At 64.8% G+C, this 219,165-nt stretch carries 214 protein-coding genes, 1 pseudogene and 1 riboswitch (1 of these 216 only partly in view); of the genes and pseudogenes, 118 read left to right on the top strand and 97 right to left on the bottom strand.

The window, feature by feature from the left end:
* Positions 1–35: 35 nt before the first annotated feature.
* Positions 36–2,702, top strand: coding sequence for a valine--tRNA ligase (locus BerOc1_RS07060; RefSeq protein WP_071545017.1), 2,667 nt, complete (start codon positions 36–38; stop codon positions 2,700–2,702).
* 141 nt (positions 2,703–2,843) lie between these two features.
* Positions 2,844–4,358: a uroporphyrinogen-III C-methyltransferase gene (gene cobA / locus BerOc1_RS07055; protein WP_071545016.1), complete on the top strand. Its 1,515-nt coding sequence runs from the start codon at positions 2,844–2,846 to the stop codon at positions 4,356–4,358.
* 75 nt (positions 4,359–4,433) lie between these two features.
* Here cobA and BerOc1_RS07050 read toward each other — a convergent pair whose 3' ends face one another.
* Positions 4,434–4,763: a YegP family protein gene (locus tag BerOc1_RS07050; protein WP_071545015.1), complete on the bottom strand. Its 330-nt coding sequence runs from the start codon at positions 4,761–4,763 to the stop codon at positions 4,434–4,436.
* A 157-nt stretch (positions 4,764–4,920) separates the two neighbouring features.
* Entirely contained in the window at positions 4,921–5,661 is a 741-nt protein-coding gene (locus BerOc1_RS07045) for a substrate-binding periplasmic protein (RefSeq protein ID WP_071545014.1), read from the bottom strand.
* 176 nt (positions 5,662–5,837) lie between these two features.
* Here BerOc1_RS07045 and purN point away from each other — a divergent pair, with 176 nt between their 5' ends.
* The 5 genes from purN (at position 5,838) to BerOc1_RS07020 (ending at position 9,702) form a co-directional block, all read left to right on the top strand.
* Positions 5,838–6,542 carry a phosphoribosylglycinamide formyltransferase gene (gene purN, locus BerOc1_RS07040; protein WP_071545013.1) on the top strand — a complete coding sequence of 235 codons (705 nt, stop codon included), beginning with the start codon at positions 5,838–5,840 and terminating at the stop codon, positions 6,540–6,542.
* 295 nt (positions 6,543–6,837) lie between these two features.
* Positions 6,838–7,374: a 3'-5' exonuclease gene (locus BerOc1_RS07035; protein ID WP_071545012.1), complete on the top strand. Its 537-nt coding sequence runs from the start codon at positions 6,838–6,840 to the stop codon at positions 7,372–7,374.
* Positions 7,374–8,135 carry a precorrin-4 C(11)-methyltransferase gene (gene cobM, locus BerOc1_RS07030; RefSeq protein WP_071545011.1) on the top strand — a complete coding sequence of 254 codons (762 nt, stop codon included), beginning with the start codon at positions 7,374–7,376 and terminating at the stop codon, positions 8,133–8,135. Before BerOc1_RS07035 ends, cobM begins: the two co-directional genes overlap by 1 nt.
* Before the next feature lie 96 nt (positions 8,136–8,231).
* Positions 8,232–9,242: an endonuclease/exonuclease/phosphatase family protein gene (locus tag BerOc1_RS07025; RefSeq protein WP_071545010.1), complete on the top strand. Its 1,011-nt coding sequence runs from the start codon at positions 8,232–8,234 to the stop codon at positions 9,240–9,242.
* 64 nt (positions 9,243–9,306) lie between these two features.
* Positions 9,307–9,702 carry a secondary thiamine-phosphate synthase enzyme YjbQ gene (locus tag BerOc1_RS07020; RefSeq protein WP_071545009.1) on the top strand — a complete coding sequence of 132 codons (396 nt, stop codon included), beginning with the start codon at positions 9,307–9,309 and terminating at the stop codon, positions 9,700–9,702.
* Positions 9,703–9,716: 14 nt separating this feature from the next.
* Here BerOc1_RS07020 and BerOc1_RS07015 read toward each other — a convergent pair whose 3' ends face one another.
* A complete protein-coding gene (locus BerOc1_RS07015) occupies positions 9,717–10,796 on the bottom strand; it encodes a GGDEF domain-containing protein (RefSeq protein ID WP_071545008.1) in 1,080 nt (359 codons plus the stop codon).
* Between the two features lie 109 nt (positions 10,797–10,905).
* On the opposite strand from BerOc1_RS07015, the pseudogene BerOc1_RS07010 reads away from it, so the two are divergent.
* Positions 10,906–11,166: pseudogene (locus tag BerOc1_RS07010) on the top strand (secondary thiamine-phosphate synthase enzyme YjbQ); the annotation flags it as partial.
* Between the two features lie 65 nt (positions 11,167–11,231).
* Here the strand turns inward: BerOc1_RS07010 and BerOc1_RS07005 are convergent.
* The 3 genes from BerOc1_RS07005 to BerOc1_RS06995 form a co-directional block, all read right to left on the bottom strand.
* The gene (locus BerOc1_RS07005; protein WP_071545007.1) at positions 11,232–13,346 is read right to left on the bottom strand and encodes a methyl-accepting chemotaxis protein; all 2,115 of its coding nucleotides are present in this window, start codon (positions 13,344–13,346) and stop codon (positions 11,232–11,234) included.
* A gap of 128 nt (positions 13,347–13,474) precedes the next feature.
* Positions 13,475–14,371 (bottom strand): mechanosensitive ion channel family protein, encoded by an 897-nt coding sequence (locus BerOc1_RS07000; RefSeq protein ID WP_071545006.1) that lies wholly within the window; start codon positions 14,369–14,371, stop codon positions 13,475–13,477.
* Between the two features lie 104 nt (positions 14,372–14,475).
* Positions 14,476–14,676 (bottom strand): hypothetical protein, encoded by a 201-nt coding sequence (locus BerOc1_RS06995; RefSeq protein WP_071545005.1) that lies wholly within the window; start codon positions 14,674–14,676, stop codon positions 14,476–14,478.
* A gap of 188 nt (positions 14,677–14,864) precedes the next feature.
* Here BerOc1_RS06995 and BerOc1_RS06990 point away from each other — a divergent pair, with 188 nt between their 5' ends.
* Together BerOc1_RS06990 and BerOc1_RS06985 are read left to right on the top strand one after the other, a co-directional pair.
* Positions 14,865–15,182 carry a DUF4389 domain-containing protein gene (locus BerOc1_RS06990; RefSeq protein ID WP_071545004.1) on the top strand — a complete coding sequence of 106 codons (318 nt, stop codon included), beginning with the start codon at positions 14,865–14,867 and terminating at the stop codon, positions 15,180–15,182.
* Position 15,183: 1 nt separating this feature from the next.
* Positions 15,184–15,456, top strand: a complete 273-nt coding sequence (locus BerOc1_RS06985; protein ID WP_071545003.1) for a cysteine-rich small domain-containing protein — start codon at positions 15,184–15,186, stop codon at positions 15,454–15,456.
* Positions 15,457–15,460: 4 nt separating this feature from the next.
* Here BerOc1_RS06985 and BerOc1_RS06980 read toward each other — a convergent pair whose 3' ends face one another.
* The 5 genes from BerOc1_RS06980 to BerOc1_RS06960 form a co-directional block, all read right to left on the bottom strand.
* Complete coding sequence (locus BerOc1_RS06980) at positions 15,461–15,904, bottom strand: hypothetical protein (RefSeq protein ID WP_071545002.1); 444 nt, start codon at positions 15,902–15,904, stop codon at positions 15,461–15,463.
* 22 nt (positions 15,905–15,926) lie between these two features.
* Complete coding sequence (locus tag BerOc1_RS06975; protein ID WP_071545001.1) at positions 15,927–17,129, bottom strand: HD-GYP domain-containing protein; 1,203 nt, start codon at positions 17,127–17,129, stop codon at positions 15,927–15,929.
* A gap of 17 nt (positions 17,130–17,146) precedes the next feature.
* Entirely contained in the window at positions 17,147–17,860 is a 714-nt protein-coding gene (locus BerOc1_RS06970; RefSeq protein WP_071545000.1) for a flagellar brake protein, read from the bottom strand.
* A 129-nt stretch (positions 17,861–17,989) separates the two neighbouring features.
* Positions 17,990–18,547, bottom strand: a complete 558-nt coding sequence (amrA, locus tag BerOc1_RS06965) for an AmmeMemoRadiSam system protein A (RefSeq protein ID WP_071544999.1) — start codon at positions 18,545–18,547, stop codon at positions 17,990–17,992.
* A gap of 3 nt (positions 18,548–18,550) precedes the next feature.
* Positions 18,551–19,831, bottom strand: a complete 1,281-nt coding sequence (locus BerOc1_RS06960; RefSeq protein ID WP_071544998.1) for an MFS transporter — start codon at positions 19,829–19,831, stop codon at positions 18,551–18,553.
* A 200-nt stretch (positions 19,832–20,031) separates the two neighbouring features.
* On the opposite strand from BerOc1_RS06960, the gene BerOc1_RS06955 reads away from it, so the two are divergent.
* Positions 20,032–20,733 (top strand): substrate-binding periplasmic protein, encoded by a 702-nt coding sequence (locus BerOc1_RS06955; protein WP_165610795.1) that lies wholly within the window; start codon positions 20,032–20,034, stop codon positions 20,731–20,733.
* An 8-nt stretch (positions 20,734–20,741) separates the two neighbouring features.
* Here BerOc1_RS06955 and BerOc1_RS06950 read toward each other — a convergent pair whose 3' ends face one another.
* Positions 20,742–21,986, bottom strand: coding sequence for a bifunctional cobalt-precorrin-7 (C(5))-methyltransferase/cobalt-precorrin-6B (C(15))-methyltransferase (locus BerOc1_RS06950; RefSeq protein ID WP_071544996.1), 1,245 nt, complete (start codon positions 21,984–21,986; stop codon positions 20,742–20,744).
* A 146-nt stretch (positions 21,987–22,132) separates the two neighbouring features.
* On the opposite strand from BerOc1_RS06950, the gene fsa reads away from it, so the two are divergent.
* Positions 22,133–22,783 carry a fructose-6-phosphate aldolase gene (gene fsa / locus BerOc1_RS06945; RefSeq protein ID WP_071544995.1) on the top strand — a complete coding sequence of 217 codons (651 nt, stop codon included), beginning with the start codon at positions 22,133–22,135 and terminating at the stop codon, positions 22,781–22,783.
* A gap of 82 nt (positions 22,784–22,865) precedes the next feature.
* On the opposite strand, the gene BerOc1_RS06940 is transcribed toward fsa, so the two are convergent.
* From BerOc1_RS06940 to BerOc1_RS06920, 6 genes are all read right to left on the bottom strand, one after another.
* The gene (locus BerOc1_RS06940) at positions 22,866–23,705 is read right to left on the bottom strand and encodes a glycosyltransferase family 2 protein (RefSeq protein ID WP_071544994.1); all 840 of its coding nucleotides are present in this window, start codon (positions 23,703–23,705) and stop codon (positions 22,866–22,868) included.
* A 62-nt stretch (positions 23,706–23,767) separates the two neighbouring features.
* Entirely contained in the window at positions 23,768–24,955 is a 1,188-nt protein-coding gene (cbiD, locus tag BerOc1_RS06935; protein ID WP_371912966.1) for a cobalt-precorrin-5B (C(1))-methyltransferase CbiD, read from the bottom strand.
* Entirely contained in the window at positions 24,847–26,343 is a 1,497-nt protein-coding gene (locus BerOc1_RS06930; RefSeq protein ID WP_071544992.1) for an SDR family oxidoreductase, read from the bottom strand. The genes cbiD and BerOc1_RS06930 overlap by 109 nt, the downstream gene beginning before the upstream one ends.
* A 12-nt stretch (positions 26,344–26,355) precedes the next feature.
* Positions 26,356–26,616, bottom strand: a complete 261-nt coding sequence (locus tag BerOc1_RS06925) for a hypothetical protein (protein WP_071544991.1) — start codon at positions 26,614–26,616, stop codon at positions 26,356–26,358.
* Positions 26,600–27,247: a hypothetical protein gene (locus tag BerOc1_RS18820; protein WP_129586497.1), complete on the bottom strand. Its 648-nt coding sequence runs from the start codon at positions 27,245–27,247 to the stop codon at positions 26,600–26,602. The genes BerOc1_RS06925 and BerOc1_RS18820 overlap by 17 nt, the downstream gene beginning before the upstream one ends.
* Positions 27,248–27,259: 12 nt before the next feature.
* Positions 27,260–28,252 carry an NAD(P)H-dependent glycerol-3-phosphate dehydrogenase gene (locus BerOc1_RS06920; protein ID WP_071544990.1) on the bottom strand — a complete coding sequence of 331 codons (993 nt, stop codon included), beginning with the start codon at positions 28,250–28,252 and terminating at the stop codon, positions 27,260–27,262.
* 187 nt (positions 28,253–28,439) lie between these two features.
* Between BerOc1_RS06920 and BerOc1_RS06915 the strand changes: the two genes are divergently transcribed.
* From BerOc1_RS06915 to BerOc1_RS06880, 8 genes are all read left to right on the top strand, one after another.
* Complete coding sequence (locus BerOc1_RS06915; RefSeq protein WP_071544989.1) at positions 28,440–30,482, top strand: methyl-accepting chemotaxis protein; 2,043 nt, start codon at positions 28,440–28,442, stop codon at positions 30,480–30,482.
* 75 nt (positions 30,483–30,557) lie between these two features.
* Complete coding sequence (ahbB, locus tag BerOc1_RS06910) at positions 30,558–31,034, top strand: siroheme decarboxylase subunit beta (RefSeq protein WP_071544988.1); 477 nt, start codon at positions 30,558–30,560, stop codon at positions 31,032–31,034.
* Between the two features lie 10 nt (positions 31,035–31,044).
* A complete protein-coding gene (hemL, locus tag BerOc1_RS06905; protein WP_071544987.1) occupies positions 31,045–32,304 on the top strand; it encodes a glutamate-1-semialdehyde 2,1-aminomutase in 1,260 nt (419 codons plus the stop codon).
* A 151-nt stretch (positions 32,305–32,455) separates the two neighbouring features.
* On the top strand, positions 32,456–33,484 hold the full coding sequence (locus tag BerOc1_RS06900) for a cobalt-precorrin 5A hydrolase (protein ID WP_071544986.1): 1,029 nt from the start codon (positions 32,456–32,458) through the stop codon (positions 33,482–33,484).
* Positions 33,477–34,223 carry a precorrin-3B C(17)-methyltransferase gene (gene cobJ / locus BerOc1_RS06895; protein WP_071544985.1) on the top strand — a complete coding sequence of 249 codons (747 nt, stop codon included), beginning with the start codon at positions 33,477–33,479 and terminating at the stop codon, positions 34,221–34,223. Before BerOc1_RS06900 ends, cobJ begins: the two co-directional genes overlap by 8 nt.
* 167 nt (positions 34,224–34,390) lie before the next feature.
* Positions 34,391–34,798: a cytochrome c3 family protein gene (locus BerOc1_RS06890; RefSeq protein ID WP_071544984.1), complete on the top strand. Its 408-nt coding sequence runs from the start codon at positions 34,391–34,393 to the stop codon at positions 34,796–34,798.
* 71 nt (positions 34,799–34,869) lie between these two features.
* The gene (locus BerOc1_RS06885) at positions 34,870–36,261 is read left to right on the top strand and encodes a midas domain-containing protein (RefSeq protein WP_129586496.1); all 1,392 of its coding nucleotides are present in this window, start codon (positions 34,870–34,872) and stop codon (positions 36,259–36,261) included.
* Between the two features lie 391 nt (positions 36,262–36,652).
* Complete coding sequence (locus BerOc1_RS06880; RefSeq protein WP_207503297.1) at positions 36,653–37,084, top strand: iron-sulfur cluster assembly scaffold protein; 432 nt, start codon at positions 36,653–36,655, stop codon at positions 37,082–37,084.
* 17 nt (positions 37,085–37,101) lie between these two features.
* Here the strand turns inward: BerOc1_RS06880 and BerOc1_RS06875 are convergent, their stop codons facing one another.
* The 4 genes from BerOc1_RS06875 to BerOc1_RS06860 all read right to left on the bottom strand — a co-directional run bounded on the left by BerOc1_RS06875 (position 37,102) and on the right by BerOc1_RS06860 (position 41,782).
* Positions 37,102–38,286, bottom strand: coding sequence for an arabinose transporter (locus tag BerOc1_RS06875; protein ID WP_071544982.1), 1,185 nt, complete (start codon positions 38,284–38,286; stop codon positions 37,102–37,104).
* Positions 38,287–38,439: 153 nt separating this feature from the next.
* On the bottom strand, positions 38,440–39,888 hold the full coding sequence (locus BerOc1_RS06870) for a protein adenylyltransferase SelO (RefSeq protein WP_242652901.1): 1,449 nt from the start codon (positions 39,886–39,888) through the stop codon (positions 38,440–38,442).
* A complete protein-coding gene (locus BerOc1_RS06865; protein ID WP_071544980.1) occupies positions 39,885–40,826 on the bottom strand; it encodes a phosphotransferase enzyme family protein in 942 nt (313 codons plus the stop codon). Before BerOc1_RS06865 ends, BerOc1_RS06870 begins: the two co-directional genes overlap by 4 nt.
* A 206-nt stretch (positions 40,827–41,032) precedes the next feature.
* Positions 41,033–41,782, bottom strand: a complete 750-nt coding sequence (locus BerOc1_RS06860; RefSeq protein ID WP_071544979.1) for an SDR family NAD(P)-dependent oxidoreductase — start codon at positions 41,780–41,782, stop codon at positions 41,033–41,035.
* Between the two features lie 54 nt (positions 41,783–41,836).
* Between BerOc1_RS06860 and BerOc1_RS06855 the strand changes: the two genes are divergently transcribed.
* Together BerOc1_RS06855 and BerOc1_RS06850 are read left to right on the top strand one after the other, a co-directional pair.
* Entirely contained in the window at positions 41,837–42,994 is a 1,158-nt protein-coding gene (locus BerOc1_RS06855) for a pyridoxal phosphate-dependent aminotransferase (RefSeq protein WP_071544978.1), read from the top strand.
* On the top strand, positions 42,991–43,326 hold the full coding sequence (locus BerOc1_RS06850) for a TraR/DksA family transcriptional regulator (protein WP_071544977.1): 336 nt from the start codon (positions 42,991–42,993) through the stop codon (positions 43,324–43,326). The genes BerOc1_RS06855 and BerOc1_RS06850 overlap by 4 nt, the downstream gene beginning before the upstream one ends.
* 3 nt (positions 43,327–43,329) lie before the next feature.
* Here BerOc1_RS06850 and BerOc1_RS06845 read toward each other — a convergent pair whose 3' ends face one another.
* Both BerOc1_RS06845 and BerOc1_RS06840 read right to left on the bottom strand, forming a co-directional pair.
* Positions 43,330–44,304, bottom strand: coding sequence for a 4Fe-4S binding protein (locus BerOc1_RS06845; RefSeq protein ID WP_071544976.1), 975 nt, complete (start codon positions 44,302–44,304; stop codon positions 43,330–43,332).
* A 111-nt stretch (positions 44,305–44,415) separates the two neighbouring features.
* Positions 44,416–45,174 (bottom strand): potassium channel family protein, encoded by a 759-nt coding sequence (locus tag BerOc1_RS06840; protein ID WP_071544975.1) that lies wholly within the window; start codon positions 45,172–45,174, stop codon positions 44,416–44,418.
* 339 nt (positions 45,175–45,513) lie between these two features.
* Between BerOc1_RS06840 and ffh the strand changes: the two genes are divergently transcribed.
* The 9 genes from ffh to BerOc1_RS06795 all read left to right on the top strand — a co-directional run bounded on the left by ffh (position 45,514) and on the right by BerOc1_RS06795 (position 52,391).
* Positions 45,514–47,043: a signal recognition particle protein gene (gene ffh, locus BerOc1_RS06835; protein ID WP_071544974.1), complete on the top strand. Its 1,530-nt coding sequence runs from the start codon at positions 45,514–45,516 to the stop codon at positions 47,041–47,043.
* 88 nt (positions 47,044–47,131) lie between these two features.
* Positions 47,132–47,371: a 30S ribosomal protein S16 gene (gene rpsP, locus BerOc1_RS06830; RefSeq protein WP_071544973.1), complete on the top strand. Its 240-nt coding sequence runs from the start codon at positions 47,132–47,134 to the stop codon at positions 47,369–47,371.
* Positions 47,372–47,481: 110 nt separating this feature from the next.
* Positions 47,482–47,715 carry a KH domain-containing protein gene (locus BerOc1_RS06825; protein ID WP_014323320.1) on the top strand — a complete coding sequence of 78 codons (234 nt, stop codon included), beginning with the start codon at positions 47,482–47,484 and terminating at the stop codon, positions 47,713–47,715.
* Positions 47,716–47,859: 144 nt separating this feature from the next.
* Positions 47,860–48,447, top strand: coding sequence for a ribosome maturation factor RimM (rimM, locus tag BerOc1_RS06820; protein WP_071544972.1), 588 nt, complete (start codon positions 47,860–47,862; stop codon positions 48,445–48,447).
* Positions 48,444–49,739, top strand: coding sequence for a tRNA (guanosine(37)-N1)-methyltransferase TrmD (trmD, locus tag BerOc1_RS06815; RefSeq protein WP_071544971.1), 1,296 nt, complete (start codon positions 48,444–48,446; stop codon positions 49,737–49,739). Before rimM ends, trmD begins: the two co-directional genes overlap by 4 nt.
* Before the next feature lie 59 nt (positions 49,740–49,798).
* Positions 49,799–50,149 carry a 50S ribosomal protein L19 gene (rplS, locus tag BerOc1_RS06810; protein WP_071544970.1) on the top strand — a complete coding sequence of 117 codons (351 nt, stop codon included), beginning with the start codon at positions 49,799–49,801 and terminating at the stop codon, positions 50,147–50,149.
* Positions 50,150–50,412: 263 nt separating this feature from the next.
* Entirely contained in the window at positions 50,413–51,009 is a 597-nt protein-coding gene (locus BerOc1_RS06805) for a hypothetical protein (RefSeq protein ID WP_071544969.1), read from the top strand.
* Between the two features lie 15 nt (positions 51,010–51,024).
* A complete protein-coding gene (rnhB, locus tag BerOc1_RS06800; protein ID WP_071547040.1) occupies positions 51,025–51,666 on the top strand; it encodes a ribonuclease HII in 642 nt (213 codons plus the stop codon).
* 107 nt (positions 51,667–51,773) lie between these two features.
* Positions 51,774–52,391, top strand: coding sequence for a hypothetical protein (locus BerOc1_RS06795; RefSeq protein WP_071544968.1), 618 nt, complete (start codon positions 51,774–51,776; stop codon positions 52,389–52,391).
* Between the two features lie 150 nt (positions 52,392–52,541).
* Here the strand turns inward: BerOc1_RS06795 and smpB are convergent, their stop codons facing one another.
* The 7 genes from smpB to bioB form a co-directional block, all read right to left on the bottom strand.
* Positions 52,542–53,021, bottom strand: a complete 480-nt coding sequence (smpB, locus tag BerOc1_RS06790; RefSeq protein ID WP_071544967.1) for an SsrA-binding protein SmpB — start codon at positions 53,019–53,021, stop codon at positions 52,542–52,544.
* Between the two features lie 4 nt (positions 53,022–53,025).
* Entirely contained in the window at positions 53,026–54,807 is a 1,782-nt protein-coding gene (gene ptsP, locus BerOc1_RS06785) for a phosphoenolpyruvate--protein phosphotransferase (protein WP_071544966.1), read from the bottom strand.
* Positions 54,808–55,113 carry an HPr family phosphocarrier protein gene (locus BerOc1_RS06780; protein WP_071544965.1) on the bottom strand — a complete coding sequence of 102 codons (306 nt, stop codon included), beginning with the start codon at positions 55,111–55,113 and terminating at the stop codon, positions 54,808–54,810. It lies immediately after the preceding gene.
* 48 nt (positions 55,114–55,161) lie between these two features.
* Positions 55,162–55,959, bottom strand: a complete 798-nt coding sequence (locus BerOc1_RS06775; RefSeq protein ID WP_242652899.1) for a PTS system mannose/fructose/sorbose family transporter subunit IID — start codon at positions 55,957–55,959, stop codon at positions 55,162–55,164.
* 6 nt (positions 55,960–55,965) lie between these two features.
* Positions 55,966–56,514 (bottom strand): biotin transporter BioY, encoded by a 549-nt coding sequence (locus BerOc1_RS06770; protein WP_071544964.1) that lies wholly within the window; start codon positions 56,512–56,514, stop codon positions 55,966–55,968.
* Between the two features lie 83 nt (positions 56,515–56,597).
* A complete protein-coding gene (locus tag BerOc1_RS06765) occupies positions 56,598–57,191 on the bottom strand; it encodes a biotin transporter BioY (protein ID WP_129586495.1) in 594 nt (197 codons plus the stop codon).
* 5 nt (positions 57,192–57,196) lie between these two features.
* Positions 57,197–58,171 (bottom strand): biotin synthase BioB, encoded by a 975-nt coding sequence (bioB, locus tag BerOc1_RS06760; protein ID WP_071544963.1) that lies wholly within the window; start codon positions 58,169–58,171, stop codon positions 57,197–57,199.
* Between the two features lie 153 nt (positions 58,172–58,324).
* Between bioB and BerOc1_RS06755 the strand changes: the two genes are divergently transcribed.
* Positions 58,325–58,540 (top strand): hypothetical protein, encoded by a 216-nt coding sequence (locus tag BerOc1_RS06755; protein ID WP_071544962.1) that lies wholly within the window; start codon positions 58,325–58,327, stop codon positions 58,538–58,540.
* Positions 58,541–58,770: 230 nt separating this feature from the next.
* Here the strand turns inward: BerOc1_RS06755 and rsmI are convergent, their stop codons facing one another.
* Together rsmI and BerOc1_RS06745 are read right to left on the bottom strand one after the other, a co-directional pair.
* Positions 58,771–59,598, bottom strand: coding sequence for a 16S rRNA (cytidine(1402)-2'-O)-methyltransferase (gene rsmI / locus BerOc1_RS06750; RefSeq protein WP_071544961.1), 828 nt, complete (start codon positions 59,596–59,598; stop codon positions 58,771–58,773).
* Positions 59,595–60,008 carry a YraN family protein gene (locus BerOc1_RS06745; RefSeq protein ID WP_071544960.1) on the bottom strand — a complete coding sequence of 138 codons (414 nt, stop codon included), beginning with the start codon at positions 60,006–60,008 and terminating at the stop codon, positions 59,595–59,597. The genes rsmI and BerOc1_RS06745 overlap by 4 nt, the downstream gene beginning before the upstream one ends.
* 107 nt (positions 60,009–60,115) lie before the next feature.
* On the opposite strand from BerOc1_RS06745, the gene BerOc1_RS06740 reads away from it, so the two are divergent.
* The 10 genes from BerOc1_RS06740 (at position 60,116) to BerOc1_RS06695 (ending at position 72,087) form a co-directional block, all read left to right on the top strand.
* Entirely contained in the window at positions 60,116–61,237 is a 1,122-nt protein-coding gene (locus tag BerOc1_RS06740) for a Gfo/Idh/MocA family protein (protein WP_084641193.1), read from the top strand.
* A gap of 129 nt (positions 61,238–61,366) precedes the next feature.
* Positions 61,367–62,752: an FAD-binding oxidoreductase gene (locus BerOc1_RS06735; RefSeq protein WP_071544958.1), complete on the top strand. Its 1,386-nt coding sequence runs from the start codon at positions 61,367–61,369 to the stop codon at positions 62,750–62,752.
* Positions 62,753–62,884: 132 nt separating this feature from the next.
* Entirely contained in the window at positions 62,885–63,343 is a 459-nt protein-coding gene (locus BerOc1_RS06730) for a MauE/DoxX family redox-associated membrane protein (protein ID WP_071544957.1), read from the top strand.
* 31 nt (positions 63,344–63,374) lie between these two features.
* Positions 63,375–63,905, top strand: a complete 531-nt coding sequence (locus BerOc1_RS06725) for a rhodanese-like domain-containing protein (RefSeq protein WP_071544956.1) — start codon at positions 63,375–63,377, stop codon at positions 63,903–63,905.
* Positions 63,906–63,951: 46 nt separating this feature from the next.
* On the top strand, positions 63,952–64,503 hold the full coding sequence (locus tag BerOc1_RS06720; protein ID WP_071544955.1) for a C-GCAxxG-C-C family protein: 552 nt from the start codon (positions 63,952–63,954) through the stop codon (positions 64,501–64,503).
* Between the two features lie 47 nt (positions 64,504–64,550).
* On the top strand, positions 64,551–65,693 hold the full coding sequence (locus BerOc1_RS06715; RefSeq protein WP_071544954.1) for a (Fe-S)-binding protein: 1,143 nt from the start codon (positions 64,551–64,553) through the stop codon (positions 65,691–65,693).
* Positions 65,694–65,700: 7 nt separating this feature from the next.
* Positions 65,701–67,416, top strand: coding sequence for a hypothetical protein (locus BerOc1_RS06710; RefSeq protein ID WP_071544953.1), 1,716 nt, complete (start codon positions 65,701–65,703; stop codon positions 67,414–67,416).
* 46 nt (positions 67,417–67,462) lie between these two features.
* A complete protein-coding gene (locus tag BerOc1_RS06705) occupies positions 67,463–68,266 on the top strand; it encodes a hypothetical protein (RefSeq protein WP_071544952.1) in 804 nt (267 codons plus the stop codon).
* 211 nt (positions 68,267–68,477) lie between these two features.
* Positions 68,478–71,024 carry a preprotein translocase subunit SecA gene (gene secA / locus BerOc1_RS06700; RefSeq protein ID WP_071544951.1) on the top strand — a complete coding sequence of 849 codons (2,547 nt, stop codon included), beginning with the start codon at positions 68,478–68,480 and terminating at the stop codon, positions 71,022–71,024.
* A gap of 118 nt (positions 71,025–71,142) precedes the next feature.
* Positions 71,143–72,087 (top strand): hypothetical protein, encoded by a 945-nt coding sequence (locus tag BerOc1_RS06695; RefSeq protein ID WP_071544950.1) that lies wholly within the window; start codon positions 71,143–71,145, stop codon positions 72,085–72,087.
* Positions 72,088–72,095: 8 nt separating this feature from the next.
* Here the strand turns inward: BerOc1_RS06695 and BerOc1_RS06690 are convergent, their stop codons facing one another.
* From BerOc1_RS06690 to BerOc1_RS06680, 3 genes are all read right to left on the bottom strand, one after another.
* Positions 72,096–72,341, bottom strand: a complete 246-nt coding sequence (locus BerOc1_RS06690) for a hypothetical protein (protein WP_071544949.1) — start codon at positions 72,339–72,341, stop codon at positions 72,096–72,098.
* A 31-nt stretch (positions 72,342–72,372) separates the two neighbouring features.
* On the bottom strand, positions 72,373–72,882 hold the full coding sequence (locus BerOc1_RS06685) for a CreA family protein (protein WP_071544948.1): 510 nt from the start codon (positions 72,880–72,882) through the stop codon (positions 72,373–72,375).
* Positions 72,883–72,976: 94 nt separating this feature from the next.
* Positions 72,977–73,318 (bottom strand): DMT family protein, encoded by a 342-nt coding sequence (locus tag BerOc1_RS06680; protein WP_071544947.1) that lies wholly within the window; start codon positions 73,316–73,318, stop codon positions 72,977–72,979.
* A 268-nt stretch (positions 73,319–73,586) separates the two neighbouring features.
* Here BerOc1_RS06680 and BerOc1_RS06675 point away from each other — a divergent pair, with 268 nt between their 5' ends.
* Both BerOc1_RS06675 and BerOc1_RS06670 read left to right on the top strand, forming a co-directional pair.
* The gene (locus BerOc1_RS06675) at positions 73,587–73,781 is read left to right on the top strand and encodes a hypothetical protein (protein ID WP_071544946.1); all 195 of its coding nucleotides are present in this window, start codon (positions 73,587–73,589) and stop codon (positions 73,779–73,781) included.
* Positions 73,781–74,647 carry a ubiquinone/menaquinone biosynthesis methyltransferase gene (locus tag BerOc1_RS06670; RefSeq protein WP_071544945.1) on the top strand — a complete coding sequence of 289 codons (867 nt, stop codon included), beginning with the start codon at positions 73,781–73,783 and terminating at the stop codon, positions 74,645–74,647. The genes BerOc1_RS06675 and BerOc1_RS06670 overlap by 1 nt, the downstream gene beginning before the upstream one ends.
* Positions 74,648–74,724: 77 nt before the next feature.
* On the opposite strand, the gene BerOc1_RS06665 is transcribed toward BerOc1_RS06670, so the two are convergent.
* On the bottom strand, positions 74,725–74,931 hold the full coding sequence (locus tag BerOc1_RS06665) for a DUF2065 domain-containing protein (protein ID WP_071544944.1): 207 nt from the start codon (positions 74,929–74,931) through the stop codon (positions 74,725–74,727).
* A gap of 64 nt (positions 74,932–74,995) precedes the next feature.
* Here BerOc1_RS06665 and BerOc1_RS06660 point away from each other — a divergent pair, with 64 nt between their 5' ends.
* The 13 genes from BerOc1_RS06660 to BerOc1_RS06605 all read left to right on the top strand — a co-directional run bounded on the left by BerOc1_RS06660 (position 74,996) and on the right by BerOc1_RS06605 (position 87,765).
* On the top strand, positions 74,996–76,312 hold the full coding sequence (locus tag BerOc1_RS06660; protein ID WP_371912964.1) for a nucleotide sugar dehydrogenase: 1,317 nt from the start codon (positions 74,996–74,998) through the stop codon (positions 76,310–76,312).
* Positions 76,313–76,324: 12 nt separating this feature from the next.
* Positions 76,325–77,014 (top strand): futalosine hydrolase, encoded by a 690-nt coding sequence (gene mqnB / locus BerOc1_RS06655; protein ID WP_071544942.1) that lies wholly within the window; start codon positions 76,325–76,327, stop codon positions 77,012–77,014.
* Positions 77,015–77,059: 45 nt separating this feature from the next.
* Complete coding sequence (locus BerOc1_RS06650; RefSeq protein ID WP_071544941.1) at positions 77,060–78,028, top strand: polyprenyl synthetase family protein; 969 nt, start codon at positions 77,060–77,062, stop codon at positions 78,026–78,028.
* 70 nt (positions 78,029–78,098) lie between these two features.
* Entirely contained in the window at positions 78,099–81,095 is a 2,997-nt protein-coding gene (locus BerOc1_RS06645; protein ID WP_071544940.1) for a phosphoribosylformylglycinamidine synthase subunit PurS, read from the top strand.
* Between the two features lie 143 nt (positions 81,096–81,238).
* Positions 81,239–81,724 carry a cytochrome c family protein gene (locus BerOc1_RS06640; RefSeq protein ID WP_071544939.1) on the top strand — a complete coding sequence of 162 codons (486 nt, stop codon included), beginning with the start codon at positions 81,239–81,241 and terminating at the stop codon, positions 81,722–81,724.
* A 9-nt stretch (positions 81,725–81,733) separates the two neighbouring features.
* Positions 81,734–83,755, top strand: a complete 2,022-nt coding sequence (locus tag BerOc1_RS06635) for a methyl-accepting chemotaxis protein (protein WP_071544938.1) — start codon at positions 81,734–81,736, stop codon at positions 83,753–83,755.
* A gap of 242 nt (positions 83,756–83,997) precedes the next feature.
* Complete coding sequence (locus BerOc1_RS06630; protein ID WP_071544937.1) at positions 83,998–84,396, top strand: Fur family transcriptional regulator; 399 nt, start codon at positions 83,998–84,000, stop codon at positions 84,394–84,396.
* Between the two features lie 280 nt (positions 84,397–84,676).
* On the top strand, positions 84,677–85,249 hold the full coding sequence (gene rbr, locus BerOc1_RS06625; RefSeq protein WP_071544936.1) for a rubrerythrin: 573 nt from the start codon (positions 84,677–84,679) through the stop codon (positions 85,247–85,249).
* 36 nt (positions 85,250–85,285) lie between these two features.
* A complete protein-coding gene (locus tag BerOc1_RS06620) occupies positions 85,286–85,675 on the top strand; it encodes a desulfoferrodoxin (RefSeq protein ID WP_071544935.1) in 390 nt (129 codons plus the stop codon).
* Positions 85,676–85,768: 93 nt separating this feature from the next.
* On the top strand, positions 85,769–86,005 hold the full coding sequence (locus tag BerOc1_RS19265; protein WP_084641191.1) for a rubredoxin: 237 nt from the start codon (positions 85,769–85,771) through the stop codon (positions 86,003–86,005).
* Positions 86,006–86,044: 39 nt separating this feature from the next.
* Positions 86,045–86,209 (top strand): rubredoxin, encoded by a 165-nt coding sequence (locus tag BerOc1_RS19260; RefSeq protein ID WP_084641188.1) that lies wholly within the window; start codon positions 86,045–86,047, stop codon positions 86,207–86,209.
* Positions 86,210–86,311: 102 nt separating this feature from the next.
* Positions 86,312–86,473, top strand: coding sequence for a rubredoxin (gene rd / locus BerOc1_RS06610; protein ID WP_071544934.1), 162 nt, complete (start codon positions 86,312–86,314; stop codon positions 86,471–86,473).
* 95 nt (positions 86,474–86,568) lie between these two features.
* Complete coding sequence (locus BerOc1_RS06605) at positions 86,569–87,765, top strand: FprA family A-type flavoprotein (RefSeq protein ID WP_071544933.1); 1,197 nt, start codon at positions 86,569–86,571, stop codon at positions 87,763–87,765.
* A gap of 451 nt (positions 87,766–88,216) precedes the next feature.
* Here BerOc1_RS06605 and BerOc1_RS06600 read toward each other — a convergent pair whose 3' ends face one another.
* The 5 genes from BerOc1_RS06600 to BerOc1_RS06580 all read right to left on the bottom strand — a co-directional run bounded on the left by BerOc1_RS06600 (position 88,217) and on the right by BerOc1_RS06580 (position 91,908).
* Positions 88,217–88,666: a YaiI/YqxD family protein gene (locus BerOc1_RS06600; RefSeq protein WP_071547037.1), complete on the bottom strand. Its 450-nt coding sequence runs from the start codon at positions 88,664–88,666 to the stop codon at positions 88,217–88,219.
* A gap of 8 nt (positions 88,667–88,674) precedes the next feature.
* On the bottom strand, positions 88,675–88,878 hold the full coding sequence (locus BerOc1_RS06595; protein ID WP_071544932.1) for a YwbE family protein: 204 nt from the start codon (positions 88,876–88,878) through the stop codon (positions 88,675–88,677).
* Positions 88,879–88,942: 64 nt separating this feature from the next.
* Positions 88,943–90,133, bottom strand: coding sequence for an endonuclease/exonuclease/phosphatase family protein (locus BerOc1_RS19045; RefSeq protein ID WP_071544931.1), 1,191 nt, complete (start codon positions 90,131–90,133; stop codon positions 88,943–88,945).
* A 186-nt stretch (positions 90,134–90,319) separates the two neighbouring features.
* Positions 90,320–90,823, bottom strand: a complete 504-nt coding sequence (locus tag BerOc1_RS06585; protein ID WP_071544930.1) for a hypothetical protein — start codon at positions 90,821–90,823, stop codon at positions 90,320–90,322.
* A 71-nt stretch (positions 90,824–90,894) separates the two neighbouring features.
* Positions 90,895–91,908, bottom strand: coding sequence for an OmpA family protein (locus BerOc1_RS06580; RefSeq protein WP_242652897.1), 1,014 nt, complete (start codon positions 91,906–91,908; stop codon positions 90,895–90,897).
* 276 nt (positions 91,909–92,184) lie between these two features.
* Between BerOc1_RS06580 and rfaD the strand changes: the two genes are divergently transcribed.
* The 8 genes from rfaD to BerOc1_RS06540 all read left to right on the top strand — a co-directional run bounded on the left by rfaD (position 92,185) and on the right by BerOc1_RS06540 (position 103,207).
* Positions 92,185–93,165, top strand: a complete 981-nt coding sequence (rfaD, locus tag BerOc1_RS06575) for an ADP-glyceromanno-heptose 6-epimerase (RefSeq protein WP_071544928.1) — start codon at positions 92,185–92,187, stop codon at positions 93,163–93,165.
* 15 nt (positions 93,166–93,180) lie between these two features.
* Positions 93,181–95,568, top strand: coding sequence for an LPS-assembly protein LptD (locus BerOc1_RS06570; protein WP_071544927.1), 2,388 nt, complete (start codon positions 93,181–93,183; stop codon positions 95,566–95,568).
* An 82-nt stretch (positions 95,569–95,650) separates the two neighbouring features.
* Positions 95,651–97,528, top strand: a complete 1,878-nt coding sequence (gene mutL / locus BerOc1_RS06565; RefSeq protein ID WP_071544926.1) for a DNA mismatch repair endonuclease MutL — start codon at positions 95,651–95,653, stop codon at positions 97,526–97,528.
* Positions 97,528–98,652, top strand: coding sequence for an alanine racemase (alr, locus tag BerOc1_RS06560; RefSeq protein WP_084641184.1), 1,125 nt, complete (start codon positions 97,528–97,530; stop codon positions 98,650–98,652). The genes mutL and alr overlap by 1 nt, the downstream gene beginning before the upstream one ends.
* Positions 98,653–98,723: 71 nt before the next feature.
* Positions 98,724–98,945: a hypothetical protein gene (locus BerOc1_RS06555; RefSeq protein ID WP_071544924.1), complete on the top strand. Its 222-nt coding sequence runs from the start codon at positions 98,724–98,726 to the stop codon at positions 98,943–98,945.
* A gap of 470 nt (positions 98,946–99,415) precedes the next feature.
* Complete coding sequence (locus tag BerOc1_RS06550; protein ID WP_071544923.1) at positions 99,416–101,209, top strand: HAMP domain-containing sensor histidine kinase; 1,794 nt, start codon at positions 99,416–99,418, stop codon at positions 101,207–101,209.
* A gap of 40 nt (positions 101,210–101,249) precedes the next feature.
* Positions 101,250–102,488, top strand: coding sequence for an inorganic phosphate transporter (locus BerOc1_RS06545; RefSeq protein WP_071544922.1), 1,239 nt, complete (start codon positions 101,250–101,252; stop codon positions 102,486–102,488).
* Between the two features lie 44 nt (positions 102,489–102,532).
* The gene (locus BerOc1_RS06540) at positions 102,533–103,207 is read left to right on the top strand and encodes a DUF47 domain-containing protein (protein WP_071544921.1); all 675 of its coding nucleotides are present in this window, start codon (positions 102,533–102,535) and stop codon (positions 103,205–103,207) included.
* Between the two features lie 90 nt (positions 103,208–103,297).
* Here the strand turns inward: BerOc1_RS06540 and BerOc1_RS06535 are convergent, their stop codons facing one another.
* Positions 103,298–103,753 carry a YbaY family lipoprotein gene (locus BerOc1_RS06535; protein WP_071544920.1) on the bottom strand — a complete coding sequence of 152 codons (456 nt, stop codon included), beginning with the start codon at positions 103,751–103,753 and terminating at the stop codon, positions 103,298–103,300.
* A gap of 255 nt (positions 103,754–104,008) precedes the next feature.
* On the opposite strand from BerOc1_RS06535, the gene BerOc1_RS06530 reads away from it, so the two are divergent.
* Together BerOc1_RS06530 and BerOc1_RS06525 are read left to right on the top strand one after the other, a co-directional pair.
* Positions 104,009–104,332, top strand: a complete 324-nt coding sequence (locus BerOc1_RS06530) for a hypothetical protein (RefSeq protein ID WP_071544919.1) — start codon at positions 104,009–104,011, stop codon at positions 104,330–104,332.
* 2 nt (positions 104,333–104,334) lie between these two features.
* The gene (locus tag BerOc1_RS06525; RefSeq protein ID WP_071544918.1) at positions 104,335–105,015 is read left to right on the top strand and encodes an HD-GYP domain-containing protein; all 681 of its coding nucleotides are present in this window, start codon (positions 104,335–104,337) and stop codon (positions 105,013–105,015) included.
* A gap of 52 nt (positions 105,016–105,067) precedes the next feature.
* Here BerOc1_RS06525 and BerOc1_RS06520 read toward each other — a convergent pair whose 3' ends face one another.
* The 7 genes from BerOc1_RS06520 to BerOc1_RS06490 all read right to left on the bottom strand — a co-directional run bounded on the left by BerOc1_RS06520 (position 105,068) and on the right by BerOc1_RS06490 (position 111,277).
* Positions 105,068–105,862, bottom strand: coding sequence for an SDR family NAD(P)-dependent oxidoreductase (locus BerOc1_RS06520; RefSeq protein ID WP_071544917.1), 795 nt, complete (start codon positions 105,860–105,862; stop codon positions 105,068–105,070).
* A gap of 347 nt (positions 105,863–106,209) precedes the next feature.
* On the bottom strand, positions 106,210–107,085 hold the full coding sequence (locus tag BerOc1_RS06515) for an Mrp/NBP35 family ATP-binding protein (RefSeq protein WP_071544916.1): 876 nt from the start codon (positions 107,083–107,085) through the stop codon (positions 106,210–106,212).
* Positions 107,086–107,196: 111 nt separating this feature from the next.
* On the bottom strand, positions 107,197–107,394 hold the full coding sequence (locus tag BerOc1_RS19255) for a hypothetical protein (protein WP_242652895.1): 198 nt from the start codon (positions 107,392–107,394) through the stop codon (positions 107,197–107,199).
* A gap of 311 nt (positions 107,395–107,705) precedes the next feature.
* Positions 107,706–109,037 (bottom strand): sigma-54 interaction domain-containing protein, encoded by a 1,332-nt coding sequence (locus tag BerOc1_RS06505; RefSeq protein WP_071544914.1) that lies wholly within the window; start codon positions 109,035–109,037, stop codon positions 107,706–107,708.
* A gap of 86 nt (positions 109,038–109,123) precedes the next feature.
* On the bottom strand, positions 109,124–110,131 hold the full coding sequence (locus BerOc1_RS06500) for an alpha/beta hydrolase family protein (protein ID WP_071544913.1): 1,008 nt from the start codon (positions 110,129–110,131) through the stop codon (positions 109,124–109,126).
* A 116-nt stretch (positions 110,132–110,247) separates the two neighbouring features.
* On the bottom strand, positions 110,248–110,907 hold the full coding sequence (gene hypB / locus BerOc1_RS06495) for a hydrogenase nickel incorporation protein HypB (protein WP_071544912.1): 660 nt from the start codon (positions 110,905–110,907) through the stop codon (positions 110,248–110,250).
* 13 nt (positions 110,908–110,920) lie between these two features.
* Entirely contained in the window at positions 110,921–111,277 is a 357-nt protein-coding gene (locus BerOc1_RS06490) for a hydrogenase maturation nickel metallochaperone HypA/HybF (RefSeq protein WP_071544911.1), read from the bottom strand.
* Positions 111,278–111,490: 213 nt separating this feature from the next.
* Positions 111,491–111,639: riboswitch (FMN riboswitch) on the top strand.
* Positions 111,640–111,764: 125 nt separating this feature from the next.
* On the opposite strand from BerOc1_RS06490, the gene ribB reads away from it, so the two are divergent.
* Together ribB and BerOc1_RS06480 are read left to right on the top strand one after the other, a co-directional pair.
* On the top strand, positions 111,765–112,511 hold the full coding sequence (gene ribB / locus BerOc1_RS06485; RefSeq protein WP_071547036.1) for a 3,4-dihydroxy-2-butanone-4-phosphate synthase: 747 nt from the start codon (positions 111,765–111,767) through the stop codon (positions 112,509–112,511).
* A 290-nt stretch (positions 112,512–112,801) separates the two neighbouring features.
* Positions 112,802–114,502, top strand: a complete 1,701-nt coding sequence (locus BerOc1_RS06480) for an FAD-dependent oxidoreductase (protein ID WP_071544910.1) — start codon at positions 112,802–112,804, stop codon at positions 114,500–114,502.
* Between the two features lie 148 nt (positions 114,503–114,650).
* Here the strand turns inward: BerOc1_RS06480 and BerOc1_RS06475 are convergent, their stop codons facing one another.
* The gene (locus tag BerOc1_RS06475; protein WP_071544909.1) at positions 114,651–115,322 is read right to left on the bottom strand and encodes a DUF6946 family protein; all 672 of its coding nucleotides are present in this window, start codon (positions 115,320–115,322) and stop codon (positions 114,651–114,653) included.
* A gap of 166 nt (positions 115,323–115,488) precedes the next feature.
* On the opposite strand from BerOc1_RS06475, the gene ilvD reads away from it, so the two are divergent.
* Positions 115,489–117,150 carry a dihydroxy-acid dehydratase gene (gene ilvD / locus BerOc1_RS06470; protein ID WP_071544908.1) on the top strand — a complete coding sequence of 554 codons (1,662 nt, stop codon included), beginning with the start codon at positions 115,489–115,491 and terminating at the stop codon, positions 117,148–117,150.
* 619 nt (positions 117,151–117,769) lie between these two features.
* Entirely contained in the window at positions 117,770–119,653 is a 1,884-nt protein-coding gene (locus tag BerOc1_RS06465; RefSeq protein WP_071544907.1) for a methyl-accepting chemotaxis protein, read from the top strand.
* A gap of 532 nt (positions 119,654–120,185) precedes the next feature.
* On the opposite strand, the gene BerOc1_RS06460 is transcribed toward BerOc1_RS06465, so the two are convergent.
* Positions 120,186–121,376, bottom strand: a complete 1,191-nt coding sequence (locus BerOc1_RS06460) for a pyridoxal phosphate-dependent aminotransferase (protein WP_071544906.1) — start codon at positions 121,374–121,376, stop codon at positions 120,186–120,188.
* A gap of 162 nt (positions 121,377–121,538) precedes the next feature.
* On the opposite strand from BerOc1_RS06460, the gene BerOc1_RS06455 reads away from it, so the two are divergent.
* Genes BerOc1_RS06455 through BerOc1_RS06435 form a run of 5 tightly spaced genes read left to right on the top strand, consistent with a single transcriptional unit; the run spans position 121,539 to position 127,122 of the window.
* Positions 121,539–122,036, top strand: a complete 498-nt coding sequence (locus BerOc1_RS06455) for a MarR family winged helix-turn-helix transcriptional regulator (RefSeq protein ID WP_071544905.1) — start codon at positions 121,539–121,541, stop codon at positions 122,034–122,036.
* Positions 122,037–122,095: 59 nt separating this feature from the next.
* Positions 122,096–123,118 (top strand): HlyD family secretion protein, encoded by a 1,023-nt coding sequence (locus tag BerOc1_RS06450; protein ID WP_071544904.1) that lies wholly within the window; start codon positions 122,096–122,098, stop codon positions 123,116–123,118.
* Positions 123,119–123,120: 2 nt separating this feature from the next.
* A complete protein-coding gene (locus BerOc1_RS06445; protein ID WP_242652893.1) occupies positions 123,121–124,863 on the top strand; it encodes an ATP-binding cassette domain-containing protein in 1,743 nt (580 codons plus the stop codon).
* Positions 124,864–124,865: 2 nt separating this feature from the next.
* Positions 124,866–126,005, top strand: coding sequence for an ABC transporter permease (locus BerOc1_RS06440; protein ID WP_207503296.1), 1,140 nt, complete (start codon positions 124,866–124,868; stop codon positions 126,003–126,005).
* Between the two features lie 4 nt (positions 126,006–126,009).
* The gene (locus BerOc1_RS06435; protein WP_071544903.1) at positions 126,010–127,122 is read left to right on the top strand and encodes an ABC transporter permease; all 1,113 of its coding nucleotides are present in this window, start codon (positions 126,010–126,012) and stop codon (positions 127,120–127,122) included.
* An 88-nt stretch (positions 127,123–127,210) separates the two neighbouring features.
* Here the strand turns inward: BerOc1_RS06435 and sppA are convergent, their stop codons facing one another.
* The 5 genes from sppA to BerOc1_RS06410 all read right to left on the bottom strand — a co-directional run bounded on the left by sppA (position 127,211) and on the right by BerOc1_RS06410 (position 131,411).
* The gene (gene sppA, locus BerOc1_RS06430) at positions 127,211–128,194 is read right to left on the bottom strand and encodes a signal peptide peptidase SppA (protein WP_071544902.1); all 984 of its coding nucleotides are present in this window, start codon (positions 128,192–128,194) and stop codon (positions 127,211–127,213) included.
* A gap of 120 nt (positions 128,195–128,314) precedes the next feature.
* On the bottom strand, positions 128,315–128,839 hold the full coding sequence (locus BerOc1_RS06425) for an EF-hand domain-containing protein (RefSeq protein WP_071544901.1): 525 nt from the start codon (positions 128,837–128,839) through the stop codon (positions 128,315–128,317).
* A gap of 141 nt (positions 128,840–128,980) precedes the next feature.
* Positions 128,981–129,712, bottom strand: coding sequence for an adenosylcobinamide-GDP ribazoletransferase (locus tag BerOc1_RS06420; RefSeq protein ID WP_207503295.1), 732 nt, complete (start codon positions 129,710–129,712; stop codon positions 128,981–128,983).
* Position 129,713: 1 nt separating this feature from the next.
* Positions 129,714–130,535 (bottom strand): SAM hydrolase/SAM-dependent halogenase family protein, encoded by an 822-nt coding sequence (locus BerOc1_RS06415; protein ID WP_071544900.1) that lies wholly within the window; start codon positions 130,533–130,535, stop codon positions 129,714–129,716.
* Entirely contained in the window at positions 130,536–131,411 is an 876-nt protein-coding gene (locus BerOc1_RS06410) for a YitT family protein (RefSeq protein ID WP_071544899.1), read from the bottom strand. It lies immediately after the preceding gene.
* A gap of 145 nt (positions 131,412–131,556) precedes the next feature.
* Between BerOc1_RS06410 and BerOc1_RS06405 the strand changes: the two genes are divergently transcribed.
* Together BerOc1_RS06405 and BerOc1_RS19410 are read left to right on the top strand one after the other, a co-directional pair.
* The gene (locus BerOc1_RS06405; RefSeq protein WP_071544898.1) at positions 131,557–132,045 is read left to right on the top strand and encodes a PocR ligand-binding domain-containing protein; all 489 of its coding nucleotides are present in this window, start codon (positions 131,557–131,559) and stop codon (positions 132,043–132,045) included.
* A 143-nt stretch (positions 132,046–132,188) separates the two neighbouring features.
* The gene (locus BerOc1_RS19410) at positions 132,189–134,933 is read left to right on the top strand and encodes an ATP-binding protein (RefSeq protein ID WP_071544897.1); all 2,745 of its coding nucleotides are present in this window, start codon (positions 132,189–132,191) and stop codon (positions 134,931–134,933) included.
* Positions 134,934–135,076: 143 nt separating this feature from the next.
* On the opposite strand, the gene BerOc1_RS06395 is transcribed toward BerOc1_RS19410, so the two are convergent.
* Both BerOc1_RS06395 and cfa read right to left on the bottom strand, forming a co-directional pair.
* Entirely contained in the window at positions 135,077–137,404 is a 2,328-nt protein-coding gene (locus tag BerOc1_RS06395) for an SIR2 family protein (RefSeq protein WP_084641178.1), read from the bottom strand.
* Between the two features lie 173 nt (positions 137,405–137,577).
* Positions 137,578–138,732 carry a cyclopropane fatty acyl phospholipid synthase gene (gene cfa, locus BerOc1_RS06390; RefSeq protein WP_071544895.1) on the bottom strand — a complete coding sequence of 385 codons (1,155 nt, stop codon included), beginning with the start codon at positions 138,730–138,732 and terminating at the stop codon, positions 137,578–137,580.
* A 397-nt stretch (positions 138,733–139,129) separates the two neighbouring features.
* Between cfa and lepA the strand changes: the two genes are divergently transcribed.
* Positions 139,130–140,935, top strand: a complete 1,806-nt coding sequence (lepA, locus tag BerOc1_RS06385; RefSeq protein ID WP_071547032.1) for a translation elongation factor 4 — start codon at positions 139,130–139,132, stop codon at positions 140,933–140,935.
* A 24-nt stretch (positions 140,936–140,959) separates the two neighbouring features.
* Entirely contained in the window at positions 140,960–141,580 is a 621-nt protein-coding gene (gene lepB, locus BerOc1_RS06380; RefSeq protein WP_071544894.1) for a signal peptidase I, read from the top strand.
* Positions 141,581–141,814: 234 nt separating this feature from the next.
* On the opposite strand, the gene BerOc1_RS06375 is transcribed toward lepB, so the two are convergent.
* Positions 141,815–143,743 carry an ATP-binding protein gene (locus BerOc1_RS06375; protein ID WP_071544893.1) on the bottom strand — a complete coding sequence of 643 codons (1,929 nt, stop codon included), beginning with the start codon at positions 143,741–143,743 and terminating at the stop codon, positions 141,815–141,817.
* Positions 143,744–144,357: 614 nt separating this feature from the next.
* Positions 144,358–145,170 carry a YkgJ family cysteine cluster protein gene (locus BerOc1_RS06365; RefSeq protein WP_071544891.1) on the bottom strand — a complete coding sequence of 271 codons (813 nt, stop codon included), beginning with the start codon at positions 145,168–145,170 and terminating at the stop codon, positions 144,358–144,360.
* A 197-nt stretch (positions 145,171–145,367) separates the two neighbouring features.
* On the opposite strand from BerOc1_RS06365, the gene BerOc1_RS06360 reads away from it, so the two are divergent.
* The 3 genes from BerOc1_RS06360 to BerOc1_RS06350 all read left to right on the top strand — a co-directional run bounded on the left by BerOc1_RS06360 (position 145,368) and on the right by BerOc1_RS06350 (position 149,414).
* Positions 145,368–146,147, top strand: a complete 780-nt coding sequence (locus tag BerOc1_RS06360) for a LytR/AlgR family response regulator transcription factor (protein ID WP_071544890.1) — start codon at positions 145,368–145,370, stop codon at positions 146,145–146,147.
* A 9-nt stretch (positions 146,148–146,156) separates the two neighbouring features.
* Positions 146,157–147,857, top strand: a complete 1,701-nt coding sequence (locus BerOc1_RS06355; RefSeq protein WP_071544889.1) for a LytS/YhcK type 5TM receptor domain-containing protein — start codon at positions 146,157–146,159, stop codon at positions 147,855–147,857.
* 135 nt (positions 147,858–147,992) lie between these two features.
* Positions 147,993–149,414: a carbon starvation CstA family protein gene (locus BerOc1_RS06350; protein WP_071544888.1), complete on the top strand. Its 1,422-nt coding sequence runs from the start codon at positions 147,993–147,995 to the stop codon at positions 149,412–149,414.
* A gap of 81 nt (positions 149,415–149,495) precedes the next feature.
* On the opposite strand, the gene BerOc1_RS06345 is transcribed toward BerOc1_RS06350, so the two are convergent.
* Positions 149,496–150,080, bottom strand: coding sequence for a flavodoxin family protein (locus tag BerOc1_RS06345; RefSeq protein WP_071544887.1), 585 nt, complete (start codon positions 150,078–150,080; stop codon positions 149,496–149,498).
* Between the two features lie 117 nt (positions 150,081–150,197).
* Between BerOc1_RS06345 and BerOc1_RS06340 the strand changes: the two genes are divergently transcribed.
* Entirely contained in the window at positions 150,198–151,049 is an 852-nt protein-coding gene (locus tag BerOc1_RS06340) for a LysR family transcriptional regulator (RefSeq protein ID WP_071544886.1), read from the top strand.
* Between the two features lie 40 nt (positions 151,050–151,089).
* On the opposite strand, the gene BerOc1_RS06335 is transcribed toward BerOc1_RS06340, so the two are convergent.
* Both BerOc1_RS06335 and BerOc1_RS06330 read right to left on the bottom strand, forming a co-directional pair.
* Entirely contained in the window at positions 151,090–151,884 is a 795-nt protein-coding gene (locus tag BerOc1_RS06335; protein WP_084641175.1) for an MlaA family lipoprotein, read from the bottom strand.
* On the bottom strand, positions 151,881–153,149 hold the full coding sequence (locus BerOc1_RS06330) for an alpha/beta fold hydrolase family protein (RefSeq protein WP_071544885.1): 1,269 nt from the start codon (positions 153,147–153,149) through the stop codon (positions 151,881–151,883). The genes BerOc1_RS06335 and BerOc1_RS06330 overlap by 4 nt, the downstream gene beginning before the upstream one ends.
* Before the next feature lie 251 nt (positions 153,150–153,400).
* On the opposite strand from BerOc1_RS06330, the gene BerOc1_RS06325 reads away from it, so the two are divergent.
* Complete coding sequence (locus BerOc1_RS06325; protein WP_071544884.1) at positions 153,401–153,865, top strand: (2Fe-2S)-binding protein; 465 nt, start codon at positions 153,401–153,403, stop codon at positions 153,863–153,865.
* A complete protein-coding gene (locus tag BerOc1_RS06320; protein ID WP_071544883.1) occupies positions 153,862–156,003 on the top strand; it encodes a xanthine dehydrogenase family protein molybdopterin-binding subunit in 2,142 nt (713 codons plus the stop codon). The genes BerOc1_RS06325 and BerOc1_RS06320 overlap by 4 nt, the downstream gene beginning before the upstream one ends.
* A gap of 417 nt (positions 156,004–156,420) precedes the next feature.
* On the opposite strand, the gene BerOc1_RS06315 is transcribed toward BerOc1_RS06320, so the two are convergent.
* From BerOc1_RS06315 to BerOc1_RS06305, 3 genes are all read right to left on the bottom strand, one after another.
* A complete protein-coding gene (locus BerOc1_RS06315; RefSeq protein WP_165610794.1) occupies positions 156,421–158,445 on the bottom strand; it encodes a molybdopterin-containing oxidoreductase family protein in 2,025 nt (674 codons plus the stop codon).
* Positions 158,446–158,573: 128 nt separating this feature from the next.
* Positions 158,574–159,041 (bottom strand): RES family NAD+ phosphorylase, encoded by a 468-nt coding sequence (locus BerOc1_RS06310; protein ID WP_071544882.1) that lies wholly within the window; start codon positions 159,039–159,041, stop codon positions 158,574–158,576.
* Positions 159,041–159,628 carry an Xre family toxin-antitoxin system antitoxin gene (locus tag BerOc1_RS06305; RefSeq protein WP_071544881.1) on the bottom strand — a complete coding sequence of 196 codons (588 nt, stop codon included), beginning with the start codon at positions 159,626–159,628 and terminating at the stop codon, positions 159,041–159,043. The genes BerOc1_RS06310 and BerOc1_RS06305 overlap by 1 nt, the downstream gene beginning before the upstream one ends.
* Positions 159,629–159,828: 200 nt before the next feature.
* Here BerOc1_RS06305 and BerOc1_RS06300 point away from each other — a divergent pair, with 200 nt between their 5' ends.
* Positions 159,829–162,504: a cobyric acid synthase gene (locus BerOc1_RS06300; RefSeq protein WP_071544880.1), complete on the top strand. Its 2,676-nt coding sequence runs from the start codon at positions 159,829–159,831 to the stop codon at positions 162,502–162,504.
* Here the strand turns inward: BerOc1_RS06300 and BerOc1_RS06295 are convergent.
* A complete protein-coding gene (locus BerOc1_RS06295; protein WP_071544879.1) occupies positions 162,501–163,451 on the bottom strand; it encodes a GGDEF domain-containing protein in 951 nt (316 codons plus the stop codon). The two genes, BerOc1_RS06300 and BerOc1_RS06295, sit on opposite strands and share 4 nt — an antisense overlap.
* A 351-nt stretch (positions 163,452–163,802) precedes the next feature.
* Between BerOc1_RS06295 and BerOc1_RS06290 the strand changes: the two genes are divergently transcribed.
* The 3 genes from BerOc1_RS06290 (at position 163,803) to BerOc1_RS19235 (ending at position 166,089) form a co-directional block, all read left to right on the top strand.
* Positions 163,803–164,459, top strand: coding sequence for a CBS domain-containing protein (locus BerOc1_RS06290; protein ID WP_071544878.1), 657 nt, complete (start codon positions 163,803–163,805; stop codon positions 164,457–164,459).
* 391 nt (positions 164,460–164,850) lie between these two features.
* Positions 164,851–165,822, top strand: a complete 972-nt coding sequence (locus tag BerOc1_RS06285; protein ID WP_242652891.1) for a phenylacetate--CoA ligase family protein — start codon at positions 164,851–164,853, stop codon at positions 165,820–165,822.
* Between the two features lie 111 nt (positions 165,823–165,933).
* Positions 165,934–166,089, top strand: coding sequence for a hypothetical protein (locus BerOc1_RS19235; RefSeq protein WP_242652889.1), 156 nt, complete (start codon positions 165,934–165,936; stop codon positions 166,087–166,089).
* Between the two features lie 450 nt (positions 166,090–166,539).
* On the opposite strand, the gene BerOc1_RS06280 is transcribed toward BerOc1_RS19235, so the two are convergent.
* Both BerOc1_RS06280 and BerOc1_RS19230 read right to left on the bottom strand, forming a co-directional pair.
* The gene (locus tag BerOc1_RS06280; protein ID WP_071544877.1) at positions 166,540–166,860 is read right to left on the bottom strand and encodes an IscA/HesB family protein; all 321 of its coding nucleotides are present in this window, start codon (positions 166,858–166,860) and stop codon (positions 166,540–166,542) included.
* 433 nt (positions 166,861–167,293) lie between these two features.
* Positions 167,294–167,638, bottom strand: a complete 345-nt coding sequence (locus BerOc1_RS19230; protein ID WP_084641167.1) for an IscA/HesB family protein — start codon at positions 167,636–167,638, stop codon at positions 167,294–167,296.
* A gap of 162 nt (positions 167,639–167,800) precedes the next feature.
* Between BerOc1_RS19230 and pyrR the strand changes: the two genes are divergently transcribed.
* The 4 genes from pyrR to BerOc1_RS06255 all read left to right on the top strand — a co-directional run bounded on the left by pyrR (position 167,801) and on the right by BerOc1_RS06255 (position 169,828).
* Positions 167,801–168,343, top strand: a complete 543-nt coding sequence (gene pyrR / locus BerOc1_RS06270; RefSeq protein ID WP_071547029.1) for a bifunctional pyr operon transcriptional regulator/uracil phosphoribosyltransferase PyrR — start codon at positions 167,801–167,803, stop codon at positions 168,341–168,343.
* Positions 168,344–168,345: 2 nt separating this feature from the next.
* Positions 168,346–168,882, top strand: a complete 537-nt coding sequence (thrB, locus tag BerOc1_RS06265) for a homoserine kinase (RefSeq protein ID WP_071544876.1) — start codon at positions 168,346–168,348, stop codon at positions 168,880–168,882.
* Positions 168,879–169,481, top strand: coding sequence for a hypothetical protein (locus BerOc1_RS06260; protein ID WP_071544875.1), 603 nt, complete (start codon positions 168,879–168,881; stop codon positions 169,479–169,481). Before thrB ends, BerOc1_RS06260 begins: the two co-directional genes overlap by 4 nt.
* A gap of 95 nt (positions 169,482–169,576) precedes the next feature.
* Entirely contained in the window at positions 169,577–169,828 is a 252-nt protein-coding gene (locus BerOc1_RS06255) for a sunset domain-containing protein (RefSeq protein ID WP_071544874.1), read from the top strand.
* Positions 169,829–169,831: 3 nt separating this feature from the next.
* On the opposite strand, the gene BerOc1_RS06250 is transcribed toward BerOc1_RS06255, so the two are convergent.
* Complete coding sequence (locus tag BerOc1_RS06250; protein WP_071544873.1) at positions 169,832–170,188, bottom strand: hypothetical protein; 357 nt, start codon at positions 170,186–170,188, stop codon at positions 169,832–169,834.
* Positions 170,189–170,507: 319 nt separating this feature from the next.
* A complete protein-coding gene (locus BerOc1_RS06245; RefSeq protein WP_071544872.1) occupies positions 170,508–171,335 on the bottom strand; it encodes a WcbI family polysaccharide biosynthesis putative acetyltransferase in 828 nt (275 codons plus the stop codon).
* Between the two features lie 149 nt (positions 171,336–171,484).
* On the opposite strand from BerOc1_RS06245, the gene cobT reads away from it, so the two are divergent.
* On the top strand, positions 171,485–172,552 hold the full coding sequence (gene cobT, locus BerOc1_RS06240) for a nicotinate-nucleotide--dimethylbenzimidazole phosphoribosyltransferase (protein ID WP_071544871.1): 1,068 nt from the start codon (positions 171,485–171,487) through the stop codon (positions 172,550–172,552).
* A gap of 320 nt (positions 172,553–172,872) precedes the next feature.
* On the opposite strand, the gene BerOc1_RS19225 is transcribed toward cobT, so the two are convergent.
* Genes BerOc1_RS19225 through BerOc1_RS06225 form a run of 3 tightly spaced genes read right to left on the bottom strand, consistent with a single transcriptional unit; the run spans position 172,873 to position 174,479 of the window.
* Positions 172,873–173,208, bottom strand: coding sequence for a hypothetical protein (locus tag BerOc1_RS19225; protein ID WP_242652887.1), 336 nt, complete (start codon positions 173,206–173,208; stop codon positions 172,873–172,875).
* Positions 173,209–173,251: 43 nt separating this feature from the next.
* Entirely contained in the window at positions 173,252–174,184 is a 933-nt protein-coding gene (gene hemC, locus BerOc1_RS06230; RefSeq protein ID WP_084641164.1) for a hydroxymethylbilane synthase, read from the bottom strand.
* 49 nt (positions 174,185–174,233) lie between these two features.
* Positions 174,234–174,479: an FmdB family zinc ribbon protein gene (locus BerOc1_RS06225; protein WP_071547028.1), complete on the bottom strand. Its 246-nt coding sequence runs from the start codon at positions 174,477–174,479 to the stop codon at positions 174,234–174,236.
* Between the two features lie 239 nt (positions 174,480–174,718).
* Here BerOc1_RS06225 and BerOc1_RS06220 point away from each other — a divergent pair, with 239 nt between their 5' ends.
* Both BerOc1_RS06220 and BerOc1_RS06215 read left to right on the top strand, forming a co-directional pair.
* Positions 174,719–175,663: a tetratricopeptide repeat protein gene (locus tag BerOc1_RS06220; protein WP_071544868.1), complete on the top strand. Its 945-nt coding sequence runs from the start codon at positions 174,719–174,721 to the stop codon at positions 175,661–175,663.
* Positions 175,664–175,960: 297 nt separating this feature from the next.
* Positions 175,961–177,025, top strand: coding sequence for a linear amide C-N hydrolase (locus tag BerOc1_RS06215; protein ID WP_165610793.1), 1,065 nt, complete (start codon positions 175,961–175,963; stop codon positions 177,023–177,025).
* Positions 177,026–177,102: 77 nt separating this feature from the next.
* Here BerOc1_RS06215 and lon read toward each other — a convergent pair whose 3' ends face one another.
* Entirely contained in the window at positions 177,103–179,619 is a 2,517-nt protein-coding gene (lon, locus tag BerOc1_RS06210) for an endopeptidase La (RefSeq protein ID WP_071544867.1), read from the bottom strand.
* 238 nt (positions 179,620–179,857) lie between these two features.
* Positions 179,858–180,625, bottom strand: coding sequence for a MipA/OmpV family protein (locus tag BerOc1_RS06205; protein WP_084641158.1), 768 nt, complete (start codon positions 180,623–180,625; stop codon positions 179,858–179,860).
* Between the two features lie 299 nt (positions 180,626–180,924).
* On the opposite strand from BerOc1_RS06205, the gene BerOc1_RS06200 reads away from it, so the two are divergent.
* Positions 180,925–181,497 (top strand): TetR/AcrR family transcriptional regulator, encoded by a 573-nt coding sequence (locus tag BerOc1_RS06200; RefSeq protein ID WP_071544866.1) that lies wholly within the window; start codon positions 180,925–180,927, stop codon positions 181,495–181,497.
* A 156-nt stretch (positions 181,498–181,653) separates the two neighbouring features.
* Here the strand turns inward: BerOc1_RS06200 and BerOc1_RS06195 are convergent, their stop codons facing one another.
* The 4 genes from BerOc1_RS06195 to lptE are packed head-to-tail and all read right to left on the bottom strand — an operon-like array spanning position 181,654 to position 184,115.
* A complete protein-coding gene (locus BerOc1_RS06195) occupies positions 181,654–181,926 on the bottom strand; it encodes an acylphosphatase (protein WP_071544865.1) in 273 nt (90 codons plus the stop codon).
* A complete protein-coding gene (gene radC / locus BerOc1_RS06190) occupies positions 181,927–182,607 on the bottom strand; it encodes a RadC family protein (protein WP_071544864.1) in 681 nt (226 codons plus the stop codon). It lies immediately after the preceding gene.
* Between the two features lies 1 nt (position 182,608).
* Positions 182,609–183,604, bottom strand: coding sequence for a DNA polymerase III subunit delta (locus tag BerOc1_RS06185; protein WP_071544863.1), 996 nt, complete (start codon positions 183,602–183,604; stop codon positions 182,609–182,611).
* Positions 183,605–183,617: 13 nt separating this feature from the next.
* Positions 183,618–184,115, bottom strand: a complete 498-nt coding sequence (gene lptE / locus BerOc1_RS06180) for an LPS assembly lipoprotein LptE (protein ID WP_071544862.1) — start codon at positions 184,113–184,115, stop codon at positions 183,618–183,620.
* Positions 184,116–184,268: 153 nt separating this feature from the next.
* On the opposite strand from lptE, the gene BerOc1_RS06175 reads away from it, so the two are divergent.
* Positions 184,269–184,811: a cysteine hydrolase family protein gene (locus BerOc1_RS06175; protein ID WP_071544861.1), complete on the top strand. Its 543-nt coding sequence runs from the start codon at positions 184,269–184,271 to the stop codon at positions 184,809–184,811.
* A 105-nt stretch (positions 184,812–184,916) separates the two neighbouring features.
* Here the strand turns inward: BerOc1_RS06175 and leuS are convergent, their stop codons facing one another.
* From leuS to BerOc1_RS06110, 13 genes are all read right to left on the bottom strand, one after another.
* Positions 184,917–187,430: a leucine--tRNA ligase gene (gene leuS / locus BerOc1_RS06170; protein WP_071544860.1), complete on the bottom strand. Its 2,514-nt coding sequence runs from the start codon at positions 187,428–187,430 to the stop codon at positions 184,917–184,919.
* 49 nt (positions 187,431–187,479) lie between these two features.
* A complete protein-coding gene (gene nusB, locus BerOc1_RS06165; protein WP_071544859.1) occupies positions 187,480–187,929 on the bottom strand; it encodes a transcription antitermination factor NusB in 450 nt (149 codons plus the stop codon).
* Positions 187,930–187,932: 3 nt separating this feature from the next.
* A complete protein-coding gene (gene ribH, locus BerOc1_RS06160; protein ID WP_071544858.1) occupies positions 187,933–188,400 on the bottom strand; it encodes a 6,7-dimethyl-8-ribityllumazine synthase in 468 nt (155 codons plus the stop codon).
* A 78-nt stretch (positions 188,401–188,478) separates the two neighbouring features.
* On the bottom strand, positions 188,479–189,690 hold the full coding sequence (locus BerOc1_RS06155; RefSeq protein ID WP_071544857.1) for a bifunctional 3,4-dihydroxy-2-butanone-4-phosphate synthase/GTP cyclohydrolase II: 1,212 nt from the start codon (positions 189,688–189,690) through the stop codon (positions 188,479–188,481).
* Between the two features lie 250 nt (positions 189,691–189,940).
* Entirely contained in the window at positions 189,941–190,714 is a 774-nt protein-coding gene (locus BerOc1_RS06150; protein WP_071544856.1) for a GGDEF domain-containing protein, read from the bottom strand.
* A 133-nt stretch (positions 190,715–190,847) separates the two neighbouring features.
* The gene (locus tag BerOc1_RS06145) at positions 190,848–191,573 is read right to left on the bottom strand and encodes a glycosyltransferase family A protein (RefSeq protein ID WP_165610792.1); all 726 of its coding nucleotides are present in this window, start codon (positions 191,571–191,573) and stop codon (positions 190,848–190,850) included.
* Positions 191,574–192,591: 1,018 nt separating this feature from the next.
* Positions 192,592–193,248, bottom strand: a complete 657-nt coding sequence (locus tag BerOc1_RS06140; protein ID WP_071544854.1) for a riboflavin synthase — start codon at positions 193,246–193,248, stop codon at positions 192,592–192,594.
* Between the two features lie 70 nt (positions 193,249–193,318).
* Positions 193,319–194,122: a substrate-binding periplasmic protein gene (locus BerOc1_RS06135; RefSeq protein WP_084641155.1), complete on the bottom strand. Its 804-nt coding sequence runs from the start codon at positions 194,120–194,122 to the stop codon at positions 193,319–193,321.
* Positions 194,123–194,165: 43 nt separating this feature from the next.
* Entirely contained in the window at positions 194,166–194,924 is a 759-nt protein-coding gene (locus BerOc1_RS06130; protein ID WP_165610791.1) for a substrate-binding periplasmic protein, read from the bottom strand.
* 64 nt (positions 194,925–194,988) lie between these two features.
* On the bottom strand, positions 194,989–195,750 hold the full coding sequence (locus BerOc1_RS06125; RefSeq protein WP_071544852.1) for a substrate-binding periplasmic protein: 762 nt from the start codon (positions 195,748–195,750) through the stop codon (positions 194,989–194,991).
* A gap of 101 nt (positions 195,751–195,851) precedes the next feature.
* A complete protein-coding gene (locus BerOc1_RS06120; protein WP_071544851.1) occupies positions 195,852–196,604 on the bottom strand; it encodes a substrate-binding periplasmic protein in 753 nt (250 codons plus the stop codon).
* A 61-nt stretch (positions 196,605–196,665) separates the two neighbouring features.
* A complete protein-coding gene (gene ribD / locus BerOc1_RS06115; protein ID WP_242652885.1) occupies positions 196,666–197,799 on the bottom strand; it encodes a bifunctional diaminohydroxyphosphoribosylaminopyrimidine deaminase/5-amino-6-(5-phosphoribosylamino)uracil reductase RibD in 1,134 nt (377 codons plus the stop codon).
* Positions 197,771–198,229 (bottom strand): deoxycytidylate deaminase, encoded by a 459-nt coding sequence (locus tag BerOc1_RS06110; protein ID WP_071544849.1) that lies wholly within the window; start codon positions 198,227–198,229, stop codon positions 197,771–197,773. The genes ribD and BerOc1_RS06110 overlap by 29 nt, the downstream gene beginning before the upstream one ends.
* A gap of 349 nt (positions 198,230–198,578) precedes the next feature.
* Here BerOc1_RS06110 and BerOc1_RS19040 point away from each other — a divergent pair, with 349 nt between their 5' ends.
* The 9 genes from BerOc1_RS19040 (at position 198,579) to BerOc1_RS06070 (ending at position 208,206) form a co-directional block, all read left to right on the top strand.
* Positions 198,579–199,103, top strand: coding sequence for a Spy/CpxP family protein refolding chaperone (locus BerOc1_RS19040; protein WP_071544848.1), 525 nt, complete (start codon positions 198,579–198,581; stop codon positions 199,101–199,103).
* Between the two features lie 157 nt (positions 199,104–199,260).
* Positions 199,261–200,079, top strand: coding sequence for a DUF4405 domain-containing protein (locus BerOc1_RS06100; protein WP_071544847.1), 819 nt, complete (start codon positions 199,261–199,263; stop codon positions 200,077–200,079).
* A 6-nt stretch (positions 200,080–200,085) separates the two neighbouring features.
* A complete protein-coding gene (locus BerOc1_RS06095; protein WP_071544846.1) occupies positions 200,086–201,966 on the top strand; it encodes a two-component system sensor histidine kinase NtrB in 1,881 nt (626 codons plus the stop codon).
* 5 nt (positions 201,967–201,971) lie between these two features.
* Positions 201,972–203,360, top strand: coding sequence for a sigma-54-dependent transcriptional regulator (locus BerOc1_RS06090; RefSeq protein WP_071544845.1), 1,389 nt, complete (start codon positions 201,972–201,974; stop codon positions 203,358–203,360).
* 479 nt (positions 203,361–203,839) lie between these two features.
* Positions 203,840–204,235, top strand: coding sequence for a hypothetical protein (locus BerOc1_RS19220; protein WP_242652883.1), 396 nt, complete (start codon positions 203,840–203,842; stop codon positions 204,233–204,235).
* Entirely contained in the window at positions 204,133–205,236 is a 1,104-nt protein-coding gene (locus tag BerOc1_RS19215) for an RHS repeat domain-containing protein (RefSeq protein WP_504109386.1), read from the top strand. The genes BerOc1_RS19220 and BerOc1_RS19215 overlap by 103 nt, the downstream gene beginning before the upstream one ends.
* Before the next feature lie 368 nt (positions 205,237–205,604).
* Entirely contained in the window at positions 205,605–206,249 is a 645-nt protein-coding gene (locus tag BerOc1_RS19210; RefSeq protein WP_242652881.1) for an RHS repeat domain-containing protein, read from the top strand.
* A gap of 51 nt (positions 206,250–206,300) precedes the next feature.
* Entirely contained in the window at positions 206,301–206,885 is a 585-nt protein-coding gene (locus BerOc1_RS06075; RefSeq protein WP_071544843.1) for a hypothetical protein, read from the top strand.
* Positions 206,886–207,372: 487 nt separating this feature from the next.
* Positions 207,373–208,206, top strand: a complete 834-nt coding sequence (locus BerOc1_RS06070; protein WP_071544842.1) for an alpha/beta fold hydrolase — start codon at positions 207,373–207,375, stop codon at positions 208,204–208,206.
* An 89-nt stretch (positions 208,207–208,295) separates the two neighbouring features.
* Here BerOc1_RS06070 and BerOc1_RS06065 read toward each other — a convergent pair whose 3' ends face one another.
* The gene (locus BerOc1_RS06065) at positions 208,296–209,468 is read right to left on the bottom strand and encodes an SGNH/GDSL hydrolase family protein (RefSeq protein WP_071544841.1); all 1,173 of its coding nucleotides are present in this window, start codon (positions 209,466–209,468) and stop codon (positions 208,296–208,298) included.
* A 65-nt stretch (positions 209,469–209,533) separates the two neighbouring features.
* Here BerOc1_RS06065 and BerOc1_RS06060 point away from each other — a divergent pair, with 65 nt between their 5' ends.
* The 5 genes from BerOc1_RS06060 (at position 209,534) to gltX (ending at position 214,727) form a co-directional block, all read left to right on the top strand.
* Positions 209,534–210,160, top strand: a complete 627-nt coding sequence (locus BerOc1_RS06060) for an MBL fold metallo-hydrolase (protein WP_084641148.1) — start codon at positions 209,534–209,536, stop codon at positions 210,158–210,160.
* A 112-nt stretch (positions 210,161–210,272) separates the two neighbouring features.
* A complete protein-coding gene (locus tag BerOc1_RS06055) occupies positions 210,273–211,532 on the top strand; it encodes an OprD family outer membrane porin (protein WP_071544840.1) in 1,260 nt (419 codons plus the stop codon).
* Between the two features lie 102 nt (positions 211,533–211,634).
* Positions 211,635–212,702 carry an HDOD domain-containing protein gene (locus BerOc1_RS06050; RefSeq protein ID WP_071544839.1) on the top strand — a complete coding sequence of 356 codons (1,068 nt, stop codon included), beginning with the start codon at positions 211,635–211,637 and terminating at the stop codon, positions 212,700–212,702.
* Positions 212,703–212,827: 125 nt separating this feature from the next.
* Positions 212,828–213,049, top strand: coding sequence for a NifU family protein (locus tag BerOc1_RS06045; RefSeq protein ID WP_071544838.1), 222 nt, complete (start codon positions 212,828–212,830; stop codon positions 213,047–213,049).
* Positions 213,050–213,329: 280 nt separating this feature from the next.
* Positions 213,330–214,727 (top strand): glutamate--tRNA ligase, encoded by a 1,398-nt coding sequence (gene gltX / locus BerOc1_RS06040; protein WP_071544837.1) that lies wholly within the window; start codon positions 213,330–213,332, stop codon positions 214,725–214,727.
* Between the two features lie 85 nt (positions 214,728–214,812).
* On the opposite strand, the gene BerOc1_RS06035 is transcribed toward gltX, so the two are convergent.
* Together BerOc1_RS06035 and rpmB are read right to left on the bottom strand one after the other, a co-directional pair.
* A complete protein-coding gene (locus BerOc1_RS06035; protein WP_071544836.1) occupies positions 214,813–215,106 on the bottom strand; it encodes an SHOCT domain-containing protein in 294 nt (97 codons plus the stop codon).
* Between the two features lie 289 nt (positions 215,107–215,395).
* The gene (gene rpmB, locus BerOc1_RS06030) at positions 215,396–215,611 is read right to left on the bottom strand and encodes a 50S ribosomal protein L28 (RefSeq protein ID WP_071544835.1); all 216 of its coding nucleotides are present in this window, start codon (positions 215,609–215,611) and stop codon (positions 215,396–215,398) included.
* A gap of 232 nt (positions 215,612–215,843) precedes the next feature.
* On the opposite strand from rpmB, the gene BerOc1_RS06025 reads away from it, so the two are divergent.
* From BerOc1_RS06025 to fabG, 5 genes are all read left to right on the top strand, one after another.
* Positions 215,844–216,365: a YceD family protein gene (locus BerOc1_RS06025; RefSeq protein WP_071544834.1), complete on the top strand. Its 522-nt coding sequence runs from the start codon at positions 215,844–215,846 to the stop codon at positions 216,363–216,365.
* 66 nt (positions 216,366–216,431) lie between these two features.
* Complete coding sequence (gene rpmF / locus BerOc1_RS06020) at positions 216,432–216,611, top strand: 50S ribosomal protein L32 (RefSeq protein ID WP_071544833.1); 180 nt, start codon at positions 216,432–216,434, stop codon at positions 216,609–216,611.
* Complete coding sequence (gene plsX, locus BerOc1_RS06015) at positions 216,604–217,653, top strand: phosphate acyltransferase PlsX (RefSeq protein ID WP_071544832.1); 1,050 nt, start codon at positions 216,604–216,606, stop codon at positions 217,651–217,653. The genes rpmF and plsX overlap by 8 nt, the downstream gene beginning before the upstream one ends.
* Positions 217,654–217,733: 80 nt before the next feature.
* Positions 217,734–218,720 carry a beta-ketoacyl-ACP synthase III gene (locus tag BerOc1_RS06010; protein WP_084641142.1) on the top strand — a complete coding sequence of 329 codons (987 nt, stop codon included), beginning with the start codon at positions 217,734–217,736 and terminating at the stop codon, positions 218,718–218,720.
* Positions 218,721–218,861: 141 nt separating this feature from the next.
* Positions 218,862–219,165, top strand: partial view of a 3-oxoacyl-[acyl-carrier-protein] reductase gene (fabG, locus tag BerOc1_RS06005; protein WP_071544830.1) — the beginning only. Its footprint extends 440 nt past the window's final position; the window shows 304 of its 744 coding nt (coding positions 1–304); the start codon lies at positions 218,862–218,864; its stop codon lies beyond the right edge, outside the window.

Here is a 219,165-nt window from a genome sequence, read left to right as displayed (position 1 = left end):
CCTCTCCCCTTCCCCCGGCCGCCGGAGGCACCGACATGGCGCGGAAAGAGTTAGCCAAAGCCTACGAACCGTGGGATGTGGAAGAGAAGTGGGAGACCCACTGGGAGCGGAGCGAGACCTTCACCCCGGACCCGGACGGTCCGGGCGACGCCTATTCCATCGTCATCCCGCCGCCCAACGTCACCGGCGTCCTGCACATGGGCCACGCCCTGAACCTGACGCTCCAGGACATCCTCTGCCGCTTCAGCCGCCAGCAGGGCAAGAACGTCCTGTGGGTGCCGGGCACGGACCACGCGGGCATCGCCACCCAGAACGTGGTCGAGCGCCAGCTCAAGGCCGAGGGCCTGACCCGCGACGACCTGGGCCGCGACAAGTTCATCGAGCGCGTCTGGGAGTGGAAGAAGGAGAAGGGCGACCACATCCTCGGCCAGATCCGGCGCATGGGCGCGTCGGTCGACTGGACCCGCGAGTGCTTCACCTTCGACGACCAGCGGGCCAAGGCCGTGCGCGAGGTCTTCGTCTCCCTGTTCGAGCAGGGGCTGATCTACAAGGGCGACTACATCATCAACTGGTGCAACCGCTGCCACACCGCCCTGGCCGACGACGAGGTCGAACACGAGGCCAAGCCCGGCAAGCTGCATCACGTCAAATACCCCCTGGCCGACGGCTCGGGCCACCTGGTCGTGGCCACCACCCGGCCCGAGACCATGCTGGCCGACTCGGCCATCGCCGTGAACCCGGACGACGAGCGGTTCAACAAGTACATCGGCAAGACCGCCATCCTGCCGTTGGTCGGCCGTGAACTGCCGATCATCGGCGACGCCTACGTGGACGTGGAGTTCGGCACCGGCTGCCTCAAGGTCACCCCGGCCCACGACATGAACGACTGGGAGATCGGCCGCAGGCACAACCTGGAGGTCATCTCCATCCTGGACGAGCAGGGGGTCGTCAACGAGAACGCGCCCGAAAAGTACCGTGGGTTGTCCGTGACCGAGGCGCGCAAGCTCGTGCTCGAGGACCTTCAGGCCGAAGGGCTGCTCGGCGAGATCGTGGACCACGACCACTCGGTGGGCGTGTGCTACCGCTGCAAGTCCACCATCGAGCCCCACGTCTCCACCCAGTGGTTCGTGTCCATGAAGCCGCTGGCCGAAAAGGCCCGCGCCGCCGTGCCGGACAAGACGCAGATTTTCCCGGAGCACTGGACCAAGACCTACTACCAGTGGCTGGACGAGATCCGCGACTGGTGCATCTCCCGGCAGATATGGTGGGGCCACCGCATCCCGGCCTGGACCTGCGAGGAGTGCGGCGAACTGATCGTCGCCAAGGAAGACCCGACGGTCTGCACCCAGTGCGGATCAAGCAAGCTGATCCAGGACGAGGACGTGCTGGACACCTGGTTCTCCTCGGCCCTGTGGCCGTTCTCGACCATGGGCTGGCCCGACGACACCAAGGAGCTGGCCAAGTACTACCCGACCTCCTGCCTGGTCACCGGCTTCGACATCCTGTTCTTCTGGGTGGCGCGCATGATGATGATGGGCCTCCAGTTCATGGAGCAGATTCCGTTCCACCACGTGTACATCCACGCCCTGGTGCGCGACGAGCAGGGCAAGAAGATGTCCAAGTCCACGGGCAACGTCATCGACCCCCTGGACATGATCGGGAAGTACGGTGCCGACGCCCTGCGCTTCACCCTGACCAGCTTCGCGGCCATGGGCCGGGACATCAAGCTTTCGGAGCAGCGCATCGAGGGGTACAAGCATTTCATGAACAAGGTCTGGAACGCCACGCGGTTCGCCATGATGAACCTGCCCGACGAGATTCCGGACGCGGACGTGCACGAGGCCTCCGACCTGGCCAACCGCTGGATTCTCCACCGGCTGGAGGAGGTCAAGGAATCCATCGCCAAGGCCACCGAAGAGTACCGCTTCAACGAGATCGCCCAGACCCTGTACAAGTTCATCTGGTCCGAGTTCTGCGACTGGTACCTGGAGATGATCAAGCCCGCGTTGTACGGCGAGGACGAGCGGGCCAAGGCCGCCACCCAGCGGGTGCTCTGGACCGTCCTGTCCGAGACCATGATCCTGCTCCACCCGGTGACCCCGTTCATCACCCAGGAAATCTGGAACGTGCTGCCGAGGCCCGCGGGCGACGACAGGAGCGAGGACATCGCCACCCTGCCGTTCCCGGAAAAGCGGCCCGACTGCCTGGACGCCGTGACCGTGGCCGAGATGGATCTGTTCATGGGCGTGGTCTCCGGCACCCGGAACATCCGCACCGAACTGCTCATCGAACCGGCCAAGAAACTCGACCTGCTGATCAGGACCGTGAGCGACGCGGACAAGGCGGTGCTGGAAGCCAACCTCGGCCTGATCCAGTCTTTAGCCCGCATCGACAACGTGACCATCGGCCCGGACGTCAAGGCTCCCAAAGCCTCGGGCGCGGCCGTGGTCCAGGGCAACGAACTGTCCGTGCCCCTGGAGGGCGTGGTCGACTTCGACGCCGAACTGGCCCGCCTGGACAAGAACCTGGCCAAGCTCGAAAAGACCATGAAGGGCGTTGCCGGCAAGCTCAAGAACCCCGGCTTCGTGAACAACGCGCCCGCCGAGGTGGTCGAGGGCGAGAAGAAGAAGCTCGCCGAAATGGAAGAGGAAAAGACCAAGCTGACCCAGCTCAAGGCGCGGCTTGAAAGCGTGATGGGCTAGGCTTTCAGGCAACAGGCTGATCCTGGCCCGGCGCATCCGGGCATGTGGATTCCGCACAACCGGCCTGCGCCGCGATAAAAAGTTTTGGAGGGTCCAGGGCACCTTTTTCAAAAGGTTCCCTGGCCGCCGGAGGCAAATCTTATGGCAAACGTGTTTCTCGTCGGAGCCGGGCCGGGCGATCCGGGCATGCTCACCCTGCGGGCCAAGGAGATCATCGAGTCGTGCGACGTGATGATCTACGACTATCTGGCCAACGCCGAATTTTTGAAGTGGTGCAAGCCGGACTGCGAAATCCTGTACGTGGGCAAGAAGGGCGGCGACCACACCCTGCCCCAGGACCAGATCAACGGGCTGATCGTCGAGAAGGCCAGGTCCGGCAAGGTCATCTGCCGACTCAAGGGCGGCGATCCGTACGTGTTCGGGCGCGGCGGCGAAGAGGGCGAGGAACTCGTGGAGGCGGGCATCGACTTCGAGGTGGTGCCCGGCATCACCGCGGGCGTGGCGGCTGCCGCGTACGCGGGCATCCCGGTGACCCACCGCGACTTCACCACGTCGGTCTGCTTCATCACCGGACACGAGGACCCGACCAAGTCCGAGTCCGGCCACAACTGGGCCGTGTACGGGCAGTCCACCTCCACGCTCGTTTTCTACATGGGCGTGGGCAACCTGCCCATGATCGCCAAGAATCTCATGGACAACGGCCGCGCCGCCGACACCCCGGTGGCGCTGGTGCGCTGGGGCACGCGCTGCAACCAGACCTCGTTCGTGTCCGACCTGGAGCACGTGGCCGAGGAGGCGCAGGCCCGCAACTGGCAGGCCCCGTCCATCATCATCGTGGGCGGCGTGTGCAGTCTTCACGACAAGCTCGGCTGGTTCGAGAAGAAGCCCATGCTCGGCCAGGGCGTGATCGTCACCCGGGCGCGCGAGCAGGCCTCGGGCCTGGTGGGCGTGCTGCGCGAGCAGGGCGCGTGCGTGCGCGAGTTCCCGACCATCTCGGTGGAGCCGCTGGACGACTACGCCGAGGTCGAGACCGCGATCCTGCAACTGGCCCGCTACCAGTGGGTGGTGTTCACCTCGGTCAACGGCGTCAAACATTTCTGGCAACAGCTGCGGGCCATCGGCCTGGACGCGCGCATCTTCGGCGGCATGCGGGTCGCGGCCATCGGCCCGGCCACGGCGGACGAGCTGCGGGCGCGCGGCATCGAGCCGGACTTCATCCCCGAGAAATACGTGGCCGAGCACGTGGTCAAGGGGCTGCTTGAGCGCGGTATCGCCGGTTCGGACGTGCTCATCCCCCGCGCCAAGGTGGCCCGCGAGGTTCTGCCCCGCGAGCTCAAGGCGGCTGGCTGCAACGTCACGGTCCTGCCGGTCTACGAGACCCGGCTGGGCCAGGCCTCGGGCGACGAGATCATGGAGGCGCTGGGCGCGGGCGACATCCGCTACGTGACCTTCACCTCGTCGAGCACGGTGGAGAACTTCTTCGAACTGGTCCCGGCCGACGCGTTCAGGAACTTCCCGGAGGTGCGGATCGCCTCCATCGGCCCCGTGACCTCGGATACGGTCCGCAAATTCGGCCTGACCCCGGCCATCGAGCCCGAGGACTACACCATCCCCGGCCTGGTGGATGCGCTCATTAAGGACGCGGCCGCGAAATAGCGTCCTCCCCATACGCTAAAAAAGAGGGCCCGGCGCGCAGTCTTGCGCACCGGGCCTTTTTCGTTGCCAAAGGGCCTAGGCGTCCACAATCACGGTGGTCCGGCCGTTGGCCTTCACCGAAGCGATGCCGGTCTCCATGGCGGATTTGGACGAGTACATCTCGCTCACGCCGATGACCTGGTGGTTGGCGGCCTTGAGCACGAAATAGGGCTGGCCGTTTTTGGCCACCTTGCGTTCAAAGCGTTCGTCCAGCGGGCTGTTGGCCTGCACGCTGGCGATGCCGTTGTCGCACCCGCTCTTGGCCGCGTAGCGTTCGCTGGTCAGGATGACCTCTCCGTTACCCGCCTTGAGGTTGAACATCCACTGTCCGTCCGATGCCTGCTTGCGTTCGAATTTGCCTGCCATGCCGTCCTCCTTGGCTATTGCGCTGAGCATCCGCTCCGGGCTGGAGCCGTCGGGGCGCCGCTCTCCGGTTGGTCTTGCCCAACCATAGCATATCCGGGGCGTCCGGGCCACGTGCGGGCAAACACGGCGCGCGGCCTGTCTCCGAAACCGGGGGTGTTTATCGATAGCTCTTGATGATCCGGGCCACGGTCCCGTCGGCCTTGAGCCCGTCCAGGGCCGATTGCAGGCGGCGGACCACGGCCGGGTCCATGTCCGGGCTGGCCGCGAAGTAGAGGTCGACGCTCATGAGCCGGTGGACGACCTCGAATTTGTCCGGGTCCAGCCCCATCTGGCGGATGGTGTAAAAGGTGGCCGGCTCGTTGCTCACCAGAATGTCTATGCGCCCCTGGACGAGCTTGCGGATGTTCATGGCGCGGTCGTGCACCGAGTCCATGCGTCCAGGAGGCAGGCCCCGCCGCACGAGTTCCTGCTCCGAGGCGCTGGCCCGCATGGTCCCGTACCGGTACTGCCCGGCGTCTTCCACCGGGTCCTTGATGACGATCTTCCTGTCCCTGAGGGCGAACAGGCCGCTGTGCAGAGGCATGATCGGGCCGATCCACTGGAACAACCCCTCGCGCCCGGGCGTCCGGGCCATGGCGTAGAGGATGACGTCCGGCTTTTCGAGTATCTCCTTGTACCCCCTGGCCCAGGGCCAGACGCGGATGTCCTTGCGTGCCATTTTAAGCCCGGCCCGGTCCGCCATGCGCAGGAACAGGTCGGTGGCGATGCCCGAAGCGCCGTCGCGGGTGTCGAAGTTGAAGGGCGGGTTGAACTCGGTAATGACGCGCACCCCCTCGGCCCCGGCCGCGACAGGGCCGAGCAGGAGGAAAAGTATGAGCAGGGGGCACAGGCGTCTCATGATCCGTCTCTGGTCTGAAAATCGATAGTATGTATCGGGCACAATAATACCGGGCGCATGGGGAAAAGGCAATGCGGCCCGGCGCACGGAAATACGCCCTTGAAAAAGGCCGCGCTTTGGGCCAAGTTCGGGGGCGGGGCCGACCCCGCCGTTTTCAACCATTCAAGGGAGCATCCATGGCAATGCCCATCGCCGTCCTCGTGTCCGGGGGCGGGTCCAACCTGCAGTCCATCATCGACCGCATAGAAGCGGGCATGCTCGACGCCGAGATCAAGGTGGTCGTGTCCAACAGGGGAGACTCCTTCGGCCTGACCCGGGCGCGCAACCACAACATTCCCACCCGCGTGCTGCTGCACACGGACTTCGATTCCCGCGAGACCTTTGACGAGGAGATGGTCCGGGCCATCCGCCAGTCGGGCGTGAACGAGACCGGCGCGGTGGTCATGGCCGGGTTCATGCGTATCGTCACCCCGGTCTTTCTCGAACCGTTCAGGGGCCGCGTGGTCAATATCCACCCGGCCCTGCTGCCGAGCTTCCCGGGCGTGCGCGGCCAGGGCGACGCGGCGGACTACGGGGTCAAGATCTCCGGCTGCACCGTGCACTTCGTGGACGAACAGATGGACCACGGCGCGGTCATCATGCAGGCCGCCGTGCCGTGCCAGCCGGGCGAGGGCGGCGACGCGCTGGCCGCGCGCATCCTCAAGCTGGAACACCGCATCCTCCCCCAGGCCCTGCAATGGCTGGCCGAAGGGCGGTTGGAGCTGCGCGGCCGGTTCGTGCACCTCAAACCGGCCAGCCGAAATCTGGCCATCCAACCCTCGGCCGGTGTTGACACCGACACCCAGGCCCTGGTCTGGCCGCCGCTGGAAGACGGATTTTAGAGGAGTGCCTCCGGCGGCCAGAAGGGAAACTTTTGAAAAAGTTTCCCCTCTGGACTCCCCTTCAAAACTTTTTGGTGCCGCTTCGCGGGGTGCGTAGGGCGCGGATGGGGAGTGGTTTGAATAATATTTTGTAGCAACCTGATAAGATTGAACCTATCCCCGTGACCTCCCCCGCCGAAGGCGGCATAAAAAAGTTTAGGAGAGGAGAGGGGATGGGGGTCCGGGGGAAGGGGAGAGGGGAAGCCCTTTACAAAGGGTTCCCCTCTCCCCTTCCCCCGGCCGCCGGAGGCTTCCTATGCCCACACTAGATGACGTGCGGTTTGTGGCGATTGATTTCGAGACGGCGGACCCGAAGCGGGATTCGGCGTGCGCCTTGGGCATCGTGGTGGTGGACCGGGGCGAGATCGTGGCCCGGGACTACCGACTGATCCGACCGCCCAGGGCCAAGTTCAACCCGTTCTGCGTGCGCGTGCACGGCATCCACTGGTCGGACGTGTGCGACGAGCCGTGCTTCGGTGACCTGTGGCCCGAGCTGGAGGTCCATTTCCGGGGCGCGGACTTTCTGGTGGCGCACAACGCGGCCTTTGACAAGTCCGTGCTGCACACCTGCTGCCGCGAATCGGGCCGGACCGCGCCGGAACAGCCGTTTCTGTGCACCGTGCAGCTGGCCCGCAAGACGTGGGAGCTGGCCTCGAACAAGCTGCCGAGCGTGTGCGCCCATCTGGGTATCGAACTGAACCACCACAACGCGGCCTCGGACGCCGAGGCGTGCGCGCTTATCGCGGTCAACGGGCTGCGCCTGAACCCGGATTTCATGAGCAAGGTGCTGTGATGGCGGACGTCTATTTCATCGGAGCCGGGCCGGGCGACCCGGAACTGCTGACCGTCAAGGGGCGGCGGCTGATCGGGGAGGCGGACCTGGTGCTCTACGCCGGGTCCCTGGTGCCCGCCGAGGTGGTGGCCGGGGCCAAGAAGGGCTCGCGGGTGGCCGACTCCGCGCCCATGAGCCTGGAGGAAACCCACGCGCTCATGGCCGAGACCGTGGCATCGGGCGGCATGGTCGCCCGGGTGCATACCGGCGATCCGTCGCTGTACGGGGCCATCCGAGAACAGATGGCCCTGCTGGACGCGGCCGGGATATCGTATGCGGTGGTGCCGGGCGTGACCGCCGGGTTCGCGGCGGCCGCTGCGGCGGGGCGGTCATACACCGTGCCCGAGGTGACCCAGACGCTGATTTTCACCCGGCTGGAAGGCAAGACCCCGGTGCCCGAGGGCGAGGGGCTGCGCAAGCTGGCGGCCCACGGCTCGGCCATGTGCATCTATCTTTCGGCCGGCGACCCCGAGGGCGTGCAGCGGGAGCTTCTGGCTGGCGGCCTGGCCGGGTCCACCTTGGTGGTCATGGCCTACCGGGTGGGCTGGCCCGAGGAGAAGGTTGTGGAGACCGAGCTGGCCTCGCTGGCCCGGGCGGCGCGCGACAACGGCTTCACCCGTCAGACCGTGTTCCTGGTCCTGCCCGGCCAGGGGCGCGAGGACGCGGGCAAGGCCCGGTCGTTGCTCTACGACAAGGATTTCCGGCACATGTACCGCGCCTGACGGGAAGGGGTTGTGCCCGGGATGAACGGTGCGGTATAGGTGTTGGCATGTCCCGAGAACATGTTGAAGGCTCATTCTGAACACACCACCGGACCGATGAAGACATCCAACCCCACCCTTACGGCCCTGGCCTGGCTCTATCTGGCCTGCATGGGCGCGGCCACGGCGCTGATGTACGCCCTGGGGGACCGCTGGTGGCCTGCCACGCTGCTGCTCTTCGGGCCCCGCTGGGTCCTGGGGCTGCCGCTGATTCCGCTCCTTCCCCTGGCCCTGTTCCGCAAACGGCTTCTGTTGATCCCCCTGGGGTTGTCCCTGGGGGTGTTTTTGTGGCCGCTGCTCGGCTGGAACGTGGTCTGGGATTCGCCCAAGTCCGCGTCCGGGGCGACCGTCCGGGTGTTGTCCCTGAACACCAAGGACGGCCACATCGACCGGGACGCGCTGGCCGGGCTGATCACGGGCCTGGGCGTCGACGTGGTGGCCCTGCAGGAGCTGCCCAAGTGGTACACCCTGCCCTTCATTCCGGGGTGGCACACCCTCAAGCAGGCCGGGGTCGCCATCTATTCCCGCTATCCCCTGGTTCCGGCCAAGAGCGTCTGGACCACCCATCCGCCGCACCTGAACAAGCAGTTGAGCGGACTGGGCGCGGTGGTCGACGCGCCCCAAGGGCGGTTCGCCTTTTTCGCGGTGCATCTGCCGAGCGCCCGGTATGGCCTGCAAAACGTCGTCAGCCGGGGCCTGGGCGTTGATCCCGGCAAGGCGGGCATGCTCCGGGGCGAGACCTCGGGGCGGGAACTCGCCTCCAGGCGGGTGGCGGACCTGGTAGGGGCCGCCTCCCTGCCCGTGATCGTGGCCGGGGACTTCAACATGCCCCGGCAGAGCCGCATCTTCAGGGATGTCTGGGGACGCTATCACGACGCCTTTGCGGAGACCGCCGGCGGCTACGGCTGGACCTTCTACGACGAATACCGGGGCATCCCGGTTCCGCTGTCCATCGACCACGTCGTGACCGGCAACGGCGCGCTGCCGCTGGATTTCTCGGTCGGCCCGGACATCTATTCGGACCACCGCCCGATCATCGCCGACGTGGCCCTGCCCCCGGCGAAGTAGGGCGCACCTTTATCCGTGCCGCGCCCGCCGGGCGAGGCCGTGAACAACCGCGAGGAGGCCATCCATGATACAGTTGCAGGTCGGCACCCATGCCCGCGAGGAAATGCTCGACATCACCCCGGCCGTGCGCCGGGCCGTGCGCGAGAACGGCTGGTCCGACGGCGCGCTGCTCCTTTATTGCCCGCACACCACCGGGGCCGTGACCGTCAACGAGGGCGCGGACCCGGACGTGGTCCGCGACATCGTCGTCAACCTGCGCAAGCTGGTCCCGCACTTCGGCGACTACCACCACGCCGAGGGCAACTCGGACGCGCACATCAAGTCCTCCATGTTCGGCTGCGACCAGCTGGTCATCGTCGAGGGTGGGGACCTTCTACTCGGCACCTGGCAGAAGATCTACTTCTGTGAGTTCGACGGCCCCCGCACACGCAAACTGTGGGTCAAGTGGCTGTCTTCCTAAGGCGCGATGGTGCCTCAGGCGAAGGTAATACAATCCCTGCCGTTCTGCTTGGAAGAATATAGGGCGTCGTCAGCCAGTTCGAGGAGTTGGTAAAAATCATTGGACCTATGACTGGAACTCAAGCCCACGCTGATTGAGACGCCAAGTTCTTCTTTTATGTCCACCATGATTTCTTCGAAAAGCTCCTTTGCCGAATCTTGATCGCATCCGGCCAGAATAAGGGTGAATTCTTCACCACCATAACGAACAAACAGGTCTCCAGATCGAATGCGTCTCTTGATGAGATGGGAGAGGTTGATCAGGAGCTCATCCCCTTTGATGTGACCGTGTGTGTCGTTGTATTTTTTAAAGTGATCGATATCTATCATGGAGACTTGGAATTCTTGATTTGACCGTTTGGATATCGGCAGGAGTTTTTCCATGAAGGCATCCATATATCTCCGGTTTGCAAGACCGGTCAGCGGGTCTGCCTGTGAAGCCCTTTCATATTGAATTCTGCGGGCAATATTCTCCACGTAGTCCGAAAATTGGGTCTTCAAAAGTTGGTGGATGAGCACCAGCATGATAAGCAGGGGGACTAAAAGAAGGTAGTATTGGTAGCTGCCCTCATACAGGCATCGTCCGATGAGGCACGCAAAAGAGACGTAGAAATACAGCCGGATGATTTTGAGTGAAGACCTATAGAGCAGTATGCCGCCGGTCAGCATTGATATCAAACTGAATGCCGCGATCATGACTCCTGTGAAAACGTAATCGTTATAGGGGAGCAATGCTATGGAGCTATAGGCCAAAAAAGGAAGAACGCTATGGAGCTGAACCCGTTTTTCCCATGATTCAATATTCTCTGGCGTGATGGCCCCTTTTCTCTTCTTTTTTGTATAGGCAACGGAAACAGCAAGTCGAGGGATGTATGTGAGGACAATTGCCAACATCCAGTAGATAACTACTGATGAGTCGGTGTAAGGGCGAATCAAGAAACCTGAGAAAATGATGCTGGTCAGCATTCCTGCATAGCCAATCCTGGATTGTTTGAAAAAAGCGTTGATTCTTTCGTATTCGATCCGGGCTTTGTCGTCTATTTCGGAGGGAGTCATTTCCGGTTTCTAAGGGGTCTGTTTCCCCATTGTCAATACTGGCAGAACAATACAGTGTTCACAGCCTGTTACCATGATTTTAGATTGTAGGGTCTTCGGGTTTTGAACGCTTACCCTCAACGATGTCGCGGACCCGGACGTGGTCCGCGACATCGTCGTCAACCTGCGCAAGCTGGTCCCGCACTCCGGCGACTACCACCACGCCGAGGGCAACTCGGACGCACACATCAAGTCCTCCATGTTCGGCTGCGACCAGCTGGTCATCGTCGAGGGTGGAGACCTCCGGCTCGGCACCTGGCAGAAGATCTACTTCTGCGAATTCGACGGGCCGAGGACGCGCAAGTTGTGGGTCAAGTGGCTGGAAGGATAGGAAAGAGGCCGAACGAATGACCGAAAGACGCCCCCGCCGCTTCGGCGGGGGCGTCTTCGTTCGCGCTAGGCGGCCATCTGCTGGATGAGGTCATCCAGTTCGATGACCATGCGTTGCAGGTCGCCCACGGCAGCGGCGGCCCTGGTCATGGACTGGCTGGTCTCGTTGGAGACGCGGTTGATGTCCTCGGTGGCCTGGTTGATCTCCTCGGCCGAGGCGGACTGCTGCTCCGAGGCGGCGGCGATGGACTGGACCTGTTCCGAGGAGTCGTCCGAGTAGGACACGATCTCGTCGAGCATGGCCAGGGCCTGGTCGGCCAGCCTGGTGCTCTCGGCCACGGCCGTGGCCGCGGTGTCCGTGGAGGCGATGTTCGTCCGGCTGGCCTGCTGGATGGCGCGAATCGCGCCGTTCACTTCGGTGGTGGCGGTCATGGTTTTCTCCGCCAGCTTGCGGACCTCGTCGGCCACCACCGCGAAACCGCGTCCCGCCTCGCCTGCGCGGGCCGCCTCGATGGCCGCGTTGAGCGCCAGCAGGTTGGTCTGGTCCGCGATGTCCGAGATGACTTCGATGATGGTCCCGATGGAATCCGCCTGTCGGCCCAGGTCGGTCATGTCCTCCTTGAGCCGGTCGGCGTGGGTCTGCACCTCGCGGATGGCCTTGACCACGCTGTTGACCACTTCCGCGCCCTCGCCTGCCTTGAGCCGGGTCTGGCTGGTGTTTTCGGCCGCGCGCCCGGCGTTGCGGGCCACTTCCAGGACCGTGGCGTTCATCTCCTCCATGGCCGTGGCCGTCTCGGTGGTCCGTTCGCTCTGGACCAGGGTGCCTCGGCTGGCCTGTTCCACCTGGGCCCCGAGGTCCGAAGAGGATTCGGCCAGGGTGCGGGAGATGTCCGCCGCCTGTCGGGCCAGACGGGCGTTCTTGCGCTGCAGGGTCATGACCTCGGTCTGGTCCACCACGATCTCCACGGCACCGACCACGCGGCCCTTGCCGTCGAGGATGGGCGTGCCCGTGTACCGGATGTCCAGGTCCTGGCCTCCGGGGTGGGCGTCGGTCTCCGAGGTCGTTGGTTCGCCCGTGCGCATGCAGATGGTGCAGGAGCAGTTCTCGGTGCGGCAGTCCGAGGTCCTGAAGATGTCGTGGCAGTGGAGCGCGCGGTAGGCGGCGTGGTCCTCGAATCCGCCCAGGGTGCGGCCGGACTCGTTCAGGAACAGGACGTTGAGGTCCGTGTCCACGGTCATGACCGGCAGGGGGATGGTGTCCAGGTAGCGGACGAGGCCCTCGGCTATCTCGTTGCTGCGGGTCAGGATGCGGGCGAATTCGCCCTCGAGCCCGTCGGCCGGGGCCGTGGTCCGCAGTTTGCCGACCGTGATGGCTTCGGCGGTTTCCTCGAACCGGCGGGTCATGTCCTTGAGCGCTTCGGTGATGCCTGCCAGGGACATGCACAGCTGTCCGACCTCATCCTTTTGCCGGACGTCGAGCTCGGCCTGGAAATTCCCCTTGGCGATTTCCCTGGCATAGATCAGGGCCTTTTTGGCCGGGCGCGAGATGCCGAGGGCGATGAACAGGGACAGGAGGATCGAGGCGAGCACGCACACGGCGATGATGACGGCCGTGGTCCGGAACAGGTCGCGCCGGGTCTGCTGGAACTCGGCCTGCTGCCGGGCGATCCGTTCGGCCAGGCTGGCCTGCAGGGCGTCCAGCTGTTCCATGGACGCCTGGAAATGCCTTTCCATGCGGTCGCTCATGGAGGCCAGGCGCAGCCGACTGGTGTCGTACCTGCCCAGCAGACCGAGCAGGTCCTTGGACATGAGGTCGAGGAGGGCGTTGTAGGACTTGGCGAACTGGGCCACGTTCTCCTCCATGCCCAGCTTTGCGCCCAGGGTTTCGACCAGCCCGAGGTCCTCCTCGGCACGGGCGCGGATTTCCGCCACCTTCTTTTCGGCCTCCGGGGCGTTCTGCCTGAGCAGGGCGCGGGAGAAGTAGCCGTTGATGGATTCCAGCCGGGAATCCATTTCTACCAGGGAGGTCATCTCGTTGGCCGCCTCGGCTTCGGTCTGTTGGAGTCTGGACAGGTTGTCCACCGCACGGTTCTGGAATAGGGCGAAACCGATGAAGATCAGGGCGGGGAGGGAAAAGCCGATGGAGAGCCGGGCTTTGACCGACAGGTCATTGAAACGCATGGCGGCTGTTATCCTTTTCGAGTTGCAGCGGGGAGGGAGTGTTCATCATCGAAGAACGCATGATTGATCATGTTTTTGACAACCAAATGTTGCCGGAGAGCGTGCGAAAAGTCCAGCGCGGGTTCCGCTCAGGCCGTGGCCGGGCGCTGGTTCAGGTGGACCTGGTTCATGTGCGTGGGGATGCCGCGTTCGCGGAATTCGCGGATGAGGCGCACGGCGATGTCGCTCTTGAGGTTCCAGGCCTCGGCCGGGGAATCGGCCCAGGCGGCCACCCAGCAGGTCACGCTTTCCTGGTCCATGCGCATGACCCAGAATTGCGGCGGCTCCTGGGCGTTGTGGTGCTGGCTCTGGCTGGCCACGCGCGTGGCGATGGCGCTGACTTCCTCCAGGTCCGCGTCGTAGGAGACCGAAAATTCCAGGTAGGCCCAGAGCAGGGAGTCGTTCAGGGTCAGGTTGACGAACTCCTTGTTGAGCATGCGGCTGTTGGGGATGACGTAGCGCTTCCAGTCCCAGGTCTTGATCTTGGTGTGGGTGATGGAGATGTCCTCCACCGTGCCGTACTGGGAGTCCATCATCAGGGTGTCGCCCACGCGCAGCTGCTTGGAGAAACTGATGACGATGCCGGAGATCATGTTCTCCACCAGGGGCCGGGCCGCGATGCCGACCACGGCCGTGGTCACGGCGATGAGGATGGACAGCATGGTGCTCGGCAGCTTGCCGATGAACGGGAAGGTCAGGGCCACGGCCCAGGCCGCGAACACGCACAGGATGAGCGTCCTGCGAATGATGGTGAACCGAGACCGCACTCCCTTGATGATCTCGCGCCGGTCCTGGAGCTCCTCTTTGTCGGACAGGACCTCGGTGGGCATGGCGGCCATGGTCTCCGGGTCCTTGAGCAGGTGTTTGATGCGCTTGACGCGGCTCTCCCTGTAGGAGGTCACTCTGACGTGCAGCCAGAGGTAGGCCACCAGGGCCAGCAGGGTGATGCCCGCGACGTACACGGCCAGGTTCGTGTTCTCGATCATGGGGCTCCTTTCTCGTTTCGTGGTGCGCATTCTAGCCTACGGACAAATCGCGGTTTTGAAAAGGGAGACGCCCGGACGGGCGGGGAAGACCCGCATGGCGGGCGTTACGGGCGGTCGGGCCCGACGACCAGGTCCGGGTCGTGGCCGAGGCTCGCGGCCCGGCGGCGCAGTTCGCGCTCGCGCTTGTCGCAGGACACGCACAGCCATGCGGCCGTGCGGGCGAAGCGGCAGCGCAGGCGGCTGGTGTAGCGGTGGTAGGTCCTGGACGCGCAGCGGGGGCAGTATCGGATTTGCAGTATGCTCATGGGGGCTCCGGCGGGCTGGCCGAAGCCAGCATAGCGCCCCGGGGGAACGGCCGCGTCACCGTGTCGTGACGGCCCTGTGAAGATGGCATGGCCCGCCCCGGGCCGACCCCGGCCCGGGGGGCGGTTGCGCGTGGCGGCCGGGATGGGATAGGCTGGGTGCGAGCGAACGACAACCAGGAGGAGAGCACATGTCCACGGAAACCCGCGCAACCACCGTGAACCGGGGCGAGATCCTCAAGCGGTTCATCGTCACCCTGGTCTGCCTGATCTTCTTCGAGGTCCTGACCCTGATCCTCGAGGTGGCCACCCTGTTCCAGTACGGATACCTGCTCGCGGCCAAAAAGCGCAGCGAGCCGCTGAGGCGAGCCTGCAACGCGCTGTCCCTGTATGGCTACCGGATCATGCGCTACGCCACCCTGAACGACAACCGGCGGCCCTTCCCCTTTGCCGAATTTCCGGGAGACGAGGATTGCGAGCCGCCCGCCAAGCAGGTACAGTTTCGCTGACATGCAAAACAGCCATCGGTTTTTCAGCAACACGGACTGCGAATACTTCCCCTGCCACAAGACCAAACGGCCGGAGCGGTTCAACTGCCTGTTCTGCTTCTGCCCGCTCTATTTCTTTGAGGAATGCGGCGGCAACTACGTGATCCTCGACTCCGGGGTCAAGGACTGCACCACCTGTCTGATCCCGCACACGCCGGAAGGATACGACCACATTCTGGGCCGGTTGAAGGCGCGCTTCGCCGAGATCCGCAAGTCGAAGCCGGAAGGGGAGTGACCGCCTAGCCGCTCCGACGGGCGCTGAAGGGCGCGTGGGTCATGTAGTAGTTGAGTTCGCGCTCAAGCTGGACGCGTTCGCGGGAGGCGCGGCGCTCCTGGGCTTCCAGGTCCAGCCCGATGTCCTGGAACCGGGCCAGGGACACGAAGCAGTTTTTGACCCGGGACAATTCGTCCTGGCGACGTTTTTTCCAGAAGTAATAGGCCATGATCTTGGCCGCGCTCTTGACGTCTTCCTTGGGATAGGCGAGCCGCCGTTCGTCCAGGGGAAAGGTCTCGCCGTCCTCCACCAGGGACAGGACGCGGACGACGACCTCCTTGGCCCGTTTCAGCGACTCGGGCGAGACCCGGTAGACCTTCACCTTGCGGATGCGGCCGAGCCACCATTTGAAGGTGTAGAGCAGGATCGTCAGCACGATCACGCCCATCCATATGTTCGTGTCAAGCATCAAGGGCCTCCGGCGGATCGGGTCAGTTCCTGGTCAGGTAGTTCATGAGGTTCTTGCGGTAGGCCGAAGGGTCGGCGCATTCCAGTATCTCGATGGTTCCGTCGCCCTCGGGCTGGGCGGTCAGGTCCACGTCGCGGGTGTGGATGGGGTTCATCTTCTCGTCCATGACGATCCGGATCTTGGGGTTCAGCGGCTCGCGTGAGTTGGTCTCGAAGACCAGGGCGTACTGGCCGGTGTTGAGCTTGACGAAGCTGCCCGCCGGGAAAATGCCCAGACATTTGATGAACAGCTGGACCTCGGTGGGGTCGAAGTCCTGGTCGCGCATGCCGTACATGATGCCCAGCGCCTTGTTGGGCAGGATGGCGTCCTTGTAACAGCGGTCCGAGGTCAGGGCGTCGTACACGTCGGCCAGGCAGAGGATGCGGGCGAACGCCGGGATGTCCTTGCGGCTCAGGCCCGCCGGATAGCCCGAGCCGTTGTATCGCTCGTGGTGGTGCATGACCGCCTTGATGACGCGTTCCGGGATGTCCCGGTTGTGGCGCAGGATGTCGCAGCCGAACTGGGGGTGGCGGCGGACCTCCTCGCGCTCGGGGCCGGTCAGCGGGCCGGGCTTGTTGATGATCCGGGCCGGGACCGTGGTCTTGCCCAGGTCGTGCATCATTCCGGCCACGCCGAGCAGGACCAGCTCGTCGCGGGACATGCCGATGAACTCGCCGAAGACCACGCTGATGGCGGCCACGTTGATGCAGTGGGTGTAGGTGTAGTCGTCGAATTCGGACAGCTTGGCCAGGCAGACCAGGGTGTCGGGGTTGGACACGGCCGACTCCACGATGGCGCTGGCCGTCTTGAGCGAGGTGGCGTAGTCCATCTTGCGCCCGAGCTTGGCGTCCTGGACGATCTGCATGGCGTGGACCATGGCGTCCTCGTAGGTGACCATGGTCGAGGCGATGGCCTGGCCGAACGGGGTGCGCTCCCTGGGCTCGCGGCCGATCTCGCTGCCGGAGATGAGCCGCTCCAGGTGGACCTCGTCGGACAGGTCCCCGGCCTCCTCGGTGGTCACGAAGGCCTCCCGGTAGCCCAGTTCCACGAGGCGGGCCACCTCGGTCTCGGATTCGATGATCCCGGGCTCGCAGTACAGATAGGGCAGGTGCTGCCAGAGTTCTCCGGGCACCTGGACCACTTCCATGCCCGGCTTCAGGGCTTCTATGGGGATTTTCTTTATCATGTCGGCGTTCGGGTGGGTTAGCGGGACAGTCTGCGCATTCTCTCCAGATACGTTCCGATACGTTCCTCTTCCACGTCGCTCAGGTCCAGGAACATGGCCCCGAGTATGTGCAGGCCCTGTTCCCGTTTGATGTTCCGGACCACGATGGGCAGCTTGAGCGTGCCTTCGGTCCCCAGGCTGATGGCGGCCACCATGGTTTCGCCCACCTCGAGCCGGGCGATGGGGTCGCGCACTCCGGCGCGGACCGTGGCCTTGCACCCCGTGGCGCTGATGTTGACGACCATGCATTCGTACTCGGCGTCCTCGGCCAGGAGCCGGGCGTCGATGTTGCATTTGGTCCGGGTGTCCCGGCGCAGTTCGACCTTTTCGATGACCGACGGGTAGGCGAAGAAGACCAGCGAGGTGGGCGAGGTGATCGCGTTGAACGCCGTGGTCTTGAACCCGTAGACCGTGCCCTGGTGGACGTACTTGACGATGATCTGCCCGCCCAGGGACAGCTGGTCGCGGATGCGGCCGGGCAGCCGGACCGAGGCGATGAGGTAGTCGTAGGGGTCGAAGCCCACGATGCGGCCCCGGTAGGAGCGGTCCGCGCCCGGGACCCGGATGATCACGTTCTTGCCCAGGGAAACGCGCAACTGCACGCCCGGCATCTTCAGCACCTTGGCATTGGCCGGGGCGATCGTGTTGTCGGCCCCTTCGGCGGTTTCGGTCTTGTCCGGCTTCACGTCCATGGAACACCTTGCCCGGGGGCGGGCTGCGCGGCGGCGCGGCGGGATATCCGGCCAGCCATTCTATGGAAGAAATCTATACACGAGATCAACTACCGATGTCGATAGGGGAATTTCCCGGTGTCCGGAACCTCAGAAGACCTCGGCCTCGAACCAGAAGACGGACGTGTCCGGATCCTTCCATGCGTCGCGCGGCAGTCCGGCCTTGCGGCAGGTCTGGCCCAGGAAGGTCTCGCGGTCCCAGTCCCACTCCACCGGCACCTGGGGCAGGAGCAGGCCCGAGCGGCCGTGGGCGCTCATGATCAGCCCGTGGCGGCCGACCTCGACCAGGGCCGGGTCCGGGCACGGTTCGATGGGGCTGAGGATGGATATCTCATATTCGATGCGCCGGAATTCCTCCTCGGAGAGCGGGGGGAATCGCGGGTCGCGGAAGGCGGCGGACAGGGCCATGTCCCAGACCGTGCGGTACAGCGGGCCCGATCCCTGGACGTTGCCGATGCAGCCGCGCAGGTTGCCGCCGAGCTTGAGGGTGACGAACGCCCCCAGGTGCTCGCGCAGCTTGTCCGTGGGCGGCTCGGGCGGCCGGGCATCGCCGTCGCCGAGGCCCAGGCCCGACGAGATGGACCGGACCACCAGGTCCTTGAGGTATTGTTTTTCCCGGTCGGTCAGCTCGAAACGGAAGTCGGACATGGTTCACTCCTGGTTGCGGTTTGCGGCGGGCACGAAGAGCATGCCGATCAGGCCCAGGACAAAGAGCCCGACCACGGCGGACATGCCCAGCCGCTGGCTGCCGGTGGCCAGGGTCAGCCAGCCCACCAGGAACGGTCCGATGAACGAGGTCAGCTTGCCGGACAGGGCCATCAGCCCGAACATCTCGGTGCGCACCTCGGCCGGGGCCGCGTGGGCCAGCCAGGACCGGCTCGAGGCCTGGACCGGCCCCACGAATATACCCAGGGCCAGCCCGAAAATCCAGAACAGGGGTTTGCTTTCGACCAGCAGGATGGCCGCGCCCGGCACGGTCAGCCCGACCAGGGAGAGGAGGATGGTCAGCCGGGGGCCCAGCCGATCGTCCAGCCAGGCGAAGGAGGCCGCGCCCAGCCCGGCGGTCACGTTCAGGCCGATGCCGAAGACGATGACCTCGCCGGGGTCCATGCCGAAGGCCCCGGCCGCGTAGATGCCGCCGAAGGCGAACATGGTCGTCAGCCCGTCGTTGTAGAACATGCGGGCCAGCAGGAACAGGGCGATGGCCCTGTGCTCGCGCAGGTCCTTGAGCGACCGGCGCAACTGGGCCGCTCCCTCGGCCACGGCGCGCCTGAACGGGACGCCCGCCGACGGCGTGTCCGGAGTGAACAGGAAAAGCGGCAGGCAGAAGGCCAGATACCACAGGGCGGTCAGGGGCATGACCGCGCGTACGTTCAGGGCGTCGGCGCGCGGCACGCCGAACCAGCCGGGGGGCTGGACCAGGCCGTAAAGGGCGACAAGCAGCAGGACCAGCCCGCCCGCGTAGCCCAGCCCCCAGCCCCAGCCCGACCAGCGGCCGATGCGCGTCTTGTCGGCCAGGTCCGGGAGCATGGCGTTGTAGAAGATCATGGCGTACTCGCTGCCGATGGTCCCGGCTCCGGCCAACAGCAGGGCGGGCCAGAGCCAGGCCGGGTCCGGCCGGACGAGCCAGAGCAGCCCGGTGGCCGCGATGCACAGGCCGGTGAAGGCCGCCAGCCACGGCTTGCGCCGCCCGGTGCGGTCGGCCACGGCTCCGAGCAGGGGGCCTCCCAGGCCGATGATCAGCCCGGCCGCGCCCATCATGTTGCCCCACCAGGCCGTGCCCAGGGTCTCGTTTTCAGCAACGGCCCGGGCGAAGTAGGCGGCGAAGACGAAGGTCTGGACCAGGGCCGCGAATCCGGAGTTGGCCCAGTCGTACAGGGCCCAGGAGAACAGGGCGCGGACCGGGCGCGGCGAAGGATTGGCGTCGGGCATGGTGCGCAGGGTAATACATGCGGATCGGGGGTGCCACACTTTGCTGTGGGGCAGGCAAAAAAAATAAGGGCGAACAGGGCCGGAGCGTGTTATCACAAGGCATGATTCGGCTATCCGTTCTTCTCCTGCCCGCCGTCCTGATTCCGCTCCTCGTTCTTCCGGGTGGTCTCCCGGCCCGGGCCGAGGGTCCGGTCGTCCTCGTGACCGACGAGTACCCGCCGTACGTTCTGAGCAAGGGGGAGCGTCCGGGCCTGCTCACCGAAATCGTCGTGGCCGCCTTTGCCGAGGCCGGGCTGGAAACCAAGGTCCTGTACCGCCCCTGGCGGCGCTGCGCCATGATGATCCGGGAGGGCGAGGCCTTCGGGGCCTACCCCTACGCCCGCACGGACAAGCGTGCCGAATACGCCTGGTTCAGCGAGTCCATCTGGGTCTGCCGCAACGTCTTCTTCTACCTCAAGGGGCGGATGGGCGAGTTCGACTACACCTCCCTGGACGCCCTGAGCGACTACACCATCGCCGGGACCTCGGGCCATTACTACGAGGAGATTTTCAAGCGGAAGGGGTTGAAGGTGGACTACGCCCCGGGGGAGGCCTCGGGCGTGCGCAGGCTGTGGGAGCTGCGGGCCGCCCTGTTCGCCGAGGACGAATTGGTGGGCTGGACCCTGATCAACCGCATCTTTCCCAGCCGCGCCCATCTCTTCCGGTCCACCCCCACGCCCTGGAACCTTAATCCGCAGCACCTCATGGTCTCCAAAAACTACCCCGGGGGGCGCGAGCTCCTGGACCGTTTCGACAAGGGCCTCGAGGCCATCCGCCGGAACGGGACCTACGAGCGGCTGGTGGACAGGTATTGCCGCCGGTCCGTCGTGCTCCCCAAGGGAGCGGGCATGGAGGTTCGCTGAGGCGTCCGCTAGGGCTTTTCGGCCCAGAGCACGAAGACCGGATTCTGCGCCTTGAAGCGCAGGTCACCGGCCAGGGAGTCCGTGGCCGAGGCCTGGAGCTGGGTCACGCCGAAGTGCCAGCCCAGGGACTGGAAATGATCCTTGGCCGCGTGCAGGGAGTCGAGCAGGATGCAGTGGACCACCACCCGTCCGCGCGGTTTGAGCTTGCGGCAGGCGGTCTCGAGCAGGGCGGTGTCCTGGTTGGATTCCCCGCCCAATCCCCCGCCGATGAAGATGCGGTCCGGCTCGGGCAGCCCTTCCAGGGCCCCGGGCATCTCGCCGAGGACCACGTCCACCAGCCACGCCCCGGTGCGCCGGATGTTCTCGCGGATCATGGCCGCGCGGGTCTTGTTGCGTTCCACGGCGAAGACCCGGCCGCGCCGGGCCAGATGCGAGGCCTCGATGGACACGGACCCGCAGCCCGCGCCCAGGTCCCAGACCGTGGAGTCCGGGGCCACGCCCAGGTGGGCCAGCCCGGCCGCGCGCACGGGCAGCTTGGTGATCAGGTTTTTCTGGTGCAGGTAGAAATGGTCCGGGATGCCCAGGGACAGGGCGATCTCCGGCGGATACTGGCGCTCCAGGACGATCAGGTTGAGCGGCGAGAACTCCATGCCCCAGGTTTCCCACAGGGCCAGGGGCCGGATCATCTCGTCCGCCGCGCCCAGGTTTTCGAGCACGGTCATGGAGAAGCAGTCCGCGCCGCGCTCCAGCAGGGCGCGGGCCACCTCGGCGGGCGAGTTCACCGCGTCGGTGAAGACCGCGATCAGGTCCGCGCGCACCAAGGCGGCGTACAGCGGGGAAAAGTCGTCGCGGCCGTGCAGGGAAACGAAGTCCATATGCTGCCACGGCAGGGCCAGCCGGGCCGCGGCCAGCTGCACGGTGGACAGGCTCGGCTCGATAAGCAGGTTCTCGCGGCCCAGCTCCTCGCCCAGCCGCTTGCCGATGCCGAAGAAAAGCGGGTCGCCGTCGGCCAGGACCACCACCTTGCGCCCCTTGCGGGCGTTCTTGCGCACGGCCTCGATGATCGGATTGAGCGGCCCGGCGATGGCCAGCCGGTGGGCGCTCTCCGGTATCAGCGAGTCCGGGCAGGCGGCCAGCAGCCGCTTGCCGCCGACCACGAGGTCGGCCCGGGCCAGGGCCTCTTTCGCGGAGCCGGAGGGGGTGAGGGAGCCGGGCGACAGCCCGATGATGCGGACGGGTTCCATCTTGGTCATTGTCCCTATGTAAACGAAACCGGGCCGGGGGGGAAGGGCAATGCGCGGGTGGTGAAAACGCTTGCGGAAGGTTTCCACTTTATTTTGTTTATGTTATCACACCCGGGCAAACCCGGCGCGTCCCGCCCGACCACTTAGGAGGAACCATGCAATTCTTTCTCGATACCGCCAACCTGGACCAGATCCGCGAAGTGGGTGAACTCGGCCTGCTCGACGGCGTGACCACCAACCCGACGCTCATGTCCCGCGAGGGCGGCGACTGGCGCAAGCAGGCCGCGCGCATCTGCGAGATGGTCGACGGCCCGGTCTCCCTGGAGGTCATCGGCACCAGCCACGAGCAGATGATCAAGGAAGCCAAGGACCTGGTCTCCTTCGGGACCAACGTGGTGGTCAAGATTCCGATGATCCCCGAGGGGCTCAAGGCCCTCCGGGAACTGACCGAGCGCGGCATCAGGACCAACGTGACCCTGGTCTTCTCGCCCACCCAGGCTTTGCTCGCGGCCAAGCTCGGGGCCACCTATGTCTCGCCTTTCGTGGGCAGGCTCGACGGGCTGAGCCAGTCCGGCATGGAGGGCGTGGACCAGATGCGGACCCTGTTCGACAACTACGGTTTCGACACCAAGATCCTGGTGGCCTCGGTACGCCACCCCCTGCACGTGCTCGATGCCGGGCTGATCGGCGCGGACGTCGTCACCCTGCCGTACGCCACGATCATGCAGCTCATGCACCACCCCCTGACCGACAAGGGGCTGGCGGCGTTTCTGGCCGACTGGGAGGCGTTTCAGAAAGGCGAGTAGAATCCATGACAAAGGCCGTCCCGATGGACGGCCTTTTGCTTTCCGCTGATCGGCACATGGCCGCTTTTCTCTCGTGCTCCCCTTAAAAGCCGGAAGCGGTCAGGACCGTTTCCTCGATGGCCTTGAACAGGGCCCTGATGTCGTTGGGGGAAGGGATGTGCCCCCGGGTGAAGGATTGGGAGTGGAGGCGGCCGCGATGCAGGTCCTCGGCCCACTGCGCGACCTCGGGGTGGAAGAATCCGGGGTTGTTGCGGACGATGGCCGCCTTGGCGGGACCGTCGTTCAGACGCGCCCTGTAGGAAAAGTTTTGGTCGTGGAAATGGTAGTCGTAGAGGGGCGCGGGAAGGTGCAGGAAGCGCGCCCCGGCCGCCACGCACTGTACCCAGAAGTCCCAATCCTCGTAATCGGTGTTGTCGCGGTAGCGCAGGCCCGCGTCCCACACTTCGCGGCGATACATGGCCGTGGGTGGCAGGATGTTCTGCACGCGCAGCAACCCCTGGTTGAAGTCGGGCAGCCGCGTCTCGCGGCAGGCCGTCGGGGTGTGTTCGTAATAGTCCGGGTAGACCCCGGTGATCCCGGGATTGGCCTCCAGGGCCTCGACGCACCGGGCCATGAAGTCCGGGCGCAGGGCGTCGTCCGGGTCCAGGCAGAACAGATAGCGGCCCCGGGCCATGGCCAGGCCGTGGTTGCGCACCGGACCGGGCCTGCCCACGCGTTCCAGCCGCTCCACGGCGAACCGCTCGCAGTCGAGCCGTCCGGCCCACTGCTCGGCCCTGGCCACGGAATCGTCGCCGCTCGCGTCGTCCACGAACAGGATTTCCACGTCGCGAAGCCCCATGGTCTGCGCGGCCAGCGAAGCGAAGAGCCTGTCGCTGAACCGGCCGTAGTCATGGTTCGGGATCACGAGGGAAAGAATCGGCATGTGCGCCCCTTCATCATCTTGTCGTTTCCGCCGGGCGCGTGCGTTGTTGTCGTGCGCCGGGCCTAGCCTCCCAGGGCGTGTCCGTCGAAGTCGAACACCGCGTAGGAAACATTGCTCTTGTTGCCTGCCCACTTATCGGCATGCCCGGCCGCTTTCTTTACCAGCAATTTAATAAAATTATTCCGGGCCGGATCGTCCCGGAGCATGTCGAGGACCTGGGCCGCTGTGTTGGCTTCGCGCACCGCCGGGACGCGCGCCGGGTCGATGCCCGCCTCCAGGCAGCGCTTAGCCAGCAGGACGAAGTCCACGGGGTGGGTTTTGGCGTGGGTGTACTCCAGCCCCTGGGCCTGCTTGACCAGCTTGCCGAAGAACACGGCCCAGACGACCTCGGTAAACCCGTGCTCCATTGCCGCGCGCATGGAAAAGGCGAAGAAGTCGGCGGCCTGGATCAGGGCGGTCTCCGGGGTATCCGGGCGGCTGTTCATATAGAACCGCTCGCTGCGCCTGCCCGTGGTGAAGACCACCCGGTCGAGGTTCTGGGCCCGGGCCACGCTCAGCCCTTCCGCGATGGTCGCCTTGAAGGATGCGTGGGAGTAGGGCTTGACGATGCCCTGGGTGCCGAGGATGGAGATGCCGCCGACGATGCCCAGGCGCGGATTCATGGTCGCCTTGGCGATGGTCTCGCCCTCCGGGACCTCCACGGTCACCAGGATGCGCCCGGCGAATCCTTTCGCGGCCAGTCGGACGGCGGCCTCTATCTGCTTGCGCGGCTCCGGGTTGATGGCCGGTTCCCCCACGGCCACGGGCAGTCCCGGCAGGGTCGCCCGGCCCACCCCCTTGCCGCCGTCCAGAAACACGGCGGGCGGCGAGGTCTCGCCCGGCTCCAGGCTCACCACGGCCTGGATGTCGTGGCCGTGGGTCACGTCCGGGTCGTCGCCGCCGTCCTTGACCACGGTCACGCGCACCCCGCCGTCCCCGGGCTCCATGCGTTCGATGGGCACGGCCAGGGTGCCGCCCGGCGGCAGGGGGACGTCCACGGTCTTTGGGCGTTCGCCCGTGAGCAGGAAGCGCACCCCGGCCATGGCCGCGGCCGAGGCGCAGGAGCCGGTGGTCCGGCCGTTCCGAAGGGTTTTCGCCACGGCTAGCGCACCCTCCGGGCGGGCTCGTACAGGATGGTCCCGGCCAGGTCGGAGATGTTCTCGATGATGTTCTTGAAGAGCACCACGTGGAAGGGATACATGGCGTACCAGTAGAGGATGCCGGTCAGGCCGCGCGGCAGGAACTTGGCGGTCATGGACAGGTCCACCGCGTTTTCCCACTGGGTGTCCATGCGGAATTCCAGCAGCGCTTCGCCGGGCAGGCGCATCTCGGCCAGGAGCAGAAGCCGCCGCCCCTTGTCCGAGGCGAGCACCCGCCAGAAGTCCAGGGCGTCGCCCACGCGCGGGGCCCGGTCGCCGTGGGGGCGGCCCCGCTTCATTCCCGGCCCGGCCATGAGCCGGTCGATGAAGCCGCGCAGCCGCCACAACGGGTCGCCGAAATACCAGCCCTGTTCCCCGCCGATGCGGGCCACCTGTTCCCAGACCTTGCCCGGGTCGCCCTGGAGCCGGGCCCGGTAGCCCATCTCGAACCGGGTGCCGCCCGCGTAGAGCGGGTCGTCGGCCGAGGCCCACTCGGGCATGCAGGCGGAGCCCACGTCGAACAGGCAGGTCTCCACGGCCTGCTGCTTGGTCTTTTCCAGGGCCAGGCGGATGGCCTCGCGGCAGGACAGCAGGTCCTGGGGCACGAGGTCGCGGATGCGCGTGTCCCGGCAGACCACCTCGTTGCGCAGCCCGTCGATGAGCGCCCGGGACAGGGCCATGGGCACCGGGGTGATCAGCGAGACCCAGAAGGAGGACAGCCGGGGAGAGACGAAGGGCAGGGGCAGCAGCCGCCGCCGGGGGATGCCGGCCACCTCGGCGTAGAGGTGGAACAACTCCGCGTAAGACAGGACGTCCGGCCCGCCGATGTCCAGCGTCAGCCCGGCCGTGGCCGCGTTCTCCAGGCACCCGGCGAGATAGCCGAGCACGTTGCGGATGGCGATGGGCTGGGTTCTGGTGCGCACCCAGGCCGGGGTGATCATGAACGGCAGCCGGTCGGCCAGGTAGCGGACCAGCTCGAAGGACGAGGAGCCCGAGCCGATGATCTGGGCCGCGCGCAGGGTGGTCACCCGGGCCGGGCCCAGCGTCAGGATGCGGCCCACCTCGGCCCTGGAGCGCAGATGCTTGGAAAGGGGATGGTCCTCGCGGTCCTCGCCCAGGCCGCCCAGGTAGATGATCCTTTTCAACTTCGCGTGTTCGGCGGCCCGGACCATGTTGTAGGCCGCGTCGCGCTCCTGTTCCGCGAAGTCGCGGCCCGGCCGGGTCATGGAGTGGACGAGGTAGAAGGCGGCGTCGCACCCCTCGGCCGCCCGTTTCAGGCTGTCGGGATCGTGCATGTCCGCGCGCACGGCCTCGACCTTGTCGCCCCAGGAGCGGCCCCGGATCTTCTCCACGCTGCGTCCGGCGGCGCGCACCCGGTGGCCGCGCGCGAGCAGCAGCGGCACCAGCCGCCCGCCCACGTAGCCCGTGGAGCCGAGTACGAGAACCGGACGTTCAGCCATGGCGGATCCCGCCTAGCGCGGCTTGGTCTGGAAGGTGATGCCCTGGCCGTCCGGGTGGTAGTTCCAGCCCTTGTCGGTCATGCACATGATGAATTCCTTGTTCTGCTTGTGCTTGTCCAGGGGGTACTTCTCCCCGGCCACGACCTCGCACTGGACCGAGTCGTTCTTGAACATGCGGTCCAGGGTCGCGCCCGAGTATTCCGGGTGGGTCCAGGGCTTGGAGCAGCCGCCGAGTAAAAAGAGGACCAGTGCCAACTTAAGAATTTTTTTCATCTGTTGTGTCCTCAGGTCCGTAGGGGAGCGAAAGATTGTTAGAAGGAGGTAGCCCTTCATGATTACTGGTCACCCTATCAAGAACGCGAAAGATTTTGCTCAGTGGTTCAAGCAGTGGCTTGGTATTATTACATAATTTTTCAATGGTAAGACCAATTTTGACAGCTTTCCCAAGAGCCATATCGAGATCTGATGTTGGTTTGTCCAATTCACTTTGAAGCTCATTTACTTTTACTAGTAGTCGGTGTTTGAAGTCGTCTTCAATTTCATCACATTCCTTAATTCTGTCCCTTAAGGTGTTTAAAATAGATTGTATTTCTTTTTTGTCTTTTGCTGTTATTTTCACAGGCTTTATTAGATAAGAGTCTATTTTTGCGGCTACCTCATATTCTTTAATTTGAGGTAAAATGCTTGTGTAAAACGCTGCTATCTTGGTCGTAATCTGAGCTTGGTCTCCAGTGATCATAGGGTATTGAAACTTGAGACCCATTTTTTCACAGTAAGATTTAAAAACGTAGAAACCCTCTAACGTCGCAGCATAAGTCCTTTTTCCTGAGATCTTTTCATAAAGGACGCCTATGGCAAGCATAGGATCTGGGGGTAAAGAAGAAAGCAACTCTTGATCTAACATGATGCCCTCCGGTTATTCGTCCTTCAAATCCCGGCTCATCAGGTCCGTGGTGGCCCTGGCCGGATCTTTGCCTTCATAAAGTATCTTATAGACCTGTTCGGTGATGGGCAACTCCACTTCGAGCTTGGCCGCCAGGTCGTGCAGGGACTGGGTGGTCTTGACGCCCTCGGCCACGGCCTTCATCTCGCCGATGATCTGGTCCAGGGTCTGGCCCCGGCCGAGCTTGAGCCCCACCTGGCGGTTGCGCGACAGGTCGCCGGTGCAGGTCAGGACCAGGTCGCCCATGCCGGACAACCCCATGAAGGTCCGTTCCTGGCCGCCCATGGCCTCGCCCAGCCGGCTCAGTTCGGCCAGGCCGCGCGTGATCAGGGCCGCCCGGGCGTCGTGGCCGAAGCCCAGGCCGTCGGCGATGCCCGCCGCGATGGCGATGACGTTCTTGACCGCGCCGCCCAGTTCCACGCCCCGGTAATCCGGGGTGTAGTAGACGCGGAAATACGGGGTGGAGAAGGCCTCCTGGAGTTCGCGGCCCAGGTCGTGGCTCTCGCAGCCCAGCGACACGGACGTGGGCATGTCCCTCGAGACCTCGGCCGCAAACGACGGGCCGGACAGGGCCGCGTAGCGCGGGGCCTTGCCCTCGAGCGCCTCGCCCACCACGCGGGAGATGGGGGCCAGGGAGGACAGCTCGATGCCCTTGGACGCGTTGACGATCACCGGCCTCTCCGGGAGCAGGTCGCGGAACCCGGCCAGCGCCGGGCGGATGAACTGGCTGGGGATGACCACCAGGAAGTAGTCGGCCCCGGCAAAGGCGATCGTCGGGTCGGACTCGACCATGAGGCGGTCGGACAGGGCCACGCCGGGCAGGAAGACCCGGTTCTCGCGGTGACTGCGGATGTCGGCGGCCACCTCGGGCTCGCGCGCCCACAGGGTGGTCTCCCGTCCGTTCTTGGCGAGCATGTCGGCCAGGGTGGTGCCCCAGGCGCCCGCGCCCAGTACGGCTATCTTCATGGAATGTCTCCTTTTGTGCAGTTGCGGCCAGCCAGCATACGTACGGCGGCGGCCTGTGGCAAGGCCCGGCGGCCTTGTTTCCGGAGACCGGAGGTCCGGTCCGGAGATGATAATAACGCCCGTTCGGGTGCCATCTCCCGCCGCATATGCTACGGTTGCGGCAAAGTAGCCTAACTGAGGGGGGAATATGTCGTTGAAGTTGAAAATGGCCCTGATGGGCTCGGGCATGACCTTGGCCCTGCTGCTCCTGGGCGGCGTCATCGTCTGGAACAACGTCTCGGTGAGCGACGGCGCGGACTACCTGATCCTGCGCCAGGAGCAGCTGGAGCTGGTCAAGTCCATGCGCATGGCCCAGACCGATCTGCTGCTGGCGGCCATGGATTCCATCGTGGACAAGGCCGAGGGGGCCATCGCCCCGGAACGGATGGCGGCCATCGACCAGACCGGCAAGTTCCTGCTGGACAACGCCGAGGCCCTGCGCCGGGCCGCGGACACGCCCGAGGAGGAGGCCGAGGCGGCCCGGGTAGTGCGGTCGGTGGCGGCCTTCGTGGACGGGGTCCGGGTGAAGCTCAAGGGGCTGATCGAGAATTCGGCGCGGCGCCTGGGAGAGATCGAGGCCGATTTCGCCAGGATGGATGACGAGATCGACGAGGCCGGGACGGTCATCGACGAGAACCTGACCGAGCTCGGGCGGGCCTTCGACGATCGCGGCGCGACTTACGCCTCGGCCGAGGTCGCGGCCATGCAACTGGCCCACTCCAGGCTCGTGCTGGCGGCCATGGATTCCATCATCGACCGGGGCGAGGGCCGCATCTCCGACGAGCGGACGGCGATCATGGCGAGCGCGTCCGAGGCGCTGGAGGCCCGCCTGCGGGCCATTGAGCCGTACCTCCAGGGTGACGCCGAGCGGGCCCTTCACGTCTCCATAGCCCGGGCCGTGCCCCGGATCGAGGAGGCCATCAGGGTGGATCTGCGGCGGCTGATCGAAGAGGGCGCGGTGGAGCAGGCCCGCATCGAAAAGGCCTTCGCCGAGATCGACGACGTCCTGGACGCGGACGGCGAGGCCATCTCGAAAGGGCTGCAGGTCATGGTCGAGTCCATCCGGGAGGAGACGGCCGAGGCCACGGCCGACATGCGCTCGGTGCTGTCCGAGGCCCTGTGGATGTCTCTGGCGGTCTTTGCGGCCGCCCTGCTGACTCTGCTGCCCTCCTTCATCCTCTGCGCCGGGAAGATCGTCACCAGCCTGTCCAAGGGCGTGGCCTTTGCCGAGCAGCTCGCCTCCGGGGAACTCGACGCCCACCTGCGGATCCACTCCAGGGACGAGATCGGGAAGCTGGCCGCACGGCTGATTTTCATGCGCGACAAGCTGCGAGAGGTGGTCGGCGGCATCCAGTCCGGTTCGGCCCAGGTGACTTCCGGCAGTTGCGAGCTTTCCTCCACGGCCGGGGACGTGTCCCGCGGGGCCTCGGTGCAGGCCGCTTCGGTGGAGGAAGTCTCGGCGTCCATCGAGGAGATGGCCGGGGCCATCAAGACCAACGCGCACAGCGCCAAACAGACCGAGGAGATAGCCATACGCACGGCGTCCAGGGCGGAAGAGGGCGGCAGCGCGGTGCAGCAGACGGTGGTCGCCATGAAGGACATCGCCGAGAAGATCGCCATCATCGAGGAAATCGCCCGGCAGACGAACCTGCTGGCGCTCAACGCGGCCATCGAGGCGGCCCGGGCAGGCGAGCACGGCAAGGGGTTCGCGGTGGTCGCCTCCGAGGTGCGCAAGCTGGCCGAGCGCAGCGGTTCGGCGGCCCAGGACATCTCCGTCCTGTCCGAGTCCTGCGTGGCCGTTGCCGAAAAGGCGGGCAGGCTGCTCGAAGAGATGGTGCCGGACATCAAGCGGACTTCGGAAATGATCGAGGAGATAAGCTCGTCCAACAGGGAACTTTCGGCCAGCGCGGACAACGTGTCCAAGGCCGTGGGCCAGTTGGACAAGATCATTCAGTCCAATGCCGCCTCGGCCGAGGAGATGTCCTCGACCTCGGAAGACCTGGCCGTTCAGGCCAGGCATTTGACCGACACCGTGAGCTATTTTCGAATTGGGGGGACGGATGCCGGGACGAGTGCCTTGCAGGCCATTTCGGAGCACGGGGGAGTCTCGCAGGGCCAGGCCGTGTGCAGGGCGCTGGCCGCTGAGCATGCCGGACCGGGCGAGGGGAGCGGCGAACTCTCAAGCTTCTAGGCCGGGCCGCGAGGCGGGGAGTTTTCCCCGGGGGGAGGTTGCATCCCGGTTCGGGCGAGGGTATAGACCCTACCCATGGCAATACAATTCAGCGACACCGAGGAAAGGATTCTCGCCCTGGCCGGCGGCGACCTGCCGGACACGGAGCGGCCGTTCAAGACCATAGCCGACCAGGCGGGCGTGACCGAGGACGCGGTCATCGGGCTCATCAAGGATCTCAAGGAACGCCGGATCATCCGCCGCTTCGGGGCCACCCTGCGCCACCAGAAGGCGGGCTACGGCCACAACGCCATGGTCGCCTGGCGGGTGCCGGGCGATCGTACCGACGAGGTCGGGCAGATCTTCGCGGACCGGCCCGAGATATCCCACTGCTACGTCCGGCGCACCTATCCGGAGTGGACCTACAACGTCTACACCATGATCCACGGCGAGCGCCCGGGCCAGACCGACGAGGTGGTGGCCGAGCTGGAACAGGCCGTGGGCATCGACGACAACTGCACGCTCAAATCCCTCAAGGAACTCAAGAAGACCTCCATGGTCTATTTCAAATAGGAAGCACGTCATGGATTCGAAATCCCTTTTCGCCAAGGCCCGGACCCTCATGCCCGGCGGGGTCAACTCGCCGCTGCGCGCCTGCAAGTACGTCAACGCGGAGCCGGTCTTCATCGAGAACGCCAAGGGGGCGCACCTCTTTGACGTGGAGGGCCGGGAGTACATCGACTACGTCTTTTCCTGGGGGCCCATGCTCCTGGGGCACCAGGACCCGGCCGTGAACGCGGCCGCCCACGCCGCCGTGGACCACGGGTCCAGCTACGGCGCGCCCTGCCTGGGCGAGGTCCTGCTGGCCGAGGAGATCCAAAAGCTCATCCCGTCCATGGAGATGATGCGCATGGTCTCGTCCGGCACCGAGGCGACCATGTCCGCGCTGCGCCTGGCGCGGGGCTATACCGGGCGGAACAAGTTCGTGAAGTTCATCGGCAACTACCATGGTCACGCCGACGCCTTCCTGGCCGCGGCCGGTTCGGCGGCGGGCACCGTGCCCGGCACCCCGGGCGTGCCCGAGGAGGTCATCAGCCACACCCTGCTGGCCCAGTACAACGACCTGGACGCCGTGAAAAAGCATTTCGAGGAGTCCGGCGACGAGATCGCCTGTGTCATCGTCGAGCCCTGCGCGGGCAACATGGGCCTGGTCCTGCCCGAGGAGGGCTTCCTCCAGGGACTGCGCGACCTGTGCACAAAGTACGGCGCGGTGCTCATCTTCGACGAGGTCATCACCGGCTTCAGGCTGGCCCCGGGCGGGGCCCAGGAGCGCTACGGGATCACCCCGGACCTGACCACGCTGGGCAAGATCATCGGCGGCGGGTTCCCGGTGGGCTGCTACGGAGGCAAGCGCGAGATCATGGAGCACATGGCCCCGGTGGGCGGCGTGTTCCAGGCGGGCACCCTGTCCGGCAACCCCGTGGCCATGGCCGCCGGGCTGGCCACCCTCAAGCGCCTCCAGGAGTGCGACTACGCGACCCTGGAGGCCAGGACCAGGGCGCTGACCGGCGAGTTGGCTTCCATTCTCGAAGGGAAGGGCAAGCCGGTCTACGTGGCCCAGGCGGGCTCGGCCTTCACCTTGTATTTCTCGGACAAACCCGTGACCAACATGATCGAGTCCGGCCGGTGCGACCAGGCGACCTTCGCGGTCTACTGGAAGCAGATGATGGCCAAAGGGGTCTACCTGGCCCCGGCGGGCTTCGAGTGCGCCTTCACCTCGTTCGCCCATTCGGACGAGGACTTCGAGAAGACGCTGGACGCGGCCCGGGCAGTGGCCTTCTAGGTCCGTCCCGCCCGCGCGCACTCCACCGGGCCGGGAATCCTTCGGGTTCCCGGCCCGTTTCCCGTGGAGCGTGCGGCAAGTCCGGAAAAAACAACCCTTTTCGTGCCGTTTTTTTCTTCCCCCAAAGGTCGGTTGCTGCTAAATGATAGCAATGCCAGCTAAGAAAATCGCCATATACACACTGACTTCCCAGGGACTGACCATGGGCAGGCGGTTGGCAGCCAGACTGCCGGGCACCCTCTACGCCTCCAAGAATCTGGAGGCCGAGGACGCCATCTCGTTCGAGTCCCTCAAGACGCTCATGTCCGCCACCTTCAACGCCTTTGACGGCCACATCTTCGTGGCCGCCGCGGGCATCGTGGTGCGCTGCATCGCCCCCCACCTGCAAAGCAAGGAGACCGACCCGGCCGTGGTCTGCATGGACCAGACCGGGCTGTTCGCCATCAGCCTGCTCTCGGGCCACCTGGGCGGGGCCAACGAACTGGCCGACCGCTGCGCCCGGATCATGGGCGGGCAGTCGGTCATCACCACGGCCACGGACGCGGCCGGGGTCCTGTCCATCGACAGCCTGGCCATGGCCAAGGGATTGGCCATCGGAACCATCGGCAAGGTCAAGGAAGTGAACATGGCCCTGCTCGAGGACCGCGTGGTCCAGCTCTACGACCCCGAGGACTGGCTCGGCCTGGCCTGGAACGCCAGCTTCGAGGGCAAGGTCGGGTACGGGGACTGGAACGACGCCAAGCCCGGCATCTGGGTCTCCTGGCACAACGACGCCCCGGAAGGGAGCCTGGCCCTGCACCCCCGGGTGCTGCACCTGGGCATCGGCTGCCGGAGGGACATCACCACCTATGAGATTCTCGACCACGTCTACATGGTCTTCAAAAAATACGGTTTTTCCATGGAATCCATCGCCTCGGTGGGCTCGGTGGAGGCCAAGCGCAACGAGGCCGGGCTGCTGGAAGCGGCCGAGGAGTTCGGCGTGGAGCCGGTCTTCTATTCCACGGCCCAGCTCGCGGCCGTGGACGCGCCCACGCCGTCCGACCGTGTCCAGGCGCACATGGGCGTGCCCAGCGTGGCCGAAGCCTCGGCCCTGCTCGCCTCCCACGGCGGGGAGCTGGTCGTGACCAAGGAGAAGACCAATACCGTGACCCTGGCCGTGGCCCGGAGCAACCGTGCTTAAGGCGGTCAGTCTCGGGCCGGGCGACCTGTCCCTGCTCACCCCGGCGGCCCGATGGGCCGTCGAGGAGGCCGAGGTGGTGGCCGGCTACAAGGGCTACATCGAGCTGATCCCGGATGAGGTTCTCGAGGGCAAGATCGTGGTCTCCACGGGTATGATGGGCGAGGTGGACCGCGCTCGGCAGGCCGTGGAACACGCCCGGGCCGGTCGCAAGACGGTCATGGTCTGCTCCGGCGACGCGGGCATCTACGCCATGGCCGGACTGCTCATGGAAGTGCTCGAAAGCGAGGGGCTGCTCAAGACCGTGCCGTTCGAGGTCGTCCCCGGCGTGGCCGCCTTCAACGCGGCCGCGGCCCTGCTCGGCGCGCCGCTCATGCACGATTTCGCCTCCATCTCCCTGAGCGACCTGCTGACTCCCTGGGAGCGCATCGAGCAGCGGCTCCAGGCGGCGGCCAGCGCGGATTTCGTCATCGCCCTCTACAATCCCCGTTCCCGGAAGCGTTCGGACCACCTGCGCGAGGCGCTGGGCATCATCGGCCGGTACCGCAGGCCGAGCACGCCGGTGGGCATGGTCCGCAAGGCGTACCGCGCGGGCCAGTTCGTCGAGGCCGTGCCGCTCAAGGCCGTGGACGTGGACAAGGTGGACATGCAGACCGTGCTCATCGTCGGCAACTCAGCCACCCGCCTGGTGGAAGGCCGCATGCTCACTCCGCGCGGCTATCACCGCAAATACGCCCTGTAAACCGTTGGATCAAAGTGTAATTCCCCCCTTGCGCTCAAGGGGGTTTATCGGGTAAAAGCAAGGGTCTACGATGGCAGCCCCCGCTTGACAGGGGGTGGATACTTATTTATCCCGCATAGTAGAGAGTGTGACTGTCTATCTTTTATGCAACAGGAGGAACTAGGTAAATGAAGAAATCTCTCATCATCAGCCTGATGGTGGCCGCCCTGGTGTGTGTCTTCTGCCTGCCCGTGGTCATTGCGGCCAACGCGCCTGCGGACACCATCACCATGGAAGTCCCCGCCGGCGCCAAAGCGACCAAGACGCCCGTGACCTTCCCGCACAAGAAACACGTGGACAGCGGACTGGACTGTCTGGTCTGTCACCACAAGGCCAAGACCCCGGACGAGGCCAAGAGCTGCGCCGCCGAAGGCTGCCACGCCGATGCCAGCAAGGCCGCGAAGAAGGAGCCCACCGGCTTCTACTCCGCCTTCCACAGCAAGAAGTCCCAGGCTTCCTGCCTCGGCTGCCACAAGGACCAGAAGAAGGCCGGCAAGGCCGTTCCGGTCAGCTGCAAGGAATGCCACCCCAAATAAGCCTTTAAGGTGAATGCAAGGGGGGCTGTGCGACACGGCCCCCCTTTTTTCCAACTCCTTTGGAGGTATCCATGACCCCGGCTCCACCGCCTCCTCCCAAAGACGACGCCGATGTGCGCGACGTGCTGAACGAACCCGTTGCGGACAGCGAGGGCTTTGATCCCGATACCGTGGACGCGGATTTCGAGCAGGAGCTCGAGGACCTGTTCGCGGACGATCTCGAGGACGCTCCCGTCGTGGACGAGAGCGGCGGCCCCATCGTGCTCGACGATCAGGTGGAGCCTGACGACGCCGACGAGGAACTCCTGGTCCTGGACGACATGGTGGAGGAGCCCGCTCCCGGCGGCGAAGCCGGGGACGAGGACGAAGACCTGCTGATCCTGGATGATCTGGTCGAGGAGCCCGCCGCACCGGATGCCGGTGAGGATGCCGGCGAAGACGATCTGATCGTGCTCGACGAAGTGGTCGACCTGGCCGAGGAGCCCGCCGCGCAGAGCGCCGACGAGGTCGAGGCCCTGGTGGACGACATCGCCGAGGAGGATGTGGCCGAGGCCGCCGGAGACGAGGATGAGGAGCTCATCGATCTCGACGACCTGGTGGAGGAGGCCGCCGAGGTTGGCGAAGCTCCCGAAGCAGTTGAAGACGAGGACGGGGAGCTCATCGATCTCGACGACCTGATCGGCGAGGATGCCGCCTTCGAGCCCGAAGAGGAAATTTCCCTTGATGCCGGTGAAACGGCCGAGGCCTCTGCCGAAGACCTGACCGAGGACCTTACCGAAGAACCGGCCGATGATCTGGCCGACGACATGCTGGCCGCCATGGCCGAAGAGCCCGCGCCCGAGGTGCCGGTGGACGAGGCGGTCGCTGCCGAGGACATCGAGGCCATCATGGACGAGCCGGAAGCCGGACTCGAAATGGAGCCGGAAATCGAGCCCGAGGCCGAGCCGGAACCCCTGGAGCTCGACGAGCCCGTAGTCGTCAAGGGCAACGTTTTTGACGAGGCGGTCCCGGAACCCGATGCGGTCCAAGCCCCGGTGGACGCGGAGCTGACCGGCCTGGACCAGCTCGATGACGACGACATCGAGGATGTGGACAGCCTGCTGGACAACGTCGAGGTGGACGTGTCCGGGGTGATGGACGCCGAGGAGACGGACGCGGACCTGGACGACGCCCTGGTCATGGACCTGGACGAAGACTCCCTGGATGACGCCCTGACCGCCGAAGCCATGCCGCCCGACGCGGGCATGAACGTGGACGCCGACGTGGACCAGCTACTGGCCGAGACCCATGTGGAGGGCGAGCCCACCCTGGAGGCGCTTCAGGCCACGGTCCGCCAGCTCGAAGGCCGCGTCGAGGAGTTGGAGCGCCGCCTGCGCGAGGAGATTGCCCAGCTCGTTCCCGCCGAGGCGGCCAAGATCATCCGCGAAGAGATCGCCGCCTTGGCCTCTGAGTTGGAGGATTAGCAGGGGCGGCTTGCGATAGCGGGCCATCTGCACATTTTTCGAGGGGCCGTTTCACCGCAGCGTAGTAAACCTACGTGAGGATGAAACGGCCCCTCGAAAAATGCACATCTGATCCACTCTCCCAAGTCTATTCCTGGTACGGGAGAAGAGAGCCGCTGTCGGGTGCGGGACGCACCCGAGTCGTTCCAGGGAGATGAAGAAATTTATGGAGACCTCACCTGTTGGTGGGGTCTTTTTTTGTGGCTTTCCACCGGATCGTTTTGGCTCGGGGTGGGGTTATCTGTTGCTGAACGGAATCCGGGCTGTTAACAACCTCCGCGAGGGTTCGGGACAGGAACGGCGGGCAACCATTCAGCAAATGGACGGGAAGATGCCCAGCTTGGACGATATCGTGCGTGAACTGCAGGACAAGATCAACGAAGAGACCATCGAGGCCTACGGGCAGGCCGGATTCGAGCGGTGGCGCAACCAGCCGTACCGGGGGGAGCCCTCGGGGGCCAACTACGAGGGCGCGTCAACCGGCGGGTGCGGCGATACCATCTGGATTTATTTGCAGATAGAGGACGACACGGTGGTGGACGCCGGTTTCGCCACCGATGGCTGCGGCTCCAGCGCCATCAGCGGCTCCATGGCTGCGGAATTGGCCGTGGGCAAACGCTGTGAGGACCTTGCCGCCATTACCGGAGAGACCGTCCTGGAGGGGCTGGGCGGCCCGGGCCTGCCCGAGGACGACCGGCACTGCGCATGGCTGGCCGCCAACGCCCTGCTCGAGGCCGTGGGCAGCTACTACAGACAGATGGCGGCGCGCCCCGAACAGGATTGAGCGCGCCGGGAGACGGTTCAGGCGGCTTCCCTGGCCAGGGAACGGCGGAAGAGCTCGATGACCCCGAGCCCGAGCGCCGCGCAGACGGCGGCGGCCAGGAAGACCGAGGGGTAGCCCGCCGTGGCGGCCAGGGCTCCGGTGGCCGGGCCGCCCACAGCGTAGGCGATGTCCTGGAAGGCCGCAAACCCGCCGATGGCCGTGCCCTTGACGTTGGGCGGGACGATCTTGACCACCTCCACGCCCAGGGCCGGGAAGAGCAGTGAGGTGCCCGCGCCGGTCAGGATCGCGCCCAGGAAGGCCACGGCCGGATGGGGGGCCAGCCACAGCAGGAACAGCCCCAGCCCCTCCACGGCAAAGGACGCCTGAGACACCTTGATGCCGCCCAGCGTGTCCGGCAGCTTGCCCCAAAACACGCGCACCAGGACAAAGGCCCCGCCGAAGCAGGTCAAGGCCAGACCGGCGTGGCCCCAGTGGTTGTCCGCGAAATAGAGGGCCGCGAAGGTGCCGATGACCGCGAACCCGATGCCCTGAAGGAAAAGGGCCGTGCACGGCAGCCAGACGCGGCCGATGACCTCCTTGAGGGGCGGCCTTTCCCCCGGGATCGGGTCGGTGGCGCGGATGGGCAGGATCAGAGGCAGGGCCAGGAAGGGCAGGATCAGGGTGGACACGCCCAGGGCGGCGAATCCGAACTGCCCGTAGAGCAGCAGCCCCAGTGGTGCGCCCGCGGCCAGAGCCCCGAAGATGGCCATGCCGTTCCAGGACATGACCACGCCCGCCCGGGCCGGGCTGAGCAGCCCGAATCCCCAGACCAGCACGCCGGTGAGCATCTGGCTCTCCCCGTATCCCAGCAGCAGGCGGCCGATGAGAAGAATGCCGTAGCGCGGCCAGACGGGCAGGGGCAGCAGCGCGGCCAGTAGATAGAAGATCCCGGCCCCGCCGCAGGAGAACATCCCTGCCAGGGTGGTCCGTTTGGCTCCGCGCGTATCGGCGGTGCGGCCCGCGTAGCTTCGCGTGGAAACCGTGGCCAGGAACTGGACGCCCACGGCTATGCCCACCAGGGTGGAGTTCAGGCCGAGCCGCTGGTGCACGTACAGGGAGATGACCGGCAGGGGCAGCCCCACGGTCAGGTAGCAGAGGAAGATGGATACCGGGAGCCTCCAGAAGCAGGCCTCGTCCGAGGCATGGGCGTGTTGTGATCGCATGGGGACCTCTTTTTGAAAGAATAAAAAAACCAACGCCCAGACCGGGACGGGCGATCCGTCCTGGTCTGGGCGTTGGTTTACGTTAACGCTTACGGTCCACGACTGTCGTGGACGAATGCAAACTATGCCCTCCGACCCCGGCTGTCAACCAGGCTAGGTGCCGCAGAAGGTGTGGGTGACGCGCTCTCCGGGGAGCGGCGGAGCGGCGTATTCGGCGTGCTCCGGCTGGTCCTCGAAGGGGCGCTCAAGGACCTCGATGAGCCGGTTCGCCGGGGCGAAATCCCCGTCTTCGGCCGCTCGGATGGCCGCCTCGATACGGTGGTTGCGCGGGATAAAGGCCGGGTTGGCCGCGCGCATGGTCTCGCGGGCGGCGTCCGCCGAGCCGGTCCGGTCCAGGCGCGCGAGCCAGTCGTCGAGCCAGGCGGCGATCTCCCCGGTGGCGGCGAACAGGCCGGTGAACGCGGCCGGAGCCTCCTGGGCGCCGCAAAGCGCGCGGAAGGTGTTGGTGAAGTCGGCCCGGGCGTCGCGCATGAGGTCGAGCAGCCGCCGGGCCAGGGAAAAGGAGTCGTCGTCGGCGGGCAGGCCGATCTTGCGGCACAGCCCCCGGCGGTAGTGTTCGGTGAAGGCCGGGATGAACCGTTCCAGGACCGCCTCGCCGGTCTTGCGGGCCGTTGCCTCGTCCGGCCCGAGCAGAGGCAGGAGGCAGCCGCCCAGGCAGGCCAGGTTCCAGGCCATGACGGTCGGCTGTTGGTTGAAGGCGTAGCGCCCCGCGTGGTCGATGGAGCTGAAGACCATGGCCGGGTCGTAGTGGTCCAGGAAGGCGCACGGGCCGTAGTCGATGGTCTCGCCGCTCACGGCGGTGTTGTCCGTGTTCATGACCCCGTGCACGAATCCCAGGCAGAGCCACTGAGCCATCAGCCGTGCCTGGGCCGCGCACACGGCTTCGAACAGGGCCAGGTACGGGTTGTCGGCCTTCCGCGCGGCCGGATGGTTGCGCTCGATGACGTGGTCGGCCAGCAGCCTGAGCTCGTCCTCCATGCGCCGGGCCGCGAAATACTCGAACGTGCCCACGCGCACGAATCCCGAGGCCACCCGGGTGATGACCGCGCCGGGCAGCTCCGCCTCGCGGAACACGGGCCGGCCCGTGGCGGCCATGGCCAGGGCGCGGGTGGTCGGCACGCCGAGCGCGTGCATGGCCTCGCTGACCACGTATTCGCGGATGACCGGCCCGAGCGGGGCGCGGCCGTCGCCCCCGCGCGAGAACCGGGTCCGGCCCGATCCCTTGAGCTGGATGTCGAACCGCTCGCCCGCCGCGTTTTCCACCTCGCCGAGCAGGTGCGCCCGGCCGTCTCCCAACTGCGGCACGAACTGGCCGAACTGATGGCCCGCGTAGGCCTGGGCGATGGGCTCGGAGCCGGGCAGGAGCCGGTTGCCGGTGAAGATTTCGGCCAATTCGGTCCGGTCCCCGGGCAGGTCCAGTTCCAGACGCGCGGCCAGGTCGCGGTTCAGACGGATCAGGGCCGGGGCGGCCACGGTTTCGGGATCGATCCGTTCAAAAAAGGACTCGGGCAGCCGGGCGTAGGTGTTGATGAAACGCATCATTCTCCAAGGAGTTTTTTCCAGGCCGGAAGCAGGGTGTCCAGGGAATTGGCCAGCAGGCGCATGTAGCTGATCTCGATCCCGGCCATTTCCTCGTCCTTGCGCCGCAGCCATTCGGACATCCAGGCGAAGCGCAGGCCGAGGATAAGCTCGGGCAGCAGGGACAGGGAGGTCTTGTCCAGGCACATGCCGTGGCGCAGGGTCCGCAACAGGGCCGGGGCCAGGCCGCGCACCAGGGCTGGCGGGTCCTCGATGCCCACGCAGCCCAGGCAGTTGGCCGCGTCGAACAGGCACGGGCGGACGCCCATGAACTCCCAGTCGATGACAGCCACGGCGGACCGGCCGTGCCAGATGACGTTCAGAGGGTGGAAGTCGCCGTGGCACAGGGAGGCGGGCAGGCCGTGCCAGGCCTCGAAGAGCGGAACCAGGGCGGGCAGGACCGGCCTCAGGGCCTGGTGCAGGTCCGGGCGGCGTCCGGCCATGGCGGCCATGAGTTCGTTGACGTATCCCTCCAGCAGGAAGGGCGGCTCGTCGTCGAACTCGCGGACCACGCCCGAGGCCTCGCGCAACCGGCACAGGAATTTGCCCAGGCTCTCGCCGCGCGCGTCGTCCTCGATGTATCCGGGCTGGGGCAGGGAGTCGCCTGGGATGTATGGAGAGAGTTGGTGGTACTGGTCCTCGCACTCGACCACGAATCGGCCGTCCGGACCGGCCAGGTAGGCGGGCGCGGGCAGCCCGGCGCGGGACATCCGGTCCAGGGCGCGGCCGATGCGCTCGCGCCGCCCGAACTGGCCCGGGCGCAGGGTCTCGAGCATCCAGACACGGCCCTGGGCATCCTCCACGGCGCGGCGGGACAGACAGCGCTCCGGGCTGCCGGGCAGGACGATGTCCGTGCGTCGTCGGCCCGTGGCCAGTCCCCAGAGAGAAAGCAGATCGGTCATGGCCGGCCTACCGCATGCCCATGGCGTGCATGAGCGCATCCATGTTGTCGCGAGCCACGGCCTTGACCGCTTTCCCGCCCCGGTCGGTCGGCGAGCGGGCCCGGCAGAGGCGGCAGTGTGGGAGCGGGGATTCTCATGGGATTCTCCTTGAAGGGGTTGCCGTCCTACAGGCTATAGGAAGCCTGATGCCCAGCGTCAACCCGCGTTCATATTTTGCGTATGTCCGCGACCTTGCCGTGGTAGGCGCGCGGGTCGGCGCGGAGAAATTCCACCAGGCCGCGCGCGGACTGCTTCGGGGTCAGCAGCAGGCCGTCCCGCAGCCAGGAGGCGAACAGCTCCCGCAGGGGCGCGGCGGCCGAGCCCACGGCCGTGCGGGCGTCGGCCTGCATGCGCGTCTCGACCACGCCCGGCCGCCAGATGACCGTGGTGATGGCCGGGGCCTCGTTGGCCAGCTGGCGGGCCAGGTGCTCCTCGCCCGCCTTGGCCGCGCAGTACGCTCCGATGCCGGTCTGGGCGCGTTGCGCCGCGCCGGAGCCGAAGAACACGGCCAGCCCCTCGCCGCGATCGAGCAGAGGCGGCACGGCGTGGCGCATGATCTGGTGGGCCGCCACCAGGGAGCCGTCCAGCACCCGGCGGAAGCTGTCGGCGGAGAGCTCCCACACGGCCGGGCCGGGCTCGAGCACCCCGGCGGCATGGATGAATCCGTAAAAGTCGCCCAGGTTCAGGGCCGCTTCGACGAGCTGGGACGCCACCGCGTCGTCGGCGGCGTCGCCGGCCACGCATTCCGCCCGCCCGCCCAGGGCGCGGCAGCGGTCTCGGACCGCCAGCAGTTTCTCTCTGGTGCGGGCGCCGAGGACGAGGTGCACGCCCTCCCCGGCCAGTTCCTCGGCCAAGGCCGCGCCGATGCCCATGGACGCGCCGGTCAGGATCAGGGTTTTATTCCTCAGTGAAGTCATATATGGTCTATCCTTATTGTGTATGGAATACCCGTTTCAGCCTGAGAGTACCCCATGTCCCCGAGAGTGAGCAAGCGCAGACCGCTTGTGGCCCAATCCGAGATCCGAAGCATGACCCTGGAATGCGCCCGCGTATCCGGCGTGAACCTGGCCCAGGGCGTGTGCGACCTGCCCGTTCCGGCCCCGGTCATCGAGGGCGCGGAGCAGGCCATGCGCGCGGGCGCCAACATCTACACCCGCTTCGACGGGCTGCCGAGGCTGCGCCGGGCCATCGCGGCCAAGCAGAAACACTGCACCGGCATGGACCTGGACCCGGACGGCCAGATAGTGGTATCCTGCGGGGCCACGGGAGCGTTCTACGCCGCCTGTCTGGCCCTGCTCGACGAGGGCGACGAGGTCCTGGTCTTCGAGCCGTACTACGGCTACCACGTTGTGACCCTGGCCTCGCTCGGCATCAAGCCTGTCTACGTCACCCTGGAGCCGCCCGGGTGGGGCTTCACCGCCCGGGACCTGGAGCGGGCCGTGACCGCGAAGACCCGGGCTCTGGTCCTGAACACCCCGTCCAACCCGGCGGGCAAGGTCTTCGACCGTGAGGAACTCGGGATCATCGCCGATTTCGCCGAATCCCACGACCTGTTCGTCTTCACCGACGAGATATACGAGCACTTCGTCTTTGACGGGAAAAAACACATCGCCCCGGCCACGCTGCCGGGCATGGCCGGGCGGACCATCACCATCTCGGGGGTGTCCAAGGTCTTTTCCGTGACCGGCTGGCGGCTGGGCTACGCCCTGTGCGATCCACAGTGGGCCCTGGCCATCGGCCACTTCAGCGATCTGGTATACGTCTGCGCGCCCGCGCCGTTGCAGATCGGCGCGGCCCGGGGGCTGGAGGAACTCGGCCCGGACTACTACCAGGGGGTGTCCGACGACCACCGGATCAAGCGCGACCGTTTCTGCGGCGCATTGCGCTCGGCTGGCCTGACCCCGTACGTGCCGGACGGGGCGTATTACACCCTGGCCGACGTGACCGGGCTGCCGGGGAAAACCGCCAGGGAACGTGCCCTGTACCTGCTGGAGAAGACCGGCGTGGCCTGCGTGCCGGGCTCGGCCTTCTATTCCGGCCCGGTGGGGGAAACCCTGGCCCGATTCTGTTTCGCCAAGGAGATGAACGTGCTCGAGGACGCCATGCAACGATTGGGGAGGATTTCGTGACCGAGGCGCAGAAAATGGAATTCAAGCGGTTCGCCGAAGAGGAGATGGACGCGCTGAAGGTAGAGATTCCCCGGCTCGCGGAACAGGTCAAGCCCGTGGCCCCGGACAACGCCATCGGGCGCATCTCGCGCATGGACACCATCGTCAACCAGTCCGTGGCCGAGGCCCAGCTGTCCAAGGCCCGGGTCCGCCTGGCCCGGCTGGAGGAGGCCCTCAAGCGGGTGGACGAGGACGAGGACTTCGGCCTGTGCCTGGACTGCGGCGAGCCCATCCCCATGGCCCGGCTCAAGGTCATGCCCGAGACGGCCTATTGCGTGGACTGCGCCGAGTAGGCCCTACATCAACCCCGCGCCCGCCTGGTAGACGCGCTTGAGCATCTCCGGGGGCAGGGGGTTGTCCCAGACCCCTGCGTATCCGGCCCAGACCCTGGCGACCAGCAGCACCAGCACGGCTCCCACGGCCACGGTCGGCCACGGGATGCGCCGTCCCAGCGCGTGAAAGCCGAGGCACCCGTCCACCGGGCAGGCCCCGACGCACTGGCCGCAGCCGATGCACTCCGGGGTGCGCACCGCTTCCTTTTGTTCCACCGCAATGCCCGAGGGGCAGCTGGCCGAGCATTTGCCGCAGTGGACGCAGGCGTCCTTGTCGCGGTGCACGCGGACCGGCCCGAACCAGGCGAAGAGCCCGAGCAGCGCGCCGTAGGGGCAGAGATACCGGCACCAGAAGTTGCGCACCATGACGCTGAGCAGGGCCAGGGCCGCGAGCACGGCCAGGGCCATGCCGGACGGGTGCAGGAAGAAGTCGAGCATGCGCGCGTCCGAGGTCATGTTGAACGGGCTGCGCAGGAAGGATTCGAGCGAGCGCGGGTCCATGGAAAAGATCAGGAACACGAATCCGCCCATGCCCAGGTATTTGAAGACGTGCAGGGGGAGGTCGATCCGCCGGGGCGGAATCCTGGCCATGCCGAAGCTGCGTCCGGCCCGTTCCAGCAGCCCGGACAGAAAGCCCACCGGGCAGACGTAGCCGCAGAATCCCTTGCGGAACAGGAAGGCCATGGCCAGGGCGGCCAAAAAGATGGTCAGCCCGGCCGGGTGGGCGCGGTCCCAGAATCCGGACGAAACCAGCCGCCGGAAGCCGAGCAGGGCGCTGATGGGCAGGAAGCCCTCCACCGCGCCGGGCTTGGCAACGAACGTTTCGGAACGGCCCGAGACCCAGCTCAGGAAAAGGATGAAGCGGTAGCCCGCATACAGGGAAAAGAGGGTGAAGGCCGCCTGGACGGCCAGCCGGAAACGGTCGGGAGTGATTTTCATGGGAACCTTTCTTGTCTGGCGGGTCCCCTATACCCATCGCGCGCGGCTGGCAACCGGCTGCACAGGGCTGCACAAGAGCGGCCCTTCGGGCCGGGCGGCGGAGTGGCCGGGTCAGCGGTCGCGGCCCGAGGTCACGCCCCGGGTGATGATGCCGATCATGAAGGCGAACATGAAGTAGCTGGTCAGGCTCTGGACGATCAGCAGGATCTTGCCGTCCCAGGTGCGGGGCACGATGTCCCCGAAGCCGAGCGTGGTCATGGTCACCACCGTGTAGTAGAGGGCGTTGAGGAAGAGTTCGCCGCCCGCGGACGCGAAGTCGAAGGGGGGCGTGATCCCGGCCAGGGCGTGCAGCCCGTCCACGGCCGCGTTGACCAGGGTGAAGCCGATCAGGGTGGCCAGGTAGACGCGCAGCAGTTCGTTCACGTCGGCCCAGGTGATCTCGCTGCCGGGCCTGAGCAGGGACACGCTGCGCCGGGTGAAGACGCGCAGGTTCCAGACGAGGACGGACAGGACGAGGAGCGCCAGGAAGAGGACGCCCCATTCACTCAGGGTCAGGAGGATGTCGGCGGCCCCGGCCAGAAAGCCGACCAGGGCGGAGCAGCGCAGCTTGGCTCCGGCGTAGACGGCCGAGGCGCTCGGCCACAGGTTGCGCATGCGTCGGTTCCGCCAGCGGTGAAAGAGCAGGACCGCCAGTGCCACGGCCGCGCCGTTGAGCACGGCCTTGACCAGGTCCCCGGCCCCGCCCACCGGGATGAGGCTGGGCGCGGGCAGGTCCTTGACGGTCAGCAGCAGCACGGCGCCGACAAAGAAGGCGGGCACGAAATGGGTCAGCCAGACCCGGACGAAGAGCGAATTCCTGAGATTTTCCATATGCCATGGATTGTTCGCACATTCCCGGTCCTTGCGCAACGTTCGCCACGCGATCCCGCAGGGTGGCGGAAGGCCGCGCAACCGGGTATGCTCGCCTCGGGCCGACGACACGACATGGGGGCCGGCCAACGCCCGCGCGAGACGGTCCGGAGGCTCGAACCGGCCCCGGCCGACGGACCGGAAACGGGGCCGGAACAGGGTTCCCTCCCGAGAGCCGTCCCCCGCCGCCCTTGACTATCCGGGGAATCTGGCTTAACAAACGTCCTCTTTGCCCGCGCTGGACGGTGGTCTTCGCGCAGGCGAAAAGAATAAATTTAGTAATTCCAGGGAGTTGATCCGTTGTTCGAGAGCCTGCAAGAAAGACTCGGCGCCACCTTCTCCAAGTTGGGCGGCAAAAAGACCCTTGACGAGAACAATATCAAGGAGGGTCTGAGGGAGGTGCGTCTCGCGCTCCTCGAGGCCGACGTCAACTTCAAGGTGGTCAAGCAGTTCGTCGACCAGGTCAGGGAACGCGCTCTCGGCGACGAGGTCCTCAAGGGGCTTGAGCCCGGCCAGCATTTCATCAAGATCGTCAACGAGGAACTCATCGAGCTGCTCGGCGGCGAACAGAAGGATCTGGACCTCAAGGCCAGGCCGCTCAAGCTGATGATGGTCGGCCTGCAGGGCTCGGGCAAGACCACTTCCTCGGGCAAGATCGCCATGTTCCTGCGCAAGCAGCACGGCAGGAAGCCGTACCTGGTGCCCGCCGACGTCTACCGCCCGGCGGCCATCGACCAGCTGAATACCCTGGCCCGGCAGCTCGACGTGCCGGTCTACCCATCCACCACGGACATGAACCCGGTGGATATCTGCAGGGACGCCCTGGGCAAGGCCGAGGAACTGGGCTGCGACCTGATCCTGTTCGACACCGCGGGCCGGTTGCACATCGACGAGACGTTGATGGACGAGCTTGAGAACATCAAGCGCGAGTGCGAGCCGCAGGAAATTTTGTTCGTGGCCGACGCCATGACCGGCCAGGACGCCGTGACCGTGGCCGAGAGCTTCAACGAGAAGCTCGGCATCACCGGCGTGGTCCTGACCAAGATGGACGGCGACGCAAGGGGCGGCGCGGCTCTGTCCATCAAGACCGTGACCGGCCGTTCGGTCAAGTTCGTGGGCGTGGGAGAGAAGCTGTCCGACCTGGAGCTCTTCCACCCGGACCGCATCGCCTCGCGCATCCTCGGCATGGGCGACATGATGACCCTCATCGAGAAGGCCCAGAGCCAGATCGACGAGGACGAGGCCAAGGCCATGGCCGAGAAGATGGCCAAGGCCGAGTTCGATTTCGAGGACTTCCTGGGCCACATGCGCAAGCTCAAGAAGCTCGGGTCCATGGAAGGGCTGCTCAAGATGATCCCCGGCATGGGCAACATCATGAAGCAACTGGGCGACAACGCCCTGCCCGAGGACGAGATGAAGCGCACCGAGGCGATCATCTCCGCCATGACCCTGAAGGAGCGCCGCCAGCCCGACCTGCTCAAGAACGCGAGCCGCAAGGACCGCATAGCCCGGGGCTCGGGCGTGAAGGTTGCGGACGTCAACGCGCTCATCAAGAATTTCAAGCAGATGAGCAAGGTCATGCAGTCCATGATGGGCGGCGGCAAAAAGAAGAAGGGCAAGTTCGGCCTGCCCAAGCTGCCCGGCCTGGGCGGGGGCGGCATGCCCGACATGAGCGCGCTCGGCGGCGGCATGCCCGGAATGCCTGGAATGCCCGGCATGCCCGGCATGGAGGAGGAAGGCGCCCAGCGCACCGTCTCCAAGAAGACGCTCAAGGAACGCAAGAAGAAAAAGCTGAACAAAAAGAAGAATAAGAAGAAAAAGAAAAAGTAAGTGGCCGGGACTTCCCGTCCTGCAAGTGATAAAACTTGCCATATAGTAGGCAAAAACGTATTAATCAACTATTGGGAGTATAAGAACCATGGCAATGAAAATCAGACTGACCCGGATGGGTTCCAAGAAGCGTCCCTTCTACCGCGTCGTGGCCCTCGACAGCGCCGTGCGCCGTGATGGACGCCCCGTCGAATTCCTCGGGCACTACAATCCCATGGTCGAGCCGAACGAGATCGCGCTGGACATGGAGAAGATCGAGAAGTGGTTGGAAAAGGGCGCGGAGCCCAGCAACACGGTTCGTTCTCTGCTGAAGAAAGCCGGCAAGTAGCTTGCGCTTTTTCACAGGCGGGCCCGCCGGCCCGGCCTGCAGGGTCCGGACCACGTTTGGCAGCTCATATTCATGGCGCGCGGCGACGCGCCTGCACCGGAGGTGACGTCATGTTGAAAGAGATGATTGAGTACATTGCCAAGTCCCTGGTGGACAACCCGGACGAAGTGCAAGTTTCCGAAGTCGAAGGCGAGCAGACCTCGGTTATCGAGCTGAAGGTGGCCAAGGAAGACCTGGGCAAGGTCATCGGCAAGCAGGGCCGCACGGCGAGAGCCATGCGCACGCTGCTTGGGGCCGCCTCCACCAAGGCGCGGAAACGCTCCGTCCTGGAGATCCTCGAGTAGCCTTCCCCTTAGGCAACGGCTTACATTTGCACGTCCGCGTGCGGGCCCAAGCGGCCCGAGGCGAGACGCGAACGACCCTGGACCGGCGTGCGGGCAAGCCCCGCGCGGCGGCCCCGGTCTTTTGCAGCAACCGCACGGTGGCCCATGAAAGAAGAGCCCGGTTTCATCCCCGTGGGCGGGGTGGTCAAGGCGCACGGAATTCGAGGGGAGTTCGGCATAAAAAGTTATGCGGACTCCCCGACCATTTTCGGAGACGTGCCGCTCTACCTGTCCGTTGCCAAAGGGCGGCCCAGGCCCCTCGAGGTGGCCTCCTGGCGCGAGCACAAGGACCTCGTCCTGCTGACCTCGCCCCGGATCACCGATCGGGACCAGGCCGAGGCCCTGCGCGGCCGTGAAATCCTGGTCCGCGAGGCCGACCTGCCCGAACCGGACGAGGGCGAGCACTACCTGTACCAGATGATCGGCTGCCGGGTGGTCCTCGAGGACGGCTCCGAGGTGGGCGAACTCAAAGGTTATTACGAGACCGGCGAGCAGGACACCTGGGTCATCGAGAACGGCGCGGGCACCGAGATTCTGCTGCCCGCCGTGCCCGAATTCGTCCTGGACGTGGATCTGGACGCGGAGACCATCGTCATCGAACCGCCCGAGGGGCTGCTGGACCTGTACCTCAACCCCGAGCCGCCCAAAAAGAAGAAGCGCCGTCCGCCGCGCTCCAGGAAGCAGGGTTCATGAATTTCCACCTGGTCTCCATTTTTCCGCATTTCTTCGAGTCCCCGCTGGACAGCGGGCTCATGTCCAAGGCCGTGGAGACCGGTCTGGTCGGTCTGGACTACGTGGACGTCCGCCAGTTCGCGGGCGGGGTGCACAAGTCCGTGGACGACCGCCCGTTCGGCGGCGGGCCCGGTATGCTCCTCAAGCTCGACCCCATGATCAAGGCCCTGGACTCCATCGGGTCCAAGGGGCGCATCCTGATGCTCTCCCCGCGCGGCAAGCCCCTCAACCAGGCCCTTTCCCGCGAGCTTTCCCTTGAAGAGGACGTGACCCTGATCTGCGGGCGCTACGAGGGCATCGACGAGCGGCTGCTCGACCTCTATCCCATCGAACTGGTCTCGGTGGGCGACTTCGTGCTCAACGGCGGCGAGGCGGCGGCCGTCTGCCTGGTGGAGTCGGTTGCCCGGCTGCTGCCCGGCTTCATGGGCCACGAGGACTCCGGGGACGAGGAATCGTTCACCGCCGGGCTGCTCGAATACCCGCACTACACGCGGCCCGAGGACTTCGACGGGCTGACCGTGCCCGAGGTCCTGCGTTCCGGCGACCACGGCAAGATCGAGGCCTGGCGGCGGGAGCAGTCCCTGACCGCCACCCTGCGCGACCGGCCGGACGTCCTGCCCACGGCCAGCCTGACCGTGGAGGACATCGATTTTCTGCGGACGCTTTCGCGCACCCGGTTGGGCCGCAACCTGTACATCGCCCTGTGCCACTATCCCGTGGTCAACAAGTTCGGCGAGAAAGTGGCCGTGTCCGTGACCAACCTGGACCTGCACGACATGGCCCGCGTGGCCCGCAGTTACGGGCTCGGCGGGTTCTACGCCACCACGCCCATCGAGGACCAGAAGGCGCTGGCCGAGAAGCTGCTCGGGCACTGGCGCGAGGGCGCGGGCGCCCAGGCCAATCCGGACCGGGCCGAGGCCTTTTCCAAGGTCAAGGTTTTTGACGATATCGAAAGCGCGGTCCTTGACATCGAGGCCCAAACAGGGCAATGTCCCCGCCTCGCGGCCACGTCAGCAAGACTGGATCGCCGCAAGCAAGCCCAGCCCGCCCTGACCTTTGGCGAAGTGCGAAGCTGGCTCGTCAACTCTCCGGTATTATTGATATTTGGTACCGGACACGGTCTGGCGGAAGAAGTCCTCTCCAAAACGGACGGCATTGTACGGCCGCTCAGGTATTTGGATGACTACAACCATCTCTCGGTCAGGAGCGCGGTCGCCATCATCGTCGACCGATTGATCGCGGATGAGTACTAGAGGCGGATGTCGGCCACGGGCCCATCGTCCAGCACTCTATAATTTTTAAGGAGCATACCATGGACATCATCAAGAAAATCGAAGCCGAACACATCCGCTTGGATATCCCCGAGTTCAAGGCCGGCGACACCGTCAAGGTGCACTACCGGATCATCGAGGGCGAGAAAGAGCGCATCCAGGTCTTCCAGGGCGCGGTCCTGCGCCGCCGCCGCGGCACCACCAACTCCACCTTCACCGTGCGCAAGATTTCCGACGGTATCGGCGTGGAGCGCGTGTTCCCCATGAACTCCCCCTACATCGACCGCGTGGAAGTGGTCTCCGAGGGCAAGGTTCGCCGGAGCCGCATCTACTACCTGCGCAATCTGCGCGGTAAGGCCGCCCGCATCAAGTCCAAGCAGATCTGGGAGTAAAAATTTCCGGATAAGCGGGCGTCTGCACCGCCGCTCGGCAAACCCGGACCCTCGCGTATTAAGATACGCTTCGGCCCCGGATTTGCCTCCCGTCGGCACAATCATCCACTTCTCCGCAAATTTTCCAGATATTACATGGAGATATATATGCCCGGAGTGTCTAACGACACTCCGGGCTTTTGTGGTTTGGGGGTAAGGGCTTGTGCGTCTTGGGGGTAGGTGGTAGCAAATTCGTTGTCCAAACATCCGATTGAGGAGGAACGGTGGCGCGTAGCGACATAATAAAGGCGGTCCTGACCGGTGCGGAGAAGGCGAATCGTACGTTTTCCGAGTGGTCCGGCGGGGCCTGGCTTTGCGATTACGGGGTGGAAGGGTTCATGGTCAGCGAGATCTGCCGTTCAATCCGCAAGGTACACACCACCGGCTACCTGACCATGGAAGAGCCGTTCAATCAGATGATGGAGTGTACGGGCAAGCTCTCACGCGGAAGAAAACCCGAGATCATGGGGGGCTCCAAGCGAGTGGACATCGCCTTGTGGAACAGCCGGGAGTATGTGACCCATGTGATCGAGGTAAAGCGTCAATGGAACCAGGAATCGCCCAGGGATCTGGAACGATTGGTCGAGTTGCAACGCAAGCTGACCACCGTTCAATGCGGTCTGTTCGTGTTGCTGGTCACTGCTTGGGGTGGCCGCAAGGCTCTAGATGAGAAGGTCGAACAGACCAGGGACGCCATGTGGGAGAACCTGCCCACCGACAAGTACCGGTTCCATTACGGCCGGGACTACGGCAGCCCGCATCATGAAGGCGATTGGCGGGCGACTTCCCTGTGCGTGGAAGTCTATGGCCGACAGGGTTAGCGCGTAAGATTGAAGATGACACGGAACAGTTTGTATCAAGCCGTTCACTACGACACGGTGGAGATCGCGGGCGTGGACGAGGCCGGGCGGGGGTGCCTGGCCGGGCCGGTGGTGGCCGGGGCGTGCATTTTGCCTGCGGAGTATGACCTGCCGGGGCTGAACGACTCCAAGAAGCTGACCGCCGGGAAGCGGGAGACGCTGTATCCGCTCATCCGGGAGCAGGCCGTGGCCTGGGGGCTGGGCGTGGCCTGGCCGTGGGAGATCGACGAGATCAACATTCTGCAGGCCACCTTCCGGGCCATGGGCCGGGCCGTACGGGCCATGAAGGCCGAGCCGCGCTTTCTGCGCATCGACGGCGACAAGCTCATTCCCCATCACGCGCTGGGGCGGGACATCCCCCAGGAATACGTCATCCAGGGCGACGGCAAGGTCCCGGCCATCTCCGCCGCCTCCATTCTGGCCAAGACCTTCCGCGACCACCTCATGGTCCGGTTGGCTGGGCGCTATCCGGGTTACGGCCTGTCCAAGCACATGGGCTACGGCACCAAGGTTCACGTGGAGGCCATCCAAAGGCTCGGCCCCTGCCGCATGCACCGCCTGACCTTCAAGAAGGTCAGGCCCGAGGACAAGCCGCAGGTCCAGGCCAGCCTGTTCTGATTTCCTCTGTCACCCGATTCGGCGAACCGGTTGTTTCGATTCCCTGTTCGTGGTAGCGGTGAGGCATATCCGTGCGCCGTTCGGCCTGGCGCGGGTGAGGAGGAATCATGGACGAGCGCAGACAGCATATCATGCTCATCTCAAGGCGATTGTTGATCTATTCCGGCATAGCCCTGGGATTGACCTCGTTGTTGTTCGTGGGAGGGCTGTGGTTCGGGAGAAGCGTGTTCATCACGGCCGTGGTCTTCGGCTGCGGGATCATGGGCGGCTTCGTGTCCATCCAGCAGCGGCTGGGGAGCATCGAGGACGACGAGCTGGACATCTTGTCCAAGTCCTGGGCCTCGGTACTGATCATCCCTCTGTTCGGCGGCATCTTCGCCCTGGTGCTCTATGTCATCTTCCTGACCGGCATACTCGACCTGCCGATCTTCCCCAAATTCTACATCCCGGCCTTCACCAACGACCGCGCCGTGGACCTGCCCGCCTTCCTGCAGCGGACCAGCCCGGTCAGCGGCCAGGATATGGCCAAGGTCATGTTCTGGAGCTTCGTGGCCGGATTCTCGGAGCGGTTCGTGCCCCAGGTCATCCGGTCCGTGACCAGTCAGACCGAGAGCGTGCGGGGCGATGCGTCCCAGGCCGCCGCGCGGACGCGCCGCAAGCGCCCGGCCAGAAGGACTGTCCGCCCCCGCCGCAACATGGCGTCGGGTGACCAGGCCGGGCAATAGGGAGCGAGCCGACCCCGTATCCAAACTCTTTTCCGTCGTGCTCTCGCAGCCGACAACGAACAGCTGAAACGCACGCACTCACGCAACCCGCAATCACGCGGATGCGTATCCAAAAGTTTGGGAGGGAAGAGGGGGGGCCGGGGGCAAATTTTACTTGTAGGCCGCCAGTTGGCGCTGGGTGTCTCTCGCGATGTCGCGGTCTTTCAAGTCCTGCTTCTTGGAGTGGACGTTCTTGCCGCGTCCCAGGCCGAGCTGGACCTTCACCTTGCCGTGGCTGAAGTACATCTTCATGGGCACCACGGTCAGGCCCTTCTGTTCGGTCTTGGCCTGGAGATTGACGATCTCCTGCTTGTGCAGGAGCAGACGGCGGGCGCGTTCCGGGTCGTGCTGGTCGTAGGTCCCGGTCTTTTCGTAGGGGGCGATGTGCACGCCCACCAGGAAGGCCGAGCCCTGGCGGAAGGAGACGTAGCCGTCCTTGAACGAGATCTGGCCCCCGCGCAGGGACTTGACCTCGGAGCCGACCAGGGAGATGCCCGCCTCGAAGGTCTCGAGGATCTCGTAGAGGCGCCGGGCCTGCTTGTTGACCGCTATGGTGTCGGGCGAGGTGGTCTTGTTCTTTTTCTTGGCCATGATGCTAGCTGGGCAGCTCGTCGTTTTCGAGCAGCGAGGAGAAGAAGGTCACTTCTTCCGGGAAGTGCTTGAAGATGTTGTCCATCACCAGGTTGTTGATGCGGCTGACCGTGCGGCACTCCAGGACGTCCTTGAGCAACAGTCGGCAGTCGTGCATGTTGGTCTGCCGGATGATCCGCTTTATGCCGGGAATGGCCTGCGGGGTCATGGAGATGGAATCTATGCCCATGCCGAGCAGGATGGGCACGCAGAACGGGTCCGAAGCCACCTCGCCGCAGAGCGACACTTCTATGCCCGCCTGGTGCGCGGCGTCAACCACCAATTTGATGGCCCGCAGGGTGGCCGGGTGCAGGGGCTGGTACAGGTAGGACACGTGCCGGTTGGTCCGGTCCACGCCGATGGAGTACTGGATCAGGTCGTTGGTCCCGATGGAGAAGAAGTCCACCTCGTGGGCCAGGAACTCGGCGATCATCACGGCCGCGGGCAGTTCGATCATGGTCCCGATGGGCATGTCCGGGTCGTAGTCCACGCCCTCGCGGCGCAGTTCGGCCTTGGCCTGGGCCAGCCACGCCTTTGCCTGGCGGACCTCCTTCACGCCCGAGATCATGGGGAACATGAGCGAGACGTTGCCGTAGGCCGAGGCGCGCAGGATGGCCCGCAGCTGGGTCTTGAACAGCTGGGGGTTCTTGAGGCAGAAGCGGATGGCCCGCAGCCCCATGGCCGGGTTGGTCTCGTTGAGCTCGCCGTAGGAGGCGATGAACTTGTCGCTGCCCAGGTCCAGCGTGCGGAAGACCACCTTGCGCGGGGACATGATCGCGGCCAGGTCGATGTACTTTTCGGCCAGCTCCTCCTCGGTGGGCAGGGTGGTCCGGTTGAGGTAGGCGTACTCGGTGCGGTACAGGCCCACGCCCTCGCCGCCGTTGTCGAGCACGGCGGTCACTTCCTCGACCAGCTCGATGTTGGCCTGGACCATGACCCGTGAGCCGTCGAAGGTCTCGGCGGGCAGGTGGCAGTGGCGGCGGATCTTGCGGGTGTAGTCCTCGAACAGGGCGGCCCGCTCGTTGTATTCGGCCAGTTCCGACTCGGTGGGGTTGATGACGATCTTGCCGGTCAGGCCGTCGATGATCACCAGGTCGCCGTCGTGGACCTCCTCCAGGCGGCCCACGCCGACCAGGGCGGGGATGCCCAGCGACCGGGCCATGATGCCCGTGTGCGAGGTCTTGCCGCCGCGCACGGTGGCAAAGGCCATGATCTTGTCCACCTGGAGCTCGACGGTGTCCGCCGGGGTCAGGTCGTGGGCCATGATGATGGCCCGGCCCGAGATGGAGGACAGGTCGGTCTTCACGCCCATGAGCTTGGTCTGGACCTTTTCCGCGACCACGCGCACGTCCTGCATGCGCTCGCGGATGTACTGGTCCTTGATGGCCTCGAAGGTGGCCTCCTGGTCGGACACGGCCTTTTCCAGGGCCCAGGCCGCGTTCAGGCCCAGGGTCTCGATGTATTTTTCGGAGGCCCCGGCCAGCTTGGGGTCCTTGAGCATCATCAGATGGGTGTCGATGAGCGAGCCGTGGCTCTTGAGTTCCTCCGGGACCTGCTCGCGGATGGCGGCCAGTTCCGTCTCCACGGACTTGAAGGCGGCGCGGAGACGCTCGATCTCCGCGGGCATGTCTTCGGCGGCGACGATCTGCCGGGGCAGGTTCGCCATGTGGTTCCGGTTGACGAAAAAGGCCTTGCCGATGGCGATGCCGGTGGCGACCGGTATGCCCGTGAGGGTCGAGTCAGCCATTTATGCCCCTTCGAATTTGTTCAGGAACAGCGCCTCGAGCCGGTCCAGCGCGGCTTTGGCGTCCGCGCCCTTGGCGCGCAGTTCCACCATATTGCCCGGGCCCGCGGCCAGGGTCAGGATGTCGAGGATGGACTTGGCGTCCACCGTCTGGTCGTCGACGACCAGGGATATCTCCGAATCGAAGGTCTGTGCCTCCTGGGCCAGCCGTCCGGCGGGCCGGGCGTGCAGCCCGTTGTCCGAGGAGACAACCACTTTCCGGGATAAGTACCCGGGACTCTCGTCGGTCATGGTGTTTTCATCCGTCATATCAAAACCTGCTTTTCACGTCGTTTTTATGTCTGATCGGGCGGAAAATCACAAGCCAAAAGCGTTTCTGGCCATGGTCTCCAGCCACGGGAAAAGTTCTATGAGACCCACGAAAACGGCCACGGCAAGGACCCGCGAGAGCAGGCCGGTGCGCACGTAGCGGCCGAAGAGCATGAGCGCGGACAGCCCGACCGCGAACTCCCACCAGTCGTACGGGCGCGGCCAGATGAGCGTCCACAGCCAGAGGAGCAGGGCCGCGTTGGCGTACTTGACCTTGGTGCCCCAGTTGATCAGGTCCCAGTGGCGGAGCCGCTCCAGGAAGCGGAACCCCTGCTTGACCCCGCAGACGAAGGTGTAGGCGCGGAAGACCTGTAGCCCCAGGAAGAGGACCAGGCCGATGGCGAAGGCCAGGACCGGGAAGCCGGTCAGGAGCAGGCAGATGGTCGACAGTGCCCAGAAGATGAGGGCGCTGCCCGCGAACACCGAGTCGCCGATGGCGGACAGGGTGTAGCTGGTGGTGTCCTTGACCTTGGCCAGCATGCGCGGCGGGAAATGGCCCGCGCTGATGGTCGTCTCCACGTTGAGCAGGATGCCGACCATGCACGGGGTCCAGAACGGGTGCGACTGGTAGTGGCGGGCGTACCGCTTGAGCGCCGCCCTGAGATCCTTGGGATCCTCGTGGATGGCTTGAAGTCCCGGCAGCATGGCGTACATCAGGCCGATGTTCTGCATGCCGCGCGTGTTGAAAGCCGCGCCGGTCAGGTAGCAGCGCAGGAAACTGCGCAAGAAGGCCACCGTCTTGGTGTCGGCCCGCATGGGAGGGATGCCGTGAACCGCCATGGCCATCCAGGGTCACGCCGAGGCGGGCAAAAGCCCGGCGCGGACCAGGTACCGGCCGGCGATCACGGCCAGCGAGGTCTTGATCAGCCCCCAGAGGAGGAACGGAGCCACGCCCAGGGCCCAGGCCCGGGTCCAGGTCAGGTTGAGGGAGAACTTGAGCCATGCCGCGCCCATGAGAAAGAGCAGAACCATGCCCAGGATGCCGAAGACGAACCCGCGCGCCCAGGATATGCCGTCATCGGTGCGGGCCAGCCCGGCGATGATGGCGTAGGCCGCGAAGCCGACGAGGAAGCCGCCGGTGGGGCCGAAGAGGTGGCCGAGCCCGGACCTGCCGCCCGCGAACACGGGCAATCCCACGGCTCCTGCCAGGAGATACAGGCCCACGGCAAGGGCGCCCCTCCTTGGGCCGAGCACGAACCCGGCCAGGGCCACGAAAAAGGTCTGCATGGACACGGGCACCGGGCCGATGGGCAGATTGACGCAGGCCCCGGCCGCGATGAGGGCGGCCATGAGCGCCGTCCAGGTCAGGCGGTGGATATCGGTCAGCGGGGTGGTCTTCATTGCGCGCATCCTAACAGGTTATTCACGGGAGCGCATCAAAGCACAGACGGTCCAGTCTGTCCAGTGGGTACGGGGGTTTGCACTTACCGCCGGCCGGGCGTCAGGCCCAGCCGCAGGAGGTGCCGGGCGCAGGCCAGGGCGACCGCGACCTTGAGCACGTCCCAGGGGATGAAGGGCAGCACGCCCAGTGCCACGGCCTTGGTCCAGGTCAGGGAGAGGACGGACTTGAGCCAGACGGCGCCGGTCAGGTAGGCCAGGCCGACACCGGCCAGCCCGGCGAGCACGCCGCGCGCCCACGGCAGCCCGCCCTCGCGGTTGCGGGCCAGGCCGCAGATCAGGGCCGTGCCCAGAAAACCGATCAGGTAGCCGCCGGTGGGGCCGAGCAGGTAGCCGAGCCCGGACTTGCCGCCCGCGAACACGGGCAGGCCGACGATTCCGGCCAGGAGATAGAGTCCCATGGCCAGGACCGCGTGCCGGGGCCCAAGCAGGTACCCGGCCAGGAAGATGAAGAACGGCTGCATGGACACGGGCACCGGGCCGACAGGCACGATGAGATACGCCCCGGCCCCGATGAGCGCGGCCATGAGCGCGGTCCAGACCAGCCGGTGCAGGTCCGCCAAGGGGGATTGGGGCAGGGGGAAGCCGGGTCCGTCGCCGCGCGGTTCGCCGTGGGCCATGGGGCTCACTCCCTTGCCGGGACCAGTCCGGCCCGGCGGATGTCCTTAAGGTCCGAGGCCGCGTCGCCGCCCCTGGTGGTCAGGTAGTCCCCGACCATCAGGCCGCTGGCCCCGGCGGTGAGCAGCTCGCGCTGCCGGTTGGTGCCGAAGACCGTGGGCCGCCCGCCGCAGATGCGCAGCTGGCGGTCCGGGAGCAGGAAGCGGTACAGGGCGACGATGGCCAGGGCCTCCTCCGGGGAGAGCGGGGCGCGCCCTTCCAGCGGGGTGCCCGGGATGGGCGTCAGGAAATTCATGGGCACGGACGGCACGCCGAGTTCGCGCAGGAGCAGGGCCAGTTCCACCCGGTCGTCCCAGGTCTCGCCGATGCCGAAGATGCCGCCCGAGCAGACGTACAGCCCGGCGTCCAGCCCGGCCCTGACCGCGTCCACATCCTCCTCGTAGCGGTGGGTGGAGCACATCCTGGGGAAATGCGTGGCCGAGGTCTCCAGGTTGTGGTGGTAGCCGCGCAACCCGGCCTGTTTCAGCCGGGTCAGCTGGCCGCGCTCCAGGATGCCCGGCGACAGGTCCGGGATCATGCCCAGGGCCGCCACGCGGCGGATGGCCGCCTCGAAGCCGTCCAGGTCGCGCCCGCCGACCAGCTTGCCCGAGGCCACGATGCCGAACCGGGTCGCTCCCGCCGCCTTGGCGCGGGCCGCGGCTTCAGCGATCTCGTCCGGGGAGAGCAGGGGATATTCCGGGCTGTCGGCCGCGTGGTGTCCGGACTGGGCGCAGAAGGCGCAGTCCTCGGAACAGGTCCCGGATTTGGCGTTGACGATGGCGCACAGGCCGACCTTGCGGCCCAGGTGCGCGGTGCGCACGCGGTGGGCGTGGCCGAGGAGCTCCGGCAGGCGTTCCGGCGCTTGTTCAATAAGGAACATGATTTCCGCATCGGAGGGCAGGACACCGTCGAGGGCCTTGCGCGTTATGGAATCGAGGCTCATGGAGGGGTTGTGGGGCAGTCGGGCCGAGAAGTCAAGCCGCCCGGAAAGCCCCGCCGGACGTGAGAATGTGAATAAAAGAATTAATCGGAGGGGGTTGCTTCGAACGGAAAAGAGGTTATCCTATGGGCAGAACATTTTTCGGAGGTTTCAAGTATGGAATTCGATTTCTTCTTTGTGGACGGAGTGCTGATCTTCGCCCTGATGGCGTTTCTGGCGAGCCTGGGTCCTGTGGTCGGCGCCATGTTCAAGGCCTGCTGCCCGACCGCGATCCGCTCTGTCCGCCGGTTTGGACGGCGTCATCCCGCGCTGTTCACCGAGTCGGACGACTTCTATTGTTTCTTCCACAAGGACGCCCTGTACGGCGCATAGCTCGGCCCTTGGCCGGTTATCAACCGGAAGGCCGGAAGCGGATTCACCCCCGCTTCCGGCCTTCCGGTTTTTTTATTGAGATTCGGTCCCCTCTTGCGAAGCCCATAAAACCGCGCCGCAGGCGCATAATGGGATGCAAGGGTGCGAACCCTTGCCCGCCGGAGGCGAAATCATCCGACACCGCCGCGAAGCGGCCTTCCAAATCTGATTTTTTCTTTTCCCGCCCAAATTCAATCGCGCATCAGGGCATAGACCGCCTTGGCCGTCCAGCCCTCGCTGCGCTCGGCCACGCGCCGGGCGATCTCCTTGGGCTTGCCCCCGGCCTCGGTCTCCTCGGCGATGCGCTCCATGATGGTTGCCTCGTCCGCCTCGCCGTCGTCCTTGCCGGGCGCGATGATCACGGTCAGCTCGCCGCGCAGCTCGAAGTCGAAGTCGTCCAGCGCGCCGAGATTGCCGCGCAGGAATTCCTCGTACTCCTTGGTCAGCTCGCGGGCCACGCAGAAATCGCGCTCGCCCAGGATGTCGCGGGCGATGGCCAGGGTGCCCGCAAGGCGGGTCTTGCGCTCGAACAGGACCAGGGTGGCCCCGGTGTCGCGGTGTGCGCGAAACATTTTTTCGGTCTGGCTCTTCTTGCGCGGCGGAAAGCCCAGGAAGGTGTAGGGCAGGGGCGGCAGCCCGGAGGCGGACAGGGCCGTGACCGGCGCGGACGGGCCGGGCACGGGGGTGACCCGGTAGCCTTCGTCGCGGCAGGCGCGGACCAGGGTGAAGCCGGGGTCGGACAACAGCGGGGTGCCCGCGTCCGAGATGAGCGCCACGGACAGTCCGTCGGCCAGCTGGTCCAGGACCTTGGGCAGCTTCTTGTCCTCGTTGTGCTCGAAAAAGGAGACCAGCCTGCCGTGGCGGGCCAGCCCCAGCCGCTGGAAGAGCAGCCCGGCCCGCCGGGTGTCTTCGGCCAGGACCACGTCCGCGTCCGTCAGTATCGCCCGCGCCCGGGGCGACAGGTCGTCCGCGTTGCCCAGGGGGGTGGCCACCACGTACAGGGTGCCGGTATCGCTCATGCTCTCTGCCCGTCCAGTTGAAAGACGTTTTCCTCGATCTCCACGATAAGGGACGCGCCGGTGTCCGTGACCGAGGCCAGGTCGAACCGGCAGGGCTCGTCCCAGAGGTCGTGCGCGGTCAGGTAGTGGCTGGCGGCCTTGATCAGCCGCGCCTGCTTCCTGCGCGTCAGGGCTTCGCCCGGCGCGCCCATGGCCCCGGCCCGCCGGGTCTTGACCTCCACGAAGACCACGGTGTCCCGGTGGCGGCAGACCAGGTCCAGCTCCCACTGGTGGAAGCGCCAGTTGCGGTCCAGGACCTTGTAGCCCTGGGCCTTGAGGTGGTGCGCGGCCGCGTCCTCGCCCGGGGAGCCCCGGTGTTCGGGGCGGCCGCCCTTGGACCGGCCGGACAGCAGTTTCGTGAGGAATCCCATGGCCCAAAGGGATAGCACAGCCGGTTTTGCGAGGCCAGCGGAACCGTGACGCAGGGTTCCCCGGCGGCGGAACATGGTGTATGGTGACTCGCAAAAGAGGTGATGCCATGCTCAGATATGCCATGATCGGCGGCGGTCCCGGCGCGTTCGTCGGCCAGGTGCACCGGCGGGCCCTGGCCCTGAACGGACAGGCCCGGCTGGTGGCCGGATGCTTTTCCCGCGACTTGGAGAAGAGCCGCGTCCTGGGCGCGGAACTCGGCCTGGACGGGGACCGGGTCTACGCCACGCCCGAGGAACTGGCCCGGCTCGAGGCCGGGGACATCGATTTCGCGGTGGTGGTCACCTCCAACGAGGCCCATTATCCCAACGTCAAGGCGTGCCTGCGAAGCGGCATCAACGTCATGTGCGACAAGCCGTTCACGCACACCCCGGCCCAGGCCCGCGAACTGGTGGACCTGGCCCGCGAGCGGCGGCTGGTCCTGGGCGTGACCTACACCTACGCGGGCTATCCCATGGTCCGGCAGATGCGCGAGATGATCGCGCGCGGCGACGTGGGCGAGATCCGCTTCGTCAACTGCGAATATCCCCAGGGATGGCTGGCCGAGCCGGTCGAGACCACGGGCCACATTCAGGCCTCCTGGCGGGCCGACCCGGAGCGCGGCGGCGGGACCCTGTCCCTGGGCGACGTGGGCTCGCACATCGAATACCTGGTGCCCCACGTCACCGGCCTGACGCTGACCCGGCTGGCCGCCCGGCTCGACTCCCTGGTGGAGGGCCGGGTGCTGGACGACAACGGGACCATCCTGACCGAGTACGACACCGGCGCGCGCGGGCTGTACTGGTATTCCCAGGCGGCCACCGGCGCGGTCAATGGGCTGAGGCTGCGCGTGTTCGGCGACCAAGGCGGGCTGGAGTGGTTCCAGGAGGACCCGGACCACCTGCGCTACACGCCCCTGAACGAGCCCGCCCGGATCATCACCCGGGGCGCGCCCGACCTGCTGCCCGGGGCCATGGCCTATTCCCACACCCCGGCCGGACACCCCGAGGGGTGGCTGCTGGCGTTCGCCAACATCTACCAGTCGTTCTGCGCGACCCTGGCCATGGGCGCGGCCGTGGATTTCCCCACCGGGGAGGACGGACTGCGCGGAGTGGAGTTCATCGAGGCGTGCCTGGAGAGCTCGCGGAACGGCACCGCCTGGGTGGAGGTGGGGGCGATGGGAGGGGCGTAGCCGAAGGACCTCGGCGCGAGAACATGGAGGTGGCGCCGGGCGAACCGCCCATCCTCATGGTGAGGTTCCGTACTGCGCCGGAACGGTTCGGCCATTGACAGCCGGGGGCACCCCTCGTAAGTTCGCACCATGCCGCAATACGCCGATTCCCTGACCGACGCCAACCGGGCGTTTCTGACCGATCTGTTTCCCGGCGACGGGTGCGTGTTCGAAACCGAGCAGCTCAACGCCTTTTCCACGGACGCCAGCCGCGAACGGTCCATGCCGTGGGCCGTGGTCCGGCCCGAGTGCCGGGAGCAGGTTGCCGAGCTTCTGCAATGGGCCGATGCCGAGCGCATGCCCGTCTACCCCCGCGCCCGGGCCACCGGCCAGGTGGGCAACACCGTGCCGAGCCTGCACGGGGTGACCGTCTCCCTGCTGCGCATGAACCGCATCATCGACATCGACGGGCGGGACTTCGCCGCCGAGGTGGAGCCCGGGGTGATCACCTCGGACTTCCAGGCGGCGTGCGCCGAAAAGGGGCTGTTCTACCCCCCGGACCCGGCCAGCGTGAAGATTTCGACCATGGGCGGGAACATCTCCACCTGCGCGGGCGGGCTGCGGGCCGTCAAGTACGGCGTGACCCGCGACTGGGTGCTCGGCATCGAGGCCGCGCTTCCTGGCGGCAAGGTGCTGACCATGGGCGGGCGCTCCCAGAAGGACGTGGTCGGTCTGGACCTGAAGCGCCTGTTTGTCGGTGCGAACGGCAAGCTCGGGCTGATCACCCGGGCCACGGTCAAGCTCATCCCCCTGCCCGAGGCATCGAGCTCCATCCTGGTCGGGTTCGCCGACCTGGCCGCCTCCATGGACGGGGTCACGGCCGTGTTCGGGGCCGGGCTGCTGCCCTGCGCCTGCGAGTTCATGGACGCCACCACGATCAAGGCGTTGCGCCTGCTCGGCGACATCCCTCTGGCCCCGGAGGCGCAGGCCGCGCTGCTCTTCAAGTTCGACGGCACGGCCGAGGGCGTGGCCGCCGAGGTCCGGCGGCTCAAGGAGGCGCTCGTCCCCCTGGCCGTCTCCATGGAGGCGGGCGAGGGCGAGGCCGAGGAAGCGGTCTGGGCCGCGCGTCGGGAAATTTCGCCCGGCTCCTACCGGTTGCGGCCCAACAAGCTCTCCGAGGACCTGGCCGTGCCGCGCGGCCGGGTGCCCGAAATGGTCGACATCGCACACAAGGCCGGGGCCGACGCCGGACTGCCCGTGCTCTGCTACGGCCATCTGGGCGACGGCAACATCCACGCCAACATCATGCACGACGCCCAGCGGCCCGGGGAGCTGGAAGCCGCCCACCGGGTCAAGGAGCAGCTGTTCCGGGCCGCCGTGAAGCTGGGCGGGACCATTTCGGGCGAGCACGGCACCGGCCTGACCAAGGCCTCCTTCGTGCCCGAACAGCTCGGCGCGGACCAGCTCCATTACATGGACGCCGTGCGCCGCATCTTCGACCCCAACGAGATCATGAACCCCGGCAAGGGGTGGTAGGGAGTCGTTTCCGGGCATTTGTCCGCATCAACCTGTTTTTCTTAATATATAGAATAAATCTATATATCTTCTCGATATCTCGGGTTATCTCGATTTGTTCATAGTTATATCAGCATGATATGGGAACAGACTATGAATCCCGTATTGTCCGTGCTGTCTTCCCGCTGGCTGTACCGCGCCGCGCGCGTCATCCTGGGCGGGCTGTTTCTGGCGGCCGGCGTCATCAAGCTGGCCGATCCTGAGCAGCTGGCGGTGGTCATCGACGCCTTCGGGCTCGTGCCCCGGGGGCTGGTCATGCCCCTGGCCTTCATCCTGCCGGTGGTGGAGATCGCGGCGGGCGCCGGGCTGGTGTTCGATTTCCGGGGCAGCCTGAGGACCATCGCGGTCCTGACCGTGGTCTTCCTGGGCGTGCTCGGCTACGGCCTGCACCTGGGGCTGGACATCGATTGCGGCTGCTACGGGCCGGGCGACCCCGAGGCCGAGGCCTTTGGCGGGTTGCGGATCGCCTTTTACCGCGATCTGCTCATGCTGGCCGGGATTCTGTACTGTTACTGGTGGCGGAGGTTCGCGAACGGACGTGTCCTGTCCTGACAATCTTTTTCCGGTTCCCAAGGAGTCTTTCATGCGTAGGAATGTATTGCTGTTGTTTGTCTGTGCGGCCCTGTTGCTGACCGCGTCCCCGGCCTTTGCCGGGCTGTTCGGCGACAAGTTCGAGGATGAGGCGGTCAAGGAGGAAGGAGCCGTCAAGCTGGTCCGCGAGGTCCAGGAGGGCGGTTATGGCGTGGTCACCGCCGAGGAGCTCAAGGCGTGGATCGACTCGGGCAAGAAGATGGTCATCGTGGACACCATGCCGTACGAGGCCAGCTACAAGAAGAACCACATCCCCGGCGCCGTGGCCTTCGAGTTCCCCATCCCGACGATGGAGACCTGGGACACCGCCAAGACCGCGGGCAAGACCGAGGCCGACTACGAGGCGCTGCTCGGCCCGGACAAGGACGTGCCCATCGTGGTCTACTGCGGCTTCGTCAAATGCACCCGCAGCCACAACGGGGCCATCTGGGCCCAGAAGCTCGGCTACACCAACGTCATCCGCCAGCCCGGCGGCATCTTTGCCTGGAAGGGCAAAGGCTATCCCGTGGAGTCCGAAGACTAGTCAACCCGGCCTTTGCACCGTATGTTCGGTGCAAAGGCCTTTTTTCATGACCGATACCACGTCCTCCTCCCTGTCCGAGTCCATCGCGGCCCGCGCCGAGAACCTCTACCGTACCCGGCAGCACCTGTGCGCCGACGCCGTCCTGCTCGCCTTCAACGAAGGGCTGGGCGGGGGGCTGACCGAGCAGCAGGCGGTCGGCCTGACCTCGGGGCTGTCCATCGGCCAGGGCGGGGCGGGCTGCCTGTGCGGGGCGGTCGGCGGCGGGGCGCTGGTCCTGGGGCTCTTCCTGGGAGGCGAGGGCAGAGCCTACCGCAGCGCGGCCAAGGTGCGCGAGGCGGTGAACGAGCTGCACACGCGGTTCAAGGACGCGCACCGGACCACCTGCTGCCGCGTGCTGACCAAAGCGGTCAAGGGCGACGAGGCCGCCCATTTCGAGCAGTGCGCCGGGCTCACCGGCGAGGCCGCGCGCATGGTCGCCGAGATCCTTTTCAACGCCCGCCCGGAACTGGCGGAACGCGCCGACCGGGAGCGCCTGGCGGTCCGGGATTCCAAGGGGCGCGGGCTGCTCCGCCGCGTCTTCAACCGGCTTTTCCGCTGACCCCGGCCCGGTTGCCAAGGCAAGCCGACGCGGGTAGGACCAAGGCCATGTCCGAAAATATTTCCCAACACGTTTCCCATTGCATCCTGTGCGGCAAGTGCCTCCAGGCCTGTCCGCTGCTCAGGGCCACCGGGCGCGAGGAACTCGGCCCGCGCTCCAAGTCCGACCTCTGCCGGGTCTTGGCCGAGGACCCGGACAAGCTGTCCGAAACCGACGCCGCCAAGCTGGCCGGGCTCTGCCTGGGCTGCGGCCGGTGCCGCGAGGTCTGCCCCCAGGGCCAGGACGTGCCTGGCCTGGTGGCCGGACTGCGCGCGGCGCACCCCGGTTTCAAGTCCTGGCTGTGGAAGACCTGGCTGACCCGCGCCCGGATGCTCTGGTCCCCCAGCTCCAAGGCCGCCGGGCTGGTGCCCGAGCTGTTTCACACCGAAAGGCTCGGCCCCATGCTCAAGATGCTCGCGGGCATGTCCGGCGGGCCGGGGCTCGCCCCCTTCATGACGCCCAAGAGCTTCCCGGACACGTATCGCGGCGAGAAGCTGCTCCTGTTCGCGGGCTGCACGGCCAACTTCGTCCAGGGCCGCTGGCTCATGGCCGCCCTGCGGCTGCTCGACGGCCTGGGCGCGGAGGTCCTGCCCGGCGACTTCACCTGCTGCGGCTCGGGCCTCAAGGGGGCCGGATTCGCGGACCGGTCGGCGGCCATGGCCGAGCGCAACGTGGCGGTCTGGCGTGAGGCGGGCCGCCCGCGCATCGCCGTGTTTTGCGCCACCTGCCTGGCCGGGCTGCGGGCCTACGACTGTTTCGAGTCCGACGGGGAGCGGTCCCGTTGGGTGGATTCTCTACTGCCCCTGTCTGAAACTATGCGCGGCATGGAATTCGTGATATCCGACAACGTCCCGGAAAGGTTGGGCTATCACCATCCGTGCCACGCCGGTGCGGACGATCCGGACCGGGATTTTTTGCGCGAGGCCCTGGGCGACCGGCTGGTCGCGGTCACGGACAAACAGTGCTGCGGCTTCGGCGGGGTCATGCGGTTGGCCGCGCCCGGGCTGACCGAGCCGGTCAACCGGCAGTGCTGGGAAGCGCTCAGGGGCGCGGACACGGTGCTCTCGGGATGCTCGGCCTGTCTGGCTCAACTCTCGGCCACCGCGCCGCAGGGGGTGGCGGTGGGACACTGGCTTGAAACCATAGGATGAGAGGGAGATGTCGGACAAGATTTCAATGAAAGCCGTGGCCGTGGACGCCCTGCGACTGATGCGCTTGCGGGCCAAGGTCTATCTGGGAGGGGCGGTCGCCGGGGTGATCATCGCGTTGCCCTTGATGCTGTCCTTCGGCTCGGACGGCTCTTCCTCGGGGCTTGCCATCGCAGGTTGGGGGGTGATGCTGCTCTTGTCGCCCCTGGTGTACATGGTCGTGTTCCACGATTCGCTGATGGCTTTGCGCGGAACCCCGAAGGTTTTGCCCGCCCGCTTTGTCCACCGGTATCTGCTTGTGCTGTGGAAGTATTTTCTGCTTGCGCTCATGACGTTTAGCGTGGCCGAACTGTGCGCAGTCGTCCTGGGAGCGTTCATTTTCATGAGCGGGAATGTGCCGCATGCAATATCCGACATATACATCCCCGTCACGACGGTCGTGATGTCTGTCTCCACGTATCTGCTCGTGCGTTGGGGCATGGCCCTGCCCGCCGCGTCGGTGTGTGACGTCTCCGCTTTCCGGCGTTCCTGGCGGATGACCAGAGGGCACGTCCTGCGCATGCTCCTGTTCGCCCTGCCGTACGCCGTTCTTGTGGGCGTGGGCGTGGCGGTGAACTTGGCGGCCATGCGGGACCGGACCTTTGAACCGTTCTCGCCCGCCTACCTGCTGTACATGGTCGTCGGTACAGCCGTGTTCTGGTATACCTTCGCCGCCTTCACCATCTGGTACGAGCGGTTGCGGATGCGCTACGAATCGACCCTGAACCCTGAACAGACCGGAGATTCCGGGGAGGCTTCCATGTCGAAAAAGATTTCACCCTTTGCCGTGGTCAAGGAAGCCGTGGCCCTGGGCTGGCGGCGGAAATGGACGTTCACCGGGCTCGTGCTGGCCGGTTTCGCTCCCGCCCTTCTGGTCCTGCTCCTGTCCGTGGGGATGGCCGCGAGCCTGGCCACCCCGGGGGGGGCGCCGGGATTCGGCTTGGCCGCATTGCTGTCGGGAGTCGTCTATATCCTGGGCCTGCTCTTTCTGGCGACCACGACCAACCATCTGGCCGTGACCATGCAGCGGGGGACGGGCAAGGCCATCCCCCGGCCCTTTTGGCCGGCCATGGGCCGGGTTTTCGTCCGGGGGCTGATCCTCTGCCTGATTTTTCTCGGAGCAGCGCTCGTGGTCATGGTGTCGCTGGGGGCCGTGGCGTTCTCCCTCCTGGGTGACCCCGCACAGCCGGGCATATCCAATCCCCCGGCCCTGGTCGGGATCATCCTGGTGGGCGTCGTCGCCTATTTCCTGCTCCTCGCGTTTTTGCTGCGGCTGGGGGTCATGCTCCCCGGCGCGGCCGTGGGGCATGTGGTGAAGGTGCGCGAGGCCCTGGCCCTGACCAGGGGGCACGGCTGGCGCATGTTCTGGTCGCTGATGATGGTCTCCATCCCGGTCGCCATCCTTTGGGTGATCGTCCAGGGGGGCATGGTGGTCGGCGGTCCCGAACGTGAAATGGGCGCGACCGGGGTCCTGGGGATCGTCCTTTTGCTGGTGATCGACCTGTTCTCCTGGAGCGTCCTGATCGCCGCCAATGCCATCTGGTACGAGAAATTGCGACTGCGGGCCGCTGGCCCAGGGGCCGGTTTCGGCCCGGCCTTCGAATTTGAAACCGCGCCCGCAAGCCATGCCGACCCGCGCGCCGGTTCGGGCGTGGGGCCGTACGCCGACCTGCCGGAGGAAAAATAGCCCGTGGCGTTTGCCGCCCGGCCGTCGGCGGGAAAGGCCTAACCCCGTGCCCGATTCCCCCTGGTTCATTTGCGCCGAGGACGCCTGGCGGGCGGCCCTGCGCCGGATCGGCGGGGTGCTGTGCATCGCCTTCGGACGGATGCGGGCCGAGCCGCTGCCCTTTGTGGTCGGTGCCGGGTGCCTGTACCTGTGGAAGCTCGCCTTCAAACTGCTGCCGCTCGAACGGCTGACCGGCGGGCCGCTCCACGCGGCGGCCTGGTCGTGGTCGATTGCGGGGGCCTTGTTGGAATTGGCCCTGTTCGTGGTCGTGGCGGACGCCATGGTGCGCGGGGACGGGGAGCGCCGGGTCTTCGGGCCGGGATTCCCGCGCCGGTTCCTGCGGACGCTGCCCTACGCCTTCTGCTATTACCTCTGCTTCGGCCAGGCGTGGGGGCTGCTCGGCTGGGGCGTGCAGTGGCTGGCCGAGCCGGTCTTCGGGAAGAATTCCTTTTTTTTGTGGACCGCATCCTATCATGTGGGGGCGCTGCCGCTGCTGTACCTGCTTGGCCGCTTCGGGTTCACCCTGGCGGGCGCGGCCGCGGGGGAGCGCGTGTCCTTCCGACGTTCCTGGGAGCTGTCGCGCCCGGCCGCCGGAGCCCTGTTCCTGACCGCGCTTGCGTGGTGGGCGGCCCTGCGGCTGCCGTCCGACATCCTGGTCAACGGCTTTCCCTCCAGTCCGTTCACCGGCTTTTACTTCAGGTGGCTCGATCTTCCGGCCCGGTGCGGTACGGCCGTCCTGAGCTGGGCCGTGGGCGCGGCCTGGTACCGGGCGTTGCGCGGCGTCGCCGAGGGACCCACGCCCGCCGGATGACGTCTCCGGGTACCGGTTTTCCCGTTGCGGGACGGGCCGGAGGGCGTCCCTTTTACGCCCGGCCCGCTTTGTGCTATCCCTTGTTTCCGCCCGGGGAGGGGGCCGTCACGCGATTGTCGCGTTGACTTTCCGTTTCCCGACGTTATCTTGCACTACAGCGTTCGCGGCCGCGCACCCAAGGACCGCCAAAGATTTTCTGGAGAACCCATACATGCTCAAAAAGATCTTCGGTTCCAAGAACGACCGATACCTGAAGAAACTCAACCCGATCATCGCGCAGATCAATGCGCTCGAACCGGAGATGGAGGGGCTGGCCGACAGCGACTTCCCGGTCAAGATCGCGGCCTGGAAAGGGCAGGTGGCCGCGGGCGAGAAGACCCTCGACGACCTGCTGCCCGAATGCTTCGCCCTGGTCCGCGAGGCGGGCAAACGCGCCTTCGACCCGCCCATGCGCCACTTCGACGTCCAGCTTATCGGCGGCATGGTCCTGCACCAGGGCAAGATCGCGGAGATGAAGACCGGTGAGGGCAAGACGCTGGTCGCCACCCTGGCCGTGGTCCTCAACGCCCTGTCCGGCAAGGGCGTGCACGTGGTCACGGTCAACGACTACCTGGCCTCGCGCGACGCCGAATGGATGGGCCGGCTCTACAATTTCCTCGGCCTGACCTACGGGGTCATCGTCCACGGTCTGACCGACCAGGAACGCCAGGTGGCCTACGCGGCGGACATCACCTACGGAACGAACAACGAGTTCGGCTTCGACTACCTGCGCGACAACATGAAATTCTACAAGGAGCAGCTGGTCCAGCGGCCGCTCAACTTCGCCATCGTGGACGAGGTGGACTCCATCCTCATCGACGAGGCGCGGACCCCGCTGATCATCTCCGGCCCGGGCGAGAAGTCGTCCGGCCTGTACCGCCGCGTGGACGCCATCGTGCCCAAGCTGGTCAAATCCAGCCCCATGGACCCCGAGGACAAGGAGGCCGTGCCCGACGGCGACTTCGTCCTGGACGAGAAGACCAAGTCCATCACCCTGACCGACGCGGGCGTGGAGAAGATCGAGGGGCTGCTCGGCGTGGACAACCTGTTCGACCCGCAGAACATCGCCCTCCAGCACCACGTGCTCCAGGCGGTCAAGGCGCACCACTGCTTCATCAAGGACGTGGAATACATCGTCAAGGACGACCAGGTCGTGCTGGTAGACGAGTTCACCGGCCGCCTCATGCCGGGCCGCCGGTTGTCCGACGGGCTGCACCAGGCCATCGAGGCCAAGGAGAACGTCAAGGTCGAGGCCGAGAACCAGACGCTGGCCTCCATCACCTTCCAGAACTTTTTCCGCATGTACGACAAGCTGGCCGGCATGACCGGCACGGCCGACACCGAGGCCGTGGAGTTCCAGCAGATCTACGGCCTCGCGGTCGTGGTCATCCCGACCAACATGCCCATGGTCCGCAAGGACAACCCGGACTCCATCTACAAGACCCAGGAAGAGAAATACAAGGCCATCGCCGAGGACATCGAGGCGTGCTACAAGAGCGGCCAGCCCACCCTGGTGGGCACGGTCTCCATCGAGAAATCCGAACTGCTCTCCAACCTGCTGAAGAAACGCAGGGTCCCGCACAACGTGCTCAACGCCAAACAGCATGAGCGCGAGGCCGAGATCGTCCTGGAGGCGGGCCACAAGGGCAAGGTGACCATCGCCACCAACATGGCCGGCCGCGGCACCGACATCAAGCTCGGCGAGGGCGTCCGCGAACTGGGCGGCCTGCACATCATCGGCACCGAGCGCCACGAATCCCGGCGCATCGACAACCAGTTGCGCGGCCGCGCGGGCCGCCAGGGCGATCCGGGCTCGTCCCGCTTCTACCTGGCGCTGGACGACGACCTCATGCGCCTGTTCGGCTCCGACCGCCTCAAGGGCATCATGGAAAAATTGGGTCTCGAAGACGGCATGGCCATCGAGAACAAGATGGTATCAAACGCCATCGAGAAATCCCAGACCCGCGTGGAAGGCCACCACTACGAAATCCGCAAGCAGCTGCTCGAATACGACGACGTCATGAACCAGCAGCGCGAGGCCATCTACGGCCTGCGCCGCGAGCTCATGGAGTCCGGGGAGGTCGAACCCATCGCCCGGGAGTACGCCGAGGACCTCCTGGAGGAGATTCTCGAGCCCGCCCTGGACATGAAGGGCGGGACGGACAAGGAGACCGAGGAATCGGTCCGTGCCCGCCTGGAGGAGGTCTTCAACTTCGAGCGCTTTCCGGAGTGGGGCAAGTCCGGCCTGCCCGACATGGATCAGGCCCACAAGTGGGTGGACGACATCTTCGCCTACCTGCGCGCCGCCACCGGCGATCACTACCAGGAGATCCTGCGCTACTTCCTGCTCGACTCGCTGGACCGCAACTGGAAGGAGCACCTGCTGAACATGGACCATCTGCGCGACGGCATCGGCCTGCGCGGGTACGGTCAGAAGGACCCCAAGCAGGAGTACAAGCGCGAGGGGTTCGAGCTCTTCTCCGAGCTGATCTACACCATCAAGGAGAACGCCCTGCGCTCCTTCTCCCACCTGCGCATCCAGGCCGAGGTCAAGGACGACGAGTTCAAGCACGAGGAGACGGACGACCTCCAGTACACGGACAGCGAGTCCGCGGGCGAGAAGAAGCCCGCCACGGTGCGCAAGGACGCCAAGATATCGCGCAACGCCCTCTGCCCCTGCGGCAGCGGCAAGAAATACAAGAAGTGCTGCGGGGCCTAGCCCCGGGCCACACCGGTTTGGAAGGCCCGGTCCGGCACCCGCCGGTCCGGGCTTTTTCGCGTCCGGGGCGGGACCGGCGGTATTGCCTTCCCCGGAAGGCGCGTGTATTTTCCGCGCCATGTTCCGCCCCCTGCTCATAGCCGCCGCGCTGCTCTCGGCCCTGGCCGTCTTCGCCCCCCCCGCCCTGGCCCAATCCAATGTGACCATGGGCAACGAACCCGGCTTTCTGGTGGCCGCGCCGACCAACGTGAGCAAGGACCTGCAGCTGCAGGGCGGCCTGGGGCACGTGGCCCAGTCGGACTTTTCCAACGGCCTGGGCAGCGTCAGCGTTACCCGGGCCTCCATGTCCGCCGACTATTCCATCTTCCACCTGTCCTATGACATCGACTACTTCAAGTGGTCCGGCAAGGACGGCCTGGGCCGCCGGTTCGGCACGGGCGGAGGCGAGACCCCCTGGGATACGCTCCAGGACATCACCCTGCAGACCCGGCTGCTGAACAACCGGCTCACGGACAAATGGCGGTACTGGGTCAACGCGGAGGTGAACGCCTCCTATGAAATGGTCGCGCCCGGGGCGGTCGGCGCGGGCGTGGACGGCGGGGTGGCCTACGATTTCTGGGACGGCTGGATGCTCGGGCTGACCGGCCGGACCGTGGCCCTGTCGGCCCTGAACAGCGATCTGTTCGGCGACGTGGAACTGGGCTTGGCCGTGGCCGTGTCCCAGAAGACCCTGCGCAGGACGCTCCAGTCCGTGGGGCTGCTCCAGGACGCCAAGCCGGGCTCGGAGCACCTCGCCCTGAACTTCGCCATCTCCACCCAGGAGAAGACCTACGGGCTGGCCCCGGACAACCCGGTTTACGGCAGCGGCTATCTGAGCGTGGTCCGGTCCAAGGTCGGGCTCTACCTCGACTACCTGCCCAACAAGGCCCTGACCTTCAGCATCGGGCCGGAATACCACTATAATCGGCAGTACAAGCTGTACAACAAGGCGGGCTCGTACAAGTCGTCCCACGACCTGGACAACGCCCTGGGCGGATTCGCCCGGATTCTCTGGCGGTTCTGACCGGGCGTCTAGTCCTGCGCCGCGAGGTGCTCGTTGCCCACGGTGGCCATCCGCCAGCGGGCCGCGTCCTCGCCGCCAAGGACCTTGCGGGCCAGCTCCCAGACCTCGTCCATCTCGCCGGGGGTGAGCGCGTAGCCCCGGCCGCGCACAAAGGATTCCAGGGCGGGCCGATCCTTGAGGGTCATGGCCTCCCGGATCAGGTCCGGATCGGACAGGGCGTCGCCCATCAGCCGCGATAATTCGTCCCTGCTCATTGCGACCTCCTTGTCATCTACCTCGACGAAGTCATTGCACCTTGACGCAGGTGATGCTGTTCTTGGGCGAACCCTCGACCACCCGGTCGCTGTAGACCATGTACACGAGGACGTCCCGCTTTTGGTCGTAGAAGCGGACCACCTGCATGGACTTGAAGACCAGCGAGGTGCCCTTCCTGAACACCTTGTCCCCGTCGGCCTTGCCGCTCCTGACCCGGTCGGGCACCTCGATGTCCCCGGTGGCCAGGCACATGAGCGAGGCGTCGGACGGGTCCTCGGCCACGCCGATCATGCCCTTGACCCCGCCCTTGCGGGCCCGGCTCAGGTAGCAGGTCACCCCGGCCACGTCCGGGTCGTCGAAGGCCTCGACCACGATGTCGTCGTCCCGCGAGAACATGTGGAAGACCGTGTCCACGCTGCCGATGACCTCGGAGGCCACGGGCGCGGGAAACAGGCCGCACGCCAGCAGAACCAGCAGGAGCGCCCGGATGAGCCGGGTTCGCTTCCGGCGTCTGTTCTTGAGAAAGTCTAGAGAATGCATTGCACCCCATGTAGCAACAGTCGGCAAGGATGGCAAGAGTGATTATCATTCCTTTGCCCGAGCGCTTCTCCCCGGGTCCCGGGTCGGCCGATGGTCACGACCGGAAGATGAAATACACCGCGCCGAGCAGGCAGAGGGCGGCCCAGAGGTAGTCGAGCTTGAGGGGCTGGTGCATGTACAGCAGGCAAAACGGCGCGAACACGGCCAGGGCGATGACCTCCTGCATGATCTTGAGCTGCGGCAGGGAGAGGGTGGTATAGCCCAGCCGGTTGGCCGGGACCTGGATCAGGTATTCGAACAGGGCGATGCCCCAGCTTATCAGGGCGGCCACGTACCAAGGGCGCTGGTTGAGTTCTTTGAGATGGGCGTACCAGGCAAAGGTCATGAACACGTTGGAGGCCGTGAGCAGCAGGGCGGTGAAAAGCGGAATGCGCATGGGCACCTCGGGGCGCGGAGTACCCGGCGGACCGGGTCGACGGACGGTAGGGCGGAATCCCGTTCCCGTCCAGCGAAATCCGCGCGCCCGGTCCGGTGTCCCCGCCCCTAAACTCCTCGACGAACCGGCCCGGCGCGTGCTACTGACCCCGAAAAAAGAGAGGGGCTTTCCGGTTTCTCCCTTTTTCTCCGCCCGGCTACCCTGACTATGTTGGTCAAGGCCATTTCCCACCGGGCGGTTTTTCCTTTGACGACCGGGAGCGTATACCATGGACAAGTACGACAAGCAGGCATTGCAGGTGGCCAAGGAAGTGGTCATCAAGTTCATCGAGGTGGGGCGCATCTCTCCCACCAATTTCGGGCAGAATTTCGACGTCATATACAAGGACATCATGCGCACCATTACCGGCGTGACCGCCGGGGACGGCTCGCGCAACCCGGTGATCGAGGAAGAGGCCGAGTAATGGCCCGCCCCGAATGCGCGTCCCACACCGGGGCGTCCACCCATGCCGAGCACGGCAGGCGGGTGGCGGACATGTTCGGCCGTATCGCCGGGTGGTACGACTTCCTGAACCACGCCCTGTCCGGGGGCCAGGACATCTACTGGCGCTACCGGCTGGCCAGGGCGGCCCGCCCCGAGCCGGGCGGCCTGATCCTGGACCTGGCCGCGGGCACCATGGACGTGTCCGTGGAACTGCTTCGGCAGTATCCCGGCTGCAAGGTGGCGGCGCTCGACTTCGCCCTGCCCATGCTCGAAAACGGCAAGGCCAAGAAGCTGAAAAAGGGCCGTGAGGAGCTCATCTTTCCGGTCCAGGCCGACGGCCGGGCCCTGCCCCTGCCGGACGACTCCATGAGCGCGGCGACCATCGCCTTCGGCATCCGCAACATCCTGCCCCGCGAGGCGGCCTACGCCGAGTTCCTGCGGGTGCTCAAGCCCGGCGCGCGGCTGTGCATCCTCGAGTTCGGCACCGGGTCGAAAAGGGTCTGGAAGGGGCTGTACAATTTCTACCTGGACAAGGTCCTGCCGTTTCTCGGCGACCGCATCTCCGGCGATCCGGGCGCTTACCGGTATCTTGCCGAGACGATCAAGAGTTTTCCGGACGAGCGGGCTCTGGGCGAGGAACTGCTTGAAGCGGGTTTTACGCGGGTCTACAACGTCCCCATGATGTCCGGCATCGTCTACCTGCACGTGGCCGAGGCCCCGGGCGGGCGGAGGAGCGAAGCTGTTCCGGAAGAGGTCGTTTCGAAGGAAGAGCCCGCGAAGAAGACTGCCGCGAAGAAGGCTGCTTCAAAGAAAAAAACGGCACCGAAGAAGGCGGCGAAGGCCTGACGGCTCACGGTCCGGCGCGGCGGCGAAAAGCCTTGTCCCGCCTGGCGGATAGGTCCCCTTTCTGGACAGCCCGTGCCTTATTGGGATAAGGAGCGGCCGAACGAGATGACGAGCAGACCGAGGATGATGGCCGCGAGCCCGATGAAGCGCAGGAATTTTGGCGGCTGGATGGCCAGCCGGGTCAGCAGCCGGGGCATCCGTTCGGCGAACAGGAAATAGGGAATGCCCTCGAAGACGAAGGCCAGCCCGATGGCGGCGATGAGAAGCGACCAGTCGATGTTCATGGGGGCCAGTAAGCCACAGAACCCGATTGGTGTCCACCCGGGGATCAAGGAGAACACGATGAGCATGGTTGATTTTGAGCGGTTGCAGGCCAGGGAAGACGCCATTGCCGTGGTCGGACTGGGCTATGTGGGACTGCCCCTGGCCGTGGCCCTGGGAAGGCATTTTCGGGTGCTCGGCGTGGACGTGTCCGAAAAGCGCGTGGCCGAGCTGAAACAACGCCTGGACAGGACCAACGAAGTGGATTTTTCCACCGTGGGCGACGACGTGGACCTGACCTTCACCGCCGATCTGAAGGACCTGGAAAAGGCCCGGCTCATCCTGGTGGCCGTGCCCACGCCCATAGACGAATTCCGCACCCCGGACCTGCGCCCCGTGCGCGGGGCCTCCACCTCGGTGGGCAGGCACCTGCAGCCCGGCTCGGTGGTGGTCTACGAATCCACTGTCTATCCCGGCCTGACCGAGGAGGTCTGCGTGCCCATCCTGGAGGCCGAGTCCGGCCTGTCCTGCGGCACCGACTTCACCGTGGGCTACTCGCCCGAGCGCATCAACCCGGGCGACAAGGTCCACCGCCTGGAGACCATCGCCAAGGTCGTGGCCGGGCAGGACGAGCCCACGGGCAGGCTGCTCCAGCAGGTCTACGGCTCCGTGGTCGAGGCGGGCACCCACCTGGCCCCGGACATCCGCACGGCCGAGGCGGCCAAGGTCATCGAGAACACCCAGCGCGACCTGAATATCGCGCTGATGAACGAACTGGCCCTGATCTTCGAGAAGATGGGCATCGACACCCTGGACGTGCTCGAGGCCGCGGGCACCAAATGGAATTTCCTGCCGTTTCGGCCCGGCCTGGTGGGCGGCCACTGCATCGGCGTGGACCCGTACTACCTGACCTTCAAGGCCCAGGCCCTGGGGCTGCACCCCCACGTCATCCTGGCCGGCCGCGAGATCAACGACAACATGGGCAAGTACGTCGCCGAGGCGACCATCAAGCGGCTGATCAAGAGCGACTGCAAGATCATGGGCGCGCGCGTGGGCGTGCTCGGCCTGACCTTCAAGGAGAACGTGCCCGACCTGCGCAACACCCGCGTGGTGGACATCCTGGCCGAGCTTGACGACTACGGCGTGGAGGTCCTGGTCCACGACGCCGAGGCGGACCGCGAGGAGGCCGAGCGGGAACTGGGCGTTTCCCTGCGCTCCCTCGACGAGATGCGCGGCCTGGACGCCCTGATCCTGGCCGTGCCGCACGCCGCGTACAAGGACATCGCCGTGAGCGAACTGAAGGGCTGGTTCGCGGACCCGGACAGGGCGCTGGTGGTGGACGTGAAGGGATTTTTCGACCGGGCCGAACTGGCGGCCGAATCCGTCGCCTACTGGCGGCTGTAGGGAGCGCCGTCCGTGCTCCTGGTCCTGACCGCCACGGCCAACGAGATGCGGGCCGCCTTCCCGGCGGCGCCCGCCGTGGGCCAGGGCGGGACGGCCGGGTACGAAATCGGCGGCCGGGCCGTGCTTCTGGGCGTGACCGGCGTGGGGCTGCTGAACACCGCCCTGTGCGCCGGGCAATGGCTGGTTCGCCCGGACGTGGACGGGGTGGTTGATCTCGGCATCGCCGGGGGGTACGACCTCGGCGGGACGCCCATGGGCGCCATCTGCTTTGCCGGGGCGGAGGTCTGGCCGGAATACGGCCTGCTGGACGCGCACGGCGCGGCCGATCCCATGGGGCTCGGCTTTGCCCAGGCCGAGACGGGCGGCGGCAAGGTCTGGAACCGGCTCGAACTTTCGCCCGAGCGCGACGCCGAACGCATGGGCCTGGTCCTGGGGGACGGCTGGGGGCGCGCCACGGGCGTGACCGTGTCCGGCGTGACCGGAACCCGGGAGCGGGCGGACCGGCTGAGGCTGTCCTGCGACGGGCACATGGAGAACATGGAGGGGTTTGCGGCGGCCTATGCCGCCGCCCTGCGCGGGCTCCCTTTCCTGGAGGTGCGGACCATCTCCAACCTGGTGGGTTCCCGCGAACCCGGCGACTGGAATCTGAAGGGCGCGTTGAGGTCGCTTCACGGCGCGGCAAACACGCTTTTTGCCGCGTAACACGGGGCTTGCCCCGCAACCCGCAACCTGACATAGTACATCTTTATGGACGAACTGCTGCGCTTTTTTCAACGGGAACTTCCCGGGATAAATGATTTTCTCGACCGCGAGGCCGGCCAGCTCAACGGGCTGGTCCGGGACGTCGCCAAATACATCATCGGGTCCGGCGGCAAGCGCATCCGGCCCATGCTCACGCTCCTGTTCGCCCGCGCGCTCGGCTACGCCAAGGACGACTACCACGCCATCGCCAGCGCCCTGGAACTGCTCCATTCCGCCACCCTGCTGCACGACGACTACCTGGACGACGCCGAACTGCGGCGCGGCCGGGACGCGGCCCATCTGGTCTTCGGCCGGACCGAGACCATCCTGGCGGGCGACGCCCTGCTCGCCCTGGCCAACGAGATGGGCGCGCGCTACGGCAATCCGCGCCTGTCCTGGCTGCTGGCCAGGGGCATCATGGAGACCGCCGCGGGCGAGATCGAGGAGATCGAATTTTCGCGCAACCCGTCGCTGGACCGCGATATCTACATGCGCATCATCATTGGCAAGACCGCGCGGCTCATCGAGTGCGCCTGCCGGTGCGGCGTGGCCCTGGCGGGCGGTTCGCCCGAACGCGAGGACGCGGCCGGCGAGTTCGGCCTGAACCTGGGCATCGCCTTCCAGCTGGTGGACGACGCCCTGGACTACGCCTCGCCCACGTCCGAGACGGGCAAGCCCGAGGGCGGCGACCTGAGGGAGGGCAAGGTCACCCTGCCGCTCATCCTGCTCATGGAGGAGGGCGACGAGGCCGGGACCGAGGTTCTGCTGGAGGCGTTGAAGGAAGGGAGCCTGAGCGAGGCCCAGGCCGCCGACATCCTGGACCAGGTCCGGGAGGGGGGCTATTCCGGCAAGACCAGGGAGGAGGCCGCCCTGTACGTGGAAAAGGCCAAGGCGTGCCTGGAGGGCTTCAAGCCCGGCGAGGAACTGGTCGTGCTCAGGCAGGCCGCGGATTTTGTGTTGACCCGAACCAAGTGATTTTCAGGGCCGGTCCTCCGCGAGGGAAGGCCGGCCCTACAGCTTTTCATCCCGAGAGGAGAGGCAAGATATGCTTTGTCGTGTGATCGTTGGACTGAAGGAAGGCGTCCGGGACGTGCTGGGCGAGAAGATCGCCCGCAAGATCAAGAGCGAACTCGGCATGGACGTGCGCGACGTGCGCATGGTCAACGTGTTCACCCTGGAAGGCGCGACCCGGGAGCAGGTGGACCTGGTACTGGAACGGGCCGCCCTGCACGATCCGGTCCTGCACGAGGTCTCGCTTAAGCCCCTGGCGCGCGATTTCGACTGGATCATCGAGGTCGGCTTCAGGCCCGGCGTGACCGACAACGAGGGCCGCACCGCCCGCGAGACCATGGGCGTGGTCCTCGGGCTGACCAAGGGAGAGCGCGAGGGGATCAAGGTCTACACCTCGCGCCAGTACCTGATTCAGGCCGACATGGACGACGCGGGCGCGCACCGCATCGCCAAGGATCTGCTCGCCAACGAGCTGATCCAGCGCTTCGAGTACAAGTCCGCGGCCCAGTGGGCCGACAATCCCGGCTTCGAGGCCAAGGCCGCCCGGGTCACGGGCCAGGCCTCGGACGAGGTGGCTGTCATTCCCCTGTCGACCATGTCCGACGACGAGCTGATGGACTTTTCCCGGGCCAACACCCTGGCCCTGTCGCTCAGGGAGCTGCACGACATCCGCGCCTACTTCGCCGGCCCGGCGGTAAAGGCCGAGCGCGAAAAGATCGGCCTGTCCGCCGACCCCACGGACGCCGAGATCGAGGTCCTGGCCCAGACCTGGTCCGAGCACTGCAAGCACAAGATCTTTTCCGCGAAGATCGAGTACGAGAACGCGGAGACCGGCAAGACCGTCGAGTACTCCAGCCTGTACAAGACCTTCATCCAGGGCTCGACCAAGCAGATCCGCGCGCGCAACGCGGCCGTCAGAGAGGGCGGCGACTACTGCCTGTCCGTGTTCAAGGACAACGCGGGCGTGATCAAGTTCTCCGAGTCCATCAACGTCTGCGTCAAGATGGAGACCCACAACTCCCCGTCCGCGCTCGACCCCTACGGCGGGGCCCTGACCGGCATCGTAGGCGTCAACCGCGACCCCATGGGCACGGGCATGGGCGCGAACCTGCTGTGCAACACCGACGTCTTCTGCTTCGCCTCCCCGTTCCACGAAGGCGAGCTGCCGCCCAGGCTGCTGCACCCGCGCCGCGTGTTCGAGGGCGTGCGCGAGGGCGTGGAGCACGGCGGCAACAAGTCCGGCATCCCGACCGTGAACGGGTCCATCGTCTTCGACGAGCGCTACCTGGGCAAGCCCCTGGTCTACTGCGGGACCATCGGGACCATGCCGGTCACGGTGTCCGGCCACCCGTCCTACGAGAAGTGCGCCCTGCCCGGCGACGTCATCGTCATGTCCGGCGGCCGCATCGGCGCGGACGGCATCCATGGCGCGACCTTCTCGTCCGAGGAGCTGCACGAGGGCTCCCCGGCCACGGCGGTCCAGATCGGCGACCCCATCACCCAGCGCAAGATGTACGACTTTCTCATGCGCGCCCGCGACCTCGGGCTGTACCACGCCATCACCGACAACGGGGCGGGCGGCCTGTCCTCCTCGGTGGGCGAGATGGCCGAGGACTCCGGCGGCTTCGACATGGACCTGAAAAAGGCCCCGCTCAAGTACGACGGCCTGCGCCCGTGGGAGATCCTCATCTCCGAGGCCCAGGAGCGCATGACCATGGCCGTGCCCGCCGACAAGCTCGACGAGTTCATGCGCCTGTCCGACGAGATGGACGTTGAGTCCACCGCGCTCGGCACCTTCACCGATTCGGGCAAGTACCTGGTGCGCTACGGCGACAAGCTGGTCACCTGCCTGGACATGGATTTCCTGCACCACGGCGTGCCCCAGATGGAACTCAAGGCCGTCTGGAAGCGCCCGGTCATCGCCCAGGACTCGGTGCCCGTGGCCGACGACCAGGACGGGCTGCTCAAGGCCATGCTCGGCCGGTTGAACATCTGCTCCAAGGAGTACGTGGTCCGGCAGTACGACCACGAGGTCCAGGGCAAGTCCGCGGTCAAGCCCATGGTCGGCGTCAAGGCCGACGGCCCGTCGGACGCGGGCGTCATCCGGCCCGAGTACGGCTCGGACCGGGGACTGGTCGTCTCCCACGGCATCTGCCCGCAGTTCTCGGACTATGACACCTACTGGATGATGGCCAACGCCATCGACGAGGCCGTGCGCAATGCGGTGGCCGTGGGCGGCGACGTGAACTACATGGCCGGCGTGGACAACTTCTGCTGGTGCGACCCGGTCCAGTCCGAGTCCACCCCGGACGGCCACTACAAGCTGGCCCAGCTGGTCCGCGCCAACCAGGCCCTGGCCCACTACTGCCTCGGCTTCGGCGTGCCCTGCGTGTCCGGCAAGGACTCCATGAAGAACGACTACAAGGGCGGCGGCCGCAAGATTTCCATTCCGCCCACCGTGCTCTTCTCGATCATCGGCGTCATCCCGGACGTGAACAGGTGCATGACCTCGGACTTCAAGAAGCCGGGCGACCTGATCTACGTCCTCGGCCTGACCAGGCCCGAGATGGGCGGCAGCGAGATCGCGGCCCAGCTCGGCTTTTCTGACGCCCACGTGCCCCAGGTCGACCTGGGGACCGCAAAGACGCGCTACGAGACTGTGTTCGCGGCCTCCCAGGCCGGGCTGATCACCGCCTGCCACGACTGCTCGGACGGCGGCCTGGGCGTGGCCCTGGCCGAGATGTGCCTGGGCGGACGCCTCGGCGCGGACGTGGACCTGGATAGTGTGCCCGCCTGCGGCGAGCTCAACCTGACCGGCCTGCTCTACGCCGAATCCGCCAGCCGTCTGGTGGTTTCCGTGGCCCCGGCCGACCGCGAGCGGTTCGAGGGCCTGTTCGCCGGGCAGGCCTGCGCCCGCATCGGCAGTGTCTCGGAATCCCCCGTCCTGAGCGGTACCCTGGCCGGGCGCAAGGTCCTGGAGTCGAACGTGGAGAATCTGGCCCGCGCCTTCAAGGAGACCCTGGCCTGGTAAATTGACCCCCTAGGGCACAATCCCCAACGCCAACCCTTTACCAAAAGTGAATATTTCACTAAGGTAACGACATCATTGGCCCCGCCGGGTTGAGGGTGCCCGCCGGTTGCGGCAGTTGGCTTTATAGCTATGGGGGTTGGTTCATGTTCAAAAGATCGTTTTGGATCAAGGGCTGCTGCGCGGTATCGCTGGCAGCCCTTGTCGTATCCGTCGCCTGGACGGGTACGGGCCGGACGGATTCCGGCCGCTACGTCGGTTCAAAGGCGTGCAGCGAATGTCACGACCTGGAATACGGCAATTACAAGAAATTCGCCAAAAAGGCCCACTCCGGGGAGTCCGTCAAGATCATGATGGGCGACCTGACCAAGGACGAACTGGCCGAGTGCTACGGCTGCCACATGACCGGGTACGGCAAGCCGGGCGGGTTCGTCAGCTTCGAGCGGACCCCGGAGCTGGCCGAGGCCGGGTGCGAGGTCTGCCACGGGCCGGGCTACGACCATGTGGAGTCCGGGGGCGACCCGGACCTGATCCGGAAGAACCTGAGTCTGGACGACTGTGCCGGGTGCCATAATCCCGAGCGGGTCGCGGCCTTTGACTTCAAGCCGCTGTTGTTCGGCGGGGCGCACTAGGAGGGCGGCATGGACAATTTCATCACGCGCTCCCTGGGGGTCAAGCTCATCCTGTTGTCGTCCCTGCTGACCATCCTGGCCTTTGCCGGGCTGTTCGCCTACAGCTCCATGTCCACCAAGGACCACACGCTTCAGGAGGTGGCCGTCGCCGCCGAACGGGTGGCGGACATGCTTTACATCGCCATCGAGGACCCCATGGCCAAAGGGGACAACGAGGGCACGGAAATCAAGTTTCTGCAGATGTCCGAGCGTTATCCGGACATCAAGGTCTATTTGACCGACTACAAGGGCGAGATCACCTACTCCACCGTAACCGAGGCCGAGCGCCAGAAGATATTCGACGTCCGGCCCGAGGCCGGGCTGCCCGAACTGGTGGCCAGGGGGCTCAAGGAAAAGCTGGCCGAGGGCAAGCTCGAGGACATTGACGGCAAAAGTCATTTCGTCGAGGTCAAGACCATCGAGAACAACCCGTTCTGCTACCACTGTCACGGCCGCAGCCATGATATCCTCGGGGCCATGGTCGTGGCCGTGGACGTCAGCCCGCAGTACAATGCGCTGCTCGAGAACCAGCTCAAGTCCGCGGGCATCTCGGTGCTCGGCGTCCTGGCCCTGCTGGCCGCGCTGATCATCTTCATGCGCAGGGCCATCGTCAACCGGATCACCTCCATCGCGGACACGGCCGAGGACGTGGCCGGGGGCAACCTGGACGCCCGCTTCGAAGTGGCCGGGACCGACGAGCTCGGCTCCCTGTCCCGCTATCTCGGGGCCATGGTCGGCCAGATCAAGAACCAGCTCGAATACAACCAGAGCGTGCTCAGCGGCATCGTGGTTCCCCTGTTCGTGACCGACGCCAAACAGACCCTGCAATTCGCCAACCCGCCCCTGCAGGCCATCCTCGACGTGAGCGAGGAGGAACTCAAGGGCCGTACCGTGTCCGACGTCTTCGACTGCGAGAACGAGGACGGCTCCACCTGCAACGCGGGCGACGTCATCGCCTTGGGGGAGCCGCTCAACGGCCGCTTCCTGTTCACCCGCCCGGACGGCACCACGTATCCGCTCCTGTTCGAGGCCTCGCCGCTCAAGGACGCCGAGGGCGACACCGTGGGCGTCATCTGCGTGCTCATCGACCTGACGCGCGAGGAAGAGGACAAGCGGAGCATCGAGCAGCAACGCCAGAACCTCCTGGAGGTGGCCAACGAGGTCACCCAGGTGGCCAACAAGCTCAACGAGGCCTCCAACGCCCTGTCCACCCAGATGGACCAGCTGGCCAACGGGGTGGACACCTCGGCCAATGAGACCGGCCAGGTGGCCACGGCCATGGAGGAGATGAACGCCACGGTGCTGGAGGTGGCCCGGAACGCCTCCGAGACCGCCGAGGCGTCGGACCAGGCCAACAAGGTGGCCGCCTCGGGCGGCGTGGTGGTGGGCAAGACCGTGGAGGAGATCAACTCCGTGGCCGCCATCACCGAGAACCTGGCCGAGGCCCTGGCCTCCCTGTCCAGCCGGGCCGAGAATATCGGCCAGGTCATGGCCGTGATCAACGACATTGCGGACCAGACCAACCTGCTGGCGCTCAACGCGGCCATCGAGGCGGCCCGTGCGGGCGAGGCCGGGCGCGGATTCGCCGTGGTCGCGGACGAGGTCCGCAAGCTGGCCGAGAAGACCATGGACGCCACCAAGGAGGTCGAGGGGGCCATCTCCCTGATCCAGCAGTCCACCACGAACGTGGTCAAGGAGATGGACACCGCCAAGAAGCGGGTCCTGAATACCTCGGACATGGCCCGGGAGGCGGGCGGCGTGCTCGACGAGATCGTCAAGCACTCCGACTCCATCGCCGACATGGTCAACGGCATCGCCACCGCGGCGGAGCAGCAGTCCTCGACCTCGGACGAGATCAACACCCGGGTGACCCAGATCAATAACCTCTCCCAGGAGGTCCTGGCCGGCATCCGCAAGTCCAACCAGGGTATCCAGGAGGTCTCGGAACTGGCCGGGAAGCTGGCCAGGCTGGTGGCCAAGTTCCGCGACTAACTGCAAGAAGAGGCACAAAGGCCCGGCTCCGGCCGGGCCTTTTTCGTGTCCGGCCGTTGAGTTCAGCCTTTTTTTGAGGGTGATGTTATCCAGCAAATACAGTCTGGTATGGAGCGAGGCTCCGGTCCATTTGCAGTAATTCCGTTTCTGGTATAATGAGCCATGAATTCCGCTGGCGGCGATTCCTCTTGACAAGGTCTTGCTGAGGGAATAGTAATTGTTATCAAATCTGGAGGACGTCAATGGCTCAAGAAATGGGTTTCAGGCTTTCCAAACAGCGGAAAGTGATTTTGGAAGAGTTGCGCAAGGTGAAGTCCCATCCCACGGCGGACGAGGTCTACGACATGGTGCGCAAGATCATCCCCAGGATCAGCCTGGGCACGGTCTACCGCAACCTCGAGTTCCTGTCGTCCAAGGGGCTGGTGCTCAAGCTGGGCGCCCCCGGCGAACAGAAACGGTTCGACGGCACCCCGGACCCGCACCCGCACATTCGCTGCGAGGTCTGCACCGCCGTGGCCGACGTGGAATGCGACATCGAGATCCCGGTCATCCCGGAAAGCTGCACCAGCGGCTACAAGATTCTGAACACCAATGTGGAATTCGTGGGCGTCTGCCCCAAGTGCCAGGCCGCGCGGCAGTAAATTTCGGATAATCTCCGTACGCACGGCGCAAAGCCGGTTGCCCCTTGGGGCAACCGGCTTTATTTATGGTGAAAAATGTCGCCGTACCGCTTGACAGTTCGGCCTGTTCTTTGTAGTAACTATTCTCAAGTCAAACGTAACCCGGAGTTTTGCCGGGAGAAAAAAGTTAGCTGAAAATAAAAACCACACCATTTTACATAAAAAAACGACAACGACCGTGATTTTGTGTAAGGTGACTGCTGAATCAGCAAACCAAGGATCGATTCCATAAGGAGGAACGATGTCACTGAAGGGAACCCAGACCGAGAAAAATCTGATGTACGCGTTTACGGGCGAATCCCAGGCCCGCAACAAATATACCTATTTCGCCAGCGTGGCCAAGAAGGAAGGCTACGTGCAGATTTCCAAGATATTCGAGGAGACCGCCGGGCACGAAAAGGAGCACGCCAAGAGGCTGTTCAAGTTCCTTGAGGGCGGCACCGCCGAGGTGACCGGCTCCTTCCCCGCCGGGGTTATCGGCAACACGCTCGAGAATCTCTATGCCGCCGCCGAGGGCGAGCATGAGGAAAACACCGACATGTACCCCGGCTTCGCCAAGGTGGCCCGCCAGGAGGGCTTCAACGAGATCGCCGCGGTCATGGAGAACATCGCCGTGGCCGAACGCTACCACGAGGAGCGCTACAGGGCGCTGATCAAGAACATCGAGACCGACCACGTCTTCGTCAAGGAGGAAGAGGTCGTCTGGCGCTGCCAGAACTGCGGTTACAATCACAGGGGCTCCACCGCTCCGGTGAAATGTCCGGCCTGCGACCATCCCCAGGCCCATTTCGAACTCAAAGACACCAACTGGTAAACACAATCACAACTCATCCTTAAAGGAGGATTCGACATGGCTATCAAACTGGGCGAAGTGTACAAGTGTAATGTTTGCGGTAATATCGTCATGGCCATTCACGAAGGCGGCGGCGACCTGGTCTGCTGCGGCGAGGATATGGTTCAGATGACCGAAAACACCGTTGACGCCGCCAAGGAAAAGCACGTCCCCGTCATCGAGAAGGACGGCGACAAGGTCACCGTCAAGGTCGGCTCCGTGGCCCATCCCATGGAGGAGAAGCATTACATCGAATGGATCGAGCTTCAGGTCGGCGACAAGGTCCTGACCAAGATGCTCAAGCCCGGCGACAAGCCCGAGGCCGAATTCTGCATCTGCGGCATGTCCGGCGCGCTCAAGGCCCGCGAGTACTGCAACCTGCACGGCCTGTGGACCGCCACCGCCTAAGGCGGGTACGGCGGAATGGGGGCCGCAAGGGTCCCGCATGCACATCACGGGGCGGGCTGCATGGCCCGCCCCTTCTCATCCCAGGAGGGAGCCATGGCCCTGCCCGAAGAGATGTACCAGTGCCAGACCGTCAACTGCGGCTATATCTACAACCCGGACAAGGGCGACCGGAAGGGGAAGATCCCCAAAGGCACCCGGTTCGAGGACCTGCCCGACGACTGGCGCTGCCCCATCTGCGGGGGCACGAAAAAATGCTTCCGGCCCCTGGCCGGTCCCGGCTCCACCATGGGCGACTGCGAACTCCCCGTTGAGAGTGATGCGAAAGATTGACGGCGGCTTTGGCCGTTGTGAATAAGGAAGACATGCTTTATGGGAACGTACATTTGTTTAGTCTGTGGATATGAGTACCAGCCGCCGTTGGGCGATCCCGAGTCAGATATCCCGCCGAATACCGATTTCCAAACCCTGCCTGGAGACTGGGCTTGTCCGGAGTGCGGCGCGGAAAAGAGCAATTTTGTCGCCGAAGCCGGTTGAGTATCGGGCCCTTGCCCGATTCCCTCTTGGAAACCCGATGCCGAGAAGTTGACAGCGGCGCCCGCTGCTGCGAATATAAGCGATCAAAAGGAGACTGATACCATGCAGAAATACGTTTGCGAAGTTTGTGGCTATGTGTACGACCCGGCCCAGGGCGATTCCGATTCCGACATCCCGGCCGGGACCAAGTTCGAGGACCTGCCCGACGATTGGACCTGTCCCGTCTGCGGTGCGGGCAAGGACAGCTTCGTACCCGAGGATTAATTTCCGGCCCGGCTGCGGGCGGGGAGCGCGCACCTTGGTTCGCGCTCCCTTTTTTTACCATGGCGGTTGAGTAACCGCTCAATGTGGAGAAGACAATGAGACCTGTTGAAATCAAGGAAGGCGTTTTCTGGCTCGGCGCCGTCGACTGGAACCGACGCAACTTCCACGGCTATTCCAAGGCGCACAAGGGAACCACCTACAACAATTTTCTGATCGTGGATGAGAAGGTTACCCTGATCGACACCGTGGCCGAGGAGTTCTGGGGCACCTTGCAGTGCAACATCGCCCAGGTGCTCGGCGACCGCAAGATCGACTACGTGGTGGCCAACCACCTCGAGCCCGACCATGCCGGCTGCCTGGCCAAGGTCGTGGAGAAGTACCAGCCCGAGAAGATATTCACTTCCCCCATGGGTCAGAAGGCCATGAAGGCCCACTTCAAGTACGAGGACTGGCCGGTCGAGGTCACCCCCACCGGCACCGAACTTTCCATCGGCAAGCGGACCCTCTCCTTCCTGGAGACCCGCATGCTCCACTGGCCCGACTCCATGCTGACCTACTGCCCGGAGGAGAAGCTCGTCTTTTCCAACGACGCATTCGGCCAGAACTGGGCCACGTCCGAGCGCTGGGCCGACGAGGTGGACCGCTACCGGTTGGAAGAGCTCATGGCCAACTACTACGCCAACATCGTACTGCCGTATTCCCCGGTGGTCCTCAAGACCCTGGCCACTATCAAGGAGATGGGGCTGGAGATCGAGACCATCTGCCCGGACCACGGCCTGATGTTCCGGGGCGATGACTGCGCCTGGGCCATCGAGAAGTACCTGGAGTTCGCCGAGCAGAAGCCCAAGAACAAGGCGGTCATCGTCTACGACACCATGTGGCACTCCACCGAGAAGATGGCCGAGGCCATTGCCTGCGGCCTGGCCGACGAGGGCGTGTCCGTGCGCCTCATGTGCATGAAGAACAACCACCACTCCGACGTCATGGCCGAGGTCTTCGACGCCGCCGCGGTCATCGTCGGCTCGCCGACCCACAACAACGGCATCCTGCCGCTCATGGCCGACATGCTGACCTACATGAAGGGGCTGCGCCCCCAGAACAAGATCGGCTCGGCCGTGGGTTCCTTCGGCTGGTCCGGTGAATGCGTCAAGATCCTCACCAAATGGCTCGAGGACATGAACATGGAAGTCGTGGAAGGGATCAAGAACCAGTACGTCCCCGACCACGAGGTCTTCAACAAATGCTATGAGCAGGGTAAGGCTATTGCCGCAGCGATTAAAGCGAAGCTTTAATCGGCTTGGCGGCCGCCCGCGCGACCACAACAAAAAAAGGCCCGGTGAAAAACCGGGCCTTTTTTTGTTGTGTCGCGGAGCGGGTGGGGGGCGGCTTCCGATAGCGGGCCATCTGCACATTTTTCGAGGGTCCGCCTGATCCTCACGTACGGGGGTACGCTGCGGTCAGGCGAACCCTCGAAAAATGCACAGCTGACCCACTCTCGAAAGCCTATTCCGAGCGCGGGGGACTGAGCCGTTGTCGGGTGCTGCGCACCCGATTCACTCCATCAAAAGAAGAATGAAAGGCCAATGCGGGATTGTGCCTCAAAACCTTATTGTTGCGGGCTCCCCCGCAAAGCGGCACCAGAAAGTTTAGGAGGGGCAAGGGGATGGGCGGCCGGGGGAAGGGGAGAGGGAAGCCCTTTTCAAAGGGTTCCCCTCTCCCCTTCTCCCGGCCGCCGGAGGCGTCTTATTTCCCGGCCTTGGTCAGGAAGCGGTCGAGTTGGTTGGTGAATTGTTGTTTGTCTTTGGGGCCGAGCGGGGCGGGGCCGCCGGGGGCGAGGTCGGCGGAGCGGAGTTCCTCCATGAGGTTGCGCATGCGCAGGAGGCCCTTGACGTTGTCCTCGGTGTAGAGTTCGCCGCGCGGGTTGAGGCCGGTGGCGCCCTTGGCGACCACGGCGTCGGCCAGGGGGATGTCGGCGGTGACGACCAGGTCGCCGTGGTTGACCCGGCGGGCGATCTCGTTGTCGGCCACGTTGAAGCCCGCGCCCACGAGCACGGTGTCGATGAGCGGGGAGGGCGGTACCCGAAGCGGCGTGTTGGCCACCAGTGTCAGCGGCACCTGGCGGCGCTGGGCGGCCTTGAACAGGATTTCCTTGATCACGTTGGGGCAGGCGTCTGCGTCCACCCAGATGCGCAGGGCCATGGTCAACCCTCCTGTCCGAGGATTTCCTTGACCCGGCCCACCTGGCCGTCGGTCAGGCGGACCTTGATGCCGTGCGGATGGGTGGGCGACTTGGTCAGCAGGGTCGCGACCGTGCCCTCGGTCAGCCTGCCGGTGCGCTGGTCCTTTTTGAGCACGATGTTGACGCGCTGGCCGGGGCGTATGTCCTTGCGGTTTCTTCCGTCCATGTCCGTTTCCCTCGTTTTGCGGTACGAGGGCATCATGCGGGGCCGGGCCCGGTTTGTCCAGCCGCTACATGGGGATATCCACGTTGTCCTTCTTTTCGGTGCCGGTCATGTTCCGCAGCCGGGTCAGGTACTCGGCGCTGAAGTCGATGGACAGCTCCACCCACAGGGGCAGGTGGTCGCTGATCTGAAAGGTCCGCCAGGTCTTCAGATAGTAGTCCTTGAGCGCCTCGGAATCGCCCAGCTGGGCGGACAATTTGGCGATGCGCCTGTCCTGGTCGGCGACGTCCTGGGACTTGGCCAGACGCAGGGCGCGTTCGGTCCGGACCTTGTCGAGTTGGCCCTGTACCGTGGCCTCGACGGCTGGCCGGTAGTCCGGGAACCGGTCCTCGTTCATGACTGCGGAGAGCACGTCCAGGACGCCCTGGTTGCGGGCGGAGCGGGTCTGGCGGACCGTTCCCTTGCGCGGCAGCCAGGAAATCTGGTCATAGAACCGGGTCTTGTCCGCGTTGGAGCCCACGTTGTTCTGGGCGGCCTCGAAGCCGTTGCGGACCAGCGCGTTGCCCGAGGGGTCGCCCATCTCGTCGATGTTGAAGTCGCCCACCAGGATGTAGCTGCACGGCTCCTTTTCGGCCCGTTTGGCGATGTTGGCGGCCACGGCGTCGATCTCGGCCACGCGCCGGGCGTATTCCGGGGAGCCCTGGCTCTCCTTGCCGAAATAGATGTGCACCGTGGTGAACAGGAAGCGGAACCAGCCCGCCTGGAACTCGCAGCCGAAGGGCGAGCGGGAGGGTTGCAAGCGCTTGTCGCCGTGGGCGATGAGGTCCCTGACCGGCAGGACCATCTCCCCGGCCACGCCTTTGAAGCGGACTTTGGCCTTGTTGTAGATGAATCCGAGCCGTTCGCGGTTGCCGCCGTCCTGCTCGGCCACGTCGGTGACGATGTAGTCCCAGCCCGGTCCGAGCAGGCGCATGAGCTGCCTGAGCGGCCCGAGGTCGCGGCAGATTTCCTGCACGGCCAGGACGTCGAAGGCCGAGACGACCTCGGCGATGAAGTACAGGGATTCCTTGATGCGCGGGCCGTGGCCGAAGCGGTTGTCATCGAAGTTGCGGATGTTCCAGGTGCCGAGCACCAGGGTGTCGTGCTGGGTTAAGCCGGGCATGCGGTCCCGGACGAGCCCGCGCAGGGCGCGCAGTCCGTCCACGGTGCGGCGGCGCATGCCGGCGGTTTCATACTTGAGCGGCCAGTAGTTGATCATCTCGCCCCCCCCTAGGCAAAAGGTGGCCGTCCGGACCGTCCGGGACGGCGGGTATCACTTCGTCTGTATCCGGGAACCGGGACGAGGGCAACCGGGGGCGTGTGAAAATATGGGAAGGACGGCGGGAAGCCGGACGCGACTAAAGGGCGGCGAGGGGCGCGCAGGGGAGACGGAAGATGGGGCGGTCTACTGCCAGGAGCCCTTGCGGAAGCTGAATATCTGGCGGTTGGGGATGACGGTCACCGGGGTGAACTCGGCCTTTTGGCAGGCCGCGGGGGATTCGGCCGTGGCCTCCATGACCAGTTCGCAGAAGCGCATGACGCCGACAAAGGGCACGGTCTTGGACGAGGAGCGGCTGACCTTGGTGACGATGGAGTCCATGTCGATGGCGTGGTAGCGGGCAAGAAAGGAGCCGTCGGGCTGTTTGGTGATCTGCATGCGGGCCCGGGTCATGCGGTGGTTGCGGTCCAGGGACCTGGCCCTGACCCTGGCGAACTTGCTGAAGTCCGCGTTCTTGGAGACCAGCCCCTCGTCGAGGTAGAGGGGCATGTTCTTGGTGTTGATTTTGGTGGATGCGTCGCCCGGCGAGATGGCGGCCAGATCCTGGGCCTGGGAGGCCTGTTCGGAGGCCGCAAAAAAAGCCCCGGTCAGAAACACGGCCAGAAAGGCAGAAACGAAAAATTTGTGCATGGCGTTGAATCCTTCCAACCAGAGCAGGTGGTTGGGCGGCGGAGCGCCGCCCAACCTGTTTTCGTATACGCTTACTTGGTCTGGATATCAACCCTGCGGTTGAGCTTGCGCCCTTCCTTGGTGGAGTTGTCGTACTTGGGCGACAGCTCGCCGTAGCCCTTGGCTTCCAGGCGGTCGGTGCTGATGCCGTTGTCGGTCAGCCACTTCATGACGGAGTTGGCGCGGCGCTCGGAAAGCCCCTGGTTGTAGGCCTCGGTACCGGTGGAGTCGGTGTGGCCCGATATCTCGTAGGTGGCGGCCGGGTCTTCGTCCAGGATCATCTTGGCCTGCTCCAGCACCGGGATCATCTCGTCGGTGATCTGGTACTTGTCGAAGCCGAAGTTCAGGTTGAAGGAGACCACTTCCTTGGCCGGAGTCATCGGAGCCATGGGGGCCATGGGGGCCGGGGCGGGCTCGGCCATGTCGGCGTAGAAGACGTCCTTGGCGTACTTGTTCAGCGCGCCGGCGTCGGCGAAGGTCGCGCCGTCGGCGGGCACGGAGCAGGGGAAGGCGGCGCGGATGCCGTCGACCACTGCCTGGCCCTCGGGGGATTCGGCGTAGCTGACCACGTGGACGCAGAGGTTGGAGCCGTACTTGGCGTACAGGTTCTTGGCCACGGCCACCGGGTCGGCGCCGTAGTTGGACTCGCCGTCGGTGAAGATGATCAGCGCGGTCTTGCCGGACATCTTGCCGAGGATCGGGTTGATGTCGTCAAGGCCTGCGCCCATGGGGGTGCGGCGGTTGAAGATCTGGTAGTCCGCGTCGATGCCGTTGACCGCGGCGGCCACGTTGGCGTCGGAATACGGCTTGGGCGAGCACTGGACCTCAAACGGCGCGAACAGGACCACGGCCGAATTGTAGTCGAGGGCGGGGATGGCGGCGTTCAGGGCCAGCATGTCGCTTTTGGCCTTTTCGATTTTCTTGATGCCGTCGGCGTTGCGCATGGCCATGGAGCCGGACTGGTCGACAAAGAGGATGAAGTTATCGACTTTCTTGACCATCTTGGCGTTGGCTGTGGCGGCAAACGCGAAGGAGAAAGTCAACATCGCAGCCAGCATGAATAACAACAGTTTTCTAGAATGTGTCATGATCTCACTCCTTTAGAGATTATTCGCAAAGTTCGGACCGCCGCACCGGGGGGACCTGTTTCCATTGTATACGCAAAACAGGGGTACCCCGCAAGTGCGCTTAACCGGCATGATATCATAAACCCGTTGCCTGTCCAGGAAAAGAGCCGGTTCTTGCGGTTGCGTCCGGACCTTGAACACAGTATGTAGAAGCGTTTACGCCCCTGGGCGTCACAGCGGCAGCAAGGAGTAGCCATGTATATAGTCACCGGCGGCGCGGGTTTCATCGGCAGCGCCATGGTCTGGAAGCTCAACCAGATGGGCATCGACGACATCCTGGTGGTGGACAACCTGTCCAGCAGCGAGAAGTGGAACAACCTCGTGGGGCTCAAGTACCAGGATTACCTGCACCGGGACCAGTTCCTCAAGTTCATCCTCGAGGGCGAGGACCCGTTCGAGACCGAGGCGGTCGTGCACATGGGGGCCTGTTCCTCGACCACCGAGCTGGACGCGGACTTCCTCATGGAGAACAACTACCGCTATACGCAGTACGTCTGCCGGTTCTGCATGGGGCACGACGCGCGGTTCATCAACGCCTCGTCCGCGGCCACCTACGGCAACGGCGAGTTCGGCTTCGACGATGACGAGGACGGCATCGGCAAGCTGCGCCCCCTGAACATGTACGGCTATTCCAAGCAGCTCTTCGACCTGTGGGCAAAGGACGCGGGGTTGCTGGGCCAGATCGTCTCCCTCAAGTTCTTCAACGTCTTCGGGCCCAACGAGTACCACAAGGACGACATGAAGTCGGTCATCTGCAAGGCCCACTCCCAGATTCTCGAGACCGGCAAGCTCAAGCTGTTCAAGTCCTACCGCGAGGAATACCCCCACGGCGGCCAGAAGCGCGACTTCGTCTACATCAAGGACTGCGTGGACATCATGGCCTGGTTCCTGGAGCACCGCGACAAGGGCGGCATCTTCAACATCGGTACGGGAACTGCAAGGACTTGGAATGATTTGGCGAATGCCGTGTTTTCCGCCATGAACCGCGAGCCGGACATCGAGTATATCCCGATGCCGGAGGCGATTCGCGATAAGTACCAGTACTTTACCCAGGCGAACATGGACAAGCTCAAGGCAGCGGGCTGCACCGTCAAAATGACGAGCCTGGAGGATGGGGCCAGGGATTACGTCCAAAATTACTTGGACAAGGATGACAGGTACCTCCGGTCCCGGTAGCCGAAGGACGATTTTTTGAAACGCAAGCTTTCGCGCATATCGCTGGCCGCCGGGGCGATCCTCGTCCTGTCGCTGTGCCTGCCCTGGACGATCATCGGCAAGACGCCCGACCACAACAAGGTCAGGAAGTACGTGCCGGACGCGCCCGTGCAGACGCCCGCCCAGGACGAGTGGACGTTTTCGGCGGACCGCGTGGTGGGCGACCACACCAGCGAGTACGTGGAGGCCTTCGGCAACGTCTCCTTAAGCCTCGGCGAGGACCAGCTGCGCGCCGACTTCGCGCGCTACTACCAGGCCACGGGCTGGGTCTTTCTCAAGGGCGACATCCGGGCCCACTGGGGCGGCGACTTCCTCCAGGCGGACGAGGGCGAGTTCGACCTGAACAACATGACCGGCTGGCTCAAGAACGGCAAACTGTTCATGGCCAAGCCGCACGTCTACGTGGAGGCCGAGCGCGTGGGCAAGTCCGTGGGCGACTCCTATACCTTCAAAAACGCCAAGGTGACCTCCTGCTCCGGGGAACGGCCCGCCTGGTCCGTGACCAGCGAGGAGGGCGACATCAACCTGGACGGCCGCGTTCGCCTGTACCACTCGGCCTTCCGGATCAAGGACGTGCCGGTCTTCTACTGGCCATACATGTCCCTGCCCGGCCGGGGCCCCCGGCAGAGCGGCTTTCTGATGCCCTACATGGCCAGCTCGGACAAGCTCGGCCTGCAGGTCAACCTGCCGTACTACTGGGTCATCAACGACGAGATGGACGCCACCTTCTACCAGAACTACATGAGCAAGCGCGGCTACATGCAGGGCGCCGAGTTTCGGCACACCGAGGACGCCTCGTCCCGCGGGCTGTGGCAGGCGGACTTTTTGAACGACAACATCCGGGCGTCCAAGGAATCCGACGAATGGAAGGACTACCGGGACGACGGCCTGACCCGCAAGAACCGGGACCGCTGGTGGGTGCGCGGCAAGTATGACGGCTGGCTGGGCAGCCCGCAGTGGAAGATCAAGGTCGATCTCGACCTGGTTTCGGACCAGAATTATATGCGCGACTTCCTGGACGGCCCCAACGGGTACGAGAACACCCGCGAGGAGTTCCTGGACGTGTTCGGCCGTGACATAGAGAACAAGGACTCCCTGGACCGCCTGAGCAAGCTGTACGTCAGCCGCAGCTGGGACCGCTTCGGCGTGGTCGGCCTGACCCAGTACGACCAGAACCTGGCCTACCGGAACGGCAACAACCCGAGCAGCGAGGACCCGACCGTCCAGATCCTGCCGGAGTTGAACGCCTACGCCTGGCAGCAGTCCCTGGGCGGCGGGTTCGAAGGGTCCCTGGACGCCAAGTACGACTATTTCCGCCGCGAGTACGGCGATTCGGGCCACCGCGCGGTCATCTCGCCCGAACTGAAATATCCCCTGAAGAGCCGCTTCCTGACGGTCATTCCCTCGGTCTCCATGCAGGAGACCGCCTACTCCCTGACCGACCGGGAGGACGTGGGCGACATGACGGTCGTCGGCACGGGCGGCCGCGACGAGACCGTCGACACCAGCAAGATCAAGGACGGCTTCCAGACCCGGACCACCTGGACCGGCGGGTTCTCGGCTTTTTCGGAGATGACCCGGACCTTTGGCCTGGCCGCGCAGCCCGAGGCGGACCTGAGCTTGGCCGGAACCTCGCGCTGGACCCGGCTGAAGAACTCGATCATCCCCCGGCTGGAGTACACCTACACCAACCACGTCACCGGCCAGGAAAAGCTCCCCTATTTCGATACGGACGACCGGGCCGACGGCCGCAACGCGGTGACCTATTCCCTGACCAGCGTGCTGGACCGCCGCCGCGACAGCGTGGTCCTGTCGCCCGGCGCGGACGGAGAGCCCGCCGCCCGGGTGGCCCGCGACTACCTGGACTTCCTGCTCTTCAGGGTGGAACAGTCCTACGACATCCGCGAGGCCGGGCGCACGGACGAGCGCGACCGCTACGAACGCAGGCCGTTCTCGGACATCATGGCCGAACTGAAGATCAAGCCCGCCAACTTCGTGGACATCCTGACCCGCTACTGGTTCTCCCCGTACGAGGGCGACATGACCCAGACCGAGAACTCCATCCGTTTCTACAAGGACGGCCTGGGCGAGGTTTCCGTGGGCTACGACTTCCTGCAGAGCATGGACGAGTACAGGCGCACCCGCGACGACGACATGTCCGTGCTCAAGCTCGGCGCCAAGTGGAACATCAACGAGGCCGTCACCCTGGGTGCCGTGTACCGCCACGACTTCGTCGACGAGAAGGACCTGGAGCGGACCCTCTACCTGGATTGGGTCGCCGAATGCTACACCCTGCATTTCTCCTACAGCCGGAGATCCAGCGACAACCGTTTCTCGGTCGGATTCGACCTGCTCAACTTCTAGGGGGCGGCCGGGGCTTTTCCAGGGGGCGGGGGTTGCCCCGCCGGACCCGATGCTTACCTTGAGATCTATGACCAGAGAAGACATGAGCGCATTGCCTGAAATTCGAGTGCTGCCCCCGGGGCTCAAGAACCAGATCGCCGCCGGCGAGGTGGTCGAGCGCCCGGCCAGCGTGGTCAAGGAACTGGTCGAGAACGGGCTGGACGCCGGGGCCACCCGCATCGACGTGACCGTGGAGCAGGGCGGCCGCGCGCTGCTGGTGGTCCAGGACAACGGCGCGGGCATCCCGACGGACCAGCTGGAGCTGGCCGTGACCCGGCACGCCACCAGCAAGATCCGCGACTTCCGCGACCTTTCCGACATCGGCTCCTTCGGGTTCCGGGGCGAGGCCCTGCCCTCCATCGCCTCGGTCTCGCGCTTCACCATGACCTCCCGCGCCCGGGGCGCGGACGAGGCCTCTCAAATCGAGGTCCGCGCGGGCGAGGTCGCGTCCAAGGGACCGGCGGCGCTCGCCTCGGGCACCCGCGTGGAGGTCCGCGACCTCTTCGCCGCCACCCCGGCCCGGCTCAAATTCCTCAAGACCGAATCCACCGAGAACCGCCGCTGCCAGGACGTGCTCATGCGCGTGGCCCTGGCCCATCTGGAAACCGGGTTTTCCCTGACCGTGGGCGGGCGCGAACTCTTCCGCCTGCCCCCGGGCCAGACCCTGGCCGACCGGCTGGCCGCGTTCTGGCCCCCGGCCGTATGCCAGGGGCTCAAGCCCTTTGACTGCGCACGCGACGGCTACCGGGCCCACGGCGCGGCCGGGTCGCCGAGCACGGCCCAGGGACGCGGCGACCGCATCCTGCTCTACGTCAACGGCCGCCCGGTCCAGGACAAGCTCATGCTCTCGGCCGTGCGCCAGGCGTACAAGGGCATGCTCCTGTCCCGCGAGTATCCGCAGATGGTTCTGTTCCTGGATGTGCCGCGAGACGAGGTGGACGTGAACGTGCACCCGGCCAAGCTCGAGGTCCGCTTCATCGACGAGCGCCGCGTGTTCTCGGCCATCCGTTCCGGCGTGCTCCAGGCCCTGTCCGATCCGGACGGGATTATCGGGTCGAGCTGCGCCGCGCCCGAACCGGGCCGCTTCCCCGCGCCGTCCGGCTTCCCGGGCTCCCCGGCCTACCGGGAGTCCCCGTCCTCCGGTTCGGCCGGTTCGGCCGGTTCGTCCCGGTCCGCCCATCGGCCCGCCGCGTTCCAGGACGCGAAATTTTCCACCTACAGGGCGTTCACCGAGGATCAAACCCGCGCCCTGGACCTGCCCGTGACGCCCTCGGCCGCCGAAGCCGGGAGCGGCCTTTCCGGCGGCCCGGCCGGGCCCGAGCCGTCCATGGCCCGCGAGCCCGGGCCCGACGCCCTGCGCCCCGCCACCCTGTCGGGCAGCGGCTACACCTATCTCGGCCAGATCGCGGACACCTACCTGGTCCTGCGCCGGGGCGCGGACCTGGAGCTGGTGGACCAGCACGCGGCCCACGAGCGGGTCCTGCTGGCGGCCATGCGCGAGCAGCGCAAAAAGGGCGATTCCCAGCCCCTGGCCCTGGCCCTGGAACTGCCCCTGCACCCCAGCGAGGCCGAGGTCCTGGCCGATCTGCGTGAGGACCTGCGCGCCATGGGCTTCGTCATCGAGATGGACGGCCCGGCCAAGGCCCTGGTCCGGGGCATACCCCCGACACTTGAAACCGGCGAGGCACGGGAGTATCTGAAGGACGCCCTGGCGGAAAAGGCCAGGGGGCTGGACGACCTGTGGACCATGATGGCCTGCAAGACCGCCATCAAGGCCAATCAGCCGCTGGCCGTGGACGAGGCCCTTGCCCTGCTGGAAACATGGCTCAAGACGCCCGAACGCGAGTTCTGCCCCCACGGCAGGCCCGTGGTCCTGCGCTGGACGCCGAACGACCTGGAAAAACTGTTCAAGAGAAAGTGATGATAGACTACAACAAGCTCCGCGTACGCATCCGCCTGGACAACCTGCGCCACAACTACCGCCTGTTCACCAAAATCCACGACAACGTCATCCCGGTCATCAAGTCCGACGCCTACGGCCACGGACTGGTCGAGGTCGCCAGCGCCCTGGAAAAGGACGGGGCCACGACCTTTGCCGTGGGCTTTGTCCACGAGGCGGCCAAGCTGCGCGAGGCCGGCTGCGACAAGCGCATCATGGCCCTGCTCGGCCCCATTTCGGACGAGGATATCCAGTCGCTGTGGGACCACCGGATCATCACGCCCATCTCCCATTTCACCCAGTTGAAGCGGGTCCTGGCCGCGGCCGGGAAGAACGGCCCGCTGGACATCGGGCTCAAGTTCGACACCGGCATGCGCCGCCTGGGATTTCTGCCCGAAGAGGCGGACGAGGTCGCGGCCCTGCTCAAGGGAGGGCCCGTCACTCCGGTCATGGCCACCTCCCACCTGGCCCGCGCCGACGAGCCCGGGCAGGAAAAGGACGTGGCCCTGCAGGCCGGGCGGTTCCAGGCCGCCCTGGACGGCCTGGCCCGGGCCGGTTTTTCGGTGGAGGCCAACCTGGCCAACTCGGCGGGCGGCATGGTCCACGACAACTGCCGCCTGGACTCCATGCGCCTGGGCATCAGCCTGTACGGCTGCGACCCCCTGGAAGGGGCGGGCGAGGAACGGCTGCCCGGCAAGCTTCTGCCCGCCATGGAGGTCACGGCCCCGGTCATGCAGGTCCATCCGTTGAAACGGGGCGAGTCCATCAGCTACGGCTGGACCTTCACCGCCGAGCGCGATTCGGTGGTGGCCATCGTGGGCGTGGGCTACGCCGACAACTACAGCCGCGCCCTGTCCAACAAGGGCGAGATGGTCCTGCACGGCCGACGCGTGCCCATCAGGGGGCGGGTGTGCATGCAGATGACCGCGGTTGACGTGACCGGGCTTATGGGGGAAGGGATAGAGGTCCTGCCGGGCGACGAGGCCTGGCTGCTGGGCGGACCGGGCGAGCGCCCCGTGACCCCCGAGGAACTGGCCGAATGGGGCGGCACCATCACCTACGAAGCCTTCTGCCTGCTCGGGCAGAATCGGCGCGAGTACGTGTAGTTTTTTTCGGTAACGAACAACGAGAGGCCGCGGGCGCGCAAGCGCGAAAGGCGTGGCCGGGGAGCAAGGATATGCCTGCTGTGCGAGACGATGAATGGACCGTGGCCGAGACCTATCCCGTTGAGGAAATGGAAATCAACGGCGTGACGCCGAAATGGCTCGAGGGCAAGTGGCTGAACGTGGCCGAGGACATGGCCCTCATCCCGGAAAACAACGTGCGCCTCATCGTGGAAAACGGAATCTGCCGCGTGGAGGTCTCCACCTATCTCATGGAGTGCATGCGCGGCTTCTAGCCGACGCGCGCCAAACGAGTTTCGGGCCCGGCCCGGAGCGCGGGTTTCTCCGCGCCCCGAACCGGGCCTTTCGCATGGCCCGGGGAGGGCGGCTACCATTTTGTCGGCAGCGACAGGGCCTAGAATTTTGTCCCGTTCCGCCGGGCGAAGCCGGTCCGAGAGCGGCCGATGCGACGCGGCCGCGCGCCCGAATGCGGCGGACCCGGGGAATGCGGGCGGGCAACTCGGATTTAATCGTATGAATACGATGAATTAGTTGTTTAAAAAAGAGATTCCTACCTTGCCGGAAGGGGCGATTTTCCGGCGCTTTTCCTTGTCATTGTCGCACCCCTTTGTCACATAACTGTAACAATCGGAAACATTACAATTCGGTTACGATTGTGTTACACAGCGCACGCGTTCGGCGAAAGAGGTACTTGATCTCGTCGATCAACAATGTAACCGCTGAACGCGCCATCAAGGACGGGGCAATGAAACTGCGCTCTTTTCAGATGCGGATACTGCTGTGGACCTGGGGGCTGCTCCTCATGGCCATGGCAGTGGTCTTCTTCTACTCCACGAGCATCGTGGGCGACGAACTGGTCACCGAGGCGGAGATCCGCACGCGGCACCAGATCGAAGCCATCGAGTGGCTCATCCACGACCATTCCCTGTTCGAGTCCGAACAGGATTTCGCGGAGTGGCTGGACGCGCTGGCCTTCAAGCTCAATTCCCGGATCACCTACATCGTGAACGGCAAGGTCGTGGCCGACTCCGAGGTGCCCTACGGCGACCTCGGCTCCATGGACGACCACAGCCACCGGCCCGAGGTCCTGTCCGCGCTCAAGGACGGCTGGGGCGTCAACGTGCGCCATTCCGACACGCTGGACAAGGACATGCTTTACGTGGCCCGGCAGTTTCCGGGCGTGCCCGCCGTGAACGCGGGCATCCTGCGCATGGCCGTGCCGTTCTCCCACGTCAGCGCCCGGCTCGACCTGCTGCGCACCAACCTGATCTGGCTCTTCCTGGGCACCCTGGCCGTGGCCGTGCTTCTGAGCGCGATCATGTCCCATAACATGGGCCGCGACATCCGGGCCTTTTCCGAGCTGGCCCGGTCCATCGGCGAGGGCGACTACTCCAAGAGGCTGCGCGTCCTGCCCGGCGGCGAGTTCAAGCCCCTGGCCCAGTCGGTCAACGCCATGGCCCAGTCCATCGAGCGCAGCATCGAACTCATCCAGGACCAGAAGGGCCAGTTGCAGGCCGTGTTCGGCGGCATGCGCGAGGGCGTGCTCACCCTGGACGCCCACGGGCGCATCGAATCCTTCAACGCGGCCCTGGACGAGATGTTCAACCTGCCCTCCACCACCGTGGGCCGCTCGCCCATCGAGGTCATCCGCCGCTTCGAGATCCAGGACCTGGTGGACCAGGTCATCGCCGAACCCGAGGCCGGGGCGCGGTCCATCCAGATCGACATCATGGACACGCGGACCATCGAGGTCACGGCCGAGCGGTTCCTGGACCAGAACGGGGTGCGCAAGGTCATCCTGGTCTTCTACGACGTCACCGAGATGAAGCGCAGCGAGAAGGGGCTCAAGGACTTCGTGGCCAACGCCTCCCACCAGCTGCGCACACCGCTGACCTCCATCAAGGGCTATACCGAGACCCTGCTGGACATGCCGCCCAGCGACCCCGAGGCGGCGCGCAAATTTCTGGAGACCGTGCTCAAGAACGCGGACCACATGGACAAGGTCATTTCCAGCATGCTGGCCCTGGCCAAGTCCGAGCAGGCGGGCAAACGGGTCAAGCTGGCCCCCCTGTCCGGCCGCGAGCACCTCTCCCGGGCCATCGACGACCTGGCCGTGTGGGCCGGGGAGCGGGGGATCACCTTCCGCACCCGGACACCGGAGGACGAGATGATGGTCATGGGCGAGACCGACGGGCTGCTGCACGTCTTCCACAACCTGCTCAACAACGCGGTCAAATACAGCCCCGAGAACGGGGTCATCACGGTCAGCGCCGAGGACGACGGCGAATCCATCGTCTTCTGCGTGGAGGACCAGGGGCCGGGCATCTCCAGGGAGCACTCCACCAAGGTGTTCGAGCGGTTCTACCGCGTGGACGAGAACACCATCGACGGGTCGGGCAGCGCCGGGCTGGGCCTGGCCATCTGCCGCCGCATCGTCAAGAACCTGGGCGGCGACATCTGGCACGACGGCTACGGCGAGGACGTGCGGGGAGCGCGCTTCTGCTTCCGCCTGAACAAGCCGGGGGAAACGGCTCTGTAGGCAACCTTCTAACCAATTCCCTCGAAAGAGGGTCGACACGATGGATATTTACGATCTGTTTCTATACATGTCCGTGGGGGCCGGGTTCCTCATGGCGTTCAACCTGGGGGCCAACGACGTGGCCAACTCCATGGCCTCGGCCGTGGGGGCCAGGGCCATCACGGTCAAGCAGGCCGTGTTCATCGCGGGCATCCTGAACTTCGTGGGCGCGGTCTTCCTCGGCTCCCATGTGACCGCAACCATCAGCAAGGGGATCATCAACCCCGAGGTCATCGCCGATCCAAAGCTGATCATGATCGGCATGTTCGCCTCGCTGCTGGCCGCCGGACTGTGGGTCCTGGTGGCCACGCTGACCTCGCTGCCGGTATCGTCCACGCACTCCATCGTCGGGGCCATCACCGGGTTCGGCCTTGTGGCGGGCGGCCCGGACGTGGTCAACTGGCTCAAGATGGGCGGCATCGTCCTGTCTTGGATCATCTCCCCGTTTTTCGCCGCGGGCATCGCCTATTTCATTTTCACGCACATCCGGCGCTACATCCTGTTCCAGCGCCACTTCATCCAACAGGCCAAGAAATGGGCGCCCATCTGGGTGGCCGTGACCCTGTCCATGATCTCCCTGTCCTTCCTGTACAAGACCCCGGCGGGCAAGGCGCTCGGCCTGCACTGGCTGACCTCGCTGGGCATCGCCGCGGCTTTGTCCTTCGCGGCCTGGGCCGCGGCCCGCCGCTTCGTGGCCCGGTTCGTGCTGGACGAGGAGGAGGGCGCGGAGGGCGTGGAGCGGATCTTCCGCAAGATGCAGGTCGGCACGTCCTGCTACGTGGCCCTGTCCCAGGGCGCCAACGACGTGGCCAACGCCATCGGCCCGGTGGCGGCCATCTACCTCATCGCCAAGGAACACATGCTCCTGGCCAAGGCCGAGGTCCCCTGGCCCATGCTCGTCCTGGGCGGCCTGGGCATCGCCGTGGGCATCGCCGTGCTCGGGCACAAGGTCATGGCCACCGTGGGCGAGAAGATCACGACCTTGACCAACACGCGCGGTTTTGCCGTTGACTTCGGGGCCGCGTCCACCGTATTGGTCGCCTCCAATCTCGGCCTGCCGGTGTCGACCACGCACGCGGCCGTGGGCGGTGTGGTCGGCGTGGGCCTGGCGCGCGGTTTTTCGGCAGTGGACTTCCGGGTCCTGCTGCGCATCGTGGCCTACTGGGTGGCAACCGTCCCCATCGCGGCCCTGACCAGCATTGTTATCTTTGTGCTGCTCAAATGGTTGTGTTACGGCTAGGTTACAACGAAATTGCAACAACCCTTTTTAGTAGAGGTCACCATATGACATTGAGAATTCCCTTCTTCGGTCTGCTCGGCAACCGCTCCCCCATGGACGGGCTGGTCGAGCACTACGACAAGATCGCCGAGTGCATCGCCGCCATCGACGAATCCCTTGAGTGCTACGTGTCCGGCGGGGTGTGCCGCGAGTTCAAGGAGCTGACCAAGGCCGTGGACGAGATCGAGAACCACGCCGACTCCATCAAGCGCAACATCCGCAACCACCTGCCCAAGGGCTTGTTCATGGCCGTGGAGAAGCACCTGTTCCTGTCCTACACCAAGAGCCAGGACAACGTGCTGGACGCGGCCCAGGACGCCCTGCACTGGCTGGCCATGCGTCCGGTGGCCATCCCCGAGGACATTCAGAAGGACATGATCTACCTCCTGGATTCCGTGGCCAAGTGCACCGTGCTTCTCGGCCCGGCGCTCAAGTCCACCATCGGGTTGCTGGGCGGCGAGTCCCTGGACCGCGAGGGCACCAAGGAGTGCTTCCGCAAGGTCCGCCGCGAGCGTGACGAGGTCCGCCGCCGCAAGAACGACCTGCAGACGAAAATTTACGACAAGGACATCGATTTCAAGGACATCTATCAGCTCCTGCACTTCGTGGACTGCCTCGACAACATGGGGCACAACACCGAGAACTGCGCCGAGCTGCTGCGCTCCATGATCGCCCGATAGTCCGACCGGCGCGGCGCGCCGACCAGCGGAAACAAAAAAGGCCCGACGCCATGCGCCGGGCCTTTTCGCGTCCGTGGTGTTGTCCGGGAGCTAGCGCTTGACCATGGCCGCCTCGATCTCCAGGGTCTTGCCCTCGGGCCAGGACAGGGGATCGATGCGCGCGGACCCGGTAAAGAAGACCTGGCCCTTGAGTTCTATGCGGGCCGAGACCGCGTAGTGCAGCCGCTCGATGATCCTGTCCGGGTCGTACCGGATGACCGCCTTGAAGGGCGGGGCGGCCTTGACCGGGATGAAGGCGTCGGCCACGCCGTTGTCCTCCGGATTGAGCTGGGAGATGTTCTTGAGCTCCAGGAACAGGGTACAGCCCGGCGGCAGGAGCATGCGCTCGCGATAGGAGACCGAGACCTTGAGCGCGGCCGTGGCATTGGGCCGGGCGACGGGCTCGGCCGTCTTTTCGGACGAGGCGGCCGTGCAGCCGCCCAGGGCGGCCAGGATCAGGACAACGGCCGACAGGGCCGGGGCGGTAAGCAGGCGTATGCGGTGCATGGCGACTCCATGTTTCCGGCATCCTACGCAATTTCCCCCCGGCGCGCCAGCGTGTCGGGCCGCTTTCCGCAGGGCTGAAAATTAATGCAGAAATATCTTGAAAATGAAAATCGTTTTCAATATTGTCTCTCCATGCCAATCGCACCGACCACAGTATTCGCGCCAAGGGGCGGGCGCCATGCTTCGAATCCGGGCCGATGTACCGGCCGGTCCGCCTTCGGGCGGCCGGAAAACATCCAACCCTAGGAGAAGTCCATGAGCGACCTCAAGAAACTCGGCATGCTCAACCGCGAAGGCATGCGCGCCTGCAACGAAGGCCGTCCCGGCGACGCCCTGTTCCAGCTGACCCAGGCCGACAGCCTGGCCCGGGCCATGAATTCGCCCCTGCACGAGGCCAAGGTGCGCAACAACATGGCCCTGGTCTACCAGATGTCCGGCAAATACGAGGAGGCCCGCGTCAGCTTCCGCATCGCGGCCGGGCGCGCGGTGGAAGGCGGCGGCGAGGACAACGTCCTGCACCGGCTGATCATGCGCAATCTCGATTCCCTGACCGTCCTGGCCAAAGGCAGGGCAGCCTAGCCATGAACCCTTCCCGCACGGCCCCGGCAGCCCTTCCTCCCCTGCCGGGGCCGTCTCCGGCCAGCCCGGACCAGACCCATTTCGTGACCACGGCCCTGCACCAGTTCGCCGAGTCCCTGGGCAACGCCATCGACGCCAAGGACCCGCACACCTCCATGCATTCGGACGAGGTGGCCGAGGCCGCCCGCGCCCTGGCTCTGGCCATGGGCCTGACCCCGAGCCAGGCCGCCGTCATCCACGTGGCCGGACACCTCCATGACATCGGCAAGATCGGCGTGCCCGATTCGGTGCTCAAGAAACAGGGCCCCCTGACCGCCGCCGAATGGCGGGCCGTGCGTCGGCACCCCGAGGCGGGGGCCGCCATTCTCGAACCCGTGGCCGCCCTCAACCGGCTCGGCGTGGTCGACATGGTCCTGCATCACCACGAGCGCTGGGACGGCACCGGCTATCCCCACGGCCTGACAGGCGCGGGCATCCCCCTCGGCGCGCGTATCATCAGCGTGGCCGACTCCCTGTCCGCCATGCTCCAGAACCGTCCCTACCGCGCCGCCCTCGACATCGACCGCGCCTGCCGCGAAATAGAACGCGGCGCGGGCACCCAGTTCGACCCCGGGGTGGTGGCCGCCTTCCGCCGCGCGTCCGGCAGGATCCTTCGGTTCGTCAGCCCCGCCGAGTGCGGGTAGCGGGGGATATCCCCGCCGCCCGTTCCCGGCAAGGGAGATGGTCCTCGTTTCCTTATACGATGTCGTCCACGACCCCGCCGTCCACGCGCAGGGCGGCTCCGCTGGTGGCCGAGGCCTGTTCCGAGCAAACGTAGACGACCATGCTGGCCACTTCCTCCACGCGCGCGGCGCGGCCGATGACCGAGCTTGAACGATGCGCCTGCACGAATTCCCGCCCGATCTGCTCCAGGCTCTTGCCCGTGCGGGCCATCTCGTCGGCCACCAGGGCCGCGAAGCCGTCGGAGAGTGTCGGGCCGGGCAATACCGCGTTCACGGTGACGCCGCTTCCGGCCACGCGTTTGGCGATGCCCCGCGAGAGGGCCAGCAACGCCGTCTTGGAGACGCCGTAGTGGATCATGTCCGAGGGGATGTTGCGGGCGGACTCCGAGGAGATGAACACGATGCGCCCCCAGCCCTTGTCCCGCATGGCCGGGAGGTAGGCGCGGGAGAGGCGGACGCCCGACATGACGTTCGTCTGCCAGTGGGCGTCCCAGACCTCGTCGCCGGTTTCGAAGAAATCGCCGGGGCCGTAAATTCCGGCGTTGTTCACCAGAATATCCAGCTCGGGCACGGCGCGGAACAACCTGGCGCACCCCGCCGCGTCGGAGAGGTCGGCGGCGGCCGTCAGCAACGACGCCACGGGCAGTTCGGCCGACATTCTCTCCTTTGCCGCAAGGACGCTTTGTTCGCTGCGCCCGTTGATAATCACGGTTGCGCCGCTCTCGGCCAGTCCCTTGGCTATGGCGTATCCGATCCCGCCGGAAGAGGCGGTGACCAGGGCTTTCTTTCCTTCAAGCGTAATAAGCATAGGTTCGCTCCTTTTTCCCCGAGTCTATCACGGGTCGGGCGACAGCTCCATCGGGGAGGAGGAATTGTTGTGTTCCCGTGTGGAAAAAAAGGAACGGTCATCCCAGGGCGGGCCTGACCGCACAGGGGGGCGACGCCGGGCGTCACGCTTGGCATGGCGGACAGCACGCGCTCCGAAATCCGTATTGTCATGAAAAGATAATTCGTTGTGCGAGAATGGAGAGAAAGAAAAAAATCGAGGCGGGGGGGCTACCCGAAGCGGGCGGGGCGACGGGGAATGGACCGGGGCGGTAAAAAAAGACCGGGCATGCGTCGCATGCCCGGCCTTTTGGTATTACGGTTTCCCGGTTACGCCTTGGGCGGGTCGGGGAGGGCGAGGATGGGGGCGATGACCTGTTCCATGGCCTTGCCGGTGGCGGTATCGCGGTGGACCTTCATGAACGGGTAGCCTTCGTCGCCCGAGTCGGCCACGGCCGGGTCCAGGGGGATGCGGCCGAGGAACTGGACGCCGGATTCCTTGGCGAGTTCCTCGCCGCCGCCGGACTTGAAGATCTGGTGCACCTTGCCGCAGTCGGGGCAGGCGAAGCCGGACATGTTTTCGACGATGCCGAGCACGCGGTTGCCGACCTCGCCGACAAAGGACACGGACCGGCGCACGTCGTCGATGGCCACGCCCTGGGGGGTGGTGACGATGACGGCCATGGCGGTGGGTCCCAGCGTCTGCAGGGTGGACAGGGGCTCGTCGCCGGTGCCCGGGGGGCAGTCGACGATGAGGTAGTCGAGGTCGCCCCACATGACGTCCTCGACGAATTGCTTGATAAGGCCGATCTTGACCGGGCCGCGCCAGATCACCGCCTGGCGGTCGTCCTGAAGCAGAAAGCCCAGGGACATGACGGACAGGTTCTTGCTCCACGGCACGGGTTCCATGACCTCGTCGCCGATGTGGGGCTGCTGGCCCTTGAGGGAGAGCAGGCGGGGCACGCTCGGGCCGTGCACGTCCACGTCGAGCAGGCCGACCTTCTTGCCGGCCAGGGACAGGGCCACGGCGATGTTGGCGGCCACGGTGGACTTGCCCACGCCGCCCTTGCCGGACATGACCACGATCTTGTGTTTGATGCGGCTCAGGGTCTTTTGCAGTTTCTGATCTTCGGGCTTGTCGCAACCCGTGGCGCTGGTGCAGGTTCCGTCAGGCGAGGCGGACGCACATCCTTCACAACCACTCATATGATTCTCCTGAAAAACGGCGACCCGTAGCCGCCTTAGAAGTACACGTAGAACCCGGCCGGCGAACGGCCGCGGCCGGGTTACAGAGAGATAACCACAGTGGGGGAAATGTCAAACCGCGGCCCCGGGCATGGCCAGATCGGCCAGTCTGTCGTGTAGGAATCCATCCAGCACCTGCCCCTCGGTGCCGGTCAGCCAGGGGATGACAGTGACCCCGGCCCGTTCCAGGGCGTTGCGGGTGCGGTTGCAGATGGCGCCGCACAGAAAAAAGGTTACCCCGCAGGCCAATATGGCGGATGTCCTGTCCATAGGGTCCTTTGAGGGAAGGGATAGGAGGCCTGCGGGGTAAGATTTATGATCGCGTATTTCAAATAGCTTGTATCCGTCCGCGTTCTCGCACACGGAGGCCAGTCGGTCCTGGTAGCACGCCAGGCAAATCAGCTTGGCGGAATCCGATCGCATCGTCTCTCTCCAAAAAAATCCGGCAGGACCCGCACCGGTTATGCTGCTTTGAGCATAGACCGTGCCAAATAAAATATTATGTAAAAACAGTGTGTTAGTTGTTTCGTCAGAAGGGTGTGGGGCGATTTATGCGCCCGATGTGCAAGGGCGAGGACGAATTATTCGCCCGTTTCCGGATCGGCCAGCAAGCGGCGCAGGGTGTCCTTGGTGATCCCCAGCTCGCGGCAGGCGGCCATGCGCCCGCCGTTGTTGCGGCGCACGGCCTGGCGCGCGGCGCGGCGCTTGATGGCGTCCATGGTGCCGGACAGCCCGTCGGGCGCATGGTCACGTCCCGCGGCGGGGTGCAGGTATTCCGGGAGGTGCTCCACCTGGATGAACCCGTCCGGGCAGAGGATGAAGGCGTATTCCAGGATGTTTTCCAGCTCGCGCACGTTGCCCGGGAAGTCGTGGTGCATGAGCACGTGCAGGGCGTCCTCGCTGATCCCCCGGATGGCCTTGTCGCGCAGGCCGTTGAACTCGGCCAGGAAGTGGTCGATGAGCAGGGGCAGGTCCTCCTGGCGCTCGGTCAGGGGCGGCAGGGTCAGGGTGACCACGTTGAGGCGGTAGAAGAGGTCCTGGCGGAAGGTCCCCTCGGCCACGGCTTCCTCGAGGTCGCGGTTGGTGGCGGCCACCACGCGCACGTCGGCGCGGACCGGGGTGACGCCGCCCAGCGGCTCGAAGGTCTTTTCCTGGAGGAAGCGCAGCAGCTTGACCTGGAGGTTCTGGGGCATGTCCCCGATTTCGTCCAGGAAGACCGTGCCGCCGTCGGCCAGTTCGAACCGGCCCGGCTTGTCCGCGCGCGCGTCGGTGAACGCGCCCGCCTTGTAGCCGAACAGTTCGGATTCGAGCAGGGCGTCGGGCAGGGCCCCGCAGTTCACGGCCACGAACGGTCCGTCCTTGCGCGGGCTCAGGGAGTGGATGGCCCGGGCGAAGAGCTCCTTGCCCGTGCCGCTCTTGCCCAGGAGCAGGGTGGTCGCCTCGGACCGGCTGACCTGGGGCAGGATGCGGAAGATCTTTTCCAGGGCCTGGGAGCGGCCCACGATGTTCTCGAAGCGGTAGATGTCCTTGGCCTGCTGCCGGGAAACATGGATGTCGGTCAGGTCGCGGAAGGTCTCCACCCCGCCGACCACGTTGCCGTCGCGGTCCTTGAGCGGCGAGGCCGAGATGGAGATGGGCAGGGTGGTGCCGTCCGAGCGGACAATGAAGATGGACTTGTTGACGATCCGCCCGCCCTGGTGGATGCACGCCTTGAGGGCGCATTGTCCGTCGCACAGGGACGAGCGGAACACGTCCCAGCACTTGCGCCCCAGGGCGTCCTCCTCGGAGATGCCGGTGATGCGCCGGGCGGCCTCGTTGAAATAGGTCACGTTCCAGTCCGCGTCCACGGTGAACAGTCCGTCGGCGATGGAGGCGAACACGGCCTCGAGCGGTAGGTTCCTGGGAAACGGCATGGACCCACCGTACAACCGCAAAACCGGGTTGCCAATAAAAACCGGGCGAAAAATTCGCCTGATTTCGGCCGGGCCGTTCGGGCGGCTCAGTCGGCTTCGGGCTGGAGGAACTCCACGACGTAGCGGTACAGCCGGTCGTGGATGGCCCGCCGGTCGCCGTCGTAGTCCATGCAGACGAACGTTGCGTCCTCCTCGGCCAGGATTTCCAGCGCGCCCGGCTTGCAGATCTGCATGAAGGCGAAGTGCGAGGCGTCGGGTATCTCCCGGTAGGCCAGGTTGGGCGGAAAGTCCTCGAACCGGGGGTAGAAGTGAGTGGAGGGCGGGATGTTCCGGTCCTTGCCCCCGCCGATGATCAGGGCCGGGATGGCGATTCCCTTGAGGGACGCGGGCGTGAACGACTCCACGAATCCCGGCGCGACGGCCACGACCTTGCTGAACCGGGCGTCCGACAGGTCCCGCGCGGCCGACTCGAAGTCTTGTTCGGTCAGGCCCGGCAGGGCGGGGCGGAAATAACGGCATGAGCGGTCACGGTTTTCGGCGCAGAACGCGACGTAGCGGCGCAGGTCGAGCCGGGCACCGGCCAGGGCCAGGGCGCTGTAGCCGCCCAGCGAGTAGCCCACGGCGAAGACCTTGTCCGGGGCGATGACGCCCTTGAACCGGGAGCGCAGCATCTCCCGCGCCAGAAAACTCGCGTCCAGGGGCTGGTCCCAGGCGCGCAGGACCGAGGCCGGGTCGGCGTCTCCCGAGGTGTAGCTCGGATGGTCGGCCGCGCAGACCACGGCCCCGTTTTCGGCCAGTCGCGCCGCCAGCCAGGAGAGGTTGCGCCAGTTGCCCGTGGTCCCGTGGAGCAGGACGTACAGGGGATAGCTGCCGGGCCGGACGGCCCCGTCCCTGACCGCGTCGATCCCCTCGAAGACCGCGTTTTCCGCGAAGCGCGAGGCTTGGCCGCCGTCGCAGGGATACCAGATATGGGTCTTCAGCGTCCGGCCGCGTCCGTCGTCCCTGAACACGGTCTCGGTCATACCCACACCTGCCAGGGCGGGGGCGGACCAGACAAGGCAGAGGATAAGCGGGACGAACACCAGTCGTTTCATGGGATGCTCCTTGGGCGGTTTCCCGGACCATAACGCGTGGCGCGCGGGCCGGGCAACCGCAAAGAAAAAGGGCCGCCCGTCCGGGTGGCCCTTGAAGGTCGGTTGTGCGAGATCGATTAGAGCTTCTCGGCGCGCTTTTTCCTGAGCCAGTCGTACCACTGCTCCAGATTTTCGCCGGTGCGCGCGGAGATGGGCATGACCTCGATGTCCTTGTTCAGCTTCTTGGCGTGGTTCTCGGCCTTTTTCAGGTCGAAGTCCACGTAGGGCAGCAGGTCCACCTTGTTCAGGAGCATGACCGCGGAGATGTGGAACATGAACGGGTATTTCTCGGGTTTGTCGTCGCCCTCGGCCACGGACAGCAGGGTGACCTTGTAGTCCTCGCCCACGTTGAACTCGGCCGGGCAGACCAGGTTGCCCACGTTCTCCACGAACAGGATGTCCAGGCCCTCGGTGTCGATGGCCTTGAGCGCGTCCATGACCATGCCGGAATCCAGATGGCAGCCGCCCTCGGTGTTGATCTGCACGGCCTGGGCCCCGGTGGCGGCCACGCGCTGGGCGTCGTTGTCGGTCTGCAGGTCGCCCTCGATGACGGCCATCTTGAACTCGTCGCGCAGGTCGCTCAGGGTCCGTTCGAGCAGGGTGGTCTTGCCCGCGCCGGGCGAACTCATCAGGTTCAGGCACAGGATCTTCTTGACCCGGAAATTCTTCTGCAGTTCGTCCGCCAGGCGGTCGTTGGCCTCGAGCACGTTGCGGACTATGGTCACTTCCTTGGACATGGTCACTCCTTCTTTATTGCTGGTCGTCCACTTCGATGGAGTCGATGAGCAGCTCCTTGCCCTCCAGCACCTTGTGGCCCAGCAGGGCCTCGCACTTGGGGCAGGGCATGCACCGGGTGTGCTCCGGGCTGAATACCTCTCCGCATTCGCCGCAGGCCACCTTCACCGGCACCTCGATGATTTCGAGTTCGGCCCCGTCGAATTCGCCGCCCGGAATCAGGGCCTCCCAGGCGAATTGCAGGGACTCGGTGACCACCCCGGCCAAGCGGCCGTTCTTGAGGGTCACCTTCTTGAGCTTCTGGCCGTCGTACTTGACCATCTCTTCGCGCAGGATGCCGAGGATGGATTCGACAATCGACATTTCGTGCATGGCTGTGAGCACTACACCGAAAACAGGATGGGAGCAAGGATGTCGGGCCGCCTTTTGCGGTCCCGGCACGGCCCTGGCGGACCGCCGCGCCGGGCCGATCGCCCGTGTCTTCGGACGGTTGCGCGGCGTCCTTCGGACGGACGGGCAAAAACCCTATGGAATGTGCCGGTATTGGTTGACTTGTGAGTCAGTTCGGTCTTATGGCTATAGCCAACTTGTTCTCAGGGCGGGGTGGAAGTCCCCACCGGCGGTGATCCGGCAATGCCGGTGAGCCCGCGAGCGCCCCTCCGGGTGGAGGGGGTCCAGCAGACCCGGTGCGAATCCGGGGCCGACGGTAACAGTCCGGAATGAAGAGAATGAGGCAGTCCAGCGGCCGTTGCCGGGCGGGTTCCCCGCCGGGGCCACCGCCGCCGCGGCGAGCGCCTGCGTTCGTCCGCCTGTCCACGCGCCCTGATTCATTCATACTCTTTACCAAAGGAGATTCATGATGGATCAGCCAATCCTCAAACAGTTCGGCGGCCCCATCTCGCGGGTCGAAAAAGCGCTCAAGTCCCTGCGCAAGGGCAGCGGAGTGCTGGTCACGGACAATGCGGACCGGGAAAACGAGGGCGACCTCATCTTCTCGGCCAAGACCCTGACCAATGAGCATATGGCCATGCTCATCCGCGAATGCAGCGGCATCGTCTGCCTGTGCATGACCGAAGAGAAGATCAATTCGCTCGGCCTGCCCATGATGGTCGAAAACAACACCAGCGCCTTCAACACGGCCTTCACCATCTCCATCGAGGCGGCCAAAGGCGTGACCACCGGCGTGTCCGCGGCGGACCGGTTGACCACGGTTAAGGCGGCTGCGGCCCCGGACGCCGTGCCGGCCGACCTGGCCAGCCCGGGCCACGTGTTTCCGCTGTGCGCCAAGCCCGGCGGGGTGCTCGAGCGCGGCGGCCACACAGAGGCCACCGTGGACCTGAGCCGTCTGGCCGGACTCGGGCCGTGCGGCGTGCTCGCCGAGCTGACCAACGCGGACGGGACCATGGCCAAGCTGCACGAGATCGTGGCCTTTGCCCTCAAGCACCAGATGGCCATGTGCACGGTCCAGGACATCATCGCCTACCGCGAGCACATCGGCGACATCCACGCCGAGATGGTCATGCCCGAGGACTCGTCCGCCGTGGCCAAGCCCACCGCGATGTTCCCCAGCGGAGCCTTCGCTTCGAGCCGCTCGGACAGGCCGTAGACCGACACCCTTCAACCTTCTTCTCCTAAAAACCAAGGCCCCGCCGTTTCGCCCGGCGGGGCCTTTTCTTTGTCCTCCCTTCCGGGCCCCTGCCTGAACATCCCTTTTTTCTTAAAAAAACGGATTGCATTGATCTCGATCAATGGATCGCGCCTTGCTCCGGCGTAGGGTGGCCGCTCCAAGGAGATGGGGTTGGTCCGACCCCCGGCATGATTCGTTTTTGGGCACCGGAACATCGCCAACCCATTTTCCCCCGGCACGGCCGGGGGGAGACCCAAAGGAGGAATGGCATGAGTGCACAAAAGATCGTTGTCATAGGCGGCTCCGCCGCCGGACCCAAAGCCGCCGCGCGGGCCAGGCGTCTGGACGCCGAGGCCGAAGTGACCCTGTTGCAGAAGGCCCCGGAATTGTCCATGGCCTCGTGCGGCTATCCCTACTACATCGGAGGCGACTTCGATGAGAGAGACTCGCTGCTGGCCACGCCCACGGGCGTGGTGCGCGATCCCGCGTTCTTCGCCGCCGCCAAGGGCGTGAACGCAAAGGTGAATACGGAAGTGACCGCCATCGACCGCGAAAACAGGACCGTGTCCGGCATCGACCTGGGCAGCGGAGAGACATCCACCGTGGAGTACGACAAGCTCATTCTCTGCACCGGCGCCAACCCGCGCCGCCCGCCCATCCCGGGCATCGACCTGGACGGCGTGTGCTCGCTGTCCGAGATGCGCGACGCGGACAGGCTGCGCGGCCTGGTGGACGCGGGCCGGGTCAAGAACGCCGTCATCGTGGGCGGCGGGCTGATCGGCATCGAGGTCTGCGAGGCCCTGACCAAATCCGGGATGAACGTCAGCGTGGTGGAGATGCTCTCCCAGCTGCTCACGTTCCTGGATTGGGAAATGGCCAAGCTGGTCGAGAAGCACGTGGCCTCCAAGGGCGTGACCGTGCACACCGACAACGGCGTGGCCGAGTTCCTGGGCGAAGGCGGCAAGTTGACCGGAGTCCGGCTCAAGGACGGCACGACGGTTCCCTGCGAACTGGCTGTGGTCTCCATCGGCGTGGTCCCCAACGCGGACCTGGCGCGCGATGCGGGCCTGGCCATCGGCTCCTTCGGCGGCGTCACCGTGGACGAGTACATGCGCACGTCCGATCCGAACATATATGCGGCGGGCGATTGCGTGGAGATCAACCACCGCATCACCGGCAAGAAGGTCTTCGCCCCCTACGGCGACCTGGCCAACCTGGAGGCTCGTGTGGCCGCGGACAACATGGTTCTGGGCGATGCGCGGACCTTTCCCGGCACGGTGAACAGCGGCATCTGCAAGGTCTTCGACCTGTCCGCCGGGGCCACCGGCCTGTCCGAAAGGCGGGCCCGGGACGAGGGCTTCGAGGTGGTCACGGCCACCAACGCCAGCCTGGACCGGCCCGGCTTCATGGGCGCGCGTCTGCTGGTCTCCAAGATGGTGGCCGACGCCAGGACCGGCCGCATCCTGGGCTTCCAGTGCGTGGGCCCGGGCGAGGTCAACCGCCAGCTGGCCGAGGCGGCCATGGCCGTCATGAACGGCAACACGGTCCTGGACGTGAACACCGCGGACCTGCCCTACGCGCCGCCGTTCTCCCTGGCCATCGACCACTTCATCACCACGGCCCACATCCTGGACAACAAGATGTGCGGCCGGATGACCGGCATCGGCAACGCCGAGGTCAAGGCCAGGCTGGACAACGGCGAGAAGCCGTTCATCCTGGACGTGCGCGCCCCGGGCGAGTTCGAGGCCATGCGCCTTAACGTGGGGGAGACCCTCATCCCCCTGGGCGCGTTGCGCAACGCCCAGGACAAGCTGCCCGTGGACAAGGACGCGGAGATCATCGCCTTCTGCAAGATCTCCATGCGCGGCTACGAGGCCCAGCGCATCCTCGAGGCCCGTGGGTGGACCAACGTCAAGGTCATGGAGGGCGGCATCATGGCCTGGCCCTTCCACGTGGACATGGGCCGCTAGGCTCCGTAACCCTAACCGTCGCCCGAGGCGAAGCAGCCGGACAGTTTCCGGCCGACACCATCTCCAAAGAATAGCACTTCCCTTGCTATCCCTTCTTCAAGGCAAGGCCCCGCCGGATGACCGGCGGGGCTTTTTTATTGTCGTGCCGTCAGGGCGCGGCGGGCCTGCCCGTGGCCCAGCCCGCGTACAGGGGGACCTCGGTGTCTTTTGATACGCGGTGGAGCTGGCCGGGCTTGGCGTTGACCCCGAAGAGGTCCAGGAAGGCCGCGAAGTCGTTGAACCACTGGTGGGTGGGGCTGAAGGAGTGGACCAGCATGGTGGCGGCCCGGGCGTGGAAGCGGCGGGCCTCGATGAGCGACGAGGCCGTGCGGTGCAGCAGCTGGTAGCGGACCGAGTCCGGCAACTCGCCCGGCAGGCCGAGGATCTCCTGCAGGTGGGCGAGCCGTCGCCGCTTGCCGTTTGAGGTGCCCTGCCGCCACTGGCCCAGCGGCTGGCCGAAGGGTTCCGCCGCCTTGCCCTCGACCATGACCGCCACCGGCCCGGACCCGTTTCCGGCCAGGACGAAGAGGTCGTTTTGCGACGGATTGCCCGGTCCCGGCAGGGGGACCTTGTGTTCGGGGATGGCCAGGACCATCTCCAGACCGGCGAAGTCGGGGTCGCTTTTGAGCAGGGCGGCCACCTCGGGCGGCCAGCCGTGGGCGGTCTCCCACGCATAGGCCAGCTCCTTGGCGGAGCAGCCTTTTTTCCATTGTTTTTCGGGGGAGGCCAGGAATTCGCGCCAGTCCTCGGGGGATTGGGTTGGCTTGAAAAACAGATGCATCGCATGCGCTCCTTGGGGGAAACAGTGGCAGCCTCTACTATTCTATAGACGTATGAGCGCACTGAAAAGCACGGAAAAAATGGGCGGGGAGTTAAAAAAGTTGACAGGCCGCCCTTATCGGTAGTGAACTGGCTCCCCGAATTTCCGTAACCCGAGAGGTATTGTGATGCGTAGCAAGAAGATGACTGGTGGATTGGAGAAGGCCCCGCACCGTTCGCTGCTGTATGCGAGCGGGTTGTCCAAGGAAGAGATGGACAGGCCCCTGATCGGCGTATGCAACGCCCAGAACGAGATCATTCCCGGTCATGTCCATCTGGATACCATCGCCGAGGCCGTCAAGGCGGGCATCCGCATGGCGGGCGGCACCCCGCTCGAGTTCCCGGCCATCGGCGTGTGCGACGGCCTGGCCATGAACCATGAGGGCATGAGGATGTCCCTGCCCAGCCGCGAGATCATCGCCGACTCGGTGGAGATCATGGCCACGGCGCACCCGTTCGACGCCATCGTCTGCATCCCCAACTGCGACAAGATCGTGCCCGGCATGCTCATGGCCATGCTCCGCCTGAACATCCCGGCCGTGCTCGTGTCCGGCGGCCCCATGCTGGCCGGGCACAAGAAGACCTCGGACCTGATCACCGTGTTCGAGGGCGTGGGCAAGGTCCGCGCGGGCAAGATGACCGAGGAGGAGTTGGAGGAATACACGGCGGGCGCGTGTCCCACCTGCGGCTCGTGCGCGGGCATGTTCACGGCCAACTCCATGAACTGCATGGCCGAGTCCATCGGCCTGGCCCTGCCCGGCAACGGGACCATCCCGGCGGTCATGTCCGCCCGCATCCGTCTGGCCAAGAAGGCGGGCATGCAGGTCATGGAGATGTTCGAGCGCGACATCCGGCCGCGCGACATCGTCACCGAAAAGTCGGTGCACAACGCGGTGACCATGGATATGGCGCTGGGCTGTTCGACCAACACCACCCTGCATCTGCCCGCCCTGTTCGCCGAGGCGGATCTCGATCTTTCGCTTCAGATGTTCAACGAAATCAGCATGAAGACGCCCAACCTGTGCAAGCTCGCCCCGGCCGGTCCGCACTACATGCAGGACCTCGAGGAGTCCGGCGGCATCCCGGGCGTCATGAGCGAGCTGGTCAAGAAGGACCTGCTCAACCTCGACGTCATGACCGTGACCGGCAAGACGTTGGGCGAGAACCTCAAGGACCTGGACGCCAAGGTGACCAACCACACCATCGTCCGGCCCATCGGCGAGCCGTACTCCAAAGAGGGCGGCATCGCCATCCTGTACGGCAACATCGCGCCCGAGGGCTGTTGCGTGAAGCAGTCCGCCGTGGCCCCGGAGATGATGCGAAACACCGGCGTGGCCCGGGTCTTCAACAGCGAGGAGGAGGCCGTGTCCGCCATCCTGGGCAACGAGATCAAGCCCGGGGACGTGGTTGTCATCCTGTACGAAGGACCCAAGGGCGGCCCGGGCATGCGCGAGATGCTCACCCCCACCTCGGCCATCTCCGGCATGGGGCTGGGCGAGTCCGTGGCGCTGATCACCGACGGCCGGTTCTCGGGTGGCACGCGTGGCGCGGCCATCGGCCACATCTCCCCGGAAGCCGCCGCGGGCGGCCCGGTGGGACTGATCCGCGAGGGCGATCGCATCGAGATCGACATCCCGGCCCGCAAGATCAACCTGCTGGTGGACGATGCCGAGCTCGAAGAACGCAAAAAGACCCACAAGCCCGTGGTCAAGGAGATCAAGTCGCCGTTCCTGCGGCGCTACGCCAAGCTGGTCACCTCGGCCTCGCGCGGCGCGGTCTACGAAAAGTAACCGGGCGCATCACGCCAAAGAGAAAGCCGGTTCGGGGATTGCCCGGACCGGCTTTTTTTCATTTCATGTCCGGTTCGCCTTGCAGCGCCACCGGGGCCGATCGTCCAGGGGCGGCTTCACGCCCGGGTGTCGTCGGGCCGGGATGCCTGCCGATACGGTTTCCCCTTGGCGGGGAACGTTCTCTCGACACCTGCGAAACACGTCCCCGTAGGGGAATTCCCCCGGAAACGAGAAAGGCCTCCTTGCGGAGGCCTGTGACTTTCTCGGTGCAAAAAAAGGAAGATGTTTTTCTTATTGCACCGACCGTGCCAAGACCGATGGCAGTAAGAGAAAAATATTTTAATACTGCAATTACAATGAGTTAAATAGTAAATGAGTTCGTGTGTCCAAGCGTTGCAGCTTGGCCGGACGGTACAAGAATTTGGACTTCGCCGCCTGGCCGCCGGGATGGGGCCAAATTTTTTAACTCCGCCATTCGGGGCCGGGCAGCACTCCGTTCATTCCGTCTATATAGCAGTTGCCGTGGTTGTTATAAAAATGCCCCATTGCCGCGCGGGAGTGGAAAAATGACGGGAACTGAGCCTATGGTCAGGGCAAAACTCCACAAGAGAGGGAACAAGTGAAACTTTCCAATATAGGCATAGGGCAAAGGCTGGTCGCCGTACTGGCGCTGCTGCTGCTCGCCATGGTCGTTTTTTTCCTGGTCTGGGTATCCATCGGGACCAAGAACCTGACCCTGTCGGTGGTTCAGAAAACCCTGGGCCAGAACACGCGCAGCGTCACCGCCACCCTGGACGGCTGGATCGATGACCGCATGCGGTTCCTCGGCCTGGCCGCTTCCTCGGACGAGGTGGTCGAGGCCGCGTCGGACGGCGACTGGCGGCGGGCCGAGGCCTGGCTGCTCAAGGCCCAGGCCCAGGATCCCATGCTGGAATCCCTGTTCGTGCACGACGCGAAGGGCGTCAGCGTGGTCACCACCAATCCGGGCGGGCGGGGCAAGGACTACCGTTCGCGGCCCTACTACAAGGCCATCATCACCGAGGGCCGGGACGAGTACATCTCGGAAGTGACCCTGTCTCCGGCCACCAACAAGCCCAGGATCGCATTCGTCCGCGCCGTCAAGCGCGACGGCAGGACCGTGGGCTATGTGGGCATGTCCGTGCAGGGCGAGGCGGTTTCCAACTACCTCTCCCCGATCAAGATCGGCGACAACGGCTACTGCTACATGTTCGACCGCACCGGCAAGATCCTGGCCCACCCGGATGGTTCGCTGATCTTCAAGGACATGAGCGGACAAAGCTTCATCCAGGAGGGGCTGCGCCAAAAGAACGGTTTCATCGAGTACGAATGGAAGGGCGCGCTCAAGTACATGGCCTTCGGCCAGGTCGAACGCACCGGCTGGATCGTGGCCCTGGCCGCCGAGCGCGACGACTTTCTCCAGGAAGCCGACAGGATGCGGTACGGACTCATACTGGTCGGCACCGTGGCCCTTGTCGTCATCCTCGTCCTGGTCTACGCGATCATCCGCAGGCTCGTGTCGCGGCCCCTCGGCATCATCGCCGAGAAGTCGGCCCAGGTCAGCGGCGGCGACCTGTCCGTGGACCTCTCCGGAAGGTTCAGCGGCGAACTGGCCCGGTTGCGCGACTCCTTCCGGGACATGGTCGCCAGCATCGGCGCGGTGGTCGAGGACATCCAGTCCGGCAGCGAGAACGTCGCCTCCGGGGCCGAGGAGCTGTCGGCCACGGCCGAGGCCCTGGCCCAGGGCGCGACCGCCCAGGCTGCGGGCGTGGACCGGCTGTCCGGCGCCATCGAGCAGATGAGCGCCTCCATCGAGACCACCGCCTCCAACGCCAAGGCCACCGAATCCCTGGCCGCCCGGGCCGCCAAGGACGCCCGGGAGGGCGGCGAGGCCGTGGCCGAGGCGGTCGAGGCCATGGGCAACATCGCGGAGAAGATCTCCATCATCGAGGAGATCGCCCGCCAGACCAACCTCCTGGCCCTGAACGCCGCCATCGAGGCCGCCCGCGCCGGGGAACACGGCAAGGGGTTCGCCGTGGTTGCCGCCGAGGTGCGCAAGCTCGCCGAGCGGTCCGGCATCGCGGCCAACGAGATCAGCGAACTGTCCGCTTCGAGCATGGACGTGGCCAACCGCGCCGGGAAAATGCTCGAACGGCTCGTCCCGGATATCCAGAAGACCTCGGAACTCATCCGGGAAATCAACGCCTCCACGCAGGAACAGAACGCCGGCGCGGCCGACATCAACGCGGCCACCTTGGAACTCGACCACGTCATCCAGCAGAATGCCGCGGCCTCCGAGGAAACCTCCTCCACCTCCGAGGAACTCTCCGGCCAGGCCGTCCAGCTGCAACAGACCGTCAGTTACTTCAAGCTGCACCGAACCTCCGGCCCGGCCCCGACGGCCCGGTCCACGGTGGCCGTCCGGACCCCGGCCCCGGCCCTGACCGGTGGCAAGCCCGGCAAGGACGGGTTCGAAAAGTTCTGATCACGACAGGCTCGTGTGTTCCAGGCGCGTCCCGGCAACGGGGCGCGCCTTTTGCGTTATGGGGGAAGCCTTCGGCGGTTGGGGTGCCGCCCCGGACCCCGCTGGGGCGCTGCCCCAGGCCCCGCCAGGGGGAACCCTTTGAAAAGGGTTCCCCCTGGACCCCCTCCCAAACTTTTTGGGTCGCCTGTGGCGAAGGAGGGAGACGGGTATGAGGTCGGTTGTAAGAGGGGATTGGCCGGGCGCGATCCCTTCGGGACGGTTGCCCACGCCGCCTGGGTGGACGAGGGCAATGGAGAGCTGAGAAGGCGGCGTATTGGACTGAGCTGGAAAGAGAGCCATATAAAACGCGCTCCCGCCATCCGCGAAGCGGCACCAAAAAGTTTGGGAAAAGGAGGGGATGGGGGTCCGGGGGAAGGGGAGGAAAGAACCCTTTTCAAAGGGTTTTTCCTCCCCTTCCCCCGGCTGCCGGAGGCAAAAAAAGGAGTGGAGGCGCAAAGCGCCTCCACTCCTTTTTATAGTCACTGGCGGTCGGTTACTTGAATTTGGCCAGGGCGGCGGCGAAGCCTTGTTTGGAGCGGGGGATGATCTTGTCCTCCACGGAGAAGGACAGGCGGAAGAAGCCGGGGTAGCCGAATCCGGAGCCGGGCACGGCCAGGATTTTTTCTTCCTGGAGCGCGGCGCAGAATTTGACGTCGTCGCCGCCGGGCGCTTTGGGGAAGAAGTAGAACGCGCCCTTGGGCATGGTGTATTCGTAGCCCGCGTAGTCCAGGACTTCGGCCATGGCCTTGCGGCGGTTGTCGTAGATGGAGATGTCCACGCCCGAGCCGAGCGCGTGGGCCATGAGTTTCTGGGCCAGGGCCGGGGCGTTGACGAAGCCGAGGATGCGGTTGGTCAGGGTCACGGCGCCGACCAGGGTTGCCTTGTCCTCCAGGGCCGGGTTGACCAGGGCGTAGCCGATGCGTTCGCCGGCCATGGACAGGTTTTTGGAGAAGGACGAGCAGACCACGGTGTACTTGTAGATGGGCAGCAGGCTGGGCACGTCCACGCCGTCGAAGGCCAGGAACCGGTAGGGCTCGTCGGCCAGGATGTAGATGGGCCGTTCGCGCTTCGCGTTGTGTTTTTCGAGGATGGCGGCCAGGGCTTCCAGGGAACCCTTGTCGTAGACCGCGCCGGACGGGTTGTTGGGCGAGTTGAGCATGACCACGCGGGTCTTGTCGGTGATGGCCTTGTCCATGGCCTCCAGGTCGAGCTGGAAGGTCAGGGGCTTGGCCGGGACGGTGACGAGTCTCGCGCCGTGGTTTTCGCAGTAGAAGCCGTACTCCACGAAGAACGGGGCCGGGGTCATGACCTCGTCGCCGGGTTCGAGCACGGCCCGGAAGAACGAGTTGAGCGCGCCGGCCGCGCCGCAGGTGATGACCAGGCAGTCGGCGGTCACGGGCACGCCCTGTTCCCTGGACACCTCGGCGGCCAGTTTTTCGCGCACGTCGGGATAGCCGAAGTTGGGCATGTAGCCCATGAAGAACGGCTTGTCGGCCTGTTCGGCCAGCTCCAGGAGCCCTTCCTTGATGGCGGGCGGCGGGGGCAGGTCCGGGTTGCCCAGGCTGAAGTCGCAGACCGCGTCCTCGCCGAACTGCTTTTTCAGGGCAATGCCCTCCTCGAACATCTTGCGGATCCAGGAGGACCGCTCCATGTATCCCGCTATCTGGCTGGAAATAAGTTGCATGGGAAAACTCCTTGGAATTCTGGTGAAGCCCGCATCCTACGGCAACCCCCCATCACTTGCAATACGCGATGGACGGCCTCGCCCCGCGCGCACGAAAGGGGCCTGCCGCCTTTTTCGGCCGACCCCCTTGACAATAGTTAGGAGCCTAACTAAAGTGGGGTCATGTTTTTCCTAAAGGACTTTCCCGACGAAGAGATGGTCGACAGGCTCCGTGCCGTGCTGCCGCACGCCGATATCAACGGGGTGCAGATATTCGTCCGGTTGCTGGCCCTGGGCAGCGAATGCCTGCTGCGGCTGGACCGGGTGCTCGAGGCGCACGGCCTGAGCCATAGCCGCTGGATCGTGCTCATGCTTTTGCGGCGCAGGGAGGTCTGGCAGGCCCTGCCTTCGGAGCTGGCGCGGGAGCAGGGCATCACCCGGGCGACCATGTCCGGGCTGATCCGGGGGCTGGAGGGCCAGGGGCTGGTCATCCGGCAGCCGGACGAGGACGACCGGCGGCAGACCGTGGTCGTCCTGACCGGGAAGGGGGCCGCCCTGGTGGAACGGGTCCTGCCCGAATGTCTCGGGCTCATGGAGCGGACGCTCTCGCCGCTGGATGGAGCGGAAAAAGGCGAGTTCAAGCGGCTGATCGAAAAATTGTTTCCCCTCGACGGCGCTTGATGCGACAATGGACGCAAGGCCCTGAAGCCATGCGCCAAACAACAGGAAGTCGTTACGGTATGCGGAAGGTTGTCATCATCATACTGGCTCTGGTCCTCCTCGGTGGAGGCGGTTACCTGGGGTACCGGGCGTTTTGCCCGGAATGTGCGGACACCGGCGCGCTGGTGCTCTACGGCAACGTGGACATCCGCCAGGTCAACCTGGCCTTCCGGGACAGCGAGCGAATCCGGGACGTCCTGGTGGAGGAGGGCGACGTGGTCGAAGGGGGCCAGAAGCTGGCCCAGCTCAAGACCCAGCGCCTGGAGGCCCAGATCAAGTCCGTCCAGGCCGGAGTGGACGCCCAGAAATACATGGTCATCCAGCTGGAGAACGGGTCCCGGCCCGAGGAGATCCGGCAGGCCCGGGCCGAGGAGCGTCAGGCCCTGGCCGAGCGCGACCTGACCAAGCGGACGTACGACCGGCAGTCGCGGCTGCTCAAGAGCGGGGCCAACGCCCAGCAGGACCTGGACGACGCCCTGGCCCAGTACGACGTGGCCAAGGCCCGGTACCAGGTGGCGGTGCAGAACCGCATCCTCATGGAAAAGGGGGCCCGGTGGGAGGAGATCGCCTCGGCCAAGGCCTCCCTGAACAGGCTCGAGGCCGATCTGGACGTGCTCAACGTGCAGTTGGCCGAAAGCGCGTTGTACGCGCCCACCAAGGCGGTGGTCCGCAGCCGCAACCTGGAGCCGGGCGACATGGCCTCGCCCCAGAGCCCGGTCTTCACCCTGGGCGTCATGGACCCCAAGTGGGTCAGGACGTACGTGCCCGAGACCGAGCTCGGGCGGATCAAGCCCGGCATGCGAGGCTTTGCCGTGGCCGACTCCTGGCCGGACCGGCGTTTTGCGGGCTGGGTCGGGTTCATCTCCTCCACCGCCGAGTTCACGCCCCGGTCCGTGGAGACCCCGGAACTGCGGACCTCCCTGGTCTACGAGGTCCGGCTGAACGTCCACGACCCGGACAACGAGCTGCGCCTGGGCATGCCGGTCACGGTCCATTTCGAACCCACGGCCGAGCCGGCCATGCGGGGCGGAGCCGGGGATTAGGCATGGCCATGCCGGAAGAAAACGTTTCGTTTCCCCTGGAGATCAAGGACCTGCGCAAGAGCTTCGCGCGCGGCAAGGGCCGTGTGGAGGCCCTGCGCGGCGTCTCGTTGGCCCTTGCGCCGGGCAGCGTCAACGCCCTGCTCGGGCCGGACGGCGCGGGCAAGACCACGCTCATCCGCCTGGCCACGGGCATCATGGCCCCGGACGAGGGCAGCGTGACCGTGCTCGGCATGGACTCGGTCGGGCAGGCCCGGGACATCCAGTCGGCCATCGGCTACATGCCCCAGCGGTTCGGGCTGTATGAGGATCTGACCGTGCAGGAGAACCTGGACCTCTACGCCAACCTGCAGGGCGTGGGGCTCGACGTGCGCGGGGAGCGCTACGAATCCCTGATGGCCATGACCAACCTGGCCCCCTTCACCAAACGGCTGGCCGGGCGGCTGTCCGGCGGCATGAAGCAGAAGCTCGGCCTGGCCTGCTCCCTGCTCAAGACGCCGCGCTTCCTGCTCCTGGACGAACCCACCGTGGGCGTGGATCCCCTGTCGCGGCGCGAGCTGTGGTCCATCGTGGACACCCTGGTGCGCCAGGACGATATCACCGTGCTGGTCAGCACCGCCTACCTGGACGAGGCGGCCCGCTGCGACCAGGTCTTCATTCTCCAGGACGGCGAGCTGATCGGCCAGGGCACGCCGGATTCATTTATCGGAGAGGCGCGGGGCCGGACCTGGCGGGTCACGCCCGACGGCATCCCACGCGTGGTCCAGAGCCGCCTGTTCGGCAAGCCCGGGATCGTCGACGCCACCCTGGAATCGGGGCGGGTCCGAGTGGTCACCCGGGACGCGGAATTGCCGCGGGCCCTGTTCGGCGAGGCCGGGGCCCGGGACCCGGAACCGAGCGAGCCCCTGTTCGAGGACGGCTTCATGCTCCTGCTCAACCGCGATACCGGGGCCGCGCCCCCGGCCCTGAACGTGAGCAAGGTGCGCGGCGGCGACGGCACGGCCATCAGCGTGGACGGCCTGGAGCGGCGGTTCGGCGATTTTTACGCGGTCAAGGGGCTGACCTTCTCGGTTCGGCGGGGGGAGATATTCGGCCTGCTCGGCCCCAACGGGGCGGGCAAGTCGACCACCTTCCGCATGCTCTGCGGCCTGCTGCCCGCCACGGGCGGGACCCTGGAGGTGGGCGGGCTGAACCTGCGCCGGGCCGCGGCCAAGGCGCGCAAGAACCTGGGCTACATGGCCCAGAAGTTCTCCTTGTACGGCCAGCTCTCGGTGCTCGAGAACCTGAATTTCTTCAGCAAGGTCTACGGATTGCACGGATCGCACCGGGAAGAGCGGGTGCAATGGGCGCTCGACGACCTGGACCTGGCCGACCAGGCCGGGACCACGTCCGGAGAGCTGCCCTTCGGCTTTCGCCAGCGGCTGTCCCTTGCCTGCGCCCTGATGCACGAGCCGGACATCCTCTTTCTGGACGAGCCCACCTCCGGGGTCGATCCCCTGGCCCGGCGGCAGTTTTGGGCCCGGATCAACTCCCTGGCCGAGCGGGGCGTGACCGTGGTGGTCACCACCCACTTCATGGAGGAGGCCGAATACTGCGACCGCATGCTGATCATGATGGCCGGGGAGCTGCTGGCCCAGGGCACCCCGGACGAAATCCGGGAGTTCGCCGGAACCGACGGCGACGCGACCATCGAGAAGGCGTTCATCAAGCTGGTGGAAGACCACCGGGCGCAAAGGAAGGAGGCCTGACCGTGCGCGACAGACTCGACTTCAACCGCCTGCGCGCCCTGCTGGTCAAGGAATGGCTCCAGATCGTCCGCGACCCCTCGAGCATCGCCCTGGCCTTCGTCATTCCCATCGTCATGCTCCTGCTCTTCGGCTACGGCATCAGCCTGGACCCCAAGAAGCTGCCCGTGGCCTTTGTCATGGACAAGCCCGACCCAACGGCCTCGACCCTGCTGGCCCGCTTCCGCCACTCGGAGTATTTCGGCCCGGTGCCCACGACCTCCTGGGCCGAGGCCGAGCGGATGCTCCTGGACCGGCAGGTGGACGCGGTCATCCGTCTGCAGTCGGATTTCACCCGCCGCCTGATGACCGGCGGCCAGGCCCCGGTTCAACTGGTGGTCAACGGGGTGGACTCCAACCGGGCCCTGCAGATTCTCGGCTATGTGACCATGACTTGGAACCGCTGGCTGGCCACGGTCTCGCAGACCCTGCCCGGGGCCAGGGGGATGACCCGGGTCGGCCTGGTGGACCTCGACCAGCGCATCTGGTTCAACGAGGCCATCCGCAGCGAGAATTTCCTGGTGCCCGGGCTGATGGCCATCATCATGACCCTGATCGGCACGCTGCTGACCGCCATGGTCATGGCCAGGGAGTGGGAGCGGGGGACCATGGAGGCCTTGCTGGTCACCCCGGTCAGCCGGCTGGAGATCGTCCTGGGCAAGCTGATCCCCTATTTCATGCTCGGCATGGGCGGCGTGATCCTGTGCATCGTCATGGCCGTGTTCCTGTTCAACGTCCCGTTCCGGGGTTCCCTGGCCCTACTCCTGTCGCTTGGCGGCGTGTTCATGGTCGGCACCCTGGGGCTCGGGCTGTTCATCTCGTCCACGGCCAAGAACCAGTTCGTGGCCGGGCAGATCGCCCTGCTGGCCGCCTTTCTGCCGTCGTTTTTCCTGTCCGGGTTCATCTTCGAGCTGTCCAGCACCCCGCTGTTCATCCAGGTGCTCGCCTACGTCGTTCCGGCCAATTATTTCGTCAACATCGTCCAGACGCTGTTTCTGGCGGGCGACGTGGCCTCGGTCCTGCTGCCCAACCTCGCGGGCATGACCGTCCTGGCCCTGGTGTTCATGACCCTGGCCTTCCGCAAGACCCGCAAGAGCCTGGAGTGAGCCCATGGAAAGCGTCCGCCGCATCATCGCCCTGATCATCAAGGAGTTTTTGACCCTGCTCAAGGACCCCAAGAGCCGCACCGTGGTCATCGGCCCGCCGATCATCCAGCTGATCCTGTTCGGCTACGCGGCCACCTTCGATCTGACCGACATCCCCTACGCCTTCGAGGACCTGAGCCGGTCGATCGAGTCCAGGGAATTCCTGGCCGGGGTGTCCGGGTCCCCGTACTTCCACCTGGTGGGCGAGGTCCGGGGCGAGCCCGTCATCCGGGAGATGATCGACAGCCGGAGGGTGCGCTTCGTCCTGCGCATCGGCCGGAATTTCGCCAAGGACCTCAAGGCGGGCCGCGGCGCCCCGGTCCAGGTGCTGCTGGACGGGCGCAACTCCAACACCGCCGGGATCATCGGCAACTACCTGAGCAACGTGGTCGGCCAATACAACACCCTGCGCCTGACGCGGGCGGGCCGGGCCAGCCCGTCCCTCCTGGTTTCGCGCATCTACTACAACGAAAACGCGCTGAGCCGGCAATTCTTCGTGCCCGGCATCGTCGGGGTCATCGCCATGGTGGTGACCCTGCTGGTGACCGCCCTGTCTGTGGCCCGCGAGCGCGAGCACGGGACCTTCGACCAGTTGCTGGTCACCCCCCTGTCGCCCATGGGCATCCTCGTCGGCAAGGCCGCGCCGGGGTTGGTCATCGGCCTGCTGGAGTCCACGCTGATCATGCTGGCCGCGGTCTTCTGGTTCGAGGTTCCCCTGCGCGGCAACCTGGGGCTGCTCTACCTGGGGCTGTTCTTTTTCATCTTCGCGGCGGTGGGCGTGGGGCTGATGGTCTCGTCCCTGTCCGTGACCATGCAGCAGGCCCTGCTCGGCTCCTTCCTGTTCCTGATGCCGTCCGTGCTCCTGTCCGGTTTCGCCACGCCCATCGCCAACATGACCGAGGTGGTCCAGTGGATTACCCTGGTCAACCCATTGCGCTACGTCCTGGTCCTGATCCGGGGCGTGTTCATCGAAAACTCCCCGACCTACGTGCTGCTCATGCAGGTCTGGCCCCTGGCCCTGATCGGGCTGGCCTGCATGGCCCTGGCCGTGGTCATGTTCCGCAACCGCATCTATTGATCCCGCCGCGGCCGATCGGCAACGCGGCGAAAAGGCCCCGGCTCCATGCGGAGCCGGGGCCTTCGTGTGCAATCGGGGCCGGGAAACGCTAACGCGTGACCCCGCCTTCCCAGACGTAGCAGAAGCCCGCGCGGGGAGGCAGGATGAAGCTCGCGTCCACGCCGAGCAGGCTCGGCTTGAACGGCTCGGCGGCGTCCATGGTGTTGTACGGGTTGTCGTCCGGGTACAGGTCGCGGCGGTAGGTGACCACCGTGCAGTCCGGGGCCAGCCCGGCCAGGGAGCGGGCCTTGGCGAAGGCGTCCTGGACATAGCCGATCTGGTCGACGAGGCCGATGGTCAAAGCCTGGTTCGCGGTGAAGACCCGCGCCGTCTTGACGGTTTCCAGGTTGGCCGGGGTCAGGTGGCGGTGGGCCTGGACCAGGGAATAGAAGCGCGCGGCCATGTCGTCTATGATGCCCTGGAACAAGGCTTTTTCCTCTTCGGTGGTGGGCCTGAACGGCGAGCCCATGTCCTTGTCGCGGCCGGACTTGGAGACCTCCACGCCCACGCCGACCTTGTCCATCAGGCCGTTCAGTTTGGGCCGCATGAAGACCACGCCCACCGATCCGGTGATGGTCGTGGGGTGGGCCACGATCCAGTCGGCGGGCAGGGCCGCGTAGTACCCGCCCGAGGCGGCCACGTCGAACATGGCCACGACCACGGGCTTGCCCGTGCGTTTCTTGAAGTCGGTCAGTTCGTGGTAGAGCACGTCCGAGGCGGTGGCGGTCCCGCCGGGCGAGTCGATGGCCACTACAACGGCCCCGACCTCGTCGTCGGCCTCGGCCAGCTTGAGGTTGTTGACCATCTCCTGCACGGCGCTGGGCTGGGAGCGGAGCATGCCCTGGGCCGGTTCGGTGGACAAAAAGCCGCGCAGGTGGATGAGCGCGATCTTGCCCTTGTCCGTGCCGTCGACCACGTACTCCTTGAGGGGCTCGGTGGCCGGGGAGGCGAAAATCTTGATTTTGGGGGCGCAGCCCGGCAGCAGGAACAGGGCGAGCAGCAGGGCGGATATGAACGGGAGTCGTTTGTGCATGAGATCCTCCGGGATGTCGGTTTATGACCGGCATCCTACCGGGGCAGGGGGGGGCTTGCCAAGAAAAGATCGGCCCCGGCACGCATCTCCCTCCTCCCTGAGAGAGACGGTGTCGGGCGGCTAGGACCCGGTCCCGGCCTTGTAGGCCTGGCTGGCCAGCCGCTGGTTCAGGGCCGGGGAGCCCCCGTCCATGCCGTCGAACAGGGCCTGGAGGCTCTGGTCGCCCTGTCGGAAGGCCTGCATCAGCTCGTCCAGGGTGACCACACCGTCCTCGTTGAGGTCGTACTGGTCGTAGTCCTCTTCCGAGGACTCGTCACTGCTTGATCCGGATTGCTGGGCCGAGCCCGAGGCCCCGCCCATGGCCATGCCCTGCGTGCCGGTCGGCGTTTCGGCCGTGCGCGCCTGGGCGTCGGCGCTCAGTTCCTCGGCCGAGATGAAGCCGTCGCCGTCCGCGTCGATCTCGTCGAAGCGGTCCTGGTCCAGGGGCGTTTCGGACAGGTTCAGGAGGCCGTCCCCGTCCTGGTCGTCCTTTTCCACGATGGACGCGGCCATCTCGTCCGGGTCCGGCCGCTCCTGGCGCCGGGCCTGCATCATTTCGGCCAGTCCGAAGGACGAGCCCGAACCGTTCACTGCGGAAATGCTCATGCCGTACTCCTTGGTTGAAGGTTGAGGGGGCAAGAATTGCCCAAGGCAACTCAACCGGGGGGACAGCAAGGCGCGGGCCAGCGACGGCGCGCATTGTGTTAAGAAATATTAAGTTTCATTCACGGGCCGGTCGACGACGGGCTATACGACCAGGGCGAAGCCCAGCCCGGCGGCCAGCTCGCCCAGGATCACGGCGCAGCCCAGAAAGTCGCCGTTGGCCCCGCCGACGCGCTCCGCCAGCCGGTACAGGCCGTACAGGACCAGGGTGACGATGACCGTGGCGGCCAGGGTGGCGGGCAGGCCGGCCATGATCCATCCGGCCGCGAAGGTGAACAGGGCGGCGGCCAGGGCCACGCCCAGGCTGGCCCCGTCGATGTACAGCTTGCCCAGGCCCGGGCGGACCAGATGGCGCACGTGGTAGGCGAGCCAGACCGCGGCCGCCCGGCCCAGAACGAACGCCCAGGCGGCGGCCCAGTACTCGCCGCGCGCGAGCATGGCGTGGAACAGGACCACCTGCCCGGCCAGGGCCATGACCAACCCCATGGCCCCGAAGGCGCCGGTGCGGCTGTCCTTGACCACCTCCCAGAAGCGCACGGGGTCGGTGTGGGTGGTCACCGCGTCGCAGACGTCGGCCAGGCCGTCCATGTGCAGGCCGCGCGTCAGATAGATGGACGCCGCGACCATGAGCCAGGCCTGGACCCACGGGGAGCCGGAGAACAGGCCGAGCCAAAGCGGCAGGACGATGAGCAGGCCGAGGACCAGCCCGGCCGGGGGCATCCAGCGGATGCACCGGTTCATGGCCGATTCCGGGATGACCCGCGCCGGGGCCAGGCGGGTCAGGAAACCGAGGGTATCGAAGAAGTCGCGCAGCACGTCATGCCTCCCAGGCCAGTTCCACGGTGTCGCCCATGGACAGGCCGAATCGTTTCGCGGCGGACCGCTGGTTCACTGCCAGTTCCAGGAATCCCTGGCTGCCTTCGAGCAGGCCGGGCTCGCCCTCGGGCATGTCCGCGTACTTGACCGCGTAGGCCAGGGGGCCGCCGGCCGGGGATTCCATGCGCAATCCGCGCGGCGTGCCCAGGCAGCCCGCCTCCAGGTTGAGCACGCAGTTGCCGAAGCGGTCGATGTGGACCACGTGCCCGCGCGCCCGGCCGAGCGCTATCTCGGGACAGGACCAGGTCCGCGTGACCAGGTCCGAGGGATCGATCTCCCGGCCCACACCCTCGGGCCTGCCGCCCAGGGCGAGCCATGCGGCCAGCGGGGCGAACACGTCCCGGCCGTGGAAGGTGTGCGAGACCTTCTTGGGCGCGTCCATGGCCTTGGACAGGTCGTAGGCGCGCACCTCGGACCAGGCGCGGTTCAGGGCCAGGGTGAGGAGCCCGTTGTCCGGGGCCACCAGCAGCCGGTTGCCGATCTCCAGGCAGGCGATGCGCCGGTCCGTGCCCACGCCCGGGTCGACCACGGCCAGGATGACCGCGTCGCCCGGAAAATGCTCGTAGCTGGCGGCCAGGAAGAACCCGGCCTGGGCCACGTTGAACGGGGCCACGTGGTGGGAGATGTCCACCACCGGGCAGTTGGGCGCCTTGCGGGCCAGGACCGCCCTGACCTGGCCCACGTAGGGGTCGGTCAGGCCGAAGTCGGTGATCAGTCCGATGGTCCGGGGCGGCGGCGTCTCCTTCTTTTCTGCCTTGAACATCTAATAGACCTTCCTCGACGAGAACCCCTGGCCCTGGACGTGGAAGCCCGAGCCCATGATGAGAAACGCGTCCGGGTCGATGGTGTAGACCAGCTCCTCCAGCTCCTTGAGCTGCATGGACGAGATCATGGTCATGACCACCTTGCGCGGCTGGCCCGAGTATCCGCCCGTGCCCTCCAGGATGGTCACGCCCCGGTCCAGGTCGGTCAGGATGGCCGCGTTGACCGCCGCGTGGTGGTCCGAGACGATCATGACCATCTTGCGTTCGGAGAACATGCCGAGCACGTACTCGATGCCGAAGGCGATGACGAAGGTCATGGCGATGGAGTAGAGGACGATGTTCATGTCCAGGTAGACGAAACCGGCCACGAAGCCGAGCATGTTGAACCAGAACTCGAAGGAGCCCATGGACATGTTGAATTTTTCCTTGCAGATCACGGCCAGGATGTCCGACCCGCCCGTGGAGCCGAGCGAGCGCAGGGCGATGCCCACGCCCGCGCCCATGATCCCGCCGCCGGTGATGACCGCCAGCCAGATGTCCTTCATGTGCAGGGCGTAGGGGATGGCGTCGATGAACACGGACGAGATGACCATGCCGTAGAGCGAATAGAAGAAGAACCGTTTGCTGACGAAGACCCAGCCGAGGACGAACACGGGCAGGTTCAGGGCGAAGTACCACTGGCCCGTGGTCAGCCCGCCGAAGGCGTAGTAGCACAAGAGCGCGATGCCGGACATGCCGCCGGTGAGCAGGCCGTGGGGCACGGCGATGGCCTTGACCGAGAAGGCGATGAGAAAGGAGCCCAGGGTGAGCAGGGCGAGGTTCCACGGCACCCCGAAGGTCATGCCGCGCAGCGTGTCTTTGAACGTGTTGGTCATTGTCGATCTCCGCCACATGTTCTAACGGGTTTCAGCCGGGCTGGAAACCAAAATCCGTCCGCCGCATCCCTTGCGCGGGGGCGCGATTCCCGATAAACCGGATGGGGTTTTCCACCCAGAACACCACCCTCGGGAAGGACTTCGCATGACGCTCAAGGATTTGATTTCGGAAGAGGACCTGGCCGCCCTGCAACAGGAGCTGCACGACCGTTTCGGCCTGAACGCGGACATCATGGACGGTGAGGGCCACCGGCTGCTCGGCAACACCTGGGGCAACGACCTGTGCCGGGCCATCCGCAACGACGAGAAGGGGTTCGGGGCCATCTGCGCCACGGCCGGGCAGATGTTCACCCAGCTGCTCAAGAAGGGCGAGCCGTTCGTCGAATACTGCGACGCGGGCATGGTTCGCGTCAGCGTGCCCGTGAAGGTCAAGGGCGAGGTCGTGGGCGCGGTGGGCGGCTGCGGCCTGGTGCCCGCCGACGAGGAGGTGGACGGGTTCACCATCGGCATGATGAGCGGCCTGGACGAGGCGGCCATCGCCGAGCGGATCAGGACCGTGCACGCGGCGGACGAGGCGCGCCTGGCCGAGATTCAGGCGTTCATCACCAAACGGCTGGAGGCGCTGCTGCCCTAGCCGGGGCCCGGAAGTCGTTTCCCAGGCCGCCTCCAGGGCGGCTTTTTTTGTCCGGAAGGCGGTGCGGGCGGAAAAGTAATAATTGCCCGACATGACGGCCTGCGGGTAAGGGAATAGCATCCGGCGGCAACAGGTGGGGGTTGATGATGCTGAAGGTGAATGAGCGGGTTTTCCCGGGCGTCGCGTCCGCGGCCATCCGTGCCGTGCTGGCGGCGCTTTTCGTCCTCTGCCTCGCGGCGCCCGCCCGTGCCGCACGGGGCGTGGCTTCGGCCTGGGCGGCGCAGGCCTGGGCCGGTCCGCAGGTCCTGTTGATCAGTTCCTACCACCCCGGCTTTCCGACATTCTTCCGCCAGATCGAGGGCATCGAGTCGGTTCTCGAACCGGCGGGCGTGGACCTGGACGTGGAGTACATGGATTCCAAGCGGTTCAACTCGCCCGAGGACGTCCGCGACTTCCGCCACATGCTCGCCGACAAGCTGGCCCGGCTGCCCCGCTACGATCTCATCCTGACCGCCGACGACAACGCCCTGCGCTTCGCCCTGGACAACCGCGGGATCCTGTTTCCGGATACCCCGGTGGTATTCTTCGGGGTCAACGACCAGCCTCTGGCCCATTCCATGAATGACGACGACCGCGTCACCGGAGTCATCGAGGCGGTCTCCATGGAGGAAACCCTGCGGGCCGCCTTCACGCTCCAGCCCGGTCTGCGGACCGTGTACGCCCTGGTGGACGGAACCACCAGCGCAAGGGCGGACCTGCTGACCTACCTGTCCATGCGGTCCGCGTTCCCGGACCGGAACCTGGCCGTGCTCTCCCTGACCGACCTGACCTGGGCCGGGCTGGCCGAGCGGACCCGCGCCCTGGGCCCGGCGGACGCCATCCTTCTGCTCTCGGCCTACCGGGACGCAGCGGGCGCGACCGTGTCCTTCGACGAAGGGCTCAAGCGCATCCTGACCAACACGCGGGTCCCGGTCTACGATCTGTGGGAGCACGGCCTGAACCTGGGCGCCATCGGCGGCAAGATCATCTCCCACTTCGAGCAGGGCCGCATGGCCGCGCGCATGGGGCTGGCCATCCTCGGCGGCACGCCGGTCCGCCACCTGCCGGTGATCGAGGGCAACGAGGCCAACCGGTACATCTTCGACTACCGCGTGCTCGCGCGGTTCGGCATCGATCCGGACGCTCTGCCCGAGGGCAGCCGGGTCCTGAATTCCCCGGATTCCCTGTGGAGCGCACACACGGTGGAGCTCTCCCTGGCCGCGGGCGCGATGGTCGCCATGACCGTGCTGGTCCTTTTGCTCCTGGCCTACGTGTCGCGCCTGCGCCGGGCCCGCATCGGCCTGCGCGAGAGCGAGGAGCGGCTGCAGATGTCCCTGGAGGCCACCAGCGACGGCCTGTGGGACTGGTGCATGGACCCGGAAAAGGTCTATTTCAGCCCCGGCTACTTCACCATGCTCGGCTATGAGGTCGATGCCTTCCCGCACGCCGTCGCATCCTGGCTTGAACTGCTTCATCCCGACGACAGGGAGGCGGCCCGCGACGTGGTGACCGCCCACGCGGAGTCCGGCCGGGAGTTCCGCACCGAGTTCCGGCTGCGCAACGCGAGCGGGGGCTGGACCTGGGTCATGGCCCGGGGCAAGACCATCGACTGGACCCGGGACGGCCGCCCCCGGCGCGTGGTCGGCACGCACACGGACATCACCGACCGCAAGCGGTTCGAGGAGCGGCTGGTTCAGGCCAAGGAGGCGGCCGAGGCGGCCAACCGGGTCAAGGACGAGTTCATCGCCAACATCAGCCACGAGGTGCGCACCCCGCTCAACGGGGTCATGGGCATGCTCCAGCTGTTGCAGACCGCGGGCCTGAACGCCGAGCAGCGGGAGCTCGTGGACACGGCCCTGCATTCCTCGCGCAACCTGTTGCGCGTGCTCAACGACCTCCTGGACTTCAGCAAGATCCAGGCGGGCAAGCTGGACATCCGCGAGGCCCCCTTCGACCTGACCGGGCTGGTGGCCGAAAGCCTCGATTTCTTCAAGCTCCAGGCGGTCGACAAGGACCTGAAGCTCACGGCGGACATCGATCCCTCGGCCCGGAAAAACTACCTGGGCGACGCCGGGCGCATCCGCCAGATCCTCTTCAACCTGGTGGGCAACGCGGTCAAGTTCACGGACAAGGGGGCCATCACCGTGGAGGTCTGCGAGCTGTGGCATCCCGAGCCCGGCCGCAAGCGGCTGCTCGTCACCGTGCGCGACACCGGCATCGGCATCGCCGAAAAGGACCTGTCGCGCATCTTCGCTCCGTTCTCGCAGGTGGACGGCTCCCTGACCCGGGCCTACCAGGGCACGGGGCTGGGCCTGCCCATCGTCAGCAAGCTGGTCCGGCTCATGGGCGGCAACTGCGAGGTGGACAGCGAGCCGGGCAAGGGCACGGCCATCCGCTTCTTCCTGTCCGTGGGGGACGCCGGTGGGGCCGAGGCCGAGAACGCGTCCGCCCCGGGGCCGGACGCCGACCGCCCCCTGCGCCTGCTCCTGGTGGAGGACGAGCGCGTCAACCGGGTCATGGCCCGCCGCCTGCTGGAGCGCATGGGCCACACCGTGGCCGAGGCCGAAAACGGCCGGGACTGCCTGACCCGGCTGCGCGACCACCCCTTCGACGCCGTGCTCATGGACGTCCAGATGCCCTTTCTCAACGGCCTGGACGCCACCCGCGCCATCCGCACGGCCCCGGAACTCGCCCACGTCTCGACCATCCCCGTCATCGGCCTCTCGGCCCACGCCGCCCGCCACGACCGCACCCGCGCCCTGGAGGCGGGCATGAACGAGTATTTGGTCAAGCCGTTTGAGAAGTCGGACTTGGAGCGGGCGTTGCGGAAAGTGGTGAAAGCCAGCTGAAATAACAATAAATAACTATGGTTAGGGTGCGTTGTTATTTCAAATTCATCATAGGCAACCTGTCTGGAACCTAGCTAGGAGCATTCGTAAAAAAAGGTCAGGCTTGAAGTGTTGCTTTTTCTCATGGAATAGCAAATGCTAAATTATGTTCGAGTCATCCGGACTGAATAAAGGCGATAAAGCCTACTTATTCCTCTGTGCCAAGGCTGTGCCTTATGTTCCCTTTGCAGCCATTCGTAAGCTTTTTTCATGTACTCTTGTGATTGCTCGTCGCCATATTTATCATTATATTTAAGAGCAAAATCAGCAAAAGTGAGTGCATGATAAACTTTTCTTTTGTCACTTAGGTAGCATTCAGATAAAATTTCCATGCTTTGATTTAGAGTTGATCTAACTGTTTTTGAGTCATCGTCAATATTGATGTTTGCTTTAAATAGTATGACGGCATGTGTGTTTCTAATGGAAAAAATTTTATTTTTGCTAAGTACTAAAGCATCGTCAATCCATGAAAATGATTCTTTGAATTTATTTTTATTAGATAGGTATAGTGCGCCCTGCTGTAAAACAAATGGTGATTCATCTCTAGAATTGATGTTAATGTAGAAATCTCTTCCTTCGATCCAGTTGTTAAAGGCTCGTGAAATGAGATTGGCATCATATGCTCGCCTTTTAAAAATATCATACCTGCAAATCCTGTATGGCGTGACCTCTGTGTGAAATCGCGTGATTACGGATTTTAGGTCGTTGGAGCTGATTATAGCAAGTATCGTATTGGAAAATATAGAAGACCTGGGGATGAAGTGATCTTGCTCGCCATCTCTGAGCTGGTATTCGCCAGAAAAGTCAATAACAAGGGACCCGATTGAGTCTAGTAGTGAGTATACCTCTTGGTATCCTGTAACGTAATCTCTTAAAAATGAGTACGCCATATCGAAGGAAACGGGGGTCCGACATGAATGAACATAGCAGCACATAACGAGTAGGTCGTGCAACTTTTTTTGAGAGGATAGATCCTTTAGCATGTTGGAAAATCTCTCTCTAACAACAGGGAAGATAGTGTTGCTTTCAACTACTTCAAAAATTGATGGGTCAACTCCATCTTCGACACGAGGTAATTTATACTGGTCCATCCTAACATTATCTGGAATATTATTATAGATAGCCTGCATGTCGAATTCGTTAAGTGGGGTTGCATTAATTATTTTAAATTGTCGTTGATCAATTCTATGTGATACGATGTCAAAGTTGTAGTCTCTGTCAGCAGCTACTAATTGGATGTTGCGCGCTTTAGAGAAGATATCAATCGCGTTCATGTCGTCTGAAAAATTGTCTATAAATATTAAAGCAGGTGCACCGTTTAGCTTTCTTAATACAAGCTTTGCCTTTTCTTCTGATATGGAATCATAAAAAAGTTTTTTGCAGTTTGTTTGAAATGAACTAGCAACTTGCATGAGAAGTGTGGTTTTCCCACTAACAGGTATTCCCAAAATTATAACGTTTCTTTTTGCTATAATATTGTCAACTATGGTGTCGTAGTGCTTTGTCTTACAAATTTTACCTGAAAAAATATCTGCCCATAGTGGTGCAGCTCCAAGGTAAAATTCTTTAATTGGGCGGACGGGAACTTCATCTGGGTGCGGGATTTCTTCTTTAAAAACTATATCGGTGGCTCCAATGGCCAATTCAGGCGAATCTTTAATATCAATTTCCTGAAGAAATTCAAAAAAATTCTCCAAATCTCCTTTAATCACTTTAAAGCCCAATGCTTCAAAATACAGTTCTTCTTGGTCGAACTCATCACTGTCTTGTAACAGAATCCACCTATCTTTAAGTTCTCTACCCCTTACGGTCTCAGGAGTTAAGGCTTCAAGTACGCCAGCATCGTTCATTCCATAACCAATAAACAATGTTGGATGCCGTTGCAGTGCTTCTGTAAAGAAATGCCATTTATCACGATCAGTGCTAAAGTCTGATGCAAGATCAAATGGGTTAAAAACTAATTTTGAGTCCCTTGTGATTGAGCCATGAAGTGGTATATAATCAATAGCATTTTTATCTGAAATGCTAGGCCCCTGAATCGTCACGTCGTTGATATAGTGTTTTGTGTCGTCTTCAAAAAGTTTGTTTATAAGATTGTCAATATTTGTCGTGAAAATTCTCTTTATTGTAACCTTTTTAATTAACTCATATCTTGTGTCTATGGTACTTACATCAAATCTTCTTCTCAAAAATTTAATTAAGGCGGCCCTATTTGATGATTCTAATATCTTGCAAACACGACTTAAATCCATTCCTTCTAATTTTTTTTGATTAAAATGTACAAGAAGCTCTTCGCAAAGAGGTTTCCCTGTTGGTAGAGGAGTTCCGTTGCCATCTTTTGCATATATTGAGAAGCCAGAACCTAAAAAAAGATTAATTCCCATTTGTAGGTGCTGCTTCAAGATGTTAACATTTACAGTTTTGATATTCATCTGAGTTCCTTTGATAAATTTTAAATTTATTGGTATTCTGTTTTTTTATTTGTGCAACCTGTTTTGGGGATTTGCGCTCAAGTGATACTGGATTATAGCGCACTGCGAACATCGAAATATTTTAGAACGAACTGATTTGAACGTGTGCGCCAGTTGTTTTTTGGGTCCTACTCCTACCCCCACCGGCACTCCGGCTGCTGCCGCCCGATGGGCGAGAACACGAACTGCCACAGTTGGATGTCCCTGGCCCGGAAGGCTCCGGCGCAGGATTGCAGGTAGTACTCCCACATGCGCTTGAAGCGGTCGCCGTACTTGTCGCGAAGGCTCGGCCAGGCGTGGCGGAAGTTGCGCAGCCAGCTCATCAGGGTGCGGTCGTAGTAGGGGCCGAAGTTGTGCAGGTCCTCCATGACGAAGTGCTTTTCAGCGGCCTTGGAGACCTCGGCGATGGACGGGAGGCAGCCGTTGGGAAAGATGTAGGTGGCGATCCACGGGTCCAGGCCCGGGCCCGAGGTGTTGCTGCCGATGGTGTGTAGCAGGAACAGGCCATCCGGCTTCAGGCAGCGGTCCACGGTGCGCATGAAGGCCGGGTAGTTCTTGGGGCCCACGTGCTCGAACATGCCCACGGACACGATCTTGTCGAAGGTCTCGTCCAGGCGCCGGTAGTCCGTTTCGCGGATTTCCACCGGGAGGCCCGCGCAGAACCGGCGCCCGAAGGCGATCTGCTGTTTGGAGATGTTCACGCCCACCACGGAGCAGCCGCGCTCCTCGGCCATGAATTTGGCCAGCCCGCCCCAGCCGCAGCCGATGTCCAGGACCCGGTCGCCGGGCTCAAGCTCCAGCTTGTCGCAGATCAGCCGCATCTTGGCCTCCTGCGCCCGTTCCAGGTCGCGGGAGACCTCCTCGTCGGTCTGGTCTTCGGGGCAGCCGTTCATGCCCTTGTAATAGGCGCAGCTGTACTGCAGGTGGGGGTCCAGGAACCCCTGGAACAGGTCGTTGCCCAGGTCGTAGTGGCGCTGGGCCACGATCCTGGCCCGCGACAGGCTTTGCAGGTTGCAGACCAGGGCGGGCAGCGCCTTGACGATCAGCCGCCAGGAGTCCCGCACCCGGTTTTCCGCGCCGGTCTTGAGCACGCGGCAGATGAACTCGTCCACCCGCTCGCAGTTCCACCAGCCGCGCATGTATCCCTCACCCAGGCCCAGGTTCTTCCTGAGCAGGATGTCATGAAAAAGTCGTTCGTCCTGGACCCGGATATCCCATGGGTCGTTTCCGTTCACGGCCACGCCGGCCTCGGCCAGCAGGTCGGATAAAATAGCTCTGCTTGCAGACATCTTGAAGACTCCTTGCACATGATGCCCGGAGCCTTGCCTCCCACGCCCCGGGCATGGTTTTTACGTTTATGAATTACGTACCACTTCGCCCGACCTGGAACAAGAGACGGTGTCTGGAAAAGACGAATACTCTTCAAGATGCCTGAAAAGACACAATACTTGTGGTTTCCGTTCCGGCCGGTCCGGGGCAATCCGGAGGGGTGGGGCGGTCGGCGGAGCCGCCGCTGCCCGATCCGGGCGGGGAGCGTGCGCGGCGTGCGCCCGGCTTTGCGGCCCCTGCCGGCGGGCCATATATATTGGACAGGCGGTGGCAAATGCCTTACAAGACCATTCCGGCGCCCGGTGGACGGGGTCTTGTCCCTTGCCCGGCGGAAAATTCCCATTACGAATGGAAATCATGAGCAAGATCGATAAAATACGCAATTTCAGCATCATCGCCCACATCGACCACGGCAAGTCGACCCTGGCCGATCGCATTCTCGAGCTCACCGGCATGGTCGGCGACCGCGAGAAAAAGGACCAGTACCTGGACAAGATGGAGCTGGAGCGTGAGCGCGGCATCACCATCAAGGCGCAGACCGTGCGCATCCCGTACACCGACCACGACGGGTCGAAATACATCCTCAACCTGATCGACACGCCGGGCCACGTGGACTTCTCCTATGAGGTCTCGCGCTCCCTGGCCGCCTGCGAGGGCGCGCTCCTGGTGGTGGACTCCACCCAGGGGGTCGAGGCCCAGACCCTGGCCAACGTGTATCTGGCCCTGGACAACGACCTCGAGGTCATCCCGGTGCTGAACAAGATCGACCTGCCCAGCGCCGATCCCGAGCGCATAAGCCGCGAGATCGAGGAGGTCATCGGCCTGGACTGCTCCAACCCGATCATGGTCTCGGCCAAGACCGGGCTGAACGTGCAGGAGGTCCTGGACGCGGTCATCCACCTGCTGCCGCCGCCCAAGGGCGACCCGGACGCGCCGCTCAAGGCGCTCATCTTCGACTCCTGGTACGACTCCTACCAGGGCGTGGTGGTCCTCTTCCGGATCATCGACGGCACCCTGAAAAAGGGCAACCGGATCAGGATATTCTCGAGCGGCAAGGCCTTCGAGGTCACCCGGCTGGGCGCGTTCATGCCCGAGGCCAAGGACATCAAGGAAATGGGCCCGGGCGAGGTCGGCTTTTTGTGCGCCTCCATGAAGGAACTCGGCGACGCGCCCGTGGGCGACACCATCACCCTGGCCGACAATCCGGTGGCCGTGCCGTACCCCGGCTTCAAGCCGGTCAAGCCCATGGTCTTCTCCGGCCTGTACCCGGTGGAGCCCGCCGAATACGAGACCCTCAAGCAGGCGCTCGAAAAGCTCCAGCTCAACGACGCGGCCTTCACCTACGAGCCCGAGACCTCCCAGGCGCTGGGCTTCGGCTTCCGCTGCGGCTTCCTGGGCCTGCTGCACATCGAGATCATCCAGGAACGCCTCGAGCGCGAGTTCGAGGCCCGGCTGATCACCACGGCCCCGTCGGTCATCTACAAGGTCACCACCGTGACCGGCGAGGACCTGATCATCGACAACCCGTCCAAGCTGCCGGACCCGACCCGCATCAAGGCGATCCGCGAGCCGTTCGTGCGCCTGGAGGTGCACGTGCCCAACGAGTACGTGGGCGCGGTCCTGGCCCTGTGCGAGGAGAAGCGGGGCATCCAGAAGAACATCGCCTACATCACCTCCACGCGCGTGGTCATCACCTACGAGATTCCGTTCGCCGAGGTCATGTACGACTTCTTCGACAAGCTGAAATCCTCCACCAAGGGGTACGCCTCCCTCGACTACGAGGTCATCGACTACCGCGAGGCGGACCTGGTCCGGCTGGACATCCTGATCAACGGCGACCCCGTGGACGCCTTCTCCTGCATCGTGCACCGCGAGAACTCCGCCCGCATCGGCCGCTCGCTCGCGCTCAAGCTCAAGCGCAGCATCCCGCGCCAGATGTTCGAGGTGGTCATCCAGGCCGCCATCGGCAACAAGATCGTTGCCAAGGAACGCAACGCCCCCTTCCGCAAGGACGTCACCGCCAAGTGCTACGGCGGCGACATCACCCGGAAGCGCAAGTTGTTGGAAAAGCAGAAAGAGGGAAAGAAGCGCATGCGCCGCATGGGCAACGTGGAAATCCCCCAGGAAGCGTTCCTGTCCGTACTGAAAGCCGACGAGGATTAGTCGGCCCTGCCAACAAGGAATCCCATGACTCAAAGCTCTCTCAAATCGTTTCGTGATACATTGGAAGCCATCGTGGTGGCCCTGCTCCTGGCCTTCGTCATCCGCGCCTTCATCGTCCAGGCCTTCAAGATCCCGTCCGGGTCCATGCTCGAGACGCTTCAGATCGGCGACCATCTGCTGGTCTCCAAGTTCGCCTACGACGTGCGCCTGCCGTCCGACATCTGGCTCGACACCACGGACGGCAAGGTCCTGATGAAGACCGGCGACCCGCAGCGCGGCGATATCGTCGTCTTCCTGTTCCCGGAGGACGAGTCCAAGGACTTCATCAAGCGTGTCATCGGCCTGCCGGGCGAAACCCTGGAGGTGCGCGACAAAGTGGTCTACATCAACGGCCAGCCCCTGGACGAGCCGTATGTGATGCACACCAAGGCCGACACCCTGCCCGTGCGCGACAACTTCGGCCCGGTGGTCGTCCCCGAGGGCGAGTACTTCGTCATGGGCGACAACCGCGAGGGCTCCTACGACTCCCGCTGGTGGGGCCCGGTCAAGCGCTCCAAGATCGTGGGCAAGGCCCTGGTCATCTACTGGTCCTGGGGCTCGCTTACAGATATCCGCTTCAACCGCATCGGCACGTTGCTGAACTAGCCGACTGTGAAGTGTGAATTCCAAAGCTGATCGCTACTGGCCACATCGATAATCCCGACAGGCTGGCCATGGAAACAAGAACTCCCCGCATCCTGAGTTTTTCTCAGGATGCGGGGAGTTCTTCATTGGTGTTAATTCCATAACCATGCGCAACGGTAACAGCAATGCGGGCTAATGCCGTATTGTACAATGCCACCTGAAACGGCATGCCCGCACCCGACGAATCGAGCCTGGCTATGATTTCAAGAGAATGGAATATTTTCGCAATGTTTCCAGCAGGGAGTCATTGTCGACGGGCTTGGGGATATAGTCATCCATTCCGGCCTCGTTGAAGCTCTTCCTGTCCGAGTCCATGGCGTAGGCTGTCATGGCGATGATAGGTATGCTGCGGCACCATTCTCCGGCCTCGCCGTTGCGGATGGCCCTGGTTGACTCCAGGCCGTTCATGACCGGCATCTGGATGTCCATGACCACGAGGTCGAAGTGGTCGCCTTTCAGGATGTCGAGAGCTTCCCGGCCATCTCTGGCGCAGGTAACGTGACAGCCGCTCTTGCTCAATATCCGTTCGGCCACCATTCTGCTGACCTGGTCGTCTTCGGCCAGGAGGATCGCCATGTCGTAATAGTGCTGGGTCTCCTCAGGCCGCGTGCCGGGAATTGCGGCCATGTCGCCCGGGACGAGGTCGAACGTCAGGCTGCAGTATATCTCCGTGCCTTGGCCCAATTGGCTGCTGACCGATATGGAACCGCCAATGGCATCCACCAACCGGGAACAGATGGCCAAACCGAGCCCGGCCCCCTGGTAATTTCGCGTGTATCCTTCGGACGCCTGGGCAAAGGGGGAGAAGATGTGCGTGATTTTGTCGTCCGGTATGCCTTCTCCGGTGTCGCCGACCACGAAAAGCAGTCTGCATTGGCCCGGAGGAGAGTGTTTCAGGTTGTGGATTGTCAACCGGACGTGGCCTTCGGGTGTAAATTTTATGGCATTCCCGACCAGATTGGTGAGAAGCTGTTGGAGGCGGGTCGGGTCGCTCATGACGCGTTGTGGTACATCCGGGTCCACGGATAAAACGAGGTCGATGCCTGTCTGTTTGGCTGCGACTGTGAACAGATTCCGGATGGAGTCGACCAAGGAGGCAATCTCCACCGGTTCATGGCGGAACGCGAGAACCCCTTTTTCTATCATGGAAAGGTCGAGGATGTCCGAGAGCAGGAATGTCAGCCTTTGGCTTGATTGGAGGGCCGCATCCACATATTCCGATTGCTCCGCGGTTAAGGGTGTCGACTTGAAAAGCTGCAGCATCCCCATGATGCCGTTGAGCGGCGTCCGGATTTCGTGGCTCATGTTCGCAAGGAAGACGGACTTGGCCGAGTTGGCCGATTCCGCATTCGTCTTGGCTGTTTCAAGGTTGCGGGTAAGGATGTCCCGTTCCCGGAGGTTCCGGGCGAGGAGCGAGGAGCCGAAAAGGACGAGGCAGACGCCGAAAAACCAGAGCCCGGAAACGACAAGGCCCGACTTGAATTTGAGGTCGGCCTGAGCCGCGAGGAAGGGGGCCATGGGAACGCTTACGCTCACGCCGCCTCGGACATCGCCGACTTTATAGCCTTGGTGGGCATGGCACTTGAGGCATCCTCGGGTTACTTCCATGGGCTGCATCAGGCGGGCAAATCGTTCCCCGCCTTTATTCTGGATCGCATAGACTTCATCAGCGCCGTTTTCGAACTTGAGGAGAGCCGCTCTTTCCCACGCGTCCGGGGCATTCTCCGGGCGCAACGGGTTGAGACTCGTGATATGCCCTTGGGCGCCGTAAAGGGAACCGAAGGACTCATTGAGTTGCCTGACCATGTAAGCCGGATTCATGAGGGTCAGTTCCCGGCCGGAAGGCGTGGAGATGTCTCGCTCTTTCACCTGCGAAAGGTATTTGTTGGGGGGCGTCTTCTCCGTTATGGGAACATAAACGCCTCCGTGCATGGTGGCCCAGAAGCGGAAGGATTGATCTTTGTTGAAGGCCTCCTGCGCCTTGGTGTGGACCTGCGCCAAAGTGGAGTCTTCGAGGAGATGAAAAGTGTAGACGACAAAAAAGATACTGATACATGTCCAGCAGACAAGAATGAGAAAGGTCCATCGTTTGACCGGCAGAGTAAGTTCATTAAGCGGAGGCATGCCCCTCGTCACTTAATTAATGGTAATAAATACAGCGAGATGGCTTAAAACTCCATATTTTATAAAAATAACAGCATATGTTGCAGCTTCTGTCTAGGCGTTTAGATGGGAAAATGCCTACTTTGCAACGGACCGCAGTTTTCGGAAGCCATGCAGCCACATCGGAGGTCGCTGCTTTTATTCTCCGCGGATCATGGTCGGGAGCATCTTGAATCTTTGCTCTGCCTGAAGCGCATGGAGGATGTTCGCGGGCATGATGGTCATCCCGCCTTTGTCGGCAGCGTGGAATTCCCCGCCAATGGATATCCTGGCTTGGCCGTCCAGGATGTGAACGACAGCATCAAACGGGACGGTGTGTTCGCTCAGGCCTTGCCCCTCGTCAAAGGCGAAAGGAGTGATTGTTCCCGTGTCCTTGTTCAGCAGGGTCTGGCTTGCGGCGGAGTCGCCGGCATTCGTGATTGATTCCTCAACAGGGAAAGAGACGCCGATCTTCTTGTCCTTACTCCTGGTACTTCCTGTATGGCTTATACGTTTGCCGTACGCTGTGGGCCAGCTTTCAGGAGGAGGTCTCTTTACGTTCGCGATATCTTTTCCGCTGCGGGGCTACGGGCCGGTCACCAACTGGTCTTGCGCCCGAAGAACGGCTTGCCGTCCAGCCAGTCGGCGGAGCGGTCCATGACCCCCTTTTCCGGGTCGTCCGAAAGGAGCAGGGCCGTGGCGCGGGCCATGAGCAGGTAGCCCGCCTCCAGGCCGAGGGAGCTTGCGCCGCGCAGCAGGCCGGTCTGGATGCCATCCGCGATCTCCCGCACGATGGGGTGGTTCTCGATGGGGGTCAGGGCATCCTCGGACAGGTTGCTGAGCAGGCACATCCGCTCGTCCACCGAGTTCCAGCCCCGGCAGGCCAGGGGGCGGGCAGGGTAGACCGAGCAGCCGCCGTCCTCCAGGAACAGGCAGGGCAGCCGGTGGCGGATCATGCCGATTTCCTGCCAGCTCTTGCCCTTGAGCCCGTCGGCCAGGGCCTGCGCCCGGTCCGCCAGGCCGCGCAGCCGCTCCGGGGAGCGCGTCCCCAGCAGGTGCAGCCCCAGGAACAGGGCCTCGGGTTCGGTCAGGGCGACCTGGTTGTAGCAGCAGTGGATGCAGCCGCGCTTGCAGGCCAGCGGCGGGTCCGGCTGGAGCTCGTCCAGCAGGGCGTCGCACGCGGCATAGGCCTCCCGCACGGCGTCGTGCAGCGCCTTGAACGGGTGGTCGGTCTCTCCCTGCGGGCGCAGGGCCGCCTGGAACGCCTCCGCGCGTTCTTGCGAGAGACGGTCGGCCAGGGCCTCCCGCTGCGCCGACGGGGACGCCAGGGGCAGTGCGAGGTTGTTGCGGGCCGGACGCCGGGGCGAACGCTTTGCCTTGCCGATCTTGGAACGGGAACGGGCGACCATGGATCACCTCTGGAATGGTCGATGGGTTGCGGAGGGCTTCCCTCCATAACCTCCTTCGGGCCGGAGGGGCCGGGTTGTCAAGACATAGTTGGGGCGGGGCGATTTATCCCGGTACGGCCTTCCACGGAGAAGCGGGCTTGCCAACCGGCCGTTCATGCCTTACTTCGTCCTTGCGTGCCCCGTACGCGGGAATGATTATGAACAACATCATACGGACCATATTGGTGGACGACGAGCCCCCGGCCCAGGACGAGCTGCACTACCTGCTCTCGTCCCACGGCGACATCGACGTGGTCGGCACGGCGGGCAATGCGGCGGACGCGGTCAAGGCCATCGCGGCCAAACGGCCGGACCTGGTCTTCCTGGACATTCAGATGCCGGGCAAGGACGGGTTCTCCGTGCTCCAGGAGGTCATGGCCATGGAGAGCCAGCCCCTGGTCGTCTTTGTCACCGCCTTCGACGAATACGCCATCCGCGCCTTCGAGCAGAACGCGGTGGACTACCTGCTCAAGCCCGTGGACCCCAGGCGGCTGGCCGACAGCCTGGACCGGGTGCGCAGGCGGCTGGCCGCCAGCGAGAACCGGGAGTCGAGCGAGGTCCTGCGCAAGCTGCTGGCGGGCGCGGGCATCAAACCGGGCGTGACGCGCATCAGCGTGGAGCACTCGGGCCGCAACATCCTGCTGAGCCCCCAGGAAATTGTCTACTTCGACTGCGTGAACCGCCGGATTCATGCCAAAACACGTGAAGCCCTCTACCCATGCGCCAGCGACGTGACCCTGGACCGTCTCGAAGAGCGCCTGGAGGGATTTCCCTTTTTCCGGGCCAACCGCTCCCAGCTGGTCAACCTGGCGCTGGTGCGGACCTACGCCCCCTGGTTCAACGGCAAATACGTGCTGACCATGCGCGACGAGGCCGAGACCGAGATCACGGTCAGCAAGGCCCGGGTGCGCCCGTTCAAGGACGCCATGGAGTTGTAGGAGGGCGTGATGAATACGTATGAAATCATCCTGACCCTGGCCGAGCGGTTCGGCCTCATGGTGGGCGTGGTCTTCCTGTTCATGACCATCATGCCCGTGCGGCGTCTGCATTTCACCCGGGAAAGCTCGCGGCCGCGAACGGTCCTGGTGACCATTCTCTTCGGCATCCTCGGCATTCTCGGCACCTACACCGGCAACGCGGTCTTCGACTCGGTGGCCAACCTGCGCGCCATGGTGGTCATCTCCGGCGGCCTGTTCGGCGGACCGGTGGTCGGCATCGGGGCCGGGCTCATCGCCGGGGTGCACCGCATCGCCTTCGACCTGCACGGCTTCAGCGCCTACCCCTGCGGCATCGCCACGGCCGCCGAGGGCTTTGTCGCGGGCATGATCGCCTGGAAATACGGCGACAAGGCCATGAACTGGCGGGTGGCCGCGACCCTGGCCCTGGTGGGCGAGAACATGCACATGGGGCTGCTCCTGCTCCTGTCCAAGCCGTTTCCCGAGGCCTGGGAACTGGTCAAGCTCATCGCCCCGCCCATGGTCCTGGTCAACGCCTTCGGCGCGGCCCTGTTCGTGGAGGTCATCAATCTGTTTTCCCGCGACCGGGAACGGCGCGAGTCCCTGCACGCCCAGATCATCCTGGACATCGCCAACATGGCGGTCAGCTACCTGCGCCTGGGGCTGTCGCTGGAGACCGCCGCGGCCACGGCCGAGATCATCTACGCCCGGGTGGGCGTGGCCGCCGTGGCCATGACCGACACCCACAACGTGCTCGCCCACGTCGGCGCGGGCGACGACCACCATCTGGCCGGGCGCGAAATCCGCACCGACGCCACCCGTGAAGTCATCCGCACGGGCAGGCCCACCTTTCTGCACAGCGCCGACGCCATCGGCTGCAACCAGGCCGACTGCCCCATGACCTCGGCCATCATCGTGCCCCTGAAGAAGAACGACGAGATCGTGGGCACGCTCAAGTTCTACGGCAGCCGCGAACGGCCGCTGAACACCACCCTGTTCGAGGTGGCCAACGGGTTGGCCAATCTCTTTTCCACCCAAGTGGAGCTGGAGGACATCCAGATCAAGGAGCAGATGCTGGCCCACGCGGAGATCCGCCGCCTGCACGCCCAGATCAACCCGCATTTCCTGTTCAACTCCCTGAACACCATCGCCTCGTTCTGCCGGACCAACTCCGAGCGCGCCCGCGAACTGCTCATGGACCTGTCCCTGTACATGCGCCGCAACCTGGACCTGAGCCGGGGGTTCATTCCCTTGAGCGAGGAACTGGAGCAGGTCCGCTCCTACCTGGCCATCGAGCAGGCCCGCTTCGGCGCCCGCATCCAGGTGGAATCCGAAGTCGAGGCCGGGTGCGAGAACTGGCCCATCCCGCCGCTGACCATCCAGCCCCTGGTGGAGAACGCCATCCGCCACGGCGTGCTCGGCCGCGAGCAGGGCGGCACGGTCCGGCTCTCCGCCCGGCGCGAGAACGGCTGCCTCGAGGTCCGGGTGGCTGACGACGGCGTGGGTATGGACCGGGAGACCCTCGACCGCGTCCTGAACACGGAGTGCGCCGACTCCGTGACCGGCGGCATCGGCATGCGCAACTGCTTAAGCCGCATGGAACACATTTACGGTCGCCAATACGCCCCCAGCGTGGACAGCACCCCGGGCCTGGGCACGACCATCGTGCTCCATGTGCCGGGTCGTGCCTGACCGCTCAATCAACCGATCCGGTTCTTCGGGCCGGAAAAAAGTCGGTTCGGACGAAAACCGTCGCACTCCCGTCACGAAACCTCCTATAGATGAGTCGCCGCCCGGCGGCGTAACATTCATCGGAGGTTGTGAAACATGCTATTTTTCTTCGGCTGCATAGCCCTTCTCATCGCGGGATATTTCATCTACGGCACGTTCGTGGACCGTATCTTCGGTTCGGATGAGAACCGCGTCACCCCGGCCGTCGCCATGGCCGACGGCATCGACTACATGGTCATGCCCAAGTGGAAGCTCATCTTCATCCAGGTGCTCGACATCGCGGGCATCGGCCCCATCTTCGGCCCCATCCTGGGCGCCCTGTACGGTCCGGTGGCCATGATCTGGATCGTCATCGGCTGTATTTTCGGCGGCGCGGTGCACGACTACTTCTCCGGCATGCTCTCGGTGCGCAACAACGGCGCGTCCATTCCCGAGGTGGTCGGCGAATACCTCGGCATGCCCGCGCGCCAGGTCATGCGCCTGTTCTCGTTCGTCCTGCTCATGCTCGTGGGCGTGGTCTTCGTGCTCTCCCCGGCCAAGCTCCTGAACGGCCTGACCGGCATCAACACCGGCCTGCTGGTGGCCTGCATCTTCGGCTACTACTTCCTGGCCACCATCCTGCCCATCGACAAGATCATCGGGCGCATCTACCCGCTGCTCGGCTTTCTGCTCCTGGCCATGACCACGGCCCTGTTCATCGCGCTGATGTTCTCCAGCCACCAGGTGCTGCCCGACCTGAGCTTCAGCAACATGCACCCCGGTGAAAAGCCCATCTGGCCGCTGCTCTTCATCACCATCTCGTGCAGCGCCATCTCCGGCTTCCACTCCACCCAGTCCCCGCTCATGGCCCGCTGTGTCGAGAATGAGCGCCAGGGCCGCGCCGTGTTCTACGGCTCCATGATCATCGAAGGAATCATCGGCCTGATCTGGTGCGCGCTGGGCGTGTCCTTCTACGACAACCCGCAGGCCCTGTCCGCGGTCATCGCCGCCGGCTCCCCGTCCGCGGTCGTGGCCGAGGTCTCCAACTCCCTGCTCGGCTCCATCGGCGGCGGCCTGGCCATCCTGGCCGTCATCGTCCTGCCGATCACCAGCGGCGACACCGCGTTCCGGTCCACCCGCCTGATCGTGGCCGAGACCTTCAAGATGAAGCAGGAGGCGGTCAGCAAGCGGTTGATCATCTCCGTGCCGCTGTTCGTCATCGGTTTCATCATCTCCACCCAGAACTTCTCGACCATCTGGCGGTACTTCGGCTTCTCCAACCAGTGCCTGAGCGCCCTGGTCCTGTGGGCGTCCGCCGCCTACCTGGCCCAGCGCGGCAAGCTGCACTGGATCGCCACCCTGCCCGCCGTGTTCATGACCGCGGTCTGCGTGACCTTCATCGCCAACGCCAAGATCGGCTTCGGCCTGGGATACGACACCTCCGTAATCATCGGCCTCATCGGTGCGGCGGTCGTGTTCGCCATCTTCCTGTTCAAGTACGTCTTCTCCGGAAAGACCGCTGTGGAAACCTCCGCCTAGCCAGCCGCAACGGGCTCGACAGGCATTGCAATAAGAAGAGGCCCGCTCCGAAAGGAGCGGGCCTCTTCGCGCGCGGCGGGGCTAGGCCCGGGCCGGGAGGGCCTGTTCAAGGACATGCCTGGCGAACTCCGTTCCCCTGGCCTTGGTCTCGGCGGTCATGTCGCCGGGCTCCAGGCATTCGCCTATGTGCAGTTCTCCGACAAGCCGGGCCTGCAAGGCCGCGGCCGTCTTGCGGAAGGCCTTGAAGACAAGCTCGTTGTTCTCGTAAATCCCCCCGCCGGTCGCCAGCAGGGCGAACCCCTTCCCCCGGACGAGGGATGTCTGCTCCGGCTCCCCGTACCGCGTGATGAGTGAATTGGTCCGGTCCACCAACGCCTTGAGTTGGGCGGTCATGCCCCAGTAATATACTGGTGTCGCGAACAGGATCACATCCGCCCCGATCATGCTTTCCAGGGTTTCGATCGCATCGTCCCGCTGTACGCATGCGATCCGGTCGGAAGCCGTCCTGCATTTGTTGCACCCGAGGCATCCCCTGATCCGCTGGCGGGCGACGTGAATCCGGCGCACGCAGTGTCCCTGCTCCCTGAATTCCGATTCCGCCTTTTCCAATATCGTGGCCGTATTCCCCCTGGCTCTGGGGCTGCCGAGCAACGTCAGTATGTCCATTTTCGCTCCTTGTCGTTTCGCGGTTGGTGGTGATGGAGATTGACGGCAACGCTAAGCCCGCATAAATGATATGTGAAATGAATTGTTTTCTTTAAAACGATGAATAGGACTCATTGAATGCAGTTGCCGACCGAATACTTGCGGACCTTCCTGGCCGTGGCCGCCACCCGGAGTTTCACCAAGGCGGGCGAGCAGGTGAACCGCTCGCAATCGGCCGTGAGCGTGCAGATCAGACGGCTCGAGGACGAGGTGGGCCGCCCATTGTTCGTGCGGAGCGGGAAGACGGCCAGACTCACCCCGGACGGGAAGCTGTTGATCACCCATGCGCGGGATATCGTGCAGCGGCATGACGCCGCCGTGCTGGCGCTCTCGGACGCGCGGCCGGAGGGGGTTGTCCGATTCGGTTCGCCCGAACACTACACCACGGGGCTATTGCCGAGACTGCTTGCCGGATTCGCGCAGGACAATCCGGGCGTGTTCGTGGAGGTGCACTGCCGCACGAGCGACGTGGTCAAAAAGGGGCTGGACGAGGGGAAGCTGGATATCGGCCTGTGCACAGACGACTATGAGGGCGGGCAGGTGATTTGCCGGGACAGGCTGGTTTGGGCGGCACGCCCCGGCTTTGACCTGAACCGGGTTCTCCCCCTGGCGGTGGAGGAAGGGTGCCTTTTCCATGAATGGGCGCAGCGGGCGTTGGCGGATGCCGGGCGCGCCTACCGGATCGTCTACGTGAGCAGGGGGCTGTCCGGCGTTCTTGACGCGGCCCGCGCGGGGCTGGCGATAACGCCGGCCATCGGACGCACCTTGCCGCACGACCTGGCGGCCTATGACGTACAGCACGGCTTGCCCGCGCTGCCGCCGTCAAGCGTCGTTCTGCATGTCGGGGGCAAAGCCGCATCCGAACACGTCGCCCGCTTCAGGGAGCATCTTGTCACCGCCTTTCACGAAGAGGACGAATCTTCGCGGTAAGCGGAAGGCGGTGGACGGAAGCGCCCGCGTATCGTTCGGTCTACCGCTGGATGTCCAGCTCCCGTTTCTTGGTGTAGATGAAGCGGACCATCTCGTACTCAAAGGGCGAGCCGGTGGAGTGGTAGCTGAAGGCGGTGTTGGCGCGGATGTTCAGGCCGCGCAGGACCAGATCGGCCAGGTCCAGGGGGCGGCTGTCGTCCATGCCCGCGGCCAGGTAGATCATCTCCATCTCCACGTACAGGACCAGGATGTCGCCGCCGAAGCCCACGGTGTCGCGCACGTTGGACGGGCCCATGACCGGCATGACGAAGTACGGTCCCGGGCCGAGGCCCCAGTAGCCCAGGGTCTGGCCCACGTCCTCGTTCTGGCGCGGGAGCTTCTCGTTGCGCGAGGCCAGGTCGCGCACGCCGAGCAGGCCGAAGGTGGAGTTGATCAAAAAGCGCGAGAACGAGATGGCCACCTTCTTGAAACGGCCCTGGAGCAGGCTGTTGAACGCGGTGGGCAGCTCGTTGAGGTTGGCGAAGAAGTTCTTCACTCCGGAGCGGACCGGGGCCGGGAGCACGAGCCGGTAGGCGTTGGCCGCCGGGAGCATGACGTACTTGTCCAGGGTGGCGTTGATCTCGTACAGGTTGCGGTTCATGGGCTCCCACGGGTCATAGATGTCCAGGAAGCGCAGGGACTGCGAGTCGGCCTGGGGCCAGTGGTGCGTCGTGGCCCGGAACCCGGTGGGCGCGAGCCCGGCCTGCGGGTCGGTCACGTCCACCACCTTGGGGCCGCACCCGCCAAGGAGCAGCAGGGCCAGCACGGCCGCGACGAGCAGGGGACGCACGCTCACGGCCGCACCAAATCCTTCATCGCCCGGACGAACGCCGGGTGCATCATGTTCCCGCAGTGCCCGCCGTGCTCGAAGAGGTGCGCCCGGTCGCCGAAGACCGTCTCCAGGAAACGCAGGTCCTGCGCATCCAGGATGACGTCGTCCCTGGTCCCGACCACCTCGACCTTGTCCGCCTTTTCAAGCCAGTCCCGGATGGACTCCAGGCTGGACCGCCAGAGCGCCCCGGCCCGGGTGACGGTCGGGTCGTTGTAGCGCAGGTAGGGCAGCAGGTACTCGTCCAGGTAGCCCTGAAACGGGATGTCGAAGGCCTGTCGGGCGTAGGGCAGCAGCGGACTGGACGTCTCGAGCGGGTAGTGGCTCGGCGGGACCAGGTACTCGGCCCGCAGGCAGACGTCGGAACTGAAGATCATGGACGCGGACGAGACCCTGAACGCGGCTCCGATCAAGGTCTTGAGATCGCGCTCGTCCAGGTGGAAGTCCGTGATCATGTCGTACATGAAATCGTCGTCCAGGTCGGTCACCTCGGCGTGCAGGTAATAGTCGGAAAAGCGGTCGATGAACTTTTCGATCTCCTGGTGCACCGTGGTCCGCCCCAGATTCTCCCCGGTCACCCAGGAGTCCAGGCGGGTCACCGAGCGGTACAGGGACACGGGCGGGTTGATCATCAGCACGTGCTTGAAGCCGAACTCGTGCGTCTCGTCGTCCCGCTTGGCCAGAAAGGCCGCGTGCAGCCCGCCCAGGCTGTACCCGGCCACGCTGTATCCGGTGATCTCGCACTCCTTGGCCAGCTCCTCGCGGACCCAGCCCATGACCCGGTCCAGGTCGGCCACATCAAAGGGCACGTAGCCCGGCACCCGGTGTTCCGAGGCGCTGATGACGAAGTTCATGTGCGTGGGCGAGGACAGGGCGGCCACGTGATAGCCCGCCTCGTGAAAGACCTGGGTCAGGAAGGCCATCTTGCCCGAATTGTGTTCCGCGCCCGTGCCCGCGATGACGAACATGAGCGGGGCCGGGTGGTTCTGCAGGGCGGTGGTGAAGAACATGTCCCGGCTGTAGGAGAAGACCTCGGGCACCTGGCGGCCCTCGATGCGGATGGCCCGGACGTCCGGGCGGACCGGATCCTCGAACCGGTAGCGTAGCTTGGCGGGCGTGCCCAGCACCGTGGCCCGGTACGGGTCCGCGAAGGGATAGGGCAGATCCTCCGCCGCCGGGACGGCCGCGGGCAGGAGCAGCAGGAAAAGGATGATGACTAGAGCCGTTCGCATGGTCTCTCGGGTAAAAAAACAACCGGTTCGGGCCAAAAATGCTCGACCTTACTAGCCCGAGGCGGGAGGAAAAGCAACGAAATCGAGCGATACTCCTGGTTCTCGACGGATTTCGACAACCTAGAGGGGATAGGTGATTATTTGCTCCGCAGATGCTGCCAGAACGGACACAATGTGTTATGTAGGCGGTAATCGGAATGTCCGGGCGTCCTGGCGCTCCATCCCCAACCCGTCAAACCACCGGAGGGAACATGATTGTCATCAACGTCAACGGCAAGGATCATCGGGTCGACGTGGACCCCGACACCCCGCTGCTGTGGGTCCTGCGCGACGACATCGGCGTGACCAGCGTCAAATACGGCTGCGGCGAGGGCATGTGCGGCGTCTGCACCGTGCTCATCGACGGCGCGGCCGAGCGGTCCTGCGTGACCCCGGTCTCCAGCGTGGGCGAGAGCAAGGTGGTGACCATCGAGGGGCTGCCCGAGGACCACCCCGTGAAACAGGCCTGGATCGAGCACCAGGTGCCCCAGTGCGGCTACTGCCAGCCCGGCATGATGCTGCAGGCCGTGGACGTGCTGTCGGGCGGCAAGGCCATGTCCGACGCGGACCTGGCCACGGCCATGGACGACTTCACTTGCCGCTGCGGCACCCATCCCAGGGTCCTTCCGGCCATGAAGCAGGCCGCGCAAACCATGAAGAAGGGGGGCAAGTCATGACCAAGGAAATGACCCGGCGCCGATTCCTGCAAAAGGGCTGCCTGGCCCTGGCCGTTGTGGCCGTGCCCGGCGGCATGACCCTCGTCAATCTTTCCCCGGCCGTTGCCGCGGACACGACCTTCAAGCCCCACGCCTTTCTGGAGATAGCCCCGGACGGCGGGATCACCGTGTGGGTCGGCCAGACCAACCTGGGCCAGGGCACGCATACCTGCATCGCCATGATCGTGGCCGACGAGCTGGACGCGGACTGGAGCAGGGTGGGCGTGCGCATGGCCCTGGCCGCCGACGTGTTCAAGGACCCGGTCTGGGGCGTCCAGCTGACAGCCGGGAGCACCAGCATCCGGCGCCGCTGGGACCTGTTGCGCTCCGTGGGCGCGGCGGCCCGGCTCATGCTGATCCGCGCGGCAGCCGAACAATGGGGCGTGGACCCGGCCCGCTGCAAGGCCGAATCCAGCCGGGTGACCGGCCCGGACGGGCGCAGCCTGGGCTACGGCGAGTTGGTCGGCGCGGCCGCGAAGCAGCCGGTCCCGGACAAGCCGCCGCTCAAGGCGCGCGAGGACTATTCCATCATGGGCACCTACCGGCAGCGGCTGGACATGGTCGACAAGGTCCAGGGGACCGCCAAATTCGGCCTGGACGTCAAGGTCCCGGACATGCTCATCGCGGTCATGGACCGCCCGCCGCGCTACGGGGCCAAGCCCCTGTCCTATGACGAGAAGGCGGCCATGGCGGTCAAGGGCGTGGAAAAGGTCCTGCGCCAGGACGACAAGATCGCCGTGTTCGCGGCCAACACCTACGCCGCGCTCAAGGGGCGCGAGGCCCTGGCCACCCAGTGGTCCAAGGGGGCCGTGCCCGAGTTGAGCGACGACTACATCGCCGATCTCTTCAAGCGCAAGATGGCCGGGCCAGGCGCCATAAAGAGCCGGGGCGACGCGGACAAGGCCCTGGCCGGGTCCGCGACGACCATCGAGGCCGTCTACTCCGTGCCGTTCATGGCCCATGCCCAGCTCGAACCGTCCAACTGCACGGCCTTTGTCGAAAAGGACCGCTGCCGCATCTGGGTCCCGATCCAGGGCCAGACCGCCTCGGTCATGGCCGCGGCCGAGGTCACCGGACTGCCCCAGGACAAGATCGAGCTGATGACCACCTATTGCGGCGGCGGGTTCGGCAGGCGCATCGAGTCCGACGTGGTCGCCGAGACCGTGGCCCTGTCCAAGGCCGTGTCCAGGCCGGTCAAGCTCATGTGGACCCGCGAGGACGAGTTCGGCGACGACGTCTACCGCCCGGCCAGCGTCTGCCGGACCCGGGGCGGGCTGGACGCCAAGGGCAATCTCACGGCCCTGCGGCACAAGATCGCCTCCCCCTCCATTCTGTCCCGGGTGCAGCCCGACGCGGTCAAGGACGGCATGGACTCCTCGTCCATCCAGGGGCTCGACGACATGCCCTACAAGCTCGACAACCTCCTCGTCGACTACGCGCTCGTGGACCTGCCCATGCGCGTCGGCTGGCTGCGCTCCATCGCCTATTCCAACAACGTCTTCCCCGTGGAATCCTTCATGGACGAACTGGCCCACAAGGCGGGCCGCGACCCGGTCGAGTTCCGGCTGTCCATGCTCGAACCCGGCTCCCGCGCCCACAAGGCCCTGAGCCTGCTGGCGGAGAAGTCCGGTTGGAGCACCCCGGCTCCGGAAGGCGTGGGGCGCGGCGTGGCTATGACCGAGTGCTTCGAAACCGTGGTCGCGCACATGGCCGAGGTGACGGTGGACCGCAGTTCCGGCGCGGTCACCGTGCAGCGCATCGTCGGCGTGGTGGACAGCGGCATCTCGGTCAATCCGGACGCGCTCACGGCCCAGATGGAGGGCGGCGCGGTCATGGGCCTGTCCATGACCTTCAGCGAGGCCATGCGCTTTGCCGATGGCGGCGCGCAGACCGAGAACTACAGCGGCTACCCCATCCTGAGCATGACCCAGGTGCCCAAGATGGAGTTCCACCTGGCCGACAGCGGGGCCAAGGCGGGCGGCATCGGCGAACCGAGCGTCCCCTCCGTGCCCCCGGCCGTGGCCAACGCCATCTTCAACGCCACCGGCGTCCGCCTCCGCGACCTCCCCCTGGACACCTCCAAGCTGAAAAAGGCCTAGCCAGGCTCAATCTGAGGATAATCAAAAAGCCGCCCACGGGCGGCTTTTTGATTGCCTCCGGCGGCCGGGGGAAGGGGGAAAGGAAACCCTTTGAAAAGGGCTTTCCTTTCCCCCTTCCCCGGACCCCCATCCCCTTTTCCTTCCTAAACTTTTCTTATCCGCTTCGCGGCGAGAGCACCAAATGGCCCCCGGCTCATACTCGAGTCAGGGGCCGATACTTCTTTATCCCTATGGAGCGATTCGGGTGCGCAGTACCCTACAGCGGCTCTCTCCCCGCGCTAGCACAAGGCTTTCGAGAGTGGTGCAGCTGTGCATTTTCTTCCGGGGGGCTTTCACCGCAGCGTAGCCGTCTACGTGAGGATTGGCGCGGCCGGAAAAAATGTGCAGATGGCCCGCTATCGGAAGCCGCCCCCCCCTCTAGCCGACAGGCTCAACCTCCACTTTGTTGCAGTGGAAGGCGCAGGTGTTGCCCATGTCGGTCAGCCTTTGGCTGGTCAGTTGGTTGGAGCCCTCACCGGGCTTTTGGTTGGGCCAGTGCAGCCCCTCGGCCACGAGCAGGTCCGGGCGGGTGTCCTCGGTGACCTCGGCCCGGGCGGTGTTCTGGCCGCGCCCGTTGAACACGCGCACGGTCATGCCCTGGGCGATGCCCCGCGCGGACGCGGTGTCGGGATGGATGAGCACCCGGGGGCCGCCGGTCCGTTCGCGGATGGACTCGACCTCGTTGAAGGCGGAGTTGAGCAACAGGGGATGAGGCGGGGTGAGGTATTCGAGCGGGTAGGCGTCGCCGCCCTCGGGGTCGCGCACCGGGGTGCCGTCGGGCAGGGGATCGAGACCCTGGTCGGCCATGGCCTGGGAAAAGAACTCGACCTTGCCGGACGGGGTCTTGAAGCCCTCGGCAAAGGGGTTGGCCGGGATGTTCAACCGGACCGGTTCGCCCCGGCGCAGGGCGTCGAGGTCCACGCCTTTAAGATACGGGGAACCGGCGGACTCGGCCAGGACGCGCTCGATGCACTGCTCTTCGGTCAGGGAGAAGACCTCCTCGGTGAAGCCCAACCGCTTGGCCAAGCCCTGGAAGATGTCCAGGGTGGACCGGCTGTCGCCCACGGGCTCGATGGCGGGCCGTCCGATCTGGACGTAGTTGTGGCCGTAGCAGCGGTACAGGTCGCCCGTCTCGAGAAAGCTTGCCCCGGGCAGGATGACGTCCGCGAACTTGGCGGTGTCGGTCATGTACATCTCCTGGACCACGGTGAACAGATCCTCGCGGGCCAGCCCGGCCATGACCTGGGCGGACTGCGGGGCCACGGCCGCCGGGTTGGACAGGTAGTTGTAGAGCAGCTTGACCGGCGGATCGGCCAGCTCGGTCAGGGCGTGGCCCAGGTGGACCATGTTCACGGTGCGCGTGCCCGCCGGGCGCAGGTCGTCGCGGATCAGGGACGGGGCCGTGCCGGGCGCGCCGCCCAGCGAACGGGTGATGCCCCCGCCGGGCTTGGCAAAGGCGTTGACCAGGGCCGGGAGCAGGCAGAGGGTCCGCATGGCCATGCCGCCCGCCAGCTGCCGGGCCGGTCCCCATCCCGTGCGGATGTACGGGGCGCGGGCCGTGCCATAGGCGCGGGCGAACTCGACGATTTCGGCCTCGGACAGGCCGCAGACCTCGGCGGCGCGGGACGGCGGCCACTCTCCCGCGCGCTCCTTGAGTTGGTCGAAGCCGATGGTCTGCGCCGCGATGAAACCGTGATCGATCATATCCTCTTCGATGAGCACGTGCATGACGGCCAGGGCCAGGGCCGCGTCCGTGCCGGGCCGGAGCATGAGGTGGACGTCCGCCTCGCGGGCCGTGTGGTTGCGGTAGGGATCGATGACCACGATCTTCGCGCCGTCCTTGCGGGCCTTGGTGAAGTGCGGCCAGGCGTGGACGTTGGTGACCAGGGTGTTGCTGCCCCAGATGACGATGAGGTCGGCCCCGGCCGCCTCCTGAATCTCGGTGCTCGGCCCGGAGCCGAGGGAGGCGTTGAATCCGGCGATGGCCGCCGCGCTGCATATGGTGTAGTCGAGGCGGCTCGCGCCGAGCTTGTTGAAGAAGGCGTGGCCCGCGAAGCGGTGGACCACACCCATGTGCCCGGCATAGGAATAGGGCAGGACGGCTTCGGGCCCGAATTCGTCGGCCACGCGCCGGATGTTGGCGGCCACCTCGTCCAGGGCCTCGTCCCAGGTGATCGGCGCGAACTCGCCGCTCCCCTTGGGCCCGGTGCGCTTAAGCGGCGTGGTCAGCCGCGCCGCGCCGTGCACGTGTTCCGGGAACCGCGCCCCCTTCTTGCAGATGAACCCCTGGGTGTAGGGGTGTTCCGGGTCGCCCTTGACCTTGGTGATTGTCCCGTCCTCGACCTTGACCAGCAGCCCGCAGGTGTCCGGGCAGTCCTTGGTGCACACCGCACGCTTCCACATGATGCTATCCGCCTTGGCATTAAGTAATGTCATGAACCGCGCCCCGCCGAACAAGGGTGACAAGGCGCCAGCGCAGGGTCGCACAAACCCGGGGTGATTGCCAATCGGATTTGCGAATGATCGGATGCCTACTTGCGTCCCGCGAACAGGCGGGGATCGAAATGAATAGGCAGGGGGGGAAGGGGATTGACGGCTTTGAAGCCGGGATGCCCCGGGTTCAGAAGCAGGTTGTTTTCCATGGGGACGACGGCGCTCGGTACGAGCAGGCCAACGCTGTCCGCCGCATCGAGCCAGGCGTCACCCAGTCTCTTGCACTCCGCATTTTCCGGAGACTTCCAATCTTCGGGCAGCAGCGAGAGGTCCAGGGGAATCACGAGTTCGTCCGGCACGTCGACCTCCATGATGCTGAAGGGCAACAACGTGAGGTCGGTGCCGGGCATGTGGACCAGGATTTCAAGGTGGCAAAGGGCTATGTTCGTCCCGGTGTAGGTGACCGGTTTCCCTTTGGAGTTCCAGCGCCCTCCGGCCCTTCTGGCCCCCTCGCCATCAAGGCAGGTCGCCACACGCCTGGTCTGGACGATGCGGAAAGCCCGCATCAGGAGAAGACCCCATTCTCAAGCCGATCGATCAGGTCGAGCACGAACTGCGCTCCCGGTTCGGTGTCGGAATAGGAAATGGGCGATTCCCCGTTGAGCACGGGCAGCGGCGTCTTGATCCATTGCTGCATGGCCATGACATTCCCGTCAAAGAGGTCCAAGGCCGCGCTGGTGAGCTTTTGCAATCGGAAAAGGCGGTCGCTCTTCTCCGGGGACAACCTCTTTTTTTCCTTGAGATTCCGTTGCAAAGTGCGCGTCGAAAGACCGAGTTTTTCCGTCAGGTCTCGCTGCGTCAGGCCGGTCAACTGTGTCGTGAAGTCGACTTCCTCCGGCAGGAAACCCTTTCTGATGTAGCCCTGGATCGTCGAGGGAGTCTTTTCGTGTAAACGCAACAAGGCGGATTCATGAGTGAAAATCGCCTGGCACTCCAGCCACGTACGAATGGCTTCCTCCCGTATGGAAGGGCTGCCGCTCCCCGCGTCCGTGGCCCCGTGAAACTGTTCATTCGCGTTTGGAACGCAGTCCACGTTGAAGGCCCCAGGGATATTCCTTTCCCCAATGTTGTTCTTGTCTCTTGCGGCAGGCATCGCTCTCTCCTGTCGGTTGGACCGCAACTTGCGCCGCGGGGATATATGTGATGCGTCACTTGTCATAAAGATAGCGACAAATGTCGCATAGTCAAGTTTTTCATCCCCCGCCACCCCGAAGTGGACACCCGCACGCTTTGCGCGTATTCCACGAAAAGTCTCGAATTTCTCTACAGTTGATGCGCTGATATCGGGGGCACATGGATAAGCAGAATCTTTTCGCGGGGATACCCGAGGTCTTGGACGAACGGAAGTTCGCCCATGGGGGGAACCGCAGGCGCATGGCCGAAACAGCCGGGTGCGCGGTGGAGGATATCCTCGACTTTTCGGCCAACGTGAACCCGCTGGGGCCGCCGCCGTGGCTCGGCCAGGTGGTCGGCCAGGCGTTGCAGGAGGTGGACGCCTACCCGGACCCGGAGTGCACCCGGTTGATCATGGCCGCGTCCGAGCGCTACAAGGTCTGGCCCACCCAGGTCACGGCGGGCAACGGCGCGTCCGAGCTGCTCTTCGCCATCGCCGGGCTCAAGGGGTTCCGCCGGGCGGTCATCCCCTCGCCCACCTACGTGGACTACGCCCGGTCCTGCCGGGTCCACCGTCTGCCCGTGGTCGAGCCGCCGCTGACCGACGATTTCACGGTGGATTTCCCGTCCATGGGCACGCTCCTGGCCACGCCCTCCCTGGTCTTTCTGTGCTCGCCCAACAACCCCACCGGTACCGTGGTGTCGGCCAACGACCTGCGCGAGGTGGCGGCCATGTTCCCCCAGTCCACCTTTGTGGTGGACGAGTCCTTTGCCGAATTTCTGCCCGAAGACGCGGACCGGCTGACCCGCGACCGGCCGTCCAACGTGATCACCGTCCTGTCCCTGACCAAGTCCTACGCCATCCCAGGTCTGCGCTTGGGGCTGGCCTTCGCCGATCCGGACGTGATCCTGCGCATCCGCCAGAACATGGCCGCCTGGTCCGTGAACACCCTGGCCCAGAAGGTGGGCGAGCGCTGCCTGAAGGACGACGCCTACCTGGCCGAGACCCGCGAGCAGACCCGGCTTCTGCGCGAATCCCTGGCCTCGGGCCTCAGGCAGGTCCCGGGCATCAAGGTCCTGCCCGGCGCGGCCAACTACCTGCTCTGCCGCATGGACCGCGTGGGCCGGGACGCGATCTTTCTGCAGGAGCGGCTGCTCATGGAGCACCGCATAGGCATCCGGCTGTGCGGCAACTACACCGGCCTGGACGACAAGTGGTTTCGGGTGGCCGTGCGCGGCCGCGAGGACAACGAGCGCCTCATCCGGGCCATGGAGGAGGTGGCGGGCACGGCGCGCGGTCCGGTGGTCCGGCGCACGCGCAAAACCCCGGCCCTGATGATCCAGGGGACCAGTTCCAACGCGGGCAAGTCCGTGCTGGCGGCGGCCTTCTGCCGGATCATGCTCCAGGACGGGTTCGACGTGGCCCCGTTCAAGGCCCAGAACATGTCGCTCAACTCCTACGTCACGGACCAGGGCGGCGAGATGGGCCGCGCCCAGGTGACCCAGGCCATGGCCTGCCGCCTGAATCCGGACGTGCGCATGAACCCGGTGCTGCTCAAGCCCGGGTCGGACACCGGCTCCCAGGTCATCGTCATGGGGCGGCCGGTGGGCAACATGAACGTGCGCGAGTACGTGGAGTTCAAGCCGCGCGCCTTCGACGCGGTCAAGGCGGCCTACGACTCCCTGGCCAACGAGCACGACGTCATGGTCCTGGAAGGGGCGGGCAGCCCGGCCGAGGTCAACCTCAAGCACCACGACATCGTCAACATGGCCATGGCCGAGTACGCCAAGGCCCGGGTCCTGCTCACCGGCGACATCGACCGGGGCGGGGTCTTCGCCTCCATCGTCGGGACCATGAGCCTGCTCACGCCGAAGGAGCGCAACCTGGTGGAGGGGTACGTCATCAACCGCTTCCGGGGCGACGCCTCGCTGCTTGACCCGGCCTTCGGCCAGATGTTCGAGCGCACGGGCAAGCCGGTGCTCGGCACCGTGCCGTACATCCACGGCCTGGGGCTGCCCGAGGAGGACTCGGTCTCGTTCAAGGAGGGCTTCCGGCCCGAGGCGGACAAGCTGCCCGAGGACCAGTGCGTGGACGTGGTCGTCCTGGACCTGCCGCGCATCTCGAATTTCAACGACATCGACCCGCTGTACAACGAGCCGGACGTGCGCGTGCGCGTGGCGGCCGACGCCCGCGACGTGGGCACGCCGGACGCGGTGATCATCCCGGGCTCCAAGTCCACGGTGCCGGACATGCGCGCCCTCAAGGGCACGGGCATGGCCGCGGTCCTGCGCGGGCTGGCCGAGGGCCGCACCCGCATCGTCGGCATCTGCGGCGGGTTCCAGATGCTCGGCCGCATCGTGGACGATCCCTACGGGCTGGAGTCCGAAACCACCCGGGTGGAGGGCTTCGACCTCCTACCGGTCCAGACCACCCTGGCCCCGGAAAAGACCCTGACCCGCACGTTTGGCACGCACTCTGCCTCGGGCCGCAGCGTGCATGGCTATGAAATCCATCACGGCCGCACCGAGCCGTTGTCCGACGACCTGCGCGTGGCCCTGCGCGACAGCGCGGGCGAGCCGCTCGGCTACATGCGCCCGGACGGGCGGGTGCTCGGCACCTACCTGCACGGGCTGTTCGACGCGGACGCGTTCCGCCGCTGGTTCATCGACCAGTTGCGCATGGACAAGGGGTTGTCGCCGCTGGAGACCGTCCAGTCCACCTTCGGTCTGGAGGACGCCCTGGACCACCTGGCCTCGGTGGTCCGCGAGGCCGTGGACATGGACGCGGTCTACCGCGCGCTGGGGCTGTCGGGCTGCTGCGCCCAGGCCCCGCTGTTCAGGCGCATGGGCGGCTAGGGGGCGTCGGCCGTTCGCGCGGCCATGGTGCAGGTGTTCCTGCCCTTGTTCTTGGAGACGTACATGGCCTGATCCGCCTTCTGGATCAGGAGATCGGCGGACGCCCCGTGCTCCGGATACACGGACACGCCCACGCTGGCGCCTATGGTCGCCGGGCCTTCCCTGAGGGTAATGGGCGCGCGCAGGGCCGAGACGAGCTTCTCGCCCACCAGGACCGCGTCGCCCACGTTGGTTATCTCGTTGAGCATGACGATGAACTCGTCGCCGCCCAGCCGGGCAACGGTGTCGGACCGGCGCACCGAGCCGGTCAGCAGCGCGCCGACCCGCTTGAGCAGTTCGTCGCCCGCCTCGTGCCCCAGTGTGTCATTGACCTCCTTGAAGCCGTCCAGCTCGATGTGCAGCAGGGCCAGTCTGCGCTCGTATCGGGCGGACAGGTTCATGGATTCGTTCAGCCGGTCATAAAAGAGCTCGCGGTTGGGCAGTCCTGTCAGGGCGTCGAACATGGCCACCTCGAAGAGTTCGCCCTCGAACTGTCTGCGCCGGGCCACGGCCAGGGCCAGGTGCCACGCGCCGAAAGCGACCAGCGCGAGAAGCACGGCTCCGCCCGCGAACAGCTTGAGGAGCAGGGCGTCGTTGCCGCTGTCCGGGATATTGGGAACGCCTCCCGTGGCCTGAGCTCGCAAGGCCGGAAAGCGGCCCGCGCCGTCCGGAAAGGAGCCGGAACCTAGGGCCGCTTGCCGCTGATAGAGGGATTTGCCCTCCATGGTTCCGAATCCGGTCAGGTATTGCCCGCCATCGAGCTGTCGCGCAATGGCGCTTCCCGCCGTGAGCAGGGGGCTCATGGTCAGGGCGAGAATGATGAAGATGGGCAGGCCGGCACGGACGGCCTGACGGTTGCCCGTGGACGTCTTGACGAAGACGGTTTGATTTTTCCGTTTGAAAAACATGGATCGGTCCCCCCTGGCGCGAGCCTCGTTTCCCCGTCGCGCGGCGGCCGGGTTTCCCCCGTAAAATAATGCCTTGAAAGCGGAAAAAGTCAAGAACCGAAGCGGACTGGTCCGGCCGTTGCCCTCCCGGAGCGGATTCCCGGCCCCTGTCAGTTGGGCGGGAAAGTGTTACCCGGACAAACGTTTGGGCGTCGGCCTGCCGCTGGAAAACGGGCCTTCGGGGACAAGGCCCGGGGGCCGCGCCGCGTACGGTTGGAATTGCGCCGCCCAATGAAAACGTGTATCCAACCGGAACGAATCCATGCCATTTACAGAACCCAGAGCACGCGCTGCCCTGCCAAGGAGGAATACATGTACGTCGGACTGAAGATGCTTCGCGACTTCGTCAAGGTCACCCCCCAGACGCTGGTCAAGGACGCCCAGAAACAGCTTGAGGACAACAAGCTCTGGATGCTCCTGGTGGTGGACGACGAGGGCAGGCTGGTCGGCTACGTGCGCAAGGAAGACATCTCGGCCGCCTTGCCCAGCATCATGACTTCCCTGGAAAAACACGAGATCAACTACCTGATGAGCAAGCTCACGGTGGAGAAGATCTACCGCACGGACATCAAGACCGTGGCTCCGGAGACCGAGATCGAGGGCGCGGCCGACATGATGTACGAGATGAACCTGGCCGGCCTGGCCGTGGTCGGCGAGACCGGCGAGCTCATCGGCTACATCAACCGCAACGTCATGCTCGACGTCCTGGCCGAGGAGATGGGATACCGCGAGGGCGGCAGCCGCCTGACGCTTGAGGTGGAGGACCGTTCCGGCGTGCTCTACGAGGTCGCCGGGGTTATCGCCAACATGAAGATCTCGATCATCTCCACCGGCACCTTCTTTTACAGCGGACGCCGCATCGTGGTCGTGCGCATGGATACCGAAGACCCGTCCTCGGTCGCGGCCGCGCTTGAGGACCGGGGCTACAAACTGGTCGCTCCAGAGGATTTCGCCGAGGCATGGGCATAGGCCCGGCCGCTTATCCGGCAACATAGCATATACCCGGACGGCGTGAATCCGCCGACGGGCCGTACGGACGCCGCGAGGACCCGAAGGGTCCGGGACCATAATGGAACGATTATGGCCTGTCGCGGCGTCCGCGACGTTGCGTCCGCCTTCACATACATCGCCGTGCCCGTGGGCGTGTCTTTTCCCATGAAACATGGCGGCATCGCGTTCCGTTCTTCCTGCCCCGCGCATAAGCCCACACTTTCTCCCGTCCTGGAAAGAGGGGGGAGGGGAGAGTTGTGGCAAAAAAACGGCATCTGTCGTAGGCTCCAATACAAAAGGGTCGGCAGGTTCCTCCGCCCTGGGCGGAGCGGTGACGACGACCGGGACGGGCTTCCGGAGGCATGCATCCATGTACTACACCGAGTATGAGACGGAGCCGCGCGACAAGCGGATGAAGCGCAAATGGAAGGGCGTGAAGGAGGTGCTCCTGGCGGCCGAGCGGGCCTCGGGCGAGTTTCAGGCGCGCTTGCGGGACCTGGGGGCGTGCGCCAGGGATTTCAAGGACTGGGACGACTACGCCAGGATACCGCCCCTGCGCAGGCGGGACATCGTCAAATGGCAGCAAGAGCACGGCATCGGCTGGTTCCTGGCCGCCAGGTCGGGCGAACTGTCGCGCATCTACCGGTCGCCCGGGCCGATCTATGCTCCCGAGGGGCGCGGACCGGACTACTGGGCGTGGTCCGAGGGTTTCTTCGCCGCCGGGTTCCGGCCCGGCGACCTGGCCCAGATGACCTTCTCCTACCACATGGCCCCGGCCGGGCTGATGTTCGAGGAGCCTCTGCGGGACATAGGCTGCGCGGTCATTCCGGCCGGTCCGGACAACACGGAAAAACAGATCGAGTTTCTGGCCGAACTGCCGGTTAACGCCTTCGTCGGCATGGCCAGCCACCTCAAGGCCATCGGCGAGAAGGCCCGGGCCATGGGGCTCGACCCGCTGGAGGATTTTCATCTGGAAAAGGCGTACGTAGCGGCCGAGCCGCTGCCCGAATCCCTGCGCGCCGAAGTGGAGGAGATGTTCGGCATCTCCGTGCGCCAGGGGTACGGCACGGCCGACGTGGGCTGCATCGCCTACGAGTGCCGGGAGCTGGGCGGTATGCATCTGTCCAACTACCGCCACGTGGAGATCTGCGACCCGGTCACCGGTCTGCCCGTGCCCGACGGCGAAGTGGGCGAGGTGGTGGTCACCCCGTTCTTCACCGACTACCCGCTGGTCCGGCTGGCTACGGGCGACCTGTCGTCCATGGACCTGAGCCGGTGCGCGTGCGGGCGCACGGCCAGAAAGCTTTCTGGATGGAAAGGCAGGGCCGACGATATGGTCTAGGTCAAGGGCCGGGCCATCCACCCGGGCCAGGCCGGCACGGCTTTTTCGGGATTTTCGGCCATTTCCGGCTGGCAGATTCGTGTAAAACATGTTAGTGGCAGGGACGTACTCGTGGTGGTGGCCGAAACGGCCCAGCCTTTCGATACGGAAAGTTTCAAGGTCGGCTTCCAGGCCTTGATGAAATTGCGACCAATCGCCGAGACCTGCGCCCCCGGCACCCTGCCGGATGATGCGCCCCGTCTCGTCGATGAGAGAAAGTTCGATTAAACCCGGCTGTCAGGGCCGGGATTGCGGTCCTAATCGAATGGGCGGTGCCAAGCGAGCACCGCCCTTTTTTTGGTGTCCCCGAGCGCGGCTTGCTCTCCCAAGCCTGATGCCGAGGGGCGCGGGAGGGCATCCCCGTGACCGAAGTGCCCTGTGCGGAATTGCGTGCGGGGGGTGAGAGCCGCTGTTCGGGTGCAGGGGCACCCGAAGGCGCTCCAAGGGGGAGGACGGTTCTATCCGTTTGGGTGGTCTAAGGGACCGATTGGTTGCATTTCCCGAACGCGGGCGGTCCTGACGCTCTCTGCCTGATTTCCATGGCGGGAGACGGGCTGGGCCGCGAAAAGAGTTGAGCGCGCGAGGCGCAAGAAAAAAGGCCCGGGACCGAAGCGTATCTCGATACGCGAGGGTCCGGGCCTTTTTGCTGCAGCGAAGCGGATCGCCGCTTGTCGTCGGCTAGCAGCCGCAGGAGCCGGTGCCGCAGGAGGAGCACCCGCAGCCTCCGCCGCCCATCTCGTTCTCGGAAGAGACCTGGAAGCCGTAGGGGGTCATGTCGATGGACACGGCACCCGAGGCCTGGGCCAGTTCCTCGTTGATCAGAAAGGTGAAGTCTCCCTGGTCAAAGGATTTGTCGCCGTCGCGCAGCTCGTCCAGGGCCAGGGACAGGCGGGGCCCGGCGCAACCGCCGTCGGCCAGGTGCACGCGGATGGGCTGTACGTCCTTGTCCGCAAAATATTTGGTCAGTTCGTTCTGGGCCGATTCGGTAACAGTGATCATAATTACTCTCCTGGATTGGTTTCGTTCTCCAAAACAATAAGGATCATCTATCCGATGTAAAGGGAAAAACGATCACCGCTCTCGGCAAAACAGTCCAATGCGATGGAATCACAGGTGAAAAAATCTGATCCGAGCCCCCCGGGGGTACCCGCAATCCCTGCCGGGTCCCGCTCCTTCGGCGGCAGGTGGGCGGACGCAGGCATGGAGGCGCCTGCCCGATTCATATATAAAGAGGCAGAACCCGAGCGGGATTTCACCGCAACGCCATGGCGGCAGACGGGTGGGAGGCGGCGAGCCGCGAGGCGCAAAAAAGGCCCGGACCCTCGCGAATTGGGATACGCGTCGGTCCGGGCCTTTTGCGGCTCACCTAGGATATTGTACGGCTCGAAGATTCGCCTACAATTCCAGCGAAGCGGATCGCCGCTGTCGTCGGCTAGCAGCCGCAGCCGCCGGAGCCGGCGGAACCGCAGGAACCGGCCGAGGAGCAGTCGCAGCTGGAGCCGCCTCCGCCCACGGGGTTCTCGGATTCCACGACGAATCCGTAATAGGTCATGTCGATCTTGATGTTGCCGGCCTGGGCCAGCAGGTCCTTTTCCACGAGGAAGGTGAATCCACCGGCCTCGGACACGTCATCCTTATCGTTAGGCTCATCCAGAGCCAGGGTCAGGCGCGGGCCCGCTCAACCGCCGGCCGCGAGATACACGCGGACCGGGGACGTTTCCTTGTCCTGGAAGTAGCCTTCCAGCTGCTTCTGGGCAGCTTCGGTGACTTCGATCATTATAATGCCTCCTAATTTGGGTCGGGAGAAGAAGAGGTAAGATCAATAACACCCTTTGTCAAATCGAAAGAAGGCGCAGGCCGGGGGCGGAGTTGACCACCCCTTGGCGATGGGCTAATTTCCTATGTTCCTTCAACCGCTAAGCCATGCGAGGCCGAGATGATGAAAGACTGCGGCACCATATTGTCCGACAAGGAGATGAGCCGGACCCTGGAGCGGCTGGCCGTCGAGATTTACGAGCGCCGGGGCGACGACGAGTCCCTGGCCATTCTGGGCATCCAGCGCCGGGGCGCGGACCTGGCCGAGCGGCTGAAACTGCTCCTGGACGAGCGCCTGGGCCGCAAGGTCCCGCTGGGCAAGCTCGACATCAACCTGTACCGCGACGACTGGACCACCAACCTGGAGCTGGCCCCGACCATCAACTGTTCGGAGATCGGCTTCGAGGTGGAGGGCAAATCCATCGTGCTGGTGGACGACGTGCTCTATTCCGGCCGCACGGTGCGCGCCGCGCTGGAGGCCATCCTCGACTACGGCCGCCCCAAACGGGTGGAGCTGCTTGTCCTGGTGGACCGGGGCCACCGCGAGCTGCCCATTCAGGCGGACTACGTGGGCAAGAAGCTGGACACCCTGGGCGACGAGCACGTCAACGTGCTGGTCAACGAGCGCGACGGCGAGGACCGGGTCTGCCTGGTCCGGGGCGAGTAGGCATGGCCTTCACGCCGATCAAGCGGGAAGCGGTCAGCCAGCCGTGCGTCACCCTGGTGGGCATGGCCGGGGCGGGCAAGTCCACCCTGGGCGGGCTGCTGGCCAAACGGCTCGGCTGGGGCCAGCTGGACACGGACCGCTACATGGAGTCCTATTACGGACTGAGCCTCCAGGCGATCATGGACACCTACGGGCTGGACGATTTCCTGCGCATCGAGGAGGGGCTGGTCTCGGATTTGAACCTGACGCGCACGGTCATCTCCACGGGCGGCTCGGTCATCTACGGCCCCAGGGCCGTGAAGCGGCTCAAGCGACTCGGCCCGGTGGTCCTGCTGGACATCGACGAGGCCACCTTCATCGAGCGCGTGGGCGACGGCGAGAACCGGGGGCTGGCCATCGGCCCGGGCAAGACCATGCGCGACCTTTACAGCGAGCGGTTGCCGTTGTACCGCGAGGCCGCCGACCTGACGGTCCGCACGGACCAGTGCGCGCCCGACGAGTGCGTGGACATCATCCTTCAACACCTCGACATCGCATGAACAAACTGACCCCCAAGGCCGCCTTCCGCAAGTTGGCCGCCATATACGACAAGATGGTCGCCCGCTACGACGAGGCGGCCGGCCCCATCGGCATGACCTGCGAGGGCTGCACCGACAATTGTTGCCTGTCCTTTTTTCAGCACCACACCTATGTGGAGTGGGCCTACATGTGGGAGGGCTTGAACAAGCTCCCGGCCGACCGGCTCGAAGAGATCAAGGACCGGGCGCGCGACTACGTGGCCCAGGCCCAGGCAGCCCTGTCGCGCGGCGAGCGCCCGCATGTCATGTGCCCGCTGAACATCGACGAGAAGCAGGGCGTCTGCGGCCTGTACGAGCACCGGCTGATGATCTGCCGCATGCATGGCGTGCCCAACCTGCTGACCCGCCACACGGGCCAGGAGGTCCGCTTCCCGGGCTGCTACCGCTGCCAGGAATTGACCGAGGGCATGGAGGACGTGCCCACCGTGGACCGCACTCCCATGTACAAGGACTTGGTCTTGCTCGAGATGCAGTTCGTGGGCAAGAACCTGCGCGCGCTCCCCAAGGTGGACCACACCATCGCCGAGATGATCGTGCTCGGCCCGCCGAGACTGAAATAGCATAGGGAAGAAGCGCAAAAAGGCCGCCGGAAGCAGTTCCGGCGGCCTTTTTGCGCGGTCTGGATTTTTCCTCTTTCCGGGAGTAGGAGGGAGGCATGAAAAAGCTGTATGTCTGTGCGCTCTTTCTGCTCCTGCTGGCCGCAGGGTCGGCGGCCGGTGAACGGTCAGCGGTCCGGGGCGAACCGCTGACCGTGGCCGCGGCCGAATATCACGGCAACCGCAATTCGCACATCTTTCACCGGCCGGGCTGCCGCTACTACAACTGTAAGAACTGCGTGGTGTACTTCGCCACGCGGCAGGCGGCCCTGAAGGCCGGGTTCCGACCATGCAAGATTTGCAAGCCGTAGTCCCTAGACCGACAGCGCGAACCCCGCCTTGGCAAAGGTGAACTGGCCCGCCTGGAGCAGGGATATCTCGTTTTCGCGGGCCGATATCTGCATGTGCTTTTCGTGGTCGGGCAGGGCCGAGCCCCAGATCTGGGCGATCTCGGCGCGGACGGTGTTGATGCGCGCCTCCAGCCGCTCCAGGGTGAAGGTCCCGTTCTTGATCGGCTCGATGGCCGCCTCGCGGAAGGCCTTGACCGCCTCCTCGGAGATGTCCACGACGTCGCCGGGCCAGTGCATGGCCCGCTCCCGCGCGTCCTCCTCGGGCAGCGGCCCGAAGACCGATCCGCCCTCGACCTGTGTGGTGTCCATTCGTATGTACATGACCTTCCTCCGTGATGGTCGCGTACACTCCCTATCGGACACCCCTTAATAAAACTTAATAATCGATCCCTGCGCCGCAGGCGCAAAAAAGGGATGCAAGGGTGCGAACCCTATCGCTGCTGTCGCCATATCTAAGGCTCGAAGAATCGCCAAGATCTGCCGCTGCCCGCCGACAAATCCGCAGGACAGCGGATTTGGACGCCGGGTTTCCCGGCGCCCCGAAGGGGTGAGCCCCAGGACGGGGCGAATCAAGGCGAAATCACCAAAATGCCGCGAAGCGGCTTTCCTAGCCTGATTTGATGTCGTCAGAAAGTGGGCGCTACCCCTCGGCCCCTTGCAGGAACCCGATGAAGTCGGTCACGCCGTGCTGGCGGGCGTGGACGTAGTTGGCGGTCCAGGCGGCGAAGGACAGCTTGCGGCCGTAGACCTCGTAGCGGCGGTCCGGCCCGGCGAAGTCCCAGCCGAAGAAGGCGGCCACGGACGGGTGGATGGGCTGCTCGAAGTCCGGGAACGGGTCGCCCAGCGCGGACAGGGCGGCCTCGTCCGGCCCGGGCAGGCCGAGTTCGCGCAGCACGCCGCGCGCGGCGTGGTCCATGAGCGGCGCGCCCGGATGGTTGACCGTGTTGAACAGCGGTTCCAGGCCGTGGCGCTCCTCGATGAGGGCCATGTATTTGACCGGGGTGTGCGCCTCCCGCTCGCGCTCGCGTTGCAGGGTGGCCCGCATGAGCGCCTCCAGGTCGAGCTTGGCGGCCAGGTCGGCGCGCAGGTAGAGCAGGATGATCTCGTCCGTGGACAACCCGGCGTCGATGTAGCCGTCGAGCAGCTCGCAGCGGTAGTCGAACCCAGCCCGGCCCGACCAGGTGGGCCAGTACCCCTTGAAGAACATGTTCGGGATGCACAGGGTCCGGGCGTGGTCCGGCAGTTTGCCCATGAGCGATGCCGAGGCCAGCTCGCCCCAGTTGGGGCCCAGGTGCTGGTACAGGAACAGGTCGCAACGGGCCAGGTCCGCCTCCGGGACAGGTTCGCGCACGTAGTTGGTGTACAGGCGGCACTCGTACCGGTCGCGGAACGCGGGGCAGCGGTTCAGCCGCTTGAGCAGCGGCTCGCCCTGGCAGTTGGCGTGGATGAGACAGCGTTCCCGGTTCATGGCCCTATCCTGATTGCGAAGAAAATTGGCAAGTGTTTCCGTGCGTATAGCACGGGAAGCCCGCTGCCGCAACGACCTTGCCGGGTTTACATTCCCCGGGCTCGCGGTGTATGCCTCCCGGACCGAAAATCATCAGTAAGGAACGCACAATGGAAACAGCATTCAAGCGCATACTCGACGAAATTTCCCCTGTGGACCGTACGCCCGAGGCCGAGGGCCAGGCCCATCTCGACAACCTGACCAAGCCCGTGGGCAGCCTCGGCCGCCTCGAGGCGCTGGCCCTGCAGCTTTTCCTCATCCAGGGCGGGAAGCCGCCCCAGGCCGACCCCATGCGGATATACACCGTGGCCGGGGATCACGGCGTCAACGCCGAGGGCGTGTCGCCCTATCCCCAGGAGGTCACCCGCCAGATGGTCCTCAATTTCCTGGCCGACGGCGCGGGCATCAACGTCCTGGCCAAGACCGTGGGGGCCGAGCTCTTCGTGGTGGACGCGGGCTGCTGCGGCGGGACGTTCGACGAGCACCCGGCCCTGATCCAGGCCAAGGTCGCGCCCGGCACGGCCAACCTGGCCGAGGGTCCGGCCATGACCCGCGAACAATGCCTGGAGGCGCTCATGCTCGGCGTGTCCCTGGCCGACCGCGCCCACAAGGACGGCGTCAAGGTGCTCGGCACCGGCGAGATGGGCATCTCCAACACCACGCCGTCCACGGCCCTGTACGCCGCGCACCTCGGCCTCGATCCCGCCGGGCTGACCGGTCCGGGCGCGGGGTTGCCCGAAGGCAGCCTGGCGGCCAAGACCGCCGTCATCCGGCGCGGCCTTGAGGCCAACAACCAGGTTGTCGAGTCCGGCGATCCCGTCGATATCCTCGCCGCGCTGGGCGGCCTGGAGATCGCCGCCCTGGCCGGGCTGATCCTGGGCGGGGCCAAAAACCGCCAGCTCGTCTGCGTGGACGGTTTCATCTCCACCGCCGCCTACCTGGCCGCCTGGAAGATCCACCCCGCGGTCAAGGACTACTGCCTGCTCAGTCACGCCTCGGCCGAACCCGGTTACAGCGCCGTGGTCCAGGCCATGGGGCTCACTCCCTACCTCCACCTCGGCTTCCGCCTCGGCGAAGGCACCGGCGCGGCCTGCGCCATGTTCCTCGTCCGCGCCGCCGCCAACATTTATAACCAGATGGCCACCTTCGCCTCCGCCGGCGTGTCGGAAAGCAGGTAGCCTCCGGCGGCCGGGGGAAGGGGAAGGAAAACCCTTTGAAAAGGGCTTTTCCTTCCCCTTCCCCCGGACCCCCATCCCCATCCTTTCCTAAACTTTTTCTATCCGCTTCGCGGGGCGGGAGCGCAACAAAAAAGGCCCCCCGACTTAGCGGGGAGGTATCCATTCTTGATTTCCTGGAGCGATTCGGGTGCACGGCATCCGACAGCGGCTCAGTCCCCCGCGCTCGGAAGCCGCCCGCCACTTCGCCAACTCACCCGAAAAGTAAGGGCCGATCAGATTGCTGATCGGCCCTTACTTTTCGGGTGAGTTGGCGCGCACGTCTAAGCATCCCCCAAGTCTGTGGATACCGCCTGGACGAGATCGCCCTTGGCGTTGTAGGTGCCCGTGGACTGGACCTTGACGAGTTCACGCGCCATTTCGGGATTCTCCAGCACCTCGCGCTGGAGACGAACCTTGCGGATCGACTTGATCTGCTCGGCCATGTTGGAACCTTGTACTTCAAAACCGGCAACTTCCATGATTCGTACCTCCTTCCATGGAGTGTTGAACATATTCCTTGCCGTCTTGATCGGTAAATATTGAGAAACCTTTAGGGGGCGGATCGGACCGCGCGGCTGGCGCTCGCCCAACAACTTTATTTTGCTGATCTTTTTCATATAAAGAAATGTATAGTTCCGCCGGAGGGGCAGGCCGGTCGGGCTACTTGGTTTCCCGGGCGTAGACCGCGTCGAGGATGGCCTTGCCGCCCGCTTCCAGGACCTGTCCGGCCAGGATCATGCCCAGGTCCCAGGCGTGCTCGACGCTGCCCTCGACCATGCGACGGATGGGCTTGGACCCGTCCACGTCGGCCACGAAGCCGGTCAGGCGGAGGTGCTCGCCGTCGATCTCGGACCAGGCCGCGATAGGCACCTGGCAGCCGCCGTCCAGCCCGGTCAGGAAGCCGCGTTCGGCCAGGACCTGGTGCCGGGTGTGCTCGTGGTCCAGGAAGGCGAGCAGGTCGCGCACTTCCCGGTTCTCGGAGTGGAATTCGATGCCCAGCGCGCCCTGGGCCACGGCGGGCAGGAAGTCCGGGGGGCCGAGGATTTCCATGTGCGGGGCCTCCATGCCCAGCCGCTTCAATCCGGCGGTGGCCAGGACGATGGCGTCGAACTCGCCGTCGAGCAGCTTCTGCACCCGGGTGCCGACGTTGCCGCGCAGGGACTCGATGCGCAGGTCCGGCCGCAGCGCCTTGAGCTGGGACTGGCGGCGCAGGGAAGAGGTTCCGACCAGCGCGCCCTGGGGCAGTTCCTCGAGCCCGGCGTATTTGACCGAGCACAGGGTGTCGGTGGACGCCTCGCGCTCCGGGATGATGCCGACCTCCAGGCCGTCGGGCAGCTCGGTGGGCACGTCCTTCATGGAGTGGACCGCCAACTGGGCGCGGCCGTCCAGCAGCGCCTCCTCGATTTCCTTGACGAACAGCCCCTTGCCGCCGACCTTGGCCAGCGGCACGTCCAGGATCTTGTCGCCCTTGGTCTTGATCTTGAGCAGGTCCACGGTCAGGCCGGGGTGTTCGGCCTCGAGCAGGTCCTTGATATGGTTGGCCTGCCACAGGGCCAGGGCCGAGCCTCGGGTGGCGATGGTGAGCTTGTTCATGCGGATTCCTATGGTGTGACTTCCACCGTGTGAAGAGGGCGCTCGGGGGTTAGCCGCAGCTGGAGCAGTTGCCGCCGGAACAGCCCGCGCAGCCGGACGAGGGCGCGCTGGGCGCCGGGCTCGAATCGCCGCCCGCGTCGGGCGAGAAGCCGCCGACCTTGGAGCGGACCGCGCTCATGAGCTTGCCGGTCTTCCCGGACTGGCATTTGGGGCAGGGGGGGCATTCGTCGCGGTCGAAGACGAGTTCCTCGAATTCGTTGCCGCATGCATTGCACTTGTATTCGAAAATGGGCATGTCGTGCTCCGAAACGGTGTTGTGATGGGCCGGGCGCTCCCGGCAGAGGGTTTCCATAGCTGAAAAGGACCGGACTGGCAACGTCGCCCCCGGCCCGGACATAAGGTAAGTCCGAACGCCGCCGTGTCCACCCCTGTCCGCCAAATCCGTGCTTTACACCGCCCCCCGCGCCCGGCTAAGGAAAAGCATGAGTACAAGCGGGGCGCTCCGGCTCCGCCCAAAGCCGCAGCCGAGGGTCCATGAACGACGATTTCTTTGCCCTGCATCTTGATAACGGAGAGGAGTCCCTGGCCGGGCCGTCCGGCCGGGTCTTCATGGCGGGCGGCCTGGTCCGCTGCGTCTTTTCCGCCGCCACCCCGGTGAAGATGGGCATGGGCGCGAACAGCCGCACCCACGAGAGCCTGACCTTTCGCTTCGTGGAGCAGACCGGCAAGGACGACTTCGTCAGCCGCCTGCTCGGCGACCGCCACCTACCCATCGGCGAGGCCGAACTGATCTCCCTGGACGACCTGGTCGCGGAGTACTCGCCCGAACTGGCCTACTATGAGGAGCACGTCATTCCGGCCATGCTCGAGCGCGGCACCCCGGAGGACGCCCCGGCCTCGACCATCGACGGCCGCGTGTTCAACGGCCTGTTCGGCCTGGGACTGGTCTACCTGGAGCAGGGCGAGCCCGTCCGGGCCGCCGCCCTGTTCAACGACCTCGCCCGCAGCGGGGCCCACTTCGAGGGCCGTGACCAGTTCCTGTTCAACGACCTGGGAATCGTCCTGCGCAAATGCGGCCTGTTCGACCTGGCCATCGCCTTCTTCCTGCGCGCCCTGGAATACGTTAAGGACGACGAGAACCTCTTCTACAACCTGGCCCGCGCCCACTACGAGAACAAGGACTGGACCCGCTCCCTGGACTACCTGATCCAGTCCCACAAGTTCAATCCCGGCCTGACCGTGACCAACGACCTGCTTGAACTCATGGTCGGCCTGGAGGCGGACGAGCGGCTGCTGGCCCGCTACGACAAGCCGCCCGTGCCGCCCGCCGTGGCCGCCCGCGCCCGGCAGATCCTGGCCGCCGGGTCCGGCAGGCTCAAGCTCGACGACACCCTCGTCGGCCGCCCCGTGGAACCCGGCCGCGCCCGGTCCGGCGGCATCGGCTACGTGCAGTTCAAACGCCATGGGAGCGACGATTAGTCCTATAGAATCAGGGCGTGAAGACCGCTTCGAGGGTTGTCGGGCGCCCGTCCCCGGACATTCCCGTCCAGAGAGTAAAAAGAGGCTCCCGCTCAAAAAATGGGCGGGAGCTTTTTTGCGTTCCTGTCCGGCGAAATGCCGGAAGAAGAGGAGAGCACGACGCGGTGTCAAGTTGGGTATTATGTTATTTACGACTCGACACCCCATGCGGGGGAGGGGTATTCATGGCGCATATCGACCGTCCTGTCCGGTGGGCGGGACCTACCCTATTCACAAGGAGTTTTTATGCTATACCGTATGCTTATCATATTGTTTGCCCTGTTGCTGGTGGCCGCGCCCGCCATGGCCTGCACGGATTTCGTGGTCAAGGCCGGGGACGGGACCATCGTGGGCGGGCGGTCCATGGACTTCGGCATCGACGACCAGGCCAAGGTGACCGTCTACCCCCGGGGGAAACAGTGGTCTTCGGAAGCGCCCGGCAAGAAGCAGGGGATGCGCTGGCGGCAGCACAACGGGTTTGTGGCCTTTTCCGTCCTGGGCCTTGAGGCGTCCACCGACGGCATGAACGAGAAAGGATTGGCCGCCAAGGTGCTGTGGCTCCCGTCGGTCGGCTACCAGGCCGTGCCCAAGGGGAGCGAGGCCAAGGCCCTGGAGGTGACCCTGGTGCCCGACTGGATTCTCGGCACCTTCGAGACCGTGGCCGAGGTCAAGAAGGCGTTGCCCGGCGTGTTCGTCTGGGGCAAGGAACTGGCCGGGCTGGGCGGCATCCCGGTGCTGCATCTGGCCGTGCACGACGCGCAGGGCAACAGCATGGTGGCCGAGTGGATCGACGGCAAGCTGAACGTCTACGACAACCCGCTGGGCGTGATGACCAACGAGCCGCCCCTGCCGGGCCATTGGGCCAACATGCGCAACTATGTCAACCTTTCCAACAGGATACATCCAGCGCTTGAGCTGAATGGCGTGACCTTCAAGGGCACGGGCAACGGCTCGGGCCTGTTCGGCCTGCCCGGCGACTGCACGCCCCCGTCCCGGTTCGTGCGCGCCGCCGTGCTCGGCAATTTCGCCTACCAGCCGAAAAACGCCGAAGAAGCCGTGGTCTTCGCCCGGCACCTGCTCAACCAGGTGGACGTCATGAAGGGCGTCAGCCGGGACAAGACCCCTCAGGGCGAAGTGGCCGACTACACCCAGTGGACGGCCATCGAGGACCTGACCAACCGGGTGCTCTACTTCGCCGACTACGGCGACCAGACCCTGCGGGCCATCGACCTCAAGAAGCTCGACTTCACCCGCTCGGACTACGCGCCCATCCCGGTGTCCATGCCGTCGGGCAACGCCGTCAAGGACGTGACCCCGCGCTAGGCGAAGGCGATCCGCGAAAAGAAACAAGGCCCGGACCAACATGGTCCGGGCCTTTTTCACGGGTATCGGTATGTCGGCTACTTGGCCCTTGCCAGCGGCCAGATCTCGTCCACCTTTTCGATGGTTTTGATGGTGATGCGCCTGCGCAGCTCGTCCGGGATCTCGGCCAGGTCCTTCTTGTTCTGGGCCGGGATGAGGACCTTCTTCATGCCGCGCGACACGGCGGCCAGGATCTTCTCCTTGATGCCGCCCACGGGCAGCACGCGGCCGCGCAGGGATATCTCGCCGGTCATGGCCAGGTCCGGGGAGACCGGGGTGTCGGTCAGGGCGGAGATGAGCGCGGTGACCAGGGTGACGCCTGCGGACGGGCCGTCCTTGGGCGTGGCTCCGGCCGGGACGTGCACGTGGATGTCGCGGTTGTCCGCGAAGTTCGGGTCGATGCCGTAGAGGTCGGCCCTGGCGCGGGCGATGGACAGGGCGGCCTGGGCCGACTCCTTCATCACGTCGCCGAGCTTGCCGGTCAGGGTCAGCTTGCCCTTGCCCGGCATGGTGGTCACCTCGATGTGCAGTATCTCGCCGCCCACCGGGGTCCAGGCCAACCCCACGGCCACGCCCGGAGGCAGGGTCGGCTCCTTTTCGTCGTCCAGAAAACGCGGCGGCCCGAGCAGCTTGTACAGGTTGCCCACCGTGATCTTGAACGGCCCCTTTTCGCCTTCGGCCTTCTTGCGGGCCATCTTGCGGCACAGGGTGCCGATCTCGCGTTCCACGTTGCGCAGGCCCGCCTCGCGGGTGTACTCGCGGACCACCTTGGAGACCAGCTTGTCGGAGATGACCAGCTCGTCGTCGTTCAGGCCGTTCTCACTGATCTGGCGCGGGATGATGTAGCGCCGGGTGATGACCGTCTTTTCCTGCTCGGTGTAGCCGGGAATGCGGATGACCTCCATGCGGTCCATGAGCGGGCCGGGGATGGAGTCGAGCATGTTGGCCGTGCACACGAACATGACCTTGGACAGGTCAAACGGCACGTTCAGGTAGTGGTCCGTGAACGAGAAGTTCTGTTCCGGGTCGAGCACCTCGAGCAGGGCCGAGGACGGGTCGCCCCGAAAGTCCGAGCCGAGCTTGTCGATCTCGTCGAGCATGATCACCGGGTTGCGCGTGCCGCATTGCTTGATGGCCTGGATGATCCGGCCGGGCATGGCCCCGATGTAGGTCCGCCGGTGGCCGCGAATCTCGGCCTCGTCGCGCATGCCGCCGAGCGACATGCGGTGGAACTTGCGCCCCAGCGAGCGGGCGATGGACCGTCCGAGCGAGGTCTTGCCCACGCCCGGAGGCCCCACGAAACAGAGGATCGGGCCCTTCATCTTGGGGTTGAGCTTGCGCACGCTCAGGTATTCGAGGATGCGCTCCTTGACCTTTTCCAGGTCGTAGTGGTCGGCGTTGAGAATTTCCTCGGCCTTCTTGATGTCCAGCCGGTCGCGGGAGAGCTTCTTCCACGGCAGGTCGATCATCCAGTCGAGATAGGTGCGGATGACCGTGGCCTCGCTCGACTCGGCGTGCATGGACTCCAGCCTCCGCAGCTGCTTGAACGCCTCCTTCATGACCTCCTTGGGCATGCCGGACGCGGTCAGCCCCTTGCGCAGCTCCTCCATCTCCTCGGACTCGTCGCCCTCGTCGCCGAGCTCGCGCTTGATGGCCTTGATCTGCTCGCGCAGGTAGAAGTCGCGCTGGGCCTTGTCCATGCCTTCCTTGGCCATGGTCTGGATCTTGTTCTGCATGGAGGCCACCTCGACCTCCTTGAGCAGCTGCTCGTTGACCAGCTCCAGCCGCCGGAACGGCTCGACGCACTCCAGGATCTTCTGGGCCGCGTCCACCTTCATGCGCAGGTTGGAGGCGATCAGGTCGGCCAGCCTGCCCGGATCGGACACGCTGTTGAGCACGGACATGATGTCCGCGCTGGAGATGCCGCGCAGGGTCAGGATGCGCTCGGACTGCTCGCGCGAGGAGCGCACCAGGGCCTCCTGCTCGGGCGAGAGCGGCCCGGCCTCGGGCTCGATGATCGGGGACAGCTCCGCGATGTGGTACGGGTCGTTGGACGTGAAGCGTTTGACCTTGGCGCGGGCCAGCCCCTGGACCAGAACCTTGAGGCGGCCGTCGGGCATCTTCAGCATGCGCATGATCATGCCCACCGTGCCGGTCATGTACAGGTCGTCCGGGGTCGGGTCCTCCACGCCCTCGTCCTTCTGGGTCAGGATGAGGATGTAGCGGTCGCCCGCCAGGGCCGCGTCCACGGCCTGGACCGACTTGTCGCGGCCCACGAAGAGCGGCAGGATCATGTAGTTGAAGACCACGATGTCGCGCACGGCCAGCACGGGCAGCACCTGCGGGATGTCCGCCGGGTTGTGCCCGGACATGTCCTCGCCGTCGCCGAACAGGGACGCGCCCGGCCCGGCGGTCAGGGCTTCGATGATCTCGGGCAGCTCCTCGCCGTCCTTGCCGTCGTCGGTCGTTTCCGGGGTCTTATCGATCTCGACATCCGACTTCGGCCGCTTGATGCGCGAAGGACGGATGGGGGTGTTCTTTTTTTTCTGGCTCAAGTGGGTATCCTCTGATTTGTGTGCAAACAGATGGTGTTACCCTACATATATCGTCAGATCGAGTTGGCAAGTCCATTATTATGGTAAATTGTTATTCTCGAAGAGGCCTCCGGCGGCCGGTGGACCGCCCCGATTCCCGCCAGGGAACCCTTTAAAAAGGGTTCCCTGGGCCATCCAATTTTTGCGTGCCTTCGGTAGGGGCGTGCGAACGCGCGGAGCCGATTGCACGGCTAAGCGCTCAGAATGAATAGCTGAGCCCGAAGGCGAAGGAATAGGTCGCGTCCTTGTCGACCATGGGGCTGTCGGTGATTTCCTCGCTCAATTTTTTGATTCTGGTGCTCAGGCTGATGTCGATGTCCCGGGTGAGGCCGCATTTCAGGCCGAGTCCCACATAGGGGGAGAACCCGCTCCCGGCGGAGTATTCCCGCATGCCGCTTTTGCTCGACTCCCCGGAGTCCACTCCATAGTAATAGTCGTTGTAGTTTTCGCTGGTCCACTCGACCCCGGCGAACGGCTTGATCCTGAGGAAAGAGAGGCTGAACGGATAGGCGTAGGAGGCATCGGCGACAAAGCCGTTGTTGTTGTCGAGCACGTCGGCGGAGAGGGCCAGCTTGGTCTGGCCCCAGTCGCCCCGCAGGCTGTATGCGGCCCCGACCATCATGGTCGAATCGCGGTCGTCAAGCAGGCGCATCCGCCTGTCGTCGTTCTCACTGGCGTCGAAGCTCTGCGACAGGTAGGACACGTTCACGGACAACTCGTTGGTCGGGTCCTTGTAAAGGAACGCTCCGGCCGTCAGGCCGTGCACGAAGAGATACTCCCCCTCGTAGTTCAGGAGCGGAACCGGCGAGACCTTGGCGTCCTCACCCTTGTATTCCGACGTGGAAATCTTCACCCCGGCACCGAGGCTCAGGTCGTAACCCTTGTCCCCGTCATCCGCCAGGGCGAGGGCGGGGCAGAAGGCCATGCTGGCGAGCAGGAGCAACAGGATTTTATTTGTGCGGATCATTGCAACCTCGTGATGAGTTTGAGTTGTTGTAATCGTATGATTACTTATTGGGTGCGAATTCCCTATGGGAAATCGGCCGCCCAGCGGGGCGGACCCGAAACCGTCGACGCGTCAAAGTATGTATACAGGTGATTACTTTTGCGGGACAAAAAAGGGTGGATCACCCCCCCCCGTTGTTTGCCGTCGGGAGTCCGACTCGGACGGCCCGAGGAAGGCTTCCCAGCTATGTAATCAATTGACTACATCTTACTAATGTGGCAATGTCGCTCCTGTCAAGCTCGTTGTAAGGAAAGCCACCCATGCCGACAGCCAAGGAAAAAAATGTTCAGGCTCAGCCCTCCGGGCAATATCCGCGCAACGCGGCCGAAACGAGGCAGCGCATCCTCGCGGCCGCGCGAACACTGTTCTCGCAGGACATCTATAAAAACGTCGGGACGCGCGATATCGCCGCTGCGGCGGGGGTGAACCTCACGCTGATCAACCGCTATTTCGGTTCGAAGAAACAGTTGTTCAGCGAAGTCATCCTTTCCATGAAAAACTTCAAACTGGCATCCGATCCCAAGCAACTCGAACGGGAGGTCCTGGCGGACCTGCTGGCCGAGGAGGACAACCCGAGAAAGCAGAAGCTGCGGCTGCTGCTCCTGGGGGCCATGGACTCCGAGGTGTCGGACGTTGTCACGGAATTTTTCCGGCGGAGAAAAGGGCGGGTGCTCGGGACGCGGGAAGACGGCCACGAGACCCGGGCCTTTCTGCAACTCGCCTCGCTGGTCGGCATCTCACTGACCTTTTTCCTCCTCCCCGAAGAGGATCGCGCCCGTCTGGACAAGGACTTCATCCTGGACCACTTCGTCAAGTCGCTCGAGGAGGGGTAGTCGGGGAGGCCAAGCGCCTACATTGGGCGGACGTCTTGGATGCGGCCGGCCCACCTGCGTCCGGGAAAGCGTCCGGGAAAGTCCCTATCAGGGGCTTTTCTCTTTTCGTTTAGCTGGATTGGCCGTCGGTCGATCGCGTCTGGCCGAGACCCCGCCTTAGCGGCGCACGCTGAAATCGGGCAGGGGGGCGTCGGTGTCGGCGCGGCGGGATTCGATGGCGGTGACGCGGGCCAGCGGCGGGCCTTGCCAGAGGGCTGCTTCGAGTTGGTCGAGCTGTGCGTCGGTGCCGTGGGCCAGGATTTCCACGGTCCCGTCGGGCAGGTTGCGCACCCAGCCGGTGGCGCCTATGGCGCGGGCGGTTTCGCGGGTCCAGCCCCGGAACCAGACCCCCTGCACCCTGCCCCGGACGATGGCCGCCATCTCACGCATCTAGAGCCTCCCGAATTCGTTGAAGCTGTAGTAGTCGTGATCGGTGACGATGATGTGGTCGCGCACGTTTATGTCGAGGCTGGCGCACGCCTCGGCCACCTTGGCTGTGAGCCGGATGTCTTCGGAGGACGGTTCGCTGCCGCCGCCGGGGTGGTTGTGCACCAGGATGATGTTGGTGGCCTCCAGGCGCAGGGCGGCCGCCGCGATCTCGCGCGGGAAGATGGCGGTGGCGTTGGTGGTGCCCTTGCTCATCCGTTCCCAGGCGATGATCCGGTTCTTGGTGTCCATGAAGACCGTCCAGAACTCCTCGGTGTCCTTGTGTCCAAGCCGGGCCATGGCCGCCTTGGCCAGGGTGTCGGGGGCGCTGACGGTCTGGCCGCGCCGGGCTCCGGCCTCGCCCAGGCGGGCGTAGAGTTCCTGGAGCAGCGCCCATTGGGCCTGGACGGCCGGGCCGAGCCCCTTGACCATGTCGAGCTGGCTGGGCCGGACGAAACACGCGTCCTTGAGGGAGCCGAAGCGGTCGAGGAGTTCCTTGGCCATGGGCTTGGTGTCGCGGCGGGGCAGGACCATGGCGAGCATCAGTTCGAGTAGTTCGTAGTCGGCCAGGCCGCGCGGGTTGTTTTCGAGCCGCTCCCTGAGGCGTTGGCGATGGCCGAGGTAATGGGGCGCGTTCTTGTGCATGTCAGTACCGTCGGGGTTGTGCCTTGGGCTGGAACAGGTCGATGAGTCCGGCCATGAGCATGTCCAGGGCCTCTTCGTATTTGCGTTCACCGGTCTTGAGCGAGAGTTCGGCCTCCATGGCCAGATCGATCATCCGGGCGATACCCCGCGCGCCGAGGCGCTTGGCCAGGGGGGCCTTCTTCTTGAGCATGAACGGGCTGCCCGCGGCCTTGCCGCCGTGGGCCAGGAGCCAGTACATGCGCGCCTGGCTGGCCAGAAAGCCGATCAGGTTGAAAAGCATCTGGTCCTTGGCTGATTTGGAGTGGTCGTCGATGACCCGCTTCCAGACCGAGGCCTCGGCCCCTGGCTGGGCCAGGGCGTCCATGAGGTCGAAAAAAGGCATCTCGCCGGTCCGGGCCACCAGGGAGACGTGCTCCTTGCGCACGACCCGCTCGTCGCCCGCGGCCAGCTCGATCTTGTCCAGTTCCAGGCGGGCGGCCACGGCGTCCGTGGGCAGGGCCATGGTCAGGGCCTGGCCCGCGCCCGGCTCGAAGGTCAGCCCGGCCTTGGCGGCCCAGCCCTTGACGAAGTCGGTCAGGGAGCGCTGGTCCAGGCCCGGGGATTCCCAGACCCAGCCCGCGTCGCGGGCCTTCTTGTACAGCCCGCGCCGGGACAGGGCCGGGGGGATCGAGGGCTTCTTGCCCTTCCATTCCCCTTCGAGGCAGAAGATCGGGTAGATGTCGTTTCCCAGCCCCTTGACCGAGGCGTCGAGTTTGTCCCACTGGTCCGCCTTGAGCGCGTGGGCACGGCGCAGGACCAGGGCCTTGGGCTGGGGAAAGAGCGACTTGATGGTCAGGTCGGTCCAGAAGGCCGGGGGCAGGGGATCGTCGTCGTCGCCCCAGAACGGCTTGATCTCCCAGCCGTCCTGGCCCGAGGCTTTCAGCCGTTCGTCCACCTGGGCCTTGATCAGTTGGGGATCGGGGCAGATGAGAAAGAGGTATCTGGGGCGGTTGGCCATGGTCCTTCCGGGTCTAGTAGTCCTGGGTCATGCGATCGGCCAGCACCTGGATGCCGCGCCGGGTGACCTCCATGTCCGCTTCCTGTCCGCTGCCGTAGTCGAAGGGCCAGTTCTCGGATATCTCGCCCGAATCCCAGATCACGGAGTTGTCCGTGGCCGAGCGGATGGTCGCGTGGAACCGGAAGATGGCCTCGGACAGCAAGGTCCGTTCGTCGGCGTCCTCCACCGCCGTGGGGCGGTAGTACCGGTCGATGTCGATGGTGATCAGGGCGTCGGCCCGGTCCTTGTCGTCCACCCAGACGATGGTCCCCCGGTTGTGCAACTCGTCGCGCAAGAGCTTGCGCAGGCGCGATTCGAGCCAGGGCTGGGTGGTCGGGTTCAGGACCTCGTCCACGGCCAGGGTACGGTATTGCGGCTTGAGCACGGAGGTGCCGCCTTCGCCAAAGGAATAGCCGCATCCGGCCAGCAGGGCGAGGAACAGGAAAAGGGCCGTATGTCGAAGCAGGAACATCAGAGACTCCAGGTGTTCAGTGATGAGAAACGATAAAGGGATTCGTCGCAAAGGTCCAGCGGGTCGGCGGAATGATCCGGCGTCCGAGGTTGACGCAGCCGCCGGAATGGTCGAAATACGGGGTTTGGCAATCCACCGCAACACGGAGGGAAAATGTCCGAGACCGTCCTTGTCGTCATCGACGTCCAGAACATCATGTTCGAGACCCCGGGCATGCCCCCGTTCGAAGGCGAACGGGTGCTTGAAACCATTGCCGGGCTCATCGCTTCGGCCCGCGAAAGCGGCGTGCCCGTCCACTACGTCCAGCACACCACCAGGGGCGCGGGCAGCGAGTTCGAGGCCGACAGCCACAACTGGCTCTTCCATCCGGCCATCGCGCCGCGGCCGGGCGACACCGTGTCGCGCAAGCATTCCTACGACGCGTTCTGGAACACCGATTTCACGGCCATTTTGGACAGCCTGGGCGCGAAAAAGCTGGTCTTCTGCGGCCTGCAGACCGAATGCTGCGTGGACACCACCGTGCGCAGCGCCCTGGCCCACGGCTACGAGTCCGTGCTGGTGGGCGACGGCCACACCTCCTACGACAACGGCGTGCTCACCGGCGAACAGATCGTGGCCCACCACAACAAGACCCTGGACCGGCGTTTCTGCAAGGTTGTCATGGCAAAGGATTTCCGTTTCGAGCCGCGGAACTGAGGCGGACGAGGAGGGCGTGCGCCTTTTCGCCTGCGGACAATCCAAAAGAACAAAAGGCCGGGAGGTTGAACCTCCCGGCCTTTTTCATTTCAATGTGTACCCGGTCTAGCCAACCACGATGTTGACCAGCTTGTTGGGGATGACGATGACCTTGCGCACGGTTTTGCCTTCCATGAACTTCTGGACGTTTTCCAGGTCCATGGCCAGCTTTTCGACCGCGTCCTTGGGCGCGTTGTTCGGGGCCTCGAACTTGCCGCGCACCTTGCCGTTGACCTGGACGACCATGGTCACCTCGTCGAGGACCAGGGCCTTTTCGTCATAGGCGGGCCAGGGCTGGCCGGTCAGGTGGACGGTGTGACCCAGTGCGGCCCACAGTTCCTCGCAGATGTGCGGGGCCACCGGGGAGAGCAGGGTCACGGCCGTGGCGATGGCCGAGGACAGGGCCGAGGGATCGTTTTCCTTCAGTTCGTCCTTGACCTGGTAGAGCTCGTTGACCAGCTCCATGATGGCCGCGATGACCGTGTTGAACTGAAACTCGTTCTCGATGTCGCGGGTGGCCCGGCGGATGGTGTCGTGCTCCTTGAAGCGCAGCGACTTGGCCGCCTCGCTCGCGGGCTTGCCGTGGGAGGCCGGGGCCATGGGCGTGAGCACGTCCTCCAGTTCCTCCACCAGCCGCCACAGGCGGGACAGGAAGCGGTACGCCCCGTCGATGCCCTGATCGGACCACTCCAGCTCCTTGACCGGCGGAGAGGCGAAGAGAATGAACAGCCTGGTGGCGTCAGCGCCGTACTGGTTGATCATGGCGCCCGGATCGACCACGTTGCCCTTGGACTTGGACATCTTGCCGCCGTCCTTGAGGACCATGCCCTGGGTCAGCAGGTTGGCGAAGGGCTCGGCGTTCCTGACGTACCCGCAGTCGCGCAGGGCCTTGGTGAAGAACCGGGAGTAGAGCAGGTGCAGGATGGCGTGCTCGATGCCGCCGATGTACTGGTCCACGTTCATCCAGTAGTCCAGGTGCTCGGCGCCCAGGGGCCGGTCCTCGTTGCGCGGGTCGCAGTAGCGCATGTAGTACCAGGAGGATTCGAAAAAGGTGTCGAAGGTGTCGGTCTCGCGCCGGGCGGGCTTGCCGCACTTGGGACAGGCGCAGTTGACGAACTCCTCCATGGCCGGCAGGGGCGACTTGCCGTCCTTGCGCACCTGGGCGTTCTCGGGCAGCAGGACCGGCAGGTCCTTTTCGGGCACCGGAACCGCGCCGCAGTCGTCGCAATAGATGATCGGGATGGGCGCGCCCCAGAACCGCTGGCGGGAGACGTTCCAGTCCCTGAGCCGGTAGTTGACGGCCATCTTGCCCTTGCCGGACTGGTCCAGGTGCTCGACGATGGCCTTCTTGGCGTCCTCGTTGGGCATGCCGTCGAAGTCGCCGGAGTGGATCAGGAAGCCGGGGGCGGAGTAAGCCTCGGTCAGGTTGGCCGCGTCGAGTTTCTCGCCCTTTTCGTGCAGCTCGGGCGGATTGATGACCGCCTGCTTGGGCAGATTGTACTTGGTGGCGAACTCGAAATCGCGCTGGTCGTGGGCGGGCACGGCCATGACCGCGCCGGTGCCGTAGCCCATGAGCACGAAATTGGCGACGTAAATGGGGATGTCCTTGCCGGTCACCGGGTTGACGCAGTACTTGCCGGTGAACACGCCTTCCTTCTCCAGATCTTCGGCTCCGCGCTTGATGCGGTCCATGTTCCGGATGTTGGTCACGAAGGCTTCGATCTCACCCTTGTTCGGGGCGTCGGCAATCAGCTTCTCGACAATGGGATGCTCGGCGGCCACGGACATGAAGGTCGCGCCGAACAACGTGTCGGGACGGGTGGTGAAGACGTCGATGGTCGCGTTCTCGCCGCCGATGGGGTCCTTGACCTGGAACGTCAGTTCCGCGCCGTAGGACTTGCCGATCCAGTTGCGCTGCATGGTCAGCACGCGCTCGGGCCAGCCGCCCTCCAGGGAGCCGAGGTCGTCGAGCAGTTCGTCCGCGTAGTCGGTGATGCGCAGGAACCACTGCTCCATGTCCTTCTGCTCCACCTCGGTGTCGCAGCGCCAGCACAAACCGTCCTCCACCTGCTCGTTGGCCAGCACGGTGTTGCAGGTCGGGCACCAGTTCTGCGGGGAGTCCTTGCGGTAGGCCAAGCCCTTTTCCAGGAACTTGAGGAAGAACAGCTGCTCCCACTTGTAGTACTCGGGGCGGCAGGTGGCCAGTTCGCGCCGCCAGTCGTAGGAGTAGCCCAGCCGCTGCAACTGCTCGCGCATCTCGGAAATGTTCTGGTAGGTCCAGGTGGCCGGATGGGTCTCGTTCTTGATGGCCGCGTTCTCGGCGGGCAGGCCGAAGGCGTCCCAGCCCATGGGGTGCAGGACGTTGAAGCCCTGCATGGTCTTGAAGCGCGCCACCACGTCGCCGATGGAGTAGTTGCGCACGTGGCCCATGTGGATCTTGCCGGACGGGTAGGGGAACATCTCCAGCACGTAGTACTTGGGCTTGGACGGGTCGGTCTCGACCTGGAAGCAGCCGGACTCCTGCCAGATCGCCTGCCATTTCTTCTCGATGTCCTCGGGGGAGTATTTGCCTAATGCCATGATGGTGTATCCTAAGATGTGGTCGTTTCGCGTGGCCCGGGGCCGGGGATCAGGAGCGGTTCAGGGTCTTGGCCACGCCGTCCAGGATGCCGTTCACAAAGGAGCGGGACTTGTCGTCGCCGAAGGTCTTGGACAGCTCGATGGCCTCGTTGATGGCCGCCTTGACCGGGATGTCAGTGAACAGCATCTCGTACAGGGACAGGCGCAGGATGGACAACTCGACCATGGCGATGCGCTCGATCTTCCAGTGCTGGGAGTGGCCCTCGATGGTCTTGTCGATGTCGTGCAGGTTCACGTTCACGCCCATGACCAGGTCGCGGGCGAACGCGCACGCGGTCTCGGATTCCTGCTCCAGGACCATGGGGTTGCGGTCGAACAGGGTGTCCATGTCCAGGGGATTTTCCTTGTCCAGGAAATGCGTGGAGTAGAGCACCTGAAAGGCCAGGGTGCGTCCCACCCTGCGGATGCCGGGCCTGTTGCCCTTGGATTTCGAGCCCATGAGTTAGATCTGCTCCAGGACCCGGACGGTCTCGAGCAGGGCGGAGGCGGCTTCCACGCCCTTGTTGCCCGCCTTGGCTCCGGCCCGTTCGATGGCCTGGTCCAGGGAGTCGCAGGTCAGCAGTCCGAAGCCCATGGGCACGCCGGACTCCATGGACGCGTGGGCGATGCCCTTGGCGCATTCGCTGCACACGTAGTCGAAGTGCGGGGTGCCGCCGCGGATGACCGCGCCGAGCACGACGATGCCCGCGTACTTGCCGGACCGCGCCAGCTTCTGGGCGGCCAGCGGCAGCTCGAAGGCGCCGGGTAGGCGGATCAGGGTCAGGTCGTCCTCGGACGCGCCGTGCCGGACAAGGTAGTCCACGGCACCGGAGATCAGGCGGTCGACGATGAAATCGTTGAACCGGGCGGCCACGATGGCGATCTTGAGTCCCTTGGCGTCCAGCATCCCTTCGATGGTCTTCACGGACATGGTGTCATCTCCCTACTGTATGAAATATATAGCGGTGTAATATGTTATCGGTTCCCCAAAAGTCAACTTGCCGGGGCCTTAGTCTTTGTCCACTTTGAGCAGGTGGTGCATCTTGTCGCGCTTGGTCTTGAGGTAGCGCTCATTGATCTGGCAGGCGCCCACCTCGATGGGCACGCGCTCGACCATTTCCAGGCCGTAGCCCTCCAGGCCGACCATCTTCTTGGGGTTGTTGGTCATCAGGCGCATCTTGGATACGCCCAGCGCCACCAGGATCTGCGCCCCGGTGCCGTATTCGCGCATGTCCGGCGGGAAGCCGAGCTTGACGTTGGCCTCGACCGTGTCGAGCCCCTGGTCCTGCAGGTGGTAGGCCCGGATCTTGTTGCCCAGGCCGATGCCGCGCCCTTCCTGGCGCATGTAGACCAGTACGCCCTTGCCCTCGTTGCGGATCATGCACATGGCGTCCTGCAACTGGGGGCCGCAGTCGCAGCGAAGGCTGCCGAACACGTCGCCGGTCAGGCACTCGGAGTGGACCCGGACCAGGGTCGGCTCGTCGGGGTGGATGTCGCCCATGTACAGCGCGATATGGGTCTTGCCGTCGGCCTCGGAGTGAAAGGCGGCGGACTCGAAATTGCCCCAGCGGGTGGGCAGATGGGCCTCGCCCACCTTGGTCACGGACTTGCCGTCGAACTTCATGCGGTAGGCGATCAGGTCGGCCACGGAGCAGATCTTGAGCCCGTGCTTCTTGGCGTAAATTTCCAGGTCGGGCATGCGCGCCATGGTTCCGTCCTCGTTCATGACCTCGCAGATGACCGCGGCGGGCTTGAACCCGGCCAGGCGGGCGAGATCGGAACCGCCCTCGGTCTGGCCCGTGCGCACCAGCACGCCGCCGTCCTTGGCCCGCAGGGGGAAAATGTGGCCCGGGGTGACGATGGATTCGGGCCCGGCCCCGTCGGTCACGGCGGCCAGCACGGTGGTGGCCCGGTCCTTGGCCGAGATGCCGGTGGTTACGCCCTCGCGCGCCTCGATGGAAACCGTGAAGTTGGTGCCGAAGCCGGACTCGTTCTTCTTGGTCATCAGGTCCAGGCCGAGATTGTCGGCCATTTCGTTGGACATGGGCAGGCAGATCAGCCCGCGGGCGTGCGTGGCCATGAAATTGATGATCTCGGGCGTGACCGCCTCGGCGGCGCAGATCAGATCGCCTTCGTTCTCCCGGTCCTCGTCATCCACCATGATGACCATTTTGCCCTGGCGGATATCCTCAATGGCTTCTTCGATTTTGCAGAGGGGCATGCTTCTACCTCGATGATGGTTTACCCCGTAAGGGGTGCGGAAAATCCTCGCCCGACGCCGTCCGGCGGGGAACCAATGTACTTAGCGTAAATGGCTGCGCTGGGAAAGGGGAAAATTCCCTGGTGAAATCGTATGTATATCAGATGGTTGTAAAAAGATGGAACGGGAAGGGCGATCCGGACCGTTCCGTCCGCTCCCCGCAAGTATAGTCATTGGCCGCCCGTTGGCAACGGGTGCGGGCGGATGTCGGTCAGACCAGGGTGAGCTGGCGCTCGTGTTCGGCCGCGTGCACGAGCACCTGGTTGCGGCCGTTCTGCTTGGCCCGGTGCATGGCACGGTCCGCGGCCACCACCAGTGCGTCGCGCCGCGAGCCCCGCCGCGGGTGGATCGAGGCGAGGTCGGCCACGCCGCAGGAGATGGTCACCTTGATCTCCGGGCCTTCCAGGCTGATGTCGTTGACCTCCACGACCACGCGCAGCTTTTCGGCGGCCCGGGCGGCCCGTTCCGCGTCGGTCTCGGGCAGGATGATCATGAACTCCTCGCCGCCGTATCGGGCGACCACGTCCGATGTGCGGATGTTGGCGGCCAGCAGCCGGGCCACCTCGGCCAGGGCCAGGTCGCCCAGCGGGTGGCCGAAGGAGTCGTTGACCGCCCGGAAACGGTCCAGGTCGACCATGACCAGGGAGAGCTTGTTGCCGTAGCGCTCGGCCCGGTCGATCTCCTCGTCCAGCCGGTCGAAGAACCAGCTCCGGTTGGGCAGGCCGGTCAGCTCGTCGTGGGTGGTCAGGGCGGCGATCCTGTCGTGGGCCCCGTCGAGCAGATGCATGAGCCGGGTCCCGCAGAACGCGGTGATGCCCAGGAGCAGGACGGCGGCCAGGAACGGGGCGGCCATGGTGTAGCTTGGGTCGTGCAGCAAAGTGGCGGGAAGCAGAGCGAAAACGACGACGGTCAGGGACAGGCCGCATTGGAGCACGAAAATCCGCCAGGCCTGTTGTCGTAGGCGGCCTTTGAGGGTCTGGGACATGCTGACTTCCTTTTTTCGCTGATAGGCTTTCCGGTATCGTACCCGGATCGGGAAAAAAAGGAAAGAGGGCGCACCCCTACGCCCCCCGGCCGGGTGGCCGGAGGGCGCGGGAGGGCCTGTCTGCGCGAGGGCGCTAGGCCAGGGCCAGGCTCGGGGCGCGCCGCGCCGCGGGTCGGGCAAGCGGCGTGCCGCGTTCACCCACGAGTCCGTCGAGCAGGGCCTTCTGCCGCGCGGACAGGGCCGCGTGGTCCAGGCTGCGCCCGGCGTCGAAGATGCCGACCACGTCCTCGATGACGGTCACGCTGCGTGCCCGCCGGTGCCAGTCCGCCATGTTCCGCTGGCAGGAGTCGAACTCGCCCCGGAAGCGCCAGCCGCCGCAGCGGTCCACCACCAGCCTGCGCGACAGGCACAGGCAGAGCAGGTCCAGGTTGCCGGGCCGGACCAGCGGCCCGTCGTCGAAGACCGGCAGCCAGGGCTGGCCCAGGGCCAGCTGGGCGTCGATGCGCCCGATGACCATTTCGGCGTCCCGGTGGTGCAGGTAGCGGCTCAGGGAACACGGCTTGAGCACGTTGTCGTCGTCCAGGAAGAGGATTTTTTCCCCGCCCGAGAGCTTGAGCAGGGTGTTGCGGACCCCGTGTCCCTGGTCGTGGTCCCCGGGCAGGCTGAAGGTCCGTACAGGGAAGTCGCAGGCAGGAGCCTTTCCCCTGGCCCCGTCGAACCCGATGAGAATTTCCAGTTGGTTGCGCTCCAGTCCGGCGAACCGGGCCGCCCGCTCCACGGATGCGACCGCGTTTTGCAGGGCGTTCGGCCGATTCCCGGCCGAGGGCGTGATGATCGAAAACAGAATATCGCCGTCCATGGCCATACCGTTGTCTCCCTCCCGCGTCCATGCGGGTTTGGCGGGGCCAGCTTGCCCCTTGTGATGCTCTTTGCAAGGCCGGGAAGGTCCCGGCGCTTCCTTATACGTATCGGCGGTGAAATCGTTATGTTTAGGGTGAGCCGGGGAATTTGTTCATTTCCGCGGGATATCGACGATTTTGAGTTTATTCGGAATGCCGAACTGATAGGGTGTGGATAACTTGTATGCGGGTTGCATGCTCCTTCGGGCGGCGAAGAGCGTGCCTGCGGCACGCGAGAGCCGCCGTGCGGGCTGCGCCCGCACGATGCTCCATGCCCTCCCGGCGGGGTCCATTTTTTTGCTGGCCCAAAAAAATAGACGAAAAAAAGGGCCTGGGGGGTGGGGCGGCCGCCCGGAGAGCGGGAGGCAAGAAGCTGATCCGCTCGGGTCGACTCCCGAATCGAGGCTCGCCGCGCTCGCTCCGATCCGAAGAGCCGCCGTCCCTCGCGGTCAGCTTCTAACCTCCCGTTCAAGGGCTGATTTGGGTGAAGGGAAGAGGTATGACGGGACGCGGGAGGGTGTGCTGCGACTCGTAAGTGGGAGAGTCGCTGTCGGACGCAAGCGTCCGAGTCGCTTCACGGTTGTCGAAGCGCGCTCCTGCCGAGTCTTACGCCAAGCGAGACGCCCCGGCCCGATACACTCATGCGTAGGCCAGCAATCGGCAGCGGACCCTAGAGCCCGTCTCCGGCGGCGAAGCGCATACCGGATCGAGTCTGCGCAGCAGGCATCTATCCGGGCAGCGAAAGCCGCCTACGGGCTCTTGGGTCCGTTGCCGCCGCGCTCGCACCACAGCGCCGTTTTTGCTTCCTTTTTTCTGCGCCAGCAAAAAAGGAAGTCGCCGTAAAGGCGAAAAACAATGTAAGGTAAACAGCCAAAAGCCCGGACGCGGATGCGCGGACGCTCCTCCGGGCACAAAAAAGCACGCCCGAAGGCGTGCTTCTCTTTCCCGCATTTTAGAGGGGACCAAGGAACGGCGCGTCTAGAAGCCGTTCTTCCGCAGGTACTCCATGGTGATGCCGCCGGGTTCGGCGGCTTCCGGACCGCCGGTCCACGGCTGGACCATCCGCTCCACGTACTTGCCGATGACGTCGGTTTCCATGTTGACCCTGGTGCCCGGGGTCCAGCCGGAGATGGTCGTGACCTTCTGGGTTTCGGGGATGATGTTCACCTCGAGCCAGGTGGGGGCGCAGTCGTTGACCGTCAGGCTGATGCCGTCCAGGGTGACCGACCCCTTGGGGATGACGTAGCGGCCGTGGGCCGCGTCGAAGGACAGGCGGTATATCCTCGATTCGCCCGCCGGGCGCACCTCGGCCACTTCGGCCATGCAGTCCACGTGCCCGGCCACGATGTGGCCGCCGAAGCGATCGCCCATGGCCATGGCCCGTTCCAGGTTGGCGGTGCTGCCAGGCCGCAGGGAGCCCAGGCTGGTCACGGACAGGGTCTCGCGGCTGGCGTAACAGGTGAACCAGCCGTCGGCAAAGGTCTCCACGGTCAGGCAGGCGCCGTTCACGGCGATGGATTCGCCCAGTTCGATGTCGGCCATCTCGAACAGGGGGCGGATGCGGAAGCGCGTCTCGGAACCCCTGGCCTCGACGGCCTCGATGCGGCCCATGCCCATGATCAGTCCGGTGAACATACAAAATACCTCGTTTCAGGCGTTGGATGCGGCCGTTGTAGCAGGCCGGGGAGCGGGTGTAAATCGGCGGCTAGCGCAGGTAGGCGTCGAGCAGTTTCCGGTAGCCGGGCCTTGCCTTGACCTTGTCCAGGGCGGCCTGGAACGCGTCCACCAGCTCGGGCGGCGTATCCGGGTGGAAGGCGAAATAGACCGGCGTTTCCCGCAGGACGTACACGGTTTCGAAACCGTCCGGGTCCAGCCCCTCCCGGGCCGTGATCTTGCGCCAGCTCCCTTCCTCGTAGGCCACCAGGTCCAGCCGTCCGGTCATCAGCTTGTCGATGTTCTGGCGCATGCGGGCCACGGGCTGGATGCTGGCCCGGGTCTTGTACCCGGCGAGCAGGGTGTCCAGGACGTCCTCGCGCAGGGTGCCGACGGACAATCCCTGGAGGTCGTCCAGGGATCGCAGGCGGATGTGCCGGTCCTTGCGGGCGATGAGCACGAAGCGGACCGAGGCGATGGGGCCGGCCCAGCGGAAGGCGCGTTCACGCTCCGGGGTCCGGGCCATGCAGAAGAGCACCGTGGCGGGTTCGTGTCTCAGCCGCGCGTAGGCCCTGGCCCAGGGCAGGGACTCCACGGGCTGCTCGGGCGTGCCGAGCTCGGCCCAGACCAGGCGCAGCAAATCCACGGCCACCCCCTTCATGACCCCGTTCTCCTCGTAGTTGAACGGGTAGTACTCTTCGGTCAGCCAGGTGTAGCCCGCCAGCCGGTCGGCCGGACACGCGCCGCCCATGGCGACGGCCGGGAGGAACGGCGGGAAGAGCAGCAGGAGGAGGGCCAGGGCGAACGCCGTTCCGGCGGTGGCGGGTATCGGGCTGTGGAGCGGACGGAACGGCATGTTCGACCGTAGCAGGAGAACCCGTAGCTGTAAATCTATGGCGTCAGTTCAGGTACTTGTCGAGCAGCGTCCGGTAGCCGGGCCTGTGGGTGACGGCGTCCAGGGCTCTCTGGAAGCGTCGGATCAGGGCGTCCGGCGTGTCCCGGCTGAAGGCGAAATAGAGCGGGTCGGTGCACAGGGTCATGACCGGCTTGAATTCGCCCGTGGGGCAGCCCAGCCGGGCGGCGAAGTGGTGGAACTGCATGGCGTCCATGGCCACGGCGTCCACCCGGTCGCGGGTCAGCATCTTGATGGCCGTGTCCGGGGAGCCGGAACCGGTGTACGGCAGGCCCGCGTCGCGCAGGATATTGGCAGAGGCCACTTCGCGCACCGCGGTAAGCCGCCAGCCGGCGAGGTCCCTGAGGGAGCGCGCGCCCAGGTGCCGGGAGCGCAGGGTGAAGACCTCGGTCTTGCCCCGGACGATGGGGCCGACCCACTTGAAGTCCGGGTCCCGTCCCTTGGTCCGGTACATGGAGAAGAGCACGGTCCGGGGATCGACGTGGCCCATGTCGTAGGCCCTGGGCCACGGGAACAGCTGGATGGGCTGTTCCGGCACACCCATCTCCCGCCACATGCGCCTGAGCAGTTCCACGGCCAGCCCGGTGAGCCGCCCGTCTCGGGTGTAGTTCATGGGCCAGTACTGCTCGGTCATGTAGGTCAGGTGCGTGGCCGGGTCGGTGAGCGCGCCGGTCCGGGCCGGCACGGCCGCGAGCAGGACAAAGGCGATCAGGAGGAACAGCGGAAGGATACGGCGCATCGTCACGGGGTAGTCGACGGCGGGAGGAAAGACAAGCGGGAAAAGGGACGCGGACTGCGGCAGCGCGGTTTTACAAGCCCTGGTCCGCGTAGAAAGTGAGCAGGGCTCGGTAAACCGGGCGCTTGGTGACCGCATCCAGGGCCCGTTGGAACCGGTCGATCAGGGTGTCTTCGGCATCCGGGCTGAAAGCGTAATAAAGGGGATCCTCGCTCAGGATCAGGGCGGTCTCGAAATCCTTTGCGGAGAACCCCATGGCGGCGATGGTGCGCCTGAAGCGGGTTTCATCCAGGGCGATGGCGTCCACGCGTCCCGATCGAAGGAGTTGGACGGCATGCTCGGCATTGGCTGCGTAGGTCGGGATGATTCCGGCCTGAAGGACCTTGGAGGTCGAGGCCGTGTCCCGCAGGGAGGCGATTCCCAGGCCGGTCATGTCGCCGGGAGACCTCATCTCGAGGCCCCGCGAGCACAGGCAAAAGAGGCCCTGCCGCCCCTTGGCGATGGGGCCGACCCATTTGAAGAGTTTTTCCCGTTCCTTGGTCCGATAGACGGAGAAGATCGCGACGTGCCTGTTCCATTGGCCGCTCTCGTAGATGCGTGGCCACGGCATGACCTCGATGGGCTGCTCCGGAACGTTCATCTCCTGCCAAAGCAGCTTGAGCAGGTCCACGGCCAGGCCAACGGGCCTGCCCTTGTCCATATAGATGAACGGCCTGTACACCTCGGCCAGATACGTGATTCCCGCAGCGGGGTCGTTCGAAACCTGCGCAAAGCCCGGTGAGGCCAGGAACAGGCCGACGAACAGCGGCGCGGCAATGAGCCTTGCAAGCCACATGCGATATTTTTACCCGAGCGACAAGGTTAAGACAAGGTTAAGGTTCGGCCGGGGCGGCGGTAACGGGAGGGACAAGCTCGAAGTGGAGTGAGGAGACGGGGTCAGTATACGTAGAAGTTGAGCAGGTTGCGGTAGACCGGCCGCTTGACGATCGCGTCCAGGGCCCGCTGGAACCGGGCCACCAGATCGTCCGGGGCGTCCCGGCTGAAGGCGTAGTACAGGGAGTCCTCGCTCAGGACCAGGGCCGTCTCGAAGGCGTCGGGCGAGGCGTCCATGTTCGCCAGGGTCTGCCGGAACTTGAATTCGTCCAGGGCGATGGCGTCCACGCGGCCCGATTCAAGGAGCTGGAAGGCGTGTTGGGCACTGGAGGTGTAGACCAGGGGGAAACCGGCCCCGAGCATCTTGGAGGCCGCCGCGATGTCGCGCAGGGAGGCGATCCTCAGGCCGACCATGTCCTTGAGCGATTTGGCCTCGAGGTGCCGGGAGCGCAGGGCGAACAGGGACAGCCTGCCCTTGACGATGGGCCCGACCCATTTGAAGCCGTCCGCCCGCTCGGCGGTCCGGTACATGGAGAAGATGACCACACGGTGGTCCAGCCGGGCGCTGTTGTAGATGCGTGGCCAGGGCATGACCTGGATGGGTTGTTCCGGGACGCGCATTTCCTGCCAGATCAGCTTGAGCAGAGCCACGGACAGCCCGGCGGGCCTGCCGTTTTCCGTATAGTTCAGGGGTCTGAACTCCTCGGTCAGATAGGTGAGTCCCTCGGCGGGATCGCCCGTTTCATGCGCCAGTCCCGGCGATGCCAGGACCAGGCAGACGAACAGCGGCACGGCGATGAGGCTGGTTACCATCATGACATAATAGTAGCCAAGCGGCGAGGATATGGCAAGCTTCGCCCCTTTGGGGGGCGGCCCGTCAGCGGCTGCGCAGGGTGAGCATCAGGTCCGTGCCCACGGGCTCCAGGTCGGCGATGCGGAAATCCAGGGCCTGGGCCATGGACGGGGCCTCGCGGCCGGAGTAGGCGGCGGGGGCCTCGTCGTCGCCGAGGATGCGCGGGGCCACGAAATGGACGATCTCGTCGGCCAGCCCCTGTTCGATGAGGGCCATGGCGAACCGGCCGCCGCCCTCGCACAGGGTGTAGTGGCAGGCGCAGTCGTAGCGCAGCCGCTCGAAGCCGCAGGACAGGACCAGGGCTCCGGCCCGGCCGGGCAAGGGCCAGACCGAGGTGCCGCGCCGCCGCAGGACGTCGGCCTGGGGGCTGTGGGCGGCGGTCCTGGAGGTCATGAAGATGGTTCGTTCGGGCCGTTCGCGCAGCAGGGTGAAGCGGCTCGGGTCCTCGGGCAGCCGGGAGGTGACCACCACGCCCCAGGGCTGGACGAAGTCGGTGGGCAGGCCCTCCTTGCGGCAGGTCAGGCTGGGGTTGTCGGCGTAGAAGGTGTTGCCGCCGACGATGACCGCGCCCACTCTCGAGCGCAGGTCGTGGACCCGGGCGAAGGATTCGGCGCAGGAGACCGCTTCTGGCCTGCGGGTCCTGGCCGCGATCCTGCCGTCCAGGGTGGCCGCCATTTTCAGGATGTTGTAGGGCGAATGGGTGTTCTGCCAGAGCAGGAAGTCGTCGATGAGGTCCCGGCATGTCTGTTCGAGCACGCCCACGGTGACCTCGATGCCATGGCTGCGGAGCTTTTCCACGCCGCCGGCCGCCACCGGGTTGGGGTCGCGGACGCCGACCACCACCTCGGCCACGCCCGCCTCGATCAGGGCCTCGGTGCACGGCGGGGTCTTGCCGTGGTGGTTGCACGGCTCCAGGGTGACGAACATGGTCGCCCCGCGTGGGTCCACGCCCTTGCTGCGGGCGTCGGCCAGACATTCGCGCTCGGCGTGGAGCTTGCCGAACTTCGTGTGCCAGCCTTCGGCCACGACGGCGCCGTCGCGGACCAGCACGGCCCCGACGCACGGGTTCGGGGCGGTGGGCCCCCGGCCGAGCCGGGCCAGGCGCACGGCCCGCTCCATGAACGTTTCGCTAGCGGAAGTCGCCTGCCATGAAGACATGGTTCACTCCGGCCTCTTCGAGCATGGCCTCGGACAGCTCGTCGGGGTAGTTTTCGGCGTAATAGATGTTCTGCACGCTGCAGTTGATGAGCATCTTGGTGCACAGGATGCAGGGCTTGGTGGTGCAGTAGATGTCGCACCCCTTGAGGTCCAGGTTGTTGGTGGCGGCCTGGATGATGACGTTCTGTTCGGCGTGCAGCCCCCGGCACAGCTCGTGGCGCTCTCCGGATGGGATGCCGAGCTGGTCGCGCAGGCAGCCGACCTCTTCGCAGTGGGCGATGTTGGTGGGCACGCCGTTGTAGCCGGTGGCCAGGATGCGCTTGTCGCGCACGGCGATGGCCCCCACGGCGCGGCGGGTGCAGGTGGAGCGCTGGGCCACCAGGTGGGCGATGCGCATGAAATATTCCGTCCAGGGCAGTCTGTTGGGCATGGGGTTCCTCGTTCGTTTCGAAGTGGAGGTCGGTCCGGTCCACCTATCACTTCTCGCTCCGAAAGGGAACGCTCGCATACCGTATCCCCCGGCCGCCCGTTCTTCCCCAGAAAACACGACGTACCGGGCCGTTGGCAAGGAACGGCCCCTTGCACTTTGCACAAGATGTGTGCAAAATGCGTGCATATATATGCACAAAAAAGTGCATCGCATGCGATTTGTGCAAAATAAATCGTGCAATTACAAGTTGTTGCAGGAATGGCACAGGCGATGCTCCATGGGTGGCAAGAAGATCACACACACTCTCTTCTTCCTGCCGCATGACGGCATAACTCTAGGAGGCAGCGAAATGTCCAAGAATTCCTTCACAATATCGGCCCTGGCAGCGGTTCTGGTCCTGGGCATGGCCGCGTTCGCGGCGGCAGGTCCCAATGCGGGCCGGGGCTTTGCAGGCCCGTGCGGCGGACCGGGCTTCGGCGCGGCGTACAGCCAGCTGACCCCCGAGAAGCAGGCCGAGGTCAAGGCCGTGGTCGACAAGTACCAGCCCCAGTTCGAGGCCGTCCGCAACCAGATCTGGGCCAAGCGGTCCGTGCTCCAGGCCATGATCAACGGCGGCCAGGCCGACGAGAAGGCCATCACCAAGCTGGTCACCGACATCTCCGGCCTGCGCAACAAGATGCGCGACCTGCGCGGGACCATGTCCGACGAGCTGGTCAAGACCACCGGCATCGCGGCCTTCGGCGCCTGCCCCGGACCGGGGTACGGCCGTGATTTCGACGGCGACGGTCCCTTCCAGGGGCGCGGCATGGGCGGCCAGGGCATGATGGACGGCCACGGCATGTACGGGCACGGCATGGGCCGGGGCATGTACTAGGCCGTTGAACCGGACCGATATTTCCGATAACCCGGAAAACAGGATATTGCGGGATGGGCGGCGTGGGGCCGCCTGTCCCGCAAATGACGATCTGCAGGCGATGGCGGGCGTGCAGGGGATCGGCGGCAACGCTCCATCTTTTTGAGGAGGTCCTTGGATGTTCCGAAAAATCACGTCCCTCACCGCGCTTCTTTCCTTCCTGGTCACGACCCTGACCAGCGTGATCCTGTACGTCGTGCCCGAGGGCCGCGTGGCCTACTGGGCCGATTGGCATCTGCTGGGCATGACCAAGACCCAGTGGGGCGACGTGCATACCACGGTGGGAACCCTGTTCCTCCTGGCCCTGCTCCTGCACATCTGGCTCAACTGGAAGCCGCTGACGCACTACATGAAGAACCGGACGCGCGAGATGGTGGTCATGACCGGCCCCATGATCGTCAGCTTCATCCTGGTCTTCCTGGTCTTCGCGGGCACGCTCATCGGCGTGCCGCCCATGAGCACGCTGCTCGACTACGGCGCGCGGATCAAGGAACAGGCCACCGAGACCTACGGCAACCCGCCGTACGGGCACGCCGAGACCAGTCCGCTCAAGAAGTTCTGCGGCTTCCTCGGCCTGGACGTGGACATGGCCGTGACCACCCTGCACCAGGCCGGGTTCGACTCGTCCATCAACGAGAACTCCCTGATCCAGGACATCGCCCGGTCGCGCGGCGTGAGCCCGCAGCACGTCTACGACATCATCCGCTCCGGGCAGGGGGGCGATCCCTTTTCCATGATGCCCGCCCAGCCGCCCGAAGGCACCGGCAAACTGACGGTCTCCGCCGTGTGCACGACCTACGGCCTGGAACAGGAAGAGGTCCTGGCCAGGCTCGGGCGGGCGGGCATCGAGGCCGGCCCGGCGTCCACCTTCAAGGAACTGGCGGGCGCGTACGACATGTCGCCCAGGGACATCTACCTTATCGTCAAGGGCGAGTAGCCGAATATGGATGTAGTTCACCCGGAAGGCAGGGAGAAGGGGCCCCTGGTCGCCCTGGTCCTGGCGCTCATCGTGCTGGGGCTGGGCAGCCTCTACCTGACCTGGCAGTCCATCGCGCAGCAGCGGCGGATCGTCGAGGACCACATGGTCATGACCGGCAACTCCATCCTGCGCGGCGTGGACAACAACATCTTCCGCATCGCCCGCACCCTGCGCATGGGCAACCAGTCCTCGACCCTGTTCCGGACCATGACCGAGGAGCTCTTCACCGAGCTGGCCAAGTCCGACGACATCGAATTCGTGACCCTGTTCAACCGGGCCGGGCGGCCCATCGTCACCTCGGTCAAGAAGGGCAAGCACCCCATCTTCCAGCTGCCCGAGGCCGTGGCCGAGGACATCGAGCCCGGCCGCGCCTGGCACGTCATGGCCGAGGTGGACAAGACCAGCGTGCTCCTGTCCGGGCTCCAGGTCCGCTCCGGCATCGCGGCCCTGCTCGGCGTGACCGGCCAGGAAGGCGCGCCGAGCCTGGACCAGGGCCGCATGGAGGACATGGGGCCGGGCATGATGTTCGACACCACCCAGTCTCAGGTCTACCTGGTGGTCGGCCTGAACGCGGAAAAGCACATGCGCCAGTTCCGCCAGTACCGACAGGCCGCCACCTACCAGACCGGCTACGTCTTTCTGGCCGCCGTGGTCCTCTGGTCCCTGGCGTTCGCCTACCTGCGCCGCCGTGGGGCCAGCCGCAAGCTGATCCGCCTGGAGCGCTTCCAGAACAAGCTTTTGGACAACATGCCCGACGGCCTGGTCACCCTGGCCGAGGACGGCGAAATCCTGGCCGCCAACCGCTCGGCCCGCCAGCTGCTCGCCCCGGAGCCGGACGAGGAATCCGACGGGGGGGACGCCGAGTCTGGGGCCAGGGGCAATGCCGCGAAAAAGGGCGAGGAAGGGCCGCCGCAGCCGCCCGAGATCGTGGGCGTCTACTGGCAGGACTTCGACTTCGGCCTGCAGACCAACGAGAACCAGCCGTCCGGGCCCGTGGAGTGGGAGCAGTTCGACTACCAGGGCCGCCAGCTGGAGATACTTTTCCTGCCCTTCCAGGAATACGGCGGGAGCGACGGGCCGGACCAGGCCCAGAAGCTGGTGCTCATCCGCGACCGTACCCAGATCCGTTCCCTGGAGGAGGACCTGAACGAGGCCAAGCGTCTGGCCGCCATCGGCTCGCTGGCCGCGGGCGTGGCCCACGAAGTGCGCAACCCGCTGTCCTCCCTGCGCGGCTTCGCCCAGCTCTTCGCCACCAAGCTCAAGGGCCAGGCCCCGCTGGACCAGTACGCGGCGGCCATGGTCCAGGAGGCGGACCGCCTCAACCGCGTGGTCACGGACCTGCTCTACCTGGCCCGGCCGCGCCAGCTGGACCCGTCCTTCATCAACTTGGCCAAGGTCGGCGACTCCCTTCGCCAGCTCATGCGCTTCGACTTCGAGGACAAGCTCATCGAGCCGGAGTTCGACTTCGGGCCCGAGCCGGTCTGGGCCGACCCGGACGCGCTCCGGCAGGTCCTGCTCAATCTCATTTCCAACAGCCTGGACGCCATCCAGGGCTGCGCCGACTGCGACAAGCCCGGCCACGTCCGGCTGGTCTCCATGCGCGGCCACAAAGGCGTCTGGATCATCGTGGCCGACGACGGGCCGGGCATGGACCCGATCATCCGGGACGAGGTGTTCAAGCCCTTCGTCACCGGCAAGAAGACCGGCACCGGGCTGGGGCTGGCCATCGTCCAGAACATCATGCGCGCCCACAAGGGCCGGGTAATCATCGAATCCGAACAGGGCCGGGGGACCGAGATGAAGCTCTTCTTCCCGGATCCGCAGCCTTCGGCAGATAAGGAATAGAAGTCATGAACGAAGAACGTATCGCGCTGATCGTCGACGACGAGCCGGGCCATCGCATGATGGTCCGCGCCGTGCTCGAAGACGACGGCTGGACCGTGCTCGAGGCCGAATCCGGCGAACGCGCCCTGACCGTGCTGGCCGAGGAGGCCGAGTCCGACACCTACCCGGACGTGGCCATGGTGGACATGAAGATGCCCGGCATGGACGGCATGCAGCTGCTCAAGGAGCTCCAGGTCCGGCGGCCCTCCATGCCCGTGGTTCTGCTGACCGCCTTCGGTTCCGTGGGCAGCGCCGTGGACGCCATGAAGCGCGGGGCCTTCGATTACCTGACCAAGCCCGCGGACAACGACGAGCTGACCGCCGTGCTCGGCAAGGCGTTCGAATATCACAAGCTGCTCGACGAGAACGCCCGGCTGCGCGCCGAGGTGGGCAGCGAGCCGGATTTCATCGGGGCCAGCCCCGGCATCGAGCTGGTCCGCAACCTGGTCGGCCAGGCCGGGCCCACCGAGGCCACGGTGCTCATCCTCGGCCCCAGCGGTACCGGCAAGGAACTGGTGGCCGAAGGGCTGCACAAGGCCAGCCTGCGGGCCGACAAGCCCCTCATCAAGGTCAACTGTGCGGCCCTGCCCGACGATCTCCTCGAGTCCGAACTCTTCGGCTACGAAAAGGGCGCCTTCACCGGCGCGGTCAAGGACAAGCCCGGCCGGTTCCAGCTGGCCGACGGCGGCACCCTGTTCCTGGACGAGATCGGCGAAATGCCCGCTCCGCTCCAGGCCAAGCTGCTGCGCGCCCTCCAGGAAAAGACCGTGGAGCCGCTGGGCTCGGTGCGCACCGTCCAGGTGGATACCCGGATCATCGCGGCCACCAACCGCAACCTGAAAAAAGAGGTCGAGGCGGGCCGCTTCCGCGAGGATCTCTACTACCGTCTGGCCGTGCTCGAAATCCGCATTCCGCCCCTTTGCGAACGCAAGGAGGACCTGCCGCTGCTGGTCAGCTTCCTGCTCCGGCGGCTGGGCAACAAGAACAACAAGATCATCCGCACCGTCACCCCGGCCTTCCTCGACGCCCTGTCCGGCTACGACTGGCCCGGCAACGTCCGCGAGCTGGAAAACGTGCTCGAACGCGCCCTGATCCTGTCCCGGTCCGATGCGCTCGGCCCGGACCTCCTGCCGCCCCAGATCACCGGCGCGCGCGAAAACGTCATCGACATGGAATTCAACCACGTCGGCCGCCCCGCGCCCACGCCCGCCAACCTCGAAGAGGCCGAGAAACAGGCCATCATCCAGGCCCTCGAGGAAAACGGCAACCACCGCGAACGCACCGCCGAAGCCCTCGGCATCAGCCGCCGCACCCTGCAGTACAAACTCAAGAAGTACGGCCTCACCCGCCGCTAGCGGCGGGGCAGGCTGCCTCCGGCGGCCGGGGGAAGGGGGAAAGGGAACCCTTTGAAAAGGGCTTCCCTTTCCCCCTTCCCCCGGACCCCCATCCCCCTATCCTTCCTAAACTTTATGTCGCCGCCTCCGGCGGGGCGGGTTACGGTGCTTCAGCTTTTGGAGCCGGAGGCCGTATTGTTGCGTCCGCACGTCCTTGCCGAAGGCATACAAAAAGTTCTGGAGGGGGAGTCCAGAGGGGGGGCCTCTTCCAAGAGGCCCCCCCTCTGGCCGCCGGAGGCATTCTCTTCCCCTGTCAAGTTGCTTTTTTATGCTTATCGGGTGCTTTTGGGCGTCATTCTCCGACAAACCAGGGTGTTGGCGAAAACCGGGGGTATGCTGGTTTGGATTCCCGGGGACGGGCCTCGGGAACGAAGCCAACGGAGGTCGCCGTGACAGCACCTTATCTTTGCCAACTGAGGCGCGGCCCGGACGGGCGCATTGTGGAGAAAATTGAGACGGTCAGGGGGCGCAAGTCCACCTGGGCCTATGCGTTTGACGACAGCGGACGGCTGGCCGAGGCCAAGCTGGACGGGCGGCTGATCTGCCAGTGCTGGTACGGCCGCGAGGGGCGTAGGGTGCGGGATTACCTGCCCGCCACGGCCGGGGCGAATTATCGGGATTACCAGTACACCCCGGACAACCGGCTGATGCGCGCGGGGGGCGGGCAGTATTCGCACGACGAGCGCGGGTTCCGGTCCATCTGGTCGGACAAGGGGGTGTACACTTTGTACGAATACGCGCGGACTACCGGCTGCTCAAGGCCGAAGAGGAGGACCGGGACAAGGCCTTCACCTTTGCCCACGACGAGGACGGGCGGCGGGTTGCCAAATACCTGAACGGCCAACTCGTGGAGGCCTATCAATGGCTCGACTTCGTGCGCCTGGCCGCGTTTTATGACGGGCGGCACCAATACGAGTTCGCCTACCGCGACGGCGAGCGCACGCCCTTCGCCATGCGCCGCGACGACGGCGAGGTGGCCGGGCTGTTCTACGACCAGGTCGGTTCCCTGCGCGTTGTTGCCGACGTGGACGACAACGTGATAAAGGAAGTACTGTACGACCCGTTCGGCGGCATCATCGAGGACACCAACCCGGACCTGCGCCTGCCCATAGGCTTCGCGGGCGGCCTGCACGACCGGGACCTGGGCTTCGTCCGCTTCGGCTGGCGCGACTACGACGTCAGGACCGGCCGATGGACCGCGCCTGATCCGATTGGGGAGAAGGGTGGGGACCCGGACTGGTACGGGTATTGCCTGGATGATCCGGTGAATAAGACTGATCCGCTGGGGTTGTTTGTACCTTTGCTTATAGGTCTTGCGGGGGCGACCGGCATTGCCGGTATAGGAACGACGTTGGCAGGACTTGGGGCCGATGGGCTGGGGGCGCTGGCAGGTAAAAACAAGGATGATCCGTTAAAGGCGACCAAAGGAGCTGCCCGGGGGTATGCCGGTGCCGCTGCGATCAATTCGGCCATGGCGGCTGGAGCGGCCGGCGCTGCCGAAGCCGTCGAGGCTGCACCGGCTGTCATAAGTGCGGCCCCGACACTGATCCGCCAGGGACGCGATGCGGCGAAGGCCGCGGTGAGCAAGGGCGGTGAAATCACCAAGGCCGGTCTTGACTGGGCCAGAACAAACCCGGATAAAATTGATAAGGCCGCAAGGATTGGCAAGGATATTGTTGATCCAAATTTGCCGCCGGAGACACCGGAAGGACAACTGGTTACTGCTGGTAAATTCTTGGCTAAAGAGATCAAAGATCGATATGGAAAACGGAATGATGTAGCCAATGAGCAAAAAGAGAAAAATAAACATATTCCTTCTGGCGTTTGGGGTCGTTAACCTCGCATGGGGTGTCATGACCATCCTTTCCCCTACCGCTTGCTGGTACGGCTACTGTTGGGATCAAAGCGCATACAACATTCCGTTGGGAATTGGCATTTCCCTTCTGGGCTTGGTTATGTTGCTTCTGTCTTGCCGCAAGGGGCAACGGGATTACAAAAAGGTCTTTATTTGTCCCCATTGCGAAACCGCACTGCCTCTTGCCAAAGCAAGGGACGGAATGTGTCCTCGATGCGGTACTCCCATGGAACCTCTGGAAGGCTTCTACGCGCGCCATCCCGAGTTGAAGAAACAAGCATGAAAGTACAGGCCCCGTTTCATATGGGGCCTGTTGTTTTGCGGTGTTTCCCTACCTCCCCGCAATGACCGTGGCACGACCTGCCGTGCCCCGGCAGGCTCAAGGCGTGCGCCCGGATCTCGTCCAGGCGGGCCGGGTAGTCGTCTCGGTGCAGGAGGCCGTTGTCGGTGAAGGCCCCGGCTGTGGGGCGGTGGGTGTCGATGTGGACGACAACGTGATAAAGGAAGTGCTGTACGGCCCGTTCGGCGACATCATCGAGGACACCAACCCGGGCCTGCGCCTGCCCATAGGTTTCGCGGGCGGCCTGCACGATCGGGACCTGGGCTTCGTCCGCTTCGGCTGGCGGGATTACGACGTCAGGACCTGCAGATGGACCGCGCCGGACCCCATCGGGGACAAGGGCGGCGACCCGGATTGGTACGGGTATTGTCTGGACGACCCGGTTAATAGTAACGACCAATTGGGATTGTGGGGGCAATTCGTTGGCCCCTTATTGAGAGCAGCCCCCACAATCAATAAAGCTGGTAGAGAAGTGGCGGATCGTTTTCTCCCCCCAGGCGGAGGCGTGAAGGATGTCCTCATGGAGGCTGGAACACGCATCTGGGAAAATGGTATTGGGAAATACGATGAGCGGATTGAAGAAATACAAGAAGGTCGGTTCGGCAAACGCGGTGAGAAAATAGACGAATACTACAATCAGACATGGAAGAAATGACATGACGGGGTTGGCGGCGAATCCTGTCGTCAGCCCCCTTTTGAGGTGCGTATGTTACAGTTTATCGCTACTCGGTTGTTGAGCAACAGCCGTGTGATATTTTTTGCGGGAATAGTATTCTTTTTCATGGTGGTCATTTTGGAGAAAAAACCTTTCGCGCTGGTCGTATTCGCGTTTTTGGCTTCACCACTTTTGATCGCTATAACCAATGGGGAATCCCCTACGATCCGAGAGTATGTTGGTTCAATGGCTTCTTGGAGAAGCATACGATACTCGCTCTTGTTGTTGCTTGTTTTCCTGACTCTATCCATTCTGTTGGGAATCGCCGCCCATGTGGGACAATCGGCGATTTCTATTCGGGTTTTGGACGTCTTGTTTTTTTCAGGAGCGTATACCGTCTTTTCTCCGCTTCTCGTCAAGGTGGCCACAGGTGAATATCGGAGATTGAAGGGAGCCTGGAAAATCGGTTTCATTGTCTCGGCCATTTCTTTATATGTTCTGTTCAATTATTTGCTGAACATATGGCATTCAACCTCTCCGCTCATGATGGTTTTCACTGCCCTCATTGGCTCTTTTGCACTTCTGTTCGCCTTTTGTGCGGTGACTGCTGCGGCAATAGCGTCTGATTCACCCTAATGACAAGGCGGAGTTGCGGGGGATCTGCTTAATCCGAAACGGGACGGGATGTGTCCTCGATGCGGCACTCCCCCTGGAACCTCTGGAAGGCTTCTACGTCCGCCATCCGGAGCTGAAGAAACAAACATGAAAGTACAGGTCCCGTTTGATACGGGGCTGTTGTTTCGCGGTGTTTTTTCGCTCCTCCCTCGACGGCAGGGGGTGATCCCGCAGTCTAGTGCGTGCGCCGATTTCGTTCGGGTCGGCCAAGTAGTTTGTTCAGTAGAGGGGCGCTTGCCGCCGTCGGCAGGTGGTCGTGGCGAGTGCGCATCGCTTCCCGCTACCCCGGATAACCGCTGACCTGCCCGGCGCTCCGCCAAGAGTTCGCCTTTATCGTGGGAACGACGAGATTTTTTATCCAAGCCATGGTATGGTGTCCTTTCCATTGTTTCCATCGGGAGCGTGAACCCGGGTGGAAGCGCTTTCGCAAACCAAAGGAGATTTGACCATGGCTATATTGCAGACCAAGGACGGCGTGGATATCTATTACAAGGACTGGGGGGCCGAGTCCGCGCAGCCGATCGTGTTCCATCATGGATGGCCTTTGACCGCCGACGAATGGGATTCGCAGATGCTCTACTTCCTGGACAAGGGCTTCCGCGTCGTCGCCTTCGACCGCCGGGGCGACGGCCGTTCCACGCAGGTCGGGGACGGTATCGATATGGACCACTACGCGGCGGATACCGCCGAACTGGTGAACAAGCTGGGGCTGCGCGACACCGTCCAGGTCGGCCATTCCACGGGCGGCGGGGTGGTCGCCCGGTACGTGGCCGGGGCCGACAAGGGCCGGGTAGCCAAGGCCGTCCTGCTCGGCGCGGTGCCCCCGATCATGGTCAAGTCCGACGGCAACCCCGAAGGGACGCCCATCGAGGTGTTCGACGGCTTCCGCGAGCAACTGCTCAAAAACCGGGCGCAGTTCTACCATGACGTCGCTTCCGGGCCGTTCTACGGATTCAACCGCTACAACGTGGAATCGCAACCGGGCGTGGTCCTCAACTGGTGGCGCCAGGGCATGATGGGCGGGGTCAAGGCCCAGTACGACTGCGTCAAGGTCTTTTCGGAAACGGACTTCACCGAGGATCTCAAGAAGATGGACGTTCCCACCCTGGTCATGCACGGAGAGGACGACCAGGTCGTGCCGATCAAGGACTCGGCCATGCGTTCGATCAAGATGCTCAAGAACGGAACGCTCAAGACCTATCCGGGATACCCCCACGGCATGGCCACGATCCATGCGGACGTCATCAACAAGGACATTCTCGAATTCATTCAGGGCAACTGACCCCACGGGCACTGAAACACGCTAAAAGGACCGGTTCGGCGACGCCGAACCGGTCTTTGGCTTTTGCGCGGCTTCCCCCGCCGAATCCGCTAGCTCAAGGCGTGCGCCCGGATCTCGTCCAGGCGGGTGAGATAGTCGGTTCGGTACAGGGGGCCGTTGTCGGTGAAGGCCTCGGCGGCCGGGCGGTGGGTGTCGCAGAAGGTGGCCAGCAGCGGGTTCCTGAAAATACGGCCGTAGGCGCGGACCATGTGCAGGGTGTTGTGGCACACGGGCATGAACTCGCCGGACGCGGCCAAAAGCGGGGTGCGGTCGCGGGAGAGGTCCATGAAGAAGCTGCCCACCGCCTCGGCCCAGGGGTAGTTGCGTTCGCTGGCGAAACGGTCGATGACCGCCTCGTCGTCCAGGATCGTGGGCTGCCATGGCCGGTTCCACTCGGGCACCGCGGTCTCCGCCGCATCGTAGCCGATCTCCCCGGTCTGCATGAAGGCCGCGACTTTGTCGGCCAGCCGGGCCCACAGCGGGCCGATGTGCTCCACGTCCCGCGATGCGCGCAGGCCGACCACGGTTCCGTCGCGCTCTTCCAGCTCGATCTTGAGAAACGGGCAGTGCGCTTCGATGCCCTCGCCGGATTCCCTCCAGATTCCGCCGAACACGCGGTTCACGTCGAACAGGCGCACGCCCAGTTCTCGTTCCCAGGCCGCATAATGGGCTTTGGCCTCGCGGCTCAGGGCGGGCCAACTCTCCAGGTAGGAGTGCGGGGCCGGGCCAAAGGCCGGATAGTGGTTCAGGCGGGTGGCCAGAAGAATGGGCGTGTCCGGCAGCCGCCCGCGGATGTGGGCGAGGAACTGGCCGAACCGTTTCAGATAGGTGGCCGGGTTGGGCGCGATGGGGCGGCAGTTCGTTTCCACCCAGGCGGCCAGGGCCGGATCGGCGCGCCAGGCCGCCGGGTTCATGTGGAAGATGAACCCGTCCCGTTCGTGCAAAAAGAGCGGAACGGTCTCGTGGAACAGGTTCAGGACCAGCAGGGCGGGCGGCTCGTTTTCCTGCCCGGGCAGGCCGAACTGGTCTTCCGGCCGCCGCCCGTTGAAGGCGTCGGCCAGGCCGTGCTCGCGGACCAGCCGGACCAGGGCGGGCGGGATTCCGTCCGGGTGGCTGGCGTGGGTCATGGGCGAGGCCAGCTCGGAGTGTCCGACGGGCAGGCCGAGCCCGGCCACGGACCGGGACAGGAAATCCATTTGACAGTTGCCCAGAAAGTACAGCATTCTTATCCTTGCGAAATCGTTAACGTCATCTCCTGCATACGCGTGGAAACGGAACAGGGCAAGCCATGGCCAGACTGACCATCGAAACCTTCATCCTCGGTCCGGACGAGACCAACTGCTACCTGGTGAGCATGGGCGGCCGCGCCGTGGTCGTGGACGTCGGCCTGGAGCCGGACCGGTTGATCGAGCGCATCGATGCCCTCGGCCTGACCCTGGAGGGCGTGTACCTGACCCATTTCCACATGGACCATATCGGCGGGGTCAAGGAACTGCTTGAGGCCCATCCCGCTCCGGTCCACGCCAGCGGCGAGGACGAATTCCTCAAGGAATTCTCCTTCGAGGCGGGCGGCTGCCGCGAGTTCGCGCGGTTCATCGACTTCCCGTACACACCCGTTGCGCCGGGGCGGCGCACCGCCTTGGGCCAGCCGCTGCTGGTCCTGGACACCCCGGGCCACACGCCGGGCAGCCTGTCCTACTTCTTCCCGGCCGCCGGGTGCGTGTTCGTGGGCGACCTGCTGTTCATGATCGCCGTGGGCCGCACCGACCTGCCGCGCGGCAGCTCCCCGGAACTGCTCGGCTCCATCCGCTCGCGCATCTTCACCCTGCCGGACGACACCCGCGTCTATTCCGGGCACGGGCCCATGACCACGGTGCGCCACGAAAAGGCGAATAATCCGCATTTCATCTTTTGAGGCGTCCATAACAGGCAGATAATGGTTACCTTTTACGCGCGGATGATGTAGCGTGAGCCCATCGCCCGGGGGCCGTCCCCGGCTTTCAGGCTTCAAAGCAAGGAATTCCGCCGTGTCCGCCAAATTTACGCACCCCGTCCCGTGTTGTCTCCTTTCCCTGGTCCTCATTCTGGTTCTCGTCCTGCCGGGCCATGCCGCCGACGAAAAGAAGCCCTCCGAGTGGGGCACCGTCACCGGCCAGACCAGGCTCTATTATTTCACCCAGCGCAACAAGTCCGCCACGGGACAGGAATTCGACAACATCAAGGAGTCCCTGGCCTTTGGCGGCTGGCTCAAGTACGAGACCCCGTGGATCGCCGACCACTTCGGCGCGGGCGCGGCCCTGTACGGGACGGCCCCCCTGACCGGCGAGTTCAACGAGGAGGACCACGGCGGCACCGGCCTGCTCGCCCGGGACAACGAGGGATTCGCGGCCCTGGGCGAGGCGTACCTCAAGGCGCGCTATGCGGGGACCGAGGCCCGCGTCTGGCGGCAGCGCATCGAGACCCCGTTCATCAACAGCAACGACAGCCGCATGCTCCCCCAGACCTTCGAGGCCTACGGCCTGAAATCCTCGGACATCGACAACCTGGAGCTCTCCCTGTTCTGGGTGGACAAGGAAAAGGGCCGCGACACCGAGCTGTTCAAATCCATGAGCTACATGGCCGGGCTCAAGGACTACGATCGGGGCGTGGTCATGGCCGGGGCCGACTGGAAACCCTTCGACTTTCTGCCCACCCGGTTCTGGAACTACTACGCCCCGGACCTGGACAACACCTTCTTCACCCAGTTCAAGTACACCTTCGGCGACCCTGCGGGCGTCCAGTATTCCCTGCTCTTCCAGGGCGTGGACCAGCGCAGCGTGGGCGATCAACTCAGGGGCGACTACAGCACGGGCGAGGCCGGGCTCATGGGCACCCTCCTGTACAGCGGGTTCACCTTCGACCTGGGCGGGACCATCGTGGACGGCTCCGAGGGCATCCGCAATTCCTGGGGCGTCTACCCGTTCTTCAACAACCTGATGGCCTACAACTTCGCGCGGGCCGGGGAAAAGGCGCTGCTGCTCGGCCTGGGCTACGACTTCTCGCACATGGGCTGGGACGGCTACCGGGCCAAGCTCCAGGCCGGGTTCGGCGACACCCCGGATACGGGACGCAACGCCTCCTACGACCGCAGCGAATACGACCTGAACCTCTACTACGATTTCGACGGCGAGCTGAAGGGACTCGGCGTGCTCACCCGCTTCTCCTACCAGGACGAGGATGAGAGCCTGGGCGGCCGGGACGGGTACCAGGTCCGGCTGCGGCTGCAATACAACTTCCAGTTGCTCTAAAAGGCGCGCGGTTCCTGGTTTCCGGCAGAAAGGGCTTTAAATCCTACGTGCTTTCTATTATGTTGCAGACGGCTGGCTTCCATAACCATTAAGGAACGACAGATGGCTGAAGAAAGCGCCCGGGTGAAGGCCGATGACGCGTTCGCGCCCGAGACCCTCGAAGCGGCAAAAAAACTGCTGACCAAGCGGTTCAAGTTCATAAAGAAACCGGATGATTCCCTGAAACGGCTGGCTCGGCTCGGGGTCAGACGTGTGGCCGCGGACATGGCCGCCAACCCGCACCGGTACGAGATGCTCGAGACCGGCGGCGAGCCCCCCGAGGTCCAGGCTCTGGACCCCCTGGACATCCTGCGCCACGACCACCAGCTCCCGGCCCTGCCGCAGGTCTTTCTCGAACTGCAGCAGGCCATCAGTTCCCGGTCCACCTCGGCCGACGACCTGGCCGAGATTATCAGCCAGGACCCCGGCCTGACCGCCTTTCTTCTGCGCATGGTCAACTCCGCCTTCTATTCGCTGCCCATGCAGATCGACACCATCCCGCGGGCCGTCACCGTGGTCGGCGTGAACCAGCTGTCCACCCTGGCCGTGGGCACCTCGGTCATGTCCCTGTTCAAGGACGTGCCCGCCGACGTCATCAACATGGAGCAGTTCTGGAAGCACTCCATCTGCTGCGGCCTCATCGCCCGGCGGCTGTGCCGCATCACCGGCCAGGGCGACCCGGATCGCGCCTTCGTGTCCGGTCTGCTGCACGACATCGGCCAGCTTATCCTGCTCCAGGTGGAGCCGGAGCGGGCCACGGCCGTGCACGCCCACGCCCGGGCCAAGGACGTGGTCCTGTTCGTCGAGGAAAAGGCGCTGCTCGGCTTCGACCACGCCACCCTGGGCGGCATGCTCCTGCGCAAATGGAATTTCCCCTACATCCTGGTTTCGGCCGTGCTCGAACACCACCAGCCCAAGGCCGGGCACAAGGAGGCCGAACCGCTCCTGGTCCACTGCGCCGAAACCATCGCCACCGGCCTGGGCGTCGGCTCCAGCGGCGAGTTCTTTGTCCAGCCCCCGGTCCCGGAGATATGGGATTCCATGCACTTCACCCCGGAGCTGATGGACGAGATGGTCGAGGACCTGGACGAGGAGCTCGACGAGGCCTTCTCCATCCTCATCGACCGCTAGCCGGGCCGCCGGAAAACGGCTAGCCCGAACCCCATGCAACCCCACCGGCCCGCGCGCCGGGTTTGACAACCGGCGCGCCAGGCCGTAGATGTTCCGACCGAACCCGAATTCACGGAGGTTTTGTCATGCGAGAAAAAGTGGAAGCCGTGCTGGACAAGGTCCGTCCCATGCTCCAGGGCGACGGCGGCGACGTGGAACTGGTCGAAGTCACCGATTCCGGCATCGTCAAGGTCCGCCTGACCGGTGCCTGCAAGGGATGTCCCATGTCCCAGATGACCCTCAAAAACGGCATCGAACGGATCATCCTCAAGGAACTCCCCGAAGTGAAAGGCGTCGAAGCCGTGTAGCGGTGAAGATGCCTCCGGCCGCCGGGGGAAGGGGAGAGGGAAACCCTTTGAGAAAAGGGTTTCCCTCTCCCCTTCCCCCGGGACCCCCCATCCCCCACTCCCTTCCTAAACTTTTTTGGGTCGCTTCGCGAGGGGGGCGGGGAAGCCGAGGGCATTGGGACGACGTATTACATACTAGAAACCTCGTCGCGTTCGCACCATCCGCGAAGCGGCGATAAAAAGTTTTGGAGATTCTTAAGAACCTTTTTCAAAAGGTTCTTAAGCCGCCGGAGGCATTCATATGACCAAGATCGTTTCCCGTTTCGCGCCGAGCCCGACCGGGTTTTTGCATATCGGCGGTGCGCGCACCGCGTTGTTTTCCTGGCTGCTGGCCCGGTCGAAGGGCGGCGAGTTCCGCCTGCGCATCGAGGACACGGACCGCGAGCGGTCCACCCAGGAGGCGACGGACGCCATCATCGACTCCATGCGCTGGCTGGGGCTTGAGCACGACGGCGAGATCGTGTTCCAGTCCGAGCGCGCGGACCGGCACAACGAGGTCATCGACCAGCTCATCGCCTCGGGCCACGCCTATTACTGCGACTGCAGCAAGGAGGACGTGGACGCCATGCGCGAGAAGGCCATGAAGGAAGGCCGCAAGCCCAAGTACGACGGCACCTGCCGCGACAAGGGGCTGACCTCGGGCGTGGTCCGGCTCAAGGCCCCGCAGGAAGGCGCCACCGGGTACAAGGACATGGTCAAGGGATACATCTCGGTGGAGAATACGGAGATGGACGACATGATCCTGCGCCGTTCGGACGGCACCCCGACCTACAACCTGGCCGTGGTGGTGGACGACCACGATATGGGCGTGAACCATGTGCTGCGCGGCGACGACCATGTGAACAACACCCCGCGCCAGATCCTGATCTACCGGGCCATGGGCTGGGACGTGCCGGAGTTCGGCCACGTGCCCATGATCCTGGGGCCGGACAAGAAGAAGCTTTCCAAGCGCCACGGCGCGCTGTCGGTCATGGAGTACGAGAAGATGGGCTACCTGCCCGAGGCCGTGACCAACTACCTGGCCCGGCTGGGCTGGTCCCACGGCGACCAGGAGCTGTTCACCATGGACGAGATGGTCGAACTGTTCACTGCGGACGGGCTGGGCAACTCGCCGTCCGTCTTTGACCTGACCAAGTTCGAGTGGGTCAACGGTCAGTACATGCAGAAGGCCGACCCGGACCGGTTGGCCGGGCTGCTCTGCGACTTTCTGGCCCGCGAGGTGGGCGAGGAGGAGGCCAAGGCCGTGACCCGCGAGCGGTTCGCCAGGATCGCGCCCCTGTTGCAGCCCCGGGCCAAGTCCGTGCTCGACATGCTGGAGCAGGCCCGCCCGTTTATCGTGGACGCGGCGTTTTTGCCCTACGACGAAAGTGCGGTGAAGAAGTTTTTGACCGAGGAGACCAAGCCGCTGCTCGCGGAGATCGCCGAGCGCATGGAGGGGCTGGCCGAGTTCACCGAATCCGCCCTGGAGGAAGTGCACAAGCGGTTCATCGAGGACAAGGACATCAAGTTCAAGGTCATCGCCCAGCCCATCCGGGTGGCCATCACCGGCAAGACCCAGTCCCCGGGCCTGTTCGAGACCATGGTCGTGCTCGGCAGGGAACAGACCCTGGCCCGCATCAACAGGGCGGTCGAACTGTAGGCTTTACCGCGTCCGTTGGACGAGGAGGCCCCCGCCGGAAGGAGAGTCCGGCGGGGGCCTTTGCTTGGGGAGGTGTGTATGTCCGTTAGCTGTTGCGAAGCTGATCCTTCATGGCGCGATACGTTTCCCGGTCGATTTCACCGGCCGCGTATCGGCGTTCGAGGACATCCACCGGCGTCTCCGGTCCGGAATGTGTGGCGGGTTTCCGGATCAGGCGCACCGTGAAATATGTCATCATGCCCAGGATGAGGAGTTGGACGATCCCCCCGAAAGGAAGGCCCAGCCCCGTGCCCATGTCGTCGGACCAGCCGCCGAACATGGCGCCGTGCCCGAATCCCGGGCTGGTACACCAGTTTGCGTATGCGGTCAGATCATCCATGAAGCCTCCAGAGCGTGTTTGTCTGAAGAAAGCACGGACCGTGCCAAACTGTTTGTCCTGTTATTCAAGTGACTTGTAGGGACGCTGCTCGGACAGGGGAGGTGCAAGTGTGCAAGCCGTTGCGCGCGGGGCCGGAACGATCCTGCACAAGGGGCGTGTTGAAAAGCAAAGAGGGGGATGCGCGTCCGGTCGAGCGGCGGGGCGGTGTCACCCCCGGGGCATGGGACGCAAAAAAGTTGCCGCCGAGGGATCGGCGGCAACTTTTCGCAAACGAAATGTGCTGCGGCGCTTAGGCTTCGGGCTTCTGCGCGGCCACAGGCTTGACCACGGCACCGTTGCGGATGCAGCGGGTGCAGGCCTTGATGCTGACGACCTGGCCGGACTCCAGCTGATGGCGGACCTTCTGCAGGTTCGGCATGAAGCGGCGCTTGGTCTTGATATGGGAGTGGCTGACGTTGTTGCCGCTCTGGGGACCCTTTCCACAAATATCGCAAACCTGGGACATTGCGACCTCCTGGTGTATTCTAAGGAAATAATTCGTTTTCGCTCGTAAAAGGCCGCCGGATCATGGTAGCTTCTCCAGGCAGCGGGAGAGAATCCTTACCGAGCCCGGCAACAAATGGCAAGGGTTTTTTTCTTGACAGGGGATTTTAATACCATATAGGAAGCACCGGTTGTCCGGCCTCGTGGCCGGGCCTTGCCGGTATGGAAAGGGCCGGGGAAAAACGGAGAGAACCATGGTTGAATTCTGGCTGACTATCAGCGACATTGCCGCAGAGGGCCGAGGCTTCACCTTCGACGACCAGAACTTCTGGCGCGAGGCGTGGCGCGAATTCAAGCTGGACATCCGTCCGGAACGCGACCTGGTGGCCGAATACTCGGTCCTGCCCCAATCCGACGACGGGGCGCTGGTGCGCGGCACCCTCAAGGGGGCGGTCCGGCTGGTCTGCGACCGTTGCGCCGAGCCGTTCGCCTTCGAGATCGACGCGGCCTTCGACGCCTACGAGCAGTTGCCCGGCGGCGAGGAGACCGAGGGCGAGCCGCGCATGCGCCTGGACAACGGCCAGCTGCAGCTCGACATGGGCGCCATCCTCTGGGAGGAATTCGCCCTGGCCCTGCCGTTCAAGCCCCTGTGCGCGGATACGTGCGAGGGGATATGTCCCGGCTGCGGCGCCAACCTCAATACCGGCAAGTGCGCCTGCCAGCCGGATGAGGGCGATGAAAGGCTTGCGGTTTTCCGCGACTTGAAGATAAAGTAACGCCCCTTGCCTGGAGCCCCGCTCCCCGGCAAATGGCTGAGAACAAATCAATACGAGGTATATATCATGGCTGTCCCCAAGAAGAAAACGTCCAAGTCCCGCAAGGGCATGCGCCGTTCCCACGACAAGATCGCCGCTCCCAACGTCATCTACTGCGAGTGCGGTGAGCCCACTCTGCCCCATCGCGCCTGCTCTGTCTGCGGCTCCTACAAGGGACGCCAGGTCATTGACGGCGAAAATGCCTAAGACCGAAGACACCCGCGTTCCACGGATCGCCGTGGACGCCATGGGGGGCGATTTCGGCCCTGGCGTCGTTGTGCCCGGCGCGGTCAACGCCGCGCGCGAAGGCATCTCCATCGTGCTCGTCGGCGACGAGGAAAAGGTTCGGGCCGAGCTGGCCAAGCTCGACACCAAGGGGCTGGACATCGAAATTGTCCACTGCACCCAGGTGGTCGAGATGGACGACAAGCCCGCCGACGCCCTGCGCCGCAAGAAGGACTCCTCCATCCAGGTGGCCTGCCGCCTGGTCAAGGAAGGCAAGGCCAACGGCGTGGTCTCGGCCGGGAATTCCGGCGCGACCGTGGCCTGCGGCATGTTCGTCCTGGGGCGCATTCCGGGCGTGCAGCGACCGGCCCTGGCCGGCATCCTGCCCACCGAGAAGAACCCGGTGGTGCTCATCGACGTGGGTGCCAACGTGGACTCCAAGCCTCAGCACCTGCTCCAGTTCGGCCTCATGGCCGAGGTCCTGGCCCGGCACGTCCTGGGCATCGAGGATCCGTCCGTGGGCATCCTGTCCATCGGCGAGGAGGAGGGCAAGGGCAACGCCGCCGTGCGCGAGGCCTTCGACCTGCTCAAGCGTTCGCAGCTGCGGTTCATCGGCAACGTCGAGGGCCGCGACATCTTCACCGGCGAGGTGGACATCGTGGTCTGCGACGGCTTTGTCGGCAACGTGGCCCTGAAGCTCTCCGAGGGGTTGGCCCGCTCCCTGAGCCGCATCCTCAAGGACGAACTCAAGTCCAGCTGGCTGTCCATGCTCGGCACGCTGCTGTCCTTCGGCGCCTTCAAGCGGTTCAAGAAGATCGTGGACTACGCCGAATACGGCGGAGCGCCGCTGCTCGGCCTGCGCGACATCGTCATCGTGGCCCACGGCAAGTCCAACGAGCTGGCCGTGACCAACTGCATCCGCATGGCCGCCACCAGCGTGCGCAACAATGCCTACGGCCACCTGGCCGAAGGCGTGGCCGCCCACAAGGGGCTGGCCGCCAAGCCCGACAGGGACGCGGCCTGACGCAATGCACATCCCTTACGGGATGTGAAAAATATTGCGCAGCTTGACCGCACCGTACCATTGTCATAAACACCCAATCCATGACTCACTTCATCCTTCGCGGCTTTGGCCTCTACGCTCCCGAAAAGATACTGACCAACGCCGACCTCGAGAAAATCGTCGACACCACGGACGAGTGGATCACCACCCGCACCGGTATCAAGCAAAGGCACCTCGCCGCCGATGACCAGGCCGCTTCCGACCTCGCGCTGGAGGCCTCGAAGCAGGCCCTGGACGAGGCGGGCATCAAGCCCTCCGAGTTGACCCACATCATTTGCGCCACCTTCACGCCGGATTCCATGATCCCGTCCGCCGCCTGTCGGCTGCAGGAGCGGTTCGGCATCACCGGCCAGATGTGCATGGATGTGCAGGCGGCCTGCTCCGGCTTCCTCTACGCCCTGCAGACCGCGCGCGGCCAGGTCTGCCTGGAGCCCGACTCCAAGGTCCTGGTTGTGGCCAGCGAGATCATCAGCCGCCGCATGAACTGGGAGGACCGCGCCACCTGCGTCCTGTTCGGCGACGCCTCGGGCGCGGCGGTCCTGACCGCCGGGCAGCCCGGCGAGGGTCCCGAGGTCCTGGACGTCATGCTCGCCGCCGACGGCTCGCTCGGCGACCTGCTCACGGTCAACGGCGGCGGCTCGGCCTATTCCTACAAGCTGGGCGAACCCGTGGGCCCCGAATATTTCGTCGAGTTCCAGGGCCGCGAGGTCTTCAAGCACGCCGTGCGCAACATGACCGAGATTTCCGAGGCCATCCTTGAGCGCAACGGATTCGTGAAGGACGACGTGGACGTGCTCTTGCCGCACCAGGCCAACTACCGCATCATCGACGCCGTGGGACGCCGTTTCAACATTCCCGAGGAACGCGTCTTCTCCAATATCCACAAGTACGGCAACACCTCCGCCGCCGCCATCCCCGTGGCCCTGACCGAGGCCGTGCACACCGGGTTCATCAAGCCCGGCGACCTGGTCCTCATTCCGGCCTTCGGCGGCGGGTTCACCTGGGGCGCGGCCCTGATCCGGTTCTAGTTTTTTAAAACAGCCGTTTGTTTGCTTTTTGCAGGCAAATGGGGAATAAACTTTTTGGTTACGATCCCGGGGCTGATTTGCAGTCCCCGACCAATTGGTATATTGGGTCCTGACCACAAGAGAACGACAAGAGGGTACCTGATGAGCGATCTTCCCAAAGTCGCCCTGGTGACGGGCGGTTCCCGAGGCATCGGACGCACCGTGGCCGAAAAACTGGCCGCCGACGGGTTCGAGGTCTACCTGACCTTTGTGAGCCGTCCCGAGGCCGCCGACGAAGTGGTGGCGTCCATCGAAAAGGCGGGCGGCAAGGCCCGCGCCTTCCAGCTCGACTCCGCCGACCGCGACGCCATCGCCGCGTTCTTCAAGGACGAGATCAAGGGCAAGGCCGACCTCGAGGTGCTGGTCAACAACGCGGGCATCACCCGCGACGGGCTGATGATGCGCA

It is taken from the genome of Pseudodesulfovibrio hydrargyri, from assembly GCF_001874525.1.
In the GTDB taxonomy this organism is placed as follows: Bacteria; Desulfobacterota; Desulfovibrionia; order Desulfovibrionales; family Desulfovibrionaceae; genus Pseudodesulfovibrio; species Pseudodesulfovibrio hydrargyri.
Note: the sequence above shows the minus strand (reverse complement) of the source record. Positions and strands in the feature narration are given on the sequence as shown.

What these genes read in the sequence shown, in the direction of transcription:
- BerOc1_RS07060 (WP_071545017.1), top strand. Translation starts at nt 36, where the DNA reads ATGGCGCGGAAAGAGTTAGCCAAAGCCTACGAACCGTGGGATGTGGAA.
- cobA (WP_071545016.1), top strand. Translation starts at nt 2,844, where the DNA reads ATGGCAAACGTGTTTCTCGTCGGAGCCGGGCCGGGCGATCCGGGCATG.
- BerOc1_RS07050 (WP_071545015.1), bottom strand. Translation starts at nt 4,763, where the DNA reads ATGGCAGGCAAATTCGAACGCAAGCAGGCATCGGACGGACAGTGGATG.
- BerOc1_RS07045 (WP_071545014.1), bottom strand. Translation starts at nt 5,661, where the DNA reads ATGAGACGCCTGTGCCCCCTGCTCATACTTTTCCTCCTGCTCGGCCCT.
- purN (WP_071545013.1), top strand. Translation starts at nt 5,838, where the DNA reads ATGGCAATGCCCATCGCCGTCCTCGTGTCCGGGGGCGGGTCCAACCTG.
- BerOc1_RS07035 (WP_071545012.1), top strand. Translation starts at nt 6,838, where the DNA reads ATGCCCACACTAGATGACGTGCGGTTTGTGGCGATTGATTTCGAGACG.
- cobM (WP_071545011.1), top strand. Translation starts at nt 7,374, where the DNA reads ATGGCGGACGTCTATTTCATCGGAGCCGGGCCGGGCGACCCGGAACTG.
- BerOc1_RS07025 (WP_071545010.1), top strand. Translation starts at nt 8,232, where the DNA reads ATGAAGACATCCAACCCCACCCTTACGGCCCTGGCCTGGCTCTATCTG.
- BerOc1_RS07020 (WP_071545009.1), top strand. Translation starts at nt 9,307, where the DNA reads ATGATACAGTTGCAGGTCGGCACCCATGCCCGCGAGGAAATGCTCGAC.
- BerOc1_RS07015 (WP_071545008.1), bottom strand. Translation starts at nt 10,796, where the DNA reads ATGACTCCCTCCGAAATAGACGACAAAGCCCGGATCGAATACGAAAGA.
- BerOc1_RS07005 (WP_071545007.1), bottom strand. Translation starts at nt 13,346, where the DNA reads ATGCGTTTCAATGACCTGTCGGTCAAAGCCCGGCTCTCCATCGGCTTT.
- BerOc1_RS07000 (WP_071545006.1), bottom strand. Translation starts at nt 14,371, where the DNA reads ATGATCGAGAACACGAACCTGGCCGTGTACGTCGCGGGCATCACCCTG.
- BerOc1_RS06995 (WP_071545005.1), bottom strand. Translation starts at nt 14,676, where the DNA reads ATGAGCATACTGCAAATCCGATACTGCCCCCGCTGCGCGTCCAGGACC.
- BerOc1_RS06990 (WP_071545004.1), top strand. Translation starts at nt 14,865, where the DNA reads ATGTCCACGGAAACCCGCGCAACCACCGTGAACCGGGGCGAGATCCTC.
- BerOc1_RS06985 (WP_071545003.1), top strand. Translation starts at nt 15,184, where the DNA reads ATGCAAAACAGCCATCGGTTTTTCAGCAACACGGACTGCGAATACTTC.
- BerOc1_RS06980 (WP_071545002.1), bottom strand. Translation starts at nt 15,904, where the DNA reads ATGCTTGACACGAACATATGGATGGGCGTGATCGTGCTGACGATCCTG.
- BerOc1_RS06975 (WP_071545001.1), bottom strand. Translation starts at nt 17,129, where the DNA reads ATGATAAAGAAAATCCCCATAGAAGCCCTGAAGCCGGGCATGGAAGTG.
- BerOc1_RS06970 (WP_071545000.1), bottom strand. Translation starts at nt 17,860, where the DNA reads ATGGACGTGAAGCCGGACAAGACCGAAACCGCCGAAGGGGCCGACAAC.
- amrA (WP_071544999.1), bottom strand. Translation starts at nt 18,547, where the DNA reads ATGTCCGACTTCCGTTTCGAGCTGACCGACCGGGAAAAACAATACCTC.
- BerOc1_RS06960 (WP_071544998.1), bottom strand. Translation starts at nt 19,831, where the DNA reads ATGCCCGACGCCAATCCTTCGCCGCGCCCGGTCCGCGCCCTGTTCTCC.
- BerOc1_RS06950 (WP_071544996.1), bottom strand. Translation starts at nt 21,986, where the DNA reads ATGACCAAGATGGAACCCGTCCGCATCATCGGGCTGTCGCCCGGCTCC.
- fsa (WP_071544995.1), top strand. Translation starts at nt 22,133, where the DNA reads ATGCAATTCTTTCTCGATACCGCCAACCTGGACCAGATCCGCGAAGTG.
- BerOc1_RS06940 (WP_071544994.1), bottom strand. Translation starts at nt 23,705, where the DNA reads ATGCCGATTCTTTCCCTCGTGATCCCGAACCATGACTACGGCCGGTTC.
- BerOc1_RS06930 (WP_071544992.1), bottom strand. Translation starts at nt 26,343, where the DNA reads ATGGCTGAACGTCCGGTTCTCGTACTCGGCTCCACGGGCTACGTGGGC.
- BerOc1_RS06925 (WP_071544991.1), bottom strand. Translation starts at nt 26,616, where the DNA reads ATGAAAAAAATTCTTAAGTTGGCACTGGTCCTCTTTTTACTCGGCGGC.
- BerOc1_RS18820 (WP_129586497.1), bottom strand. Translation starts at nt 27,247, where the DNA reads ATGTTAGATCAAGAGTTGCTTTCTTCTTTACCCCCAGATCCTATGCTT.
- BerOc1_RS06920 (WP_071544990.1), bottom strand. Translation starts at nt 28,252, where the DNA reads ATGAAGATAGCCGTACTGGGCGCGGGCGCCTGGGGCACCACCCTGGCC.
- BerOc1_RS06915 (WP_071544989.1), top strand. Translation starts at nt 28,440, where the DNA reads ATGTCGTTGAAGTTGAAAATGGCCCTGATGGGCTCGGGCATGACCTTG.
- ahbB (WP_071544988.1), top strand. Translation starts at nt 30,558, where the DNA reads ATGGCAATACAATTCAGCGACACCGAGGAAAGGATTCTCGCCCTGGCC.
- hemL (WP_071544987.1), top strand. Translation starts at nt 31,045, where the DNA reads ATGGATTCGAAATCCCTTTTCGCCAAGGCCCGGACCCTCATGCCCGGC.
- BerOc1_RS06900 (WP_071544986.1), top strand. Translation starts at nt 32,456, where the DNA reads ATGCCAGCTAAGAAAATCGCCATATACACACTGACTTCCCAGGGACTG.
- BerOc1_RS06890 (WP_071544984.1), top strand. Translation starts at nt 34,391, where the DNA reads ATGAAGAAATCTCTCATCATCAGCCTGATGGTGGCCGCCCTGGTGTGT.
- BerOc1_RS06885 (WP_129586496.1), top strand. Translation starts at nt 34,870, where the DNA reads ATGACCCCGGCTCCACCGCCTCCTCCCAAAGACGACGCCGATGTGCGC.
- BerOc1_RS06875 (WP_071544982.1), bottom strand. Translation starts at nt 38,286, where the DNA reads ATGCGATCACAACACGCCCATGCCTCGGACGAGGCCTGCTTCTGGAGG.
- BerOc1_RS06870 (WP_242652901.1), bottom strand. Translation starts at nt 39,888, where the DNA reads ATGATGCGTTTCATCAACACCTACGCCCGGCTGCCCGAGTCCTTTTTT.
- BerOc1_RS06865 (WP_071544980.1), bottom strand. Translation starts at nt 40,826, where the DNA reads ATGACCGATCTGCTTTCTCTCTGGGGACTGGCCACGGGCCGACGACGC.
- BerOc1_RS06860 (WP_071544979.1), bottom strand. Translation starts at nt 41,782, where the DNA reads ATGACTTCACTGAGGAATAAAACCCTGATCCTGACCGGCGCGTCCATG.
- BerOc1_RS06855 (WP_071544978.1), top strand. Translation starts at nt 41,837, where the DNA reads ATGTCCCCGAGAGTGAGCAAGCGCAGACCGCTTGTGGCCCAATCCGAG.
- BerOc1_RS06845 (WP_071544976.1), bottom strand. Translation starts at nt 44,304, where the DNA reads ATGAAAATCACTCCCGACCGTTTCCGGCTGGCCGTCCAGGCGGCCTTC.
- BerOc1_RS06840 (WP_071544975.1), bottom strand. Translation starts at nt 45,174, where the DNA reads ATGGAAAATCTCAGGAATTCGCTCTTCGTCCGGGTCTGGCTGACCCAT.
- rpsP (WP_071544973.1), top strand. Translation starts at nt 47,132, where the DNA reads ATGGCAATGAAAATCAGACTGACCCGGATGGGTTCCAAGAAGCGTCCC.
- BerOc1_RS06825 (WP_014323320.1), top strand. Translation starts at nt 47,482, where the DNA reads ATGTTGAAAGAGATGATTGAGTACATTGCCAAGTCCCTGGTGGACAAC.
- rimM (WP_071544972.1), top strand. Translation starts at nt 47,860, where the DNA reads ATGAAAGAAGAGCCCGGTTTCATCCCCGTGGGCGGGGTGGTCAAGGCG.
- trmD (WP_071544971.1), top strand. Translation starts at nt 48,444, where the DNA reads ATGAATTTCCACCTGGTCTCCATTTTTCCGCATTTCTTCGAGTCCCCG.
- rplS (WP_071544970.1), top strand. Translation starts at nt 49,799, where the DNA reads ATGGACATCATCAAGAAAATCGAAGCCGAACACATCCGCTTGGATATC.
- rnhB (WP_071547040.1), top strand. Translation starts at nt 51,025, where the DNA reads ATGACACGGAACAGTTTGTATCAAGCCGTTCACTACGACACGGTGGAG.
- BerOc1_RS06795 (WP_071544968.1), top strand. Translation starts at nt 51,774, where the DNA reads ATGGACGAGCGCAGACAGCATATCATGCTCATCTCAAGGCGATTGTTG.
- smpB (WP_071544967.1), bottom strand. Translation starts at nt 53,021, where the DNA reads ATGGCCAAGAAAAAGAACAAGACCACCTCGCCCGACACCATAGCGGTC.
- ptsP (WP_071544966.1), bottom strand. Translation starts at nt 54,807, where the DNA reads ATGGCTGACTCGACCCTCACGGGCATACCGGTCGCCACCGGCATCGCC.
- BerOc1_RS06780 (WP_071544965.1), bottom strand. Translation starts at nt 55,113, where the DNA reads ATGACGGATGAAAACACCATGACCGACGAGAGTCCCGGGTACTTATCC.
- BerOc1_RS06775 (WP_242652899.1), bottom strand. Translation starts at nt 55,959, where the DNA reads ATGGCCATGGCGGTTCACGGCATCCCTCCCATGCGGGCCGACACCAAG.
- BerOc1_RS06770 (WP_071544964.1), bottom strand. Translation starts at nt 56,514, where the DNA reads ATGAAGACCACCCCGCTGACCGATATCCACCGCCTGACCTGGACGGCG.
- BerOc1_RS06765 (WP_129586495.1), bottom strand. Translation starts at nt 57,191, where the DNA reads ATGGCCCACGGCGAACCGCGCGGCGACGGACCCGGCTTCCCCCTGCCC.
- bioB (WP_071544963.1), bottom strand. Translation starts at nt 58,171, where the DNA reads ATGAGCCTCGATTCCATAACGCGCAAGGCCCTCGACGGTGTCCTGCCC.
- BerOc1_RS06755 (WP_071544962.1), top strand. Translation starts at nt 58,325, where the DNA reads ATGGAATTCGATTTCTTCTTTGTGGACGGAGTGCTGATCTTCGCCCTG.
- rsmI (WP_071544961.1), bottom strand. Translation starts at nt 59,598, where the DNA reads ATGAGCGATACCGGCACCCTGTACGTGGTGGCCACCCCCCTGGGCAAC.
- BerOc1_RS06745 (WP_071544960.1), bottom strand. Translation starts at nt 60,008, where the DNA reads ATGGGATTCCTCACGAAACTGCTGTCCGGCCGGTCCAAGGGCGGCCGC.
- BerOc1_RS06740 (WP_084641193.1), top strand. Translation starts at nt 60,116, where the DNA reads ATGCTCAGATATGCCATGATCGGCGGCGGTCCCGGCGCGTTCGTCGGC.
- BerOc1_RS06735 (WP_071544958.1), top strand. Translation starts at nt 61,367, where the DNA reads ATGCCGCAATACGCCGATTCCCTGACCGACGCCAACCGGGCGTTTCTG.
- BerOc1_RS06730 (WP_071544957.1), top strand. Translation starts at nt 62,885, where the DNA reads ATGAATCCCGTATTGTCCGTGCTGTCTTCCCGCTGGCTGTACCGCGCC.
- BerOc1_RS06725 (WP_071544956.1), top strand. Translation starts at nt 63,375, where the DNA reads ATGCGTAGGAATGTATTGCTGTTGTTTGTCTGTGCGGCCCTGTTGCTG.
- BerOc1_RS06720 (WP_071544955.1), top strand. Translation starts at nt 63,952, where the DNA reads ATGACCGATACCACGTCCTCCTCCCTGTCCGAGTCCATCGCGGCCCGC.
- BerOc1_RS06715 (WP_071544954.1), top strand. Translation starts at nt 64,551, where the DNA reads ATGTCCGAAAATATTTCCCAACACGTTTCCCATTGCATCCTGTGCGGC.
- BerOc1_RS06710 (WP_071544953.1), top strand. Translation starts at nt 65,701, where the DNA reads ATGTCGGACAAGATTTCAATGAAAGCCGTGGCCGTGGACGCCCTGCGA.
- secA (WP_071544951.1), top strand. Translation starts at nt 68,478, where the DNA reads ATGCTCAAAAAGATCTTCGGTTCCAAGAACGACCGATACCTGAAGAAA.
- BerOc1_RS06695 (WP_071544950.1), top strand. Translation starts at nt 71,143, where the DNA reads ATGTTCCGCCCCCTGCTCATAGCCGCCGCGCTGCTCTCGGCCCTGGCC.
- BerOc1_RS06690 (WP_071544949.1), bottom strand. Translation starts at nt 72,341, where the DNA reads ATGAGCAGGGACGAATTATCGCGGCTGATGGGCGACGCCCTGTCCGAT.
- BerOc1_RS06685 (WP_071544948.1), bottom strand. Translation starts at nt 72,882, where the DNA reads ATGCATTCTCTAGACTTTCTCAAGAACAGACGCCGGAAGCGAACCCGG.
- BerOc1_RS06680 (WP_071544947.1), bottom strand. Translation starts at nt 73,318, where the DNA reads ATGCGCATTCCGCTTTTCACCGCCCTGCTGCTCACGGCCTCCAACGTG.
- BerOc1_RS06675 (WP_071544946.1), top strand. Translation starts at nt 73,587, where the DNA reads ATGGACAAGTACGACAAGCAGGCATTGCAGGTGGCCAAGGAAGTGGTC.
- BerOc1_RS06670 (WP_071544945.1), top strand. Translation starts at nt 73,781, where the DNA reads ATGGCCCGCCCCGAATGCGCGTCCCACACCGGGGCGTCCACCCATGCC.
- BerOc1_RS06665 (WP_071544944.1), bottom strand. Translation starts at nt 74,931, where the DNA reads ATGAACATCGACTGGTCGCTTCTCATCGCCGCCATCGGGCTGGCCTTC.
- BerOc1_RS06660 (WP_371912964.1), top strand. Translation starts at nt 74,996, where the DNA reads ATGGTTGATTTTGAGCGGTTGCAGGCCAGGGAAGACGCCATTGCCGTG.
- BerOc1_RS06650 (WP_071544941.1), top strand. Translation starts at nt 77,060, where the DNA reads ATGGACGAACTGCTGCGCTTTTTTCAACGGGAACTTCCCGGGATAAAT.
- BerOc1_RS06645 (WP_071544940.1), top strand. Translation starts at nt 78,099, where the DNA reads ATGCTTTGTCGTGTGATCGTTGGACTGAAGGAAGGCGTCCGGGACGTG.
- BerOc1_RS06640 (WP_071544939.1), top strand. Translation starts at nt 81,239, where the DNA reads ATGTTCAAAAGATCGTTTTGGATCAAGGGCTGCTGCGCGGTATCGCTG.
- BerOc1_RS06635 (WP_071544938.1), top strand. Translation starts at nt 81,734, where the DNA reads ATGGACAATTTCATCACGCGCTCCCTGGGGGTCAAGCTCATCCTGTTG.
- BerOc1_RS06630 (WP_071544937.1), top strand. Translation starts at nt 83,998, where the DNA reads ATGGCTCAAGAAATGGGTTTCAGGCTTTCCAAACAGCGGAAAGTGATT.
- rbr (WP_071544936.1), top strand. Translation starts at nt 84,677, where the DNA reads ATGTCACTGAAGGGAACCCAGACCGAGAAAAATCTGATGTACGCGTTT.
- BerOc1_RS06620 (WP_071544935.1), top strand. Translation starts at nt 85,286, where the DNA reads ATGGCTATCAAACTGGGCGAAGTGTACAAGTGTAATGTTTGCGGTAAT.
- BerOc1_RS19265 (WP_084641191.1), top strand. Translation starts at nt 85,769, where the DNA reads ATGGCCCTGCCCGAAGAGATGTACCAGTGCCAGACCGTCAACTGCGGC.
- BerOc1_RS19260 (WP_084641188.1), top strand. Translation starts at nt 86,045, where the DNA reads ATGGGAACGTACATTTGTTTAGTCTGTGGATATGAGTACCAGCCGCCG.
- rd (WP_071544934.1), top strand. Translation starts at nt 86,312, where the DNA reads ATGCAGAAATACGTTTGCGAAGTTTGTGGCTATGTGTACGACCCGGCC.
- BerOc1_RS06605 (WP_071544933.1), top strand. Translation starts at nt 86,569, where the DNA reads ATGAGACCTGTTGAAATCAAGGAAGGCGTTTTCTGGCTCGGCGCCGTC.
- BerOc1_RS06595 (WP_071544932.1), bottom strand. Translation starts at nt 88,878, where the DNA reads ATGGACGGAAGAAACCGCAAGGACATACGCCCCGGCCAGCGCGTCAAC.
- BerOc1_RS19045 (WP_071544931.1), bottom strand. Translation starts at nt 90,133, where the DNA reads ATGATCAACTACTGGCCGCTCAAGTATGAAACCGCCGGCATGCGCCGC.
- BerOc1_RS06585 (WP_071544930.1), bottom strand. Translation starts at nt 90,823, where the DNA reads ATGCACAAATTTTTCGTTTCTGCCTTTCTGGCCGTGTTTCTGACCGGG.
- BerOc1_RS06580 (WP_242652897.1), bottom strand. Translation starts at nt 91,908, where the DNA reads ATGTTGACTTTCTCCTTCGCGTTTGCCGCCACAGCCAACGCCAAGATG.
- rfaD (WP_071544928.1), top strand. Translation starts at nt 92,185, where the DNA reads ATGTATATAGTCACCGGCGGCGCGGGTTTCATCGGCAGCGCCATGGTC.
- mutL (WP_071544926.1), top strand. Translation starts at nt 95,651, where the DNA reads ATGAGCGCATTGCCTGAAATTCGAGTGCTGCCCCCGGGGCTCAAGAAC.
- alr (WP_084641184.1), top strand. Translation starts at nt 97,528, where the DNA reads ATGATAGACTACAACAAGCTCCGCGTACGCATCCGCCTGGACAACCTG.
- BerOc1_RS06555 (WP_071544924.1), top strand. Translation starts at nt 98,724, where the DNA reads ATGCCTGCTGTGCGAGACGATGAATGGACCGTGGCCGAGACCTATCCC.
- BerOc1_RS06550 (WP_071544923.1), top strand. Translation starts at nt 99,416, where the DNA reads ATGAAACTGCGCTCTTTTCAGATGCGGATACTGCTGTGGACCTGGGGG.
- BerOc1_RS06545 (WP_071544922.1), top strand. Translation starts at nt 101,250, where the DNA reads ATGGATATTTACGATCTGTTTCTATACATGTCCGTGGGGGCCGGGTTC.
- BerOc1_RS06540 (WP_071544921.1), top strand. Translation starts at nt 102,533, where the DNA reads ATGACATTGAGAATTCCCTTCTTCGGTCTGCTCGGCAACCGCTCCCCC.
- BerOc1_RS06535 (WP_071544920.1), bottom strand. Translation starts at nt 103,753, where the DNA reads ATGCACCGCATACGCCTGCTTACCGCCCCGGCCCTGTCGGCCGTTGTC.
- BerOc1_RS06530 (WP_071544919.1), top strand. Translation starts at nt 104,009, where the DNA reads ATGAGCGACCTCAAGAAACTCGGCATGCTCAACCGCGAAGGCATGCGC.
- BerOc1_RS06525 (WP_071544918.1), top strand. Translation starts at nt 104,335, where the DNA reads ATGAACCCTTCCCGCACGGCCCCGGCAGCCCTTCCTCCCCTGCCGGGG.
- BerOc1_RS06520 (WP_071544917.1), bottom strand. Translation starts at nt 105,862, where the DNA reads ATGCTTATTACGCTTGAAGGAAAGAAAGCCCTGGTCACCGCCTCTTCC.
- BerOc1_RS06515 (WP_071544916.1), bottom strand. Translation starts at nt 107,085, where the DNA reads ATGAGTGGTTGTGAAGGATGTGCGTCCGCCTCGCCTGACGGAACCTGC.
- BerOc1_RS19255 (WP_242652895.1), bottom strand. Translation starts at nt 107,394, where the DNA reads ATGGACAGGACATCCGCCATATTGGCCTGCGGGGTAACCTTTTTTCTG.
- BerOc1_RS06505 (WP_071544914.1), bottom strand. Translation starts at nt 109,037, where the DNA reads ATGCCGTTTCCCAGGAACCTACCGCTCGAGGCCGTGTTCGCCTCCATC.
- BerOc1_RS06500 (WP_071544913.1), bottom strand. Translation starts at nt 110,131, where the DNA reads ATGAAACGACTGGTGTTCGTCCCGCTTATCCTCTGCCTTGTCTGGTCC.
- hypB (WP_071544912.1), bottom strand. Translation starts at nt 110,907, where the DNA reads ATGTCCAAGGAAGTGACCATAGTCCGCAACGTGCTCGAGGCCAACGAC.
- BerOc1_RS06490 (WP_071544911.1), bottom strand. Translation starts at nt 111,277, where the DNA reads ATGCACGAAATGTCGATTGTCGAATCCATCCTCGGCATCCTGCGCGAA.
- ribB (WP_071547036.1), top strand. Translation starts at nt 111,765, where the DNA reads ATGGATCAGCCAATCCTCAAACAGTTCGGCGGCCCCATCTCGCGGGTC.
- BerOc1_RS06480 (WP_071544910.1), top strand. Translation starts at nt 112,802, where the DNA reads ATGAGTGCACAAAAGATCGTTGTCATAGGCGGCTCCGCCGCCGGACCC.
- BerOc1_RS06475 (WP_071544909.1), bottom strand. Translation starts at nt 115,322, where the DNA reads ATGCATCTGTTTTTCAAGCCAACCCAATCCCCCGAGGACTGGCGCGAA.
- ilvD (WP_071544908.1), top strand. Translation starts at nt 115,489, where the DNA reads ATGCGTAGCAAGAAGATGACTGGTGGATTGGAGAAGGCCCCGCACCGT.
- BerOc1_RS06460 (WP_071544906.1), bottom strand. Translation starts at nt 121,376, where the DNA reads ATGCAACTTATTTCCAGCCAGATAGCGGGATACATGGAGCGGTCCTCC.
- BerOc1_RS06455 (WP_071544905.1), top strand. Translation starts at nt 121,539, where the DNA reads ATGTTTTTCCTAAAGGACTTTCCCGACGAAGAGATGGTCGACAGGCTC.
- BerOc1_RS06450 (WP_071544904.1), top strand. Translation starts at nt 122,096, where the DNA reads ATGCGGAAGGTTGTCATCATCATACTGGCTCTGGTCCTCCTCGGTGGA.
- BerOc1_RS06445 (WP_242652893.1), top strand. Translation starts at nt 123,121, where the DNA reads ATGGCCATGCCGGAAGAAAACGTTTCGTTTCCCCTGGAGATCAAGGAC.
- BerOc1_RS06435 (WP_071544903.1), top strand. Translation starts at nt 126,010, where the DNA reads ATGGAAAGCGTCCGCCGCATCATCGCCCTGATCATCAAGGAGTTTTTG.
- sppA (WP_071544902.1), bottom strand. Translation starts at nt 128,194, where the DNA reads ATGCACAAACGACTCCCGTTCATATCCGCCCTGCTGCTCGCCCTGTTC.
- BerOc1_RS06425 (WP_071544901.1), bottom strand. Translation starts at nt 128,839, where the DNA reads ATGAGCATTTCCGCAGTGAACGGTTCGGGCTCGTCCTTCGGACTGGCC.
- BerOc1_RS06415 (WP_071544900.1), bottom strand. Translation starts at nt 130,535, where the DNA reads ATGTTCAAGGCAGAAAAGAAGGAGACGCCGCCGCCCCGGACCATCGGA.
- BerOc1_RS06410 (WP_071544899.1), bottom strand. Translation starts at nt 131,411, where the DNA reads ATGACCAACACGTTCAAAGACACGCTGCGCGGCATGACCTTCGGGGTG.
- BerOc1_RS06405 (WP_071544898.1), top strand. Translation starts at nt 131,557, where the DNA reads ATGACGCTCAAGGATTTGATTTCGGAAGAGGACCTGGCCGCCCTGCAA.
- BerOc1_RS19410 (WP_071544897.1), top strand. Translation starts at nt 132,189, where the DNA reads ATGATGCTGAAGGTGAATGAGCGGGTTTTCCCGGGCGTCGCGTCCGCG.
- BerOc1_RS06395 (WP_084641178.1), bottom strand. Translation starts at nt 137,404, where the DNA reads ATGAATATCAAAACTGTAAATGTTAACATCTTGAAGCAGCACCTACAA.
- cfa (WP_071544895.1), bottom strand. Translation starts at nt 138,732, where the DNA reads ATGTCTGCAAGCAGAGCTATTTTATCCGACCTGCTGGCCGAGGCCGGC.
- lepA (WP_071547032.1), top strand. Translation starts at nt 139,130, where the DNA reads ATGAGCAAGATCGATAAAATACGCAATTTCAGCATCATCGCCCACATC.
- lepB (WP_071544894.1), top strand. Translation starts at nt 140,960, where the DNA reads ATGACTCAAAGCTCTCTCAAATCGTTTCGTGATACATTGGAAGCCATC.
- BerOc1_RS06375 (WP_071544893.1), bottom strand. Translation starts at nt 143,743, where the DNA reads ATGCCTCCGCTTAATGAACTTACTCTGCCGGTCAAACGATGGACCTTT.
- BerOc1_RS06365 (WP_071544891.1), bottom strand. Translation starts at nt 145,170, where the DNA reads ATGGTCGCCCGTTCCCGTTCCAAGATCGGCAAGGCAAAGCGTTCGCCC.
- BerOc1_RS06360 (WP_071544890.1), top strand. Translation starts at nt 145,368, where the DNA reads ATGAACAACATCATACGGACCATATTGGTGGACGACGAGCCCCCGGCC.
- BerOc1_RS06355 (WP_071544889.1), top strand. Translation starts at nt 146,157, where the DNA reads ATGAATACGTATGAAATCATCCTGACCCTGGCCGAGCGGTTCGGCCTC.
- BerOc1_RS06350 (WP_071544888.1), top strand. Translation starts at nt 147,993, where the DNA reads ATGCTATTTTTCTTCGGCTGCATAGCCCTTCTCATCGCGGGATATTTC.
- BerOc1_RS06345 (WP_071544887.1), bottom strand. Translation starts at nt 150,080, where the DNA reads ATGGACATACTGACGTTGCTCGGCAGCCCCAGAGCCAGGGGGAATACG.
- BerOc1_RS06340 (WP_071544886.1), top strand. Translation starts at nt 150,198, where the DNA reads ATGCAGTTGCCGACCGAATACTTGCGGACCTTCCTGGCCGTGGCCGCC.
- BerOc1_RS06330 (WP_071544885.1), bottom strand. Translation starts at nt 153,149, where the DNA reads ATGCGAACGGCTCTAGTCATCATCCTTTTCCTGCTGCTCCTGCCCGCG.
- BerOc1_RS06325 (WP_071544884.1), top strand. Translation starts at nt 153,401, where the DNA reads ATGATTGTCATCAACGTCAACGGCAAGGATCATCGGGTCGACGTGGAC.
- BerOc1_RS06320 (WP_071544883.1), top strand. Translation starts at nt 153,862, where the DNA reads ATGACCAAGGAAATGACCCGGCGCCGATTCCTGCAAAAGGGCTGCCTG.
- BerOc1_RS06315 (WP_165610794.1), bottom strand. Translation starts at nt 158,445, where the DNA reads ATGTGGAAGCGTGCGGTGTGCACCAAGGACTGCCCGGACACCTGCGGG.
- BerOc1_RS06310 (WP_071544882.1), bottom strand. Translation starts at nt 159,041, where the DNA reads ATGCGGGCTTTCCGCATCGTCCAGACCAGGCGTGTGGCGACCTGCCTT.
- BerOc1_RS06305 (WP_071544881.1), bottom strand. Translation starts at nt 159,628, where the DNA reads ATGCCTGCCGCAAGAGACAAGAACAACATTGGGGAAAGGAATATCCCT.
- BerOc1_RS06300 (WP_071544880.1), top strand. Translation starts at nt 159,829, where the DNA reads ATGGATAAGCAGAATCTTTTCGCGGGGATACCCGAGGTCTTGGACGAA.
- BerOc1_RS06295 (WP_071544879.1), bottom strand. Translation starts at nt 163,451, where the DNA reads ATGTTTTTCAAACGGAAAAATCAAACCGTCTTCGTCAAGACGTCCACG.
- BerOc1_RS06290 (WP_071544878.1), top strand. Translation starts at nt 163,803, where the DNA reads ATGTACGTCGGACTGAAGATGCTTCGCGACTTCGTCAAGGTCACCCCC.
- BerOc1_RS06285 (WP_242652891.1), top strand. Translation starts at nt 164,851, where the DNA reads ATGTACTACACCGAGTATGAGACGGAGCCGCGCGACAAGCGGATGAAG.
- BerOc1_RS06280 (WP_071544877.1), bottom strand. Translation starts at nt 166,860, where the DNA reads ATGATCACTGTTACCGAATCGGCCCAGAACGAACTGACCAAATATTTT.
- pyrR (WP_071547029.1), top strand. Translation starts at nt 167,801, where the DNA reads ATGAAAGACTGCGGCACCATATTGTCCGACAAGGAGATGAGCCGGACC.
- thrB (WP_071544876.1), top strand. Translation starts at nt 168,346, where the DNA reads ATGGCCTTCACGCCGATCAAGCGGGAAGCGGTCAGCCAGCCGTGCGTC.
- BerOc1_RS06260 (WP_071544875.1), top strand. Translation starts at nt 168,879, where the DNA reads ATGAACAAACTGACCCCCAAGGCCGCCTTCCGCAAGTTGGCCGCCATA.
- BerOc1_RS06255 (WP_071544874.1), top strand. Translation starts at nt 169,577, where the DNA reads ATGAAAAAGCTGTATGTCTGTGCGCTCTTTCTGCTCCTGCTGGCCGCA.
- BerOc1_RS06250 (WP_071544873.1), bottom strand. Translation starts at nt 170,188, where the DNA reads ATGTACATACGAATGGACACCACACAGGTCGAGGGCGGATCGGTCTTC.
- BerOc1_RS06245 (WP_071544872.1), bottom strand. Translation starts at nt 171,335, where the DNA reads ATGAACCGGGAACGCTGTCTCATCCACGCCAACTGCCAGGGCGAGCCG.
- cobT (WP_071544871.1), top strand. Translation starts at nt 171,485, where the DNA reads ATGGAAACAGCATTCAAGCGCATACTCGACGAAATTTCCCCTGTGGAC.
- BerOc1_RS19225 (WP_242652887.1), bottom strand. Translation starts at nt 173,208, where the DNA reads ATGAAAAAGATCAGCAAAATAAAGTTGTTGGGCGAGCGCCAGCCGCGC.
- hemC (WP_084641164.1), bottom strand. Translation starts at nt 174,184, where the DNA reads ATGAACAAGCTCACCATCGCCACCCGAGGCTCGGCCCTGGCCCTGTGG.
- BerOc1_RS06225 (WP_071547028.1), bottom strand. Translation starts at nt 174,479, where the DNA reads ATGCCCATTTTCGAATACAAGTGCAATGCATGCGGCAACGAATTCGAG.
- BerOc1_RS06220 (WP_071544868.1), top strand. Translation starts at nt 174,719, where the DNA reads ATGAACGACGATTTCTTTGCCCTGCATCTTGATAACGGAGAGGAGTCC.
- BerOc1_RS06215 (WP_165610793.1), top strand. Translation starts at nt 175,961, where the DNA reads ATGCTTATCATATTGTTTGCCCTGTTGCTGGTGGCCGCGCCCGCCATG.
- BerOc1_RS06205 (WP_084641158.1), bottom strand. Translation starts at nt 180,625, where the DNA reads ATGATCCGCACAAATAAAATCCTGTTGCTCCTGCTCGCCAGCATGGCC.
- BerOc1_RS06200 (WP_071544866.1), top strand. Translation starts at nt 180,925, where the DNA reads ATGCCGACAGCCAAGGAAAAAAATGTTCAGGCTCAGCCCTCCGGGCAA.
- BerOc1_RS06195 (WP_071544865.1), bottom strand. Translation starts at nt 181,926, where the DNA reads ATGCGTGAGATGGCGGCCATCGTCCGGGGCAGGGTGCAGGGGGTCTGG.
- radC (WP_071544864.1), bottom strand. Translation starts at nt 182,607, where the DNA reads ATGCACAAGAACGCGCCCCATTACCTCGGCCATCGCCAACGCCTCAGG.
- BerOc1_RS06185 (WP_071544863.1), bottom strand. Translation starts at nt 183,604, where the DNA reads ATGGCCAACCGCCCCAGATACCTCTTTCTCATCTGCCCCGATCCCCAA.
- lptE (WP_071544862.1), bottom strand. Translation starts at nt 184,115, where the DNA reads ATGTTCCTGCTTCGACATACGGCCCTTTTCCTGTTCCTCGCCCTGCTG.
- BerOc1_RS06175 (WP_071544861.1), top strand. Translation starts at nt 184,269, where the DNA reads ATGTCCGAGACCGTCCTTGTCGTCATCGACGTCCAGAACATCATGTTC.
- leuS (WP_071544860.1), bottom strand. Translation starts at nt 187,430, where the DNA reads ATGGCATTAGGCAAATACTCCCCCGAGGACATCGAGAAGAAATGGCAG.
- nusB (WP_071544859.1), bottom strand. Translation starts at nt 187,929, where the DNA reads ATGGGCTCGAAATCCAAGGGCAACAGGCCCGGCATCCGCAGGGTGGGA.
- ribH (WP_071544858.1), bottom strand. Translation starts at nt 188,400, where the DNA reads ATGTCCGTGAAGACCATCGAAGGGATGCTGGACGCCAAGGGACTCAAG.
- BerOc1_RS06155 (WP_071544857.1), bottom strand. Translation starts at nt 189,690, where the DNA reads ATGCCCCTCTGCAAAATCGAAGAAGCCATTGAGGATATCCGCCAGGGC.
- BerOc1_RS06150 (WP_071544856.1), bottom strand. Translation starts at nt 190,714, where the DNA reads ATGTCCCAGACCCTCAAAGGCCGCCTACGACAACAGGCCTGGCGGATT.
- BerOc1_RS06145 (WP_165610792.1), bottom strand. Translation starts at nt 191,573, where the DNA reads ATGGACGGCGATATTCTGTTTTCGATCATCACGCCCTCGGCCGGGAAT.
- BerOc1_RS06140 (WP_071544854.1), bottom strand. Translation starts at nt 193,248, where the DNA reads ATGTTCACCGGACTGATCATGGGCATGGGCCGCATCGAGGCCGTCGAG.
- BerOc1_RS06135 (WP_084641155.1), bottom strand. Translation starts at nt 194,122, where the DNA reads ATGCCGTTCCGTCCGCTCCACAGCCCGATACCCGCCACCGCCGGAACG.
- BerOc1_RS06125 (WP_071544852.1), bottom strand. Translation starts at nt 195,750, where the DNA reads ATGTGGCTTGCAAGGCTCATTGCCGCGCCGCTGTTCGTCGGCCTGTTC.
- BerOc1_RS06120 (WP_071544851.1), bottom strand. Translation starts at nt 196,604, where the DNA reads ATGATGGTAACCAGCCTCATCGCCGTGCCGCTGTTCGTCTGCCTGGTC.
- ribD (WP_242652885.1), bottom strand. Translation starts at nt 197,799, where the DNA reads ATGTCTTCATGGCAGGCGACTTCCGCTAGCGAAACGTTCATGGAGCGG.
- BerOc1_RS06110 (WP_071544849.1), bottom strand. Translation starts at nt 198,229, where the DNA reads ATGCCCAACAGACTGCCCTGGACGGAATATTTCATGCGCATCGCCCAC.
- BerOc1_RS19040 (WP_071544848.1), top strand. Translation starts at nt 198,579, where the DNA reads ATGTCCAAGAATTCCTTCACAATATCGGCCCTGGCAGCGGTTCTGGTC.
- BerOc1_RS06100 (WP_071544847.1), top strand. Translation starts at nt 199,261, where the DNA reads ATGTTCCGAAAAATCACGTCCCTCACCGCGCTTCTTTCCTTCCTGGTC.
- BerOc1_RS06095 (WP_071544846.1), top strand. Translation starts at nt 200,086, where the DNA reads ATGGATGTAGTTCACCCGGAAGGCAGGGAGAAGGGGCCCCTGGTCGCC.
- BerOc1_RS06090 (WP_071544845.1), top strand. Translation starts at nt 201,972, where the DNA reads ATGAACGAAGAACGTATCGCGCTGATCGTCGACGACGAGCCGGGCCAT.
- BerOc1_RS06075 (WP_071544843.1), top strand. Translation starts at nt 206,301, where the DNA reads ATGTTACAGTTTATCGCTACTCGGTTGTTGAGCAACAGCCGTGTGATA.
- BerOc1_RS06070 (WP_071544842.1), top strand. Translation starts at nt 207,373, where the DNA reads ATGGCTATATTGCAGACCAAGGACGGCGTGGATATCTATTACAAGGAC.
- BerOc1_RS06065 (WP_071544841.1), bottom strand. Translation starts at nt 209,468, where the DNA reads ATGCTGTACTTTCTGGGCAACTGTCAAATGGATTTCCTGTCCCGGTCC.
- BerOc1_RS06060 (WP_084641148.1), top strand. Translation starts at nt 209,534, where the DNA reads ATGGCCAGACTGACCATCGAAACCTTCATCCTCGGTCCGGACGAGACC.
- BerOc1_RS06050 (WP_071544839.1), top strand. Translation starts at nt 211,635, where the DNA reads ATGGCTGAAGAAAGCGCCCGGGTGAAGGCCGATGACGCGTTCGCGCCC.
- BerOc1_RS06045 (WP_071544838.1), top strand. Translation starts at nt 212,828, where the DNA reads ATGCGAGAAAAAGTGGAAGCCGTGCTGGACAAGGTCCGTCCCATGCTC.
- gltX (WP_071544837.1), top strand. Translation starts at nt 213,330, where the DNA reads ATGACCAAGATCGTTTCCCGTTTCGCGCCGAGCCCGACCGGGTTTTTG.
- BerOc1_RS06035 (WP_071544836.1), bottom strand. Translation starts at nt 215,106, where the DNA reads ATGGATGATCTGACCGCATACGCAAACTGGTGTACCAGCCCGGGATTC.
- rpmB (WP_071544835.1), bottom strand. Translation starts at nt 215,611, where the DNA reads ATGTCCCAGGTTTGCGATATTTGTGGAAAGGGTCCCCAGAGCGGCAAC.
- BerOc1_RS06025 (WP_071544834.1), top strand. Translation starts at nt 215,844, where the DNA reads ATGGTTGAATTCTGGCTGACTATCAGCGACATTGCCGCAGAGGGCCGA.
- rpmF (WP_071544833.1), top strand. Translation starts at nt 216,432, where the DNA reads ATGGCTGTCCCCAAGAAGAAAACGTCCAAGTCCCGCAAGGGCATGCGC.
- plsX (WP_071544832.1), top strand. Translation starts at nt 216,604, where the DNA reads ATGCCTAAGACCGAAGACACCCGCGTTCCACGGATCGCCGTGGACGCC.
- BerOc1_RS06010 (WP_084641142.1), top strand. Translation starts at nt 217,734, where the DNA reads ATGACTCACTTCATCCTTCGCGGCTTTGGCCTCTACGCTCCCGAAAAG.